Source organism: Asticcacaulis sp. MM231 (assembly GCF_964186625.1).
Taxonomy (GTDB): domain Bacteria; phylum Pseudomonadota; class Alphaproteobacteria; order Caulobacterales; family Caulobacteraceae; genus Asticcacaulis.
This window is the reverse complement of the sequence record NZ_OZ075108.1, coordinates 2,282,657-2,506,948: the sequence shown is the minus strand read 5'-3', so window position 1 is coordinate 2,506,948 and position 224,292 is coordinate 2,282,657. Positions and strand designations below refer to the sequence as shown.

The 224,292-nt window shown below is 58.6% G+C and carries 220 protein-coding genes, 2 tRNA genes, 7 pseudogenes and 1 riboswitch (2 of these 230 only partly in view); of the genes and pseudogenes, 115 read left to right on the top strand and 114 right to left on the bottom strand.

Translation table 11 applies throughout. From position 1 onward, the window contains the following. From ABQ278_RS12285 to ABQ278_RS12230, 12 genes are all read right to left on the bottom strand, one after another. Positions 1–762, bottom strand: partial view of a phage tail tape measure protein gene (locus ABQ278_RS12285; RefSeq protein WP_349319854.1) — the start only. The gene continues 1,662 nt to the left of window position 1, outside the view; only the first 762 of its 2,424 coding nucleotides appear in the window; it begins with the start codon at positions 760–762; its stop codon lies off the left edge, out of view. After that, a complete protein-coding gene (locus ABQ278_RS12280; protein WP_349319853.1) occupies positions 759–890 on the bottom strand; it encodes a GpE family phage tail protein in 132 nt (43 codons plus the stop codon). Before ABQ278_RS12280 ends, ABQ278_RS12285 begins: the two co-directional genes overlap by 4 nt. Before the next feature lie 8 nt (positions 891–898). Further along, positions 899–1,201: a phage tail assembly protein gene (locus tag ABQ278_RS12275; protein WP_349319852.1), complete on the bottom strand. Its 303-nt coding sequence runs from the start codon at positions 1,199–1,201 to the stop codon at positions 899–901. Positions 1,202–1,266: 65 nt separating this feature from the next. Next, a complete protein-coding gene (locus tag ABQ278_RS12270; protein WP_349319851.1) occupies positions 1,267–1,776 on the bottom strand; it encodes a phage major tail tube protein in 510 nt (169 codons plus the stop codon). A gap of 25 nt (positions 1,777–1,801) precedes the next feature. Further along, entirely contained in the window at positions 1,802–2,944 is a 1,143-nt protein-coding gene (locus ABQ278_RS12265; RefSeq protein WP_349322160.1) for a phage tail sheath subtilisin-like domain-containing protein, read from the bottom strand. A 7-nt stretch (positions 2,945–2,951) separates the two neighbouring features. After that, positions 2,952–3,284: a GPW/gp25 family protein gene (locus ABQ278_RS12260; protein ID WP_349319850.1), complete on the bottom strand. Its 333-nt coding sequence runs from the start codon at positions 3,282–3,284 to the stop codon at positions 2,952–2,954. A 5-nt stretch (positions 3,285–3,289) separates the two neighbouring features. After that, positions 3,290–3,862, bottom strand: coding sequence for a phage baseplate assembly protein V (locus ABQ278_RS12255; RefSeq protein ID WP_349319849.1), 573 nt, complete (start codon positions 3,860–3,862; stop codon positions 3,290–3,292). Positions 3,863–3,925: 63 nt separating this feature from the next. Next, positions 3,926–4,159, bottom strand: a complete 234-nt coding sequence (locus ABQ278_RS12250; RefSeq protein WP_349319848.1) for a hypothetical protein — start codon at positions 4,157–4,159, stop codon at positions 3,926–3,928. A 12-nt stretch (positions 4,160–4,171) separates the two neighbouring features. Continuing rightward, on the bottom strand, positions 4,172–6,019 hold the full coding sequence (locus ABQ278_RS12245; RefSeq protein ID WP_349319847.1) for a hypothetical protein: 1,848 nt from the start codon (positions 6,017–6,019) through the stop codon (positions 4,172–4,174). Further along, a complete protein-coding gene (locus tag ABQ278_RS12240) occupies positions 6,016–6,366 on the bottom strand; it encodes a phage tail protein I (protein ID WP_349319846.1) in 351 nt (116 codons plus the stop codon). The genes ABQ278_RS12245 and ABQ278_RS12240 overlap by 4 nt, the downstream gene beginning before the upstream one ends. Continuing rightward, the gene (locus ABQ278_RS12235) at positions 6,317–6,550 is read right to left on the bottom strand and encodes a phage tail protein I (RefSeq protein WP_349319845.1); all 234 of its coding nucleotides are present in this window, start codon (positions 6,548–6,550) and stop codon (positions 6,317–6,319) included. Before ABQ278_RS12235 ends, ABQ278_RS12240 begins: the two co-directional genes overlap by 50 nt. Further along, positions 6,547–7,419, bottom strand: coding sequence for a baseplate J/gp47 family protein (locus tag ABQ278_RS12230; RefSeq protein WP_349319844.1), 873 nt, complete (start codon positions 7,417–7,419; stop codon positions 6,547–6,549). The genes ABQ278_RS12235 and ABQ278_RS12230 overlap by 4 nt, the downstream gene beginning before the upstream one ends. A gap of 157 nt (positions 7,420–7,576) precedes the next feature. On the opposite strand from ABQ278_RS12230, the gene ABQ278_RS12225 reads away from it, so the two are divergent. The 8 genes from ABQ278_RS12225 to ABQ278_RS12190 are packed head-to-tail and all read left to right on the top strand — an operon-like array spanning position 7,577 to position 12,481. Continuing rightward, positions 7,577–7,918, top strand: coding sequence for a hypothetical protein (locus ABQ278_RS12225; RefSeq protein WP_349319843.1), 342 nt, complete (start codon positions 7,577–7,579; stop codon positions 7,916–7,918). After that, positions 7,915–8,049, top strand: a complete 135-nt coding sequence (locus tag ABQ278_RS12220; RefSeq protein WP_349319842.1) for a hypothetical protein — start codon at positions 7,915–7,917, stop codon at positions 8,047–8,049. Before ABQ278_RS12225 ends, ABQ278_RS12220 begins: the two co-directional genes overlap by 4 nt. Next, entirely contained in the window at positions 8,031–8,738 is a 708-nt protein-coding gene (locus ABQ278_RS12215) for a peptidoglycan-binding protein (protein ID WP_349319841.1), read from the top strand. Before ABQ278_RS12220 ends, ABQ278_RS12215 begins: the two co-directional genes overlap by 19 nt. 3 nt (positions 8,739–8,741) lie before the next feature. After that, positions 8,742–9,107 (top strand): hypothetical protein, encoded by a 366-nt coding sequence (locus ABQ278_RS12210; protein ID WP_349319840.1) that lies wholly within the window; start codon positions 8,742–8,744, stop codon positions 9,105–9,107. Next, positions 9,104–9,406 (top strand): hypothetical protein, encoded by a 303-nt coding sequence (locus ABQ278_RS12205; RefSeq protein ID WP_349319839.1) that lies wholly within the window; start codon positions 9,104–9,106, stop codon positions 9,404–9,406. Before ABQ278_RS12210 ends, ABQ278_RS12205 begins: the two co-directional genes overlap by 4 nt. 8 nt (positions 9,407–9,414) lie before the next feature. Continuing rightward, positions 9,415–10,206, top strand: coding sequence for a hypothetical protein (locus tag ABQ278_RS12200; protein WP_349319838.1), 792 nt, complete (start codon positions 9,415–9,417; stop codon positions 10,204–10,206). An 11-nt stretch (positions 10,207–10,217) separates the two neighbouring features. Continuing rightward, entirely contained in the window at positions 10,218–11,990 is a 1,773-nt protein-coding gene (locus tag ABQ278_RS12195) for a hypothetical protein (protein WP_349319837.1), read from the top strand. 47 nt (positions 11,991–12,037) lie between these two features. Further along, positions 12,038–12,481 carry a hypothetical protein gene (locus ABQ278_RS12190; protein ID WP_349319836.1) on the top strand — a complete coding sequence of 148 codons (444 nt, stop codon included), beginning with the start codon at positions 12,038–12,040 and terminating at the stop codon, positions 12,479–12,481. Between the two features lie 103 nt (positions 12,482–12,584). Here ABQ278_RS12190 and ABQ278_RS12185 read toward each other — a convergent pair whose 3' ends face one another. The 9 genes from ABQ278_RS12185 to ABQ278_RS12145 form a co-directional block, all read right to left on the bottom strand. Continuing rightward, positions 12,585–13,352, bottom strand: a complete 768-nt coding sequence (locus ABQ278_RS12185) for a hypothetical protein (protein WP_349319835.1) — start codon at positions 13,350–13,352, stop codon at positions 12,585–12,587. A 64-nt stretch (positions 13,353–13,416) separates the two neighbouring features. Continuing rightward, a complete protein-coding gene (locus tag ABQ278_RS12180; RefSeq protein WP_349319834.1) occupies positions 13,417–14,061 on the bottom strand; it encodes a phage virion morphogenesis protein in 645 nt (214 codons plus the stop codon). After that, positions 14,054–14,581 (bottom strand): phage tail protein, encoded by a 528-nt coding sequence (locus ABQ278_RS12175; RefSeq protein ID WP_349319833.1) that lies wholly within the window; start codon positions 14,579–14,581, stop codon positions 14,054–14,056. Before ABQ278_RS12175 ends, ABQ278_RS12180 begins: the two co-directional genes overlap by 8 nt. Before the next feature lie 3 nt (positions 14,582–14,584). Next, positions 14,585–14,806 (bottom strand): tail protein X, encoded by a 222-nt coding sequence (locus tag ABQ278_RS12170; RefSeq protein ID WP_349319832.1) that lies wholly within the window; start codon positions 14,804–14,806, stop codon positions 14,585–14,587. Further along, the gene (locus tag ABQ278_RS12165) at positions 14,806–15,282 is read right to left on the bottom strand and encodes a head completion/stabilization protein (RefSeq protein WP_349319831.1); all 477 of its coding nucleotides are present in this window, start codon (positions 15,280–15,282) and stop codon (positions 14,806–14,808) included. Before ABQ278_RS12165 ends, ABQ278_RS12170 begins: the two co-directional genes overlap by 1 nt. A 2-nt stretch (positions 15,283–15,284) precedes the next feature. After that, positions 15,285–15,575, bottom strand: coding sequence for a hypothetical protein (locus ABQ278_RS12160; RefSeq protein WP_349319830.1), 291 nt, complete (start codon positions 15,573–15,575; stop codon positions 15,285–15,287). 103 nt (positions 15,576–15,678) lie between these two features. Then, complete coding sequence (gpM, locus tag ABQ278_RS12155; protein ID WP_349319829.1) at positions 15,679–16,605, bottom strand: phage terminase small subunit; 927 nt, start codon at positions 16,603–16,605, stop codon at positions 15,679–15,681. Positions 16,606–16,680: 75 nt separating this feature from the next. After that, entirely contained in the window at positions 16,681–17,709 is a 1,029-nt protein-coding gene (locus ABQ278_RS12150) for a phage major capsid protein, P2 family (protein ID WP_349319828.1), read from the bottom strand. Positions 17,710–17,759: 50 nt separating this feature from the next. Next, on the bottom strand, positions 17,760–18,593 hold the full coding sequence (locus tag ABQ278_RS12145; RefSeq protein ID WP_349319827.1) for a GPO family capsid scaffolding protein: 834 nt from the start codon (positions 18,591–18,593) through the stop codon (positions 17,760–17,762). A 165-nt stretch (positions 18,594–18,758) separates the two neighbouring features. Between ABQ278_RS12145 and ABQ278_RS12140 the strand changes: the two are divergent. The 6 genes and pseudogenes from ABQ278_RS12140 to ABQ278_RS12115 form a co-directional block, all read left to right on the top strand. Further along, a pseudogene (locus ABQ278_RS12140) lies at positions 18,759–20,447 on the top strand (terminase family protein); the annotation flags it as partial. 118 nt (positions 20,448–20,565) lie between these two features. Next, on the top strand, positions 20,566–21,615 hold the full coding sequence (locus ABQ278_RS12135) for a phage portal protein (RefSeq protein WP_349319826.1): 1,050 nt from the start codon (positions 20,566–20,568) through the stop codon (positions 21,613–21,615). Positions 21,616–21,701: 86 nt separating this feature from the next. Beyond that, positions 21,702–22,499 carry a DNA adenine methylase gene (locus tag ABQ278_RS12130; RefSeq protein ID WP_349319825.1) on the top strand — a complete coding sequence of 266 codons (798 nt, stop codon included), beginning with the start codon at positions 21,702–21,704 and terminating at the stop codon, positions 22,497–22,499. 1,002 nt (positions 22,500–23,501) lie between these two features. Continuing rightward, positions 23,502–24,884, top strand: a complete 1,383-nt coding sequence (locus ABQ278_RS12125; protein WP_349319824.1) for a hypothetical protein — start codon at positions 23,502–23,504, stop codon at positions 24,882–24,884. A 244-nt stretch (positions 24,885–25,128) separates the two neighbouring features. Next, positions 25,129–27,663 carry an ATP-binding protein gene (locus ABQ278_RS12120; protein ID WP_349319823.1) on the top strand — a complete coding sequence of 845 codons (2,535 nt, stop codon included), beginning with the start codon at positions 25,129–25,131 and terminating at the stop codon, positions 27,661–27,663. A 355-nt stretch (positions 27,664–28,018) separates the two neighbouring features. Continuing rightward, on the top strand, positions 28,019–28,471 hold the full coding sequence (locus ABQ278_RS12115) for a hypothetical protein (RefSeq protein ID WP_349319822.1): 453 nt from the start codon (positions 28,019–28,021) through the stop codon (positions 28,469–28,471). Between the two features lie 99 nt (positions 28,472–28,570). On the opposite strand, the gene ABQ278_RS12110 is transcribed toward ABQ278_RS12115, so the two are convergent. From ABQ278_RS12110 to ABQ278_RS12095, 4 genes are all read right to left on the bottom strand, one after another. Next, the gene (locus ABQ278_RS12110) at positions 28,571–28,801 is read right to left on the bottom strand and encodes a hypothetical protein (protein ID WP_349319821.1); all 231 of its coding nucleotides are present in this window, start codon (positions 28,799–28,801) and stop codon (positions 28,571–28,573) included. Positions 28,802–28,935: 134 nt separating this feature from the next. Beyond that, positions 28,936–29,091, bottom strand: a complete 156-nt coding sequence (locus ABQ278_RS12105) for a hypothetical protein (protein WP_349319820.1) — start codon at positions 29,089–29,091, stop codon at positions 28,936–28,938. Positions 29,092–29,527: 436 nt separating this feature from the next. Beyond that, on the bottom strand, positions 29,528–30,907 hold the full coding sequence (locus ABQ278_RS12100) for a hypothetical protein (protein ID WP_349319819.1): 1,380 nt from the start codon (positions 30,905–30,907) through the stop codon (positions 29,528–29,530). Between the two features lie 19 nt (positions 30,908–30,926). Then, positions 30,927–31,877, bottom strand: a complete 951-nt coding sequence (locus ABQ278_RS12095) for a site-specific DNA-methyltransferase (protein WP_349319818.1) — start codon at positions 31,875–31,877, stop codon at positions 30,927–30,929. A gap of 437 nt (positions 31,878–32,314) precedes the next feature. Between ABQ278_RS12095 and ABQ278_RS12090 the strand changes: the two genes are divergently transcribed. The 5 genes from ABQ278_RS12090 to ABQ278_RS12070 all read left to right on the top strand — a co-directional run bounded on the left by ABQ278_RS12090 (position 32,315) and on the right by ABQ278_RS12070 (position 36,595). Further along, positions 32,315–33,154, top strand: coding sequence for a hypothetical protein (locus ABQ278_RS12090; RefSeq protein ID WP_349319817.1), 840 nt, complete (start codon positions 32,315–32,317; stop codon positions 33,152–33,154). A gap of 462 nt (positions 33,155–33,616) precedes the next feature. After that, the gene (locus ABQ278_RS12085; protein ID WP_349319816.1) at positions 33,617–33,922 is read left to right on the top strand and encodes a helix-turn-helix transcriptional regulator; all 306 of its coding nucleotides are present in this window, start codon (positions 33,617–33,619) and stop codon (positions 33,920–33,922) included. Then, a complete protein-coding gene (locus tag ABQ278_RS12080; RefSeq protein WP_349319815.1) occupies positions 33,919–34,977 on the top strand; it encodes a hypothetical protein in 1,059 nt (352 codons plus the stop codon). Before ABQ278_RS12085 ends, ABQ278_RS12080 begins: the two co-directional genes overlap by 4 nt. Then, positions 34,974–35,714, top strand: a complete 741-nt coding sequence (locus ABQ278_RS12075) for a hypothetical protein (RefSeq protein ID WP_349319814.1) — start codon at positions 34,974–34,976, stop codon at positions 35,712–35,714. Before ABQ278_RS12080 ends, ABQ278_RS12075 begins: the two co-directional genes overlap by 4 nt. Beyond that, positions 35,711–36,595: a hypothetical protein gene (locus ABQ278_RS12070; RefSeq protein ID WP_349319813.1), complete on the top strand. Its 885-nt coding sequence runs from the start codon at positions 35,711–35,713 to the stop codon at positions 36,593–36,595. Before ABQ278_RS12075 ends, ABQ278_RS12070 begins: the two co-directional genes overlap by 4 nt. Here the strand turns inward: ABQ278_RS12070 and ABQ278_RS12065 are convergent. The 3 genes from ABQ278_RS12065 to ABQ278_RS12055 form a co-directional block, all read right to left on the bottom strand. Continuing rightward, positions 36,553–38,229: a type IV secretory system conjugative DNA transfer family protein gene (locus ABQ278_RS12065; RefSeq protein WP_349319812.1), complete on the bottom strand. Its 1,677-nt coding sequence runs from the start codon at positions 38,227–38,229 to the stop codon at positions 36,553–36,555. The two genes, ABQ278_RS12070 and ABQ278_RS12065, sit on opposite strands and share 43 nt — an antisense overlap. A gap of 198 nt (positions 38,230–38,427) precedes the next feature. Further along, positions 38,428–38,664, bottom strand: coding sequence for a hypothetical protein (locus ABQ278_RS12060; RefSeq protein WP_349319811.1), 237 nt, complete (start codon positions 38,662–38,664; stop codon positions 38,428–38,430). A gap of 11 nt (positions 38,665–38,675) precedes the next feature. Next, positions 38,676–38,963 carry a mobilization protein gene (locus ABQ278_RS12055; protein ID WP_349319810.1) on the bottom strand — a complete coding sequence of 96 codons (288 nt, stop codon included), beginning with the start codon at positions 38,961–38,963 and terminating at the stop codon, positions 38,676–38,678. 226 nt (positions 38,964–39,189) lie between these two features. Here ABQ278_RS12055 and traA point away from each other — a divergent pair, with 226 nt between their 5' ends. The 7 genes from traA to ABQ278_RS12020 all read left to right on the top strand — a co-directional run bounded on the left by traA (position 39,190) and on the right by ABQ278_RS12020 (position 52,424). Further along, positions 39,190–42,330 carry a Ti-type conjugative transfer relaxase TraA gene (gene traA, locus ABQ278_RS12050; protein ID WP_349319809.1) on the top strand — a complete coding sequence of 1,047 codons (3,141 nt, stop codon included), beginning with the start codon at positions 39,190–39,192 and terminating at the stop codon, positions 42,328–42,330. A gap of 9 nt (positions 42,331–42,339) precedes the next feature. Continuing rightward, positions 42,340–43,059, top strand: coding sequence for a DUF6118 family protein (locus ABQ278_RS12045; protein ID WP_349319808.1), 720 nt, complete (start codon positions 42,340–42,342; stop codon positions 43,057–43,059). Between the two features lie 218 nt (positions 43,060–43,277). Beyond that, complete coding sequence (locus tag ABQ278_RS12040; RefSeq protein WP_349319807.1) at positions 43,278–43,760, top strand: hypothetical protein; 483 nt, start codon at positions 43,278–43,280, stop codon at positions 43,758–43,760. Between the two features lie 487 nt (positions 43,761–44,247). Then, complete coding sequence (locus ABQ278_RS12035; protein ID WP_349319806.1) at positions 44,248–48,288, top strand: P-loop NTPase fold protein; 4,041 nt, start codon at positions 44,248–44,250, stop codon at positions 48,286–48,288. 327 nt (positions 48,289–48,615) lie between these two features. Further along, on the top strand, positions 48,616–50,205 hold the full coding sequence (locus ABQ278_RS12030) for a S8 family peptidase (protein ID WP_349319805.1): 1,590 nt from the start codon (positions 48,616–48,618) through the stop codon (positions 50,203–50,205). 11 nt (positions 50,206–50,216) lie between these two features. Beyond that, a complete protein-coding gene (locus ABQ278_RS12025; protein WP_349319804.1) occupies positions 50,217–51,527 on the top strand; it encodes a hypothetical protein in 1,311 nt (436 codons plus the stop codon). An 18-nt stretch (positions 51,528–51,545) separates the two neighbouring features. Next, positions 51,546–52,424, top strand: coding sequence for a dienelactone hydrolase family protein (locus tag ABQ278_RS12020; protein ID WP_349319803.1), 879 nt, complete (start codon positions 51,546–51,548; stop codon positions 52,422–52,424). A 306-nt stretch (positions 52,425–52,730) separates the two neighbouring features. On the opposite strand, the pseudogene ABQ278_RS12015 reads toward ABQ278_RS12020, so the two are convergent. Next, positions 52,731–53,728, bottom strand: a pseudogene (locus tag ABQ278_RS12015) (IS110 family transposase); the annotation flags it as partial. A 174-nt stretch (positions 53,729–53,902) separates the two neighbouring features. Here ABQ278_RS12015 and ABQ278_RS12010 point away from each other — a divergent pair. Next, positions 53,903–54,415 (top strand): annotated as a pseudogene (locus ABQ278_RS12010) (IS5 family transposase); the annotation flags it as partial. A 91-nt stretch (positions 54,416–54,506) separates the two neighbouring features. Next, positions 54,507–54,878, top strand: coding sequence for a hypothetical protein (locus tag ABQ278_RS12005; RefSeq protein ID WP_349319802.1), 372 nt, complete (start codon positions 54,507–54,509; stop codon positions 54,876–54,878). Positions 54,879–55,018: 140 nt separating this feature from the next. Here the strand turns inward: ABQ278_RS12005 and ABQ278_RS12000 are convergent. Next, a tRNA-Lys gene (locus ABQ278_RS12000) sits at positions 55,019–55,094 on the bottom strand. 226 nt (positions 55,095–55,320) lie between these two features. On the opposite strand from ABQ278_RS12000, the gene ABQ278_RS11995 reads away from it, so the two are divergent. From ABQ278_RS11995 to ABQ278_RS11980, 4 genes are all read left to right on the top strand, one after another. Continuing rightward, the gene (locus ABQ278_RS11995) at positions 55,321–55,674 is read left to right on the top strand and encodes an Hpt domain-containing protein (RefSeq protein WP_349319801.1); all 354 of its coding nucleotides are present in this window, start codon (positions 55,321–55,323) and stop codon (positions 55,672–55,674) included. 89 nt (positions 55,675–55,763) lie between these two features. After that, complete coding sequence (locus ABQ278_RS11990) at positions 55,764–56,093, top strand: 2Fe-2S iron-sulfur cluster-binding protein (protein ID WP_349319800.1); 330 nt, start codon at positions 55,764–55,766, stop codon at positions 56,091–56,093. 52 nt (positions 56,094–56,145) lie between these two features. Beyond that, on the top strand, positions 56,146–57,156 hold the full coding sequence (locus tag ABQ278_RS11985) for a hypothetical protein (RefSeq protein WP_349319799.1): 1,011 nt from the start codon (positions 56,146–56,148) through the stop codon (positions 57,154–57,156). Beyond that, the gene (locus tag ABQ278_RS11980) at positions 57,143–57,610 is read left to right on the top strand and encodes an NUDIX domain-containing protein (protein WP_349319798.1); all 468 of its coding nucleotides are present in this window, start codon (positions 57,143–57,145) and stop codon (positions 57,608–57,610) included. The genes ABQ278_RS11985 and ABQ278_RS11980 overlap by 14 nt, the downstream gene beginning before the upstream one ends. Here ABQ278_RS11980 and ABQ278_RS11975 read toward each other — a convergent pair. Further along, positions 57,588–58,124, bottom strand: coding sequence for a GNAT family N-acetyltransferase (locus ABQ278_RS11975; protein WP_349319797.1), 537 nt, complete (start codon positions 58,122–58,124; stop codon positions 57,588–57,590). The genes ABQ278_RS11980 and ABQ278_RS11975 overlap by 23 nt on opposite strands. A 17-nt stretch (positions 58,125–58,141) precedes the next feature. After that, entirely contained in the window at positions 58,142–59,002 is an 861-nt protein-coding gene (locus tag ABQ278_RS11970) for an SDR family oxidoreductase (protein ID WP_349319796.1), read from the bottom strand. Positions 59,003–59,102: 100 nt separating this feature from the next. Here ABQ278_RS11970 and ABQ278_RS11965 point away from each other — a divergent pair, with 100 nt between their 5' ends. Continuing rightward, complete coding sequence (locus ABQ278_RS11965) at positions 59,103–59,528, top strand: helix-turn-helix domain-containing protein (protein ID WP_349319795.1); 426 nt, start codon at positions 59,103–59,105, stop codon at positions 59,526–59,528. A 44-nt stretch (positions 59,529–59,572) separates the two neighbouring features. Here the strand turns inward: ABQ278_RS11965 and ABQ278_RS11960 are convergent, their stop codons facing one another. From ABQ278_RS11960 to dgoD, 4 genes are all read right to left on the bottom strand, one after another. Beyond that, on the bottom strand, positions 59,573–60,214 hold the full coding sequence (locus ABQ278_RS11960; protein WP_349319794.1) for a 2-dehydro-3-deoxy-6-phosphogalactonate aldolase: 642 nt from the start codon (positions 60,212–60,214) through the stop codon (positions 59,573–59,575). After that, positions 60,211–61,113 carry a 2-dehydro-3-deoxygalactonokinase gene (locus tag ABQ278_RS11955; RefSeq protein ID WP_349319793.1) on the bottom strand — a complete coding sequence of 301 codons (903 nt, stop codon included), beginning with the start codon at positions 61,111–61,113 and terminating at the stop codon, positions 60,211–60,213. The genes ABQ278_RS11960 and ABQ278_RS11955 overlap by 4 nt, the downstream gene beginning before the upstream one ends. Before the next feature lie 35 nt (positions 61,114–61,148). Next, positions 61,149–62,009, bottom strand: a complete 861-nt coding sequence (locus tag ABQ278_RS11950) for an SMP-30/gluconolactonase/LRE family protein (RefSeq protein WP_349319792.1) — start codon at positions 62,007–62,009, stop codon at positions 61,149–61,151. Positions 62,010–62,299: 290 nt separating this feature from the next. Continuing rightward, positions 62,300–63,484 carry a galactonate dehydratase gene (dgoD, locus tag ABQ278_RS11945; protein ID WP_349319791.1) on the bottom strand — a complete coding sequence of 395 codons (1,185 nt, stop codon included), beginning with the start codon at positions 63,482–63,484 and terminating at the stop codon, positions 62,300–62,302. Between the two features lie 218 nt (positions 63,485–63,702). On the opposite strand from dgoD, the gene ABQ278_RS11940 reads away from it, so the two are divergent. The 7 genes from ABQ278_RS11940 (at position 63,703) to ABQ278_RS11910 (ending at position 73,814) form a co-directional block, all read left to right on the top strand. Next, positions 63,703–64,920, top strand: coding sequence for an acetyl-CoA C-acetyltransferase (locus tag ABQ278_RS11940; RefSeq protein ID WP_349319790.1), 1,218 nt, complete (start codon positions 63,703–63,705; stop codon positions 64,918–64,920). A 23-nt stretch (positions 64,921–64,943) separates the two neighbouring features. Continuing rightward, entirely contained in the window at positions 64,944–67,166 is a 2,223-nt protein-coding gene (locus ABQ278_RS11935) for a 3-hydroxyacyl-CoA dehydrogenase NAD-binding domain-containing protein (protein ID WP_349319789.1), read from the top strand. A gap of 144 nt (positions 67,167–67,310) precedes the next feature. Continuing rightward, positions 67,311–68,489 (top strand): cystathionine beta-lyase, encoded by a 1,179-nt coding sequence (gene metC, locus ABQ278_RS11930; protein WP_349319788.1) that lies wholly within the window; start codon positions 67,311–67,313, stop codon positions 68,487–68,489. Between the two features lie 135 nt (positions 68,490–68,624). Further along, on the top strand, positions 68,625–70,721 hold the full coding sequence (locus ABQ278_RS11925; RefSeq protein WP_349319787.1) for a S9 family peptidase: 2,097 nt from the start codon (positions 68,625–68,627) through the stop codon (positions 70,719–70,721). Position 70,722: 1 nt separating this feature from the next. After that, positions 70,723–71,664: a class A beta-lactamase gene (bla, locus tag ABQ278_RS11920; RefSeq protein ID WP_349319786.1), complete on the top strand. Its 942-nt coding sequence runs from the start codon at positions 70,723–70,725 to the stop codon at positions 71,662–71,664. Beyond that, positions 71,661–72,584 (top strand): glutaminase, encoded by a 924-nt coding sequence (locus ABQ278_RS11915; RefSeq protein WP_349319785.1) that lies wholly within the window; start codon positions 71,661–71,663, stop codon positions 72,582–72,584. The genes bla and ABQ278_RS11915 overlap by 4 nt, the downstream gene beginning before the upstream one ends. Before the next feature lie 93 nt (positions 72,585–72,677). Further along, a complete protein-coding gene (locus ABQ278_RS11910; protein WP_349319784.1) occupies positions 72,678–73,814 on the top strand; it encodes a lipolytic enzyme, G-D-S-L in 1,137 nt (378 codons plus the stop codon). Here the strand turns inward: ABQ278_RS11910 and ABQ278_RS11905 are convergent. Together ABQ278_RS11905 and ABQ278_RS11900 are read right to left on the bottom strand one after the other, a co-directional pair. Beyond that, positions 73,808–75,235 carry a protein adenylyltransferase SelO family protein gene (locus ABQ278_RS11905; RefSeq protein WP_349319783.1) on the bottom strand — a complete coding sequence of 476 codons (1,428 nt, stop codon included), beginning with the start codon at positions 75,233–75,235 and terminating at the stop codon, positions 73,808–73,810. The two genes, ABQ278_RS11910 and ABQ278_RS11905, sit on opposite strands and share 7 nt — an antisense overlap. Next, a complete protein-coding gene (locus ABQ278_RS11900; RefSeq protein ID WP_349319782.1) occupies positions 75,228–75,371 on the bottom strand; it encodes a hypothetical protein in 144 nt (47 codons plus the stop codon). Before ABQ278_RS11900 ends, ABQ278_RS11905 begins: the two co-directional genes overlap by 8 nt. Positions 75,372–76,185: 814 nt before the next feature. Between ABQ278_RS11900 and ABQ278_RS11895 the strand changes: the two genes are divergently transcribed. Next, complete coding sequence (locus ABQ278_RS11895) at positions 76,186–78,762, top strand: TonB-dependent receptor (protein WP_349319781.1); 2,577 nt, start codon at positions 76,186–76,188, stop codon at positions 78,760–78,762. 220 nt (positions 78,763–78,982) lie between these two features. Here ABQ278_RS11895 and ABQ278_RS11890 read toward each other — a convergent pair whose 3' ends face one another. From ABQ278_RS11890 to ABQ278_RS11875, 4 genes are all read right to left on the bottom strand, one after another. After that, positions 78,983–80,788 (bottom strand): long-chain-acyl-CoA synthetase, encoded by a 1,806-nt coding sequence (locus tag ABQ278_RS11890; protein ID WP_349319780.1) that lies wholly within the window; start codon positions 80,786–80,788, stop codon positions 78,983–78,985. 160 nt (positions 80,789–80,948) lie between these two features. Further along, positions 80,949–81,533: an urea carboxylase-associated family protein gene (locus ABQ278_RS11885; RefSeq protein WP_349319779.1), complete on the bottom strand. Its 585-nt coding sequence runs from the start codon at positions 81,531–81,533 to the stop codon at positions 80,949–80,951. Between the two features lie 12 nt (positions 81,534–81,545). Beyond that, positions 81,546–82,250 carry a guanitoxin biosynthesis heme-dependent pre-guanitoxin N-hydroxylase GntA gene (gene gntA / locus ABQ278_RS11880; RefSeq protein ID WP_349319778.1) on the bottom strand — a complete coding sequence of 235 codons (705 nt, stop codon included), beginning with the start codon at positions 82,248–82,250 and terminating at the stop codon, positions 81,546–81,548. A gap of 179 nt (positions 82,251–82,429) precedes the next feature. After that, a complete protein-coding gene (locus tag ABQ278_RS11875; RefSeq protein WP_349319777.1) occupies positions 82,430–83,335 on the bottom strand; it encodes a hypothetical protein in 906 nt (301 codons plus the stop codon). 229 nt (positions 83,336–83,564) lie between these two features. Between ABQ278_RS11875 and ABQ278_RS11870 the strand changes: the two genes are divergently transcribed. Continuing rightward, positions 83,565–84,038, top strand: a complete 474-nt coding sequence (locus tag ABQ278_RS11870; protein ID WP_349319776.1) for a glycine zipper domain-containing protein — start codon at positions 83,565–83,567, stop codon at positions 84,036–84,038. A gap of 197 nt (positions 84,039–84,235) precedes the next feature. Here the strand turns inward: ABQ278_RS11870 and ABQ278_RS11865 are convergent, their stop codons facing one another. Continuing rightward, positions 84,236–85,027 (bottom strand): PhoH family protein, encoded by a 792-nt coding sequence (locus ABQ278_RS11865; RefSeq protein WP_018083496.1) that lies wholly within the window; start codon positions 85,025–85,027, stop codon positions 84,236–84,238. Between the two features lie 373 nt (positions 85,028–85,400). On the opposite strand from ABQ278_RS11865, the gene ABQ278_RS11860 reads away from it, so the two are divergent. Both ABQ278_RS11860 and ABQ278_RS11855 read left to right on the top strand, forming a co-directional pair. Further along, the gene (locus ABQ278_RS11860) at positions 85,401–85,928 is read left to right on the top strand and encodes a gamma carbonic anhydrase family protein (RefSeq protein ID WP_349322159.1); all 528 of its coding nucleotides are present in this window, start codon (positions 85,401–85,403) and stop codon (positions 85,926–85,928) included. Positions 85,929–86,005: 77 nt separating this feature from the next. Continuing rightward, entirely contained in the window at positions 86,006–86,332 is a 327-nt protein-coding gene (locus tag ABQ278_RS11855; protein WP_349319775.1) for a zf-TFIIB domain-containing protein, read from the top strand. 54 nt (positions 86,333–86,386) lie between these two features. On the opposite strand, the pseudogene ABQ278_RS11850 reads toward ABQ278_RS11855, so the two are convergent. Further along, a pseudogene (locus ABQ278_RS11850) lies at positions 86,387–87,612 on the bottom strand (transposase). Positions 87,613–87,930: 318 nt separating this feature from the next. Then, positions 87,931–89,043 carry an IS110 family transposase gene (locus ABQ278_RS11845; RefSeq protein WP_349319774.1) on the bottom strand — a complete coding sequence of 371 codons (1,113 nt, stop codon included), beginning with the start codon at positions 89,041–89,043 and terminating at the stop codon, positions 87,931–87,933. Positions 89,044–89,204: 161 nt separating this feature from the next. On the opposite strand from ABQ278_RS11845, the gene ABQ278_RS11840 reads away from it, so the two are divergent. Then, positions 89,205–90,113 carry an alpha/beta hydrolase-fold protein gene (locus ABQ278_RS11840; RefSeq protein ID WP_349319773.1) on the top strand — a complete coding sequence of 303 codons (909 nt, stop codon included), beginning with the start codon at positions 89,205–89,207 and terminating at the stop codon, positions 90,111–90,113. Between the two features lie 18 nt (positions 90,114–90,131). On the opposite strand, the gene ABQ278_RS11835 is transcribed toward ABQ278_RS11840, so the two are convergent. From ABQ278_RS11835 to ispH, 3 genes are all read right to left on the bottom strand, one after another. Beyond that, positions 90,132–90,992, bottom strand: coding sequence for a GyrI-like domain-containing protein (locus ABQ278_RS11835; RefSeq protein ID WP_349319772.1), 861 nt, complete (start codon positions 90,990–90,992; stop codon positions 90,132–90,134). A 77-nt stretch (positions 90,993–91,069) separates the two neighbouring features. Next, positions 91,070–91,534: a ribonuclease HI gene (rnhA, locus tag ABQ278_RS11830; protein ID WP_349319771.1), complete on the bottom strand. Its 465-nt coding sequence runs from the start codon at positions 91,532–91,534 to the stop codon at positions 91,070–91,072. A 41-nt stretch (positions 91,535–91,575) separates the two neighbouring features. Next, the gene (gene ispH / locus ABQ278_RS11825) at positions 91,576–92,520 is read right to left on the bottom strand and encodes a 4-hydroxy-3-methylbut-2-enyl diphosphate reductase (RefSeq protein WP_349322158.1); all 945 of its coding nucleotides are present in this window, start codon (positions 92,518–92,520) and stop codon (positions 91,576–91,578) included. A 222-nt stretch (positions 92,521–92,742) separates the two neighbouring features. Here ispH and ABQ278_RS11820 point away from each other — a divergent pair, with 222 nt between their 5' ends. The 11 genes from ABQ278_RS11820 (at position 92,743) to ABQ278_RS11770 (ending at position 103,648) form a co-directional block, all read left to right on the top strand. Beyond that, positions 92,743–93,429, top strand: coding sequence for a Tat pathway signal sequence domain protein (locus ABQ278_RS11820; protein ID WP_349319770.1), 687 nt, complete (start codon positions 92,743–92,745; stop codon positions 93,427–93,429). A 91-nt stretch (positions 93,430–93,520) separates the two neighbouring features. Then, positions 93,521–95,317 (top strand): arginine--tRNA ligase, encoded by a 1,797-nt coding sequence (argS, locus tag ABQ278_RS11815; RefSeq protein ID WP_349319769.1) that lies wholly within the window; start codon positions 93,521–93,523, stop codon positions 95,315–95,317. Positions 95,318–95,613: 296 nt separating this feature from the next. Then, a complete protein-coding gene (locus tag ABQ278_RS11810) occupies positions 95,614–96,345 on the top strand; it encodes an NYN domain-containing protein (RefSeq protein WP_349319768.1) in 732 nt (243 codons plus the stop codon). Further along, positions 96,338–96,772 carry a hypothetical protein gene (locus ABQ278_RS11805; protein ID WP_349319767.1) on the top strand — a complete coding sequence of 145 codons (435 nt, stop codon included), beginning with the start codon at positions 96,338–96,340 and terminating at the stop codon, positions 96,770–96,772. Before ABQ278_RS11810 ends, ABQ278_RS11805 begins: the two co-directional genes overlap by 8 nt. Positions 96,773–97,132: 360 nt before the next feature. Further along, a riboswitch (glycine riboswitch) is annotated at positions 97,133–97,224 on the top strand. A 133-nt stretch (positions 97,225–97,357) separates the two neighbouring features. Next, the gene (gene gcvT, locus ABQ278_RS11800; RefSeq protein ID WP_349319766.1) at positions 97,358–98,494 is read left to right on the top strand and encodes a glycine cleavage system aminomethyltransferase GcvT; all 1,137 of its coding nucleotides are present in this window, start codon (positions 97,358–97,360) and stop codon (positions 98,492–98,494) included. A 64-nt stretch (positions 98,495–98,558) separates the two neighbouring features. Continuing rightward, positions 98,559–98,924: a glycine cleavage system protein GcvH gene (gene gcvH, locus ABQ278_RS11795; protein ID WP_018082128.1), complete on the top strand. Its 366-nt coding sequence runs from the start codon at positions 98,559–98,561 to the stop codon at positions 98,922–98,924. Positions 98,925–99,078: 154 nt separating this feature from the next. After that, positions 99,079–100,419, top strand: a complete 1,341-nt coding sequence (gene gcvPA / locus ABQ278_RS11790) for an aminomethyl-transferring glycine dehydrogenase subunit GcvPA (protein ID WP_349319765.1) — start codon at positions 99,079–99,081, stop codon at positions 100,417–100,419. A gap of 17 nt (positions 100,420–100,436) precedes the next feature. Then, positions 100,437–101,969 (top strand): aminomethyl-transferring glycine dehydrogenase subunit GcvPB, encoded by a 1,533-nt coding sequence (gene gcvPB / locus ABQ278_RS11785; protein WP_349322157.1) that lies wholly within the window; start codon positions 100,437–100,439, stop codon positions 101,967–101,969. 150 nt (positions 101,970–102,119) lie between these two features. Continuing rightward, positions 102,120–102,524, top strand: coding sequence for a PGPGW domain-containing protein (locus tag ABQ278_RS11780; RefSeq protein ID WP_018082125.1), 405 nt, complete (start codon positions 102,120–102,122; stop codon positions 102,522–102,524). A 201-nt stretch (positions 102,525–102,725) separates the two neighbouring features. Continuing rightward, entirely contained in the window at positions 102,726–103,049 is a 324-nt protein-coding gene (locus ABQ278_RS11775; RefSeq protein ID WP_349319764.1) for a hypothetical protein, read from the top strand. A gap of 161 nt (positions 103,050–103,210) precedes the next feature. Beyond that, positions 103,211–103,648 (top strand): hypothetical protein, encoded by a 438-nt coding sequence (locus ABQ278_RS11770; protein ID WP_349319763.1) that lies wholly within the window; start codon positions 103,211–103,213, stop codon positions 103,646–103,648. Between the two features lie 49 nt (positions 103,649–103,697). Here the strand turns inward: ABQ278_RS11770 and ABQ278_RS11765 are convergent, their stop codons facing one another. The 11 genes from ABQ278_RS11765 to ABQ278_RS11715 all read right to left on the bottom strand — a co-directional run bounded on the left by ABQ278_RS11765 (position 103,698) and on the right by ABQ278_RS11715 (position 113,559). Further along, complete coding sequence (locus tag ABQ278_RS11765; protein WP_349319762.1) at positions 103,698–104,129, bottom strand: hypothetical protein; 432 nt, start codon at positions 104,127–104,129, stop codon at positions 103,698–103,700. A gap of 153 nt (positions 104,130–104,282) precedes the next feature. Next, positions 104,283–104,777: an ATP F0F1 synthase subunit B gene (locus ABQ278_RS11760; protein WP_349319761.1), complete on the bottom strand. Its 495-nt coding sequence runs from the start codon at positions 104,775–104,777 to the stop codon at positions 104,283–104,285. Between the two features lie 4 nt (positions 104,778–104,781). Next, on the bottom strand, positions 104,782–105,450 hold the full coding sequence (locus ABQ278_RS11755; RefSeq protein ID WP_349319760.1) for a hypothetical protein: 669 nt from the start codon (positions 105,448–105,450) through the stop codon (positions 104,782–104,784). Positions 105,451–105,515: 65 nt separating this feature from the next. Beyond that, positions 105,516–105,773, bottom strand: coding sequence for a F0F1 ATP synthase subunit C (locus ABQ278_RS11750; protein ID WP_018082119.1), 258 nt, complete (start codon positions 105,771–105,773; stop codon positions 105,516–105,518). Positions 105,774–105,817: 44 nt separating this feature from the next. Beyond that, positions 105,818–106,579 (bottom strand): F0F1 ATP synthase subunit A, encoded by a 762-nt coding sequence (locus tag ABQ278_RS11745; protein WP_349319759.1) that lies wholly within the window; start codon positions 106,577–106,579, stop codon positions 105,818–105,820. 44 nt (positions 106,580–106,623) lie between these two features. Further along, entirely contained in the window at positions 106,624–106,923 is a 300-nt protein-coding gene (locus tag ABQ278_RS11740) for an AtpZ/AtpI family protein (protein WP_236621583.1), read from the bottom strand. Positions 106,924–107,314: 391 nt separating this feature from the next. Further along, the gene (smc, locus tag ABQ278_RS11735; protein WP_349319758.1) at positions 107,315–110,788 is read right to left on the bottom strand and encodes a chromosome segregation protein SMC; all 3,474 of its coding nucleotides are present in this window, start codon (positions 110,786–110,788) and stop codon (positions 107,315–107,317) included. Positions 110,789–110,901: 113 nt separating this feature from the next. Then, on the bottom strand, positions 110,902–111,522 hold the full coding sequence (locus ABQ278_RS11730) for a thioredoxin domain-containing protein (RefSeq protein WP_349319757.1): 621 nt from the start codon (positions 111,520–111,522) through the stop codon (positions 110,902–110,904). Between the two features lie 2 nt (positions 111,523–111,524). Then, positions 111,525–112,166: a thioredoxin domain-containing protein gene (locus tag ABQ278_RS11725; RefSeq protein ID WP_349319756.1), complete on the bottom strand. Its 642-nt coding sequence runs from the start codon at positions 112,164–112,166 to the stop codon at positions 111,525–111,527. 30 nt (positions 112,167–112,196) lie between these two features. Next, entirely contained in the window at positions 112,197–112,847 is a 651-nt protein-coding gene (locus ABQ278_RS11720; RefSeq protein ID WP_349319755.1) for a thioredoxin domain-containing protein, read from the bottom strand. A 127-nt stretch (positions 112,848–112,974) separates the two neighbouring features. Further along, positions 112,975–113,559: a DciA family protein gene (locus tag ABQ278_RS11715; RefSeq protein ID WP_349319754.1), complete on the bottom strand. Its 585-nt coding sequence runs from the start codon at positions 113,557–113,559 to the stop codon at positions 112,975–112,977. Here ABQ278_RS11715 and ABQ278_RS11710 point away from each other — a divergent pair. Then, a complete protein-coding gene (locus ABQ278_RS11710) occupies positions 113,558–114,751 on the top strand; it encodes an A/G-specific adenine glycosylase (RefSeq protein WP_349319753.1) in 1,194 nt (397 codons plus the stop codon). The two genes, ABQ278_RS11715 and ABQ278_RS11710, sit on opposite strands and share 2 nt — an antisense overlap. 10 nt (positions 114,752–114,761) lie before the next feature. Beyond that, complete coding sequence (locus ABQ278_RS11705; protein WP_349319752.1) at positions 114,762–115,130, top strand: Imm50 family immunity protein; 369 nt, start codon at positions 114,762–114,764, stop codon at positions 115,128–115,130. 78 nt (positions 115,131–115,208) lie between these two features. Here ABQ278_RS11705 and ABQ278_RS11700 read toward each other — a convergent pair whose 3' ends face one another. The 6 genes from ABQ278_RS11700 to ABQ278_RS11675 form a co-directional block, all read right to left on the bottom strand. Continuing rightward, entirely contained in the window at positions 115,209–116,327 is a 1,119-nt protein-coding gene (locus tag ABQ278_RS11700) for a site-specific DNA-methyltransferase (protein WP_349319751.1), read from the bottom strand. Between the two features lie 215 nt (positions 116,328–116,542). Next, the gene (locus ABQ278_RS11695; protein WP_349319750.1) at positions 116,543–117,148 is read right to left on the bottom strand and encodes a ribonuclease HII; all 606 of its coding nucleotides are present in this window, start codon (positions 117,146–117,148) and stop codon (positions 116,543–116,545) included. A gap of 50 nt (positions 117,149–117,198) precedes the next feature. Next, on the bottom strand, positions 117,199–117,792 hold the full coding sequence (locus ABQ278_RS11690) for a DUF805 domain-containing protein (protein ID WP_349319749.1): 594 nt from the start codon (positions 117,790–117,792) through the stop codon (positions 117,199–117,201). 31 nt (positions 117,793–117,823) lie between these two features. Further along, on the bottom strand, positions 117,824–118,369 hold the full coding sequence (locus tag ABQ278_RS11685; protein ID WP_349319748.1) for a DUF805 domain-containing protein: 546 nt from the start codon (positions 118,367–118,369) through the stop codon (positions 117,824–117,826). 32 nt (positions 118,370–118,401) lie between these two features. After that, positions 118,402–118,986, bottom strand: a complete 585-nt coding sequence (locus ABQ278_RS11680) for a DNA-3-methyladenine glycosylase I (protein WP_349319747.1) — start codon at positions 118,984–118,986, stop codon at positions 118,402–118,404. Positions 118,987–119,028: 42 nt separating this feature from the next. After that, entirely contained in the window at positions 119,029–119,877 is an 849-nt protein-coding gene (locus tag ABQ278_RS11675; protein WP_349319746.1) for a folate-binding protein, read from the bottom strand. Between the two features lie 70 nt (positions 119,878–119,947). On the opposite strand from ABQ278_RS11675, the gene ABQ278_RS11670 reads away from it, so the two are divergent. Together ABQ278_RS11670 and ABQ278_RS11665 are read left to right on the top strand one after the other, a co-directional pair. Next, on the top strand, positions 119,948–120,919 hold the full coding sequence (locus ABQ278_RS11670) for a glycosyltransferase family 9 protein (RefSeq protein ID WP_349319745.1): 972 nt from the start codon (positions 119,948–119,950) through the stop codon (positions 120,917–120,919). Positions 120,920–121,015: 96 nt separating this feature from the next. Then, complete coding sequence (locus ABQ278_RS11665; RefSeq protein ID WP_349319744.1) at positions 121,016–122,344, top strand: dihydroorotase; 1,329 nt, start codon at positions 121,016–121,018, stop codon at positions 122,342–122,344. Between the two features lie 88 nt (positions 122,345–122,432). On the opposite strand, the gene ABQ278_RS11660 is transcribed toward ABQ278_RS11665, so the two are convergent. After that, positions 122,433–123,278 carry a hypothetical protein gene (locus ABQ278_RS11660; protein WP_349319743.1) on the bottom strand — a complete coding sequence of 282 codons (846 nt, stop codon included), beginning with the start codon at positions 123,276–123,278 and terminating at the stop codon, positions 122,433–122,435. A gap of 101 nt (positions 123,279–123,379) precedes the next feature. Then, entirely contained in the window at positions 123,380–124,816 is a 1,437-nt protein-coding gene (locus ABQ278_RS11655) for a hypothetical protein (RefSeq protein WP_349319742.1), read from the bottom strand. A gap of 348 nt (positions 124,817–125,164) precedes the next feature. Here ABQ278_RS11655 and ABQ278_RS11650 point away from each other — a divergent pair, with 348 nt between their 5' ends. The 7 genes from ABQ278_RS11650 (at position 125,165) to ABQ278_RS11620 (ending at position 129,546) form a co-directional block, all read left to right on the top strand. Then, positions 125,165–125,920, top strand: coding sequence for an enoyl-CoA hydratase-related protein (locus ABQ278_RS11650; protein ID WP_349319741.1), 756 nt, complete (start codon positions 125,165–125,167; stop codon positions 125,918–125,920). A gap of 149 nt (positions 125,921–126,069) precedes the next feature. Next, positions 126,070–126,588, top strand: coding sequence for an N-acetyltransferase (locus ABQ278_RS11645; RefSeq protein WP_349319740.1), 519 nt, complete (start codon positions 126,070–126,072; stop codon positions 126,586–126,588). 30 nt (positions 126,589–126,618) lie between these two features. Further along, positions 126,619–127,836 (top strand): CCA tRNA nucleotidyltransferase, encoded by a 1,218-nt coding sequence (locus ABQ278_RS11640; RefSeq protein WP_349319739.1) that lies wholly within the window; start codon positions 126,619–126,621, stop codon positions 127,834–127,836. 35 nt (positions 127,837–127,871) lie between these two features. Beyond that, on the top strand, positions 127,872–128,603 hold the full coding sequence (locus tag ABQ278_RS11635; protein WP_349322156.1) for a glutamine amidotransferase-related protein: 732 nt from the start codon (positions 127,872–127,874) through the stop codon (positions 128,601–128,603). A gap of 71 nt (positions 128,604–128,674) precedes the next feature. Beyond that, on the top strand, positions 128,675–129,076 hold the full coding sequence (locus ABQ278_RS11630; RefSeq protein ID WP_349319738.1) for a hypothetical protein: 402 nt from the start codon (positions 128,675–128,677) through the stop codon (positions 129,074–129,076). 33 nt (positions 129,077–129,109) lie between these two features. Beyond that, positions 129,110–129,352, top strand: a complete 243-nt coding sequence (locus ABQ278_RS11625) for a YdeI/OmpD-associated family protein (protein ID WP_349319737.1) — start codon at positions 129,110–129,112, stop codon at positions 129,350–129,352. 59 nt (positions 129,353–129,411) lie between these two features. Further along, positions 129,412–129,546 carry a hypothetical protein gene (locus tag ABQ278_RS11620; RefSeq protein ID WP_349319736.1) on the top strand — a complete coding sequence of 45 codons (135 nt, stop codon included), beginning with the start codon at positions 129,412–129,414 and terminating at the stop codon, positions 129,544–129,546. Here ABQ278_RS11620 and hemF read toward each other — a convergent pair. Further along, on the bottom strand, positions 129,533–130,390 hold the full coding sequence (gene hemF, locus ABQ278_RS11615) for an oxygen-dependent coproporphyrinogen oxidase (RefSeq protein WP_349322155.1): 858 nt from the start codon (positions 130,388–130,390) through the stop codon (positions 129,533–129,535). The two genes, ABQ278_RS11620 and hemF, sit on opposite strands and share 14 nt — an antisense overlap. Positions 130,391–130,549: 159 nt before the next feature. On the opposite strand from hemF, the gene hemN reads away from it, so the two are divergent. Next, a complete protein-coding gene (gene hemN, locus ABQ278_RS11610; protein ID WP_349319735.1) occupies positions 130,550–131,932 on the top strand; it encodes an oxygen-independent coproporphyrinogen III oxidase in 1,383 nt (460 codons plus the stop codon). On the opposite strand, the gene ABQ278_RS11605 is transcribed toward hemN, so the two are convergent. Continuing rightward, positions 131,914–132,411, bottom strand: a complete 498-nt coding sequence (locus ABQ278_RS11605) for a tRNA (cytidine(34)-2'-O)-methyltransferase (RefSeq protein ID WP_349319734.1) — start codon at positions 132,409–132,411, stop codon at positions 131,914–131,916. The genes hemN and ABQ278_RS11605 overlap by 19 nt on opposite strands. A gap of 330 nt (positions 132,412–132,741) precedes the next feature. Here ABQ278_RS11605 and petA point away from each other — a divergent pair, with 330 nt between their 5' ends. The 3 genes from petA to ABQ278_RS11590 are packed head-to-tail and all read left to right on the top strand — an operon-like array spanning position 132,742 to position 135,439. Then, a complete protein-coding gene (gene petA, locus ABQ278_RS11600; RefSeq protein ID WP_349319733.1) occupies positions 132,742–133,275 on the top strand; it encodes a ubiquinol-cytochrome c reductase iron-sulfur subunit in 534 nt (177 codons plus the stop codon). Positions 133,276–133,277: 2 nt separating this feature from the next. Then, complete coding sequence (locus tag ABQ278_RS11595; RefSeq protein ID WP_349319732.1) at positions 133,278–134,567, top strand: cytochrome b N-terminal domain-containing protein; 1,290 nt, start codon at positions 133,278–133,280, stop codon at positions 134,565–134,567. Positions 134,568–134,584: 17 nt separating this feature from the next. Then, the gene (locus tag ABQ278_RS11590; protein WP_349319731.1) at positions 134,585–135,439 is read left to right on the top strand and encodes a cytochrome c1; all 855 of its coding nucleotides are present in this window, start codon (positions 134,585–134,587) and stop codon (positions 135,437–135,439) included. A 243-nt stretch (positions 135,440–135,682) separates the two neighbouring features. On the opposite strand, the gene ABQ278_RS11585 is transcribed toward ABQ278_RS11590, so the two are convergent. From ABQ278_RS11585 to lgt, 10 genes and pseudogenes are all read right to left on the bottom strand, one after another. Further along, positions 135,683–136,123, bottom strand: coding sequence for a hypothetical protein (locus tag ABQ278_RS11585; protein WP_349319730.1), 441 nt, complete (start codon positions 136,121–136,123; stop codon positions 135,683–135,685). 222 nt (positions 136,124–136,345) lie between these two features. Continuing rightward, positions 136,346–137,459, bottom strand: a pseudogene (gene ychF / locus ABQ278_RS11580) (redox-regulated ATPase YchF). 70 nt (positions 137,460–137,529) lie between these two features. Beyond that, a complete protein-coding gene (gene pth / locus ABQ278_RS11575) occupies positions 137,530–138,162 on the bottom strand; it encodes an aminoacyl-tRNA hydrolase (RefSeq protein WP_349319729.1) in 633 nt (210 codons plus the stop codon). A gap of 135 nt (positions 138,163–138,297) precedes the next feature. Beyond that, positions 138,298–138,891 carry a 50S ribosomal protein L25/general stress protein Ctc gene (locus tag ABQ278_RS11570; protein WP_349319728.1) on the bottom strand — a complete coding sequence of 198 codons (594 nt, stop codon included), beginning with the start codon at positions 138,889–138,891 and terminating at the stop codon, positions 138,298–138,300. A 198-nt stretch (positions 138,892–139,089) separates the two neighbouring features. Next, entirely contained in the window at positions 139,090–140,337 is a 1,248-nt protein-coding gene (locus ABQ278_RS11565) for a hypothetical protein (RefSeq protein WP_349319727.1), read from the bottom strand. A 475-nt stretch (positions 140,338–140,812) separates the two neighbouring features. Then, positions 140,813–141,748 (bottom strand): ribose-phosphate pyrophosphokinase, encoded by a 936-nt coding sequence (locus ABQ278_RS11560; protein WP_349319726.1) that lies wholly within the window; start codon positions 141,746–141,748, stop codon positions 140,813–140,815. A 241-nt stretch (positions 141,749–141,989) separates the two neighbouring features. Then, entirely contained in the window at positions 141,990–142,142 is a 153-nt protein-coding gene (locus ABQ278_RS11555) for a laccase domain-containing protein (protein WP_349319725.1), read from the bottom strand. Continuing rightward, positions 142,093–142,770, bottom strand: coding sequence for a polyphenol oxidase family protein (locus ABQ278_RS11550; protein WP_349319724.1), 678 nt, complete (start codon positions 142,768–142,770; stop codon positions 142,093–142,095). Before ABQ278_RS11550 ends, ABQ278_RS11555 begins: the two co-directional genes overlap by 50 nt. Before the next feature lie 313 nt (positions 142,771–143,083). Continuing rightward, positions 143,084–144,016 carry an SAM-dependent methyltransferase gene (locus tag ABQ278_RS11545; protein WP_349319723.1) on the bottom strand — a complete coding sequence of 311 codons (933 nt, stop codon included), beginning with the start codon at positions 144,014–144,016 and terminating at the stop codon, positions 143,084–143,086. Between the two features lie 4 nt (positions 144,017–144,020). After that, positions 144,021–144,905, bottom strand: a complete 885-nt coding sequence (gene lgt, locus ABQ278_RS11540) for a prolipoprotein diacylglyceryl transferase (RefSeq protein ID WP_349322154.1) — start codon at positions 144,903–144,905, stop codon at positions 144,021–144,023. 167 nt (positions 144,906–145,072) lie between these two features. Here lgt and ABQ278_RS11535 point away from each other — a divergent pair, with 167 nt between their 5' ends. The 3 genes from ABQ278_RS11535 to proC all read left to right on the top strand — a co-directional run bounded on the left by ABQ278_RS11535 (position 145,073) and on the right by proC (position 146,813). Further along, the gene (locus ABQ278_RS11535) at positions 145,073–145,336 is read left to right on the top strand and encodes an accessory factor UbiK family protein (RefSeq protein ID WP_349319722.1); all 264 of its coding nucleotides are present in this window, start codon (positions 145,073–145,075) and stop codon (positions 145,334–145,336) included. A 40-nt stretch (positions 145,337–145,376) separates the two neighbouring features. Next, positions 145,377–145,922, top strand: a complete 546-nt coding sequence (locus ABQ278_RS11530; protein WP_349319721.1) for a YbjN domain-containing protein — start codon at positions 145,377–145,379, stop codon at positions 145,920–145,922. Positions 145,923–146,009: 87 nt separating this feature from the next. Further along, positions 146,010–146,813, top strand: a complete 804-nt coding sequence (proC, locus tag ABQ278_RS11525; RefSeq protein WP_349319720.1) for a pyrroline-5-carboxylate reductase — start codon at positions 146,010–146,012, stop codon at positions 146,811–146,813. Positions 146,814–146,853: 40 nt separating this feature from the next. Here the strand turns inward: proC and ABQ278_RS11520 are convergent, their stop codons facing one another. Beyond that, entirely contained in the window at positions 146,854–147,873 is a 1,020-nt protein-coding gene (locus tag ABQ278_RS11520; protein ID WP_349319719.1) for a phytase, read from the bottom strand. A 185-nt stretch (positions 147,874–148,058) separates the two neighbouring features. On the opposite strand from ABQ278_RS11520, the gene ABQ278_RS11515 reads away from it, so the two are divergent. Next, a complete protein-coding gene (locus ABQ278_RS11515) occupies positions 148,059–150,620 on the top strand; it encodes a TonB-dependent receptor (protein WP_349319718.1) in 2,562 nt (853 codons plus the stop codon). 111 nt (positions 150,621–150,731) lie between these two features. On the opposite strand, the gene ABQ278_RS11510 is transcribed toward ABQ278_RS11515, so the two are convergent. Then, positions 150,732–151,448, bottom strand: coding sequence for a FadR/GntR family transcriptional regulator (locus ABQ278_RS11510; RefSeq protein ID WP_349319717.1), 717 nt, complete (start codon positions 151,446–151,448; stop codon positions 150,732–150,734). A gap of 251 nt (positions 151,449–151,699) precedes the next feature. On the opposite strand from ABQ278_RS11510, the gene ABQ278_RS11505 reads away from it, so the two are divergent. The 8 genes from ABQ278_RS11505 to dxs all read left to right on the top strand — a co-directional run bounded on the left by ABQ278_RS11505 (position 151,700) and on the right by dxs (position 161,676). Then, the gene (locus ABQ278_RS11505; RefSeq protein WP_349319716.1) at positions 151,700–153,013 is read left to right on the top strand and encodes a beta-galactosidase; all 1,314 of its coding nucleotides are present in this window, start codon (positions 151,700–151,702) and stop codon (positions 153,011–153,013) included. Further along, entirely contained in the window at positions 152,976–153,377 is a 402-nt protein-coding gene (locus ABQ278_RS11500; RefSeq protein ID WP_349319715.1) for a DUF5597 domain-containing protein, read from the top strand. Before ABQ278_RS11505 ends, ABQ278_RS11500 begins: the two co-directional genes overlap by 38 nt. Before the next feature lie 25 nt (positions 153,378–153,402). Further along, entirely contained in the window at positions 153,403–156,279 is a 2,877-nt protein-coding gene (locus ABQ278_RS11495) for a TIM-barrel domain-containing protein (protein ID WP_349319714.1), read from the top strand. Positions 156,280–156,457: 178 nt separating this feature from the next. Continuing rightward, positions 156,458–157,678: a cyclopropane-fatty-acyl-phospholipid synthase family protein gene (locus ABQ278_RS11490; RefSeq protein WP_349319713.1), complete on the top strand. Its 1,221-nt coding sequence runs from the start codon at positions 156,458–156,460 to the stop codon at positions 157,676–157,678. A gap of 189 nt (positions 157,679–157,867) precedes the next feature. Beyond that, entirely contained in the window at positions 157,868–158,500 is a 633-nt protein-coding gene (locus tag ABQ278_RS11485; protein WP_349319712.1) for a phosphoglycerate mutase family protein, read from the top strand. Then, a complete protein-coding gene (locus tag ABQ278_RS11480) occupies positions 158,497–158,733 on the top strand; it encodes an exodeoxyribonuclease VII small subunit (protein WP_349319711.1) in 237 nt (78 codons plus the stop codon). Before ABQ278_RS11485 ends, ABQ278_RS11480 begins: the two co-directional genes overlap by 4 nt. A gap of 73 nt (positions 158,734–158,806) precedes the next feature. Further along, on the top strand, positions 158,807–159,718 hold the full coding sequence (locus tag ABQ278_RS11475) for a polyprenyl synthetase family protein (RefSeq protein WP_349319710.1): 912 nt from the start codon (positions 158,807–158,809) through the stop codon (positions 159,716–159,718). A 41-nt stretch (positions 159,719–159,759) separates the two neighbouring features. Beyond that, entirely contained in the window at positions 159,760–161,676 is a 1,917-nt protein-coding gene (dxs, locus tag ABQ278_RS11470; protein WP_349319709.1) for a 1-deoxy-D-xylulose-5-phosphate synthase, read from the top strand. Between the two features lie 33 nt (positions 161,677–161,709). Here dxs and ABQ278_RS11465 read toward each other — a convergent pair whose 3' ends face one another. The 3 genes from ABQ278_RS11465 to ABQ278_RS11455 form a co-directional block, all read right to left on the bottom strand. Next, complete coding sequence (locus ABQ278_RS11465) at positions 161,710–162,138, bottom strand: RcnB family protein (RefSeq protein ID WP_349319708.1); 429 nt, start codon at positions 162,136–162,138, stop codon at positions 161,710–161,712. Positions 162,139–162,231: 93 nt separating this feature from the next. After that, positions 162,232–162,759: a DUF1285 domain-containing protein gene (locus ABQ278_RS11460; RefSeq protein WP_349319707.1), complete on the bottom strand. Its 528-nt coding sequence runs from the start codon at positions 162,757–162,759 to the stop codon at positions 162,232–162,234. A gap of 93 nt (positions 162,760–162,852) precedes the next feature. Then, complete coding sequence (locus ABQ278_RS11455; protein ID WP_349319706.1) at positions 162,853–163,890, bottom strand: alpha/beta hydrolase fold domain-containing protein; 1,038 nt, start codon at positions 163,888–163,890, stop codon at positions 162,853–162,855. A gap of 371 nt (positions 163,891–164,261) precedes the next feature. Here ABQ278_RS11455 and ABQ278_RS11450 point away from each other — a divergent pair, with 371 nt between their 5' ends. After that, a complete protein-coding gene (locus tag ABQ278_RS11450; RefSeq protein ID WP_018082063.1) occupies positions 164,262–164,465 on the top strand; it encodes a cold-shock protein in 204 nt (67 codons plus the stop codon). 71 nt (positions 164,466–164,536) lie between these two features. Here the strand turns inward: ABQ278_RS11450 and gluQRS are convergent, their stop codons facing one another. Continuing rightward, entirely contained in the window at positions 164,537–165,328 is a 792-nt protein-coding gene (gluQRS, locus tag ABQ278_RS11445; RefSeq protein ID WP_349319705.1) for a tRNA glutamyl-Q(34) synthetase GluQRS, read from the bottom strand. Positions 165,329–165,509: 181 nt separating this feature from the next. On the opposite strand from gluQRS, the gene ABQ278_RS11440 reads away from it, so the two are divergent. From ABQ278_RS11440 to ABQ278_RS11430, 3 genes are all read left to right on the top strand, one after another. After that, positions 165,510–166,070, top strand: coding sequence for an HNH endonuclease (locus ABQ278_RS11440; RefSeq protein ID WP_018082061.1), 561 nt, complete (start codon positions 165,510–165,512; stop codon positions 166,068–166,070). 34 nt (positions 166,071–166,104) lie between these two features. Further along, entirely contained in the window at positions 166,105–166,434 is a 330-nt protein-coding gene (locus ABQ278_RS11435) for a hypothetical protein (protein ID WP_349319704.1), read from the top strand. A gap of 183 nt (positions 166,435–166,617) precedes the next feature. Continuing rightward, complete coding sequence (locus ABQ278_RS11430; protein WP_349319703.1) at positions 166,618–166,797, top strand: hypothetical protein; 180 nt, start codon at positions 166,618–166,620, stop codon at positions 166,795–166,797. On the opposite strand, the gene ABQ278_RS11425 is transcribed toward ABQ278_RS11430, so the two are convergent. The 4 genes from ABQ278_RS11425 to ABQ278_RS11410 are packed head-to-tail and all read right to left on the bottom strand — an operon-like array spanning position 166,787 to position 169,840. Further along, positions 166,787–168,076: a divalent metal cation transporter gene (locus tag ABQ278_RS11425; protein ID WP_349319702.1), complete on the bottom strand. Its 1,290-nt coding sequence runs from the start codon at positions 168,074–168,076 to the stop codon at positions 166,787–166,789. The genes ABQ278_RS11430 and ABQ278_RS11425 overlap by 11 nt on opposite strands. 45 nt (positions 168,077–168,121) lie before the next feature. Continuing rightward, entirely contained in the window at positions 168,122–168,688 is a 567-nt protein-coding gene (locus tag ABQ278_RS11420; protein ID WP_349319701.1) for a demethoxyubiquinone hydroxylase family protein, read from the bottom strand. 13 nt (positions 168,689–168,701) lie between these two features. After that, complete coding sequence (locus tag ABQ278_RS11415; RefSeq protein ID WP_349319700.1) at positions 168,702–169,253, bottom strand: disulfide bond formation protein B; 552 nt, start codon at positions 169,251–169,253, stop codon at positions 168,702–168,704. A 5-nt stretch (positions 169,254–169,258) separates the two neighbouring features. Continuing rightward, complete coding sequence (locus tag ABQ278_RS11410) at positions 169,259–169,840, bottom strand: YqaA family protein (protein WP_349319699.1); 582 nt, start codon at positions 169,838–169,840, stop codon at positions 169,259–169,261. 199 nt (positions 169,841–170,039) lie between these two features. Between ABQ278_RS11410 and ABQ278_RS11405 the strand changes: the two genes are divergently transcribed. The 4 genes from ABQ278_RS11405 (at position 170,040) to pstS (ending at position 173,310) form a co-directional block, all read left to right on the top strand. After that, entirely contained in the window at positions 170,040–170,501 is a 462-nt protein-coding gene (locus tag ABQ278_RS11405) for a MarR family transcriptional regulator (RefSeq protein WP_349319698.1), read from the top strand. Between the two features lie 102 nt (positions 170,502–170,603). After that, positions 170,604–171,323, top strand: a complete 720-nt coding sequence (locus ABQ278_RS11400) for a hypothetical protein (protein ID WP_349319697.1) — start codon at positions 170,604–170,606, stop codon at positions 171,321–171,323. After that, on the top strand, positions 171,323–172,015 hold the full coding sequence (locus ABQ278_RS11395) for a hypothetical protein (RefSeq protein ID WP_349319696.1): 693 nt from the start codon (positions 171,323–171,325) through the stop codon (positions 172,013–172,015). The genes ABQ278_RS11400 and ABQ278_RS11395 overlap by 1 nt, the downstream gene beginning before the upstream one ends. A 236-nt stretch (positions 172,016–172,251) precedes the next feature. Next, positions 172,252–173,310: a phosphate ABC transporter substrate-binding protein PstS gene (gene pstS, locus ABQ278_RS11390; protein WP_349319695.1), complete on the top strand. Its 1,059-nt coding sequence runs from the start codon at positions 172,252–172,254 to the stop codon at positions 173,308–173,310. 17 nt (positions 173,311–173,327) lie between these two features. Here pstS and ABQ278_RS11385 read toward each other — a convergent pair whose 3' ends face one another. The 4 genes from ABQ278_RS11385 to ABQ278_RS11370 are packed head-to-tail and all read right to left on the bottom strand — an operon-like array spanning position 173,328 to position 178,739. Then, complete coding sequence (locus ABQ278_RS11385; RefSeq protein ID WP_349319694.1) at positions 173,328–174,632, bottom strand: DUF5690 family protein; 1,305 nt, start codon at positions 174,630–174,632, stop codon at positions 173,328–173,330. Positions 174,633–174,641: 9 nt separating this feature from the next. Continuing rightward, positions 174,642–175,475 (bottom strand): phosphonoacetaldehyde hydrolase, encoded by an 834-nt coding sequence (gene phnX, locus ABQ278_RS11380; protein ID WP_349319693.1) that lies wholly within the window; start codon positions 175,473–175,475, stop codon positions 174,642–174,644. A 7-nt stretch (positions 175,476–175,482) separates the two neighbouring features. Then, positions 175,483–176,574, bottom strand: a complete 1,092-nt coding sequence (locus ABQ278_RS11375) for a TIGR03364 family FAD-dependent oxidoreductase (protein ID WP_349319692.1) — start codon at positions 176,572–176,574, stop codon at positions 175,483–175,485. After that, the gene (locus ABQ278_RS11370) at positions 176,574–178,739 is read right to left on the bottom strand and encodes a phosphocholine-specific phospholipase C (protein ID WP_349319691.1); all 2,166 of its coding nucleotides are present in this window, start codon (positions 178,737–178,739) and stop codon (positions 176,574–176,576) included. The genes ABQ278_RS11375 and ABQ278_RS11370 overlap by 1 nt, the downstream gene beginning before the upstream one ends. A gap of 165 nt (positions 178,740–178,904) precedes the next feature. Between ABQ278_RS11370 and ABQ278_RS11365 the strand changes: the two genes are divergently transcribed. The 5 genes from ABQ278_RS11365 to ABQ278_RS11345 all read left to right on the top strand — a co-directional run bounded on the left by ABQ278_RS11365 (position 178,905) and on the right by ABQ278_RS11345 (position 185,695). Continuing rightward, the gene (locus ABQ278_RS11365) at positions 178,905–179,501 is read left to right on the top strand and encodes an HD domain-containing protein (protein ID WP_349319690.1); all 597 of its coding nucleotides are present in this window, start codon (positions 178,905–178,907) and stop codon (positions 179,499–179,501) included. A gap of 59 nt (positions 179,502–179,560) precedes the next feature. Next, positions 179,561–180,349, top strand: a complete 789-nt coding sequence (locus tag ABQ278_RS11360; protein WP_349319689.1) for a UTRA domain-containing protein — start codon at positions 179,561–179,563, stop codon at positions 180,347–180,349. A 468-nt stretch (positions 180,350–180,817) separates the two neighbouring features. Beyond that, positions 180,818–181,738: a TonB-dependent receptor plug domain-containing protein gene (locus ABQ278_RS11355; protein WP_349319688.1), complete on the top strand. Its 921-nt coding sequence runs from the start codon at positions 180,818–180,820 to the stop codon at positions 181,736–181,738. Next, the gene (locus ABQ278_RS11350; protein WP_349319687.1) at positions 181,650–183,653 is read left to right on the top strand and encodes a TonB-dependent receptor; all 2,004 of its coding nucleotides are present in this window, start codon (positions 181,650–181,652) and stop codon (positions 183,651–183,653) included. The genes ABQ278_RS11355 and ABQ278_RS11350 overlap by 89 nt, the downstream gene beginning before the upstream one ends. 353 nt (positions 183,654–184,006) lie before the next feature. Further along, positions 184,007–185,695 carry a methyl-accepting chemotaxis protein gene (locus ABQ278_RS11345; protein WP_349319686.1) on the top strand — a complete coding sequence of 563 codons (1,689 nt, stop codon included), beginning with the start codon at positions 184,007–184,009 and terminating at the stop codon, positions 185,693–185,695. An 84-nt stretch (positions 185,696–185,779) separates the two neighbouring features. On the opposite strand, the gene ABQ278_RS11340 is transcribed toward ABQ278_RS11345, so the two are convergent. Together ABQ278_RS11340 and ABQ278_RS11335 are read right to left on the bottom strand one after the other, a co-directional pair. Beyond that, entirely contained in the window at positions 185,780–187,156 is a 1,377-nt protein-coding gene (locus ABQ278_RS11340) for an ATP-binding protein (RefSeq protein WP_349319685.1), read from the bottom strand. Beyond that, positions 187,156–187,857 (bottom strand): response regulator, encoded by a 702-nt coding sequence (locus tag ABQ278_RS11335; protein ID WP_349319684.1) that lies wholly within the window; start codon positions 187,855–187,857, stop codon positions 187,156–187,158. Before ABQ278_RS11335 ends, ABQ278_RS11340 begins: the two co-directional genes overlap by 1 nt. A gap of 171 nt (positions 187,858–188,028) precedes the next feature. Between ABQ278_RS11335 and ABQ278_RS11330 the strand changes: the two genes are divergently transcribed. From ABQ278_RS11330 to ABQ278_RS11320, 3 genes are all read left to right on the top strand, one after another. Next, a complete protein-coding gene (locus ABQ278_RS11330; RefSeq protein WP_349319683.1) occupies positions 188,029–189,663 on the top strand; it encodes a sulfotransferase in 1,635 nt (544 codons plus the stop codon). A 248-nt stretch (positions 189,664–189,911) separates the two neighbouring features. Beyond that, positions 189,912–192,446: a TonB-dependent receptor gene (locus ABQ278_RS11325; RefSeq protein ID WP_349319682.1), complete on the top strand. Its 2,535-nt coding sequence runs from the start codon at positions 189,912–189,914 to the stop codon at positions 192,444–192,446. A gap of 135 nt (positions 192,447–192,581) precedes the next feature. After that, positions 192,582–193,868 (top strand): nucleoside transporter C-terminal domain-containing protein, encoded by a 1,287-nt coding sequence (locus ABQ278_RS11320; protein WP_349319681.1) that lies wholly within the window; start codon positions 192,582–192,584, stop codon positions 193,866–193,868. Here ABQ278_RS11320 and ABQ278_RS11315 read toward each other — a convergent pair. After that, positions 193,865–194,317, bottom strand: coding sequence for a PaaI family thioesterase (locus ABQ278_RS11315; RefSeq protein ID WP_349319680.1), 453 nt, complete (start codon positions 194,315–194,317; stop codon positions 193,865–193,867). The two genes, ABQ278_RS11320 and ABQ278_RS11315, sit on opposite strands and share 4 nt — an antisense overlap. A gap of 24 nt (positions 194,318–194,341) precedes the next feature. Here ABQ278_RS11315 and ABQ278_RS11310 point away from each other — a divergent pair, with 24 nt between their 5' ends. The 6 genes from ABQ278_RS11310 (at position 194,342) to ABQ278_RS11285 (ending at position 198,352) form a co-directional block, all read left to right on the top strand. After that, complete coding sequence (locus ABQ278_RS11310) at positions 194,342–194,590, top strand: DUF3253 domain-containing protein (RefSeq protein WP_018082037.1); 249 nt, start codon at positions 194,342–194,344, stop codon at positions 194,588–194,590. Positions 194,591–194,757: 167 nt separating this feature from the next. Beyond that, positions 194,758–195,312 carry a hypothetical protein gene (locus ABQ278_RS11305; protein WP_349319679.1) on the top strand — a complete coding sequence of 185 codons (555 nt, stop codon included), beginning with the start codon at positions 194,758–194,760 and terminating at the stop codon, positions 195,310–195,312. Next, positions 195,293–195,937 (top strand): ABC transporter permease, encoded by a 645-nt coding sequence (locus ABQ278_RS11300; RefSeq protein WP_349319678.1) that lies wholly within the window; start codon positions 195,293–195,295, stop codon positions 195,935–195,937. Before ABQ278_RS11305 ends, ABQ278_RS11300 begins: the two co-directional genes overlap by 20 nt. Then, positions 195,937–196,725, top strand: coding sequence for an ATP-binding cassette domain-containing protein (locus tag ABQ278_RS11295; protein ID WP_349319677.1), 789 nt, complete (start codon positions 195,937–195,939; stop codon positions 196,723–196,725). Before ABQ278_RS11300 ends, ABQ278_RS11295 begins: the two co-directional genes overlap by 1 nt. 4 nt (positions 196,726–196,729) lie before the next feature. Further along, the gene (locus ABQ278_RS11290) at positions 196,730–197,566 is read left to right on the top strand and encodes an MlaD family protein (RefSeq protein ID WP_349319676.1); all 837 of its coding nucleotides are present in this window, start codon (positions 196,730–196,732) and stop codon (positions 197,564–197,566) included. 96 nt (positions 197,567–197,662) lie between these two features. Beyond that, positions 197,663–198,352, top strand: a complete 690-nt coding sequence (locus ABQ278_RS11285) for an ABC-type transport auxiliary lipoprotein family protein (RefSeq protein ID WP_349319675.1) — start codon at positions 197,663–197,665, stop codon at positions 198,350–198,352. Between the two features lie 253 nt (positions 198,353–198,605). Here ABQ278_RS11285 and ABQ278_RS11280 read toward each other — a convergent pair. The 6 genes and pseudogenes from ABQ278_RS11280 to ABQ278_RS11255 all read right to left on the bottom strand — a co-directional run bounded on the left by ABQ278_RS11280 (position 198,606) and on the right by ABQ278_RS11255 (position 204,108). Beyond that, positions 198,606–199,248 (bottom strand): annotated as a pseudogene (locus ABQ278_RS11280) (3-oxoacid CoA-transferase subunit B). Continuing rightward, positions 199,249–199,995 carry a CoA transferase subunit A gene (locus tag ABQ278_RS11275; RefSeq protein ID WP_349319674.1) on the bottom strand — a complete coding sequence of 249 codons (747 nt, stop codon included), beginning with the start codon at positions 199,993–199,995 and terminating at the stop codon, positions 199,249–199,251. Positions 199,996–200,108: 113 nt separating this feature from the next. After that, complete coding sequence (locus tag ABQ278_RS11270; RefSeq protein ID WP_349319673.1) at positions 200,109–201,332, bottom strand: FAD-dependent oxidoreductase; 1,224 nt, start codon at positions 201,330–201,332, stop codon at positions 200,109–200,111. 173 nt (positions 201,333–201,505) lie between these two features. Beyond that, on the bottom strand, positions 201,506–202,432 hold the full coding sequence (gene folD / locus ABQ278_RS11265) for a bifunctional methylenetetrahydrofolate dehydrogenase/methenyltetrahydrofolate cyclohydrolase FolD (RefSeq protein ID WP_349319672.1): 927 nt from the start codon (positions 202,430–202,432) through the stop codon (positions 201,506–201,508). 15 nt (positions 202,433–202,447) lie between these two features. Next, complete coding sequence (gene hutG, locus ABQ278_RS11260; protein ID WP_349319671.1) at positions 202,448–203,296, bottom strand: N-formylglutamate deformylase; 849 nt, start codon at positions 203,294–203,296, stop codon at positions 202,448–202,450. Further along, positions 203,293–204,108 (bottom strand): class I SAM-dependent methyltransferase, encoded by an 816-nt coding sequence (locus ABQ278_RS11255; protein ID WP_349319670.1) that lies wholly within the window; start codon positions 204,106–204,108, stop codon positions 203,293–203,295. The genes hutG and ABQ278_RS11255 overlap by 4 nt, the downstream gene beginning before the upstream one ends. Before the next feature lie 50 nt (positions 204,109–204,158). On the opposite strand from ABQ278_RS11255, the gene ABQ278_RS11250 reads away from it, so the two are divergent. Continuing rightward, positions 204,159–205,979 carry a monovalent cation:proton antiporter-2 (CPA2) family protein gene (locus ABQ278_RS11250; protein WP_349319669.1) on the top strand — a complete coding sequence of 607 codons (1,821 nt, stop codon included), beginning with the start codon at positions 204,159–204,161 and terminating at the stop codon, positions 205,977–205,979. Between the two features lie 22 nt (positions 205,980–206,001). On the opposite strand, the gene ABQ278_RS11245 is transcribed toward ABQ278_RS11250, so the two are convergent. Both ABQ278_RS11245 and ABQ278_RS11240 read right to left on the bottom strand, forming a co-directional pair. Next, positions 206,002–206,076: transfer RNA gene (locus ABQ278_RS11245), tRNA-Val, on the bottom strand. Between the two features lie 82 nt (positions 206,077–206,158). Then, positions 206,159–206,836 (bottom strand): HAD hydrolase-like protein, encoded by a 678-nt coding sequence (locus ABQ278_RS11240; protein WP_349319668.1) that lies wholly within the window; start codon positions 206,834–206,836, stop codon positions 206,159–206,161. A gap of 101 nt (positions 206,837–206,937) precedes the next feature. On the opposite strand from ABQ278_RS11240, the gene glmU reads away from it, so the two are divergent. From glmU to ABQ278_RS11215, 5 genes and pseudogenes are all read left to right on the top strand, one after another. After that, a complete protein-coding gene (glmU, locus tag ABQ278_RS11235) occupies positions 206,938–208,302 on the top strand; it encodes a bifunctional UDP-N-acetylglucosamine diphosphorylase/glucosamine-1-phosphate N-acetyltransferase GlmU (protein WP_349319667.1) in 1,365 nt (454 codons plus the stop codon). Continuing rightward, a complete protein-coding gene (rpiA, locus tag ABQ278_RS11230; protein ID WP_349319666.1) occupies positions 208,302–208,994 on the top strand; it encodes a ribose-5-phosphate isomerase RpiA in 693 nt (230 codons plus the stop codon). The genes glmU and rpiA overlap by 1 nt, the downstream gene beginning before the upstream one ends. Before the next feature lie 168 nt (positions 208,995–209,162). Continuing rightward, positions 209,163–210,542: a glutathione-disulfide reductase gene (gene gorA / locus ABQ278_RS11225; RefSeq protein ID WP_349319665.1), complete on the top strand. Its 1,380-nt coding sequence runs from the start codon at positions 209,163–209,165 to the stop codon at positions 210,540–210,542. Continuing rightward, positions 210,539–211,882: an O-antigen ligase family protein gene (locus tag ABQ278_RS11220; protein ID WP_349319664.1), complete on the top strand. Its 1,344-nt coding sequence runs from the start codon at positions 210,539–210,541 to the stop codon at positions 211,880–211,882. The genes gorA and ABQ278_RS11220 overlap by 4 nt, the downstream gene beginning before the upstream one ends. 96 nt (positions 211,883–211,978) lie before the next feature. Next, positions 211,979–213,353: pseudogene (locus ABQ278_RS11215) on the top strand (3-deoxy-7-phosphoheptulonate synthase class II). A gap of 44 nt (positions 213,354–213,397) precedes the next feature. Here ABQ278_RS11215 and ABQ278_RS11210 read toward each other — a convergent pair. Further along, positions 213,398–213,727 carry a hypothetical protein gene (locus ABQ278_RS11210; protein WP_349319663.1) on the bottom strand — a complete coding sequence of 110 codons (330 nt, stop codon included), beginning with the start codon at positions 213,725–213,727 and terminating at the stop codon, positions 213,398–213,400. Between the two features lie 229 nt (positions 213,728–213,956). On the opposite strand from ABQ278_RS11210, the gene ABQ278_RS11205 reads away from it, so the two are divergent. After that, on the top strand, positions 213,957–215,336 hold the full coding sequence (locus ABQ278_RS11205) for an MATE family efflux transporter (protein ID WP_349319662.1): 1,380 nt from the start codon (positions 213,957–213,959) through the stop codon (positions 215,334–215,336). A gap of 13 nt (positions 215,337–215,349) precedes the next feature. Beyond that, positions 215,350–216,111: a glucose 1-dehydrogenase gene (locus tag ABQ278_RS11200; RefSeq protein ID WP_349319661.1), complete on the top strand. Its 762-nt coding sequence runs from the start codon at positions 215,350–215,352 to the stop codon at positions 216,109–216,111. Positions 216,112–216,186: 75 nt separating this feature from the next. Here ABQ278_RS11200 and ABQ278_RS11195 read toward each other — a convergent pair whose 3' ends face one another. Continuing rightward, positions 216,187–216,519, bottom strand: a complete 333-nt coding sequence (locus ABQ278_RS11195) for a YnfA family protein (protein ID WP_349319660.1) — start codon at positions 216,517–216,519, stop codon at positions 216,187–216,189. Beyond that, positions 216,509–217,417, bottom strand: coding sequence for a cobalamin biosynthesis protein CbiG (locus ABQ278_RS11190; RefSeq protein ID WP_349319659.1), 909 nt, complete (start codon positions 217,415–217,417; stop codon positions 216,509–216,511). Before ABQ278_RS11190 ends, ABQ278_RS11195 begins: the two co-directional genes overlap by 11 nt. Before the next feature lie 198 nt (positions 217,418–217,615). Between ABQ278_RS11190 and ABQ278_RS11185 the strand changes: the two genes are divergently transcribed. Further along, complete coding sequence (locus ABQ278_RS11185; protein ID WP_349319658.1) at positions 217,616–218,566, top strand: Gfo/Idh/MocA family oxidoreductase; 951 nt, start codon at positions 217,616–217,618, stop codon at positions 218,564–218,566. Here the strand turns inward: ABQ278_RS11185 and ABQ278_RS11180 are convergent. The 6 genes from ABQ278_RS11180 to ABQ278_RS11155 all read right to left on the bottom strand — a co-directional run bounded on the left by ABQ278_RS11180 (position 218,563) and on the right by ABQ278_RS11155 (position 222,375). Next, complete coding sequence (locus tag ABQ278_RS11180; RefSeq protein WP_349319657.1) at positions 218,563–218,685, bottom strand: hypothetical protein; 123 nt, start codon at positions 218,683–218,685, stop codon at positions 218,563–218,565. The genes ABQ278_RS11185 and ABQ278_RS11180 overlap by 4 nt on opposite strands. A 226-nt stretch (positions 218,686–218,911) precedes the next feature. After that, positions 218,912–219,598 (bottom strand): NnrU family protein, encoded by a 687-nt coding sequence (locus ABQ278_RS11175; protein WP_349319656.1) that lies wholly within the window; start codon positions 219,596–219,598, stop codon positions 218,912–218,914. A 67-nt stretch (positions 219,599–219,665) separates the two neighbouring features. Next, the gene (locus tag ABQ278_RS11170) at positions 219,666–220,391 is read right to left on the bottom strand and encodes a hypothetical protein (protein WP_349319655.1); all 726 of its coding nucleotides are present in this window, start codon (positions 220,389–220,391) and stop codon (positions 219,666–219,668) included. A gap of 84 nt (positions 220,392–220,475) precedes the next feature. After that, on the bottom strand, positions 220,476–221,141 hold the full coding sequence (locus tag ABQ278_RS11165; RefSeq protein ID WP_349319654.1) for a hypothetical protein: 666 nt from the start codon (positions 221,139–221,141) through the stop codon (positions 220,476–220,478). A 53-nt stretch (positions 221,142–221,194) separates the two neighbouring features. Further along, the gene (gene xth, locus ABQ278_RS11160) at positions 221,195–222,004 is read right to left on the bottom strand and encodes an exodeoxyribonuclease III (RefSeq protein WP_349322153.1); all 810 of its coding nucleotides are present in this window, start codon (positions 222,002–222,004) and stop codon (positions 221,195–221,197) included. A gap of 41 nt (positions 222,005–222,045) precedes the next feature. Further along, a complete protein-coding gene (locus tag ABQ278_RS11155; protein WP_018081892.1) occupies positions 222,046–222,375 on the bottom strand; it encodes an iron-sulfur cluster assembly accessory protein in 330 nt (109 codons plus the stop codon). Positions 222,376–222,469: 94 nt separating this feature from the next. Between ABQ278_RS11155 and ABQ278_RS11150 the strand changes: the two genes are divergently transcribed. Beyond that, on the top strand, positions 222,470–223,651 hold the full coding sequence (locus tag ABQ278_RS11150; protein WP_349322152.1) for a deoxyguanosinetriphosphate triphosphohydrolase: 1,182 nt from the start codon (positions 222,470–222,472) through the stop codon (positions 223,649–223,651). Between the two features lie 9 nt (positions 223,652–223,660). Here ABQ278_RS11150 and ABQ278_RS11145 read toward each other — a convergent pair whose 3' ends face one another. After that, a protein-coding gene (locus ABQ278_RS11145) for a GGDEF domain-containing protein (protein ID WP_349319653.1) crosses the window boundary here: on the bottom strand, positions 223,661–224,292 show its 3' portion. The gene runs 277 nt beyond the window's last position; only the last 632 of its 909 coding nucleotides appear in the window; its start codon lies off the right edge, out of view — the gene reads right to left on this strand; its stop codon occupies positions 223,661–223,663.

The following is a 224,292-nucleotide window of genomic DNA, read 5'->3' as shown; positions in this document are numbered from 1 at the left end:
CGGGAAGTACATCGCCATGTCCTTCAGCTCAAACGCACCGTCCTTGCCCGATCTGGCCATGGCGTCGAGGGCGAGGGAGGTCTGGTTGAGCGGGACTTTCAGGTTGTCATAGACGGCGAAGCTGGCCGCCGACAGAGCGTCCAGTTCGGCGCGATAGGCGGTGGCAGCCTTGCCGATGGGCGCGATCATCGCTGCCGATTGTTGCGGCGTCATACCAAATCCGGCCAGCGTATCGACGCCCGCGCGCAGGTTTTCTGGCAACTGGTGGGCGTCATGTGCTGCCGCGAGAATGTTCTTTTGCAGGCGCCCGGCGGCATCGGCCGACAGATTGGCCTTCTGCTGGATATCGATCATGCCTTCGCCAAAATCAGACGCGGCTTTCAGATCGAGGAAAAGGGGCGCGGCGATCGCACCGGCCGCCATCAGGTTGCCGCTGCCTTTCGAGCGCGCCTGATCGCCCGTGGCGCGGGCCTTGGTGATGCGGCCCATAGAGGCTTTCTGGGCGTCGATCTTGCGGGTGGTGGCGGCGATCTGGTCGGAGAGCTGCTTTTCGCGCTCGAACATGTCACGGGTGGCGACACCGGCCGCGCCCATTTCAGAGCGCAGGTCCTTCAGCTCGTTGCGTTGCAGGCGGGCGGTATCGGTGAGCTTGCGTAGGGCGGTGGAACTCTGGCCAGATGCGCCCGTCACGGTTTTGAGGAAGGTCGAGAGATTGCCGACGCCCTGAAGCACAACGGAGAGGGCTAGGCGTCGGTCACTCATTTGTCTTTAATTCCGTTCATCAGGTTGTAGCGCTTGATGGCCCCGGCGTGGTGTTCCATCAGTTCTTGGAAGGTCATGGCGCACATGGTTCCCGGCGACCAATGGAAGATGGCCGCCAGATCACGCATGACCTCGTCTATGCTGTCTGCAGCAAAGCCCTCTGACGCGAGTGCAGCAAAAAACCGACAATGGTGTCCACGCAGTCGGCAAAGTCACAGGCGTCCATGGCGGCGACGTCCTGCTCGGTAATCAGGGGCTGAGCGATGCGCGGGATCAGCTTGATATGCTGGTCGAAATCGCCCACCTGAAGCGTAGAAAGCTGGAGGCCACGCATCTCGCCCGGTTGTGGCTTGCGCAGGGTCAGGGATGTGATTTCGGTGTCACCGTGCTTGATGGGCTGAGACAGCGGAATCGGATCGGAAAAGACAGGGGTGGTCATGGCGTCAGGCTTTCGTCAGGAGGTGAGAGACGGCCACCTTCGAAAAGGTGGCCGGTGGGGGAGGGTTAGATGCCGAGGATGTCGCGGAGTTCGGCATTGCGATCGACGCCATCGACGATGAAGACGCCGCCGGCCAGCATGTCGATTTCGATGACGTCCTTGTTGTCGACCGACAGCTTGTAATAGGTGCAGGTGACCGTCATGCTTTGCTCACCGATCTCACCGGCCTTGGCGCTGCCTTGGTCGATTTCCTTGTGACGGCCTCGCGTGACGACCTCGACCTTGGTGTACTTGCCGGCGCTATCGTCCTGATAGGCCCCGACCCAGCGGTGCTGGACGGCATCGGCTTCGGTGGCGCCATATTGCTTGAGCACTTCGGTCAGGACGCCGCCCGCCTTGTAGGACAGCTCGATGGCTTCCTGACCGAGATCGATCTCGGCCTCGCCGTTCATGCCGGCGCCGCGATAGGCTTCCACCTTGCGGGTGAGCTTCGGCAGGGTGACCTCGGAGATGACGCCAAGGAAGCTAGCGCCATCGATGAAGAGGTTGAAGTTTTTAAGGGCTTTGGGCAGCATCGCTGTCTCCTAACGGGGTTGGGGTTTACGCGGCGAGCTGGTTGACCAGGTCGGCATAGTAGACATCGGTGATGTTGGCGTCGGCCGTCAGCGATTCGAGCGGGGCGCACGGCGTGTAGTCGTAGCTGATGGCCACCTTGCCGGCGGCGAGCGCTTCCTTGGGGTTCTTGGTCGCATCGAACCAGGCCTTCGCCCCGATGATCAGGCCCTGCGATTTCAGGCTGCGGAACATGGCATTGACCGATTTAAGGATATCCTTGATCAGGGCGGCGGTGATCGGCTTGTCGATGGCCCATTCCAGACCCTTGGCGATGCTGTCCTGAAGCACATAGTTGGTGCGGACGGCGGGCTCGAAGGCGAAGAGCGGATCATCCGAGCAGGTGCGGTTACCCCAGAACTTGAAGCCCTCATTGCGGATCAGGGTGGTGATGTCGGCATCGTTAAGCAGGGCCGCATCGGTAGCCACGCCCGCCATGTCGAAATGGACGTCCCTCGAGATCCCGGTGACGCCATTGACGCCATAGTTGGAGATCGACTTATGCCAACCGACCAGAGCGTCGATCTTGGCGCGCACGCCCAGCGCACGGGCCACGGCCTCGCCCGACCAGGCGGTGAAGTCAGGCCACAGCAGCATCAGTTCGCGCTGGCTGAAATTCGCACGGTAGAGGATGGCGGTGGAGATGACATCGCCTTGCGCCTGCGCATAGCACATGCCGCGCAGCTTTTGCGTGACGGCGGCCATGGCGGCGGTGACCGCCAGATTGTCATGACCGGGGACGCCGATGATCTTGGGTGTGACGCCCAGCTTGCCTTGCGCGGCCAGCAGCGCCTGCATGCCGGTGAGTTGACCTTGCGAGGTGGTGGTGCCGATCAGGGCGGTGTTGGTTTCAGCCAGGCTTCCGCCTTCCTCGACGCGCACCACCACAATGATCGGGTTGCACTGGTCGGCAATGGCCTGAAGCGCCTTGGCCAGCGTGCCCAGCACGCCCGCCTTGCCGATGGCGGCACTGACATCGGTGATCAGGACCGGCGTATCGAGTGGGAAGGTGGCGTCGTCGGCATCGCTGGCGATAGCGACCAGACCGATAACAGAGGTGGACGCCGTAGCGATCGGGCGGGTGCCGGTGCCGGATTCGGTGATCTTGATGCCGTGATGAATGGGCATGATGGGCCTCTTAAAGTTGGATGGATGCGGAAAACTCTTCGGGAACCGGCAGGTCGATGCGGTGGCCTTCGATATAGACGCTACCCGCGCCGGTAGCGTCCGGCAGGGTGACCTTGACCCGTGTCAGCTTGACGCGTTTCTCCCAGCGGGCGATGGCGCTGGCGCAATAGGCCGAGGCCAGCAGACGGGTGGCGGCGGTGGCCGCCATATCGATGACGCGGTGCAGGTACGAGCCATAGTCGCGGCGAAAGGTTCGGGAGCCCACGGGCGTGGTCAGGATGTCCTTGATCGACTGAAGGATAAACGCCAGACCGTCGATGGGTTTGCCCGTGGTGCGGTTCATGCCTGTCATTCAGGACCTGCCGTTTTGGCTGCGCCGGCCGTGATGCCCGCGTGTTTGTGGGATTTCAGGCTGATCGAGGTGGCCGTCACATCGTCATCGGAGTGAACCTTGCCGGTCACATCCATCTTGCCGGTCAGTTTGACATCGCCGGTCAGCTCGAAGCCGCCGGGGGCGTTGGCGATCACCTTGCCACCAGCCGCGAGGGCGAAGGTCAGGGTGTGGGTGGCGGCGTCGCAGGTGATGATCGTGCCATCCGGCATCTTCAGGACGATCTTGAGGCCATCGCCGGGGAGCGGGAAGGCATCGCACGGAATGCCGCCGATGATCAGCGCGCCCGTGATATCACCATCGGGGCACAGGACAGCCACCTGTTGGCCGACCGACAAGGGAAAATAGAGGCCGAAGAAACCGGCGAGCGTGAGCCATCGCAAGGGAGGAGAGACGATATCGCCAAACGAGACCGTGGCATGGCCATCCGCCACCGCTTCGACCTTGCCGAAGCGGATCATATCGCTGATCGTATCATGTGCATCGGCGGAGGTCTGGCTCATGCGCGCCATGATGCACCACGCGCGCATGTGCGCTACGCGGGCGGCCTGTCACAGCGCCCCTGACAGGTGCGCGGGCTTTAGGTGGGCGACTTACGCGGTGGGCTTTTTCGTGGGCGCGGGCTGGGCGGTGATGACGCCGGCCGCGATCTTGGCCGCGACACCGCTCGCCACCTCAGCGACGCGCGCCTTGGTGGCCTCGATGTCGTATCCGCCGTCTTCATCAAGGCAGGCATTGACGGGGCGTGTGTGGGTGATCTTGCCTTCGGTGAAGGTGACCTCAACGGTTTTGACTTTGGCGTCGAAAGCGCCGATGGTGGTTTTCATGAATTTTCTCCTTTAGGTCCAGGCTGCAATCATCCAAGGGACATCGATGGTGGCGGAATTGTTGGCGCGCTGATTGGCCACGGTCATGCTGGCGGTTCCGGGCGTTCCAATGATCTGGGCGAAGCTGTCAGCCCCGCCATCGAAGCTGGAAATGCGCGTGCCTGCGATAAAGAAAAACGGCGCGTTCGACAGGGCGATCGGATAGGTGATTGTCGCCGGGTTGTCGGGCGATATGGTTGACTTCATGCCGCATTGGATAATCAGGTTTCCAATTTTGAACCATGTGCCATTCCCGTTCGAACCAGCGGGAAGAACGGAGCTGGTCAGGGCAGCTAGCGCGAACGCCGCCGCATCTTTTCCGTCGAGCAGATCGGCGTCGAGGCCGGAGCCAGCCCCATCGTTGCCGGCGAACCAGACTGGGCTGCCGCCGACAGCGAGCGAGCCACCGAAATTCTGGCCGGCGGCATTGGCGGGCGTGTAGCCGAGGCGGGCGACAACATTGGCGTAGTATGACCCGTCCTGACCATCAAGGAGATCGGCGTCGAGGCCGGAGCCGGAGCCATCCACGCTGACCATTTTCCCCAGAATGTCGCCAGCGGTGTAGCTGCCGGAATTCAGAGGCGTGTATCCGAGGCGGGCGATAACATTGGCGTAGTATGCCCCGTCCTGACCATCGAGCAAATCGGCATCGAGGCCGGAGCCGGAGCCGTCAGTGGAGGCGCGCCAGACATCAGATATGTTGCCGTCGAAGACAACATTTCCCATGTCCGAGCTGTCAACCTGCATCTTCACTCGGGAGCCCGACCAGCCGATATAGATCTTATTCGTGCCTTGGCCGGCGCCGCCGCCTTGTTGAACAGGCGTGTATCCGAGGCGGGCGAGGATATTGGCGTAGTATGCGCCGTCCTGACCATCAAGCAGATCGGCGTCAAGACCGGAGCCGGAGCCATCTACCGTGAGCATTTTCGCCTTAACATCGGCTGCGGTGTAGGCCGAGGCGGCGAGATAATAGCTGCCGTGCTGGCCATCGAGCAGATCGGCATCGAGGCCGGAGCCCGCGCCGTCATTCGAGGCGCGCCAGATCTGGAAGGCCGCGACCAGGGCGGTGAAGGCCGACAGAAAGCCGGAGGGAGTGACGGCCTTGTTGGTGACCGTGCCGGCCTGCGTTTCCGCCGCCGTGGCCAGAGCCGAGACACCGGCGGCGGCTGTGGTGGCCGCATCCGTTTTTTTCACATAGTCAGCGCCCTCCAAGCCATCGAGCAGATCGGCGTCGAGGCCGGAGCCTGCGCCATCGTTGGAGGCGCGCCAGACGCCGAAGCTCGACAGCAGGGCGGTGAAAGCTGCCCACAAACCGGAGGGCGTAACCGCGCGCACCGTATCTGTGCCCGCAACGGCCTCAGCCGAGGTGGCCAGCTCGACCACGCCCTTGGTGACGGTTGTCGCGTCCGGGTTGGCGAAATTGGTGTCACCAAAGGACAGGCTGGCGGCCGTGATGGACGCGAACTGGATATCGATGGCGAGATTAAGCACCGAGGCGTCTGTCTTGACGATGATCGCGTCCGGCTGGCCGTAGAGGGCGAAGAGCGTGCCATTAGCCAGATAGAGGCCGAAGGACCGTACCGTATAGTCGTCCGAGGTCTGATCCTGCACCGTGATATGGGCGCTCTTCGAATCCGTGGTCAGGCCGGAAATCGTGGTGATTTGCTTGGTTTCGCCAGCCAGCGCTGTCAGGGTCGGCACCGGCGTGATGGCGGTGGGTGATACCCCGACCTTCGTGATGACCAGCGGCAGTGTACCGTTGGCTTGCGCGGCGGCGAGGGCGGCTAAACCGCCATTGGTGACGACGATAGACAGGCTCACGCGGCCTCCGCTGAAATCCGGGCGCTGATCACGGGGCGCGCCACGGCCTTGATGCCGATATCGCCCGTGGCCTGAAGCCCTTGTGTGAGGGTGAAGTGGGAGCGCAATGGCTTGGTGCGCTCGATTTCGCGCAGGATGGTGGCCTGATAATCGGCAGGCACCGCCCCTGACATATTGATGTTGATGACGACATCGAAGGTGTGCGGCGTGCCCTTGGGCGTGCTTTGCCACCATTCGCGGATGGCGACGGATGCGCCCAGCGCCTCGACCACGGCGCGCACAGAAGCGACCGAGCCCTTACGACGCTGGATGTAATAGGCCTGCCGGATGCGCGCGCGCTTGACCAATTCCGGCCAGTCGGGCGACCAGGGTATCGATGGAGAGCGCTCGCGCCAGCCACGGCAGGTATTGCACCGGGCAGCGATCAGGCGACCACAGATCGCGGATCGGAACCGGCAGGGCAGGGGTTTGGATGGCCGCCTCAAGGGCGCGCTCCAGATGGCTGGCGTTGGGCGGCAGGACGCTCATCATGCGGCCGTCCCCATATCGTTGAGGATAATGCCGGTGCAGTGGGCGGCCTGCGTGCTGCTGATCACCACATCAGCAGCGGGCGAAGCGATGGTGACATTCTGCACACCGGCGACACGCAGGGCTGAGCCGATACCGTTGCGGGTGATGTCACGGCCGATCTTGCGCGATTCCGCGACATAGGCATCGAGCTTGACAGCGGCCTCGGCCAGCACGGTGGCGCGATCCGGGCCGCTGAAGGTCCAGAGGCTGGCCGTGATGCTGTACTCGACGATGGTGGCGGACTGGACCGTGACGCTATCGGTCAGGGGGCGGATTTCATCGGCGGTCAGGACGCTGGCCACCGTAGCGATCAGCGGGGCGCCCGCCTCACCATCGCCGGTGCGCGAGAGGATCGAGACCACCACCTCGCCGGGGGATGGGCTGGTGGCGCTGGCATCGGCCACATCAGGATCGGCCGAGAGGGCATGATAGATATAGGCCAGTTCGGGACCGGCCACGGAATAGCTCTCTGGCGCAAGGATGATGCGCTCGCGCAAGTCATCGTCGCTCTCACCGGCAAGGCGGGTGACCTGTGCCAGCACCGCCAGATTATCGAGATCCGCGCCGGTAGCATAGGCGACCATGACCGCCATGGCGGCGTCATTGACACGCTGACGATCGAAGAGACGCCAGTGCGCGGCGGCTTGCAGAACCTTGACGGCGGGATCGCTCTCGATGGTTTCGTCAAAATCGGGCAGGGGGTCGATGACGCCGGGAATGCCGAGGCGCACGCTTTCCGCCATCTGCGCGAAGAGGGTCTCGAAACTGAGCTCTTCGACAACATCGGGAAACGGGACTTTGGACAGATCAATGGCGGTGGCGGAACTCATGCGCGCCACATTGATCCCGTGCGCCGGGGCCGCGCATCCTTAGCCACCTGTCAGGGGCGCTGTGACAGGCGGGCAAGCTGGAACCCTTCCGCCCCTAGGGGCGATGGTCAGGCCTTGACGTGCCCGAAACGGGCGGCCCGTGGAATTTCGCCCACCCATGACCAAACATGACATCTACCTTTTCTGGACGCTCAGCTTTTTCAGCGCGCTGGCGGTTGTGGTCGGCAAGCTCGGCATGATGCTCTTTGCCCTTGCCAGCGATCCACCGGAAGACCCGACGCTGGCCGCGCACTGGCGGCGCAAGCGCCTGTGGCTGACCTATTCCGAGCTGATGGCGCTGCCCGCCTTCGCCACCATCGCCATCACGGCCACGATCTATCTCAAGCTTGAACCGGTCACATCGATTCCTATCGCCATGGCGCTGGGCGCGCTGGGCTTCGGCTTCCTGCTCGATGCCGTGAAGTATCTGGCCGAAAAGAAGAAGAAGGAGCTAGCATGAGCCCCATCATCATCTGTGTGAGCGTGTTTCTGCTGATCGGCACGGCCGCCGCCCTGTTACGCGCGGCACATCACGACAAGCGCGCCACCACGCATATGAAGGAGGCGCGCACATGCAAGACGCCGAAGTAAAAACCCTGCAACGCAACCTGATTTCCAAGGGTTACCAGCCGGGCGCAGTTGACGGCAATTTCGGGCCGAAGACGCTGCACTGCCTGCTGGCTTGCGCTGCCAGTGTGCGCCAGTCGGATGCGCTCAAGGTTCATGCCGAGGCTCTGGCGCCAGCCATGCTCCGCGCCGGCATCATCGGGCGTTTCCGCATCTCGCATTTTCTGGCCAATGCCGCCCATGAAACCCGAGGCTTTACCAAGCTACGCGAAAGCACATCTTACAGTGACGCCGCCCACCTCGATGCGACCTATTCCCGCGTGAAGGGCTACAGCGATGCGCTGGCCCTCATCCGCGCCGGTTCGGTTGCCATCGCCAACCGCGTCTATGCCGATCAGCTTGGCAACGGCAATGAAGCGTCTGGCGACGGCGACCGTTATCGCGGCCGTGGCTACCTGATGCATACCTTCCGCGACAACTACGCGGAAGTCGGCAAGCTGATCGGCCGCGATCTGGTGACCGCGCCGCAATGGCTTGAAACGCCGGACATCGCCGCAAGCGCTGCCTGCGCCTACTGGAATGCGCGCACGCTGTCAGTTGCGGCCGACCGCAACGACCCTATCACCATCCGTCGCATCATCAACGGCCCGGCCAGGCTCGGCCTCGATGACTGCACGCGCGTGGCCAACCGCCTTATTGCTCTGTGGATCTAGGCCATGCCAGCGCACAGACGAAATTTCCGCGTCGAGCAAACCGAGAGCCTTCTGCCGGCCTTCTATATCCGGCCTGGTCGCGGTTCGACGCCGGTTACGCTGACGGGCTGGACGGCCAGATCGCAATGGCGCGTGAGGCTTTCAAAGCCAGAGGCCTTACTCGAGCTCACGACCGAGAATGGCGGCATCGCCATCGATGCCGACCGCCGCATCCTGAGCTACGCCATCACGGATGAACAGCGCGCAAGCCTGCTGGCAATGGCCTATTCGCGGCTTGTCTATGACACCTTTCTGATTTCGCCCACCGGCCGCCGTTACAAGGTGGTCGAGGGCGAAATCCTGCTGGTGAGATCGGTGACGCACCCATGACTGACGCTGATGATCCGTTTGAACTCCTGCCCGTGCTTGAAGGGCCACCGGGCGAACCGGGGCCGCGAGGCCTGCCGGGAGAGCCCGGACCGCCGGGTGATCCGGCCAATCGTTACGAGCACCTGCAGGCCTCACCGGCCGTTCAATGGACGGTCAATCATAACCTTGGCCGCAAGCCGCATGTGTCCGTGCGTTCGGTCGGGGGCGTCGAGGTTCTGGCCGATGTCGTTCATCAGTCGCTCAACCAACTCACCGTCAATTTTGCAGCGCCCTACACGGGCTCCGTGGACTGCCTATAGGAGGCCTCATGTCTAAATCCGTTTTGTCTGATCTCGATCTGGGCGGCACCGCCCGCATTCTGAATCTACCCGCGCCTGCGAGCGACAATGAACCGGCGCGCATGGCCGACCTCAACCGAGCGGTTGAGGGGCTGGCATGGAAGGATTCGGTGCGTGTCGCTTCGACCGCCAATATCAATCTGACCGCGCCTGGCGCCAGCATTGGCGGCATTAATATGGCGGCCAATGATAGCTTCCTTGCCAAGGATCAGACCGCGCCTGCCGAAAACGGGATTTACATCTGGAACGGCGCAGCCATTCCCGCCACCCGTCACCTTAACGCCAATACGGCGGATGAACTTGAACAGGCCGTGGTCAGTATCGAGGAAGGGGCCAGCGCCAATGCCACCTTCCGTCAGACCAGCGTCAACTTTACGCTGGGCACTGGCGCGGTGGTCTGGGCGCCCTTTGGCTCCAGCGCGGCGGCCGCCTCTGAAACCCTGGCCGGCACGATCGAGATCGCCACGCAGGTTGAGGCCGATGCGGGCACGGATGATGTGCGCGCTATTACGCCTAAAAAAATGGCGGAATGGTCCGGCCGCAAGCTGAAGGCGACCGCGCCTATTGGTGACGGCTCGGCCACGTCGTTTGCGGTGAACCACAACTTCAACACCCGTGATGTGACCGTGGGCGTTTACCGCAACAGCGGCAATTATGACGAGGTGATGTGCGACATCGAGCGCACCAACCTCAACACCGTGACGCTGAAATTCGCCGTGGCGCCGGCCGCAACCGCCCTTCGCGTTGTCATCATCGCTTAAGCAGGGGTAAAATGACCAAATCCGTTCTCAGCGACCAGGACTTCAATGGTGCGGCGCGCCTGCTGAACTTGCCGGCGCCGGTCAGCAACTCAGAGCCCGCGCGCCTGTCGGACATTGCCGGCTATATTTCCGGTACCGCCGGCGTGGGGAATGTGCTCACGCACCATCTGCCCCTGGGCGCGCTGTCGGGGTCGCGGCAATGGTATCAGGATGCGGCCCAGATCGATGGCGAGACCGGCGCGTCTTATACGCAAGTCAGTGCAGATGGCGGCAAGACAATCACCTGCCGTCTGAGCAATGTCGTCTGGTCAGGCGGCGCTGGCGTTCTTGTGCCAGCGCCGCCTGTGACAGCGTACCTGCCGACGGTGACGGGCACCTTGCAAGCGGCGTGGGGTATCACCAAGATGGTCTCGGCCTATGCCGGTGCTGCCATACAGATCAAGATTGGCGGGGTCGATACGAACTTAGGTTTCGTGGGTCAAAATCTGGATACCAGCCTGCTGACCTCTGGCACACTGTACGCCATTGTCCAGTGGTATGATCAGTCAGGCAACGGCAACCACAAGACGGCGCCGGGCAGCATCAACCAGCCTTACCTCTATTGGGAAACCGGTAGCCTACCGGTCGTCCAGCTTGCCGAGTATGGCTATTTCTCGCTGCCAGCCCTGACGACAGACCCCGCGAACACCTGCATTGTGCAGGCGGCAGCCTATTACTGGCAGGGACGCCCAGTCGACACAATCAACTGCGGCACGGCGAACCAGACCGACTTCCGCGTCGGGTGTGCCATTGGCGGCGCATCGCTTGCCATGCAGATGATCGTATCGAATACGGCTAAAAATCCGCCCAATGACGGCCTTAACAACACGAAACTCATGACCACGTGCACGCCATGTATCGTGGGCGTGAACAACAATGGGTCAGGCTCGACCGTTCGCCGCGATGGCTACACCTACGGCCTAACCGCCAATACCTCGACCACTCTAACCGGCGGGCGCACTGGGTGGTCTGGCAGTGGAACGTCTTACGGTCGTATGGATTTCTACGGCATGGTCAAATACACGGCGGCCCTGTCCTCCGGTGACGAACTTCTTGTGGCCGCATATATGCGCGACTTGTACCTGACGAATAGTTGGACGCCATCTAAGGCCATCACGGTTTGCGGTGATAGCAAGACTCAGTCTGATGCGGCGGCCGCCAACAAGTCCCTGACGAAATGCCTTCATAACGAATACGGTCGTGACCGGAGTGTCATCGTTAGAAATATTGGACTCAACGGCACCGCTATTCAGTTCAGATACGCCACGTTCCGCTTCTACTATGGTTCTGGTGGCGGCCTGTATGTCGAGCAGGGTGCGAAGAACATCCTTGTCAACTGGCTTGGCACGAATGACGTTGTGGCCAATCGCACCCTGGAGAACATCACCACGGACACCAATAACTTCTGGCATCCGGAATCCAGCGGCAATGGTTCATCATTAGCGACACAAGGCTTCTACGGCTCTGTCCAAGTCAATATCATGCCGCGAAAGGATATGTCGGCGCCACAGATAGCGGTGCGGGACAGCGTCAATGCGGCCATGGCCGCTAACACGATCGCGGGGATATCAGGCCACCATGCCAACTGTGATTTCTACAATCTGACGACATCTGGACAGCCGTTGGTTGGCTTCGCTGAAAGCAATCCGAACAGCCTGTCGGGTGACGGCATACACGAGTCTGCGGTTGCCTACGTCATCGAAGCCCCTTATCTCAAGGCGGCGATTGAAGCAGTAGCGGCTTAGTCGCGGCCCGAAGACTGCCCTTATTAACCCCTGCGGGGGGAGGCAATATGACACTTTTGGAAAAAGCCGCTGGTGGCACCATCGCCCTTCTCCTGACAGTCTGCGCATGGCTGGCGCATGACGGTCAGGTGACGGGGCTTAAGGCCGATATCGAGCTGATCAATGCCAAGGCTACGGCCTCGGTGGCGAACGCCAGCGCGTCGGTTTTGGAACTGCGACTGGCCGACGCCTCACGCGCCAGCGCGATCGAGGCGCAACTCGTCTCGCAAGGCCGCAACATAAGGAGCCTGACCGATGCAATCACCACGGAAGCGCGGGCCGATGTCGGCCTGCAAAAGCCTGTTGATCCTGACCTTAAGCGGGCTCTCATTGCTGACTATCAGCGCCTGCTCGACCTCCAAGCCAGCGCCGCCGGAAGTGGTGGAGGCGCGGCCGACCGTGCCGCCGGAATCGCGCCGGCCGTGCGAGATGATCAATCCATCACAGATTGAGACGAATGCCGACACCAGGGTGATTTTCGCTCTGGCCAATGGCAGCATTTTGGAATGTGACGGCCGACGCGAGGGCGCGGTCAGGGCCTCCGATGGAAAAACATCAGGGCATCATTGACAGCAACTCACCGGGGTAGACTTTCTTAGCGTTTGGAAATGGAAATTCCATTGCCATGACCTCAGGAATGATACTCGCTATCGAAAAGACCGAAAGGCCACCGTGAAACCGAGCAAAAACAGCTACTATTCTGCGGTTGTCGGTATTTATTGCGGCATTAAATTGCTTTCCGGACTTCTTAGCTCCCTGCGATAACATCGTCGAGATGGGTAGTATTTCGAGGAAAGCTTGAGCACCAAGCTCATCCAGCCCCCCGCTTAGAAACCACGCCGAGTGGACATTTCCAAAATTGGGTAGTCTATGGCCCATATATTCTCTGAACATTGCCATACCTAATTTCGCGCTAAATACGTCGAGGTAGGTCGAGCCGATCCCGACGGGAAGGTCACCTTTAACGACCGCGCTATTGGGAAGCAGGGGGTTGTGCGCAACAGGAACGTTGTCGGACAAGATTTCTGTAATAACTTCAGGAGCGTTGTTCATAACGCCGTCTCGAATTTTGCGTAGATCCCTCAATTCGTTCTCTGAAAGTGCGCCGCCTGCAGAAAGTCTTGCGAAAAGGGACGCAACGAGATCAACCTTGCCAGTACCGTTGTTGCAGGCCTTGCACGTGGCAAATTCCATGCCCGGCGGCCTATCTTTTTTGGTGAACATTATTTTCGGCGGCATGTGCTCCATCGTCGCCGCCGCGCCGCCACAATAGATGCAATCACTTTCCGCTTGAACTTCGAGCCGTTTTTCCGCTTTTGCCATAACGTTCTCCATCAACAGATGCATCTGTGAGGCTGAGTCTTGATGGAGGGCAAGTTCTAGGAAATCAGCCTTCGAAGTGACGCATAACGATATCGAGGACGGTCTCGCGGTTGGCCTGACTAAAGCCAATGAGCTCACGCACCGGGTGATGATCCTTGCCCTGCTGGTGTGAGTTGGCGATCTGGGCCACCTTGCCGCTAAAGCCGACCTCGAGCAGATCCGGCGAGACCTTCACGCGCATGAAGCGGGGGCCACGGATTTTCTTGAACATGGCACGCTGTTTCACGGTCAGCTTCTTCATGCGGCCAGATCCGCGGTTATCCTCGCCGGGCTCCAGCGGCAGATATCTGATGATCTTGGTGCGGTCAAAGGTACGCTCGCCGCCGGACTGGGTATCGAAGCCGATGATGGTGCGGCGGCCCATATAGGCCCAGCTCTTCATCAGGACGAGACGTGGCTGGCCAGAGCCATGGGCGGGATAGAGGAACTTGATGGCGTGAAGTGTGCGGCGCGCCTGCAGCTTTTTCTTTCGAGGCGTGTAGGGCGTGCCATCCGGGTTTTTCTGGTCGGCAATGCGCTTCGCCTGATCGCGCCGCAGCTCGATGCCGATTTTCCTGACCATGCCGCGCCGGCCGGTGGCACTCAGCTCGCGCAGCAAATCGCCGGCTATCTGGTCGAGCTCTTCGAGGGCGCGCAGATCCTCAGCCATCGACGGCAGGCTCCGGTTCGGGGTAGGGCACGATCAGATTGTCATTCTGGTCATAGATCTGCTTCAGGCGCACGCAAGGCGGCAAGCCCTGCATCAGTGCGGCCAGATCATCGTCACCGGCCAGTGGCGTCTCTTTGCGGGCCTGCAGGGTGTGGCCGCCGCCCTTGCGCGGGATGACATCGATCGCCTCGGTGAGTTTGAGCGTGATGGAGATATCAACCGTGTGTTCATCGAGGATATCGACCTCGAAGTCGAAGGCGTTGCGATCGTGGTTTTGCAAGGCCGCCACCTCATGGCTGGCCAGCCACGCCACGATCGGCATGAAGACGGTATCGGGTGGGGCCGAAAAATTGAGCACGGTGATTTCGAGGTCATAGTGATACTCGTAGCTCATATGCTCTTTGGACAGCCACGCCCTGATCTTGCCGGCGTGGGCATACATTTCGATCTTGGACGGATTGTCGACCAGGTCAGGGATGCATTTGCAAAGTAAGGCGCGGAGGCTTTTCGGCTTTTCCATGGATCAATCCCAAAGCTGGACGATTTTCATCTGCGGCACCGACTTGGTGAGCAGGTTCGGCAGAATGATCTCCTGCCCTTCGGTCAGAATGGCGCCCTGACTGGCGATGTCGCGGTTGAGCATCAGGACGGTTTCGACCACGCCGGAGGTTTGGCCCAGGGCGCGCCAGACCAGCGCATCGAGCGCCTCGCCCTGCTGTGCCTTGACGGTGATCGTTTCGGCCATCAGATCAGCTCGGAATCGACGCGGCGACAGCCGAGGATGTCGCGGATGGCGTTCAGGCCGTTGCGCTGATGATGGGCGATGGCCGACTGAACCTCCTGCTCTTTGTCGATCCCGGCCTTGGTGGCGGTGATGTCAGGGTGGGTTTCGAGCAGATCGGCCGTGGCGTAGGCGAAGACGGCGCGGCTCCAGAGCAGTTCCAATTCGGTATCGTCGCCATACTTTTCGGATTCGACGTCAGAGAGTGTGTCGCAACCTGCCTCGATCTTAAGCGCTTTCCAGTCCTTCAGGTCGCGGCTCACGGTGATGATGGCGCCGGTGATGGCCGGGATCAGGCGCGGATCTGGGATGGTGGCATTGCCGACGCGCATGGCTTTGCGGAAGGCATTGAGATCGATGGCCGGCCAGAATTCGCCAGCGGATACGGTGGCACCGGCGGGGGAGGCATCTTCAGGCGGGGAAATGACAAAACCGGACATGCTTAGATCCGCATAAATTCGATGATGCGGCCAGTCTCGTCATAGCAAACAGCCAGTCTCGCCTCGTCTTGAAGGGCCAGAAATCCGTTTATCAGCCCAACGAAGCTGGTTTCAAATCCGCCATTTCTTGCGATGCCGACCTGAATATTCGGATGATCAGCCAGTGCCTGATTGCAGCGCGGACGATGCGAAGCCATGGCCTGCATGAATTCGGGATCTAGGGCCAGCGCTTCGTTCAGGAAGGTTACGAGGCTATCGGTCTGCGAGGCTGTCTTTTTGGTCGGCACGAGCATGATGTCCTCAATTCCGGTAGGGGGGTGGGGATCGGGAACGGCAGAGGGGGGAGAAAAACCCTTGCCGTTCCGTCACCGCCCCCCTGACGCCGTGGGGCGGGAGTTAAGCTTCGCTCGTTTCCGGGGAAGCAATGGGCATTTTTTCCAGCAGCTTCATCAGGCGCTCGCGCTCCTTTTGCGTGCCGCTTTTCTTGTTGAGCTGGAAGGCGCGATCGAGGTGATGAAGCGCTTGCGCATAGGCGGCGCGCTTGGCGCCTGCCGGACCATCGGCGGCCTCTTCGATGCTATCGGCCAGACGGAGGAAGTGCAGACCAAGGGCCTTTTGCAGCTTAGCGCGGACGATATCGTTGACGTTGTTTTCGGGCGCGTCCGTCAGATCAAACGTGCGCTGAAGGACAGGAATCTGGAAGTCCTGCTTCAGGGTGACGGCGAGCAAGCCAGCGGTGGCGATTTCTTCTGCGATCAGGGTGGCGGCTGACCGCGTATAGCGCTCCGGAAGAGACAGCTTGTGCTTAAGGACATGCTCGGCCATTTCCAGCGCCATGCCGTAATCACCGATATCGAGACGCCAGACCATGATGGTGGCGAAGATTTCGTCCTGGACGGCCTTACCGGTTTCCTTGGCGGCTTCGAGGACGCCCAGCACATGCGCGTCGTAGGCATCGATCATCTGGCGCTTGGCCGCGATCTTCCGCTCAACCGACTTCTCAGCGCTCAGTTGATGCATGTGCTCGCCGAGCTGGGCGCGCAACAGATCATATTCCGTGGCTTCCGGTCCTGTTTCGGGGCGGGCAGGGGCCGTGCCGGTCGCACCGGCGGCGATGGCGGCGGCGGCGAAGACGCGGGCGCGGTGGGCTTCGACAGGGCTGAGACGACGCTGGGGCGGGGCCGCATCATCGACGACTTTCAGGACGACCGGTGCGGCGACATCTTCGATAACAGCTTCCGGCTCGCGCCCTTCCGAGATGGCGGCGTCGAGGAATTTCGCCTTATGACGTTCGGCCAGTGATCGCTTGGGAGTTTCGGACATCTTGACCTCTTAGAAGAATGGGGACGGCACTCATGCCGCCCCCCTGATCAGCCGCGAGAGCGGGGCTGGTATGGGTTAGGCGTTGTGCAGGGCGATGTTTTCGACCACGGCGACGAAGTCGAGATCTTCCAGTACGTAGGCATAGTTGCCCGACTGGTAGTCTTCGATACGGTCGCGCTTCGAGTTGTCGACGATGTTGCGACGATGCGCGCCTTCCTGCTCGTAGATCGACAGGTTGCTGTACTTGGTAATCATGATGGTGCCGGATGGGAAGTAGGGCACAATCGCTGCAGGCTTCCCGCCCAGGCGCTTGGTGGACATGATAATGTCCGTGGCGAGCTGGTTTTCCGCATCCTGAATCTGGTTGATGAGCGGGAAATACTTGTCATCGAGCAGATCGTCGGAGACCAGGACAACGAGATCAGGGTCTTTCCGGGCGTGCTCCGGCATCAGACGCAGGGCATCATAGACGAGGGCATCGAGCGTCTTGTAGTCAGCCGTGGCGGCGGTACCGTAAGTCACCTTCGTGGTGAAGCCGGCCGTGGTATCGGCGCCATCGGACAGCACCTGCGCTGGGCATTCGGTGCGGGCCTTCTGCAGCCAGCCGATATTGACGTCCTGCCCCAGCGGATAGGTCGCCTTGTCCGTCGTTGCGGCGGCCTGGACACCGTTGAACCCGACCATGATCATATCGAGGGCAATGCGCTTGACGATCAGGTTTTGGATACGGATCTGGAAGTCAGGGAACTTCGCCCACATGTCCAGCTTGGCATAGGTGATCTGCGTATCGAAGTTAGTCTGCTTACAGTCGTAGGGGCGGTTGTCGAGGCTAGACGGATCAGCCGGCGCACGGTCAGTCGTGGTGGTGTTGGTGCGGCTGGCAATGGGGCCAGAAATGCCGAGACCGATGATTTCGGCCGACTTTTCGATGACCAACGGCATGTTGATCTTGGACAGAAAATCGCTGGAGAGCTGAACCTTATCGACCAGTTTTTGCTGGATGGACGGGGCCGCGACAAACTTTACCGATGCGTCAGGCACACCATTAAGCAGCGCGATATGGCTGGTGAATTGCATAAACGCAATGCGGGTTTCGTTTCTCATCAAGAGGCTCCAAAAGGAAAGAGGTAAAGCGCGGCGGGTGTATTTTGGGGTTAGCAGTCGGCCATGATCACGCCGTCACCGCCGGACGATACCGGGCGCGGGGTGTATTTGCTGACCGGCGTCTTTTCGACCTCGGCCTTGAAGGCGGTGAATTCGGAGGTGATCTTGTCGATCTTGGCGTCGGTGGCCTTGGTTTGGGCTTCGAGCACGCCGGTAAGCTGCGAGAAGCCTTGCTGCATGACGGCGGCGAAGGCGGCCATATCGGCAGGCGGTGTATCAGGCGTGACGACGGGCGCGGGCGGCGTCTCGATCTTCGGCGCGGCGAGACCGGTGATGAAGTTCTTAAGGCCCGTCATGAAGCTTTCGGCTTCGGTGGTCGCTACGGCGGACGGTTCCAGATCGAGCGAGAATTCTTCCGGCTCACTGACGAAAGCGCCGAAAGCCTTTGCGCGCGCGGTGAATTCAAGGCGTTCGGTGCCAAGAGACGCGGGCGAATCCGTAATGGCCAGGCCACCGATATAGGCTTCGTTGGATTCCGCGAAATTCGGGTAAAGCTCAATCGAGGTGTAGAGCTTTTGGCCATTCTTGTTGAGGGCGATCAGATCATCACTGACTTCCAGCTCGGCATAGAGGCCGACGCGCTTTTCATCCTTGCCGCCAACTTGCAGGGTAACGTCCTCGGTTTTCATCGTAACGATATCGCCATAGGACTGGAAAGGCGGCTGGCCGGTGATGCCCTTAAAGTGCTCAAGGTTGATGCGCGCGGGATAGGTCTCGCGGTTGAAGTTCTTCGCGGCCTGTTTCAGCATGGTAGGATCGATCTTGCGACCGTCGATGGTGTTGCCGGAGGTGGCGATACGGACGAACTTGGTTTTCTTGGCCATAAGGCGGGCTCCTGAAGGGCGATTTCGGACCGGCGCGAATGACGCGCGTTAAAGCCCATTACCGCGCGTTCATGGGCTCGATTGGCAACCTTGGCGACCTGTCACAGCGCCCCTGACAGGCGGCACGGCTCACGCGCGCAGGGACAGGGCGCATATCGTCCGGTCATGAGTTCTGATGAGACCGTCCCCATTCCGTATGACGCCCGCCGTCAGGCACGCAGCCTGTACTGGCGCGGCTGGGGCGTGACGGAAATTGCGGACGAGCTTCAGCTTAAGCGCACTACGGTGCAGAGCTGGTGTGACCGCGACAAATGGGCCGACGCGCCGATGATGCAACGGATCGAGGAATGCGTTGCCACCAAGCTGATGACCATCGTCAGCAAGGATAAATACACAGGCTCTGATGTACGCGATATCGACCTGCTCACCCGGCAGGCGGTCAATATCGAGATCGCCAAGACCAAGGTGCGCCGATACGAGCAGCCAGACGGCCATGAGGGCGATCTCAACGAGAAGGTGGCCAACCGCAATGCGGGGCCCAAGAAAAAGCCGACCAAGAACCTGCTCGATATGGCCGCGTGTGAGAAGCTGCGCGCTGCCTTTGAGGAAGGGGCTTACGCCTTTCAGCAGACCTGGTGGGATAATCAGGGCGAGCGCATCCGCATGCTGCTCAAGAGCCGCCAGATCGGCGCGACCTACAGCTTTGCCCGCGAGCGGCTAATTCGCGCGCTGGTCACTGGCAACAACCAGATCTTCATATCGGCCAGCCGCAACCAGGCCAATGTGTTCCGCCAGTACATCGTGCAGTTTGTCGAAAAAGAAACCGGCATCACGCTCAAGGGCAACCCGCTGGTTATCGATCGCGGCACGGATGCGGACGGCAATTATCTTGAGCCGGTCGAACTGCACTTCCTCGGCACGAACTATCGCACCGCCCAGAGCTATCATGGCGATGTCATCATCGATGAGTTCTTCTGGATCTATGGCTTCGAGCAGCTTTACAAGGTTGCCTCGGCCATGGCGACCCAGAAGCGCTACACCATTACGCTGTTCTCGACGCCTTCTACCGTGGCGCATGAAGCCTATCCGATGTGGACCGGGGAGCGCTACAACCGCAAGCGCAAGAAGGGCGATCGGATCAATCTCGATGTCAGCCACGAGGCCCTGAAGAACGGGGCGAGCGGCGCTGACAGGATATGGCGCCAGATCGTCACGCTGGATGACGCGATCGAGGGCGGCTATGATCTGATTGACCGGGACGAATTGCAGCTCGAATACAGCGTCGAGGAATTCGACAACCTGTTCAATTGCCTGTTTGTCGATGATTCCGCGTCCACCTTCCCGATGTCGATCCTTCGCCCCTGTATGGTCGACAGCTACGAGGTCTGGCAGGACGTCAAAGTGCATCACGCGAAACCCTACGCGGGTGAGGTGTGGCTTGGCTATGATCCGGCGGAAAGCGCCGATGGTGACAATGCCAGCCTGATCGCCCTGGCCGCGCCAAATGGCAAGACGGGCAAATTCCGCGCGATCGAGAAAAAGCAGCTCAAAGGCATGAGCTATCAGAAGCAGGCCGAACTGATCGCGGAATGGACGCGCAAGTATAACGTCACCGAGATCGCTATCGATGTCACCGGCATGGGCGGTGCTGTCTGGCAACTGGTGAGCGGCTTCTTCCCGCGCGCGCGCCGCATTCAATACTCGCCATCGGTCAAGGCCGACATGGTCTACAAGGCCAAGAACGTCATCGAGAACGACCGCCTTGAGTTTGACGCCGGCTGGTCTGACCTCGCCATGGCGATGATGTCTATCCATGCCAAGCTGACCAAGGGCGGGCACCAAATCACCTATGTGGCGCGCCGCTCGGCCGCAACCGGCCATGGCGACCTGGCCTGGGCGCTCCTGCACGCTCTTTATTGCGAACCGCTTGAAGGCGCTGACGGCGCTAAGAAATCTACCGTGGAGTTTTCCGATGACGACGAAGAAATCAGTGAAGGCCGTAGCCACTCAGGTTATGGCCACCGAAGCGAGCGCATCAGCGCCCGCCGAGGCCGAGGTGTTCAGCTTCGGAGACGCGGAATCGGTGCTCGACCGCCGCGAGTTGCTCCAGCATATCGAGTGCTGGCACAACGGGCGCTATTACGAGCCGCCGGTAGATCCGCGCATGCTGGCGCGCGTGGCCAATGTGGGTTCGCATCATCGCTCCGCCTTGCAGGTTAAGCACAACCTTTTGTGCGAAACCTTCCTGCCCAGCCAGATCCTTACCCGCGCCGAATTCTCGAAATGGGCGATGGACTTTCTTATCATGGCTAACGGGTACCTTGAGCGCGTCGACAACATCGTCGGCCGCCCCGCCATGCTGAAAAGTTCGCTGGCCATGAACACGCGGCGAGGCCTTAAGGACGGTCAGTATTGGTTCATCAACAACCGCTTTGAGGAGCACGAGTTCAAGCAGGGCTCGGTGTTTCATTTGATGGAGCACGATATCAGTCAGGAGATTTATGGCGTGCCGCAATATCTCTGCATGCTGCAAAGCGCCTTTCTCAATGAAGCCGCGACCCTGTTTCGCCGCCGCTATTATCTCAATGGCGCGCACGCCGGCTTTGTCTTCTATCTGTCCGAGGCGTCCATGCAGGAAAAGGACGTGAATAATATTCGTGAGCAACTCAAAAAGGCCAAGGGCGTCGGAAATTTCAAGAACCTGTTCATGCACTCTCCCGGCGGCAAGAAGGACGGCGTGCAGATCATCCCTATCAGTGCAGTGGCGGCCAAGGATGAGTTCGTCGACATCAAAAACACGACGCGGGACGATGTGCTGGCCGCGCACCGCGTGCCGCCCCAGCTACTGGGCGTCATCCCTCAGACGGCCGGCGGCTTCGGTGATGTTGAAAAAGCCGAGCGCGCGTTTGTGCGGATGGAGATCAAGCCGCTGCAAAAGCGCTTCCTCGAGCTGAACGACTGGCTGGGCTTCGAGGCCGTGCGCTTTGCCGACTACAACCCGGAAAGCGGGGCAGGGGCGTAAAGCCTCTGCCGGCATCCGTTGACGCTTTTCCGCTGCCTGGTCGGCACGGGAACATTTAGCGAACAAATCAACGGAGTTCAAACCTCATGAGTGAGTTATCACCGGTTATCCCTATCCGGCCGGTAGCGGCCTACATTGGCGGCAAGAAGAACCTCTCGCGCCGGCTGGTGGCGCGCATCAACGCCATCCCGCATGAGACCTATGCAGAGGTCTTTGTCGGGATGGGCGGCGTGTTCCTGCGACGTGACCACAGGCCGAAGTGCGAGATCATCAACGACTATAGCGAGGATGTTTCGACCTTCTTCCGCGTGCTGCAGCATCACTATGCCGCCTTCATGGACATGCTGAAGTTTCAGGTGTCGTCGCGGGCAGGCTTTGAGAAGCTGACGGCCATGGCGCCGGCCAGTCTGACGGACATGCAGAGGTCAGCCCGATTCCTGTACCTTCAGAAGCTGGCCTTCGGTGGCAAGGTGGCGGGCCGGAACTTTGGTGTCAGTCTGGGGCGGCCGGCGCGGTTTGATGTGAGCAAGCTGGGGCCGGAGCTGGGCGACCTGGCCGAACGTCTGGCCGGGGTAACCATCGAGCGCCTGGACTGGTCTGAGTTCATCCGGCGGTACGATCGCGAGAGCACGCTGTTTTATCTCGATCCGCCCTACTATGGGTGCGAGGGCGACTACGGCAAGGAACTGTTCAGCCGTGACCAGTTTGCGGCCATGGCCGAGCAGCTCAGGACGATCAAGGGGCGGTTCATACTCAGCCTCAATGACCGGCCAGAGGTGCGGGCCATCTTCGCGGGCTTCGACATCGAGGACGTCAAGGTGCGGTACAGCGTGGGCGGCGTGGCCAACAGCCAGATGGCGGGCGAGGTGATCATCAGCAACTAGCCCCATAGGTGGCCGTACAGCGCCCCGATGCACCCGCGTGTGCGTCGGGGTGTTTTCGTGCGCGGAGGCCAACGGGTGGCCACGGGCGGCGGGCGGCGGCCCAAGCCAGCCAGACCCCGCGCGCCGCGCTCGTCCCCACACCTCGCCCGCTCGCTTTATATGTCGTTTTTGACGCACTTTTGGGAGAAGCCGCAGTCTTTGCAGGGCAAGCATTAGCGATAGGTTGCAGAACCGTTGGCGTGACGCAGTTTGACGCAGCCAGAAGGCCTTTTTAGAGGGCGGTTTACCATCGCCGTTCTGACCAAATTTTTCTACTTGAGGCCGTGAGTGGAACGGGTGGGAGTCGGGGATTGTCTTACCGCCCACAAAAACTGCCGGTTAATTCCACTTCGAAAAATTACTTGTATATATTTCAATAACTTATTGAATGACTTTTCGGAAGAACGGCCTCATTAGGCCGTCTTACTGAAGCCCACATTCTTAATTATCTCATTGAATTTATTACATAATATAATCTTAAAAAGTAATACTAGGTAAGAATTACAGGGAATGCGGCGGTAAGATAAAAGTAAGGCAGTTTTCCGTTTAAATTCAGACACCTAATTTCGGTAAGACGTTTCCCGCATTGCCCCCAAAGTTTGAAGAGGCAGGTTCAAAAATTCGAAACCAGCTTCATTCGCTAAATCATTCTCGCGCAGATCGACGCACGAACGCCAGCGGCGACCAGGCGTGGGCGCCGGCCGGGAACTTGTGCTTGAATAGATGGTTGGTGATCAGGCGACCGCGCGCAACTGGTATATAGGATTGTCGATCGAGCTACCGTGTGCGGGCCTTCCAAATCTGGCCCCCGCAACCAAAAACTAAAACAAAAGCAAGTGCTTACAAAAAACGGCTTTCCTCACGGGAGGCCGTTTTTGCGTGGCACACTGCTGGCACACTTTTGACGACGGTGGCACACCCGTGTTATTGTTTCCACCCTGGGTCGAACAAGGTGGGGATGCAATGCCTACGCATGAAGTTCTTGGTGGAAAAGTCCAACTCTACAGGAAGCCAAAAAGTCGATTTTGGTGGGTGGCGTCGACCGTAGGCGGTGATCGCCGGCGCGTTAGCACCAAAGAGGAAAACCTTGTCCTGGCGAAAGAGTTCGCCGAAGATTGGTTTCTGGAGCTCAGGGGAAAGTCTCGCGCTGGTGTCCTGACCAGGCGAGAGCGAAGCTTCGATGACATGGCTGACCTGTTCGAGGCGGAGTACGAACTTATCACCGAGGGTGAGCGTAGCCCCAAATGGGTGCAAGGCCACAAAGACCGCTTGCGGCTCCATTTACGCCCCTTCTTCAAAGGCATGGCCATTACGGAAATCGACTCCGGCAAGGCGCAGAGTTACCGCCTGCATCGGGCCAAACAGTTTGGCCGTCTTCCCCCCAAGGGGCCGGATGGTGAATATGTGCGGCCGCCGAAGCCTCCGTCTCGCAGTACCATCCATGATGAGATAGGCACGCTGTCTCTCGTTCTGCAAACGGCCTACCGGCATCGCAAGATCCACGGCGTACCGGATTTATCGCCACCCTATAGGCAACAAAAGAAAATCATCCATCGCCCCTGGTTCACCCTGGCTGAATATAAGCAACTCTATAAAGCCGTTGCCAAGGCGACGCGCGAAGCGCCGGAGCGCTACAAATATGCCTATGAGCAGCTTTACGACCAGATCCTCATCCTGGGAAACACCGGCCTGCGGCCTGACGAAGCGGCGAGGTTACAGCACCGGGATGTGACGATTGCGCACGACCGGGACACCGGCCAGAAGATTCTAGAAATCGAGGTCAGAGGCAAGACCGGCTATGGGCCGTGCAAATCGATGCCTGCCGCTGTAAAACATTACGAACGCCTGCTGGCCCGACCAAAGCAGGGGCCCAGTGGCCGCGCGAAGGACCGCAAACGCTATGAGACGCTTGCCGCGATAAAGGCGGAAGCCGGCAAGCTCTCCCCATTGAGGCAGAAGCAATTAGACGCGCTTGCGCCGCTCTTCGGTGAAAACGGCACCCTCAATAACCTTGAATATGCCAAACCCGCTGATTTGCTGTTCCCCTCAAACCATACCGACATCTTCAATGACATCCTGGTCAAGGAAGGCCTCAAATATGATCGTGAAGGCCATCCCAGAGTGCTTTACAGCCTGCGTCACACCTATATCTGCCTGCGTTTACTCGATGGCGCGGACATCTATCAGCTTGCCAAAAACTGTCGCACCTCAGTCGAAATGATCGAGAAGCATTATGCTGTCCATTTGAAAAATGTCATCGACGCCGGCGCGATCAATGTTCGTAAAACCAGGCGGCGCAGCCGTCCGGATACAAGCACCTTTACCGAATTGTCGGACGGGGAATAAGTCAGTCCACCTGGCGCTCGTCCGACTAATGGCGGCCTTTACCGCCATAGCCCAGCAGCCGCCCCGCGTGGCTGCATTTGCGCGTCGCACGCCGACGGACGCAAATGGGTTTAACACGCTCTGACATCTATCAGATCACCTAGAACTGTCGCCTCCTCATCAAGAACGAATGCCCTTTACAAGAGCCTAGCGCTACAAGAAGCTAAGGGTTGAATTTGATTCTAAAAAACGGGGGGATTGACTAATGAGTTCGGTCGAAAATTCGAAATCCTCGAACGAGGTTATATCGGAAATTATCAGCAGTGAAACGCTACCCCAGAGCGGTGAGTTCCTCGTGTCTCTTCAAGATGAAAATGGCTTATTCACTGAAGACGAAGGCATTTTACATGATTACAAGGACGAATTCCCTTTTAGCTCGTCCGATGGATACTTTGGCGGAATACTTCGGCTAATTTGCGGCTTCAACAATACATTTGGTGGCTTGATTATATTCGGAGTGGACGACAAATCACGTAGGGCCGGGAAGAACAAGGTCACTGTTGATTCTGAAAAGGTTAACAGGAAGCTGAGAGAAAATCTGAGTCAGATTGTCACCATTAGTTGCAGAAAGTACCGCACGCGGTCGGGCGATGTAGACGTAGTCCTAATACCAAAGCGAAAAACCGGTGTGCCTCCTGTACGGCTTGCAAAGGTAATTTCTAACTACTCACCTTCTAAAATCTACAAACGTGCGGGCGCCGAAGTATTGGACGCCGCCGGGATTGACCTTGAGTTCCTATATGGCCCAAGACCAAATCCGTTTATCGAAGAAAAAACTGAGGTATTGTCGATCGACGCCGCGCTTCCAGGTTCACCAGCCACAATCGATGAATTCGTCGGCCGATTTCAAGTCATGGAGCGTGCAATGGAGTGGCTTACGTCATCCCGAGAACCACGCCTGTTTCTCTGGGGGCACGGCGGCTCTGGTAAGAGTACTATCGCATACGAATTTGCCAAGATTGTCGCGGGCAACGGCAAGCTTTTATATACAGTTGGCGGTAAGCAATATGAGCGAGTTATATATGTATCAGCAAAAAACAGTTTTCTAGACCCGTTTACTGCAAAAATAGAAAAGTATAAAGCAACAGATTTTTCGTCTTCCGTTGATTTATTTAAATCTCTACTATATTTATCAAATTGGACGGATCAATCTTTAGATGCCTTCGATGAGGCATATTTACTTAAAGAGCTTGAAGATCTTTTAGAAATTGAGACGCAGTTAATCATAATTGATGACATTGACTCGCTATCCTCCGCTAACGAGGATAACGGGATGGAGCAGCTATTTACAATTGCCGCTCGGTGCCGATCAGAGACAAAGGTACTATACACCCAGCGTAATTTGCCAGTATACGCGCGTCGAAATTCGATAGAAATACCAGGACTTGACCAAGGGGACGAACTTCCAATTTTTATAAGTCTTTGCTCAAAGCAATTTGGCGTGCCCGCGCCAGACGAGGTGGAAGCGCTGCAAATATCAAAACTTTCAGAGTGCCGTCCACTTGCTGTTGAGACCATCATAGGTCTGAGACGCATCACCAGTTCGTATTCGCAAGCTATGCAGAGGTGGACAAGCGATGCGTCGCAAGCGAGAGAATACCTTTTCCAACGCGAATACGACCAACTTTCCAAAGAAAATCGCGGCAGATATTTGCTGGCCGCATTGTGCGCATTCGCCCGACCTCAAGGACTTGGTGTTCTTCAGCAAGTCCTGAGCTTTAAGGACGAGCAATTACAAGATGCGATCGCTGAAACCCGCGATATGTTTCTCAAGGTTGAATACGGCACCGACGGGGGCGACCAGTATTCGCTAGGCGCAGCTACAAGTTCGTTCATCCAGATGATTTCAAAGAAACTGGACAAATTTCCGGCGATTGAGGCGCGTGTCAAACACTACCTGTCGAAAAGTAGTGTGACGCCACCCTCTTTACTTGTATTGCTTGAACGCGCCAATAGGCAGGTCGATCAGGGACAAGCGGAATCCGCATGGACCTTTCTCAACAATACAAGCCTCCCTCCCGCCGTAACCGAGCACCAGGCTTTCAAAGCTACACTCGGTCGAGTAGCAGCCAGCCTTAAAAATCCTCGGCTCGGCGAAGCGCGTCAAGCATTCGAAGAGGCATATGGCCTGGGTAACCGCGACCACAAGATGTACCTCGATTGGCTGGGTATGGAAAAAGCGGCAGGTGCTGGAACCACGAACGGTATCGAAGTGTGCATACGTGTCGTCAATGGCAGTGGTTTTACGAGCCGTACCACCGCAAACTTCTTTCGCCATCTCGCATATTTGCAAATGAAGCGCGCAATTGAGATTTCGGACAGTTCGCCAGAAGAAAGCGAACGCTTAAAAAGAGAATCGCTCAAAAACAACATAAACGGTTATAATTTTGCCAAGAAATCAAGCGACCGAAATTTGGAAAATTACTACGAGCAGATTGTGGACACGTTCAAAAAGGTCGCGATATCCAGTATAAAGAATGGAACCTCAGACCAGCTACTCTCGACGATAGAGGATGTTTTGCAGCTCGCCGACGATCCCGGCGACATTTTACCAATTATCTCTATAAATATGAAGCGGTTGGCGGACAGAGTTCAGCCTCATTCCAGACTGTCAGTTCGCCGTTCAATCACGCGTATTCAAGGTCGACTTTCTCAAAAGGGATTTTGCGCCACTTCGGACGCGGAAGAGAAAAGCAAGTTCCATAGTGCGCTGAAAGCAATGGTGTCGGGTCTATCATGACGAGGGTTGAAGCCATTGTTTGGGTCTTGCGACATGCAAAAATGTAGCCTTCGATAAAAGACGAGATCGATTAGCCAAATTCCTTCTCGTTATGAACCAAGCGGCAAAAATGCGCGTTTCGTTAGCGCCGGCCTGGAATCGAGCGGGACCATCGCTCCAAAGCGTGCAAAAGCTAATTCTAATGATTTCAATGTGTTGGCTCTGGTGCGAGCGGTTTTCTGAGGCATTTCAATTACTTGCTTATCGTCACTTCCTGCAAGAACCAGCCGAACTCGTCAATGTGGAACCTATAAATTTTTTGTTGACGGTTAATGGGAAAACGTCGTTATGTTGCGAGATGCAACTGGGGAGTGTCATGAAGAAGATTATTATGGCTATTATTGCACTGATCGCCATGCCGGTATCGAGTATGGCCGGTGAGCAATATACGGCGGTGACTAGCGCGGCCCCCTTTGAAACACACCTATCCGAAGCCCTTGTAGAGTCGCGCAATATCCAAGTGTTTTGTATGTCGGCAAACGAAATACCGGAAGGCTACGAAACGCGTGTGCTTTGCATAAGCGATCGCATTGCTAAAATGTTCGAAGCCTTTGAAAAAAAACGAGGCCGTGAATATTCAGACGCGCTTTTCAAAGGCGTTCTGGACAAATCCTGTACGGCGGGAAGCGGCACGACTAAAAACTGTAAGGCAAAATATAATGCGCCAAATGGCATGCAGTTTTTACCAAATACTTTAATTAAAGTGGGAAGCGGTTACAGAAAAATCCTAAATTTCATGCTCATGACACGATATTACAATTTGAATTGAGAACATCAGGTGGTCGTAGCTATGTCAAAATCAGCTTAGATTGTATCTATACGCGGGCATTTATCGATGCGGCGATAAAGGCCGAGCGAGCTGGGATTGTCACAGAGTTAAAGTCACGTGGCCTGCCTTACGAATAGGCTCGGCGACAATACCGTGATCGGCCGCCGCGATCAGAGGATATTCGTCAGTAGTCTTAGTCAGGGCCCCTATCTCTTGTCTCGGCTTCAACAAATTGGCCCGGCCGACGGTTTTATTGTTCGAGTTGACCGGGTAGGAATCGGTCTCTATCCCGGCCGAGATGGCGTCGATCGTACCTTTGACCATGCGCATTACACACCCATAAGATGCCAATCTATCAGCGCGTCACCAAAGCCTCTGGGTCAACATCCAGTGAACCACCTTCAACGATCGCTCCGTCATCTGTGATTACCACGGGGCCATGCCCGACAAGCATCGAACCTACCTCACCGGTCGAGGTAGGCACGAGACTGATAGTACAATGCCCATCCGACCGACAGGCGCTTGGGCGACTCGCGTGAAGCAGCAATCGCTTCGCCAAGTTCATCCTGTTTAGTCGCCAGAAAATCGCCAAATGCCTCGATAGCGGCCTCTATTTTCATGCTTACGTTTCTAACCCACAAATCGGCTTGTGCAAAAACGACGGATAATGGAGATAATGCCGCTTTATGAGTTCACGACCTGGTCTTAAAGTTTTGAATTCAAGACAAAAATTGTTTTGAGATCTCGGAAGCCATAACCGTGTACTGACTCGATTTATAGTTGGAGAATGGAAAATTCTCCAAGCCGTCAAACTTGCTCCGAAGGGTTTCGAATTCAAAAAGAGTTCCAGCTTCTAACGCTTGACGGAGAGCGCCAATCAAACCGTTGATGACGGTGGGGGTTACCAGCCTGTCAGGAATTTTTTTATCTATGGTCCACTTTTGAGCCGGAAGTCGTGACTTTGCAGCGGAAAAAAATATTCCAATTTGACTGGCGCAGAACGCAATATACCTCTTTCGGGCGGCGTCGTTTTCAGATGCAACAAATGTATCTTTTTCAGGGTCGGTCCATAACCTGAAAAGCGGAACTCGAGCTCGTTGGGCGAACTAGAGGACGCAACCCATAGCTTACAACTGAAGTCGTCTTCAACGGTTCAGTCTCGAAGTATTGGCGAGCAAACTTGTCTGAAAGTGCACCGGTGCCGTCGTTAAGAGCGTCCAGAACGTCTCGTGCAATTGAATCTGCCAGAAAGGGACGGATGATTTGGTTGATCGCTTGTTTCAATTCTGACTTAGCATTTGACTGGTTAGAATTGATTTCAAGGAATAGGCCCGCTTCAAATTTAGTTTTCTCGTCAGCCGACGCCGATTCGGGATAGATAATCCCTGTTACCAAAAGGTTTTGCTGTGCTCTAAGTGCGCTGACTACCGCTTCATTAGAGCCGCCTTCGTAATACGAGAAAACACGATGTTGACCGTCAATAAGTCCGATAGAATTAAAATCAGACGGAATTGCAATACTTGCGGGTCGAGTCTGCTGAATTGTCTTAGGGTCGATTGTATTGTCTTGATCGTCTAAAACTTTGGTCCCACTGGGTAGTGTTACGATTATATTGTTTACAAATACCCTGCGAGTTTCGATCAGATACTTTCTGACCGAGTCTATTTTACTCCTGACGATCATCCGTTGGTAAAGTCCGTCTCGATCACGCCAACCATCGCGCCGTAAGACGTACGCCCGCGACAATAATGCAGCAGGGTGAATATAAAAAGATACGACCTTGTATCCGCTAGGAAAGTTTGAATGTGCTTCCGGCAAAACTGAGCCTCTGAAAGCATCCCGAGGTGATGGATTGTTTTGCAAAGCTCGCTCGGCGAACCGGTTGTAATCGATGCCTAGAAACGCCAAAACCTCACTTCGCGCAGACCGTCGAACTGTCTTTGTAAGTATTTTAAAGTACCTGACAACACTATAGTCAAAATATTTAACCTGAGGAACTTGTATTTTCGTTTCGACCTTTACGGTATTGTATGAGCAATACGCAATTACCAGCTCTATATTGGTGTTTTGATATTTATCTGCAAGCGCACTTTTAATATTCAGCGGGCTTAAGCGAGCAAAATCTAAAAAAGCGGATTTATTATTTAGTATTTTTTCGTATAAAAGTGCTTTCGGTTTTATGTGCTCAGATATATCGCTTTCTTTCCTTACAGTGTATTCGACCAAGACGATCGTATTTTCAAGAATGAAAATATCATCGAAATCACTTGTAAATCCCATGAAGGTGAATTCTTTATCGGAGGCACCGTCAGCTCGACTAAATCCGACGGAAGTGAAAATATCTCGAATCTCATTCCGATGACGGCGCTGTAAAGCCGCGCGCGCCTTATCTTCCGGGCTAAGGACCTTGCTTTTCTTTTTGGGACTAACAGCCATATTATTTATCCTCGCGCCCTTATTCAGCTGCCGGGGCCCATTCGTCTGGAATGGTTGCTACGCGCTCGCCGACCTTCGGTCTTCGAACTTCTTTTCCAATAGGCCTGGTCACCAATCGGCCTTCTTGAAACGCGGCAAGCCGCTGCTCAGCTAGCTTTATGTATGGCAGGCTTTGGTCGATACCAATGCCGCGCCTGCCGTGAATTGCTGCGGCGATTACGCTAGTCCCTGTTCCGACAAAGGGATCGAGTATCGTATCGCCGATTTCAGTGAGTGCCAGAACACAGCGCTCTACCAGTTCGCTTGGGAACTGGCAGGGGTGAACGGTTTTTTCTGGATGATTTGCCTTCACATTCGGCAAGTCCCAAATAGGATTTGACTTCATTACCTCATCTGGATCAAAGGTCCAGTAGTCAGTCGGATTTTTCCCCTTGGGGTTGCCGCTAGGCATTCCCGCTTTGGCGCCCTTTGACGGTGCGTGTCGCTTGCCCGGATATAGCTGTGGGACTAGTACCTCCTCCAGCTGGAAGAAGTAGCTATCCGACTTTGAGAACCATAGTAACGTCTCATAGCGGCCAGAAAATCGCTTTTTTGCGTGCAGACCAAAGTTAAAATGCCAAATTATTCGATTCCGAAGCTTAAATCCTTTTCTCGTGATAATTTCGTAAAAGAAATAATCGAGCGGAAACACTTCACCGTTACTGACATAGTTACCAACCTGCCAGCACAAATGGCCGTCATCTGTAACCTTGTCGCATGCTTTTTCTACAATGGGCGTGAGCCATTGAATGTATTCATCCAGAGTTCGGCGCCTATCGCGCTCATATTCTTTGCCGATATTGTAAGGTGGGGAAGTTATCACTAGCCGACAAGACTGGTCCGCAATCAAGTCTAATTTCGCAAATGCGTCTCCTTCTATAAACTCGTGAGTCACCTCATTGGCGACAAAACCATCATTGTTGTGAATCACAAATTTATTCCCCAGCCGTTATGACTTGTAAGGCTTGCCATTTTGAATGGCTCAACCCAACGCAGAATACGAAACGTATGCCGATTTGGGGCGCCTTGACAATGTTTGAAAGTTAACTCAGCAACTTTGGGTGGTGAAAATGCAGAGAGTTCATGTGAAATGCGGAATTCCGACGTAACATCATTGATGGCAAACTGAAGCTTCTGAATTGAATTGTTTGCGAAAAGCATTCATTTATCCGTTTTGGCGTCCGGCCGCATTTTGAACTCGAGCCTCTGGCCTGGCGGAGGCATTGGTTATTAGCGATCTCCTCCTAGCATAAATCGCCCATTAAGTTGACCTGCCAGGTCGCCCTTTACGTGTTTCTTTGATCACACATTTTCAATCAAAAATAGCCTGACGCCTCTTTCTCCTACGCATACAAACTTTGACTGATAGTGTTCATCAACGTTTTTTTAACGAAGGGTATTCCGATGATCTCTTTAAGTGTTCTTTTGCTATCGTTGAGCCTTGTTTCGGGCGTTTCACCAATCGTGCCTATTTCATGCCCTGCAGACAAGGTAAGCAAGAACCGGATTGTAATCGTAGAGTCCAAGCATCGGACAAACGTTGGCGAGGGAATGTCCATTTTCATAAACGCCAAGGTGGATAAAAAGTACGCAATTGAGGTAAAAAGTAAGGCGGTTGATGAACCTTCATTGGTTGATTTGTGCCCGGCAATTTTGATCGTCCATTTGCACGCGCTAGCTACTGACGAAGCAAATAGAGGTGCCGGCAATTCGGCACAGTCTGAGAAAGAACTAATTAGTCAACTCAGTCATTTTCGACTTGAAAGTCCGTTCACAAGAGTAATTGTTTACAGTGCCTCATTTGCCAATCAGGATGGTCTTACGGTATTGGAGTCAGCAGCCAAAGATCTTTCCCCTGACACGGGGAAGGCGATCAACGGCATTCAGTTCTTATACTGGCCGGCCGATAGCGGAACGCCATCAAGCAATATTCGGACGGAAGACAATGACGCCCTCTACAATCTGATCAAAGAGGACGTCAATGGTGTAGGTGTAGAAGTTGATAAAGCTCTACAGAGCAGCAAACCATCAATAGCGAGCGCCGACGAATCCTCCTCAACAGACAGTGGTGAGTTGAGTTCGGCCAGCAACCCTGACCGCATATTTGATTGGATTGAGAACAGGCCAGTTTTAATAGGCGGCATCGCCGTTCTTCTAGCGGCAATTATAGGGGGATTTGCCGCAACCCGTGGGGGCAAGAAATCTTAACTCATCACCGTGTGAATGATTGTGGGGTATCTGTAGCACGTTAGTGGAACCTCCCATTTCCAAGAAGCTACAACAACCACTAAGTTTCATTTCCTAGAAGGGCGCGAATGCGCTGTTCAATGACAACCGGGATATGTTTTGAGGGCATAGTTCGATCGAGGTGCTCGGAGAAAATTTGACCGGGTTTGATTTTTCTCCGGTTCTATGTCACCCTGAAGTTGCAGTTGCCACATGTGACTGCCAGGTCGTAGAAAGCCTGACAACGAGTGGTTTGATGCTGGCCATTCCCAGCACGAATATCCTTGACCTCTTTGCGGTCGGGAAGCCTATGGCGTATGCAATAGGCTCCGTCCGAAGGCCATAGGGACCGTCTCGTTGCGGTTTTCTAACTTCCCGATCACCAAAGGCTCGAAGTCGCCCAAGCCATAGTGCTGGGCCTCTTCTACTGGAAAGGGGTTAGACATGCGTATACGTAATGTAGTGCGCCCGACTGCCGGCGCTTGTGTAGAAATAAACGGCCGTAGTACCGTAGACATTCGCCTTGGCGAGCTGATGAAGCAACGCCGTAAGCATTTGGGCCTCACCAAGAGCGGGCTTGCCGCTCAGTTGGCGCTGACCAAGGACGACATCCGTAAATACGAGCGCGGCGAAATTCCGTTCCGCGCGGACATGCTGGCGGTGCTTCCAATCGCGCTCAGGGTACGCGTACCGTTCTTTATAGACCCGATTTCCGGCATGGTCCGGAAGGGTGGGGTGGTGCGGCCATGAACGCCATTTCACATCCCCTACCAGCCGGTTACATTACCGGCCAGTTTGACGTTGCCGGCCACGAACTGGCGTCATCCCCTCCGCCGGAGCGACTACTGGATCTGTTGCTGCTGGCGGACCAGCACGAGGCCGAGAAAGAAGGCCACGCCGCCCCACGGCCCGGTCATTGGGACCAACTCCGCGATGAGGCTGGTGCCGAACTCATGCAATTGCTGAGCGGCAATCACGAAGCGGATCATCTGGGCTGGCGGGACCCTGACGCGGACTGGCAACCAAAGTTGTTCCGCCACGCCCTCAACTCCATAGCCAAAATGGATAATGCCGGACTCCTGACCCTGTTTATCCAGGCTTCGGAAAACGCCTATTTACGCGAGGCCGAACCGATGCAGGCGCGGTGGGACCGGGTTGCAGCCCAATGCCGCGAAGAAGTCCTGCGTCGGGTGGCAGCAGCTAAGCCATCAGTGCCCTTGGAAGCGGCACCGGAAGCCAGTGACGAGGATGACGAAACCGAGGATGCCGACGCCGATGCTGATGACTATGTGTCTCTGCGCGAGGTTTTGCGCGTCGCCGAGGACGCCTTCGAATATGAATTGTCGGACGCAAAACTGCTCGACCTTTACATCCTTGTAGACAATTGTGGTGCCGGCCCTGACGACGAGATCTTTGATGACATCCTCGATCCCATAACCGAGATGCTGCAAAAGCGGATAGAGCAGGGCAGCCCGGACCTGGCGCTCATTTCGCCAGTTGAAGGGTTCGACTATCCGGACCACCACGCCCAAGCGCTTGCGGCAGTCCTTACGGGTAAGCTTTCCAATAAGAACCTGCTGACGATCTACCGCATGGCCTGGGATTGCGAGCCGGACTCGCCTTGGATGGCTATTGCAGATATGTGCCGGGCGCAGATTTTACGCCGCATGAAGCCACCACCTCTGCGACCAGACGACAGATACTGGTTGGATTGGAAGCGCACGGAACTGGTGCGGCGGGTAACAGCGCATGATCAGGCAGACGCTGGCGGAGCGGAAGCCAGTCTTGCGGGAGGTCGGCCATGATCAGCAAGTCATCGCTTTTACCGGAACCTCCCTACGCCCAGCCAGCGCGGCAGGCAGACTGGTTCTGTCTCCACCTGACTAGGGATCAGGACTATTTCGCCCTGGCCCGGCGTCTGAGTGGCAGCGTCGAGGATGCCCGCCAGATCTACCAGTCGGCGATGCGGAAGGTCATCGAAGGCGGAAACTGGGGCAGGATTATCAATCCTCATGCCTATATGATGCGCCTGATTTTCGACATAGCGGTGGCCAGAACGGACACCGCGTTGCTACCGGCGTCGCAGTACATTGCGAGCCAGGATGTCGGTCCGCTCCCGGCTCACGAGCGCCCTCCAGTGGGCGCAGATATGGCGCTAAACGCTATGCAACGGATGCAGCGCTCCAATAGGGACATCCTGTGGGCCTGGCGCGTGGAAGGGCGATCTTTGCGTGAACTGGCGCGCAAATTCAGGATCGAGCCTAACGCCGTCAGTAGACGCGCCGCCAAAGCCCTGCTGGAATTTCATTATCTGCTTCAGGCGGCATTTTGTGACCCGGCGCGGGTTTGTCGGAGGACGGATGCGTTTTTCGGAGGGCAAGAGGTCATCAAGACCGCTTCAGGGCGGCGCCGGTCTTGGTGGTACATCCCCCGAAGTGAAGCCGTGTCGCTCCTGATGGGATTGAACATAGGTATCTGTGGCGCCGCCGGAATTTTCGTCGTTGCGCATTACCTGCCCGAGATTGGGGTGTGGTTCAAATGAGAAATGCACCCAACATCGAGAAGGCCAGAAAAGAGGCCGCGCGCAGAGACTTTATGACCATGTCTGATGAGGACATGCTGAATTACTATGTCAAACGAAAGGATCAGAATACTCAACTGGAACGCAAATTTGTCGGTGAGTTGGCGCGGCCCCATCTTGTCAAACGGATGGAAGGCGCCCCGGTCAGTCCCAACTACAGGCGAGATAGCAGCGTAGGTGTTCTCGAACGCTGCAAACACGCAGAGGCCAGAGGCACGCTACTATCGGAATCCCTGACGCCTGAAGGTCTGATGGACTTGCTCGACCAGTCTTACGACTTTGCCTTTGGCACGCCCGTCGATGACAAATGGCTGGTCGTCTGGGAGATATGCAAGGCGCGCATTTATCGGCGTCTCAAGGAAGGAGGGGCTCACCGCTACAGTGCCGAGTATTCCATCGCCAGGGCGATAGATTATCTTCTGGCCAAGCAATTCCAGACCGATATCAAAACGCTCAACAACTATATTTGGGAACCCGTATTTTATCATGAGCGCGGGATAATGCGGTTATCTACCAAGACCGCTCTCGACATGAAAGCGCGTATCTTGTGCGGACGGACGGTTATAGCTGCCTGTGATCTGGAGGCGGAAGCGAACTTCAGAAAAAGGAAGGATATGGAACCCTCCAGCCAGGGAGGGAGCTGGGATTACGGCGATGCCCTTACCTGGGTTCGGGCGTTCCTTGGCCATGCTATAGATTTTGAATCTAAGCTACGAAATCGCTTTTTTGACAAGTTTGAGCCGAACGGTGATCCCGACTGGCAAAGGTGCTACACGCCGCCGCCGAAGTTTATCGGGGGTCAGCTTTGGTCGAACCTGCCTCTGAATTCGGGATCGTCATAATAACGCAGCTTGTATGCGATGTGCGGCGCTTGCCCGGCCAGGAATAACAGTTCCGATTCCGGCGGTAGGCGCCGCACCTCATCGGGCGTCAACAGCGGCCGGCCGGTATGTTGTTCGCCATAGGTGATGCCGGAGTCCTCGGAATCGAGGTTGCGGCTCATGGTCTGGAATACGACCGTGCTCTGGCCCAACAGATCAGAAATCAGGCGCGCGCTTTCATGATCATTGACGCCGAAAACCTGGAGGACGCCGGCATTGGACAGGAAGGTGCCGGCCCGTTGACCATAGGTGGCCTTCAGTTGATGTATGTCCTGAAGGATCGGCCAGAGCTGCACGCCGTAACCGGCTAGCAGGCTCATGGCGCGCTCCACGGCAGCCAGGTGGCCGAGGCTGGCAAACTCATCCAGCAGATAGAGAACAGGGGAGGGAAGACGCCCCGGCGCCCGTACCATGTCCGTCAGGCTTTGTGTCACCAGTAGGCGGAGCCAGCGCGCATAGGTGTCAAGCCGATCGGGCGGCAACACAAGGAAGACGGTCGTTGGCTGGCGCTTCAGGTCGCCGAAGCTAAAATCCGACCGGCGCAGCACGTCCGCCATCCGTGGGCTGTCGAGAAAGTGCGTATGGCGTTGCGCGGCCGACAGCACGCCGGCAGCCTCACGATCCGACTTTGATTTGTGGCGATTGGCAGCTCTGCGGATCAGACCATGACAGGCAGAGGTTGACTGCATCGTTGTCAGCAGATCGGCAAACTCGTGCGTATCCAATGTCAGACAGTCACGGAGTACAGCCAGGTTGCGGCGAAGCTCGATTTCCTCGGAAACGATGTAGAGGATTATGCCGGTGATCAGCGCCTTGGCCTCTTCGTTCCAGTGGGCTTCACCGACGGCGCCAGGCGGATCGACGACCAGGGCGTCAGCCAGAAGGGCGGCGTCCTCGGCAATGTCGGGACTGTCAGGATCGAGGGCGGCGAGGGGATTATAGGCGGCAGAAGGTCGACCTGTGACGCTGAAGGGATCGAGGATATGGACCGGCCCAAACGCCGACCTTGCCCGTGCCGTGATGCGAGCATTCTCACCTTTGGGATCGATACAGACGATCGAGCGGTCTTGCAGCAGGAGGTTTGGAATGATCGTACCCACACCCTTGCCGGAGCGCGTAGGAGCCATGGTCAGCAAATGCGCCGGCCCATCATAACGCATCAGTTTGCCGCCCGGACCTTCGCGACCGATCAACAGGCCATCCCGTAAACTCGTGATGCTGTCCATGTCTTTCCGGGTGGCGAACCGCGCCGAACCATGCGTGTTCGCGCCGTCACCGTAGTCGAAATGGAGAAGCAATGGTGCGGCAATCACTCGCAGAAAGACCGCCGCCACGATGACGAGTAGGACGATGCCCAGCACAGTATCGAGCACCTTGTTTCGGGTTCCGTGAGGGACGAAAAAAGACTCCATCCAGAGGAATAACAGGTCGAGGACGATCGCCGAAAGAAGGACAATAACGAACGTGCCGAGGACATGTTTCCACATCCGAAACGGCGCCATCACAACACACATGAATGCCCATAATGGGTCACGCGCGGCGGCGGCCAGCATGTTGCCGAGGGCGCGAAAAACGCGGAAGAACCAATTGATCATTCACACCCCATCTTCGGATAAAGCCCCGCTCCCGCTGTCTTCGATTTTACCACAAAGCGGCGTTTCGTTGCCTTGTAGCATGGCTGCCCTCGTACATCTGGTGGGGCGGGGAAGTCCTTTCACGAAGGCGATTTTTGCGACTCTTTTAAACGCAAAGATCGGAACTTGATGCCGCTACCAACTGACGTAAGCCCGTTCCTACTCTTTCGGATATTTGCGTTTAAGCCGTCGCATACGGGCGTTGCCGACCAGAGGCAACAACGACCAGATAGCTGAGATCAGCGCCACCCCAGCTAATGTGAGCGTTGAAATGATGAAGCTTGGCTTGCAGATAGCGACTACGAGTAGGGCCACAAATGCAGGCGCAAGGGGTGCGGCGATTATGAGTCGGTCGCGTATATCCGCGCGACGTTCTGAGGCTATGGTTTCGGTCATGCGTTCTTTCTCTACTTTCGGGAGGTTTCAGAATTTGACGATTCGAGTGTCAGTATATCGTCAAACAGGCCCTTGTCGGTTTCGCGTGTGAGAAACCCTGGCAGTTCCCGTTTGATGAAGTCACGTAGATATTCGGCTGTGGCTTCGCGACCGTCTTCAATACGATGAAGAATGAGCGCGCCCAGGAGCACTTTGCGGCGGGTATCTCTTGCTCGTTCGTCCTTGGTCAGCCTGGCCTGCAATGTCTTGCGCTGGGCATCCAGTTGGGCCAGCCGTTCTTCGATGGATTTACGCGCCATTATACCACCCCGTAACAACTCCACGATGCTTTATTTTGCCAAACTCAACTCTTGATTGCAAGTGTTTTTATGGTACTCTGAGACCGTATGTGTTGTGTGTATCGCGCCTGACAAACGTGCAGCACACCTGAGCAATCGTAGCGTAGCGGAGATTTTGAAGGGCGCACTTACGAGTTGCTTCGCAACTCAGATGCGCGCCGGCAGGGGCCGGCGAGGGGATAGGTCAATGGCGATTTATCATCTGAGCATGAAAACCGTCTCCCGTGCATCGGGCCGCTCGGCTGTGGGCGCGGCCGCCTATCGCTCCGGCACCCGTCTGACCAATGAACGCGATGGTGTGACGCACGACTACACCCGGAAGGGCGGCATCGAGCATTCGGAGATTCTTCTGTCAGAGGGCAGCACGGCCGAATGGGCGCGTGACCGGGAGACGCTGTGGAATGCGGCCGAGTTTGCCGAGAAGCGCAAGGATGCCCGCGTCGCCCGCGAAATCGAAGTCGCCTTACCGCATGAGCTGACGGGGGAACAGAGACTGGAACTGGTGCGGGAGTTCTCTCAGTCGCTAGCCGATCGCTATGGCGTGGCGGTGGACTTCGCTCTGCATACGCCTGATCAGGATATGGATATACGCAACCATCATGCGCACATCCTGTTCACGACCCGTCAGGTGACGGACGAGGGGCTTGGCGATAAGACGGACCTTGAACGCGAAAACAAATGGCTCAAGGCGCGGGAGCTGCCGACGACCGACGAGCAGTTGAAAGCGCTGCGTGTCGAGTGGGAAGAAACGGCTAATCTTCATCTGGCGCGCGCCGGTCATGACATCCGCATCGATCACCGCTCGCACCAGGACCGGGGCCTGGAGATCGAACCGACCCAGCACGTCGGTGTTCATGCCACGCAGATGGACCGGCAGGGCAAGGAGGTCGAGCGCGAACGGCTGGCCGAGGAGGCGAGGGTTAGAAACGCCGAACTGATCCGAGAAAACCCCGACCAGGTGCTGACACTGATCACCGGTGAGAAGAGCGTGTTCGATCGTCGCGACGTTGCCCGCACCCTGCACCGCTATATCAATGACGACCCAGCAGAATACCAGGCGCTGTACTCGAAAGTCATGGCGTCGGACGAGCTGGTGCGTATTGCTGACGGACCTGACGGCGTGCGCTATTCGACGCGGGAAATGGTCGAGTTGGAAACCGGCATGGCACGCGATGTGGCGGCCATGTCAGGACGCTCAAAGCATGGCGTCAGGGACAGCCATATCGATCGTGCCATTAACGGCCAAGATGAAGCGATACGGCGCGGCATCGCTGCCAGCTTGCCGGATGATCTGGCCGCCGCTCAGCGCGCGCGCCTGATGCAAGCGGCTGGTATGAGCGAAGAGCAGCGTGATGCCGTCAGGCATATAACGGGCGACGAACAGGTGTCCGTAGTTGTTGGCTTTGCCGGCGCCGGCAAGAGCACCATGTTGGCCGCCGCGAAGGAGGCATGGGAAGCGGAAGGCTACACTGTCCACGGCGCCGCACTGGCGGGCAAGGCCGTCGCCGGGTTGGAGGAAAGCGCCGGCATCGAGGGCCGCACACTGGCGTCTTGGGAGATGCGGTGGAAGATGGGCACCGCCCAGCTCGGTCCGCGCGATGTCATGGTCATTGATGAGGCCGGCATGGTGGGATCGCGCCAACTCGCCAGGTTTGTGTCAGAGGCCGAGCGGACGGGCGCCAAGCTCGTGCTGGTTGGCGATCATGAGCAGCTTCAGGCGATCGGCGCCGGGGCGCCCTTCAGGGCAATTGCCGAAGAGGTAGGCTATGCCTCTGTTGAGGATATCCGCCGGCAGCGCACACACTGGCAGAAAGCGGCCTCGCGCGCCTTCGCCACCGAGCGGACAGAGGAGGGGCTATCGGCCTATGAGAAACGCGGCCACGTCCATCTAAAGGTCGATCAGGAGGCGGCCCGTGCCGGTCTGGTGCGCGACTATGTCGATGACGTAGAGGCCCGGCCGGATGGCACAAGAGCGGCTATGGCGCATCGCCGCGTTGATGTGCACGCCATCAATGAAGACATCCGCGAAGCACTGAAGGGCAGGGGCCATCTGCAAGGCCATGAGCTTGCCTACAAAACCGAGAACGGCGAGCGCAGTTTCACAGTTGGTGACCGCATCGTCTTTCTGCAAAACAACCGCGACATGGATGTGAAGAATGGCACCCTTGGCACGGTCGAGGCCGTGGAGCATGGCCGCCTTGTGACACGGCTGGATGGCAGTGACCGGGCGGTGGCCATCGATGCCACGGAATACAAGACATTCGATCATGGCTACGCCACCACCATCCATAAGACGCAAGGGGCAACCGTAGACCGATCCTATGTGCTGGCCTCGGAGACCATGGACCGGCACATGACCTACGTCGCCATGACTCGGCATAAGGACATGGCTCAGCTCTATGCCGGTGAGGACCAGTTTGCTGACATGGACGCCTTGAAGTCCCGACTTGGCCGCTCAGGCGCCAAGGAGACGGTTTTGGACTATGTCGATCGCGATGGCCGCCGTCGTGACACCGGGCAACAGGTGAGGGACACCGAGGCCTTCGCCAGACGGCGCGGCATGGATAGCGATATTGTCTATCCGCTGGAGCGCCAGCCATCGGTCCAGGTGCGCGACAGGGAGGTGGAGCCCGATAGATCGAATGAGCCGGCCCAGCCGACGAAGAAGCGCAGCATGTTTGCGGGCCTGAAGCTGAAGGCCAATGCCCCGGAGCGTGACAACGACCGCAGTAGCGATACCGTTGCCGATCGACCCGGCAGACGCGGCACGTCTCCGCTGGAGAAGGCGACGGAGCGATATGCCCGCGCCTATAGCGATGCCGCCAGAATGCAGCGGGACGGCCTGCCGATCCTTGAAGGACAGAAGCAGGCTCTGAATGAGGCTGCGCGGTCACTGGACCAGGCCCGGCCCGGTGCATCGAGCGTTATGGCGTCGGCCCTGAGGCATAACCCGGCCATGCGTCAGGCCATGATGGATTTGTCGGGTGAGGCGCAAACGCAGACCCTGATCACCGGCATGTCGCAGGAGCGCCTGGCTTTGGCTGATCCGCACGTGCGAGCCGACCGTTTGGTGGATCGGTGGAGGTCACTCACCGCCCAGCAAAAGCGACTTGAGGGCTGGCAGCACGACGAGGCCCGTGCGCCCGTGGAGAGGGCCATGCGCGACACGGCCAAAGAGATAGCCCGCGATCCTCAGGTGGAGTCGTTGCTGCGCAATCGGCGTCAGGAACTGGGATTGGGCAAGGCGGGCGGTCAGGACAGCATCAGTCGTGAGCTGGAACGATCGATCCAGCGCGACCGCGACCGTGATCGGGGATTAGGACTGTAGGAGGGAAAAATGGTGGACGATAGGGCACCGGCGGGTGGCGAGGATGATGGTGACGAAGCAGCCAAGGCGTTCGAGGCGCTGCGCAAATCCATTGACCGGCGCAATACGGCGACGACGGCTGAACTGAAGACAATCCGTAAAGGCGTCGAGGCCTTGTTCGACCAGATCGAGGCGTTACAGGCCAAGCCTGACTTCGCAGCGGATCTGGCTCAACTGAAGCAGATTGGTGTTGTCGTCGCCAAGCGGCTGGAGGCGCTGGAGGCCTTGCCAGCTTTGAAGCAGGGCGTCAATGCGTTTGAACGTGCCGGTACGGAGCTTGTGAAAACATCGGCCCAGGCGTTTGACCAGAAGGCGCAGCGGTTCGACTATGCCGCGTCAGCGCTTGAACGCATTACCAGGAACATCAATGATCGCCACACCTACCATCGGCATGCGACTATCGCCGGTGGCGCCGGGATAATCGTGGGAGCACTGTTGTTGCTGTCTATCCCACGGCTCCTGCCGTTTGAGGCTGACAGCCACGTCGCAGCGGTAGTCATGGGAAAGTCGCGTTGGGAGGCTGGGGCTGCCATGATGCAGGCGAGCGATCCGCGCAGTTGGAAAAACATCAGCTTGGATGCACAGCTGGGGGCAGATAACGCGGAAACGCTAATGCGTTGTCGGCAGCTTGCTTCAAAGTCTGGTCAAACCCAAAAATGTACTGTGAAAATAACGCCAGTCCACAATTGAAGAAAAGGGGAATTGTGTTCGAGCACAGGCGATTGCGCCTATAACGTGCCTTACTCATATATGACTAATGGAATCAACGCGCGACCGGCATAGGGAACGAGCTGGATCATGGTATTTGAAAGTACGTTCGACTACCGATAGGTTCTCACAGGTATGTTGAGGGCCGGTGGTTTAGTTTCGCAATTTATGACTTGGCACCGAAATGCAAAAGGAAAATTATGTCACCTGAATCACGAGAAAATTGGAAGTTGCGGCTTGAGATTTTCAAAACCATTCTTCAGATCATCACTTTGATATCGATAGGGTTCGCTTATCTTAGCTATAGAGATAGTGTGTCTAAAGTAGACCAAGATACGTATAAGATGATTGCGGCGAACTGGAATGACCACCTTGCTCTCTTTATCGAACATCCCAATCTGCGCCCATATTTCTTCGAAGGAAGGGCCGTGACGCCTAATAACAAGGATAAATTACTTATCGAGAGCGTGGCGGTTGTTAGGCTCGACAAAATGGATGCGATACTTACGTTCTTTGCCCAACGGAGAGCACCGGATAAGGCCATTCTGGGGTGGAAGACTACATTCGCTGATGCGTTCCGGAGGAGTCCAGCCCTATGTGAAGCGATCAGCGGAGTTGAGGGCAATTACGGCCTGATTGTGCCCATTGCTCAGGAAAATTGTACCATGCAACAGACGCGTTAGACCGCCAGTTCTGTATTGGATCAAGGATGGGGGCTCGTTGGGCGTTATTGGCCTGCACGGCGAAGTCGAGCTCGCGGATATTCATAACCTGCGCAGACGGAGTTATGACGGAAAGAGGATTTGCTGTTCGTTCTGCAACGCGGCGATGCGATCGACGTCGGGGATATACGGGCGTTGACGCCGGGGCTTCTCTTATCTTTTCCTCAGTACATTAAGAAAAAGTAGCGCGATGCGGCAGGCGGTTCAGGAGACCGCTAATCAGGCCGGACAAAAATCGTTAGCCGCCAGCTCGATGTCTAGCCTACGCTTCCCGTGCGGCCAGGCTGGCTGTTACGGGGCATCGTTCACAAGGATCTCATGGTCGGACCGTGGGGGCGTCCATGATGGATATTAGACTGCCTGGGCATTGACGTTCTGCTATTTCAGGTTAACCCTTCGCTGGTTTACGGGGGACGTCGGATGTCGAAGTATTCGGGTGTATTCGGCCATGAGTAAAGCTCAATCGGGAAAGTCCGGGCCGGCGGGCAGCATCGCGGTTCGACTGTTTCAAACACCGGTGCGCTTGTGCCTGTTTCTCGCGGCGCTCTGCCTCTTTATCGGAGCGTCGTGGATATCCCTCGTTCAATCGCCCGCCCCCTACGTCGTACCGGTGGAAGCACAGCATGACTTTTGGAGGTGGTTTGCGCACCCTTTGGAAATAAACGCAGCCGAACGATTAGCACTTAATACGCAGGATAGAACTTCTGCGGTGGCAGACCTTGGCGACGGAAAACATTTTTGGCGCGCAACCGAACGCGGCATATTGTGGAGCACGTCCAACAGCGGACAGACTTGGGTCAAGCGGTACATGAGCGTCGGATCGCCGCTCCCGGATATGATCATTTCAATGTCATTTACCGACACCAATCATGGTCGCGCTATGACGCGGATGGGTAGGATAGATCAGACCTATGATGGTGGTACTACCTGGAAACGCGTCGGCGCGCCTGACCTTCCAATGTATTCAAGAGGTTTCCTTTCCGCCAATCAAGAGACAGCATGGAAGGTGGGAACTAGCATTTTCCGGACGGACGACAATGGAAAAACCTGGTCTCCACTGCGGGGCATCACGGTTGACGAATCGATTTCTGATATCGCCTTCACTTCAAACAATCAGATAGGTCTTGCGGTCGGCAGGAAATATCAAGACGGAGCTGAACCTGGACCGAACCAAGGGTTTATCTCTCAGGCGCTCATTCTACTGACAGACGACGGGGGCAAGACGTGGCATGACGTCTCTCCGGATTCACACGCTCCCATTTCCTCGGTTTGGCTAGGTCAAGACGGGACAGAGGCTTGGGCTGTGGGTGAAAAAGGCGCGATCTTTCGCACGTCCGACCGGACATTGCGCATATGGGAGCGCGTCGCCAGTCCGGTGGACGTCGACTTACTGTTTGTCCAGATGGCTAAAAATGGGACCGGATGGATAGGTGGTCTGGATGGTGCAATTCTCAGCCGTTCCGATGGCCGAACTTGGCGCGTCGGTCCGGGCACGACTTCCTCGGGAGTGTCGGGCGTTTTCGTAACTGAAGAAAGTAAAGCAGGCTTCGCCGTCCTCGATGACGGAAGTACCTTGCTAACGGCAGACAAGGGAAGGACATGGTCGCACACGGATCGTGCAAGCCTGCCACAGTTTACGGAGGTTGGCGCAGATGAGAACACCAAGTCCCTCCATATCTACTCGCGCGTACGCAGTGTGACAGGTCATGATGACGGCACAGGTTTGGTCCAGGCCAACTCGACCACCTTTGCAAACCCCTTCACTTACGCTCTCGTCGACGTTAATCGGCGCTTTGCGCTCCGTACCCGGTTGCGTTTCCCGGACGACGGACATACCAATTTAGCGTTGACGCGCGACTACGGCAGGACTTGGCAACCGATAAAAGCACCAGAAAGCTGTGCGAACGATAACACTTTCGGAGACGGAATAACGGCGAGCGCTTCAACAATCTGGAGCGGATGTCGTGACCACAGGCATGTGTCCCGCGATTTCGGGGTGACTTGGACTGAGTACAAAAAAGGCGATCTGACACTCCCACGCGACGATTTAACCGAAGCCAGACAAAATTACTTCGCACAATATGGCAAAAAATTAGCGAAGACGTTAGACCGTCATGAACTCGGAAAATCTCTGTCCGTCGAGGATATATATTTTTTACCTGGCAAAGACTTAGGGTGGCTGTCGACATCCGCGGGCGATATTTTTTACACGATGGACGGCGGGACGTTTTGGAATCCGACCACTGCTGACTATTTCGCGGATACGGTCATCCCTGACACGCCCACGTTCAAATTTCGAGGCGACCCTGCAGGGAGGCGCACCTGGGTAATTGGAGACAACGGAATTATCCTTTTCTGGGATAATGAAAGACATAATTGGCGGCAGCTCGCCACGCCAACCACATCGGCAATAAATGATCTGATTGTATTGGACAAAGATCATGTTGTGGCTGTGGGCGATCATTCGACCGTCCTTCGCAGCAACGATGGTGGGAAAACCTGGACAAGCCCGCCATATCGTCGGTTTCCAGCGCCTTGGTATGTCGTCTCCGCGCTTGTTTCGGCGGCCATGCTGTTTGTGGCCTTCTTGCCATATGGGCAATCGCCGCGCGAAGGCATCGAACAACTTGCGTTAAGCGATGCACCAATTAGCCGACCCGAAGACGATCGTCTTGACTTCAGGCCGAGAGCAGCAGGTATTTCCCGTTTCCTCCGCAACGCCAAAACCCGCCCGCCAATCACTCTGTCCATTTGCGGTCCGTGGGGGTCTGGCAAGAGCACATTCATGCGCTTGATCTGTGACGACATGCAGGCGTTTGGTCACTCATGTATCTGGTTCAATGCCTGGCATCACCAGAGCGAAGATAGCTTTCTGGCCGGCCTCACCGTCGCGATACGCCGCAGCCTGCCTCGATTACTGCCGGACGGACTAGGCTTTCGAAGCCGATTGCTCTGGCGTCGTCTGCGCCGAAATTGGCCATTAGGCCTTCTTGTGCTGGCCCTCGTCGTTGGGCTCGCCTCAATGGCGGTGGTCGCCTTCGTCATGGACGGACGGGGACTTGCCAGCCTACTGGCATCTTTTGCTTGCAGTCTCAATCTTACCGCAAAATGTAATATCCCGTTTAGTCTGGCGGACACCGGCCGCTCTGTCGGTATTGTAGCCTCGCTCGTCACCATCGTAGCGGCTATCTACAACGGCACGAAGTCACTGGGCGTTAACCCAGAAGCAATGGTTCGGCGAGCAGGCAGCGGGTTCTCGCTAACCACGGCGCAGGATAAAATAAGCTTTCGCGCGCGGTTCGCTGAACAATTCGAGGACCTTTGCGAGGCGCTGCCTTCGGCCCCAGTCATTGTTATTGATGATCTCGATCGCGTGCATTCACCCGAAGTTCTGGCAGCCTGTATGGAGACGATAAATTTCCTAGTATCGTCCGGAAATTGCTTCGTACTTGTCGGTATGGATACCGCACGCGTGGAAACAGCCTTGGGATTGGCGTTCGAGAAGATTTCTGGCGAATACGGGGAACAGAACGCAAATGATGATAACCCAGAAACGCAGGCCCAGATTAAACGCGACCAGCGTCGTAGATACGCACGCAAATACCTTGAAAAGTTAGTCAATATTGAAATAGCGGTCCCTTCGGTCGCCGAACCGAACTTGGCGAATTTGCTCGGCGCGCCCATGGACTCAGTTAGCACGACGGAGCGAGTCCTATTGCCGCTGGCGCGGATGTGGCAAGCAGCCATTTTAGTGTCGGCAATCATTTTTGGAGCTGTCGGCGGAATTTCCGTCCTCAACTACTCACCGCCAGAACCGCTAGACGAGGTTGTGGCGACAAAAAAACCGCAAATCGCCCAGGAGGTAAATTCCGACGTGAAATCTACTACAAGCTATCCGGAGCAGACGCAAACTGACTCGGTTGTGCTCATCCATCGGTCGGGTCAAAAAACTGGGCCTATTTGGATAATCTACCTTTCAATAGTGCTGTCTTTTAGCGCGGTTGCGATATTCTACATCTTGTATCGCGCCAGACGACATGTCGCCATAGAAGTGGATAGTGCCGACTTTTCAGATGCCTTCTCAATCTGGCTGCCGGCAATCATTGCGCATGATCAGACCCCTAGATATATCAAGCGTTTCGCCAATCGCATTCGCTATGTATCGATGATGAAGGCGATTTCAAAGATGCCGACAGATCCGATCAGCCGATTCTGGCTAGACCTACGAAACTTTGGACGCCCAACCGGGAAATCAGAGGCCGAGGCGCCAAGTGCTATTGCTGACAATGTTATCGTAGCACTTGGGTCATATTATGAAGTCTTTGGTCTAGACTGGGAGAAACACCTGCGTAACCCTGAAAACGAGACGGTCGCGTCGTGCGTTCGCAAGGCAACGCACAGGTTCTCCACATCGTGGCCACCCGATCAGAAGCAAATTGATATCTTTAAGGCACTTCTGGCCGGCGTAAGGGTTGGCAAGGCGCCGTAGCTGTTGGCGACAAAACGTGAAATGTCTCTACTCGGCATACCACATCTTATCAAAAGCACAGTCCTCAGACTGAAAGCGCAGTGCAACCGTCTTGGCTAACGGAGGACATTGAGGGCTTGTCGGCTATTCGTCGCCGCTAATCTGAAGTGACATTTGCTTCAATTAGCGGTCGGTCGCGGATAACAAAATTCAAAGCTTCCACACAATGTTCAGTTGAGCGGCTACCAAGCCTTGAAACGTCTCCCTTTTGAGTTGCTATCTGCGCAAATTCGCATAACGTTGGTTTGTGTGGTTGCGTCGCGTTTTTACGTAAGTAAGGGGACCGGGGTGGCGAATTCGTCAGATAGTTCGGATGTGGTCGAAGGCGGTGATTCCGAGCTGTCGCAACATTATGCGCGCTATGTTATCTCGCCGGAACTGCTCCAAGGGTTCAAAGAGGCCGCGGCTCGCGAAAACCTGCTCAAAACCGCGGTCGACCCCGTCCAATCGGTGATTATCGACCCTAATCTGGACTACGCCGATGGCCTGACGGCCGCGCGCGATCTGATTGTGGAATGGATTCAGAAAATTGGTGGCAGGCTGAAGCCCTATCAAACGCGACATCACGTCTTTGCTTGGCTAACCCTGCCACAGGTGACGATGCTAACCTCCATAAATGCCGAGATGCACGGAGTCGTTATCTACAAGATCTGGCCGGATCGAAAGCTCGAACCGTTCATGGACAAGTCGGTGAAGGTGATCAAGGCAGACGCGTGCGGGCGCGTCTTCGGCTCCGAAGACGCGGGCATTGGCGACGGCGTTATCTGGGCCGTGATCGACAGTGGTATTGACGGGCAGCACGCGCATTTCGCCACACATGGCACACTCGATCTGGACCCGAGGCACGCCTTGACAAAAGAACGGGAAAATCTGCTGCGGTCGGTCGAGCACAAAGATTTCACGGGCAGCGGCGCCCCATTGGTCGATGTCTTTGGCCACGGCACCCATGTCGCAGGGATCATCGCGGGCGCTACGCCTAAAGGGAAGGTGAAGAAGAAGGCCGACCGCGAACGGCTCGCGGTACGTCTGGTCTTGGGGCGGGACGAAAGCAACACTGTTCGAATGAAGGCCGAAGACATCTTTCGGCCCTATGTTGGTGTGGCACCCGAGTGCAAGCTTGTCAGTCTGAAAGTTCTGAACGATGGCGGCACAGGCGAGGAGAGCGCCCTCCTGGCAGCACTCGACTATGTGGCTGAGACAAATGAAGATGGACGCAAGGTTCGCATACACGGCGTGAACATCAGCATCGGCTACGGCTTCGATGCCAAATGGTTCGCTGCGGGCCAAAGCCCTATCTGTGTGGCGGTCAATCGATTGATCGACTTCAAGACGATTGTGGTGGTTGCTGCTGGCAATGACGGCTCGGTTATTCTGACGCCGGAAGGCGCGACTTCAAGCAAGCGGATAGGCCTGTCTCAATCCATCGCCGACCCCGGCAATGCCGAACTGGCCATTACTGTAGGCTCGACCCATTCCGAAGCGCCGGAAACCTACGGGATATCTCACTTTTCCTCAAGGGGGCCCACTGCCGACGGGCGCGAGAAACCAGATATTGTCGCGCCGGGAGAACGGATCGTCTCCTGTGCTTCGCGCTCGAAGGTCGAAGCCGCCGAGCTGGACCGTCGATTTGGTCAGGACAAATTCATTTACGAAGAAGGCATTCCTTATTACCGGGAGGACAGCGGAACCAGTATGGCGGCGCCACACGTGTCGGGCGCCGCGGCAGCGTTTTTGTCGATCCACCGGCAGTTCCTGCGTGAACCCAATCCGCGGCGGGTCAAAGAAATCCTGTTGTCCACCGCGACGGATTTGAAACGCAGACGTGACTTTCAAGGGGCGGGCTTGGTCGATGTGCTCCGCGCCGTTCAATCAATCTAGGGGAATAGCAGATGGAAAAGCTTGCAGACTTTGACTTCACCCGCCTCGAGTTCTTCAAGGACGGCACGCGTAAAAATACAGGCGATCCAGTGGCGCCGCCGGGCGTGACGGATCTGATCGTGATCTCTCACGGCTGGCATCAGGACCCGGAATCGTCAAAGGAAATGTACGCGGCGATTGTTGGCCATCTCAGAGATGTGGCCAAGGCCGATTGGAATGCCAATGGCCGGGTATTTGGCGTCGCCGGTGTATTTTGGCCGTCCGACAAGTTCCGGGATGATCTGGGGCAGGAGACGTTCAATGTGCTGGGGGGCGCCGCCGCGTCGGCCGGCGGTAATCTCAACGAAGACGTTTTGGTATCCCTCGGTAAGGAGGTTGGCGATTTTCTGGGTATTGACGAGCCCGATTTCCCTGACCGCGTGGCGCTGGCCGCGAATGGCGGGGGCGATGCAGACGCATTGGTCGTCGAGCTACGGGCGGCAGTGGGCGGAATGGAGCAGGTCGATGCCCAGACGCAGAGCGATCACAATGAACTGTTCTCGCGAAAAGGCAGCGATATTGTCGACGACCTGGCCATGCAACCCGCTCCGACACTCGGGGTGGCGGCAGTCCTGGAAGGCAATGCCGCCGCCATTGTCGAGACGGAAGGCGGGGAGGCCCTCGGGTTGTTCTCGGGCGCGTCCGCTGGTGTAGCCAAGCTGTTGAACCAGTTCGCCTATTTTGAACTGAAGAAGCGGTCAGCAAAGGTAGGGCTGGGGCTGGCCAAGGTGCTAAATGAGGCGCCCGGGATTGAAAAGATTCGCGTTCACCTGATTGGTCATAGCTTCGGCGCCCGTTTGATGACGGCGGCGACCACCGCGTTGAAGACGCCGCCGAAAAGCTTGAGCCTGGTACAGGCCGCGTTTTCGCACAACGCTTTCGGTGAAAACCTGCACTATCCACCCTTCCCCAAATTCAACGGCGATTTCCGAGACGTCATCACGGCCCGGAAAGTCGACGGTCCAATCGTGATTACGTATACGTGGCATGATCACGCGGTTGGACTGGCATATCCTTCGGCCTCGCGGGTCTCTCAGACCATTGCCGCCGGCCTGGTGGAAGTCTCCAACCATTTTGGTGGGGGCGAGGATATCTACGGCGGGCTTGGCGCCAATGGTGCGCTCGGTTTGGGGACAGACGCCACGAATATCGTCTACGGCGGCTCTAGCCCGCTCACCTTCGCGCCTCACCATGTAACCAATGTGAAATGCGATTTCATTGAATCACACACGGATATCCGCCGCAAGGAATTGGCTCAACTGTTTAAAGCGGCAGTGGCATAGTCAGGAACGGGGAGCGAGATGGCGGCGGCAATTCCAGGGTTCAAATCCTTTCCTCATAGCTTTGACGGACGAGGGCACAGGGTCTATACGAAAGGCGAAGGGGCAGCCATCATCTTTATCCACGAGTTGCCTCATATTTCCGCGGCTGTGGTGAAGGTGGCGGACGCATTTGTCTCAGCCGGATTTCGCGTATATCTGCCGTCCCTTCTGGGTGAGCCGTTTGGAAAAAGCCTTTGGTACGAAAGTGCCAAAACCCTCGCCGATCTCTGCGTCTCTTCCGAATTCAAAGCTCTCTTTGGCCACGGCGAAGCGCACCTCACCGACTGGCTTCGTAACCTCGTCCGTACCGTCGCCCCGGGATCCGCAGATAAGGTCGGGATTATAGGCCTATGCTTTGGCGGCGGGTTCGCGCTCGGCGCCGCGACCGAGCCAGTTGTAAGAGCGGCGGTCGCCTGCGAACCGTCTCTCCCCCTTTTGAATAAACACGATAGTGGCGTCGATGGAATCGAAGACCTGCCCGATCGTCTAAGGGGCGGTGACCTGGCGATCCGCCTCTTTCGTTTTCAGGACGATCCGGTTTCGCCCTGCGAGCGCGTCGGCAACGTCACGGCCGCATTGGCCGTTCCGGGCGTTATTGGCGCCTTTGAAAGTCGGTGCCTGGACAAACACTCGGCGAACCCAAGCTACACGAAATATCCGTCCCCCCACAGTGTCATCACAAATCACCTTGTCGATGAGGTCGGACAGCCCACCCAGCAGGTCCTGGACCACATCATTGCCTTCTTCGATTGGCGGCTGCGTGACGGGGACATGCCTGATCTAGAGATCGGCAAGGCCGCAGACTGCAGCCGTTTCGGGTGCGCGAAAGGCCATTGGAAAAAGCCAGGCCTCAAATGAATTGCGCGTCCGCTATCACGCCTGGTTGTACTGATCAAAAGGAATTTAACGTAAATGGGGAAGCTTCAACGGGCCAGAGAGTTTTTCGAAACCATGAACGGTCTCGTTCTAGCGGTAGCAGCTAACTTTTATAAACCGGCCTCCGGCAAATCCGGTGAAGTTCAGTTTTGTAAAGCAAATCACTCCATATTCCCTTAATTTGCGAACGTGGATGCGACGATGTCAAACTGGGCCGACCAGTTTCACGCAAAAAGTAGAGCCTGTCGATGACATGGTCGCCACTTTTTTTGACGCTGCCGTCGCATATTTGAAGCTTTGATTTGGCCGGATGGCCGAGCTTGCCCCGCGTGCGGATATATTTGTGTTCGAGCTTCTCATATCGCCACAAGCATTCTAGGCTTTCGTGCTATCATCCGCGCAAGCCATGACCCGTCAGGAACCGATTTACGTCCCAACCAGTTCAGGCGAGACATCGCGCCGATAATCAGCAATCTGCGGATATCGGACTGCCCAGCCTTGGAAACCCCGCCAAGCCTTTCTTTACCGCCGGAAGAGAACTGGCGGGGGACGAGACCCAGCCATGCTGAGAAGTCGCGACCGCACTTAAAGCTTTCCATGGCCGGTGCAAAGGCCTCGATCGCCAAGGCGGTCAATGGGCCAACACCGGGGATCGTCTGCAAGCGCCGCGCTGTGTCAGTTTCCCCAGCCATTGCCTTGATCTTCTCGGTCCGTGCATCAATGCGCGCCGTCTTTTCAGCGATCTGTTTCAGCAGGTCCTGACATTCCTCGCGCATCAGATTTGGCAAGTCACTGTTTGGTTCATTCAGGATCTCTTCGATCCGCTTGACCTGACGTATCCCCTGCGGGACAGCGTGGCCGTATTCATAGAGGCACGCCCTGAGCGCGTTGACCAGTTCGGTGCGCTGATGCACAAGCCGTTCGCGAGCCCGAAACAAAACTGCCCGGCTTTGCTGCTCAGGCGACTTCGGTTCAACGAAGCGCATTTCGGGCCGCTGGGCCGCAATTACGATGGCCTCGGCGTCTGCCGCATCATTTTTCTGACGCTTTACAAACGGCTTCACGTACTGCGGCGCGATCAGCTTCACCTCGTGGCCGAGCCGCGTCATCTCACGGGCCCAGTAATGCGCGCTGCCACAAGCCTCCATCACCACAATCGCAGGGACTTGGTCCGACATGAATTTCAAAAAACCTTCCCTGGAAAGCTTCTTCTTAAACCGCACCTCACCCGTCATTGACGCGCCATGCAGTTGAAAAACAGACTTTGCCAAGTCTACTCCAATCATTGTATTCTTCGTCACGGTTGCCGTCCTTTCCGCTAAGTGGCCTATAACACCACTATTTTGGCACATTGCGATGCCGTCTGGGAGGGGCGGCAACCACCCCATCTGACCGAAAAGAAGGTGGGCAATATCAATAGGTTGTGATTCTCTGTTTGTTGCGAAGAAACGGAGATTCGGATGCCTTGGGATGATATTGCCCGCGTCGAGCATAGACGCAAATCGTCGCGCTATCCAAGCGATATGACGGAACAAGAGTGGTCTTTATTGGCCCCATTACTTCCGCCTGCCAAACGTGGCGGTCGACCGCGCACAACGTCGATGCGGGCCGTGGTGAATGCGATCCTGTATATTGCGTCCTCGGGTTGCCAGTGGCGGATGTTGCCGAAGGACTTTCCCCCGATGACGACCGTTCAGGGCTATTTCTATGATTGGCGTAGCAGCGGTCTATGGCAGAAGATCAATCACCTGCTCGTCATGGCGGCACGCGAACTGGAGGGCCGTGAAGCCAGCCCCTCAGCCGGCGTCATCGACAGTCAGAGCGTCAAAACGACCGAAAGTGGCGGTGTTCGTGGCTATGATGCTGGTAAGAAGATCAAGGGTCGCAAGCGGCATATCATCACCGACACCTTGGGACTGCTGTTATTTGTCGTCATCCATGCGGCGGATATTCAGGATCGTGATGGTGCCCCATCCCTCTTTGGCACGCGCTGACCGACGAACTCTGAGCCAGACCATGAATTAGCAGCGAAAGTTTTGTTGTCGGTCTTGGAAAAGGATCGTGATGGCGATGAGTGATTTTATAATGGTTTCAGACCAGCACGCCTTTGATCCACAAAATGCCGTGCCGTCGATAGCGCGGTATGGGGTGACGCCGCACAACGAAGTTTATCTCTACGACAATGGGCAGGTTGATATAATCAGTCTGGCCGATGCGCTGACGCTTCAAAACATCGGCCAGTGCCCAGATGTCTATTTGATGTTTATGTATAAAATGGGGAGCCTAAGCGCCGAGGAAGCCAATGCCCTCTACAGGCAGATGAGCCAAACCTTGAACAGTTCAGACCGACCCCACAGAGCAGCAAAGCTGGCGATATATAGCGCTCATACCAAACGAGTTATTGCGGCTGGGGCGACACGCTGGAAAGCTCGTTAGAGCGGCAAAGGTCTCGTCGTCGTCGTGTAACAGCGGTGTGGAAGATTTGTTACACCAAACGGCATTTTTTGCTACACTGAGCGAAAATTTGCGGCGAAATTATTGAGAAAAATCAACGCCTTATTTGGCGGAAGGAGAAGTGGTGGGTGGGCACGGACTCGAACCGTGGACCCGCTGATTAAGAGTCAGCTGCTCTACCAACTGAGCTACACACCCGAACCACTTCTCTTTAAGCAGTGCTCTTTAAGGAGCAACCAGCGGGCTTGGTGACCCCGTTGGTGAGGCGCGGAACATAGCCAATTATTTTTCCGTGGCAAGTGCAAAAAAGGATTTATCCAAGTTTTTTCAAAAGGCCCGAAAAACAAGAGGTTGGGAGGCCTTGCCGCTGACCCACGCCCGTATAATAGTGTTCTTCTGATTCCCGCCACGGACGGAGACCTTCATGGCCCTGCGCGATCTTACCGGCGTTGTCGATTTCGGCCATCTGGAAGCTTATACCCTGAGTGATACGGTGGTGATCGAGGAGGTGCTGCACATCTTCCAGCACCAGTGCGAACTGTGGGCGCCACTTCTAAATACCTCGCACGAGGGGTGGCGCGATGCCGCTCACACCATCAAGGGGGCGGCTGCCGGCATCGGCGCCGGGCTCTTGGCGGCGGCGGCCGAGGCAGCGGAGCGCGGCGATGTTCATGGCGCCGAGCGTCGGCTGGAGAACGTGCAATCGGCTATGAACGCGGCTCTGCATGACGTCGCAGCCTATCTGCATGCCCTGCAACTGCGCTCTTTAAGCCGCTAGACGGCTTTTTTGCTTGGCAGGGAGGGATCGCGCCTTTAAACGCAGGCGCGCACCACCTATCTGCCACTCAGAACAAAGATACCGGCATCATGAGCGACGAAGAGCTGCACATCATCTGTACCGACCGCGACGGCGTAGTTCATACTCTGCCGGCGCTCGAAGGCTGGCGGATCATGGAAATCATCCGCGACAACGGCTTACCGATTAAGGCGGAATGCGGTGGCTGTCTCGAATGTGCCACATGTCACGTTTATGTCGATGGTGACTGGGCCGGTAAGCTGATTCCGAAGTCGGACGAGGAAGACGAGAAGCTCGATGAAGCCTTCAATGTGAAGCGCAATTCGCGTCTCTCATGCCAAATTCTGATGCGGGATGATCTGAACGGTTTGCAGGTCACGCTTGCACCCGAAACGGACTGAGTACGACTAAGCATGTCATAAATCCGGGGGTGGATCTTATGGGGCTATCACTATGCGCTTCAAACTACTCGCTGCCACTTTCCTGACAGGCGTTGCCATAGCCGGTGCTGCCTGGGCCTGGGGCGCCGCCGGACACCGCCTGCTGGCCGAAGAGGCCGTGCGCGCGCTGCCAACCTATGTGCCCGCTTTTCTGCGCAGTCCGGCCGCCATCGCCGATATCGGCGAATATGCGCGCGAGCCTGATCGCTGGCGCGGTGCCGGCGATGTGCATGACGCCGAACGCACCCCGGCTCATTTCATCGATCTCGACAAGGACGGCCTGACCCTGGCCGGCCAGACGCTCGACGATTTGCCCAAAACCAAGTCGGAGTTTGAAGCCAGCCTGCGCGCCAAGGGAATCGACCCCGCCAAGTCGGGCTATCTGCCCTATGCCACCATCGACGCCTATCAGCAGGTCGTGAAGGACATGGCCTACTGGCGCGTGCTCAGCCTGATGGAGACGCGCGAGACCGACAAGGTGAAAAAGGCCTGGTATCGTGCTGATCGCCTGCGTCGTGAGCATCTGACGCTGAGCGATATCGGTGTGCTGGCGCATTATGTCGGTGACGCCACTCAGCCCTTGCATCTCAGCGTCAACTATAATGGCTGGACTGAGAGCGAGAACTCGAACGGGTTCACAACCCAGCGCATCCATGGTCCGCTGGAAGGTGACTATGTGCGTGCGAACATCAGCGCGACCGATATTCGCGCTAACATGCCGGCCTATACACCATGCACGGAGGCTGTCGATATCTGCGTCAAGGCGCGCCTGAAGCAGGGCTATGCGCAGGTTGTGCCGCTTTATCAGCTAGAAAAAGATGGCGGCTTCAAGGAAGGCGATCCGCGCGGCAAGGCCTTTATGGCGGCGCGGCTGGGCGAGGGCGCGGCCAATCTGCGCGATGTCCTGCTCGATGCCTGGCGCGATTCCAAGACCATGCCGGTGGGCTACAAGCCAGCGCTTTACGATGACTTCGTCGGCAACAAGGTCGCCGATCCTTATGGTGTACTCTATGGCAGCGATTAAGCAGTTCGGCACGCCCGATCCGGCCCTGACTTATGGCGACCGCACAGGTGCCTATGGCTTACTGGCGCGCGATGGCAAACTCGCCTGCGTGCGCATCGGTTACGGGCCGTATGAGTATGATTTTCCCGGCGGCGCGGTCGATCCTGGCGAAACGCCGCGGCAGGCGGTGGTGCGCGAATTCGGCGAAGAAACCGGCCTCCTGGTCGAGGTCGGGCAGCCGATCACAGATCTGAAGCACTACTTCATCCATGAGGATGGTACACCTTACAACAACCACGCCCATTTCTTCGAGATCACGCTGTTGGGTGAAAAGCCTGAAGCCAAATGTGAGGCCGACCACGAACTGGTCTGGCTCGGTCCGTTAGAGGTGATCACGCATCTCAAGAATGAGGGCTATGCGTGGGCGCTGGTGGCATGGCTGCGCAGGTGGTCTAAGGCTGCCGACGCAGGATAAATTCATCGTCCAGCACACGGCCGACGGGGAACTGATACGCACCAACGTGCTCGAAGCCTTGGCTGTTATAAAGCGCCTGGGCCTTGAGGTTCTCGCTCCAAACGCCGATCCACTGGGGGGCAACGCCATAGGTTTCGCTCAGCCAGTCCATGGCCAGTTTCAGCAGTGTTTTGCCGAGACCTTTGCCCTGCTGGGTGGAATGAACATAGAGGCGTTTTACTTCGCCCGCCTGCGTCGGGTCGGCATCCGGGTGCGGCAGGCCGACGGGGCCACAATGCAGATAAGCGACGGCCATATCGCCATCATAGACGATGCGCCAGAACTGCGTGGTGTCCGCCACTTCGCTTGCCACCTGCTCCGGTGCGTAAGATTTTTGCAGGAAGGCCTGCAGATCTTCCGGCGGATAGAGATGGCCGAAGGTCTCGCTGAAGGTTTCCATGGCGAGCGACGACAGGGCAGGGATGTGGTGGGGGGCTACGGGCAGGATGCGCATGTCCGTGTGATAACCGGACATGCATGATCGGGCAAGTATCAGAACGCCGCTTTATTAGCTTCTAGGAAGGCGCGCAGAGCTTCAGGTTTACGGCCGGTCAGGGCCTCGACATCATGGGTCAGGATATCGAAACCACCTTCGCGGGTGTTGGTGTCGAAGGAAACCAGCGTGGGGATGATGGCTTCGGGCACACCCGCCGCCTTCATGCCGCCGGCCAGTTGTTCGTCGCTTAGATTGACCACGGCCAGCGGCTTGCCGACGATCTCAGAAGCAAGATCAGCGATCTGCTGTGTGCTCAGCAGTTCAGGGCCGGTGATGGTCAGGGTTTCGTTGACGGCGGGCTTGCTGAGCGCGGCGGCGGCAGCACGGGCGGCATCGGCGTGGGAGACGTGCGACAGCTTGCCATCGCCGGCGGAGGTGTAGAGCGTGCCGGAAGCGAAGGCGGCCGGCAGGTTCATGAACAGGTTTTCCTGATACCAGGCGTTGCGCAGGATTGTGTAACGCACGCCGCTGTCCAGGATAGCCCGCTCCGTGCCGGCATGATCGGGTGCGAAGACAACCGCCGAGGTTTCCGGCTTCGTCATGGAGGTATAGACGATCTCTGCGCCGGCCTCAGTAGCGGCCTTAACGGCGGCCTTGTGCTGGGTGAGGCGCTGACCGGAACCGAGCGCGTCGGTCGAGATGATCAGCACGCGGTCGACGCCCTTGAAGGCTTCGGCCAAGGAGCCCGCGTCATCGAAATCGACGTGGCGGGTTTCGGCCCCCTTGGCGGCGAGATCGGCCAGTTTGGCGGTGTCGCGCGAAGCGGCGATGATGTGGTCTTTGCCGGATTCAAGCAGAAGCGACACGACATGACGGCCAAGCTTGCCATTGGCGCCGGTTACGAGGAGATTGGACATGGTGGTTCCTTTGTGGTATGTAGTTACGAATTGAGACCATGTGTAAAATAGTATGTATGGATCACTTGTAAAGACGGCAGTTTTTCGGGAGATAGTTACCTTGAAGGAACCACCTCACATTACGCCAGACCTGTTGGCGGCCATGCAGGGCGTCATGCAAAGCATCGGCGGCAAGGTGGACAGCAGCAAATGCCCTGTGCGCGATGTCATGGATCATATCGGCGACAAATGGTCGAGCCTGTTAATGGTGGCGCTCGGCTCAAAGCCGCATCGTTTCGGCGAACTGAAGCGCGCCGTGCCCGATATATCGCAGCGTATGCTGACCCAGACCCTGCGTGATTTGCAGGCTGATGGGCTAATCAGCCGGCATGTTTTCCCGACCTTGCCGCCAAGCGTCGAGTACCGCCTGACCCCGCTGGGCGAATCGATGATGCCGCCTCTGATGGGGCTGATGGCGTGGGCCGCCGCGCATCATGCACAGATAAAACAGGCGCGTCTCGACTTCGCCGAACAGGCCGCAGCCTGACCACAATATCCGAGTATGCAGACTGTTGCGCAGTCGTTGACCGACTAGGCCTTTTGCCGCGCGTTCCAGCCGTCGACAAAGGCCTTGGCCTTCTTATAGACGGTCTCCGGCGTATCACCGGGCTTGAAGACGGCCGAGCCGATGCCGAAACCGGCAGCGCCGGCGTCGATGAAATCCTTCATATTGTCCGGATTAACGCCGCCGACCGGGAAGACCGGGACGTTTTTCGGCAGGACGGCTTTCATAGCTTTCAGCCCGGTGGTGCCGGCCAGTTCGGCAGGGAACAGCTTGATGGCATCGGCGCCGGCGTCGATAGCCGAAAAGGCTTCGGTCGGGGTGAAGAAGGCCGGGAAGGAGATCATGCCGAGTTGTTTGGCGCGGCGGATGACCTCCGGATTGGCGTTGGGCGAGATGCAGATCTGGCCGCCGACCGCGTGCAGCGTCTCGACAGCGGCGACGTTCAAAACCGTGCCGGCGCCGACAATGGCGCGTTTGCCCAAGGCCTGCACCAGCAGCTTGATCGAATCGAAGGGTTCAGGCGAGTTGAGCGGCACTTCGACGATCTTGAAACCGGCCTCGACCAGCATTTCGCCGACGCCAAGCGCTTCATCAGGGCGCAGCCCACGCAGGATCGCCACCAGGGGCAGGGTTCTCAGGGCGTCCTGCCACTGTTCATTTAATGTCATAGTACCAGTTTTCCTTGCTGGGCGATGGCCCACAGACCGCCGGCGGCGGCCGTATCGCCATCATAGATGGTGACGTCGGTAAAGCCGGTGTGGTTCAGAGCGCGCTTGTAGAGTTTGGACAGGCTGCCGTCTCCGACAATGCCAACCGGGCGGATGCCATGGCGGATGCTTTCGGCGCGGATCTCCGAGCCGATGAGCAGGCCGGAAAGATAGGAGGACAGACTTTCCGGGGCGATATGACCGAACAGGCCTTCTGTGCGCACCGAGAAGACGAGCGACAGGAAGGACTTATCGGCCATGGCGCGATCGACGCCCAGCTTGAAGGCATCTTCGTCGTCCTTGTCGTTATCCATCAGGTCGCCCAGGATGGAATTACGTTTCAGGACCTGGAACATTTCGCCCGTCATGTAGGAACTGAAGCCTTCGATGACGCCGCCTTCAACCTTGGCCCACTTGGAATGGGTGCCGGGCAGGACGAACACGCCGTCCCCCAGGCCGAAGAGCTGGGTTTCCTCGCCGCGCATGACGTTGAGCAGGCCTTCGTGATCAGCGGAGGCGCTCAGGCCCGGCACGATCCTGACCTTCAGCTTGTCGGACGGGGCGGTGACCAGATGGGCGGCGATATCGGCCAGGCTGGAGGGGCAGGACTGATACGGCGCCTCAACCCAGCCAGTGCGCGAACCGACCATGCCGGAGAGCAGGATGGGCAGGTCAGGACGGTCGAAATCACCCTTCATGACCGAGAGCAGCGCTTGCTCGAAGGTCAGGACGCCAAGGTTTTTCAGGCCGATATTGGCCGTGTGCTTGGCGATGATCTTGCCATCGGTGCCGAAGAGGAACAGGCGGAAATTGGTGGTGCCCCAATCGGCGGCGATCAGGGCGGGTGCGGCGTAGGTCATGCTTCGGATTCTCTTGATTACAAGTCGGTTCCGACTTAGCCCTTAAACTTCTGCGGTTCAAGGCCGGTATGGCCGCGCAGCAGATCAGAAGGTATTTCGAAGAGTGTCCCGCCTTCACGATCTTCCGGCAGGTTTTCAGACGCCGAGGTGACGAAAACGCGATCAAGCGCATCACCCGCGAAGCACAGCGAGGTGATTTGCTTGGCCGGCAGTTCGATGGAGAAATCGACTGTAGCGTCAGGGTTGAAGCGCGTCACCTTGCCAGGGCCCCAATGGGCGATCCAGATGCCGCCTTGGGCGTCGGTCGTCATGCCGTCCGGGCCACCCCAATCTTCGGGGAAGGTCAGCCACAGCGTCTTGTTGGCCAGTTCACCGTCGATAATATCGAAGACGTAGATCTCATTCTTGCCAGTGTCGGTGTGATAGACGGTGGCGTGATCGGCCGAGAAGGTCGGGCCATTGGCGATCTTGTACGGTCCATCGACCTCCTGCCACGACAGGTCGGTATTGAGGCGGTAAAAACCACCGGACACCTTTGTGATGGGCTTGTGCATAGAACCGGCCCAGATGCGGCCGCGGTCATCGGCCTTGGCGTCGTTGAGACGATTTTCCGGCTCGTGCGGGTAGGGGGTAGCGATGTGCCTGATGGTCAGCGGTTCAAGTGTGACCTCGGCGAAACCGCTCATGAGCCCGGCGATGAAACCGCCGGCTTCGCGCTCGATCACCCAGCCGATCGGCTCGGGGAAGTGCCACGTCTTGCTTTCGCCATTGAGGTAATAGGCGTGGAGATTGTGCGACAGGATATCGACCCAGTAGACGCATTGATCGCGCTTCGACCACAGCGGGCCTTCACCGAGAATGGCGCCTGGAGCGGAGCGGCGGATAATATCGGACATAGTTTCCTGATCCTGTTTTGTCTGTGTTTGGGTTTTTTAGGATGAGTGGTTGAAAAAGAAAAGCAAGAAACCCCACCACCACATCTCATCGCTTCGCGGTTCGTGCGGTCCCCCTCCCCGACAAGCGGGGAGGTACAAGATGAGAGGCTCGGTGGCGGGGAGGGATAACGTGGCGAAAAGTGTTAGCTGACGAGAAACGTACCGGCCTAAGCGGCCCTGAGACGTACTTTTGTACGTGAGGAACGTATCGCAGGCAGATGACGCTTTGCAGGCCGTTAGACCGTCCCGACCTACCACTCTCTCACGTAGCCATCTGGCCCGCGCCACGCCGGATTGCGCCAGGGCGGGCAGTCCTTGGCCATTTCACGCACCTTGTCCTCGTCGATCTCGACGCCAAGACCGGGGCCTTGCAGCGCCTCGAGATAGCCGTCCTTCACATCGAACACTTCGGGGTTCTTCATATAGAACAGCAGGTCGTGGCCGTTGGTATTGTAGTGGATACCGAGCGACATTTCCTGAATGACGTGGTTCGGTGTGGCGATGGCCAGTTGCATACAGGCGCCAAGCGCCAGCGGTCCGAGCGGCGAGTGCGGGGCGATGGCGACGTCATAAGCTTCGGCCATGGCGGCGATGCGGCGGCATTCCGAAATCCCGCCGGCGTGGCTGAGGTCGGGCTGGATGATATCGACGCAGGCGCGCTCCAAAAACGGCTTGAAATCCCAGCGGCTGTACAGGCGCTCACCCAGGGCGATCGGCGTGGTGGTCAGTTTCGACAACTGCTCGATGGCCTCGATATGCTCGCTCAGCAGCGGCTCCTCGATGAACAGCGGACGCAGGGGCTCCAGCGCGTGCGCCAGTTGCTTGGCCATCGGCTTGTGGACTCGGCCGTGGAAGTCCATGCCGACATCGAGACCAAGCGACTGCACCGAGCTGAAGCGCTCCAGCACGTCATTGAGCACGCGCGGCGAATCGAGCCAGCCCATGTCCTCCGAGGCATTCATCTTGACGGCCTTGAAGCCCTGCGCCAGGCGCGACTTGCCGGCGTCGATGACGTCTGACGGACGGTCGCCACCGATCCAGGCGTAAACCTGCACGCGATCGCGCACCTGGCCGCCGAGCAATTGCCAAACCGGCACGCCCAGGCGGCGGGCCTTCAGATCCCACAGCGCCTGATCAAAGCCTGACAAAGCCGACATTAGCACCGGGCCGCCGCGATAGAAGCCCAGGCGATAGAACACCTGCCACATATCCTCGATACGGTCGGCATCGTGACCGATAAAGCGTTCGCGGATTTCGGCGAAGGTGGCTTCCGTGGCCTCGGTATGACCTTCCAGCGAGGCCTCGCCCCAGCCGACCGCGCCATCATCGCTCTCGACGCGCACGAACAGCCAGCGCGGCGGCACGGCGAAGGTTTCGATCTTGCGGATCGTGGTCCGGGCATTGACATGTGAGGCGAGGGGGGCGGTGGTGTCCATGGTCGGTTTCCGTATGTCTTGTGTTGTTATGACCTAACCTTTTGATCCGTCAGGGTCAATTAAATTGTATTATAATTAGATGCGCGGGCGGCACTTTTCCGCCGAACTGACGATAATATTTTTTGCGACGATCTTGACGTTCGCGTAAACAAAGCGCATCTATGCTGCACCTAAAAAGGCGTCTTAAGCCGCCAAAAAACTCAGAGGAGCCCGAACCTATGCCCAGCCCTGAAAATTCCGCCTATATCTACGACCACGTGCGAAGCCCGCGCGGTAAGGGCAAGAAGGACGGCTCGCTCCACCAGATCTCGGCGCTCGACCTGTCGGCACAGGTGCTGCGCAATCTGGCCGAACGCAATCACCTCGATACCTCGATTGTTGATGATGTGTCGTGGGGCTGCGTCACCCCGGTTGGCGAACAGGGCGGTGATATCGCCCGTGCCGCGGTTCTGGCCGCCGGCTATTCGCAATTGACCGCCGGCGCGCAGGTCAACCGCTTCTGTGCCTCCGGTCTCGAAGCCGTCAATATCGCCGCCGCCAAGGTGGTGTCCGGCGAGGCGACCATGGCCATCGGCGGTGGCGTTGAGAGCATGAGCCGCGTGCCGATGGGCTCGGATGGCGGAGCCTGGGCGATCGACATCGCCGGCGCCTTCCCGAACTACTTCGTGCCACAGGGTGTTTCGGCCGACATGATCGCCACCAAGTGGGGCTTCTCGCGCAGCGATGTCGACGCCTATTCGGTCGAGAGCCACAAGCGTTCGGCGCAAAGCTGGGCGGAGAAGCGTTTCGCCAGATCGGTAGTGCCCATCAAGGACCAGATGGGCATTATCGCGCTGGATCGCGATGAAACCATCCGTCCGTCTACGGATATGCAGACCCTGGGCAGCCTCAATCCGTCCTTCGCCATGATGGGCGAGATGGCCTTCGATGCGGTCATCAACCAGCGTTACCCCGAAGTCGAGAAGGTCAACCACGTCCATACACCGGGCAATTCGTCGTCGATCGTCGATGGCTCAGGCGCGGTTCTGGTGGGTTCGTTAGAGGCAGGCAGGATCACCGGCCTCAAGCCGCGGGCCCGTATCCTCGGCACCGCTTCGATCGGTTCCGAGCCCTCGATCATGCTGACCGGCCCATCCTACGTCACCGAAAAGGTGCTCAAGAAGCTTGGCATGAGCGTCGGTGATATCGACCTTTACGAACTGAACGAAGCCTTCGCTGCCGTGGTGCTGCGCTATATGCAGGTGCTCGATATCCCGCACGACAAGATAAATGTCTGCGGCGGCGCCATCGCCATGGGCCACCCGCTCGGCGCTACCGGCGCCATGATACTCGGCACCGTCCTCGATGAACTGGAGCGTTCCGGCAAATCGACCGCGCTGGTGACGCTGTGCGTCGGCGGCGGCATGGCCACGGCCACCGTAATCGAGCGCGTTTAAGAACAGAGATAGGGAGATAAAATATGGAAAATTTCAAAACCGATCTCGACGCCGATGGCATCCTGCTGGCCACGTTCGACGTGCCGGGCAAGACGATGAACACCTTCACCAAGGGCGCCCTGGCCGATCTGGAGCAGATTGCCCTGCGCGCCAAGAATGAAGCCGAAATCAAGGGCGTGGTCATCACCTCGGGCAAGACCACGGGCTTCTGCGCCGGCGCTGATCTCGAAGAAATGCTTTCCGGCGCCTGGGAAGCTGAAGGCGGCGCTCAGGACGAGCAATCAAAACTGAAGGCCGGCTTTGACGGCGCCTTTGAAATGAACCGCGTCTATCGCCTGCTGGAAACCTGCGGCAAGCCCGTGGCCATCGCCATCAACGGCCTGGCGCTTGGCGGCGGTCTCGAAGTGGCGCTCGCCTGTCATTACCGCGTGCTGTCCAATAGCCCGAAGACACAGGTCGGCCTGCCCGAAATCAAGATCGGCCTCTTCCCCGGCGGTGGTGGTTCGCAACGTCTGCCACGTCTGATCGGTGCACAGGCTGCGCTCATGGCCATGTCGGAAGGCAAGAGCTTCAAGCCGGCCGAGGCGCTGGCCGCCGGTGTCGTCGATGAAGTGGTCGATGACGACAAGGTGGTCGAAACCGCCAAGACCTGGATCAAGACAAAAGGCGATCCGGTCGCGCGCTGGGACAAGAAGGACTACAAGATTCCCGGTGGTGGCCCTTACCATCCGGCCGGCGCGCAGGTCTTCATCATGGGCAATGCCCTGCTGCGCAAGCAATCCTATGGCAATTATCCCGCCGTCATCAACCTGATGCACTCGGTCTATGAAGGCCTGCAGGTGCCGTTCGATACCGCCATCCGGATCGAGACGCGCTTCTTCTCGAAGACCCTGGCCACGCCGCAGGCCAAGGCGATGATCCGCACCTTCTTCTTCTCGATGCAGCAGATCGGCAAGGGTTCCGGCCGTCCCGCAGGCGTGCCGAAGACCGAGTTCGGTCAGGTGGCCGTTATCGGCGCCGGCATGATGGGGGCGGGCATCGCCTATGTCAGCGCCCTGGCCGGCATCAAAACCATCCTGCTTGACCGCGATCAGGCCTCCGCCGACAAGGGCAAGGCGCACTGCGAGGATCTGGTGAAGAAGGCCGTTTCGCGCGGCAAGATGACACAAGAGAAGGCGCAAGGCCTGCTCGACCTCATCACCGCTACGCCGGATTACGCCGCCATCACCGGCTCCGATCTGGCGGTGGAAGCCGTGTTTGAAAACACCGACCTCAAGGAACAGGTCACCAAGCAGGCCGAGGCCACGCTCTATGCCAGAGCCAAGGCCGACAGCGCGATCTTCGGCACCAACACCTCGACCATCCCCATCACCCTGCTGGCCACCGCCTCATCGAAGCCGGACAACTATATCGGCATCCACTTCTTCTCACCGGTCGACAAGATGATGCTGGTCGAGATCATCCGCGGCGAAAAGACCTCGGACGCCACGGTGGCCAAGGCCATCGATTTCGCGCTCAAGATCAAGAAGACGCCGGTGGTGGTCAACGACTCGCGCTTCTTCTTCGCCAACCGCTGCTTCATCCCGTTCACCGCCGAAGGCATGATCATGTGGTCGGAAGGCGTCGCCCCGGCGCTGATCGACAATGTCGGCCGCATGACCGGTATGCCGCGCGGTCCGCTGGAAATGATGGACGATGTGGCGCTCGATCTGCTGACCAAGATCACCTCTGAGACCGCCAAGGCCATGGGCGACGCCTACCAGCCGATCCCCGGCGAAAAGGAAGTGGCCCAGATGGTCGCCGATGGACGCCTGGGTCGCAAGAACGGCAAGGGTTTCTACGATTACCCTGCGGCCGGCGGCAACAAGACCCTGTGGCAGGGCGCCAAGGACATGTTCCCGGTGACCGTGGCCGAGGCCGATCCGGCTCAGGTCGAGGAACTGAAGAAGCGCCTGCTCTATACGCAGGCGGTCACGGCTGCGCGCTGCTTCGAGGAGGGTGTCATCACCGATCCGCGTGAGGCCGATGTCGGTTCGATCCTCGGCTGGGGCTTCGCGCCGTGGTCGGGCGGGATCGTGTCACTGATCGACGCCATCGGCACGGCGAAGTTCGTTGAGGAACTGGACCGCATGACCAAGCTCTACGGCGAGCGTTTCGCTCCGCCGAAGCTGCTGCGTGAAATGGCCGCGAAGGGTGAAACCTTCTACGGTCGCTTCGGCAAGGACAAGTCCGAGAAAGCCGCTTAAAAGACATACCCCCCGCAGAGCGATCTGCGGGGGTTTTTGATGTTCAGCCCCGCTGACCGGTATCCTCAGTTCTTATGGCTTGCGCGGGGCAGCGTTTCGGGGTTGAAGGGATCGTATACTCTCCCGCCTTTTCGAGTGCCTGATATGACGAAAGCCCCTAAAGAGACCACCCGCCTGACCAGCGCCACGTTGGGCCGCCAGAACTCGCGACGCGCGGTCAATACGGCGGTGGAGCGCGGTTCGACCGTGCTGTTTGAAAACGCTGAGATGCTCTATAATGACGACGTCAAGCCGACCTATGGCACCGATGGTCTCTCCACCCAGAACGAACTCTGCCGCCTGATCGCCGAACTCGAAGGCGCGCAGGAGGCGTTTATACTGCCGTCAGGTCTGGCGGCGCTGACCCTGCCGATGTTTGCCTTCCTCGCGGCGGGTGATGAGATTCTGGTCGTCAATTCCTGCTATCGCCCCGTGCGCCGCTTCCTTGATACCCAGATGAAGCGCTTTGGCGTCATCACGCGCTATTATGAGCCGCGCCTGTCGCCGGAAGAGGTGCTGGCGCTCGTCACGCCGCACACGAAGATGATCTATGTCGAAAGCCCTGGGTCGCTGACCTTCGATATTCAGGACATTCCCGGCATCGCCAAGCTTGCCAAGGCGCGCGGCATCCTGACCCTGTGCGACAACACCTATGGCGGTGGTATTCTCTTCAAGCCGCTGGCGCATGATGTCGATCTTTCCATGCAGGCGCTGACCAAGTATGTCGGCGGCCATTCCGACGTGCTGATCGGTTCGGTGTCGGTCACAGATCCGAAGCTCGGCCAGGTGTTGCAAGACACGATCAAGGCCTGGGGCTTCTTTACCTCGGCCGACGAAAGCTATCTGGCGTCGCGTGGCATCCGCTCCCTGCATTTGCGCATCAAGCAAAGCGGCGATAGCGCGCTCAAGATCGCCAAATGGCTGGAAGGCCGTCCGGAGGTGCTGAAGGTTGTCCATCCGGCGCTGGAAAGCCATCCCGGCCATGATATCTTCAAGCGCGACTTCACCGCCGCCAACGGCCTGTTCATGGCACTCTTCAAGGGCGATGGCGACAGGCAGTCACAGGCGTTCCTCAACAAACTCAAGCTGTTTGGGCTTGGCTTTAGCTGGGGCGGTTATGAGAGCCTGGCCACCAATTCTGAGCCGCAGATCCGTGGCCGTGCGCGTCTCAGCGATGAGCCCGATCCCTATCTGCAAGGCTCGGCCGTGCGCTTTTACGCCGGTCTGGAAGACCCGGACGACCTGATTGCGGATATCGAACAGGCCTTGAGCGTATTTCAGTAAAACGATCGCCGCAAAACTCACTTTTGTCTCTATAATTGGCGTGAAAATTTGGCCATCTTTTTCGCTCGGCGCTCGACAAGCCCGGCAAAGGGGGCTTTAAACGTACCAATCGTAACACCTGACACAGGTTGGTCCATGTTCTTTTCTTCCAAAATCACCGCCGTCCTTCTGGCCGGCTCGGTTTCGCTGGCCGCTCTCTGCGGTGCGGCGAATGCAGCCCCCTTCACCTACAGCGATATGGTCAAGCTCGATCGTATAAACGGCTTCAAGGTCGACAGCAGCGGCCGGTACGCCGTGCTCAATATCCGCGCCACCGACATGGACAAGAACAAGGGCGTCAGTTCGCTCTGGCTCAAGGATCTGAGCCAGCCGGCCACGCCTGAGGTCAAGCTGGCCATTTCCGAAGGCGGCGCGTCTAACGCGCAATGGAGCCCCGATGGCAAGTCGATCTACTTCCTGTCGTCGCGCGGTGAGGGCGGTTCCACTCAGGTGTGGAAGACCGATATCACCGGCGCCAAGGCCGTTCAGGTCACCCGCCTGCCGCTCGATGTCGGCGCCTATCAGGTGACGCCTGACGGCAAGGGGCTTGTGCTCTCGCTGGCCGTTTTCCCCGAATGCAAGGGCAATGAAATCTCCTGCACCGTCCAGAAGCAGGACGCGCGCAAGGCCGACAAGTCGAGCGGGGAGGTCTACACCAAGCTGTTCGTCCGCCACTGGGACACCTGGGCCGATGGCACGCGCAACCACCTGTTCTATGTTCCGCTCGACGGCGCTTCCCCCATAGCCCTGACCGACGGCTATGATGGCGATGTGCCCTCCATGCCGTTCGGCGATGAGGCCGACTACACCATCTCGCCCGACTCGAAGACCGTCTGGTTCTCCGCCCGCGAGGCCGGCAAGACCGAGCCATGGAGCACCAATTTCGACATCTATTCCGTGCCCCTGACCGGCGGCGCGATTGCCAACCACACCAAGGATAATCCCGCCTGGGACGGTAGCCCGCGTCTGTCGCCCGATGGCAAGACTTTGGCCTATGTCGCCATGAAGCGCCCCGGTTTCGAAGCTGACCGTTTCGGCATCATGCTGAAGGATGAGAACGGCAAGACCACGGCTCTGGCGCCCGGCTGGGATCGCTCGGTCGCCGGCATCCAGTGGAGCCAGGACGGCAAGAGCCTGCTGGTCGATGCCGATGACGTCGGCAAGCACATCCTTTTCCGCGTCGACGTGAAAACCGGCAAGGTGACGCCGCTGACCAAGGGCGGTCACACGAACGCCTATGCCGAGACGCCGCGCGGCTTCGTCTTCCTGCAGGACAGCCTGAAGCGCCCGTCGACCTTCTATCAGGCCAAGGCCGGTGCCGCTGTCCTCGATGATGGCGCCACCAATCTGACCCGTTTCAACAGCGTGCTCGATACCCTGACTACGGGAGCTTATGAGCAGTTCAGCTTCAAGGGCTGGAACAACGAAGAGGTCCACGGCTATGTCGTGAAGCCGGCGGGCTATGTCGAGGGCCAGACCTATCCTGTTGCTTTCCTGGTCCATGGCGGGCCGCAGGGCTCATTCGGCGACGGCTGGTCCTATCGCTGGAACCCGGAAACCTATGCCGGCGCCGGCTATGCGGTGGTGATGATCGATTTCCACGGCTCCACCGGCTACGGTCAGGCCTTCACTGACGCCATTTCCGAACACTGGGGTGATCGTCCGCTCGAAGACCTGCAAAAGGGCTGGGCCTTCGCGCTGGATAAGTACAAGTTCCTCGACGGCAATCGCGCCTGCGCGCTCGGTGCGTCTTACGGCGGCTATATGATCAACTGGATCGCCGGCAACTGGAAGCAGCCCCAAGGAACTAAAGGATGGAAGTGTCTCGTCGAGCATGACGGCATCTTTGACACCCGCACCATGGCCGAGGAAACCGAGGAACTGTGGTTCTCAGAGTGGGAAAACGGCGGCGCGCCTTACGACAAGATGGCCAAGATGGACGCTTTCAATCCCGCGCTTCACGCCAAGGACTGGTCGGTGCCGCAACTGGTCATCCACTCCGACAAGGATTACCGCGTCGTGCCGGGGCAGGGCATCGCCACCTTCACCGCGCTCCAGCGTCAGGGCATTGAATTGGCCTTCCTGCGCTTCCCCGATGAAAACCACTGGGTCCTCAAGCCGCAGAATTCGATGAAGTGGCACAAGACGGTCTTTGACTGGATGGACAAGTATACCGCGCCAGGTGCGAAATAGCGTGCTGTCGCGTCGTGGCATCCTGATCGGCGGTGCGGCGGCGGCCGTCTTGCCGCTTGCCGCCTGTTCGGAAAAGGTGACGCAGGCGCTTGGTTTCGCCCAGCGCATGATCGAGATCCAGAAGCGCCATGGTGGCCGCGTTGGCGTTTCCGCGTTGACCGGAAGTTCTACGGCCAATTCTGAAGCCAATGGGTCTTTGAGCATCCAGTCGACCGAGCGCTTCGCCATGTGCTCGACCTTCAAATGGGTGCTGGCAGCCGCCATCCTCCAGCAGGTCGATCAGGGCAAGCTCAAGGTGGCGCAGGCGGTCAAATATGGCGCGAAAGACCTGCTCGATTATGCCCCGGTAACCAAAATGCACGTCGCCAAGGGCGCAATGACCATCGGCGACCTGTGTTCGGCGGCGGTGGCGCTCAGCGACAACACGGCGGCCAACTTGCTGTTGCCGCTGATCGGCGGACCGGCCGGTCTGACCGCCTACGTGCGCGGCCTTGGTGACAGCATCACGCGCTTCGATCGTAACGAGCCGTCGCTCAATACCAATATCGACGGGGATGAACGCGACACCACCACGCCGGAGGCCATGAGCAATCTGTTGCGCACGGTCTTCACCGGTCCTCTTCTCAAGCCCGAAAGCCTTAAACGGCTCAAGGACTGGATGGTGGCGACCACCACCGGCAAGGGCCGCATTCCCGCTGGTCTTCCCGCCGGTGCGGTGCTGGGCCACAAGACCGGCAGCGGCGCCAACAACGCCACCAATGATGTTGGCGTCATATGGCTGCCCGGCAAGGACCCGGTGTTCCTGTCGATCTACACCACGGGCGGCACGCTCGATGATGCCGGCCGCGATCAGGTCATTGCCGACATCACCCGTCTGGTTTTCGATACGCTGGCCTTCGTCACCACGCTCGATGACAAAACGTCTGGCAGTGCAAAGTCTTGAAACATACCGCCTCTCTTGATGACGTGCTGGCCGAGGTCGCTGTTCTGGTTCGGCCGCACTTCGGCAAGGGACGGACGGCGAGCTATATCCCGCAACTGGCCGGCGTCGATCCGACGAAGTTCGGCATGGCGATCTGCACGATCAAAGGCGAGGAAAGCGTCATCGGCGATGCCGACGAGCCGTTTTCGGCCCAGAGCATCACCAAGCTGTTCTCGCTCGGTCTGGCGCTTAACGCCATCGGCGACGAGGTGTGGACCCGCGTCGGCAAGGAGCCTTCGGGAACGCCTTTCAACTACCTGTCGCAGCTTGAGCAGGAGGAAGGCATTCCGCGCAATCCCTTTATCAATCCGGGCGCGCTGGCCGTTACCGATATCCTGCTCGATGTCGTCAAATCGCCCGATGCCTTCGTGCGCGACTTCATGGGGATGCTGGCCAACGCCCCGCTGACCATAGATGAAGCCGTGGCGGCCTCTGAATTAGAGACGGGCCACAAGAACCGCGCTATCACCAATCTGATGCGTGGTTTCGGCACCATCACCCATCCGGTCGATGCGGTGATGGAGGCCTATTGCCGGCAATGCGCCGTCACCATCACCTGTCGCCAACTGGCGCGCGCGGCCCTGCCTCTGGCTGCCAAAGGCTTCTCGCCGATCGTCGAGGAAACTGTCTTCCACGAACGCCTCAACCGCCGGCTCAATGCGCTTCTGCTGACCTGCGGCATCTACGATTCGGTTGGCTCGTTCGCCTATCGCGTTGGGCTGCCGGCGAAAAGCGGCGTCGGCGGTGGCATCGTGGCGGTAGTGCCCGGACAGGCCGCCGTCGCCGTCTGGTCGCCCGAACTCGACCGTTTCGGCACCAGCGTGGTCGGCGCTTCGGCGCTGGAGCATTTCAGCCAACTCACCAACTGCTCGGTGCTGTAAGCGCTGGCCTTCTGGGTGAGATAGGGCTGACTGTAAAACACTTGCGATCATACTACCTGTGATTTAACATCTCGCCAAAAGCGGGAGGGGTTTATGCGGTATCCGGCGGCTGTTGCGTGTTGTCTGATGATATTGAGCTGCAAGGCGCAGGCACAAATTGTCAAACCGATTGAGGGAGTGCCGGCGGACAGCGCGGTGGCGAATATCCATGTCGGCGGACGCGTTGTACGTCATGCCACGTCGGACGGGCGCGTGGTCTATGAGCATCAATGGCCTGGAATCTATTTTGAAAGCCGTTTTGAAGGTCAAAGAGTTTATCTGTCCTTCAAAGACACATGGAATGAATATCGTTTGTTGATTGACGATCTGCCACTAGTGACTATTGCGCAGCCGGGAGACAGTCAATTTGAAGTCAGCGATTTGCCTCCGGGTGTTCATCAGGTGCGGTTGGAAAAAGTCACAGAAAGTATCGATCATGCGGCTACTTTCGGTGGCTTCTATATTCCGGCCGATGAAAAGGCGCTTTCGGTGAAAGCCCGGGCGCGGCAGATCGAATTCATTGGCGATTCCTCAATGACCGGCTACGGCAATCGTTCTGCGAGCCAAATATGTACGAGTGAGAAAGTCCGCCTGACGACGGATACACAGCAGGGCTTTGCCGCGCTTACGGCCAAGCATTTTAACGCCGATTATCAGATCAACGCTATTTCGGGGCGCGGTCTGATCCGCAACTACGGTGGTTTCGCCCCGGACTATGCGATGTCAAAGGTTTATCCTTTCAGTCTGCTCGATAAGATCGCGCCTTATGAAGGTGACGGCTGGCATCCTCAGATTATCATGGTCAAGCTTAACGCAGATTATGCCAAACCGCTGACTGATGGAGAGGCATGGAAAAATCAAAAGGCTCTGAATGCTGATTATGCGAAGGCTTTCCGTTCGTTCGCCGTGGAATTGCATCGGCGCTATCCCCAGGCGGCTTTTCTCATGTGGGGAACTAACATAAGCCGGATAAAGGATCAGAAGGCGCTTGATGCGGTGCTCGCCTGGCAGTCTTCGTTAACAGATGAGGCGCGCCGTATTGGTATCAACTCGGTTGGATTTGTGCCCATTGCGACGGAACTAGAAAACGCAGGCTGCGATTATCATCCAAGCCTCGCAGGTCATCGCGCGTTGGCGACAGCTTTAACAAATTATATCGAGGCTCACCCGCAGTTGTGGCAAGGTCATTGAAGTCCTAACGCCTGACGATAGGTCTCAATCAACGCAAGCTTGGCCTCGAACAACGACCAGTCGTTTTCCATCGCGATCTGCGCCCATAGGGTCTCGATCTCATCGATCAGCAGGGTTTCCGGATCGCTTTGCGTAAAACGCGGATGCTCAAGCTTTTCGGGCGAGGCGGTTTCGTAGGTTTGCAAAACTTCGTGGAACGCCGTGAAGGACGGGCCAGCATAATGATCTCTGCGCGGGCCCGTCATGGCGCGGTTTTCGCTCAGCACACCGCCAAACCAGTCATAGAACAAACCCTCGAAACTGCCCTCAGCACGTAGATCCGATAGCAGGGCATAGACGGCTTTCACCAGCAGCGCATTATCGGCTTGCGCAATAAGGTTTAGGCGGTCGCAGATGGCCAGGCCCAACTCGTGCTCGTAACGTTCGTGGAAGGCGTTGAAACTCTCTATCAAGGGCTCGGGCGCTGTGATCAGGGTCAGGCAGCGGCCAAGCTGGCCCAGGTTCCACAGCACAGCATCGGGCTGGCGGCCATAGGCGTAAAGGCCGGTATGGTCGAAATAGGCGGCGGTGAAGGCCGGATCGTAGGCCGGCAGAAAGCGGTAAGGGCCATAATCGAAGCTCTCGCCGGTGATGTTCATATTGTCGGTATTGAGCACGCCGTGGACGAAGCCGGCGGCCATCCAGCGCGCCGCCAGTTTCGCCGAGGCGGAAACCACGGCATCGAACACGGCCGCAGCATCGGACATTTTGTCTTGCGCTACCGCTTCGCTGCTTGTGGGCACGGGGTAGTAGTTGTCTTCAATAAAGGCGATCAGATCTCGCATCGTCTCGGCATCATTGAGATAGGCCAGCCGCTCGAAGGTGCCGAAGCGGATATGGCTGTGGCTCAAGCGTACCATGACCGAGGAGCGTGTCGGCGAGGGCTCGTCACCGCGCACCAGATACTCGCCGGTTTCAATCAGCGAAAAGGTCTTGCTGGTCGGTACACCGAGTGCTTCCAGCAGGGCAGTGGCCAGAACCTCGCGCACCCCACCTTTCAGGGTCAGCTTGCCGTCGCCGCCGCGTGACCACGGCGTCTTGCCCGTGCCCTTGGTTCCGAGATCGAGCAGGCGGTCCTGATCGTCATACATTTGCGCGAACAGAAAGCCGCGGCCATCGCCGAGATCGGGATTGTAGTGGCGAAACTGGTGGCCGTGGTAACGCAGCGCCAAGGGCGCTGGCTGATTATCGGGCAGGGGAGCAAAGCGGCCGAAATGCTCGATCCAAGCGCTGTTACTCAGATCGTCCAGACCAATCGACTGCGCCGCACGGTCGTTGCGATAGCGCAGGATCGTCTGCGGGAAATCGGCGGCACTGACGGTATCGTGAAGGGGCAGCGTGCTGCGCTGGAGCAGGGGCGCAGGGCGGTAGGGGTTAGTCACAGGTTTTCACATCCTGCCAGGACGTCAGTTGATAGCCCCCATCGAGACTCTGAAACACCTTGGCGGCGACAAGATGACCGCGCTTGAACAGGCCGAACTTTGGCGTTGTGACGCGCAGGCACAGGCTATAGTTCATGCCGGCCACCACCTGCTGTCGGGCGCTGACAATCTGTTTCAGAAGTCATTTTTGTAGGGGCCGCGCTGATAGCGAAATCCGCCGCCGCCCTGATAGCCTTGTCGGTGATATCGGTTCTCTGAAAGCCACCCACCAGCGGTGGGGCTGGCTCAGGCGCCTGAGCTGAAAAAGCGGGGCTTGCGGCGCTGATGGCGAGCAGCAGGAGGGCCAGGCAGACAGGTTTCATGGGGATGCTTTCCGTGAGGCGTGCGGCGATTCTGAGGGGCGATTTATCGTGTTTCGCCCCGCCTGCCGCCCTTTGCAGCGCAAAATAGCATGTCTTTCCGTGGAAGGGCTAGGGTATTGGCTGTGATGGGTGTGTCTTTTATGCGGCATTCGCCTGGTAATGAGGCTGTTTTCGGCCTTTATAAAGCCAGGGAAGATCGAAAAACGCGCCTTGGTAGCGGTAAAATCACAGGCTGTCCCAAGGTCAACACGATCATTGCGTGCAGTTGCAGCAATCGCGTAACGATACGCGTCTCGCCGTGTGAGCCAAGATTTAAAAGGGATTTAAATAATGGGAAAGTCTTTGTTTGTATATTTTTAAGCATATAGAGGCGTGTTTACCTTAGGTAATGTGTGCGCTGCGGTGTTAAATCAATCGTCGTTTGTTTCCGTTAACGTCATGTGTTACATTGAGGAAGTAAACAACGACCCGTAAAAAGCGGGCACTGTTTACCGAAACTACAAATAATAAAATATCCAAGCAGAGATGAAATTTACCTAAGGGAAAGAAATGCAAAGCGCCATTCATTTACTTAAAGGCCGCCCTCTCATGATGGGTGTCGCCAAGGCCGCCCTGTTGACAAGCGTCGCCCTGCTTGCCACCGCGCCGGTTGCAGCCCTGGCTCAGGACGCCACACCTGACGCCGCTCCCGTCGCCTCCGAAGACTCAACCACCGTTATCGTGACGGCGCAAAAGCGCGAGCAGCGCCTGCAGGATGTGCCGATCGTTGTCACCACCCTGTCGGCCAAGCTGCTGCAGGACGCCGGTGTCCGCGACATCAAGGATATGCAGATCCTGACACCTGGCCTGACCGTAACCTCGACCCAGAACGAAACCCTGACCACGGCCCGCATTCGCGGCGTCGGCACGGTCGGTGATAACCCCGGCTTGGAATCCTCGGTGGGGGTGGTGGTCGATGGTGTCTACCGTCCGCGTAACGGCGTGGGCTTTGGCGATCTCGGCGAAATGGAACGCATCGAAGTCCTGAAAGGCCCGCAAGGCACGCTATTCGGCAAGAACACCTCCGCCGGCGTCATCAACATCATCACCAAGAAGCCGTCCTTCACCTTCGGCGCAGAAGGCGAGGCCACCTTTGGCAATTACGGCGCGCAGGGCTATTCCGCCTCTGTGACCGGCCCGATCGTTCAGGATCTGGTCGCAGGTCGCCTCTATATCGCCAAGCGCTCGCATGACGGTTACACCGATGTCGATACCGGCGTTGGCCCGCGCACGCTCAAATCCGATCAGGATCAGGACTTCACCACGGCGCGTGGCCAGTTGCTGTTTACTCCGAGCGCCGACGCTGAAATCCGCGTCATTGGTGATTTCAGTCACCGCGATGAATATTGCTGCGTCGCCGCCCAGACCCGCACCGGTCCGACCGGCGCCATCATTCAGGCCCTGAGCGCGAATCATGGCCTAGCCACCACGGCCGATCCGGCAGCGCGCTTGGCCTATTCCAACCGCGACACCCATCAGGTGGTGCGCGACGGCGGCGTTTCGGTCGAAGGCAACTTCAAACTCAATGGCCTGTGGGATTCGACCCTGACCACCGTCACCGGCATCCGTGACTGGAAGGCCACCAACGGTCAGGATCTCGACTATACCGGCGCCGACATTCTCTACCGCAAGGACAACGGCGACTTCAACGCCCGCTTCAAGACCTTCTCGCAGGAAGTCCGTCTGGCCGGTTCCACCGAGCACCTGAACTGGCTGGTCGGCGGCTTCTACGTCAAGGAAGACCTGACCCGCGCTAACTCCTACGTTTATGGTTCGTCCTATGAGCCCTATATCGGCCTGCTGCTTTCCAGCGGCACGGACCCGGCCTTCGTCTCCAAGCTGACCGGTCGTGCTTACGGCACCAACTTCAAGGCGGGTGAGCAGGCGCGCGACCACTACACCCAGTCGGATGAAAGCTATGCTTTCTTCACCAACAACTCTTGGAAGGTGAACAACGCCCTCGAACTGACCATGGGCCTGCGCTACACCCACGAAAAGAAGAGCATGACCGCGCTCTATACCAACAGCGATAATGGCGTCGGTTGCGGCACCGGCGTGCAGAAATACGGTCAGGCGGCGGCCCTTCTGGCGGCCAAGGGCGGCAACACCACGGCGGCGGTTCTGGCCGGTGCCAATCCTTACTGGGTCGGGGCCATCGCCACCGGCAAGGCCAGCACTTTAGTCGGCGCGCTCTGTCCCTTCTGGGCCAACCCGGCCTTTAACAACCGCAACGTCGCCGACAGCCAGTCCGACGGCGATCTGTCCGGCACGCTCAAGGCGGCCTGGCATGTCACCGATGATGTCATGCTCTATGGCTCCTATGCCCGTGGCTACAAGGCCGGCGGCTTTAACCTCGATCGCGCCCAGACCGGCATCACGCCAGATACCAATCTGTGGTTCGATCCTGAAACGGTCGATTCCTATGAACTGGGTCTAAAAACGGCCCTGTTCGATGGCGCCCTGGCGCTCAATATCACCGCCTTCGACCAGCAGTATCAGAACTTCCAGCTCAACACCTTCCTCGGCACGGCCTTTGTGGTCGAATCGATCCCCGATCTGAAATCGCAGGGCTTCGACGCCGATGTTTACTGGCGCACGCCGATCGCGGGCCTGAGCTTCCAGGGGGGTATCTCCTACGCCGACACCAAGTATGGCGATTTCACCGCGGCCGATCTCGACAATCCGACGCATTTCCCCGGCCTGTCCCTGCTGCCAGGCGCTCAGGTATCGTTTGCACCGAAGTGGACCTCCTCAGGGGCGATCACCTGGGGCCATACCTTCGGCAAGATCCGCACCTCGGCCAATCTGACAGCCAAGTACACCTCGGACTACAATACCGGTTCCGATTTGCTGCCGTTCAAGGCGCAGGACAGCTATACGCTCGTCAACGCCCGTCTGGCGTTGGGTGCGGCCGACCGGGCCTGGACTGTCGAAATTTGGGGCCAGAACCTGACGGATGTGTCCTACAAGCAGGTGGTCATCAATGCGCCGCTGCAAGGCTCGGGCTTCCAGTCGACGGTTCAGGCGGACGGCACCTATTATAACCAGTCGCTCGATACCAATACCTATGACGCCTTCTTGGGTGCGCCGAAGACCTATGGTGTTACCCTCCGCGTCAAGTACTAGGCAAGTCCTACCGGGAGGGGCTGCAAAGCGTCATCTTGCTTCGCTCCGGTGCTCACGTACTTAAGTACGCTCCGCTCCGGTGCTCGCAAGCTAACTCTTTTGGCTAAGCCGAACTTCGTTTCGCCGCCTCCCAGCGGACTATCCCCGCCGTTGGTAAAACAAGAATACCCGCAGATCGCTCTGCGGGTATTCTTGTGTCTGGTCGGTGGCGAGGCGGGACTTAGAACCGGATCTTGTCGGCGGCGATATCGGCTAAAATCTCAGCCGTCAGCGGCACGAAATCCTCGCCGATACAGACGTAGATCGGATCGGTCGTCAGTGTGATGTCGTAGCCCACCTTGATCAGGTCCATCTTCTTGTACTTGAATGTACCCGTCGTTTCGGCATCGTGCAGCAACCGGATAAACTTCGGACGCGCCCAGGTCGGGAGCTTGCTGTCGACGAAGTCCTTGAACGTCTTCAGGTCGAAGCCTTCGCGGGTGATCAGCGAGGCCATGCCGGCCTTACCGTCCTGATTGGGCACCACGACGCCATAGATGATGGCTTCCTCGACACCCGGCGCGGCGGCGCTGTATTCGGCCACTTCCGAGGTCGAGACGTTTTCACCCTTCCAGCGGAAGGTGTCGCCGATGCGGTCGATGAAATAGAGATAGCCGGCCTTGTCCTGCTTCATCAGGTCGCCGGTGCGGAACCACTGGTCGCCCTTCTTGAAGACGTCGGTCAGTATCTTCTTCTGCGACGCCGCCTTGTCGGCATAGCCCGAGAACGCATGGCGGGCATCGCCGGCGATCTGGCCGATGGCCTCGCCGATCTCACCCGGCTTGCATTCGTAGCACAGACCGTTCGACTGCCGATCCGGCATCTCGCTCTCGACATCAAAGCGCACCAGCCGCACGTTGAAGCTCTTCTTGAGGAACTTGGGCACGCGGGCGATGGCGCCAGAATGGCCGTCGAGATTGAACAGCGACACATTGCCTTCGGTCGAGCCGTAGAATTCGAGCACGTCCTTGATGCGGAAGCGCGCCTTGAAATGATCCCAGACTTCCGGGCGCATGCCGTTACCGAAGACCATACGCACCTTGTGCTTGGTTTCGTCATCCGGATTTGGCGCCGGCGGAGAGTTGGTCAGGTAACGGCACAGTTCGCCGATATAGACGATGTGGGTGATCCCCTGGCTACGCACATCACTCCAGAACTGGCTGGCCGAGAACTTGCGCTTGAGAACCAGACCGGCGCCATTGAGCAGGGCCGCGCCGATGGCGCAAAGGCCGCCGGTCGAATGATAAAGCGGGAGCACGCAGTAAAGCTTATCGTCCGGCTTCATGCTGGTCAGACCGGCGAAGGCCTTCATATAGAGCTGGGCGCGGGCGTTGGAAATCTTGGCCGCTTTTGGCAGGCCCGTCGTGCCTGAGGTGTAGATATAGAGCGCGACCGAATGGGCGGTCAGGCTGCTGCGGAACTCACGATCAGGACGCACGCTCGACACGCCCTTGAGCGCCGCATCAAGACTGCGGCAGTTTTCGCTTTCATCGTCGCGCGCCAGATCAAGCACCCATAGCGCCTGATGACGTTCAACCTGGCTCTCGATCTCCTGGAAACAGGTGCGGGTCGTCTGATCTACAATGGTCAGGCTGGCCACGGAGATATTGATGCAATGCGCCAGACCGGGGCCGGTGAGTGAATTGTTGATCAGCGCGCTGACGACGCCGATCTTGTTGAGACCGATCCAGATGGCCAGGTAATCGAGCCGATTGGGCAAGAACAGGGCCACCGTATCGCCGGGCTTGAGGCCACGCTGACGCCCCCAGTGGGCGTAGCGGTTGGCCATGGTATCAAGCTGCTGATAGGTGAGCGACTTGCCCTCAAAGGTGATGGCGGTATTGGTGGGGAACTTCGTGGCCGCGGCTTCGAAATCGTCGCAGACCAGATTGTGTGAATCCGGATTGACGCTCTTGATGCGGCGCAGGATACGTATCAGGCGCTTCAGGAAGACGAAATCACGCTTGATATTGGCGACTAGGCGCATACGTTTTGGGCTCCCGTTACGGCACAGCAATCTGACTTGCCATATTACAGCAAGGTATAGCCGAATTGTTACAGGTAAACCCTCAAAATCGTATGAATTGTCTTTTTTCTAAGGGATTTTTTTGCCCCTGCGGTAGGGGAAAGCGCCCTTTTGCGGCCGCTTAACCCTCCACGGCATAATGAATAGGCTTGAAGGCGTAGTTGTTCGACTGCAAGGCCGAGCAGGCGGTCAGCGCCACGATCAGGTCCATATCGGCCTCAAAAAGAATATGATCGCCCGCCTTGCTGAGCGGCGGATCGACCGTAAGCGCACCGTTTTCGCCATTGACCTGCACGTTCATGAAGATGTTGAAGGCGACCGGAATCTGGTCTGGCTTGATGCCGTAAGGCTCCAGAGCGTGCGACAGGTTGCCAAAACAGCCGTGATGCGGGTGCTTATCGCCATAGATGATGCGGAAGGTATCCTTCGAGCACGGCGTCAAAAGGAAATCATGGCGACCGACCCTATCCTCTATAATCCGCAGCATGATGTTGCTGCGATTGGAATAGAGCGGATCGCCGGTGGTCAGGAAAAGCTTGGACGCGTAGTCGAGTGTGCGCCCCGACGAGATCACCTCATCCGTATCAGCGGCATTGAAGGCCAGCATGTCGGAAACCTGTTCGCCCTGCGGATCAATCACGCGCAGTCTTTGGCCCTTGTTGAGGCGGAAGGCGGCGCCGGTGCGCGGGGAGATGATGTTCGTCATAAGCTGTCCTGATCAGGGTTTGAAAGGGCATTGCCAGCCGTCTTCGACGTGGCGGCCACTGTATTGCGCGGCTTCGGAACTATCGCCATGACGCGACAGCATGGGGTTGGGTGATCCGGCCAGGGCGACATCGCGGCCGATGATGTTCTCACGCAAGGTTTCATAGCGCCCGTCGGCGCGCAGTTGCTGAAACTGGTCATGGGCGTTGAACACGATCGCCGGTGATAAGAAGCGCCGCGCCGGGCGGCTGGCACCGGGGTGCAGGCCCACCAGATAGAAGGCCTCACCGGCGAAGCTCAGCGAGAATTGCGGACTGGTCACATCCGGGCTGACGCGCGGATCGTAAGGATAGCCACGCTTGACGTCGATATCGTGCAGCGCCTGGATGCGTGACCATAGCGCACGCTCGAAGCTGTCTTCCGACAGGGCGTCCCTTGTATCAAAGATGACCACGAAGGTCTGGAACAGATCGGGGTGCGCCTTGAAATTGATGGCGAATTCGCTGAGCTTATCATAGACCGTGGCGTCATCGCGGGGGCAGCGGATATCACCGGCCTCGATAATGTTCATCTGATGACGGGCCAGCGCTGACTTCGCGCCGACGCAGGGAAAGGCCTTATCGCGGATAAAGGCCTTATCGCGGATAAAGGCCTGAAAACGATCACTGGCGCTTTGGCTTTCGTTTTGGGTTTTTGGCCGGCTCATAGTGTCAAGCATGGTGCATCCCTGAATTGGATGCACAACCTAGTGAAACACGGATAAGGGGTATGTCGGGAAGGCGGGGACAACAAGCAAACAGGTCGTAAGGCATTGTCTTTATGACGGGCTCACTAAACGGCGCAATGCGGATGACAGCCGGTTCATCGAACGGATTTTGTCTCTCCACGACAGGGCGATCAGCGGGCCGAGGTCGGTCTTGTTGACATCGACGATGTGATACGGCCATCTCCGCGATCGCGAAGGATATCGAGTCCGCCCCAATCGAGCCCCATGCGCGCCGTGAACTGCCGGATCAGCGTCTGCTCCTGCGGCGTGTAGATATCGGCGACCTCGGCCAGCGCAGCGCGGCGGTTATGGATCGAGAACCGGCCTTCCGGCGTCTTGATCTTTACCCACACCAGCACCGCCTCACCGCCGGCGCAAGGCGTGCGCAGATAGTGGCAGCAGCCGTCAGGATCGCGTGTGTCGATGAGGCGCTGATACACGAAGCCGCAACGCGGCGGGCAGGGCGCCATGACGATGCGGCCACCATGCACGCCATTCTTTTCCGGCTTCTCGACTATTTCACTTGCGATCAGCATAGGATCGACTGTCAGAGGATAGCCGAAGATTTCTTCAAATACGCGCGCGACGTGGCTTTTGGAGATATCGGTGCAGCCATGATTGAAACGTTTGGCGACCAGTGAGGGCGGCGCATCTCCGGTCGTGCTGTCGTCGAAATAGATGGCGGCGTCGGCATCCTGGGCGCGTTTGGCCAGGTCGATCCCGCTCCACATGGCGGCCCCGCGCACCAGATACCACGGGCGCGGCCGATCCGGCGCAAACCACAGGCGCGGTCGCGGCCGTCCGGTCAGGTGCGTGGCGAACGCCACGATGTGGAGCAGCGCGAGATAGAGCGCCCAGTTGAAAATCTCATGGAGGACGTGAGGATCGAGCCTGATCCTTATGCCGGTCTTGCGGATCAGGATACGTCCGTCGCGCCATTCAAAATCGCTGAGCCAGCCATCAGGACGCAAGATAGGGGAATCTGGCGCTGTAAGCTCAGGCGCGGGATCCTTAAGTTCAGTCTGGGCAAGCGACATAGGTTTCCCCTTGCCGCCATGATGCGGTCAGAGGGATGCTAACTTATTTTTTCTAAGCGGCATGTGAGCAAATCGCCTGTAAATGTAAGCGTTGTATAAGCTTTTCCTTCATCCTGCATTCAGGTGAGGCTGTCTATGGTGGTCTTGCACGCGAAATTGTGTCATGTAATTACCGTAATTGCTGTCCAAATCGCGCCCTTACAGCCATACGGCTCCGGAGATTAAGATTATGACTCGTTTCACCACCCTCAAAATGCCCGCCCTGGCGCTGGCAGCCGCCGCCATGACCTTCTGCACCGGCGTCAGCCTGGCCGTTTCCGCCTCAGCCGAACCTCAGCCCTACGTGGCTGACGGCCGCTATGACGGCTATTGCTACGTCAAGAAGTCGGACCTGGCCGGCAAGGACGCCGCCATCGGCGCTGCCGCCGGTGCACTGGCCGGTGGCCTGCTCGGCAAAAAGGGCGACAAGACCAAGTCGGCCGTCATCGGCGGCGCGGTTGGTGGCGCGGCCGGTTATGTGATTGGCAAGAACTCCAACGAAAAAGTCCGCTGCCGCAATGCCAGCTATTATGTTTATAACAAGGGCTTTTATGAGCCCGCAGCACGCCCTGATCACCGCGTGGTCTACTTTGAAGATCGTCCGGCGGGCATGAACTATTACTACATCACGTCCAAGGGCAAGGTCCTGCGCTACAAGGGCTAATGGCTCTCATCGCCAAAGTGCTTTTCGCCCCTTCCGCCCTGTGCGGAAGGGGCTTTTCTTTGCGCAAAAGGTGACATATCTGCCCAATGATCACGTTGCAGGCCTTATAGCCTATGTCAGGTTTGCGCCTTTATAAGGCCATAAAAAAGGGCGGCAGAAGGGGATGCTGCCGCCCTTTTTCCCCGGATCGGCTGCGCCTACAGCACGCCGAGCATCTGCGCCACGAGCGGATGGCGCACGATATCCTTGTCCTTCAGGCGGACGACCTCGATGGTTTCGACTGCCTCGAACTTATCGGCGACATCGGCCAGGCCGGAAATACCGGGCAGCAGGTCGGACTGGTGCGGATCGCCGGTGACGACCATGGTCGAATTCCAGCCGAGACGTGTCAGCAGCATCTTGAGCTGCACATAGGTGCAGTTCTGCGCCTCGTCGATGACCACGAAGGCGTTGTTGAGCGTGCGGCCGCGCATGTAGCCGACCGGGGCAATTTCGATCAGGCCTTCCGCCATCAGCGCCTTGACGCGCTTCATGCTGAGACGATCTGTCAATGCGTCATAAAGCGGGCGCAGGTAGGGGGCGAGCTTGTCCTCCATGGCGCCTGGCAGATAGCCGATCGATTCACCGGCCTCGACGGCGGGGCGTGACAGCACGATGCGCCCGACCTTGCCGGCTTCCAGCGCTTCGACCGCCTTGGCGATGGCGAGATAGGTCTTGCCGGTGCCTGCTGGCCCAAGCGCCAGGACGAGGTTTTTATCGTCGATGGCGGCCATCAGCGCGGCCTGTCCCTCCGATTTCGGCTTGATGGTCTTCACATAGGACTGGTCACGCGGACCATCGGCCGAATTGGCGACCGGCCCCATGGGAGACCAGCCGTTGTTCACACCGGCACCATGAACATTCAGCCGGCGAACCTTGTTGTCCGAGGCGTATTGCTCGGCATCCAGATTGCCTTCGCGTACAAAACGTTTGGCGGCGCGCTTGGTCATGGTGGGCTCCTTTAAAGCATGAAAAAAGGCGACGCCGTAAATGGCTCGCCTTTGGTGCGGGGATACAGATTGGGGAGGAAGCTTCGGCAACAGCGGGGAGAGGCGCCATCGCCCGAAAGGGGCGGTGGAGGTGAAGCAAGGGACGAGAACGCTACCCGAATTGCCACATTGACCTCTGAGGGTGAAACCCAAGACCTGTTGATGCCGATCATCAAGGGGAGGTGTTGATTCTACCCCTTGTGATGACGGTATCAGATTTGTTTACTATGGTTAGCGATATCTTAAAAATACCGGACGCCGTGACAATTTCGCAAAAACGTAATAAAGACGACACGCTTCAGACATGGCTGCGGGCGGGTAGAGGAGTTTGATGATGGGCCTGTACCGACTGGGGCAGAAGACCCCGAAATTGCCGGAAGACGACCGTTACTGGATCGCGCCAGGTGCCGATATCATCGGTGATGTGACGCTTGGCGACGATGTCAGCGTATGGTTCGGCGCGGTGATCCGCGGCGACAACGACCCTATCACCATCGGCGCGCGCACCAATATCCAGGATGGCGCCGTGCTCCATTCCGATGACGGCCTGCCCCTGACCATCGGCGCGGACGTGACGGTGGGCCACAAGGCGATGATCCATAGCTGCGAGATCGGCGATAACAGCCTGATCGGTATTGGCGCGGTGATTCTGGCGCGTGCCCGGATTGGTAAGAACAGTATCGTCGGCGCGGGCGCGCTGGTGCCGGAAGGGAAAGAGTATCCGGACGGCGTGCTGCTGATCGGCCAGCCGGCGCGGGTGGTGCGCGAACTGACGCCGGAGCAGATCGGTAAGCTGACGCACTCGGCGGCGCACTATGTGCACAACTGGCGACGCTTCAAACGCGATCTGACAAAGAACTGACATTTCGGTGATCGGACTTGATCAGGGTGTTTGGCACCCAATCTCATAGAGGTAACGCAACCTTCTGAGGAGTATCCATGTCTGCCTTGATCTGCCCGGTGTGTAAGGGCTCTTTCCGTGAAGTTATCCGTGAGGGCATCCTGATCGATGTCTGTACGCAGTGCCAGGGCGTCTGGCTCGATCGAGGCGAACTGGAAAAGCTGATCACCCTGTCGCAGGCCGATAACGATATTCCCCTGCCGCCGCCGTCGCAGCCGCGTCCGCAGCCCAGCTATCGCCGCGATGACCGTGACGATGACGACGACCGGCGGCGCCATGAAGCGCAAGGTCAGTATGATCAATATGGCCGCAAGAAGAAAAAAAAGGGCTTCGACTTTGGCGATATCTTCGATTTCGGAGACTAGCAGTCTGTCGGATTGGGCTTTGCCTTTGGCAGACCTTTTCCGTGACTAGGTGTCTCAGTCTGGTTTGAGCGCATCCATTCGCTTGCAGTTGTATGCCAGGGCGATAAGCTTCCACTCGCTTTTGACCTTTTGCAGTCCTCGCAGGGAGAACTGCCTGAACTTCAAGACCGATTTGATGATTCCAAAGACAGGTTCTAGGGTCTGCTTTCTGAGCTTGTATTTGGCTTTGGCGTCTTCGGTTTCCAGCTTTGCTTTCATTTTCAGCCTCCACGGTTCAAGGATTTGACGCTCTGGCTTTGGAGTTGTGGCGGCAGGCCGATACCGGTCTGCATGGCCTGGATCGTATCTACGAAGGTCGGTTGGTCTGAGGGTGTTACCGAGACTTCGGTTGAGAGGATCAACTGGGTGCCTTCGGCGCAGACAACGGCCTGGGCATTATAGGCGTGACGGTATTCGTGATGTTTGGATTTGCGCATGAGGGCCGAATCCGGATCCGTCAGATTTGTCTGCCGTTCGGGAGGCGGTGGCGCATCGTCGTCGGGGGGAACAGGCGGATTGCCACGCCGGCCGCGCTTGGCATCATACTTGGCCTTCTTGGCTTCATAAGCCACACGCTCCGCCTCCGCCTCTTCTTTGGCTTGGGCCTCAAGCCTCTCGCAAGCGGCATCGAGCTTGGACTTCAGCGCGTCGCGACGGACAATTTCGGCAGGCAGGGCTTGCGGATCTGGCGTATCGGAGGCGTCGGCGGCTTCAGCCTTCGCCGTCAGTTCGGCAATGTCGGCCTTAAGCTTTTCACGCAAGACCTGGGCGCGATCGTACCGGACAGAGCGGATTTTGGAGGCATGGGCGTCGATCTTGGTGCCATCGATCGAAACGGTGCCCACCTTGAGCAGACCCGTCTCCTTCGCCATAAGCAAAACCTGCAAAAACGCCCGCTCGAAAGCTGTCTGGTTGTCTCGCCGAAACGCCGCGATCGTATCGTGATCCGGATGGGTGTTCGCCGCAACAAAGCGAACGCCGATGTCCCGATAAGTCGCTCGCTCAAGGCGTCGAGACGAAAAAATCCCATTGGCGTAGCCATAGATCAACAGCGCCAACATCATCTGGGGATGGTATTGCGCTTTGCCCGAACCGCGGTCGTTGATCTTGAAAAGCGACAAGTCGACGCGCTCCGCGGCAGCGATCACGAAATGCGCCAAATCGTCTTCCGGCAACCAATCCCGAAGATCGGGAGGAAGCAAAAAAGCTTGGCTACGGTCACTATTCTTGAAATTTGCCATGCCAAAAAACATACACGGATTTGGCTAAATCCGACAGACTGCTCTCATGTTCGCTGTCAATAGGTTCGGGCAGGCGTCAGGGTTCTGGTTCTGCCCAGACGCTTATTTTTGGCGATGCCCAAGGCAGGAGGCGGGGCTGAAGACGACGGTTGAGCAAGCTCTCATGCGCGGGTTGGTTACCGCATGACCGTGGTTTCGTCTTGGGGCTGCCTCGGTCTAAGGAGCGAGCGTCGGCAAAGCCGGCTCATAGCAGGGCACGAGGTTTCCCCACCGCGCCCCACCTCCAGCCATGGGCACCTATATAGTTGGCCAGTGTGTTCAGGCGGCCGGTTTCGCCTCCACTTGCCGAGCAATAGCCCATAGGAAGCCGACCATTTCGCGGGCGATGGCGGTGATGACCACGACCTTGGGTTTGCCAGATGCCGTCAGCCGACGATAGCGTGCGCAAAGCCTGACCTGGGCTTTCCAGGCAATATCGCGGATACTCTGAGGCAGTTTTTCGATACGGTCATGTAGCTTGCGGCTAACACGAGCCTGCATGCGATAAGTCCAGGCGCCCTCTATCAGGGCTCGCCGAGCCAGAGCATTTCCGGCCTTGGTGATGCTGCCCCGCCGGACTGTCGTGCCGCTGGAATGCTCCGACGGCACCAGGCCGAGATATGCCATCAATTGGCGCGGGTTGTTGAAACGGGAGAAGTCGCCGACTTCGGCTACGACCGTCACGGCGACGATGAAGGCGACGCCGCGCATCGCCTGCACAGCCTCCACCGCTGGCGCCATAGACCATAGCGGCGCCAAATCCTCGATCTGCTTGGTCAACCGATCGACACGCACCTGAGCATCGGTGACGGCATGAATATAATCCTGCAGAACCACTTGCTGGGCGGGATGATCGAAGCGCACCGTGGTCAGCCAACGCCGGTAGGCTAAGGTCCAGCCTCTCTTGCCGGCATAAACACGTGCATGCCGCAGCAGGAAACCTTGCAAGTGCTGACGCGCCTTACCAAGCACTCGAACCGCCGTAGCGCGAGCTCTTACCAGATCACGCATCGCCTCATGGGCCGCGTCCGGAACCCACACCGCCGTCAGCTCGCCGGCCCGGTGCAGCTTGGCCAACATCGCTGCATCACGACGGTCGGTCTTCACGCGGTCGCCGGCCTTCATCGGGATCAATGAGGGAGCAACGACAATGCACTCATGGCCCAGGGCGGTCAGTTGCCGGTGCAGGCCGTAACCACAAGGACCAGCTTCGTAGCAGAAACTCAGGCGATGCCCATTTTTACCGAGCTTCTCCGCCAGCTTGCTGATCTGATCGGCGCGGTTCGGCAGGTTACCAAGTTGACGGACTTCGCCACCACGCATTCCTTCTGCGACGGCGACTGCCACCGTTGCCTTATGGACATCCAACCCTACAAAGATAATATCGTTCATCAGGCCCGTCTCCTATGTCGAGGCTCGGCGCCGGCCTGCCCGGCGCAACCCTCGATAGGGACATACAGTGAGGCGGGCCGCCAGATGCTTCAGGGCGCGAACATAGGGTCTAAAGACACCAGGCTTGTCAGGCGCGCGAAATAGCGATAGCTGCTCCGGCCATGAAAATGACGATCCTATGCCTGATCGGGCTGCTGGCCCTAAGCGCCTGCAGCCCGACCGTTCCTGCGCAGCAAGCCGCCACATCCGCCGCGCCGCAGCCCTATGTTCTGAAAAACACTGAGGTGCGCGATATTCACGCGCAGGTCTTGAACCGTGATTATCAGGTCTTTGTCGGCCTGCCGGACGATTATGCCGAGCATCCGGACAAAACCTATCCGGTGCTGTTCGTCACCGATGCCGACTATGCCTTCCCGCTGATCCGCAGTATCGCCCGGCGCGTCGGCAATCATGGTGAGGACTTGCAGCCGTTTATTCTGGTGGGCTTGTCCTATGCGAAAGGCGATACAGGTACTTTCAGCCGCAACCGCGACTATACGCCGACCAAGGGCGGGCTGGGCGAAAACGCCGATGGCAAACCCTATATCTATGGTGAAGCCGCCGCCTATCGCGCCTTCATCAAGGATGAGGTCTTTCCGCTGATCGCCAAGACCTATCGCGCCGACATGGCGCACAAGATTTTCGCCGGTCATTCCTATGGCGGTCTTTTGGGCGCGGATATTCTTCTGAGCGATCCGGGCATGTTCGAGTCCTATATCCTGAGCAGCCCGTCGCTGTGGTTCGATGACAGGGTGATTTTCGCCCGCGAGGCGGCCTATGCCCAAACGCATAAAGACTTATCCGCCAGGGTTTTCATGGCGACGGGCGGTTATGAGGTCGTCGGGCCGGACAAGCGCAACAACACGACGAATGATCTGGTGGCCGATATGCACGCTATGGAAAAGACCCTCAAAGCGCGTGGCTATCCTCACCTCAAGGTTCAGTCCGAAGTCATCGAGGGCGAAGACCATCTGACGGTGGCGCCCGATATCATCACGCGTGGTCTGTTGTGGGCCTTGGGGACGAAATGAACCTGATGTTCTTAGGCGCTAGCTGATCAGCGGTAGATAGATGTCGGCGCGCTGATCGGCCTCTGCTACCTCTTCAGGATCATCGAGATAATGGAGATAAAGCGGCCTGTCGGCGATCTGGTGACCTGCATCGATAACCGCTTCATAAAGCGCATCGATCGCCGGATAGATATGATCGAAATTGCCCTGATGGCGCTGACGGGCATAATAACCGCCGGCGATCTCCAGCACATGAATATCTTCCAGCGGCGTCGGATCATCGATGGCAATGGCGGCCTCAAAAACACAATCCGCATCGGCCACAAAGCGCGGATCGTCGCTGGGCAGGCCATAAAGGCCTTGTAGAGCTGCCATGGCCCATTTCGAAAAGACGATCTCGAACAGGTGGTTATAGGCGGCGTTCAGTTCGGCATAGGCGCCGACATTACGCACGGCCATCAAACGCAAGGGCTCTGCTGTCACGATCTCGACCGGTGTCGGTGGTGGCGTATCGGTGAAGGTCGGCCGCCGCAGCGTCTCTTCCAGTCGGGCCTGGGCTTCGGCATTGCAACGAATGTCGCTGGCGGTGTGGCCGGTCGCGGCTTTCAGGGCGCGGGCCAGGGCCTGCGAAGTGGCGTAACCGGCAGCGCCGGTGGCTTCGGATACTGAAGCCTGCGCCACCAGTTCGGGCAGGGCGCGTGCCAGACGGATGCGCTTTATGGTGTCGCCAAGCGTTTCGCCAGTCATCAGGCGATAGATGCGCTGAAAATGATAGGCGGACATCGCCGCCACGGCCGCCAGCGCTTCATTATTGGGAATTTCGCTCAGATCGGCGGCTTCAAGATGACGCAGCACGCGATCGATCTTTTGAGCGTATAAGGGGCGTTGCGAGGGCTTCATGGCGGTGGTCCTTTGCCTGTAGGGAGACATGCAAATTAACCTGGCGCAAGGCCTTCGTCGTTCCCGATCCTGCTATATTATGCCCGTGCGCGGGCTTCCTCGATGCCTTTATTGGCCAGTTCGTCGGCGCGTTCATTGAGCGGATTGCCGGCGTGGCCCTTGACCCAGATCCACTTGATCTTGTGCGGCTGGCAGGCGGCGTCGAGCCTGATCCACAGGTCATCATTCTTGACCGGCTTCTTGTCGGCGGTTTTCCAGCCGCGTGCCTTCCAGCCCCTGATCCACTCCGTCATGCCCTTCAGCACATACTGGCTGTCGATGTAGAGCTTGACGTCACAAGGCTTTTTCAGCGCTTCAAGCCCGGCGATGGCGGCCATCAGTTCCATGCGGTTGTTCGTGGTCTGCGGCTCGTAGCCGTAGAGTTCCTTCTCGTGCAGGCCGGACATCAGGATGCAGCCCCAGCCGCCGGGGCCGGGATTGCCCTTGCATGCGCCGTCTGTGTAGAGAATGACGTGGGTGCGTTCTGGGTTGCGTTCTGGCATAAGGGCTTATCAGCGAGTTGGTTGGAAACGGCAAGCGCGGTCTACGCCACGGCTTTCGGCAGCTTGAAGGTTACGGTTTCGCGCACGCCATTGCTCTCTATAACCTCGGCGTCGAAACGTGCCGCTACCGCCGCCACCAGACCTTCGATCAGGTTTTCCGGTGCAGAGGCCCCCGCCGATATGCCGAGCACCCTGACGTTTTCGAACCACGCCCAATCGACGAATGAGGCGTCGTCCACCAGATAGGCGGCACGGGCGCCGGCGCGGAGAGCAACCTCGACCAGGCGCTGCGAGTTGGACGATTTGGCCGAACCGATTACCAGCACGAGATCACAATCGGCCGAGACCTGCTTGACCGCGTCCTGGCGGTTGGTGGTGGCGTAGCAGATGTCTTCCTTGTGCGGCACGGCGATATTAGGGAAGCGCGCCTGCAAAGCGCCGACGATTTCCGCCGTATCATCGACCGAGAGCGTGGTCTGGGTGACGAAGGCGAGGTTGTCCGGATCGACGGGTTCGAAAACGCGCGCTTCTTCCACGGTCTCGATCAGCTTGACCACGCCTTCGGGCAACTGGCCCATGGTGCCGATGACTTCTGGATGGCCGGCATGGCCGATCAGGATGATCTCCCGACCTTCATTATGGTGGCGCTCGGCTTCGACATGGACCTTGGAGACCAGCGGGCAGGTGGCATCGAGATAGAACATCTGGCGGTTCTGCGCATCGGCCGGCACCGATTTTGGCACGCCGTGGGCCGAGAAGACCACCGGGCGATCGGGAGGGCACTGATCCAGTTCCTTGACGAACACAGCGCCCAGCCCTTTGAGACGGTCAACGACGTGTTTGTTATGGACAATCTCGTGGCGCACATACACCGGCGCGCCGTAGCGCTCGATGGCGCGTTCGACAATCTGGATGGCGCGATCAACACCGGCGCAGAAGCCGCGTGGCGTAGCGAGATAGACTTTGAGAGGCTGGGCAGATGACATGACCTCCACATAATCATTTTCATGCGGCTTTGCCATCGGAAAGACGCCCTTATTGTCTGATCAAGAAGTCACAGGTGTCGGTGTTCTGCCGCACTTTGGCCGCAAGTGCTCCATAAAACCCTTTGAAAAGTGAAATCAAGGCGCTACACATCCTCCATCAAGGAATGTCGCGTTGATCCGCTTCGTTTCGATCATCTTGAAGTCTTTGGGGATCTCTCGCCTATGTCGGTTATTATGCGTCGTATTCTGGCAGGGACTTGCCTCGGTGTCCTTCTCACCACTAGTCTGGTGACGGCGGCTTCGGCCCAGTCGCGCGGTGGCCGTGGTGGTCAGGATCAGCAGCAAAGCGATCAGGAAACCGCCGAAGATCGTGCCAAGAAGGACGATGAGTGGGGCGACCGCTCGCTGCGCATGAAGGCCCTGAAAGCCGAAGGGCCTTGCCCCTACGTGAAGGTGCTTTATGACGCCGCGCGCTTCCATGAGTTCAAGGACAATAAGGAAACGACCGCCAACGCCGAATGGACCGGCGAGATCAATGGTGTCCATTCCGAATGCGCCTATAAGGGTACCGATCCGATCCAGGTCGGCATGGATATCAGTTTCTCGCTTGGCCGTGGTCCGATGGCCGATGGCCAGACCAAGACTTACCATTACTGGATCGCCGTCACCGAGCGTGACCAGACCGTTCTGGCCAAGCAGGAATTTGAACTGCCGGTGACCTTTGCCAATGGCGAACAAAAGATTGACGTCAATACCCGCCTCGAAGGCATCTATATTCCGCGCGCCGATATCACCGTTTCGGGCTCGAACTTCGAGGTTCTGGTTGGCTTTGATGTGACGCCGCAGATGGCTGAGTTCAACCGCGAAGGTAAGCATTTCCGTTACGTCTCGACCACGGAAAAGAAGTAGAGGCGCGGCCTCTTTAAGTGGGTTAGCCCTTGTCTTGCAACGGGCGTGTGGCGTAAGAGGGCGGAATTGATTTACCGTCCCGGATTACCCCATGTCTGACCTGACCGAAGCCTTTGTCGATTCCCACGATTTCAAGACGCAGCTCAGCGAGACCGCTGGCGCCGCCTTCGTCTCGGAAGGCTTTGAAGCGTCCGCCGGCCGTGTCAACGCTTCGGACCGCCCTGACCTTGCCGATTTCCAGTGTAATGGCGCGCTCGCTGTCGCCAAGGCCGCCAAGGCCAATCCGCGCGAGGTTGCCGGCAAGATCATAAGCCATTTCAGCGCCGACAGCCGCCTCAAGGCCGTCGATATCGCCGGACCGGGCTTTCTCAACTTCGTCCTGTCCGAAGACGCCCTGAGCCAGCGCGCCAACGCCCTGGCCAGCGATGCGCGGCTTGGCGCACCGAAAGTGGCTGCCAAACGCAAGATCATCATCGATTTCGGCGGCCCCAACGTCGCCAAGGAGATGCACATTGGCCACCTGCGCACCGCGGTGATCGGCGAGTCGCTCAAGCGCGTCATGCGCTTCATGGGCGACGAAGTGATGGGCGATGCCCACTTTGGCGACTGGGGTTACCAGATGGGCCTGCTGATCGTGGCCGTTTCGGAAGAGCAGCCCGATCTGCCCTATTTCGATGCCGCTTTCACCGGTGACTATCCTACCGAGGCGCCGGTCTCGCTTGAAGATCTCGGCCGCCTGTATCCTGCCACTGCCAAGCGCGTGAAGGATGGTGACGAAGCCCTACGCGACAAGGCCAAGGTGGCGACCCGCGAACTTCAGCACGGTCGCGTCGGCTATCGCGCCCTGTGGCAGCATTTCGTCACCGTCAGCCGTGAAGCGCTCATCCGCGATTATGGCGCGCTCAATGTGACCTTTGACTGGTGGAAGGGCGAATCTGACGCCGATCCCTATATCGAGCCGATGATCGTCGACCTGAAAGCCAAGGGCCTTCTGGTGCCGGATCAGGGCGCCCAGATCGTGCGTGTGGCGCGTGAGGACGACAAGAAGGACATTCCGCCGCTGCTCGTCGTCTCGTCGGAAGGCTCGTCAATGTACGGCACGACCGACCTGGCCACCATCGTCCAGCGCAATGCCGAATTCGGCCCCGATCTGACGCTTTATGTGGTCGATCAGCGCCAATCGGCCCACTTCGAGCAGGTCTATCGCGCCGCCTATCTGGCGGGCTATGCCAAGCCCGGTCAGCTTGAACACGCCGCCAACGGTACGGTCAACGGGCCCGACGGCACACCCTTCAAGACCCGCGATGGCGGTACGCTGAAACTGCACGATCTGGTCAGCCAGGCGGTGGAGAAGGCAACGTCGCGCCTGCACGAAGCGGGCTTAGGCGAAGGGCTCTCCGAGGCTGAGTTTGCCGATACGGCGCACAAGGTGGCGGTGGCAGCACTGAAATTTGCTGAGTTGAGCAATCACCGCCTGACCAACTATATTTTCGATCTTGATCGCTTTATGAGCTTTGAAGGCAAGACCGGCCCCTATCTGCTCTATCAGGCGGTGCGGATGAAATCGATCCTGCGCAAGGCGGCCGATCAGGGTGTTTCGGCAAGCGCGATCACGGTGGTTGAGCCGGCGGAACGCGAACTGGTGCTGCTGCTCGATGCCTTCGATAACGCGCTCAAGGAAACCTATCTCAAGAGGGCGCCGAACCTGCTGGCGGACCATGTTTACCGGCTGGCGCAGGGCTTCTCGAAGTTTTACGCCAACTGCCCCGTGCTCGTGGGTGACGATGCGGCTGTGAAGGCGTCGCGCCTGGGGCTGGTGACGTTAACCTTGAAACAGCTTGAGCTGGGCCTCGACCTGATGGGCCTGAGCGCCCCGGAACAGATGTAAAGTTTGCCACGGATAAGGCACGGATTTCAGGGTAACTTGAAAAGCCGCTGCTTGAAACCCAGCTTTGTATGACGGCTATGCCGTCAAGGGAACTATCGTTCTGGTCTCGAACGATCACTGAGTGTCACGAAATCCGTGCCTTTATCCGTGTCGCCGCGCAGCGGCATCCGTGCCGACGGCAATGGGCCGTTGATCCGTGGTTAAACCCTTCTTTCTTCCTCCGGAACAAAATCTGCTGACAAATCCTCGTAACTGAGGTTTATTGTTACCAAGGCGTTAACGGGGCGGGTTGCGGTATGTCGAAGGGCTCAAGTGCAGGTTCGGGAGGCGGTTGGTCATTACCGTTTTTTCGCAAGCGCGCCGCCTTCTATATCGATGGCTTCAACCTCTATAACGCGGTCGATGCCTACAAGCGCCCCTATCTCAAATGGCTGAATCTCAAAGCCCTTGGCCGTGCCATTGCCCCGAAGTCCGAGGTGGTCAAGCGCGTGGTGTGGTGCTCGGCCTTTTCCCCCACCAACCGCTCAAAACTCAAGCGCCACGAAGACTATATGAAGGCGCTGAAAGGGCAGGGCGTCATCTGCCGCATGGGCCATTTCATTCACGCTATGGATGGCTGCAATGCTTGCGGTCACAAATGGCAGGTGGCCGTGGAAAAGCAGGGTGACGTCAATCTGGCGCTTTCCATTGCCGCCGATGCCGAGGACGATCTGTTTGACGTCTGCTATCTGGTGACGGCCGATGGCGATCATGCCGCTACGGCGCGCTATCTCAAAGAGCGCTTTCCGAAGAAAAAGCTGGTTCTGGTGACGCCGCCGGGGCGTTTTCATAACCGTAATATCGAGCGCATCGCCGATAGTTGCGTTGAGATCACCACGGCGCATCTGGAGGCGTCGCTGCTGCCGCAGATGGCGAAATACAAGCACCGCTTCTTAGGTCGCGGAGAAAAAGTAGAGCGTCCGGAGGTTTACGATCCGCCCGAATTGCGCGAAAAGAGCCATTTGAAGCTGATCGTCAATAATGGCTAAACCGTTTGAAAAGGGGCTCCACGCCATGCTGGAGACGCGCCTGTCGCCTGATGCGCTGGAGCGGTTCAAGGCGCACGGCGATGACGCCTGGGTGATCGGCGATCTTGATGCCGAGACCAAAACCGACTTCTATATCGACGATATGCTGTTGCTGCTCAAGTTGCATGGCGTCATGCCGCCGGCGGAACAGAAGGTCAGCCCGTTCTGGTGGCTGTGGCCGGATAGCTGTCTGGTCTACCGCGATTTCACCGTGGGTGAACTGAAGGCGCTGGTTCAGAGCAAGGTCTGGCCGGTGGACGCCTATAGCTATGAGCCGATCAGCCTGGGGCAAAAAATCGCCAGCCTGTCGGTGATGCTGATCTTGGCCGCACTGATGGTGGGGATCGTGGCGCTACTGGGCTTCTGGCTGGTGAGGTGGCTGGGCTAGCCAAACATCTTCCAAAGAAACATTGCGACGATAATTACTAATGCCGAAATTGAATACTTTCCTTTTGCACTCGCTATAAAAAAAATTCAGAATTTTGATTCCCAAGATATTTTGTTCATTTTCCGGCTCGTATTCTTTCATTCTTATATTCCTTAGCTGCTGATTAGCTGAGTTTACAAAGATCGATTCCAATTGCTTCAATGCGCAATTGTCAGGCGGCCCGTGACAAGCAGTTCATCATATTGCTTCAGGTAAGTCTCTGTTTGGAGCCTGTCAGGGGCGCTGCGACAGGTGCCCTACAAATCATTGTGGGGTGTTCAAACACGCCTTAACTCTTCTCCCGGCCTATCGCACAAGCGAGATACCCCTACGGGAGAGAGTGTAGCTTCGGTTACACCGCCGAAGGCGCAACCGCCCCGGAAACGCTCAGGCCCACGGACCGTAGGATAACTCAAACGCTGGAAAGTGGATGCCAGACATCCCACCGACGGAGCAACGGCGCGAATAGCGCCTAAATCTCTCAGGTCAAAAGGACAGCGGGGGCGCAGAACGACCCAACGTCACCCCTGTTTTGAGTGAAGCCATATGTCCGACTCCGATTCCGAACTCCAGTTCACCCCGCTTTTCGACCGCCATGTTGCTCTCGGTGGCCAGATGGTGCCCTTCGCCGGCTATAATATGCCAGTGAAATACGAAGGCGTGCTGGCCGAGCACAAATGGACCCGCGCCGAGGCCGGCCTGTTCGACGTGTCGCACATGGGCCAGGCGCGCATGACCGGCGAAGGTGCCGTGGCCGTGTTGGAAACCCTGACCCCGACCGATTTCTCCATACTGCCCCAAGGCAAGCAAAAATACTCTCTGCTGCTCAATGACGAGGGCGGCATTCTCGACGACTGGATGGTCTCACGTCCCGAAGCCGAAGGCTTCATGCTGGTGGTCAATGCCGCCTGCAAGGATCAGGATTTCGATATCATCGCCGACTTTATCGCTGACAATGAAAGCGGCGCCGATGTCGAGTTTGAAGTCCTGAGTGACCGCGCGCTGCTGGCGCTGCAAGGCCCCAAGGCCAAGGACGTCATGAAAGATCTCTGCCCGGCCGCGACCGAAATGTACTTCATGGAATGTGGCACCTTCAAGTTGCTCGGTGAGGTCGCCTATATCTCGCGCTCCGGCTATACCGGCGAGGATGGTTTCGAGATCAGCTTCCCGGCCGCGCGTGTCGGCGACCTGTGGGACGAACTGCTGAGCAACCCCATTGTGAAGCCGATCGGCCTTGGCGCGCGCGATTCGTTGCGCCTTGAAGCCGGTATGCCGCTCTATGGTCATGAAATGGACGCCGGCTACACCTTGGCTGAGGCCAATCTTGGTTTCGCCATGAACAAGTCGCGCCTGACGCGCGGCGACATCAAGGGCATCGACCGCCTGAAAGCGCAGCTTGATGGTGCGCTGGAGCGTGTCCGCGTCGCTATCCGCGTTCTCGAAGGCCCGCCCGCCCGCGAAGGCGCCAAGATCCTGAGCGAGGATGGCACTGATCTGGGGGTGGTCACCTCTGGTGTGCCGTCGCCATCGCTCGGTTACTCCATCGCCATGGGCTATGTGCCGCCGCACGCCTCGGCCATCGGCACCAGGCTGAAACTGGAAACCCGCGGCAAGCCTTACGCCGCTGAAATCGTCTCCTTGCCGTTCGTCGCTAACGGCTATCACCGCAAACCTAAAGCTTAACCGCGCTCAAGCAGCGGATTGGACCGTCACACGGCGGTAGCGCAACTTAAAAAGGATCAAAATCATGAAGTTCACCAAAGATCATGAATGGGTTTCCATCACCGGCAATGAAGCCTTTGTCGGTATCACGCTGTATGCCGCCGAAGCGCTGGGCGACGTCGTGTTCGTCGAAGTGCCGGAGGTCGGCAAGGTGCTGAAGAAGGGTGACAGCTTCGCCGTGGTCGAGAGCGTCAAGGCGGCGTCGGACGTTTACGCGCCGGTATCGGGCGAAGTGATCGAGGCCAATGACAGCCTGACGGGCGCGCCGGAAACCATCAATGCTGTGCCGGAAGCCGGCGGCTGGATCGCCAAGATCAAGCTGGCCGATGCCTCGGAACTCGATGGTCTGATGGACCGTGAACAATACGAAGCCTATCTGGCAACTCTTTAAATTATTGGGGCTGCCCGTCTCCCCCTCTCCCTGCTTGCGGGGAGAGGGTGGCTTGCTTGCAAGCCGGGTGAGGGGCCTACAGACGGTGGAATTGCCCCTCACCCTAGCCCTGTCACCGTAAACGGGGGGAGGGGATAAAGTGCAGGAATTTACAATGAGATATCTCCCCTTGAGCAACGGCGATCGCGCCGCCATGCTGGAAAAGATCGGTGTCGATAGCGTCGATGCCCTGTTCGTCGACGTGCCGGAATTGGCCCGCCGCTCGGGCACGGTCGATCTGCCGAAGTTCACCGGCGAACTGGAAGTGGAGGCGCAACTGAACGCCTTCGCCGACCAGAATGTCAGCCCGGCCAAGGTGCCGTTCTTTGTCGGCGCCGGCGCCTATCGCCACCATATCCCGGCGACGGTCGATCACATCATCCAGCGCTCGGAATTCCTGACCAGTTATACGCCGTATCAGCCGGAAATCGCGCAGGGCACCCTGCAGGTGCTGTTCGAGTTTCAGTCCCAGGTGGCTCGCCTGACCGGCATGCCGGTGGCCAATGCGTCGCTCTATGACGGCTCGACCGCGGCCGCCGAAGGCGTGCTGATGGCCACCCGCGTGACCAAGCGCAACAAGGCCGTGCTCTCCGGCGGCCTGCACCCGCACTACCGTGAAACGGTCGAGACCCTGGCGCACGCCGTTGGTATCGAGACCGAAGCCTGCGCCGTCGCCGTCGATAACGAAGCGGACGTGCTGCAACATATCGATGCCAACACGGCCTGCGTCGTCGTCCAGACACCGAACGTCTTCGGTACGGCCACCGACGTCACCGAGATCGCCAAGGCGGCCCAGGCCGCCGGTGCCCTGCTGATTGTGGTTGTCACTGAGGTGATGTCGCTCGGCCTGCTCAAATCGCCCGGCGAAATGGGCGCCGATGTTGTGGCCGTCGAAGGCCAGTCGATCGGTGTGCCGCTGTCCTACGGCGGTCCCTATGTCGGGCTTTTCGCCGCCAAGGAAAAGTATCTGCGCCAACTTCCCGGCCGCCTGTGCGGCGAGACGGTCGATGCCGATGGCGAGCGCGGTTTCGTGCTGACGCTCTCCACCCGCGAGCAGCACATCCGTCGCGATAAGGCGACGTCGAATATCTGCACCAATTCAGGTCTGTGCGCGCTGGCCTTCAGCATCCACATGAGCTTGCTCGGCCAGACCGGCCTGCAACGTGTGGCGAAGATCAATTACGCCAAGGCCCACGCCGCCAGGGATCAACTGGTAACCTCCGGCTTTGAGGTGGTGACACCGCGTTTCTTCAACGAATTCACGGTCAAGCTGGCAAAACCTGCCATTGCGGTTGTGGAGGCTTTGGCGGCTAAGAACGTCCTTGGCGGCGTGCCCTTCGCCCGTCTGCAAAATGAGCCCGGCTTCGAAAACCACCTGATCGTCGCTGTCACCGAAACTGTTTCGGACGCAGATATCGCTACCCTTGTCGCCACGCTTAAGGAGGTCGCCCAATGACCCAAGATTTACCTAAAATGAATTCCGTTGGCCGTCCAAGCGCCCCTGAAATCAACGTAGAGGCCACCTCGTTCAAGAGCCTGCTCGGTGGCAAGGGCTTGCTGCAATCCGAAAAGCTGATCTTCGAAAAAGACGATTACAGCCGCACTGGCGTCGATTTCGCCGATGTCGAGATCAATGCCGCTGATCTCGATGGCTTGCTGCGCTCTGACCTGTCGCTGCCCGGCCTGACTGAGCCGGAAGCCATGCGTCACTATGTGCGCCTGTCGCAGAAGAATCACGCCATCGATCTGGCGCTCTATCCGCTCGGTTCCTGCACCATGAAGCACAATCCGCGCCTCAACGAAAAGATGGCGCGCGTGGCGGGGCTCGGTGATATCCACCCGCTGCAGCCGGTCTCGACCGTGCAGGGCGCGCTGGCGCTGATGGATACGCTGTCGCATTGGCTTAAAGTGCTCACGGGCATGCCCGCCGTCGCCATCACGCCGAAAGCCGGCGCGCACGGCGAGTTGTGCGGCCTGCTGGCCATCAAGGCGGCTCACGAGGCCAAGGGGCAGGGGCATCGCCGCACCGTGCTGGTGCCAACCTCCGCCCACGGCACCAACCCCGCCACAGCCGCCTTCGTCGGCTACACCGTCAAGGAAGTGGCCCAGACAGCCGATGGCCGCGTCGATGTGGCTGACCTGGCCTCGAAGCTCGGTCCCGATGTCGCCGCCATCATGGTGACCAACCCCAATACCTGCGGACTTTTTGAGCGCGATATCGTCGAGTTCGCCCGTCTGACCCACGAGGCCGGTGCCTATTTCTATTGCGATGGTGCGAACTTCAACGCCATTGTCGGTCGGGTCCGTCCGGGTGATCTCGGGGTCGACGCCATGCACATCAACCTGCACAAGACCTTCTCGACGCCCCACGGCGGCGGCGGTCCGGGCGCCGGTCCGGTGGTGCTGTCCGAGGCGCTGGCACCTTTCGCGCCCAAGCCCTGGGTGGTTTCCCACGATTCGGGCTTCGATCTGGTCGAGCATGATGAAGGTGTATCGGCTCAAAACTTCGGCCGCATGTGCGCCTTCCACGGCCAGATGGGGATGTTTATCCGCGCCCTGACCTACATGCTCAGCCACGGCTCGGATGGCCTCCGCCAGGTCGCTGAGGACGCCGTGCTCAACGCCAACTACATCAAGGCCTCCCTGCAGGATCTGATGAGCGTGCCGTTCCCTGAGGGGCCGTGCATGCACGAAGCGCTGTTCGACGATCACTGGCTGGAAGGCACGGACGTGACCACGCTCGACTTCGCCAAGGCGATGATCGACGAGGGCTTCCACCCTATGACCATGTACTTCCCGCTGGTCGTCCATGGTGCCATGCTGATCGAGCCCACAGAGACCGAATTGAAGGACGAGCTGGACGGCTTCATCGCCGTGCTTCGTGCCTTGGCGCAAGCCGCTAAAGCCGGTGATGTGGCCCGCTTCAAGGGCGCGCCTTACCTGGCGCCCGCCAAGCGCCTCGATGAGACCCGCGCCGCCCGTGCGCCGCGGTTGTCTTATACCTAAGCGCTTTCCGAAAAGTGTGACGCACTTTTCGGATCCAAAAGCGCGCAAAGCTCTGGGCGCAATATGGGCGGGATTTCCCGCTTGTAAATTTATGCTCTGTCGATATAGGGACGGGTGGCTGAGGAAGCCGCCTGTCCCTATATGATGAGTATGACCATTATCGCCAAACTGCTGATGAGTGTCGCTGGCATCCTCCTGATGGTGATCGGGGTTATCATCACGCCACTGCCGGGACCCTTTGGCGTACCTGTTATCTTGCTGGGCCTGATCATCCTGCTCAAAAGCTCGATGTGGGTGAAGCGGCTTTTCATGCGTCAGGTCAGGAAGCATCCGAAAATCCTGAAGCCCGTGCGCGCCCTGTTGCGACCGGGTGCCAAGGTGGTCGCCATGATGTGGCTGCATACCCTGCGGTTGGAGCGCCGTTTGCTGCCCAAGAAGCGCCGTTTCATGTACGGTTTTCGCCATGACATACGGACGATCCTACGCAATCGCCGACGTAAACCCACGCCCAAGGCTGAGCCAGGTCACAAGCCGCGCAAACAGTTGTCATATTAAGTGATGGCGAAATCAGGTGTTGTGGCCTCTCGCCGCATCGTTTCTTAACGCTGATATCCCTATATAGGCCTCGTACCGCGATCGCGGCAAAAAAACATGTGATGGCACAAGCGTAAGGTTGGCACGGGTGATCTGTCCGCGCCGGAAGAGATGATGGCAATACTTCTTAAATTACTGATGAGTTTGGCGGGGATGGTTCTCATGGCCTTCGGCGTCGTCCTGGCGCCTTTGCCGGGGCCTGTCGGCGTGCCGTTCGTGCTGTTTGGCCTGATCCTGTTGCTACGCAGTTCGGTGTGGATCAAGCGCCAATTTGTGAAGCTGGTGAAGGCGCACCCGAAGTGGTTGCGCCCTGTCCGGACCATGCTGCGACCCGGCGCCAAGATCATTTCTCTGGTCTGGCTGCAGGGGCTTCGGGTCGAACGCGGCGTGATGCCGAAGCGGTTTCGCTTCATGTACCGTGCGCGTCAGGGCGTGAAATCGCTCTTCAAAAACCGTTTCTCGCGCGCGTCAGAAGACGCCGCCTGATCACCTGCTGATGCAGGGAAATTAATTTTTATCCACATTCACGGGATATTCAGGACGTGCCTTTACATTGCCCCAAACGCTCTCCATATGAGGGTTCAGGCGCTGATGTTGCGGTGCAAAAATTTAGAGTTGTGACGGCGTGACAAGGCGCCCGGTTAGATATGTCGAGTGAAAATGGCGCCGGTGCGCCGCAGAAATCCCTGATCGTCATGAAACCCGACGCCCGTAGCTGGCGTTCGGCGAAGCGCGCCATCAAGCGCTTCAGCAAGAAGGTGCTCGGCTGGCTTCTGATGGCGCTCGGCTTCGTTCTGATGGCGGCGGGCTTCCTGCTGATCATCGTGCCCGGTCACTACTTCCTTGTCGTTGTCGGCCTTATCCTGGTGCTGCGGAATGCCTTCTGGGCGCGTCGTCAGTTTATCCATCTCAAGCGTCGCCACCCCAATTGGATCATGCCGCTGCGCAAGCTCCTGCGTCGCAATCCGCAGGTCGCCTCGGTCTTCTGGCAACAGGTGCTCAAGTTCGAGCGCATCTTCCTGAGAGGACGCGGTATGCTGGTCGGTATGCGTCGCAAGTTTCGCCACAAGCCGCGCACGGCCTAACAAGCCCAAGTAATCTGAAAAAGCCCTGTGGTTCGCCACAGGGCTTTTTCTATGTGTCTGTGAAAGGAGCCCGAATAAGAGTGCTCGCCAGATCGATTTCGCTATAGTCCAGGCACTTAACTCCGGCTGGTGACAGGCCGAAATTCTCACGCTTGCGATCAGTCAGGAAGGTTGGGAAGGGCGGCAGGAGGGCGTCTTCCGGAAGAGGCGCAAGCCGTTCCATGACCAGATAGTGGCCCGTATCGCTCAGCGCCCAGACACGGGCGAACAGTGTCTTCAGGGCAGGTGCGCCGCGCATCTGGTTATAGAGCAACCACTCGGTATAGTTGGCGCGGCAGGGCAGGCGATTCTGCACCTTGATGACCACATCGTCGCGGCCGATCCAGTCGTAAACCGTACGGTTGACGCCGCGGCCTATGATCCTGCCTAGCAGAGGTAAAACCTGCTCGTCGGTCATCAGTATGGGAATCGGTGCGTTCATGGCTGTATCATGAGCAGAGCGCGGGATGTAAGAAAAGCCTCTACACAGAAAAAGGCCCGGAGCGCGAACTCCGGACCTTTTAATAGTAACAATCAAACCCACCAACCTCTCAACAAACGTTGTCGAGTTATGGGTGCAGGGACCTGTCCCTGCCTAGTTGAAGCGGCCTTCGAGTTGACCGATGGCCTTGTCGACCTGCATGTCCGTCTTGGCCTTGGCGACCTGATCGAGCAGAACCTGCTCGGCCAGTTGCGCCGCCAGATCGGCCGCAGCCGATTTGACGTCCGCCGTGGCGTTGGCTTCGGCCTGAGCGATCTTGCGTTCGGCGAGGGCTTCGCGGCGCTTGATCGTGTCTTCCAGCTTGGCGCGGGCTTCGGCGGCCATGCGGACGGCCTCTTCCTCGGCGAACGCGATGATCTCGCGGGCCTTGGCTTCAGCGGACAGGCGCTGGGCCTTGATCGAGTTGAGCAGGTCGGTCGCTTCCTGACGGATGCGGACGGCCTCATCGAGTTCGGCGCGAACGGCCTTGCCGGTATCACCAAGCGAGGTCCAGAGCTTGCCGGGCACCTTGGCCACGACCAGGATCAGGAAGAAGATGACCAAGGCGGCGCGGACCCAAAATTCCGGCTCTCCGATTTGTTCCATCATGTTCCTAGACCTTTCCGATAGCGGCTTTAAGCGCAGCGGCGGTCGCCGCCTTGCCGGTCAGCTTTTCGACCAGGAGCGAAGCGGTTTCCGAGGCAATGTCACTGACATGAGCCATGGCTGCATCACGCTGGCCGCGGATACGCACCTCAGCTTCACCGAGACGCTTGTTCAGCTTCTCGTCCTCAACCGCCGTAGCGGCTGCGACTTCGGCGTTGGAGCGCGCCAGGGCCTCGGCCGCCAGCTTGCGCGCGGCGGTATGGGCTTCGGCGGTTTCGGCGGCGGCCTGTTTGGCCTGGGCTTCGGCTTCGTCGCGGTTCGCGCGGGCGTTGGCCAGGTCTTCGGCGATGGTGGAGCCGCGCGTATTGATCACATTGCGCAGGCGGGGCGTGAACACCTTCGCCATCAGCAGGTAGAAGATCGCGAAGATAACCACGAGCCAGACGATCTGTCCGGCCCAGTGATCGGTATTCAACTGTGGCAGACCACCTTCCTCGGCATGATGCACTTCCGTGCCAACCGTTTCGGTGGTGGCATGGGCATCGTGCGCGAGCGCTTCGGCGTTGTTCAGCGGCACCAGAGACGCAACCGTGGTCACGCTCGGCGTAGCCGAAAACGAAGCGCCGGAGGCGTCGTCAGCAGATAAATTGGCCTCTGGTGAGGTTGCGGCTGTCATATTCTATCCTTGAGAAACCTATGTCCGGCATGGAGAAGCCCATGCCGGAAAGCAGTTTTTCAATATTAGAGTTGCGGGTTGCCGAAGAGGATCAGCAGCGCGATAACGAAGGCGAAGATGCCGAGGGCTTCGGTCAGCGCCATGCCGATGAAGAGGTTGGTTTGCTGGGTCTTGGCAGCCGAAGGGTTGCGCAGGGCGCCGACATAGTAGTTGCCGAACAGGATGCCGAGGCCGATACCGGCGCCGATCATGCCGAGCGTGGCCAGGCCAGCGCCGATGTACTTAAGGCCGCCGGCGATGAGGGTTGCGGATTGTGCGTCCATTGGGGTAACTCCGATTGATGGATTAGAGACTGAGAAAAAAGAACTTAGTGGTGGCCGATATTGACCACGTCACTGAGATATACGCAGGTCAGAACCGCGAACACGAAGGCTTGCAGGTAAGCGACCAGGAATTCGAGGGTCGTCAACGCCACGATGGTGGAGAGCGACAGGAGCCCGATGCCGACACCGAGGCCACCGAGGGTCAGGCCGGTGACGATAAAGCCGGCAAAGACCTTCATGACAATGTGACCGCCGAGCATGTTGCCGAACAACCGCAGTGTAAGCGTCACCGGGCGCATGATAAAGGCGATGACTTCGATTGGCACCAGCACCAGCAGAATGTACCAAGGCACGCCGGACGGCACGAACATCTTGAAGAAGCCAAGGCCATTGCGGATGAAGCCAACGGCCAAAACCAGGATAATCGTCATGGCGGCGAGCGTCAGGGTGACGGCGACCTGCGAGGTGGCCGTGAAATAGGTGAACATGCCGACGAGGTTACAGCTCAGGATGAACAAGAACAGCGTAAGGACATAGGGCAGGAATTTCTTACCGTCGTGGCCGATGATGGATTCGGTCAGATCGTCGATCAGGCCGAAAATGCCCTCCGCCATCACCTGTCCGCGGCCCGGAATGATGCTGGCGCGGGCGGTAGTCAGGGCGAAGAACAGCACGGTCAGGCCGACGGCGATCAGCATGGCCAGCACCGAATTGGTCAGTGAGAGATCGACATGGACTCCGCCGACTTGGAAGACGGGGCCTGCAACGACGGTCTCAATCTTAAACTGGTGTAACGGATCGGCCATAAGCCTTAAAACCTCTTCGTCAATGTCAGCTCCGGCGGAGCATATTAGTCTTTGTCCTGGCTTGATTTAACGACCGCATAGACCGCCACAATCATACCCAGAATGCCACCTATGATGATTCCCCACGGTCGCGTGTGAAGATATTCATCACTGAGCCAGCCGAGCCCCAAACCGCCCAGTATGCCTCCCAGTAACTCGCCCAGAGCCTGATAGCCCTTGTTGGCGCCGACTTCACCGCTGTGATCCTGCGTCTTGCGCTTGCGCGCTTCGATCGCCTTCAGCCGCTTGTCGAGGTCCTTCAGTTCATCTTGATCCGAGGACGTATCGGGTGGTTCATCTGTCACGTTCAGCACCTGGCAGGCGGAATAACATGAGTGTTAATCCGGCTCCGAACGGCGCGGAACCTACTCAAGAGACTCCCAAAGGTCAAGCAATTGCGCGGCACAAATCGGAGTTGTTTGAAAATAAATGGGAAACAGCGCTGTCAGGTGTGGCAACTCGAAGAATTTCCTGCGTCAGGCAAGATTATCCTGCTTAACTATAGCGTTCCGTTACGAGGTAAAGTGGGATGGCGCGCCACATACTTTGAAATGCTAAGTCCGGTGTTTCCTTAAACTCCTTCCAAATGTCTTCGTGACATTTGGCAAGTACGACCGCGCGCAGCGCACGTTTGCGCGTCTATTCGCCTTGATAAAAATGAGGAAGCCTTAGGTCGCCCCACCGTCGGCGTTTTTCTTACACCACATGTTCCGCGACCAAAGCTTCCGCCTGCGACAGATCGACGCTGACCAGTTGCGACACGCCGCGTTCGGACATGGTGACGCCGAACAGACGGTCCATGCGCGACATGGTGACCGGATTGTGGGTGATGGTGATGAAGCGCGTCTTGGTGCGTTCGCGCATCTCGGCCAGCAGGCGACAATAACGATCGACATTGGCGTCATCGAGTGGGGCGTCGACTTCGTCGAGCACGCAGACCGGTGCCGGATTGGCGAGGAAGACGCCGAAGATCAGCGCCGTGGCCGTCAGGGCCTGCTCACCGCCCGACATCAGGCTCATGGTGGAGAGACGCTTACCCGGTGGGCACGCGAAGATTTCCAGACCGGCTTCGAGTGGATCGTCCGATTCGACCAGGCGCAACTCGGCAGAGCCGCCATCGAACAGCGAGACGAACAGGGTCTTGAAGTGTTCGTTGATGATCTCGAAGGCGGCCAGTAGGCGTTCGCGGCCTTCGGCATTGAGTTCGTCGATGCCGTCGCGCAGCTTGGCGATGGCCGTGGTCAGGTCGGCACGTTCACGGCTGAGCGTATCGAGGCGGCCTTCGTATTCGGTGGCTTCTTCTTCGGCGCGCAGATTGACGGCGCCGAGCTGATCGCGTTCGCGTTCAAGGCCGGAGAGCAGGGATTCCGCGCCGGAGGCATCGGTCGGGGTGGCGATGGCTTCTTCCTTGAGGCGCTTGCCGAGTTCGTCCGGCGTGCCTTGCGTTTGATCGAGGATGACGGCCTCAATCTCAGCGGCCTTGTTCTGGATGGCCTCCAGACGGGCCTGCGCGCCGGCGCGTTCTTCACGAGCGGCGGAGGCTTCCTGTTCGCGGCCGCGCACATCGATATCGGCGTCCCTGCGTTCAGCCTCGGCGGTATTGAGCTTGTCACGCGCTTCGCTGAGGCGCTTTTCAGCGGTCTGCAGCGAATTGACCAGCGTGATGCGTTTGCTCTCAAACTCACGCGGCGCCGACTGGGCGTTTTCCAGCGCGACACGCGCGGTTTCCTGATCCTTTTCCAGCTTGACCAGACGGGCGGCCGAATCCTGCGTGCGGCGCGACCACTCGGTAAGTTCGCGCGTCAGAGTGCGTTCGCGGCCTTCGCGCGCCTGACGGTCGCGAGCATCCTGATCGAGGTCGGCGCGGGCGCGCATGACGGCCTGACGGTGGGTATCGGCCAGGGCACGGGCGTCATTGAGGCGCGCCTTCATGCCTTCATTATCAAGCGCGCCGGACTGGCTGGCCAGCACGGTTTCATAGGCCGCCTTCGCCTCGCCGTGTTCACTGGTCAGGCGGGCGAGGGTGGCGTCGAGCGCCTCCAGCCGGGCCTCGAACTGCGTTTGGGCACGCAGGCGCGTTTCCAGATCGTTCTGGCGGTTGCGCGCGTTGCGCTCCAGATCAGGCAGGCGGTTGCGCGCAGTGCGCAAATGGTCTTCATGGCCGCGCTGGGCTTCGGCGGCTGCGGCTTGCGTGTCTTTCGCCCCGGCCATCTTCGGCTTGAGAGCGTCGATCTCGTTTTCGAGTTCATCATGACGGGTGCGCTGAGCCAGACGGACAGCCGCCGGCTTCGGCGCCTTGGCGCGAACGATCAGACCATCCCAGCGCCACAAATCGCCTTCCTGGGAGACCAGACGTGCGCCGATGGGTAACTGGCTGTGCAGGCGGTCGCCATCTTCGCGCGACACCACGCCGATGGTGGAGAGGCGAAGACTGAGCGCCGCCGGGGCGCGGACATTCTGGCTCAATGGCGCCACGCCGAGCGCGGCCATGTCTATCGCCTTGGCCTTGCTTTCGAAATCGTCGCTCCAGAAGGCCAGCGCTGTCTGGACGTCTTTCTTCGACAGGCTGAGATTGAGGTCATCACCGAGCGCCGCGGCCAGGGCCAGTTCATAGCCCTTGTCAGGTCGCACGGCATCCAGAACGGGCGCTCCGTCCTTGCGCACGCTGGTCAGGATCTGCGACAGGCCGCGCGCCTCGGCGGTCAGGCGGCCAAGCTGGTCCTCGATCTCGCGCATGGCCTTGCGCGCCTGAGCTTCGGTGTTGGCGAGGGCAGGGCGCGCCGTTTCCAGTTCCTCGGCCACCTTGCGGGCGACGTCGAGATCGCTTTGCGCCGCCGTGGCCTGCGTTTTCAGGCCATCGAGCGCGCTGTAATCGAAGGTGCCCAAGGCCTTGCGGTCATTCTGCTCGGACAGCAACTGCTGGCTCAGGCGGTCGAAACGCGACTTGGCCTCGCCGAGGCGCGACGCTTCCAGCCGCTGACGCTCGATCTGAGCCGCCTGCTCGGCGGCGATCGCTTCAATCGCCTGATCGGCATTGACGCGTTCGGCTTCGGCGTCCTCAACGGCGCGTTTCAATTCCGGTTCACGCGACGGAGCGCTGGCGATTTCCTCCTGCACCCGCGTCAGACCCGATTGCAGGCGCTCGACCTGCACCGAGCCATCCGACGACAGGTCGATCTCACGCTGGAAATCACTGCGCAGACGGGCGATATCCGCCTTCAGGCGCTCGATCTCGCTGGCGACCTGCTTTTCCTCAAGGTCGAGACGCTCTTTCTCGATATTGAGACGGTGCATGACCGTGGCGGCCACAGCCTCTTCTTCGCGCAAAGGCTGGATGCTCTCGGCGGCTTTCAGCGCCACGGTTTGCGCCACGGCAGCGGCGCGGGCGGTGGCCTCGACGCGCAGGCTCTGGTCCTGCATGTCGCTGACCGCACCTTCGAGCAGGGCGCGCACTTCCAGCCACTTGGCATGTAGAATGGCTTTCTGCAGGGCGCGGATTTCGGCGGAAATCTTCTTGTACTTGTCAGCCTGACGGGCCTCGCGCTTTAGGCGCGAGAGGGCCGAGTTGAGTTCGCGGGCGATATCGTCAAGGCGCGACAGGTTCGATTCGGCCGCGGTCAGGCGCAGTTCGGCTTCGTGACGGCGGGTGTGCAGGCCGGATACGCCACCGGCTTCTTCGAGCACGCGCCGGCGATTTTGCGGCTTGGCGGCAATCAGTTCGGAAATCTGCCCCTGACGGACGAGGGCTGGCGAATTGGCGCCGGTCGAGGCATCAGCAAACAGAAGCTGCACATCGCGGGCGCGCACTTCCTTGCCGTTGATCTTGTACGAAGACCCCGCGCCACGGTCGATGCGGCGGGCGACATCAAGCACAGGCTGATCGGTAAAGGGCTGCGGCGCCAGGCGATCAGCATTATCGATAGTGAGCGTCACTTCGGCCCAGTTGCGCGACGGGCGCTTATCCGAGCCGGCGAAGATCACATCGTCCATGCCGGAGCCGCGCATGGCCTTGGCGGAGGTGGCGCCCATCACCCAGCGCAAAGCTTCCAGCAGGTTCGACTTGCCGCAGCCGTTCGGACCGACTATGCCCGTCAGGCCCGGATCGATGCGAAACTCGGTCGCATCGACGAAGGACTTGAATCCCGAAAGCTTGATCTTCTGAAACTGCAAGGGTGACCCAATTCGCCTTTTTGGCGCGCATGAACAATTCTTCCACCTTCATAGCCTGAAGGCGGGCGTCAAGATACTTTGGGGCGGAACAGGGTTAATTCCTGTGGATGAGCTTACTTCGCGGCGGCGATGGCGGCTTCGATATCGGCCAGTTCGTGGCGCTCAAGTATCTTGCCGTTGACATAGAGGGTCGGCGTGCTGCGGACGCCGGCATCTAGGGCCGCTGTATGCTGGCTTTGCAACTGGCGCAGGCCATTGGCGTCACCGGCGCAGGCATTGAAAGCCGCCTCATCGAAACCGAAGGATTGAGCGATTTTCGCCAGAACCGGGCGAGCGATGATATTGCTCTCACCCCAGGCGTAATATTCCTTCTGCCCGCGCATCATGGCGTCGATGACGGCGAAATACTTGTCCTTGCCGGCGCATTCGGCCAGACGGGTGCCGGCCACGGCGATGGTGCCGACGCCGGTCAGCATGGGGCGGAAGACATAGCGCACCTTGCCTGTATCGATATACTTCGCCTTGAGTTGCGGCATGACCGCTTCATTGAACTGAGCGCAGGCCGGGCAGGCCACGGAGCCGTATTCAATGATGGTGATGCGCGCCTTGGGGTTGCCGAGCACGTGATCGGCCGGCGTCACGGTGGCCAGAGCAGGCACCGCGACGGGCGCTGCCGCCATGACGTTGCCGGCCGCGAAAGCCAAAACCATAACCGCGATCCCCAGCTTTTTCATGCTTACTTACCTGCCAGCAGCGGCGCGAAGGCCTCGTCGAAATCGGCGATCGTGCCGGTCTTGCGCTCGAACTTCTTGCCATTGATGAAGAAGGTCGGTGTGCCGATGACGTCGTTTTCTTTGGCGTACTTGTCGACATTGTCCTGGATGCGCAGCAGGCCTTGCGGATCGGTGATGCACTTGTTGAAGCTCTTCTCATCAATGCCGACCGACTTGGCGATACGCAGCATGACCGGCAAGGCGTTGGCGGTGGTGCCGTCGCCGAACATCTCGCCCTGCGCCTTCATGAGGGCGTCATTGACCTTGAAGTAGTTGGCCTTGCCGGAGCAGCGCGCCAGCAGGATGCCGGCGGCCGAAACATCGCGCGGCTCGGTCAGGAACTCGCGGTAAACGTAACGGATCTTGCCGGGCGTGACGTACTTGGCCATCAGTTCGGGCATGACGTCCTTGTTGAACTCGGCGCAGTGGGCGCAGGTCACCGAGGCGTATTCGATCAGCGTGACCTTGGCGTTGTCCGGACCTAAGCTCATATCGCCATCGCCGACCGGCGCGATCTTGTCACCGCAGCTTGCGAGCAGCAGGCCGGCGCCCATCAGGGCGGCGACGCCGGTAGCCTTAAGCACTTTATGAAGCAGGGTTTGCATATTGTATCTCTGTAAGGGGAAAATGACGGCTTACTTGCCGGCCAGCAGGGGCTTGAAAGCGGCGTCGAAGTCGCTGATGTCGCCGTTCTTCAGCTTCATTTCCTTGCCGTTGACGATAAAGGTCGGCGTCGCGTTGATGCCGTCCTTGGACATGTATTTTTCATTGAGGTCGCTCAGACGCTTCAAGGCCGCCTGATCGGTAATGCACTTGTTGAAGTCGGCTTCCGACATGCCGAGCGATTGCGCGATGCCGAGCAGGACCGGGCGCGCGTTCTGATCGTTCTCGCCGGTGACGTACATCTGCTTCTGGCCGGCCATGACGGCGTCGATAACCTTGAAATACTTGTCCTTGCCGGCGCATTCGGCCAGTAGGTGGCCAGCGGCGGCCACGGTGGGGGCGCCGGTCATCATCGGGCGATAGACATAACGCACGAGGCCTTTGTCGATATATTTGGTGCGCAATTCCGGCATGACCGTTTCATTGACATGCGCGCAGATCGGGCAGGCGACGGAGGCGTATTCGATCAGGGTGATCGGCGCGGTGGCGGAACCCATCGACATTTCATCGGGTGCGACCTCGGTCTTCGAGCCGCCCTTGCTGCAGCCGGTGGCGACCAGGGCCAGGCCTAAAGCGGCGGCGGTCAGAAGGCCGCGACGGGTCTTACCGGAAAGAATATGCATAATGAACCCCGACTTATAATGACAAAGGCGCTCCTGTCAGGAGTCGCGTGTGTCGCCTTTTTAAAGCGTTCGATTGCGCTGTAAATATGGCATCGCATTTTTTGCCAATTATAGACGTTTTATGGCCTTACGGCGTCTTCATATTGTGACGTTTCAGGATCGATCGGCCAAGCAGCAGCAAGGACTTGCGCACCTTTTCATCCTCGACATCGCTAAGGGACTGCTGAAGCCCAAGTTCTTGCTGAGCGCTGAGCGGTTTTGGGCGGGCGATCGGCGGGGCCTTGCTATGGACGGCCAGCGGCCCCTGAATAATGCGCAGTCGCTCGACCGTCTTGCTGCCTAGGAACAGGTTGATACGATCGATCAGGGTGGGGGCGTGATGCAGGATCAAGGTGGCGTGGGTGGAATTGGCGACGCGCAGTTCCAGGGCGCCACCGGTTGCCGGGCCGGCACCGAGTTTGTTGGAGGCGGCCCGGCCCTTGATGATGCGCACCGGCTCGCACAGCTTGCTCAAAAACTCGCCGACAATCTCGGTCCAGCGGTTTTTCAGCTTGCCGGTGCCATCATCCATCTGTTCAAAGCGCGTTTGCAGGCTTTTCAGCAGGGGCTGAACCTGCTTCTTTACCGGCGGCGGTGCCTTGGGCATACGCTTGGTGTAAGTCGTGCGCAGGATGCGAAGCAAGTCTTCAAGGGATGGTAACGGGCGTTTCATGACTGTGATTATACTGAAGGATGAAGCGCTTGTCTCGCGGTTACGGCGCGACCTGCTCGATTGGTACGATGCCCATGGCCGCGCCCTGGCCTGGAGGCAGGGGGCGCGTGAGGCTTATCGCGTCTGGCTATCCGAGGTCATGCTCCAGCAAACGACCGTGCCGCACGCTGCGCCCTATTATGAGAAGTTTCTGACCCTGTGGCCGACGGTGCGCGATCTGGCCGCCGCGGAGGATGGCCGCGTCATGGCCGAGTGGGCGGGACTTGGCTACTATGCGCGGGCGCGTCGCCTGCTGGAATGTGCGCGGGTGGTTGTGCGAGATTACGACGGGCTGTTCCCGGCGAACGAGGCGGACCTGCTCAAGCTGCCGGGCTTTGGCCCCTATACGGCGGCGGCGGTGGCGGCGATCGCCTTTGACCTGCCGGCCAATGTGGTCGATGGCAATATCGAACGGATCATGACGCGGCTCTATGCGATTGACACGCCTCTGCCGACGGCGAAGAGCGATATCCGGCTGGCGGCAGCACAGTGGATTGCGCCTGAGCGCGCCGGTGACTGGCCGCAGGCTCTGATGGATATGGCGACTCTGATCTGCCGGCCGAAATCGCCCGTCTGCGATCAGTGCCCTCTGGCAGTGGCGTGTCTGGCGCTTGAGCGCGGCGAGCCGGAACGCTTTCCGGTCAAACTCGCCAAGCCGCCCAAGCCACGTCGTTATGGCGTGGTGTTCGTTATGCTGACAGGCGAGGGCGTGGTGGTCGAGCGCCGCGCTGACAAGGGTTTGCTGGGCGGGATGCTGGGTTTGCCGCATACGGAATGGGCATCTTCATCCTCCCCTGATGTATCGGGGGAGGTGGCACGGAATGCGCTTGCGCGTTTCCGTGACGGAGGGGGCAACGCTCTTACTAAGGATGCCCCCTCCGTTGGCGACGATGCGCCGACACCTCCCCCGCAAGCAGGGGAGGATAAGTGGGTTGTCGCCGGCAGTTATGAGCATGTCTTTACACATTTTGCGCTGACACAAGAGGTCTGGGTGCGGCGTCTGTCGGATGAAGAGACGGCCTCGATGTTGCGTGCTAACAATGCCTGGCAGATTTTGCCGTTGAACGAAAAAGCCCTGCCGACCGTTTTCGCCAAGGCCCTGAAGCTGAAAGACCTGCCAGCGACTCCCGATTTATTTCGCTCAAACGCTTGAAGGACGCAGTATGGATTGGACGCCCGTTATCGAATGGTTCGGCTATAGATCCGGATTTCATGATGCCGAAGTTGTCAGCATAGATTTACGTCGGCGTCCTGAGCCATCAAGGATAAGTTTGCATGCGTGGCATATGACATCAGAGGTCGATGAAAAAGGATATTTTCGCCTTGAACGCCACGCACTGGTGACCTTTACGTTTACGGATATTGTCGAGCAATTACTGGAGGAATGGAACCACCAGAATGTGCTCATGGGTTTGGTTATCACCGAAGTTCCGGAAGGCTATCGCATGGAACTGGACAGCACATTCGGGGCAGGTGGTTATTTTATTGCGCGCAATATTTCAGTCAGTGTTGAAGCCTGGCGCAACCCCTAACTGATCAGCCATAAAAAAAAAACGCGGACGTTACCGTCCGCGCTTTCAAACATCTGGGTGCAGGGGCCGTGACCCTGCCTAGTTCATGTCGGCGCGGATACGCGAGCGCAGATCGTCGATCGGCTTGAGGCCGGCGTCGGTCTTGAAGCGCCAGTAGGTCCAGCCGTTGCAGGCCGGGGCCTGTTCCATCATGGCGCCCATCTTGTGGATCGAGCCGCTGAGTTCGCCATGCACCAGCGAGCCATCGGCGCGGACACGGGCGGAGCGATCGCCTTTGGGCGTGTAGAGAATGTCGCCCGGCTGGAGCAGGCCGGCCTCGACCACGGCGCCGAACGGCACGCGCGGCTCGGATTTCTTGGAGCCCATGACGGCCAGGTCTTCGGCTGTCGCCGGGATGACGCGGGCGATACGCTCGCTGGCAACCTTGCGGTAATTTTCTTCGCGCTCGATGCCGATGAAGTGGCGGCCGAGGCGCTTGGCGGCGGCGCCGGTGGTGCCGGTGCCGAAGAAGGGGTCGAGTACAACGTGGCCGGGCTTGGTGCAGGCCAGCAGGACGCGATAGAGCAGGGCTTCCGGCTTTTGCGTCGGGTGGGCCTTGTTGCCGTTCTCGTCCTTGAGGCGCTCATCGCCGGTGCACAGCGGGATCGACCAATCGGAACGCATCTGGGTGTCTTCGTTGAAGGCCTTAAGGGCGTCGTAATTGAAGGTATAGCGCTTCTGGCCCTTGGCCTTGGTGGCCCAGATCAGGGTTTCGTGGGCGTTGGTGAAGCGCGTGCCCTTGAAGTTGGGCATGGGGTTGGCCTTGCGCCAGATGACGTCGTTCATCACCCAGAAGCCCATGTCCTGCATGGCGACGCCCAGGCGGAAGATGTTGTGGTAGGAGCCGATGACCCAGATCGCGCCGTCGTCTTTCAGCACGCGGCGGCATTCGCGCATCCATTCGCGCGTGAACTTGTCATAGGCCTCGAAGCTGGCGAACTGGTCCCAGTCGTCATCGACGGCATCGACCTTGGAATTGTCCGGACGCAGCAGGTCGCCACCAAGCTGAAGGTTGTAGGGCGGGTCGGCGAAAACGAGATCGACGCTGTTGTCAGGCAGGGATTTCAGCACCTCTACACATTCGCCAAGGTGGATGGTGTCGAGCTTCAGCGGTGCCTGCGAAACGGACGAGATTTTAAGAGCGGTCGATTTGCGCAAGACGAAGATCCTTCTGACACTGGAGGGCGATAAGTCCCTAAATCCAATGACTAAAATCGTTTTGCGGTTAATGATGGGTTAAATTAACCATGATGACGAATCGCGCGATTCGCTTTTTTTGAAGCGAGTCCGAAAAAACTCACTTTTGATTCCGTTTTGTTCTTATAACTCCCTGATTGCCGGGGAGGGGGGGCGTGAGCGTATGAGCTTCTTGCTTAAGCCGTCGCGTTCCGGCTTAGCTCACGTATCGTGGACCAGCTTGTGCGGTGGATCGGCGAGGGGCCGTGACGGCGCAAGGCCTCAAGGTGCGTCTCGGCCTGATACCCCTTGTGCTTTTTGAAGCCGTAATGCGGATAGACGATGTCCATCTCGATCATGATGCGGTCGCGCGCCGTCTTGGCCAGGATCGAGGCGGCGGCAATGGAAAGCGACAGAGAATCCCCCTTGACGATGGCGGTTGAGGGCAGGGCCATCTTCGGGCAACGGTTGCCGTCGATCAGGGCGTGATCGGCGCACGGATCGAGCGTCTCGACGGCGCGCTTCATGCCTTCCATGGTGGCGGCCAGAATGTTCAGGCAGTCGATCTCCTCGACGGTCATGGTGATGACCGACCAGGCAATAGCGGCTTCCTTGATCAGCGGTTCCAGCTCAAAGCGGCGTTTTTCGGTCAAGGCCTTGGAATCGTCAATGCCTTCTGGCAGACGCGCAGGATCGAGAATGACAGCGGCCACGCACAGGGGGCCGGCGCACGGACCGCGTCCGGCTTCATCGACGCCGCAAATGCGCCCCGTCAGGGAGGTTTCAAAACTGAAATCGGCCATGACTCGCGCTTTATCGCGATTTGACCGGCTTGTCTTGTGTGAACCGCGGATTAAAACATCACTTCAGGCGTGTCGATCACGCCACGGCCCTTGGGGTCGGCGCCGAAGCGGTTGGCCGTCGGCGTGCCGTCAGTGCAGTAGAAGACCAGCATGACGATCTGGGAGATGAGGATCGGCAGGAAGATGCACAGGAACAGAGAGCCGAACATACCGAACGCGAAATTGATACTCTGCTCTTCCGTCATATGGTCGAAGCCGCCGGCCATGGAGAAAATCTGGGTGCCGAACATGATGATGAACAGAACGAAGCCCACAATGGCTACCGCTATGGGCATGATCAACCACCAGCCGCTACGGTTGATATCATGCAGGCGGCGCACGGCTACGGCAAGGGTGGGCAAAAGCAGCGCCAGATTGATCAACTGAAAGAGCGGCATGACCTGAAAATAACGCGCCATGAATTGTGACGGGTCAGGGTTCTGGAAGTTCATGCCGCTGAACATAAGCGTCATGCTGAGTGTGCCGGTCACCGCTCCGACGATAATGCGGAACAGCACCCACAGCCAGAATTCCGAACGGCGCGCACGCCCCTGAAAATCGACATATTTTACCAGCGGTTGAAACATCAAAGGTACGTTAGACATCGAAGCCCCCTATGGCTGAACGCAAAATTTATCAGAAAACGCTGGTGTCGCCGCCACGGCCTTTCGGGTCGGGGCCGAAGCGATTGTGCCCGGGCGTGCCATCCAGCACGTTGAACACGAAGGTAACGATCGAAGCGGCGAGGGTCGGCAGGTAAATCCACAACATCGGGCCTATCAGGGCTGACATGACGGCCATGGCCTGATCGGGCGACGGGTTCGGGCCTAACTGGCTGAACTTCTGGATATCGTTGAAAAAGGCACCGCCATTGGCCGAAAAATAGACGATGGCGGCAATAATCATCACCACAATCGGAAAGACATACCACCAGCCGGTACGGTTGATGTCGTGGAAACGGCGTACGGCCACAGCGATATTAGGGATGAGGATAGCCAAAGCGAAAAGCATTTGGAGAGCAAAGATTGTCCCCATTGGGTTGCCGGGCTCGACGATGGTTTTCAGAATGTTGAAAACAATGCTGACAATGACTTGGAACAGGAACCAAAGCCAGAATTCCGAACGGCGCGAACGGCCCTGAAAGTCAAAATAGCGCGCGAGCGGTTGAAACATTAATGGCATGGTATCCCCCAACTTTTGATCTTAGCTAAAAGCTAACTGTTTTTCATCATGCCCGCAACCTCGGCGTGACGGAAACAGGTGACGGTGTGGTCGTTGACCATGCCGACGGCCTGCATGAAGGCGTAGACGATGACCGGCCCGCAAAACTTGTAGCCCTTGCTTTTGAGCAGCTTAGCCAGTTCTTGCGACGTTTTTGTTTCGGTCGGGATCTGCCCCCATGCGTAATGATTGACTTGCGGCTTGCCGTCCTGAATGGCCCAGATAAAGTCGGTGAACGAGGTGCCTTTGTCGCGCATATCGAGCGTTATGCGGGCGCTGTCGATGGCGGCGATGATCTTGGCGCGCGAGCGCACAATGCCGGCATCGTTCATCAGGCGCTCGATGTCACGGTCATCGAAACGGGCCACCTTTTCAGGATCGAAACCGGCAAAGGCGGCGCGGAAAGCATCACGTTTGCGCAGGATGGTGATCCACGAAAGGCCGGCCTGAAAGCCATCGAGCACAAACTTTTCCCACAGCGCACGCGAGTCGAATTCCGGTACGCCCCATTCTTCATCGTGATAGGCGCAGTAGAGCGGATCGGTCTTGGGCCATGGGCAGCGGGGCTTGTCGCACATACGGTCAGGTTCCTGTATCTATGTCGTTTTTGTTGATGCACTTCATGCGTCAGGTGAGATGTCAGGCAGGTGTGGCGCGATCCAGGCGGAGATGTTGAGCCTGATTGCGGCGTCGCCGGCTGTCAGGTCGCCATCGCGGCGATCAATACGCATCAACGCCAGGCCATAGCCGTCCGCTGCGGCCAGCACCTCTCCGGCGCGCTTGTCTGCGTTCAGCACTTCCGCGCCTTTTTCCGGGGCTGCGCCGGTATAGCTGAATCCAAGGATACGGTTCTTGATCTGGCCGCGCCGCTTCATGCGCGATGTCAGTTCCTGCCCGACATAGCAGCCCTTGTGGAAATCGATGGCGCCCAAAAGATCGAGATTGGCGTCGATGGCGTAAAGTTCATCCTTGTTGAAATCCTCTCCCGGATCACCGAGCGTATGGGTATAACGGAAAGCGCGCCACGCATCGGGCGTAGCGGTCGCGGTCTGGGGTGTGTAGGCAAATCCAAAGTTATCATCAATGATTGATGCACGGGAATCCAACAAGAAGCCTTCTGGCAGATCGCCGCCGAAAGCCACGAACACCGGATGATCCAGCGCTGTGATCACCACCTTGGCGCGCAGTTTGTACATGTTAAGTTTGGCCAGCAGTTCATCGCGTTCGGATAGCGGCACATCGAGCCAGATTTCGTCAGCAGAGACGGCATGGAGCAGGGCGTCGCAGATCATCTTCCCCTGGGGCCGCAAAAAAGCCCCGTAATGCAGTTTATGGAAGTCCCCCGTCGTCACCTGCTCGACTATGGAGTCGATGGGCGCGGTGCACAGACCTTTTAGGAAACTGGCCCAGTCCGGGCCGAAAACCTTTATAAGGGCGCGATGCGGAAGCGGACTGATCTGGAGTGTCATGAGTGTGTCAATCATTGATAAGCAAAGGGGCGGGACTTGCTATAGCGCAGTTAGGGATTAAGTATGCGGCATGAGCGCTGATTTTCCGATTCTTCTGCTGGCCTTGTGCGAGCCTGCCAAGGCCTTGTCCTTAAGCGGTGTCATTGCGCGCCTCAAGCAGGAAATCCCGAACGCCCGCATCACCTTGGCCACCAGCTCGGCCTCAGCCGAACTTTTTCAAGATGATGATCTGGTCGACGAGATACAAGCATTCGACGGACCGATCTTCAAGCTTAAGGCGCTGGGTTCGCTCAGCGAACTGAGCCGCCGCAAGTGGGGCCTATGCGTCGATATCGGCCCAACCCTGATCTCGCGCATGATGAAGGCGAAGACGCGCTTTACGCTCAATCCGAATGATACGGCCGGTGTGGTCGAGCAGGTCGCTGCCAAGCTCAGACTTGATGCCGCTGAGATCGCACCGGGCCTGCGTATCTCGCCGCGTCGTGAGGCGGGTGTTCGACGCCTGATCGATAACGGGCGCGGGCAGGGGGCGTTGATCGCCATGGCGCCCGGCGCCAGCTGGTTGGGAAGGCGCTGGCCCACCGAGCGGTTTGCCGTGCTGGCAACACGGCTTATGCGTGACGACGGTCCGTTCGCCAATTATCGTCTGCTGATCATAGGCGGTGAGAGCGAACGCGACACCCTGCAGGCCCTACGCATGGCCACGTCGCGCGCGCAGGTTATGGAAATTTCGGGTGAGCAGAATGCCTTGAGCGCCTTTGCCGCCCTGAAACACGCGGCGTTCTTCGTCGGTAATGATGAGCTGTGGCTGCATCTGGCCGCTGCCGCGGGCATCCCGACCTTTGGCCTGTACGGCCCTTCCGATGAGGCGACCGCGCCTCTGGGCGGGCATGTCCATACCATTCGCGGCCCGCGCAGCCTGGCCGATATCCAGATCATCGATCCCAAGCTTAAGCAGAACGTTTGCCACATGCTTGATCTGTCGATTGACCGCGTGGCGGCGACCATCGAGCGCTATATGGCCGAGCACGCCCGCCCCTGAATCTTTTGCTTCACAAACCGGTGCACGCCCTTGCCACAAAGAGGGGCGGCTCGTAGAGTCGCGCGCATTGATTTTACTGGACTACAGGTGCCTGCCATGCCGAAAAACTTCGATCTTATCATCCGCAACGCGGACATCATCAATCACGCCGGGCGTGGCAAGGGCGATATCGGCATCACTAATGGCAAGTTCGCTGCCTTCGGTGATCTGAGCCAGGCCAGCGCCGCCGATGTCATCGATGCCACCGGCCTACTGGCCATGCCGGGCGTGATCGATACGCAGGTCCACTTCCGCGAACCGGGCCTTGAGTGGAAGGAAGACCTGGAGACCGGTTCGCAGGCGGCGGTCATGGGCGGCGTTGTGGCGGTCTTCGAAATGCCCAACACCAACCCGACGACGACCAATGCCGAGGCCTTCGCCGACAAACTTGCGCGCGCCCATCACCGCATGCACTGCGATCACGCCTTTTATGTCGGCGGCACGCACGAGAACGTCCACGAACTGGCCGAGCTTGAGCGCATCAAGGGCTGCTGCGGCGTCAAGGTCTTCATGGGGGCCTCTACCGGAACCTTGCTGATCGCCGATGACGAGGGCGTGGCCAATGTGCTGAAGAACGTCAATCGCCGCGCCACCTTCCATTCGGAGGACGAATACCGTCTGGCCGAGCGCCGTCCGCTGGCGCGCGAAAACGACTGGACCAGCCACGATTTTGTCCGTGACGCCCAGTCGGCCATCCAGTCGACGCACCGCCTCGTCCGGCTGGCGCGTGAAGCCGGCAAGCGCATCCACGTCCTGCACGTCACCACACGCGAAGAGATCGAGTTCCTGGCCGAAAACAAGGACATCGCTACCGTCGAGATCACGCCGCAGCACCTGACCCTGGTGGCGCCGGAAGCCTATGAGCGCCTGAAAGGTCTGGCGCAGATGAACCCGCCGATCCGCGACCAGTATCATGTCGATGGCCTGTGGCATGGCATCAATGGTGGCATCGCCGATGTGCTGGGCTCTGACCACGCGCCGCATACTCTGGAAGAAAAAGCCAAGCCCTATCCGGCCTCGCCTTCGGGTATGCCGGGCGTGCAGACCCTGCTGCCGGTGATGCTCAACCACGTGGCCCATGGCCGTATGTCGCTGGAGCGTCTGGTCGATCTGACCTCCGCCGGTGCCCAGCGCGTCTTTGGCGTGGCCGGCAAGGGCCGCATGGCCGAGGGCTTCGACGGCGACGTGACCCTGGTCGATCTTAACCACAAGCGCGTTTTGCGCCATGAAGATATGCGTTCGCGCTGCGGCTGGACGCCTTTCGACGGGCTGGAAGTTACCGGCTGGCCGAAAGCCACCATCATCCGTGGCAAGATCGTCATGCGTGACGACGAAATCGTGCAACCAAGCCTCGGTGAGGCCTGCCGCTTCATGGAGTCGCTGTAATACTTATATCTCCCCGACTTGTCGGGGAGCGGACCCACGCGCCCTTGCGCGTTGGTGGTGGGGCTTCTTGTTCTAACGGTCGCAGTATTTAAGAGCAGGCTTTGAGAAGCTTGGCCTTATGCGCCTCATACTCTGCCGAAGGCCGCGAACGCGACACAAACAAATCTGGTGATAAGGCCGCTTCTGGCGGCCCCATCCACTTGCCCTCGGTATCAATGATCAAGCCGGGCAGGCAAACCGCTGGGCCGCGCGGCAGGTCGAACAGATCGACGCGGTTGCTTGAACGATCTGGACGACGATGCAACAGCCACACCTTGCCCGAGGCGATCACCACATCGCCATTGAAGGGCAGGATGTAGCGATCGGGCCCGACCTTTTCAGCGCAGCCGGCCTTGGCGGGATTGCCGGCATCCGTCGCCATGTCACGCGTACACAGGCCACGTGCTTTGAGCAGGTCGCCACTCTCGACCGAATAGGCGGTGAAATAGGTGGCGCCGGACGTATCCTGCAAACCGATCCGCAGACCATCGAAGAGGCCGCGCGCCACCCCGTCTACCCCCGCAGAGCTGACGAGTACGCGCTTGCCTGTGCTCTCGATGGGCCGCCAAATGTCTGGGCTATAGTCCGAGCCAGACGGCATCATGACCGATAGATAGGCTTCAGCCTTGACGTCTGTTTTCGGCAAAGGTTTCCAGTGCTTCCTGCCCCATTGAAAACAGACTGTCTTTGCGCAATCACCGGCGCGGACCTGAGCGGCTGGTGACTGGTCTTTCGCATCAGCCAGCGGTGGATAAAGGCGGATATCACCATCGCCTGGCGGCGCCGGGATTACCCGTGTCGGGCCTGTCTCCGGCTTTTCCAGCAGGTCGGCAATGCGGTTGCAACCGCTTAAGCCCAAAGCCGCGAGGACGATATATAGCCTCAGGTTCATCATCGTCTCCGTCGTGTTCAGTCAAGGCTAACGCAGCAAATGGACATGAAAAAGGCCCGGGAGGCATACACCTCACGGGCCTGACATCTTAAGGGTAAAATCGCTTACTCAGCGGCGGCATAGGTGCCGTTGCCAGGGATTTCGCACTGGATGGGATCCTTGTGCGACTTGGCGATCGTGCAGGGCACGGATTCGGTGATCTTGTTACGATCCGCCGAAACGATGGCGATGTAGCCGCGCTTGTTCGAGCAGGCCAGTTCGGCCAGCAGGGCGCCTTCGATGCCATCGGATTCACCGATGTAACGCACTTGGCTGACATCACAGCCCTTGCCCGGCTGAGCGATCTTGATCAGCTTGTCGAGTTGGGCGCGCAGCATCGGCTCAGTGACATAGGTGCAGCTTTTGCGGCTCGTCTGGTCGATGAAGCAATCGTTCAGACGCAGCGAAGAGGTGCTGCCGGCTTGAGGCACGAAGCCGATAAGGCCCCAGGGTTGCTCCTTGCACTTGAACTCGATGTAGTCGCGCTTGGTTTGCTCCTGTGTGCCGATGACATTGTATTCTTCGACGGTGCAGGGGAAACCGCCCTTGGCCAGTTGGCTCGAGAAAGCGCTGCTGGCATCTTTCGAAGCCGCGCCGGAGTCGGTGAAGGTACAACCGCCCAGACCGGCGGCGGCAGCGCAGGACACCATACGCTGGTAGGAGTTGTCTGTCTTGGTCAGCACGACAAAGCCGGGCTGGTTGGCGCAGCCGAATTCATAAAAGAAGCTGTCGTTTTCCTTGGAAACGCCGATGAAGCGAACGTTGTTAACCTGGCATGTAGCCGAAGCCTGGGCGGCCAGTGGCTTCAGAGTAACCAGAAGCTGTTCCTTGGTCGTGAATTTACAGGCCGAAGGCGTGCCTTCGACGGTCAGGCAGCTCTTGTATTCGATCGGTGCCTTGGCGCCGAGTTGCGGATAATCGAGGATGCCACCGGCGCTGGCACCGCAACCGACTTCATAACGGTCGATCAGGGGCTCGGTAGATGTCGAGCCGATGACGCGGGCGTCGCTCACTTGACACCCAGGGATATAGGGCTGAACCACGGTGTTGAGCCAGGCGTAGTGCGGATTGTTCTCCGGCAGGACGCACTGAATGGCGTCAGGCTGGGTGGCTTTCAGCTTGGCAGCCAGCGAACAGGTAAAGGCTTGGCCGACTTCGGTCGGTGAAACACTGGTGATGATGAAACCCGGGCCGGTTTTACAGGCAACTTCATAAAGCTGCCCCTTGACCTTGGTGCCAGCCTTGTCGAATTCGGTAGCGCCCAGTAAATAGGCGTTGGCTGGGACGCAATCGACCTTGGCGAGGGCGATGACTGCCGGAATATCGGTCATGCTCTTGGCCTGAACCGCGGGGTCGATCTTGAACGGACCGGCCGGGACTTCCTTTTTAGGTGCGGCATAGGCCGCGTTGGTGCTGACACTGGCTATGCAAGCCAGGCCGACTGCGATGACGAGGGTTTGCACCCGTTGCGCCATCTTTTTGAAATTCAAGGATGTTTTCATTGGGGCGACTCTCCGCGGCTCCAGACCTGTAGACAACCATCGCGGTTTGCAACGGGATGGATTAATTTTCAATAGGTTTATTTTCAACATGTGGCGAATGCAAGGCATTATATGCCTGCTCAAGCGCCGCACGGCTTACGCGCAAACGTGCGCAGCGGGCGGTCGCCCTTGGCTTTGTTTGTCTGTTCAAGTGCCGCTGGGGCTCCTCGCATCGGCTCGGACGCGCCGTCGCGCTTGCCAAATCGCAAAGGGGCGGTTTGGAGATCAAAATAGGTGGGCGGCTTCCCTTGCGGCATAGTTGCCGTACACGTCAATTTCGACTAAGGTGTGTAAAACAGGGAAACCACCATGAGCGACATACAAACCCATCTCGATAACGGCATCCTGACGCTCAAACTCAACCGCCCCGCTAAGAAAAACGCCCTGACCAAGGCCATGTACGCCGACCTGACCGCCGGACTGGCGCAGGCCTCCGCCGATGACGCCGTGCGCGTGGTCGTCATCGCCGCGGAAGGCGGCGATTTCTGCGCCGGCAACGATATCCTCGATTTCGCGCAGGACCTGCCGGCTTATCAAAACCCGGATACCGACCACGACGCCATGCCGGTCTTCCAGTTCCTCAAGGCGATAACCTTCTTTGAAAAGCCGTTGATTGCGGCGGTGCAGGGCCAGGCGGTCGGCGTCGGCGTCACCTTGCTGCTGCATTGCGATCTGGTCGTGGTGGCGGAAGACGTCCGCCTGAGCCTGCCCTTCCTCAAGCTGGGCCTGGTGCCGGAAGCCGGCTCCACCCTGCTGCTGCCTGAGCGTATCGGTCATCAGCGCACCTTCGCCTGGATGGCATTGGGCGAGGTGATCGGCGCGGCGGACGCGAAACAGCTTGGCCTTGTCAATGCCACGGTGGCGCGCGAAGACCTCGACGAAACCGCGCTTGGCATGGCGCAAAAGCTGTTGAAATTATCGCCATCGAGCCTGCGCCACACCAAGGCCTTCATGCGCGATCCGGAAAAGCTGTGGCAGGTGATCCGTGCCGAAGGCGCCATCTTCCGTCAGCAACTGCTCAGTCCGGAAGCGCAAGCCGCCTTTATGGCTTTCCTGTCACGTTAAGAGCTTGATGCTAAGCATGACACAAACAGTCGCATTAATTGCGGGCGGCGACTGTTGTTATGCTGCCATTTTTATTGACCTTTTCATATATTCGTCTTATCTCGCGGCCAGTATTCATCAGTCACTATTGACTGAGAGAGGGTATAGCTTTGGCTCTGGACGCAATGACGCTGGATTTTACGATCGGTCTTGAAACGCCCGATCTGAACGATCGTATCGTGGAACTGACCGACCGCGCCTTTGGTCCCGGCCGTTTTGTCAAGACGGCCGAGCGCCTGCGTGAAGACTCCCACGTCATTCAGGACCTGAGCTTTGTGGCCATGCAGGGCCAGCGTCTGCTGGGCTCGGTACGTATGTGGCCGATCTTTATCCATGATTTCGACGCCAATACCTATGAGCCCCTTGTGTTCCTGGGGCCGATCGTGGTCGAGGAAGATCAGCGCGGTCGTGGCATCGGCCGGCATCTGATCGGCGCCTGCGTCGATGCGGCCTTCGCCAAGGGCCTGCGCGCGGTGCTGTTGGTCGGTTCGCAGAGCTATTTCAAGCCCTTCGGCTTTGACAAGGCCACGAACATGACCCTGCCCGGGCCGGTTGATGCCAATCGCCTGCTGATCCGCTATAGCCAGCCCGATCTCGCTTTTGCCGGTCAGGTCGTCAAGGTCATTTGATCTTGCGGTCATGACAGCCTAGGCTTAGGCATGACCACGATTCCTCTTTCTGACGCTATGATGTCCACCGCCACGCGCGCCGTTTTTGCCGCGCTTGAAGCCAAAGGCGGTAAAGGCTGCGTGCGCTTTGTCGGCGGCTGCGTGCGCAACGCCCTGATGGGCAAGCCCATCAGCGATCTCGACCTGTCGACGCAACTGACGCCCGAAGAGACGGAGGCGGCACTCGCCGCCGCCGGCATCCGCAGCGTGCCGACGGGCAAGGCCTTCGGCACGATAACGGCGGTGATGGAGGGTCAGCCCTATGAAATCACTTCCCTGCGCGAAGATGTCGAGACCGATGGCCGCCGCGCGGTGGTGGCCTATACGACCGACTGGAGCAAGGACGCTCTGCGCCGCGATTTCTACCTCAACGCCCTCTACGCCGATATTGACGGCCAGGTGTTCGATCCGACCGGCTATGGTGTTGAGGATGCGCTGACGGGCAGTGTGCGCTTTATCGGTGAGGCCGAACAGCGCATCCGTGAGGATTACCTGCGCATCCTTCGTTTTTTCCGTTTCACGGCAGGCTATGCCAGGGGTATCGACGAAGAGTCTCTGGCTGCCTGCGTGGCGCTGAAGAACGGCATCGACGGGCTTTCCGGTGAACGCATCCAGCAGGAGTTGCTCAAGACGCTGAAACTACCCGATCCGATGCCGGCCTTCGCCGCTATGGCGGTCAATGGTTTTATGCCGCTTGTCGTGCCCGGCTGGAGCGGGGCCAATCTGGCCGAACTGGTTGTTATGAAGGGGCTGTCCGATGAGCCTGAGCGCCGGCTGATCGCCCTGTTCGATTGCGGTATCGAATTAAAGGCAGAAGCTCTGCAGGTGGCGCAGACACGGCTGAAGATGTCGCAGCGCCTTTATAATCGTCTGCTCGATGCCGGCAAGGTGGCCGATCTTTTGGCTGGTCCGCAGGAGACGCCGTTCGCGCGCCTGATGTACCTGCACGGTCGTCAGGCTACGGAGGATGCGCTCTACCTGGTGGCGGCGCATCTCAACAAAGACCCGGCCGCCGTTGATTACGTCATGGCCATGCTGCAAGGTCTTGAAATTCCGGTGTTTCCGCTCAAAGGCTCCGACCTGATTAAGCGCGGCTATTCGGCAGGTCCGGAACTTGGCAAGGCTCTTAAACAAATCGAAACCGAATGGGTTAATCATGATTTTTCACAAAGCGTGATCGACCGGGCTCTTGACGCAACTGCGAAATAGCCCAACGCTGGTGGCGTATTCGGGGTCTTGATGTGATGCAGAGTTCAGAGTTTGCCGGTGACTATGTTGCCATTCTGGAAACGGGCGTGCCGCCTTCGGGGCTGGACGCGACCTACGGCACCTATGCCGACATGTTCTCGAAATTACTGAGCCGGGAAGGGCGCGCCTTCAGGGTGTTCAAGACGCTGGAAGGCGAACTGCCCGAACAGACGACCGCGCTGAAGGGCGTCGTCATCACCGGCTCACCGGCGGGCGTCTATGAGAGCGATCCGTGGATCGTGGCCTTGATGGACTGGCTGCGTGCGCTCGATACCCAAACGCCGGTCGTCGGCATTTGTTTCGGCCATCAGATCATGGCGCAGGCCTGGGGCGGCCATGTCGAAAAATCCTCCAAGGGCTGGGGTGTCGGCCTGCATGAATATACGGTCGAGGCTCACGACCTGTGGCAGGAGCTGGCGGGCCAAGGCTCCGCCAAAATCGCCTGCGCCGTCACCCATCAGGATCAGGTGGTGAAGAAGCCGGAAAACGCCATCCTGCTGGCCGGCTCTGAGTTCACCCCGCACGGCGCGCTCTACTATACCGATCGCAAGGGCCTGTCATTCCAGTGTCATCCGGAATTTTGCGAGGATTTCGCCAGCGACCTGCTGCTCAGCCGCCGCGGAATCCGCATTGATCCGGCCCTGGTCGATCATGCTGTCGAGACGCTGAAAAAGCCTAGCCAGCGTCATGACCTGCTGGGCGCAATCTCGAAGTTTTTGGGCACTTAGTGGCGAGCAGCCCGTCTTGGGAACGTGTAAAGCTGGCTTTCGTAAGGGACGGAAGTTGGCGTGATATATATGTGCTGAATACATCCGAACATGATTGGGATATTGTATTGGCAGACCTGCAATGCAGGTATCCTCTCAGACTTTTTATCGACGGTGAGATTTGGACAAAAGTATTAACCTCTTTGTCAGCTATCTCGATTATGCACGAACGCAATGGGGTGACTGCCAAGATTGTTGTGGCGGGCAAAACAATCAAATGCCATTTCTTCACAAAGGATCAGATTGAATTCGACATCGATCCTCGTGAAGTTCATGCTGAAAACTGGCCGCAGTTTTACGATTTTCTTTTTTATATCTCTCATATTACTCATAAATCTTGCCGTCTGACCGAAGAAAATTTCCCCGACCATTGGTCGTTAGACGCAGATGCGGCTACAGGTGAGATGCAAATATTTCAAATGGATGCTCCATAGATTTAAGCAGTAATTTTTTTTGAAGAGGTCAACATGGCAAGCGATCAATCCGGCTTGATCCCTGAAATCCATCACATGCCGGACGATATCCGCAAGGCTCTGAAAGATCGCGGTCTGTACGGCAAGTACGAAGAACGCCCGCCCTACCAACAGAACGACTACATCGGTTGGATTGATCAGGCCAAACGCGAAGGAACGCGGGACAAGCGCATCAGGCATATGCTCGATGAACTGGAAGCTGGCGGTCTTTACATGAAGACGCGCTGGACGGGGTAATCGTCTTGAACCCGAGAGCGAATGACGCTGTCATCATGTTATGTAACCAGGGACACAGCGTGAAAATACATTTTGAGACACGCGATGGTCTGCGCGGCGTAGCTGCGATCAGCGTCCTGCTGTTTCACTGGTCTATTGTGGTCTGTGGCGATGTGATCATCAGTCCCATACGCCATGTCGCTATGGCCATTTAACAACAGGTGGCATGGACGACATGATGGAAGGCACATAACCACCTGTTTTCAATCCGAATATAGTGCCGCGATCGTAGAGTAAATTGAACTCTACATAACGCCCACGCTGCACCAGTTGCGCCTCGCGGTCATCTTCGGTCCATGGTCGATTCAAACGTCCGCGCACGATCTGTGGATAGATGTGAAGGAAGGCTGAGCCGACATCCTGCGTAAAGGCGAAATCGGCGCCGTGATCACCGCTGTTCAGGTGATCGTAAAAAATGCCGCCTATGCCGCGCGGTTCGTTGCGGTGAGGCAGATGAAAATATTCATCACACCACGTTTTGAATTTTTTGTAGTAGGCCGGATCGGCGACATCGCAGACCTCCTGGAAAGCCTTATGGAAGGCGATGGCGTCCGGCGCGTCCTGATGGCGGTCGGCGGCCATCAACGGGGTCAGATCTGCCCCGCCGCCAAACCAGCTCTGCGTGGTGGTGATAAAACGCGTGTTCATATGCACCGCCGGCACATGCGGATTAGTCAGGTGGGCGATTAGCGAAATGCCGGTGGCGTGGAAACGTGGATCGACGTCGGCGCCGGGGATGGATTTGGCGAATTCCGGTGAGAAGCTGCCGTGCACGGTCGAGATATGCACGCCCACCTTCTCGAACAGGCGGCCTTTCATGATCGACATTTCGCCGCCGCCACCGGCGTCACGGCTCCACGGCGTGCGTTCGAAACGGCCGGCCTCACCGGCATAGAGCGAGGCTGGTGCCTCATCTTCCAGCGCTTCAAATGCGGTGCATATCGAATCGCGCAATGACCGGAACCAGTTCGCGGCCTGGGTTTGGCGGTCCTGGAGCATGTCGGCGGGGAGGGGGGCGGCTTGTGTCATGGGACAGCCTGATAGCGCGGACACGCGCGACGGGCTACCCCCAATTTTTAAATGCTGCGACCAATAGCCACATAAAACTTATGGGATTGCGATGTTACAAACCCCCATCGCATATTGAGGACAGATTCCATGGCCGGAACAGAAACCGCCCGCACCTGGCAGGAGCACGACCCGCGTCATTTGCTCGACCGCGAGGCGCCCCGTTATACAAGCTATCCTTCGGCTCATCATTTTGAAGCTGTCGCGCCGGATATGCACGCTGGCTGGCTGCGTGGGCTGTCGTCCGGCGGCAGTATCGGGCTTTATGTCCATGTGCCCTTTTGCGAGCAGATGTGCTGGTTCTGCGGGTGCAACACCCAGATCACCAAACGCTATGCCACCGTCACCGCCTATGTCGATCAACTGGTGGCCGAAATCGCCCATGTCAGCCGCGAGATCGGCATGCGCCCCTATGTTCACAGCCTGCACTTCGGCGGCGGTTCACCGGGCCTGCTGCAGCCGAAGGATCTGGAACTTCTGTTCGATGTGCTGCGCGATCGCTTCGTTTTTCTGGCCGATGCTGAAATTTCCATTGAACTCGATCCGCGCCGCGTAACGCCGGATATGGCACGCGTCTATGCCGGTCTGGGCGTCAACCGCGTCAGCCTTGGCCTTCAGGATACCGACCCGCAGGTGCAGAAGGCGATCAACCGTGTTCAGCCGATGCCGGTGGTGCGCGCCTGCGTCGACGCCCTGCACAATGCCGGCATCAAGTCGCTCGGCCTCGACCTCGTCTATGGTCTGCCGTTTCAGGATGAGGCCGCCTTTGGCGCCACCCTGGCCGATGCCTTGAGTTTGCATCCGGATCGCCTCAGCGGTTTCTCCTACGCCCATGTGCCATGGGTGCGTAAGCATCAACGGTTGATCGACGCTGAAAGCCTGCCCGATGCCGCCCATAAGATGATCCTCTTCGAGCGCATGACCGAAACCCTCTCCGCCACAGGCTATACACCTATCGGCATTGATCATTTCGCCCATGCCGAGGATGGTCTGGCGGTCGCGCTCAAACGCCATCGTCTGCGCCGTAATTTCATGGGCTATACCGATCAGCCGAATGACCGCCTGGTCGCCTTTGGCGCCTCGGCTATCAGTGAGTTCGACGAAGGACTGGCACAGAATGTCAGCCAGAGCACCACCTACCAGCGCCTTGTGCGTGAAACGGGTCTGGCGACGGCGCGCGGCTGGGCCTATCGCGGCGATGATCTGGTGCGCCGCGCTGTCATTGCTGAACTCATGTGCTATTTCGAGGCCGATGTCGGCGACATTCTCGCCCGCCATGGCCTGCCGTCGGATGCGTTCGATGCAGAATTCGAGCGCCTGAAAGGCTTTGAGGCGCTGGGCGTGATCACCATCGACAAGCGCACCGTCACCTTGCGGTCGCCGTTGAAAATGCTGATCCGCAATGTCTGCGCGGTGTTTGATCGCTACATGGAAAAACCGGATGGCCTGGCGCGTTATTCCAAAGTCGCATGAGGCAGGCTGTGGGGGCGGGCAGGGAAGCTGTTGGTCTGTCGCAGCGCCTCGCCCAGCGCCATGGCGGCGGCGTTGGTGACATTGATCGAACGCGCCTGTGCGCAGATCGGTATGAACAGACGGGCGTCGGCGCGGGCGTGGACGTCGTCAGGCACGCCGGCGCTTTCACGCCCCATCAGCAAAATGTCGTCGTCGCGGAAGCTGAACTCATAAAGCGGCGCGGCGGCTTTCGTGGTGAAGAGGACGAGGCGCGCCGACGGCATGTCAGCCAGCAAAAAAGTCAGATAGGCCTCCCACGATACGTGGTGCGACACTTTGGCGCAGCTTCCATAGTCCAGCGCCGCGCGCTTGATCGCCTTGTCGCCGAGCGGAAAGCCGCACGGCTCTATGACATCAAGCACGGTCTCGAAGGCGGCGCTCAAACGGATGGCGGCACCAAGATTTTGCGGAATATCGGGCTGATAAAGCGCCAGGCGCATGAGGACGGGCTTTCATGGAAGGGGGCGAAGACGGGCGGGTTTCACAACTTGCCGGGACCTCTGTCCAGTCGAAAAAGTCTAGCTGCAAGTCATTCGCAGAAATTTGCTTAATCCATGGCAAAATTTAGGCAAGAAAAGTGCGCGAGTGGTTTGTATCCGTCACGGAATTGTGGTTATAGACGCTGTTAGCATGAGCTCCAGTTGCGCAAAACACGCGCAAGGCGTTACGTTGTTAACAGAATCAGTCATCAGTGCTGAAGATAATTTGAGTAGGTCCGGTATCCGCCTTGCAGAGGGGATGCACGGGCTGCGAACAGAAGAGGTGGCAAGGTGAGCGAACCTGAGAATGGCGGCGGTCAAGATCCGAATCGTCGCGACTTTATCTACATTGCGGCAGGCGCTGGTGCGGCCGGTGCGGCGGCGATGGTCGCGGTGCCGCTGATCGGCCAGATGAACCCGGCTGCGGATACCCTGGCGCTCGCCTCCATCGAATACGATCTCTCAAAGGTTGAAGAGGGCATGCAGGCCGTCGTCAAATGGCGCGGCAAGCCACTCTTCGTACGTTACCGCACCAAGAAAGAAATCGCTGACGCCAAGGCCGTCGACGTCAAGAGCCTGCGGGATCCGCAGACCGATGCCGAGCGTGTCAAAGAAGGGCATGAGCAATACCTCGTCCTGATCGGTGTCTGCACCCATCTCGGCTGTGTGCCCAATTTCGGCACGGGCGAATATGGCGGCTGGTTCTGCCCCTGCCACGGTTCGGAATACGATACGTCTGGTCGTATCCGTCAGGGACCTGCCCCTAAGAACCTCGAAGTGCCTGAGTACAGCTTCCTGTCCGACACCAAAATCAAGGTGGGCTAAGCATGAGCGATCATCCCTCGACCTACACGCCGGCAACCGGCATCGAAAAATGGCTGGATTCGCGCCTGCCAATCGTGCGCCTGGCCTATGACAGCTTCATCGATTACCCGACGCCGAAGAACCTGAACTACTGGTGGACCTTTGGTGGCATCCTGTCGCTCTGCCTCGGTGTTCAGATTATCACCGGCATTATTTTGGCGATGCACTATACCGCCAATGCTGACCTGGCCTTTGACTCGGTCGAACGCATCATGCGCGACGTCAACTATGGCTGGCTGATCCGTTATGTCCACGCCAACGGCGCGTCGATGTTCTTCTTCGCCGTCTACATCCACATGTTCCGCGGGCTCTATTACGGTTCCTACAAGGCGCCGCGCGAAGTGTTGTGGCTGCTGGGCTGCATCATCTACTTCCTGATGATCGCCACAGCCTTTATGGGGTACGTCCTGCCCTGGGGCCAGATGTCCTATTACGGTGCGGTCGTCATTACCAACCTGATCGGGGCTATCCCGATTGTTGGTCCGTCGATCCTGACCTGGCTGCAAGGCGGCTTCGCGGTCGATAATCCGACGCTGAACCGCTTCTTCTCGCTGCACTACTTATTGCCGTTCGTCATCGCCGGCGTTGTCGTTCTGCACGTCTGGGCGCTGCACGTCACCGGTCAGAACAACCCGACCGGCGTCGAGATTAAGTCAAAGGAAGACACGCTGCCCTTCACGCCTTACGCCACCGTCAAGGATGGTCTGGCGATGATCTTCTTCCTCATCGTCTTCTCGATCTTCGTCTTCTACGCGCCCGACGCCATGGGCCACGCCGACAACTATGTGAAGGCCAACCCGTTGCAAACGCCGGCGCATATCGTGCCGGAGTGGTACATGCTGCCGTTCTACGCCATCCTTCGTGCGGTGCCGGATAAGCTGATCGGCGTGCTTTTGATGTTTGCCGCCATCGCGGTCATCTTCGTCTTGCCTTGGCTCGATACCTCCAAGGTCAAGTCGATGCGCTATCGTCCGGTGATGCGCTGGTTCTTCGTGCTCTTCGTCCTCACCTGTATTGGCCTTGGCTGGTGCGGCGGGCAATTGCCGACCGACATGGTGTTCTCGCTCACCAACGACAAGCACGGAAACCCGATCGGTTTGTCCGTCGTGCTGCTGTCGCAGATCCTGGCGTTCTACTACTTCGCCTTCTTCCTGCTCATCATGCCATGGATTGGCCTGAAGGAAGATCCGCTGCCCGTGCCGGCTTCGATCTCCGAAGCCGTGCTGGCCTCACACAATAAAAAAGAGGGCTAAGTCACATGTCTGCTTTCATGACGAAAACCCTTAAGATTGTGGCGGGTCTGACGGTCGCCTTCACCCTGACGGTTGGGACGCAAGCTCTGGCCAACTCCGGCGGCGCTAAAGAGCCCGAAGACCATGGCTTCTCCTTTGAAGGTCCCTTCGGCACCTTCGATCAGGCCCAGTTGCAGCGCGGCTACAAGGTCTACCGTGAAGTCTGTTCCGCCTGTCACGGCATGCACCTGATGTCGTTCCGCAACCTCGGTCAGAAGGGCGGGCCCTTCTACGATCCGAAATACAAGAACCCGAACGACAACCCGATCGTTAAACAAATCGCTTCGGAATTCGAGGTCACCGATATTGATCCGGATACCGGTGACGATATCCAGCGCAAGGCCACCACATCTGATCGCTTCCCGTCACCCTTCCGCAACGAAGAAGCGGCCAAGGCGTCTAACAGTGGCGCAGTGCCGCCCGATCTCTCGGTCATCACCAAGGCCCGCGCCGGCGGCGCCAACTATGTCGCCTCTCTGCTGGCGGGTTATCAGGATGCCCCCTCTGGCCTCAAGATCGGTGACACGCAGCACTATAACCCCTACATGCCTGGTTCGCTGGCCACGCAATGGACGGGCGATCTGCACCATGTGCCGCAGGGCGGCGTACTCGCCATGCCGCCCCCTCTGGCTGACGACAAGGTGACCTATGACGATGGCACCAAGGCCACGCTCAAGCAGGAGGCTGCGGACGTTGCGGCCTTCCTGGAGTGGGCGTCCGATCCGCACGCCACCGAGCGCAAGCAGATGGGCTTTGCGGTCATCGCTTTCCTACTTGTCTTGGCGGGACTGACTTATGCGGCCTATCGTCAGGTCTGGCGCGGTAAACACTGATAGCCCTACTGTGACGGGCTGCAAATGGCCGTCTTTCTGCGATACGGTACTCACGTACTTGAGTATGCTCCGCTCCGTTTCTCGAAAGCCAGTCATTTTCGCCACGTCACAGCGGGCGATTCCGTCTGAGACACAAAGAACAATAAAGCCCGCAGGAGATCATCCAGCGGGCTTTTTATATATCCTCCCTTGTAGCGAAGCGTACGGCGCAGGTGCCCTGCATAGTCCGGCCCGGGGAATAGGTTAAACGTCCGACTGTCCGTTCAGCCATACTACATAAGAGGCTTCTATTCGAATAAGATCCGCTTTGACACACAGTATCGCAGGAAATATTATATCTGCACCCTGTTCCTTGCGAAAATTGAATAGGCGAACCGCCAGCTTTCGTTGCAGACTTTCGGCCGGCATAGCGGCGATTTCACGTGCTACCGTCTCATTACCATCCAGATATCTGCTCATGTGCAGCCAGCCAAACAGGCCGTGTAAAATAGCCCCGGCAGCTAATCTGTGACGCAATTCAATATCGGTAAATTGCCTTAGCCACGGGGAATAGGCTTTCAGGCGAAAACACAAGGTGGTCACGCTAAAACTTGGATATTGTTCGCTGATTTTCTCGACATTATCCCAGGCGACAAGCTTTAGAGGGGATCTGTTATACCGGACTCCCAGACCATCGGCGCACACAAATAGAAGTCGTGGTCTGGAAAGACTTTAAGCTTGTCGCAACGATTAAAAAAAGAAGCATGCCAGCCAATGGGCTGATAATACGCCAGAATAGCGGCGCGTTTACGCACAGCCATGGAAAGGCAAGCAGGAGAAAAGCGAGACCGAAATTCGCGAGGGTTAGAAGCCCGAATACAAACCAACGTTTTCTACAACGCTTGAGCATTTAGGCGTCCACCTGCCTTACACGTTAAACCGGAAGTTCAGTACGTCACCATCCTTTACGAGATATTCCTTGCCTTCCTGACGAAACTTGCCGTTTTCTTTGCAGCCAGCTTCGCCATTGAACTTGACGAAATCTTCGTAGGCCATGGTCTCCGCGCGGATAAAACCCTTCTCGAAATCGGTATGGATGACACCGGCGGCTTGTGGTGCCGTGTCACCGACGTGGATCGTCCAGGCGCGGGCTTCCTTGGGGCCGACCGTGAAGTAAGAGGCCAAGCCAAGCAGCTTGTAGGCCTCGCGGATCAGGCGGTTGAGGCCGGGCTCTTCAAGACCGAGCGTTTCCAGAAACTCCTTGCGCTCTTCCGGATCAAGCAGGGCGATTTCCGAATTCGATCTGTGCCGAGATGACGACCGAGTTGGCGTGATCGGCCTTGGCGCGTGTGGCGACGGCGTCGGACAGTGCATTGCCCTTGTCGGCGGCACCTTCCTCGACGTTACAGACGTAGAGCGCCGGCTTGGAGGTCAGCAGTTGCAGCATTTCCCAGGCCTTGGCGTCTTCCTTGGCGATCTTGCCTTTTTCAAAGGCCAGACGCGCGGGCTTGCCGGCGCGCAGTTCTTCAAGCGCGGCATGGATCAGCGAGACGGTGACGCCAGCTTCCTTGTCGCCGCCGGTCTTGGCGCGCTTTTCCAGGTTCGGCAGGCGCTTTTCCAGCGATTCGAGATCGGCCAGCATCAACTCGGTTTCGATGATTTCGAGATCGGACAGCGGATCGATGCGGCCCTCGACGTGGGTGATGTCGGTATCAACGAAGCAGCGTGCCACAAAGGCGATGGCGTCGCAGTCGCGGATATTGGCGAGGAACTGGTTGCCGAGGCCTTCACCTTTTGAGGCGCCGCGCACCAGACCGGCGATGTCAACGAAGTTGATGCGGGCCGGGATGATTTCCTTTGAGCCGACAATCCCTGCCAGAACTTCCAGGCGCGGTTCCGGCACAGCTACATCGCCGGTATTGGGCTCGATGGTGCAGAACGGATAGTTGGCGGCTTGCGCCGAGGCGGTCTGGGTCAGGGCATTGAACAGGGTGGACTTGCCGACATTGGGCAGACCGACGATAGCGACTTTAAGGGCCATGGAATTTCAAAATCTCGGCAAGGAAAGGGATTGGCCGCTTCCTAAAGCATTTTGGCCCGTGGGGCCAGATTTATTCCCCTTTCGGCGCGTTCAATTGCCGCGTATCCAGCTTGGGGGCGGGGGCAAGGCGCATGACTTCGTTCTGATAGCGCTCGGCGGCGTCAGGTGTGCCTGCCAGCAGCATGGGCAGGGCGCGCACGCAAGCGTCATTCAGGGCATTGAGCCAGCCCTGGTCCGCCTTGGCGAAATCCCCCAGCACCCACGGCAGAACGTCCTCCTTGGCGCCGGGATGACCAATGCCCATGCGGCCGCGCATGAAGTTTGGTCCCACATTGGCCATGATAGAGCGCAGGCCATTATGACCGGCATGACCACCGCCCAGTTTCATGCGCAAGCGGCCGGGCGCGAGATCCAGTTCATCATGGAAAACCATGACGCGCTCAGGCTTGATCTTGTAGAACTGCATGGCCTTTTGCACGCTTTGTCCTGAGAGGTTCATGTAGGTCTGGGGCTTGAGTGCCAGCACCTTTTCCAGCCCCTTGGCGGTCTCGATCTGGCCTTCGGAGGTGATGCCGTCGAAGTTTTTCTTCTCCGGGCCGAAGAAAGGCCCGCGGATGAGTTCATCGATCATCATGAAGCCGATATTGTGGCGGTTCTTTGCGTATTGCGCACCGGGATTGCCAAGGCCAACGATCAGATACACGGGCGGCTCCTAAACTTCTGGATTTGGGGCCTGTGGCCCCTTAAACCTTCTACTCGTCAATAAAAAAGCCCCGCCAAAAAGGCGAGGCTTTTTTATTGAAAAGGATAAGACTTGGGGCCATCGGTCCCAAACCCATTAGGCTTCGGTTTCGGCTTCTTCGCTCTTCGAAGCGCCCGAGGCGGTGATCGAAGCGACAACGTCCGTAGCGGCAACGTGCGCCTTGACGTCCGAAGGCAGCTTCAGGTCCGAGACGTGGACGCTGTCGCCGATTTCGAGGCCGGTCAGGTCGACAATGATGTCTTCCGGAATGTGGTCGGCCGGCACGAGGATTTCGAGTTCGTGGATCGACACATTGAGCGCGGCGCCCTTCTTGAGGCCCGGTGACAGTTCGTGGTTCTTGAAGTGAACCGGAACCGAGATCTTGATCTGGGCGTGTTCATCAACCCGGTACAGGTCGAAGTGCAGCGGCACATCGGTGACCGGGTGGAAGTCGATAGACTTGGCTATGACCTTCTGGGTCTCGGAGCCGTACTTCAGGGTCACCAGGTGACCGTTGAGCTTGCCGGTCGAGAGCGCCTTGCGGAAGGCGTTCAGGTTGACGGAGATCGGCACAGGGGCCAGTTCACCACCATAGAGAATGCCAGGCAGCTTGCCGGCATTACGAACAGCGCGTGCGCCACCCGAACCGGCGGTTTCACGAACTTCAACGTCCAAAATGATATCGGCCATGAGCCTCTTCCTCAAACAAAATGGCCGCGCATCCATTCCGGGCACGGCGGGAAATGATATTCCTAAGCCTCGATCTGGCCAAAAACTTTCTGGGATCAGGCTAGAAGAGGGCGGGTGATACACGACAATGAAAAAGGACGCAACCACTCAAGCCTGAGAAATTGCGTCCTTTACGTCTAAAATCACCGTTTAAGCGGCTTACTTCTTCTTGGCGGCGGCCTTCTTCTTGGCAGGCGCCTTCTTTTTCGCTGGCGGGGCCGGCTTGATGTAGGGCTTAGGATCGGCGTAGGCCGAGGTGCCATCCGCCTTGAAGCCGACGCGCTTGATCGGATCGAAGCTCAGGGCATTGCTCGACATCTTGCCGAGGCACTGACCGGTATCCATCAGAACGTGCTGGCCGAGGCAGAAGACATCTTCATAATGCGGCTTGGCCACGGCCAGGCATTGATAGAGGTTGAGCTTGCTCATGCTCAGGCAGCGCTGGCCATCACCATCATCGAGCAGGCTGACTAGGGTTGCCGAGCGGCTTTCCCCGCCTTCACCGAGAATGGCCAGGGCGGCGATGGTCAGGGCCCGATTGACAGCCTGAGTGTAGGGCTGGTTGAACAGGTCCGGACGATCAAAGACGGTCGGCGCGGCGGCGATCGAGCTGGCGTCGGTGGCGACAGGCGTGGCCGGAGTCGCGGCGCTGGTGGGTGTGAAGGTAACGCCGTCGCCGCCCGCTGCCGGCGCGGTGCCGGTCGTTTGGCCGGTCGTGGCGCGGGTGACGAGACCTGAGCCGCTGAGGGCGGCCGCCAGCAGCTTGGCGCTGTCGTCCAATTCCACGCTCGCCAGCGTCACTGAATTGGTCTTGGCAGCGGCGAGGCGCGCTTCACGCTCCACCACAAATTCGCGCGACCACTTCTGTTTCTGGATATCGTAGGCGGTCTGCTTGACCGCGGCGCCGGCCTTATAGACCGACTGGCCATCGCTGCTGAGGGCCAGAACAACCCTGCGGGCGGCGATATCCGCACCCGGCAGGACGCTGACATAGGCGGGGTTGGCCAGCAGGCGCGAGACGAGGTCGGCGCGGGTGGCGTCATTGGTGGCGTAACCGCGCAAGGAAGAGCGGAAAGCCGGTTCCTGCATGGCTACGATGGCGGCATAGGCCACAGCGCCGTGCGCCAGTTGGTTGGGCTCATACAATTCGGCGGCGACGAGCTGGGCCTGAATGGCGGCGCCATCGGCGAACTCACCCTTCATGACCGAGACCTTCTCTATATAGTCGCTATAAACAGCGGCGGCGTCGGAGATGGCGGTGGCGAGGGCTACCGGCGGACCAGCAGGGGCCGGCGGCGGGGCAGGTGGTGCCGGCGGTGGCGCGTCGGTGGCGCAACTGACCAGGGTAGCAGCAAGGCTAAGGGCTATCAGGCTGCTGTAAAAGCCCTTGGTGACTGCCAATTTCATACGTAATGTCCCCTTAATTCCAAGGTGCCCGCAACCGTCAGGCGGTATGCGGATGGTGATTTTCTGTTTTTAGGCGAAAAGGCCACAAGCCCCTCAGAAGGCTTAAACCGTATGGCGCAGTGTTCAAGAGCAAAAGCGCCGAAATTATGGCGGTTTCACCCTTTGCATGTCATCACAGTCTCGATATCTGTGGTTCTTTTGTTGGTTTATCAAGGGCTTGTACGCTTACCTGTAGGCGCAATTCCGCTTGACACGTCATCAAAAACTTTTGATGACAATTCGCTCAATGTGGTTAAGTCTTGTTAACCGGTTTGTGTTCTGCCGTGTTTAGTAGAACAGCTTCGAGACGGACTCTTCGTTGCGATGCGGCGGCCAAAGGAGTTTCAAAAGCGATCCGAAGCTTAATCAAACAGCTTGGAAACAGGTTCTTCATTGGCGATGCGGGGCCAAAAAAGTTTCAAAAGCGATCCGACGCTTAATCAAACAGCTTTGATACAAATTCTTCGTTGGCGATGCGGCGGATCGCTTCGCCGATCAGCGGCGCTACGCCGACGATGCGGATTTTCGGATGCTTCAGGACGATATCGGAAGCCTCGATGGAGTCGGTGATCACCAGTTCCTTGAGGACCGAGTTTTCGACCCGCTCCATGGCCGGGCCCGACAGGACGCCGTGGCTGATATAGGCCGACACCTGATTGGCGCCGCGCTCGACCAGCGCCTTGGCGGCATTGACCAGGGTGCCACCAGAATCGACAATATCATCGAACAGGATACAGTCGCGGCCGGTGACGTCACCGATGATGTTCATGACTTCGGATTCGCCGGCGCGGGCGCGGCGCTTGTCAACGATGGCCAGATCAGCGCCGAGGCGGTCGGCCAGGGCGCGGGCGCGCACCACGCCGCCGACGTCGGGCGACACGATCATCAGTTCATTCGGGTTCTGGTAATTGGCCTGGATATCCTTGGCCATGAAGGGAATGGCGACCAGATTATCGGTCGGGATATCGAAAAAGCCCTGAATTTGGCCGGCGTGCAGGTCCATGGTCAGGACGCGGTGAGCGCCGGCGCGGGTGATCAGGTTGGCGACGAGCTTGGCCGAGATCGGGGTGCGGCCGCCGGTCTTGCGGTCCTGACGGGCATAACCGAAATAGGGGATGACGGCGGTGATGCGTTTGGCTGAGGCGCGTGTCAGGGCGTCGATACAGATCAGCAGTTCCATCAGGTTGTCGTTGGCCGGGAAGCTGGTCGACTGAATGATGAAGACGTCTTCACCGCGCACGTTTTCATCGATGGTGACGAAAATTTCGTTGTCGGCGAAGCGCTGAACGCGCGCCTTGCACAGCGGCATATCGAGATAATCACCGATGTTCTGGGCCAGAGTCCTGTTGGAATTGGCGGAGAGTAATTTCATGGTGGGTTTTCCCGTAGCTGCTTTGGGGGGATTGGTCATATGACGCGGCTTTTAGCAGGTGAAAGCCGCGGTTCAAGGCCAAAACGTCGTAAATCGTTAAAAATAGCCGGGACAGGACGCAAAATATTCCGAGCCAATGACGTAAAATCATTGGCTTCGGCAGGGGCTACCGCCCGCCGCGCACGTTTGCGCGTCAAGCCATGCGGCGTTTGAGCTCTAAAAAAGCTTGATACCGGAGGTATCAAGCCCGGATCATGATGCAGCTTATCAGGCGGCCATAGTCGGGCTCGCCGGTCTTGACGGCGCGGCGGTTTGAGAAGAACTGCGCGCTGTCGGCGCAGGTATCATGACCGGTCGAAACCGCTTCGGTCACGCCGGCGCGCTTGACGCGCATCAGGCAATAGCCCGGCAGGTCGAACAGGCGCTTGTCGATCTCGCTGCCGGCGATGAAGAACGGCTTCGAACTCGGAATCGTCTTTCAGGAAGGTGCTTTCATAATCAGCGCCTACCTCATAGGAGGCCTGCTGGATGCACGGTCCGATGACAGCGCGGATGCGTTCGATCTTGGCGCCTTGCTGGGTCATGGCCTTGAGCGTCGATTCAATGATGCCGCCGAGCGCGCCTTTCCAGCCGGCATGACACGAACCCACCACGCGGCTTTGCGGATCGCAGAACAGGATCGGCGCGCAATCGGCGGACAGCGCTGACAGGATGACGCCGGCGCGGGCGGTCACCAGACCGTCGGCTTCCGGACGTTCACCCTGAAACGGTTCGTTGACCTTAAGCGCAATATTGGAATGGACCTGATACAGGCTGAGCAGATAGTTTTCCGGACGGCCGAACGAGGCGGCGACGCGCTTGCGGTTTTCCAGCACGGCGTCCTGATCGTCCTTGGAACCGAGCCCCAGGTTCAAGCTGTCATACACGCCTTGCGATACGCCACCCTGTCTGGTGAAAAAACCGTGCTGAATCTGGGCCAGGTCGAGGAGAGGATGGAGGATACGCGAGGGCAGCAGGGACATAGGGTTACCTGTATCAGTAAAGGGCGTCGTCATCGCGGATGATACCGCGACGCCAGCGCCGTCATGTGTGTTTTGGGGCCCCCGCTCTTCAGACTAGGGGGAGGGCTGCGGCGGTTTTGTGTCCGCAGACGAGGGGAAGGGCTCTTTTTGCGCCTTGTCCCCAGTCTACTTGCCAGTCTACAGGGCGGAGTCCACCGCTTCAAGCGCGAAGAGGTTAACGCCCTCGGACGCCAGCCCCAGGACCTTGAACAACGTACCCATCTGGTCGGGTGCCATCAGGCGGTCATATTGGCGCTGAAGCTTACCGGCCTGATCAGAATTTTTCTGAAGTCAGGGCTGCATGGCGAGCCTCAATGCCGAGGCGTTGCAGGAATAGCGCCTGGGGTATGATCGGGCTGATGTTCACACCTGCCTTGTGCGCGGTGGCAGCCACGGTCGGGAAATCGGCCCATACGGTCAGGTCGTGTTCACCGGGAGCGGCTAGCGGATCGTGCTTCTGATGGCGATAAAGCGCTTGCAGGGTATCGCCGGTTTGCGGGCGGTCGCGGCCATAATCGATCAGCAGGGCCGCGCCACGAGCGCGTTTGATCAGCAGGGCGAGATTTTCGGCAAAGCGCATCTGCGCCGGTGAGATTTCGACAATCTCACCGATCGGTGCATCATAGGGGGCGGCAAAATCCTCGCCCGCCGGCACCAGTCCGAAGGCCAGTTGGCCATTCTGCAGGCCGACCTGACGCTCGAACCAGCCGTCATCGGAGCGAATAAATTGCCGCGCCGGCAGGCAATCAAGCAGTTCATTGGCGATGAGGACGACGGGCAGATCCTCGGCCACAGCATTGAGCGTAGCGGCAAAGACGGCCGACGGCACCTGTTCGGATTGCCGTGCGCGCAGGCGTTCCGAAGGCTCGACCAGAGTGACACGCGCGGCCTCGGTCAGGCCTGCCACACGCGCCACCACACGCAGGATGTCGCTCATCAGGGTGCCGTCGCCGCCACCTATCTCGATCAGCCGGAAGGCGGCGGGCGATCCCATGCCAAGCCAGGTCTGCGCCACCCAGACGCCGATCATCTCGCCGAACATCTGCGAGACCAAGGGCGCGGTGAGGAAGTCGCCCTCGGCGCCGAGCGCCACATTCTTTATATAGTAGCCATCGATCGGATCGAGCAGGCAGCGCGCCATATAGGCGTCCACCGGCATCGGGCCTTCCAGCGCTATCTGTTCGATCAGGCGATCCTTGAGAGACAAGGGCTTAATCGTCCAGCTTGGCGGTTTCGACCGGCTCCGGCGCGACCGGCGTCTGGCGCAGGGCGTTCCAGATCAGGTAGCCGCCGGCCAACACCATCGGCACCGACAGGATCATACCCATGGTGATGATCTGGAACGAGGTCATCTGCGCATCGGGATTGCGCAAGTTTTCGAGCATGATGCGGATGAGGCCATAGCCGGTGATAAAGGTGCCCATGATCAGGCCGGGACGCTTGAACTGCTCGAAGCGGTTGGCCAGAACCCACAGCAGAATGAACATCAGCAGGCCTTCGCCGAGCGCTTCATAAAGCTGGCTCGGATGGCGCGGATAGAGGCCGGCCGGGCAATCGCCGCCGTACTGCTTTTCGATATATTTGTTACAGAAAATGATGCCCCACGGCACGTCCGTGGTGCGGCCCCACAGTTCGCCATTGATGAAGTTGGCGATACGACCGAAAAAAAGGCCAATCGGCGCGGCGCAGGCCAGCAGGTCGCCGAGATTGAGCATCCGTGGCAGGTCGAACTTCTGCGCGCGGCAATAGAGGATGGTGGCGACCACGACACCGGTGAAGCCGCCGTGGAACGACATGCCGCCCTGCCAGATTTGCAAGATCTGCAACGGGTCTTTCCAGATGATGCTTGTGTCATAGGCCAGCACGTAACCGATGCGACCACCAAGGATGACGCCCAGCGTCACCCACAGGATCAGATCATCGAGTTGCAAGGGCGCGACCGGCGCGGCGCGCGGCGCCCACAGCGCCTCTTTCTTGATCAATGAGGAGATGTAAAGCCAGCCGGCGACGATGCCCGCCACATAGGCAAGGGCATACCAGCGGATGGCCACCGGTCCGAGGTGGACGATGATGGGATCGATATCCGGCAGGTTCAGGGGCATGGCTTAGGTTCTCACATTCTGGGTTCCCACCTGATAACAATATCCCTGTAACTCGTCGCCACAAAAGAGAGGCAGTGCCGCCAGAATCATGAAAAGTTTGTCGGAAATGAGATAAGCGCCTATATAACAAGACGATCTTATCATCCGCGGAGTGCCTTACCATGCAAAGCCAAAACCCCTTCCTCGACGAACTCGCCAAGATGACCACCGGCGCCATGTCGCTGGCCCAGGCCGCCGGCGAAGAAGCCAAGGCGGCGTTCCGCGCCCAGGGCGATCGCTTTGTGGCTGATATGGATCTGGTCCGCCGCGATGAACTGGATGCGCTGAAGGCCGAAGTGGCCGAACTGCGTGCGGCCGTGGCGGCCTTAAGTATCAAGCCCAAAGGCAAGGGCGTAAAGCCTGATACAGACGTGCCGCAGGATTAAATTTGGCCGCAAGACTAAAATTTAGATAGAACGAGTTTACATGAATACCCCACAGACCCTCGACAGCGATGCCGCCTTCGATCCCCTCGATATGGTGGAATCCATCCTGACAGAGGAAGGGCTGGAATTTGAGCGGACGCCTGAGGGCGATCTGGGCTTTGCCCTGACCGGCGACTGGCGTACCTACGAAATGTGGTTTTCGTGGCGGCCGGAAGGCGAGTGCCTACAACTGTGCTGCTCGCTCGATGTCGAAAGCGGCGCCGGCAAGCCTTTGTCAGCCGATCGTCTGGCGGGGCTTTATGAACTGCTCTGCCTGATCAATTCGCACGTCTGGTTCGGCCATTTCGAGGTCTTCCGCGATGTGGAGGTGGCCGAAGGGCCGGGCGCTTACGATGTCATCTTCCGCCATACGGTGGCGCTCAATCCGCTGGAGCGCGCTTCGGTGGTGGCCAGCGCCCACATGATCAACAGCGCCGCCGAGGCGGTCGATCGTTTCTTCCCGGCGTTTGATTTCTGGTTCAAGGGCGTCATCACGCCAGCGGACGCCTTCGCAGCATGCCTGTTCGAGACGGTGGGCGAGGCCTGAAAGCGCGCGCGAAAGGCCCTGCGGGTGCTTGTGCAAGGCTCTGACAGAGGCTAACTAGACAGACATATTCAGTCTGAGGAATAAAAAATGAGCTTAGCCAAACCGATCTTGCTTGTGGGCGCCGGCGCGCTGGGTTCGTCGATCCTCAAGGGCTTCCGCGTCCAGGGCCATGTGACGCCCGCCGACGTGATGATCCTCGATCTCAAGCCGGGTGACGAAGCGCAGGCCTATGCCGCCGATGGCGCGCGCCTCAATCCGCTGCCCGAAACCTGGCACGAGGCCAAGACTATTATCCTCGCCGTCAAGCCGCAGGGCTGGTATGCCGTGGCGCAAATTCTATCCGGTAATATCGATCCGAAGGCCGCCTTTGTTTCGGTGATGGCCGGTGTGACAACCAGCCAGCTCAAGCAGGCCTTCGCCGGTCATCCGGTGGCGCGCGTTATGCCGACCACGGGGGTGGCGACTGGCAAGGGCGTGGCTAGTCTTTACGCTGATAGTGGACCGGCCTGGGACGCGGCGCGCGGCCTGTTCGCTCCCATGGCGCAGACGGTTGAACTGGCCGATGAAGACCAGATCAATTCGGCGACCGCCGTGTCCGGTTCCGGTCCGGCCTACGTCTATGCTTTTGTGCGTGCGCTGGAAAAAGCCGGCCGGGCCAACGGTCTATCATCCAGCCACGCCCGCGATCTGGCCCGCGGCACGCTGATCTCGGCGGCGCGACTGCTTGATGAAACCGGTGAGGAACCGGACGCTTTGATCAAGAAGGTGGCTTCACCTGGCGGCACTACGGAAGCCGCGCTCAATATCCTGTGCAAACCGGGGGACGGGCTTGACGAACTGGTGCTGGCTTCGGTCGACGCCGCCCACAAGCGTTCCAAGGAACTGGGCTAGATTTGGGTGAAGGGGCTGTGCCCCTTCCCGCCGTAGGATCTTACTCTATCTTCAGCGCTTTTACGATCTCGTTCCAGTCCACCAACTTGAAGTTCTGACGTGCACGCGCCGTGGCGGGGGCCTCGCCATCGGTGTCCGAATCGTCCTGCATTACCACAACGCCCTTGCTATAAGGGCCGACCTGGCCACCCAGCGCCGCCACGCCGTCCGTGCCGGTCACAGCGTCGATACCCTTGCCGGCATAGACCGAAAACCGGCCCTGATAGACCGGCGCATCGCCTTCGACGCGCCAGACGGCAAAGGCAAAGTCGCCCTGCGATGAGGCGATCAGGTAGGTTTTGTCACCATCACGCAGCAGAGTCAGACCTTCGATATCGGCGACAAGCTTCGGTGAAGGCAAGGATTCGACCGCGGTGCGCGCAGTACCGCTGGCCGGATCGAGCCCGTATTGCCACAAGGCCGTATTTTCCTCTGCGATATAGAGACGACCAGTCACATCATCGACGACACAGCCTTCTGACTGGCTTCCGGTGGCGAACTGACGCACCACCGTGGCCTTGGGCTGGCCGTTCTCGGTGGTGATGAGCGATTGCGTGACGTCGCCCGTCTTGCCGACCATAATGAAGGTCAGTTGGTTGGCTTTGGTGACGCCGACGCAGAAACCATAGGCCTCACTGGTCGGCATGGCCACGAAACCCCAGTGCGCGGTTTGCAGAGTCACAGGATCGAGCTTGAACAAAGCCGCGCCACCCCTGACGCGATCGGACGCTGCGATAACCGTTTCCGGCAGACCGGCGATGCTGAGACCGCTGCGCAGATCGACATTGTTCATCGGCCCGACGGTCAGGAACTGCACCTGCTTGCCCTTCAGGTCATAGACATAAAGCCCGGCCTTCTTGTCGGTAGCGTAGATCAGGGCGCGGCGGGCATCCTTCGCATCGACCCAAATTTCCGGATCATCGGCGCTATCGAGCGCCTTGGTGGCGACGGCCTCGGTTTCCATGGCGGCAACTACGGGAGATCCGGTGCCGTGATCAACAAGCGTGGAGTCGGAAATCAACTCTGGATGTATAGGTGCGCAGGCTGACAAACAGATCACACTTATAATCGCTAAGCGCCTTGTCATTGAACTGTCATAAAAGCGTTGGAAATTCATCATATGCTCCACCTATTACCTCATCGCATCGGTTAATACAGAATTGATCTGTATTTGCACTTCAAATTTTATGCGATGGGGCGTTTTTAATGACAACGATGAAATATTTACTGACAGGTACAGCGGTCACGCCGTTGATTCTGATCGCGGGTCTTGCGACCACGGCCGCTCAGGCGCAGGATGCAGTTGTCAGTGATGCTGTCAGCGAGCCGGCGGTTGAAGTCGTCGTTTTCGGCACGCGTGCGGCTGAGCGTCAGTCAATGGACCAGAAGCATAGCTCCAATGTTACCCGCGAAGTGATCACCGCCAATGATGCTGGCAAATTGCCCGATCAGAACGTCGGTGAAGTGGTGTCCCGCGCGTCGGGCGTGGCCGTTGCAGACGATCAGGGCGAAGGCCGTTATATCGTTATCCGTGGTCTCGATCCGTCGCTGGCCGCCGTGCGCATCAATGGTCAGGACGCCGCAGCACCCGAAACCGACACGCGCTCGGTCAAGCTTGACACCGTTCCGACCGGCCTGATCGGCAGTGTCGAGGTCATCAAGAACCAGACCGCCGAATATGACGCCAACGCCATCTCCGGCGCCGTCAACATCAAGACCTTGTCGGCCTTCGATCGCAAGAAGCCTTTCGTCAGCGCCCGTTATAGCGCCGGCTATATCGAGCTGAACGACAAGACGTCCTACGACACCGATGTCGCCGCCGGTACACGCTTTGGGGCCAATAATGAGTTCGGTATCGTGGCCGCGCTCAATGCCTCGCGCCGTCCACAGGCCTCGCAAAACCTCCAGGGCTCGGATAGTTGGACGAACGGCAAGCCGGACGACTGGCGCCTGCGCGACTACTACGTCATCCGTAACCGTCAAGGCGCAGCGATCAACTTCGACTACAAGCCGAATGATGATATGCACCTCTATGCCCGCACCCTGTTCTCGCACTTCACCGATATGGAGCAGCGCCAGGAATTCCGCGTCAGCCTGGCGGGGGCGGGCTTCACCGGCACCGACACGGGTACCTTCACCACCAACAAGGCCGGTAGCCGCAACGCCAAGTATCGCTTCGAGGACGAGCATATCTCCACCGTCAATCTGGGCGGTGAATTCACGCTTGGCGCCGGCAAGCTGAAAGTGGATGCCACCAGTTCGACCGCCATCAAAGACGATGATCCCCGCTACAATTTCGCCTACGCCAGCGGCAAAAAGGACGTCACTGGCGCTTACGATTTTTCGGGCGAACTGCTTAGCTTAACACCCAGTGCTGCCGCCTATGACGCCACCAAGTGGAAATCCAAGAGCGCCGAACTGGAAGCCGACCACGCCCGCGAAACCTTGAACCAGGCCTCGGCCGATTACACCCTGCCGACCTCGGCCTTTGGTGGCGATACCACCTTCAAGATGGGCGTCAAATACTCCGAGCGCCACAAGCGCAGTGCTGTCGATTATCGCTACTATGATGTCAGCGGTCTGGTGCTGTCGAACTACCTGTCCTATGACGCTGGTGATCTGTACGCCACGAAGTTTGGACCGACCGTCGATTTCCTCAAATCGCTCGATGATGCCGAAGCTAAGGGCCTCCTGAAAGTCAATGTTGGCGAAAGCATTGCTGACGAGCTGGGCGGCGATTACGATGTGCGCGAAAAGGTGGCGGCCGCCTATGTCCAGGCCACCATCCACACCGGCAACCTGACACTGATCCCCGGCCTGCGCGTTGAGCAAACGGATGCAGAGTACAAGGCGATCCAGTTCGACACCGACGACATCGAGACTGAGGCCGATCTGGAAGCCGCTGGCGTCTTTAACAGCTTCGGCAAGAAGTCCTATACCGATCTCTTCCCCTCGCTGGTTGGTCGCTATGATTTCGACGGTAATTCGCTGGTGCGCTTCGCCGCCACCACCTCGATCGGCCGTCCGAACTATGTTGATCTGGCGCCGCGCGTCGCCATCAACCACGATGAGGACGATCTGGAACTGGAAGTCGGCAATCCGGACCTTGATCCGCTGACCTCGGTCAATCTCGACGCGGGCTACGAGCACTACTTCGGCAAGAAGGGTATGATCTCGGTCGCCGCCTTCTATAAGTCAATCGACAACCCGATCTTCGTCACCGAACGTGAAGCCGATAACGAGACGATCAACGGCACGGTCTATGACGGCGCCAAGATCACGCAGTCGCAAAACCTGAAATCGGCCAAGGTGTCCGGCGTCGAATTCAACTTCATCATGCAGTTCGACAGCCTGCCGGCGCCTTTCGACGGCCTTGGCACCTCGTTTAACGTGACAGCGCAGGATTCGAGCACGGATGGCGCACCCGGCCGTTCCGACAAGGTGGCGCTGATCTATACATCTGACCTGACCGGTACCGCCGAACTGACCTACGAAAAGGCCAACTGGTCGGCCCGCGTCGCCTATACCTACCGCTCGGCGTATCTCGATACCCTGACCGACAGCAAGGACACCGACGTCTATACCGCCGCCAATGGCAAGGTTGATCTCAAGATCGGTTACGCCGTGACGCCGAACTGGCAGCTTTACGTCGAAGGCAAGAACCTGACCGAGGCCGACTGGCAGCGTTACGTTGGCAACAAAAGCCAACTGGTCGAGAACGAAGCCTATGGCCGTACCTGGCGCGTTGGCGTTTCGGCCAAGTTCTAGATGGCGTTCTTAAACACTTTCCCTGTGCAGACTTGCCCCGCCATCGTGCGGGGCATTTTTTCTATGAGAACGCAGCTTTGCCTCACACTTACCTTAAGCGCGTTGAGGAAGCTAAACCGCCTTGGCCGTTTCAATAAAGGTCAACGACTCCAACAGAATAGCCTCTGAGGCATTCTTCGCAGCGGCCGCGTCGCCCTTTTCGATGGCGATGAGAATAGCTTCATGCGAAGCGAGATCGGCCATATGGCCCGCAATCTTGTTGGTGAGTTGAATCGACAGGTTCAGCGCATTGGTGATCAGCGGCTTGAGGCGCCAGAAGAAGGGATTGCCAGAGGCCTTGAGGATGGCGACGTGGAAATCAATATCGGCCTGCAGAGCCAGATCCTTGTCGCCGCCGCCGGCCGTGGCGCCACCGTGCAGCACCATCGCCTCGTAGCCTTCGCGGATGCCAGCTATGGCCAGCCTGTCCTGTAACTCCGCCGCCAGAAAGGCCGCGGTCGGCTCAATCGCCAGGCGCATCTGCGTGAATTCAAGGAAGATTTTGTTGGAGTAGGGGCGCTCCATCAGCCAGCGCAGCACGTCCGGGTCCAGCAGGTTCCAGTTTTCGACCGGCTCGACGCGCGTGCCCTGACGCTGGCGCGAGCTGATGAGCCCCTTGGCGGACAGCATCTTGACGGCTTCGCGCATGACGGTGCGGCTGGCGCCGAACTTGGTGCACAGCTCCGCCTCTGTGGGGAAGCCAGTCTTTTCAAATTCGCCGGTAACGATGGACTGGCCAAGCGAGGCGAGAAGCCCGTAGGCGAGGCTGACGCCGAGTTCGGAGCGCATGAAATCTGCTTTCTGGTCTTACGATAGTTTATTAAATCCCCGCATCACGCCGCGGCGCTTAGCCATTTTAAGGATTCGGCACGTGGCATTTCAATGCTTACAGAAAAAATACTATTTTAAAACAGGATTCGTGATTTGACGCTTGCCGTTGATAGCGGTCACATTGTATGTAAATTTTACAGGTTAACTGTCCGTTCGCAGGTAAAAACTTTGCGATGATAAGTATGGCAGCATGGTCAGAGGGAACAGATATGAGACGTTTAGGGTTATCCTCCCAAAAGCAGGGGCTTTTGTTAGCGCTATCATTGGGCGCCGCGCTGCTCGGAGGCTCAGCTTCGGTTCAGGCGCAGACCGCCAAGCCGATCCCCGAACTCGTCCAGAAGAACGGCAAGTTCGCCCTGATGGTCGATGGCGCGCCGTTCCTGATCCTCGGCGGTCAGGCCAACAATTCCAGTAACTATGAAGGCGCCCTGCCCAAGGTGTGGCCGGCCATCAAGGATATGCACGCCAACACCCTGGCCATGCCGGTGGCGTGGGAGCAGATTGAGCCAGTTGAGGGCAAGTTCGATTTCAGCTTCGTCGATGCGCTGGTGACTCAGGCGCGCGAAAACAATGTCCGGCTTGTGATCCTGTGGTTCGCCACCTGGAAGAACACCGGCCCGTCCTATGCCCCGACCTGGGTCAAGACCGATAACAAGCGCTTCCCACGCCTGACCAATAAGGACGGCACGACCTCCTATGCGCTGTCACCGCTGTATGACACCACGCGCGAGGCCGACAAAAAGGCCTATGTCGAACTGGTCAAGCACATCAAGGCAATCGATGGCGAGCAGCACACGGTTATCATGCTCCAGCCGGAAAACGAGGTCGGTGTCTATGGCCCGGCGCGCGATTATTCCAAGAAGGCCGACGCCCTGATGGCCAGACCGGTGCCGGCGGCCTTGCTCAAGAAATACAATAAAAAGTCTGGCGATTGGAACACAGTCTTCGGCAAGGATGCCGACGAGTATTTTCACGCCTGGTCGATCGCCTCCTATATCGACGACATCGTGGTGGCGGGCGATGCCATCTATCCGCTGCCGACCTATGTCAACGCTGCGCTGAAAGACCCGCTCAATCCCGCTCAACCGGCCGGCTCCTATGCCTCCGGTGGCCCGGTCTATAGCGTGATCGACGTCTGGAAGGCGGCCGCGCCGCACATTGAACTGTTGGCGCCCGATCTCTATACGCCGACCTCGCAAAGCTACGAAAAGACACTGGAGCTTTATGCTCGCAAGGACAACGCGCTCTACGTCGCCGAAAGCGGCAACCGTCCGGTCTATGCCCGCTACATCTTCTCAGCCCTCGGGCGCCAGGCCATCGGGTTCGATCCGTTCGGCTTCGATTACACCGGCTATTCCAACTATCCGCTCGGCACGACCAAGACCGGCATCGAGATGGTGAAGCCCTTTGCCACGGTCTACAAGCTATTCGGCGGGATGGACCGGGAGTGGGCGAAGCTGAGCTTTGAAATCGCAGGTGTGGGGTGTGTCCGAGCCGGACGACCACACGGATCAAAAACTTGATCTTGGCGCCAAATGGAACGCCACGGTCAGCTACCGCGAATGGCAGTTTGGCCTGCGCAAGTGGGACCCGGAGAACAGGAACGGTTTCCCGGAAGGCTCTGATACACCGAGCGGCGGTATCGCCGTGGCGAAGCTGAGCGACAATGAATTCCTGGTGGCGGGTCTGAACGCGCGCATCACCTTCGGCGCCGGTGAAGCCAATGCTAAGAAGGGCATGTTGCTCGACCGTGTCGAGGAAGGTCACTACGCAGACGGCAAGTGGGTTATGTCGCGCGTCTGGAATGGCGACCAGACCGATTATGGTCTGAACTTTACCGGCGAGCCTGTGCTATTGAAGGTCCGTCTGGCAACCTATGAACAATAATAAAAACGAACTTGGGAGACTTGAGATGAGAGCAGCAAAAATTCTGGCTTCGGTATCCGTCCTGGCCATGGTGATGTCCGCCGGCGCCGCACTGGCCGGTTCCTTTGAGAAAACCGCCACCGGCATCGTGGTCAAGCCTGACACAGGGGCGGCGAAGGAAGTCCGCCTTGAGGTCATGAGCGATTCGATCATCCACGTTCTGGCGGTCGATGATCCGGCGCGCCAGCAGATGCCGTCGCTGATGACCGTGGCCACGCCCGAAGGCGCTTTCACCGTCTCGCAAACCAGCAAGGACGTCACCCTGAAGGCCGGAAAGGCCTCGGCCGTCGTGTCGCTTGAGACCGGCCTCGTTACCTTTTACAACGCCGCCGGCAAGCCTGTCCTGACCGAGAAGCAGGCGGCCATCACACCCGTCACCATCGAGGGCCAATCCTTCGTGGCCACGCGCGCCCAGTTCAATACAGGAACGAAAGAAGCCTTCTACGGCCTCGGCCAGCATCAGAACGCCCAGATGAATCTCAATGGCGAAGACGTCGAATTGCGTCAGCACAATATGGATGTCGGCGTGCCGTTCGTTCTGTCGGACATGAATTACGGCGTACTGTGGGACAACAATTCGGTGACCCGCTTCGGCAATCCGACGCGCTATGGCCTGCTCAGCCGTGATCTCAAGCTGACGACAGAAGATGGTAAGCCCGGCCTGACGGCGAAATACTATGTCGACGGCAAGCTGATCCTGACTCGCGTCGAGACCGACATCAACTATCAGTACCTGAAGGACGTCGCCGAATACTGGCCGAAGGATGCTGCGCTCAGCAAGGCGGCCACGCAGGGCAAGTCGGTCAAGGTCGTCTGGGATGGCGCCATGACCTCGGATCTGGACGGCGTGCACAAACTGCGCATGTATTCCTCGGACTACGCCACGCTCAAGGTCGGTGACAAGACGATCTTCGACAACATCTGGCGTCAGGGCTGGAACCCCTGGTACCATAATTTTGAGACCAGCTTCACCAAGGGTAAACCGGTCAAGCTGCATGTCGAGTGGAAGCCAGCGGGTGGCATGATCTCCATGCACCACAACAATCCGCAAACCGAAGCCGACAAGCATTCGCTCAGCCTGACCTCGGAAGCCGGCACCGCCCTGAACTACTATTTCATCGCCTCCGACAGCCTGGATGGCGTGATCGGCGGCTATCGTCACCTGACCGGCCAGGCGCCGATGATGCCGAAATGGGCCTACGGCTTCTGGCAGTCGCGTCAGCGCTATGAAACGCAGGATCAGCTTTTGGGGGTTCTCAAGACTTACCGTGACAACAAGTGGCCGATCGACAACATCGTGCAGGACTGGTTCTACTGGCCGGAAGACCAGTGGGGCAGCCATGATTTTGACCCCAAGCGCTTCCCTGATCCGAAGGGCATGGTCGATGAGGTCCACAAGAACCACGCCCACGTCATGTTCTCGATCTGGGGCAAGTTCTACGCCAATACGGACAACTACAAGGAGTTCGAGAAAAAGGGCTACATGTGGACCCAGAACGTCAAAAACGGCACGCGCGACTGGGTGGGGCCTGGCTATCTCAACAGCCACTATTCGCCCTACAATCAGGAAGCCCGCGACATCTATTATCGCCAGCTCAAGGACAAGCTTATCCCGCTCGGTATCGACGCCTGGTGGATGGACAACACCGAGCCGGACGTCAATTCCAACGAGCGCATCGAGGACTTCGCCAAGCTGATCACCCCGACACAGATGGGGCCGGGCGCCATCGTCCACAACGCCTATGCCCTGATGAACACCAAGGCCATGTATGACGGCCTCAAGGTCGATCAGCCCGATACGCGTCAGTTCATCCTGACGCGCTCCGGTTTCGCCGGTGTGCAGCGCAATGCCTCGGCCGTGTGGTCGGGCGACATCGTCGGTACCTGGGCCAATTTCCACGACCAGATTTCGGCCGGCGTGCAGATGTCGATGTCCGGTATCCCCAACTGGACGCACGATATCGGCGGCTATGCTCAGGAAACGCGCTTCCAGGGCTCGGACGTCGGGGGCTTGCAGGAAAACCGTGCGGCGGGTGGCACCGGCACGGCAGCGGACCTGAAGGAATGGCGTGAGTTGAACCAGCGCTGGTTCCAGTTTGGCGCTTTCTCGCCGTTGTTCCGCTCGCACGGCGAAGGCGTCAAGCGCGAGATCAGCGAGATTTCGCCGGCCGGTTCCGATATGCGCGCCAACATGGTCAGCTATCTCGAGCTGCGCTATCGCCTGATGCCTTACATCTACGCCACGGCCTCGGACATCTACTACAATTCGGGCACAATCATGCGCGGTTTCGCCATGGACTTCCCGAACGACGCCAAGGCCAAGAACGTCAATGACGAATATATGTTCGGCAAATCCTTCCTGGTGGCGCCCGTGACCACCTATGAGGCGCGTTCGCGTGACGTCTACCTGCCGGCGGGGGCGGGCTGGTATAACTACTACACCGGCGAACGCTTTGACGGTGGCGCATCGATCACGGTCAAGGCGCCGCTTGATCAGATACCGCTGTTCGTCAAGGCGGGCTCGGTGGTGCCGGTCGGTCCGGTGACCCAGTATGTCGATGAAAAGCTCGACGGCCCGATCACGCTCAACGTCTATACCGGCGCTGACGGCAGCTTCAGCTTCTACGAAGATGACGGCGTGTCGAATGGCTATGTCCGCGGCGAGTTCTCGCGTATCCCGCTGACCTATAACGACAAGACCGGTGAGCTGACCATTGGCGCGCGTAGCGGCAGCTACAAGGGCATGGTCACCCATCGCACCTTCCGCGTCCGCTTCGTCAAGGCGGGCGTGGCCAGCACGGCCTATGACGCCTTCGACAAGGATGTGGCCTATACGGGCGCGGCAGTCGTCGTGAAACGCTAAAACGTTTTATATAAACTCTGCGTGAAAAGACCCGGTCATTGCACCGGGCCTTTTTGTGTCCGCCGCATTTTCTGTTAATCTTATGACATATGGGGATATGTATCGCGCCGTCGTCATCCAGAAGGACGGGGCGCACCGTATAAGAGCGTTAACCCATTCCGAGGAAAGGCCACCGTTCATGACCACCCAAACCGCCGTTGCTGCCTACGACCTGAAGGATCAGCCGTTTGCCGTGCGCAAGGGCGTAGAGACGCTGCAAAAGGTCTGGGAGTATGGCACGATGGCGGTGGTCTTCCCTGGTGGGCGTCAGATGACTCTGACCGGCAAGCAGCCGGGACCGGCCGCCACCTTGCTGGTCAAGGACTTCAACTTCATGAAGCGGGTGCTGAATTCCGGCGATATCGGCTTTTGCGATGGCTACAAGGAGGGGGAGTGGGACAGCCCGGACCTCGCCACGCTCCTGACGGTGCTTAGCCTGAATTCGGAAAAGCTTGGCCAGCTTTTTACCGGTAACATCATCACGCAGACGATCAACAATCTGCTCCATCATTTCCGCAAGAACACCAGGCAAGGCTCGAAGCGCAACATCTTCGAGCACTATGACCTGGGCAACAGCTTCTATGATCAGTGGCTCGATCAGACCATGACCTATTCGTCGGCGCTTTTCTCCAAGGACCACAAGGATCTCAGCGCCGCCCAGACCGCAAAATATGCCAAGCTGGCCGAGATGGTCGATCTCAAAGCTGGTCAGCACGTGCTGGAAATCGGCTGCGGCTGGGGCGGTTTCGCGCAATATGCCGCCGAGGTGATCGGCGCCCGCGTGACCGGCGTCACCATCTCTCAGGCCCAACACGATTTCGCCGTTGAGCGCATGAAGCGCCTTGGCCTGTCCGATAAGGTCGAGATCGTGATGATGGATTACCGCGATATCACTGGCAAGTATGACGCGGTGGTGTCGATCGAGATGTTCGAGGCGGTCGGTGAAAGCTACTGGGGCACCTATTTCAACAAACTGCATGAGGTGCTTAAAAAAGGCGGTAAGGCCGGTTTGCAGATCATTACCATCGCCGACGATATGTTCGAGGATTACAAGTCACGCGCCGATTTCATCCAGAAATACGTTTTCCCCGGCGGCATGCTCCCTTCGGCGCAAAAGTTGCTGGAGCAGACGCAAAATGCTGGCCTCAAGGCGATTTCCTCCTTCAAGTTCGGACTGGATTATGCCGAAACCCTGAAACAATGGGGCCAGCGTTTCGAGGAGGCGTGGAAGGAGGGGCGAATTCAGGGGTTTGACGCGCACTTCCGCAAGCTGTGGCTGTTCTATCTGGCCTATTGCGAGGCCGGCTTCCGCGCCCAGCGCACCAATGTGGTGCACTTGGAACTACAACGCGCGGATTAGGTCATAGCTCATATCTCCGAGGCATTTCGCCTCGGCAAGGGCAAGCGCCCGCCGCGCACTTTTGCGCAAGCCCTGCAGCCTCTGAGCAAAAAATGCCTTGCCCGCCTCCTGTAAGGACGTTACCAACGGCCTCTGTTAAATGGCCAACGGCGAATCCGCGTTTCGCGTTTTCGCCGGTTTGGGGGTTCGTTGCACGACGCACATCACATCGAGCAAGCTAAAGCATCCACGGTCAGGCCGGGAGCGATCACCCTTGTGCGCCATGGCGAACCGGCGTTGTCGCGTCGCGTCAAGCTGGATTGGCGCGGCTATGTCGAATGGTGGAAGAAGTACGATGAGGCCGGCCTGCTCGAAGGCCAGACACCGCCGGCTTTGCTGCACGACTATGCCCGCGACGCCCGCTATATCTATTCCTCGACCCTGAGACGCTCGATTGAGACCGCTCAGGCCATCTGCGGCGACCGCGCTTTCACCTCGCTGCCGGAACTGATCGAAGCGCCGCTGCCGCCACCGCATCTGCCGTCCTTTATCAAGCTGACGCCCAACTCTTACTCATGGGGGTTCTGGGCGCGGGTGTGCTGGTGGTATCTCAATATCCACGGCGATACAGAAGGCCGCGAACCAGCCAAGATACGCGCCCGCAAGATGGCCCAATTCCTCTATGAAAAAGCCAGCGAAGGCGGCGACGTATTGGTTCTGGCGCACGGTTTTTTCAATCTGATGATCAGTATTGAACTGAAAAAAATGGGCTATATAAAGACCCTGGAGCAGGGCTTTAAATACTGGGGCTGCCGCCGTTACGAACTAAGGAAAAAGCCATGAGCGAAACAGCCGAACTGTCCTTTGAAGAGGCCCTGAAACAACTCGAAAAGATCGTCAGCGAACTGGAATCCGGTCAGGCTCCGCTTGAAAAGTCATTGGCTCTTTACGAAGAAGGTGCGCGTCTTAAGAAGCTTTGCGAGGATCGCCTGGAAGCGGCGCGCCTGCAGGTCGAAAAGATTTCTCTGTCCAAGACCGGCGCCGTTGAAGGTGTGGCCCCGGCCGATTTTTCTTAAGGTCGATTAAGCACGCTTTGCCGGATTGAGACAATCCGGAGATGACAACAATGGATTACGGAGCCAAGCCATTTTGCCCCCCATCGCCGCCAATTCAGATCTGCCGCCGCTACAAATCCGCATGGCGGAAACGGCCGATCTGGTGACGATGGCGCTCGATCAGCTTTTGCCGCGCGGGGAGGGGCCGGAAACGCGCCTGACCGAAGCCATGCGCTATGCCGCGCTGGGGCCAGGCAAGCGCCTGCGGCCGTTTTTCGCGCTGGAAGCGGCCCGCCTGTTCGATGCTGACGAGAACTCCGTACTGCGCGCGGCCTGCGCGCTCGAATGTATCCACGCCTATTCTTTGATCCATGACGATCTGCCGTGCATGGATGATGACGATATCCGCCGCGGCCAACTGACCGTCCACCGCGCCTATGATGAAGCCACCGCCGTTCTGGCCGGTGATGCCCTGCAAAGCGTCGCGTTTGAAATCCTTTCGCACGAAGATACTCACGAAGATGCGCAGGTGCGCGTCGAACTCATCCGCATGCTGGCCGTGGCTTCCGGTGCGCAAGGCATGGCTGGTGGCCAGATGATCGACCTGATCGGCGTATCCGACGATCTCGGCGGCGTGGCGCGGATGCAGCGGCTGAAAACCGGCGCGCTTATCGTCTATGCCTTCCAGATTCCGCTGATTATCGCCGATGCGCCTGAAAAGGACGGCATGGCCATCATGCATTTTGCGCAGGACCTGGGTCTGGCCTACCAGATCGCCGATGATGTGCTTGATGTCGAAGGCGATCCCGATCTGCTCGGCAAGGCTTCGGGCGGCAAGGATGCGGCCAAGGGCAAGACCAACTTTGTCACCCTGCTGGGGCTTGAGGAGGCGAAGGCCCGCGTACAGATCTTGGCGGAACAGGCCAAGTCACGCCTGGATATTTTCGGCGCAAACGCACGATACTTGCGCGATAGTGTTGACTTCGTTCTTAATCGGCGCAACTGAGTTTCATGTCTACTGTTACGCCAGCAACGGGTTGCGTTTGAATGCCTGAGACCCCCATTCTCGATACTCTCGAACAGCCCGAAGCCATCCGGGATCTGTCGGTGCCGCAGGTCAAGCTGCTGGCCGAGGAAGTCCGCGCCGAGACCATCGACGTGGTATCAAAGATCGGTGGCCATCTCGGTTCGGCGCTGGGCGTGGTCGAACTGACCGTGGCTATCCACCATGTGTTCGATACGCCTAAAGATATCCTGATCTGGGATGTCGGACATCAGTGCTATCCGCACAAGATCCTGACCGGCCGCCGTGACCGCATCCGCACCCTGCGCCAGGGCGGCGGGCTGTCCGGCTTTACCAAGCGTTCTGAAAGCGTCTACGACCCCTTCGGCGCGGCCCATGCCGCCACCTCCATTTCGGCGGCACTCGGCTTCTGCGCGGCGCGTGACCAGAAGGGCGAAAGCAACAAGGTCATCGCGGTGATCGGCGACGGTTCGATGAGCGCCGGTATGGCCTACGAGGCGATGAACAACGCCGCTGAGACGACCAAGAATTTAACCGTCATCCTCAACGACAACGACATGTCGATCGCCCCGCCGGTGGGCGGTATGAGCGCCTATCTGGCCAATCTGGTGTCCGGCGGAGCCTATCAATCTTTACGCCGCTGGGGCAAGTCGGTGGCTGAACGCCTCCCACGTCCGTTATTCGAGATGGTGCGTAAGTCCGAAGAACTGTCGCGCACTTGGGTGACCGGCGGCACCTTCTTTGAGGAACTTGGCTTCTACTATGTGGGCCCGATCGACGGTCACAATATGGAGCACCTCCTGACCGTTTTGAAGCGCGTCAAGGACATCAACGACCGCCCGGTGCTGGTCCATGTGGTGACGCAAAAGGGCAAGGGGTATGGCCCGGCCGAAACCTCGCCTGACAAGTATCATGGCGTCGCCAAGTTCGATGTCATTACCGGCGAGCAGGCCAAACCGAAAGCCAACGCGCCGAGCTATACCGATGTCTTCGCCTCCGAGCTGATCAAGCAGGCGCGTATCGATCCGAAGATCGTCGCCATCACCGCCGCCATGCCATCGGGCACGGGGCTTGACCGTTTCGCCGAGGTTTTCCCGGCGCGCACCTATGATGTCGGGATCGCCGAACAGCACGCCGTCACCTTCGCGGCCGGTCTGGCGGCGGACGGCATGAAGCCGTTCTGCGCCCTCTATTCGACCTTCCTGCAGCGCGGGTATGATCAGGTGGCGCACGATGTCACCTTGCAGAACCTGCCGGTGCGCTTCGCTATCGATCGCGCCGGTCTGGTTGGGGCTGATGGTGCTACCCACGCAGGCACCTTCGATATCGGTTATCTCGGCGCCTTGCCGAACATGATGATCATGGCGGCGGCCGATGAGGCCGAACTGGCGGCGATGATCGCCACAGCCACGGCCTATGACGACGGCCCCTCCGCCTTCCGCTATCCGCGCGGCGAGGCGACTGGCATCACCATCCCGGAAATGGCGTCACCTTTGGTCATCGGCAAGGGCCGAATCTTACGCGAAGGCTCAAAGGTCGCCATCCTGTCGCTGGGCACGCGCCTCGGCGATGCGCTCAAGGCAGCGGACATGCTGGCGGCGCGCGGTCTCTCGACCACCGTGGCGGATGCCCGTTTCGCCAAGCCGCTAGACAAGGATCTGGTGCTGCAACTGGCGCGTCACCACGAATGTCTGATCACGGTCGAAGAAGGCGCTGTCGGCGGTTTCGGCGCATTCGTTCTGCACTATCTGGCGGGCGAGGGCGCGCTTGACGCCGGTCTCAAGATCCGCACCCTGACCCTGCCGGACATCTATCAGGATCAGGATTCGCAGGCCAACCAGTATGCGCAGGCAGGACTGGATGCCGCGGGCATTACGCTGACAGCGCTTAAAGCTCTGGGGCTCGAAGACGTTCAGAGCCTGAAAGCTTTGAAAGTTTAAGAAAAGGCGCTTCGTTTGAAGCGCCTTTTCAGTTTAGTTGGACAAGATGATCGAAGCAATCAGGCCGCCGGCCACAGCGGCCAGGACATAGTTGTCATCAACCCGGCGCCATTCGTAACCGCGTGGCGGCTGGCGAAGGTGGTGATGGCGATAGTCTACGTAATAACCGCGATTCCAGTCATGGTATGACACGTAGCCGCCGCGGCGCCAGTCGGAACGGTCGCGCCAGCCGGAGCGGTAACCGCGATTGTAGTCGCGGCGGTCGTCGCGGCGTTCATACCGGTCGTAACGGTCATATCGATCGTGACGGTCATAACGATCGTATCGGTCGCCGCGATCATGGCGGTCATAGCCGCGTTCATACCGGTCGTGGTCGTGGCGTGGTTCGGCCGAGGCGGCGCCGCCGAAAGCAAGTGTACCGGCGAGGACAGCTAAGGCCGTGGATGTAAGAAGGCGTTTCATGGCGATCTCCTTTGTGTGTTGCCCCATTGAGCTCACACTAAGCTTTGTCACCTGAACCCGGCATGAACATTGTGGTTAAGTTTGTTCATCTTTCTAAAAGACCTTATCCTCAAGGGCTATGGCGTAAAAAACGCCGGACGATCTGACGCCAAACCAGCCGTCAACCACCATGCCCAGGGCAGCGATATCCTGCGCCAGCCCGCAACTCATGCGGGCTTCAAGGCCATGACGCACCTCGATATAGGGCCTGAAGCCATCCTCGCCATTTTCAAAACGCAAGGGATGGTCTGCACCCGCCGTCACTACATCGCCAACACTCGTGCGAAAGGTGAGGGCACCATCGCTGGCGGTCATCTCCACGGCGATAAAAGGCACATCCTCCACGGTGATGCCGACCTTCTCGACTGGCGTGACCAGAAAATAGGCGTCCTCTTCTTTACGCAGAATGCGGGCGAACAACTGCACCATGGCGGGCCGCTCAATGGGGGTGCCGTTGTAGAACCACGTGCCATCAGAGGCGATATGCATATCTATATCGCCGCAAAAGGGCGGATGCCAGCGCTCGACCGGTGGCAATGGTCCTTGGGCCTGCGCATCGGCATAGAGGCGCGTCAGGTCCATTACGCCACGGCCTGTTCGGCGTCGGCTTCTGTTGTGCCGGATCGTAACAGATCGACCCAGTTTTCAGCCATATCGAGCGTGGCGGCGCGCACCTCATCGACCACGGCGGCGAACAGGTCGAAACCCAGCGGCAGGGTGTCGTATCTTCGATAGAGAGTTCTGGGTGCGCGCGGCACTCAGGCGCTTGACCAGAACCTCGCCCTGCGCCGCCAAGGGATCAAGCCCGGCCGAGACGACGAAGGTCTTCGGCTGGCCATTGATCAGGGGCTCCAGCGCCGGCGAAATGCGCGGATCGTCGAGGTTGGTGCCGGCGCCGGCATAGTGGCTGATCATGGTATCAAGATCGCCCGTGGTGAGCGGCCACATGCCTAACGAGGCACCTGTCTTGATCTGGGTATCGGAAAGATCGACCAGCGGCGTAATCAACAGTTGACCGGCGGGCATGGGCTTGAAATCGCGGCGCAGGTCGAGCGATAGCCGCAGGGCCAGATTGGCGCCCATCAATGCGCCGCCGACCGCCACGCGACCGGACTTGGCGCCCAACCGGAAAGCGTTGCTTTGCGCCCACTCGAACGCTATTCGGGCATCATCGAGCGCGGCGGGAAAGCGGCTGGCGGGAGCCAGGCGATAATCCGGCAGAAAAATCGGGCAGCGCGCCTCCTGAGCGAGCAGGGCGCAGAAGGCCTTGCTGAGACCATGGCCGCCAAGCACACCGCCGCCCTGGTGGAAAAAGACCAGTAAGGGCGCATCCTCGGAAATACGCGCGGGGCGGATCAGCAGTCCGCTGATCGGCGCTACGCCGCCAAAGGTTGGGCCCGCCGCGTCGGCGCCGATCTGTTCGTACCTGACCCGGAGATTATCGGGCAGACCGAAAAGGCTGGCAGCGTCCTGCCAGGCCTGACGTGCACTCTCCAGACTGCGGTTGGTGAGGCTGAGGCCTGTGCGTCCAGACGGCGGGGTGAACAGGCTGCGCCACAAAAACTGGATCTGCGGATCAAGCGTGCGACCCTGGCTATAAACGACGCCACCGCCTGAAAGGCCGCGTAACACCGGCGCGGGCAGGCTAAGCGCTTTTTTCAGCAGCCAGGTGTTCAGTCCGGACGTGTTCCAGGTGTTCGCAAAGGTGGGCATAAGGCCTCAAAGGGAAGTGCAGGACTTGAGTTTAGCACTATTCAACCCTCGTCAAAACGCTCAATTTCAGGCGTCTGACGGGCAGAAATCCCGCAAGAGGCCCAAAAGTGGGACATTTTGGCAAGATCGTCGGTAAAATGCGCGAGAGATTTGCGCCAAATCAGGTGCATTTTTGTTTGACCATCTCAAAAACCTGCGTCTTAATATCGGCACAATCCGTTAGTCTTGCTGCCTATGCTTAAGGGATTTTAAGGGTTTCGGCTTCGCGCCGGTCCTTTGAATCTCGCCCGCTGCTACCGAGCTACACGATTGTCTTGTGAGGGGTGAAAGCCTCACGCCTCGTAACAGCTTCGAGATCCAAGGAGAGCGACATGGCCGAAGGTACGGTAAAATGGTTTAACACCACAAAGGGCTTTGGTTTCATCCAGCCCGCAGAAGGCGGCAACGACGTCTTCGTTCATATCTCGGCGGTTCAGCGCGCAGGCCTGCAAGGCCTCGCCGATGGCCAGAAGGTTTCCTACGAACTGCAAAGCGAACGTGGCAAGACCGCCGCGGTCGATATCCAGCTTCTGTAAGAGACCCATCTATATCTGAGATAGAAAAGCGCAGGCGGCGTCACGCGGTCTGCGCTTTTTTGTAATCTCGCTTAGCCCTTTGCCATTGCCGCCAGTCTGGCCTTAATATCAGACGGGCTCAGGCCTTCTTCTCGATAATCGCGCAGAGACTTTGAACCCTTGCGTTTGGCGAGGCGGCGCCCCTCGGCATCGAGCAGCAGGGCATGATGGTGATAAGCCGGTGTCGGCAGGTCGAGCAGGGCCTGCAACAGCACCTGCGTGTGGGTGGCATCATAGAGATCGTGACCGCGCACGACATGGCTGATGCCCTGACGTGCATCGTCGATGACCACGCACAGATGGTAGGCGACGCCGATATCCTTGCGGCCGAGAATGACATCGCCATTAATCGCCGGATCGGTTTTCCGCACCTCGCCCTTTTCCATAAAACTCAGGGTATCGTAACGGCTGCCCAGCACGTCCCGCGCCGCCTCAAGCGATAACCGCCAGGCCGGATTGGCATCGGCGCTATTGGTCACGCTCTCGCCTTGTGGCGCGCTCAGAGCCGCTTCGGCCTCGCCCTTGCGGGTCTTGTGGTCGGCATAGAGCACGCCCATGGATCGCAGGCGTTCGAGCGCCACGGCATAATCCGGCAGGTGTTCACTTTGACGTAAGACCGGTGTCGGCCATTCCAATCCCAGCCAAGCCAGATCCTCATAGATCGCCCATTCATAGGGCGGACGGCAGCGCGTATGGTCGATATCCTCGATACGCAGGATAAAGCCGCCGCCCTTAGCCAGCGCCATATCGAAAGCGGTCAGGGCGCTATAGGCATGACCAAGATGCAGGTATCCGGTGGGGGAGGGCGCGAAGCGTGTCAACATAGGGGCATCATAATGAAGCGCCGCAAAAAATTCATAAAAAATACCAGTTTCTTTTCTGTGGAATCGGGCCCAAACTATCCACAGTCGCTACCTGCTTGTCATAAGGAGGATACGTCTTCAAACATTTTGATACCTGTAGAGTGCTTCGCCCTTCGTGCTGTCTCCTGAGCAGGAGATCGTCATGCAGGTTCTGAAAAGCCCCCCTTCGGATTGGCGCGCCCTTGTGCTCAATGCCGATTTCCGTCCTCTGTCCTATTATCCCCTGTCGACCAAGCCGTGGCAGGAGGTTGTGAAGGCCGTTTTTGAAGGCCGGGTCGATGTGGTGTCAACCTACGATATCGAAATCCACTCGCCGTCGATGAAGATGAGGCTGCCGAGCGTAGTGTCGCTGAAGACCTACATCGATCAGAACCGTCCGCCGGCTTTTACGCGCTACAATGTGTTCCTGCGCGATCAGTTCTCCTGTCAGTACTGCGGCATTGATGAAGATCTAACCTTCGATCATGTCGTGCCCGTATCGCAGGGCGGCAAGTCGAGTTGGACCAATATCCTCACGGCCTGTGCCCCATGCAACTTGCGTAAAGGGGGAAAAACTCCCCAGCAAGCACGCATGATGCCGACAAAAAATCCACACCGCCCGACAATGTATCAGCTTCAGGAACTGGGGCGGCGTTTTCCCCCTAACTATCTTCACGAAAGTTGGATAGACTACCTGTACTGGGATACGCTACTGGAAGGCTGATCGTCTTTCACATGGCGAATGGGGCTGGGTATAGATGTCGTCTGAGACACCATCACCTGTGCGGTTCATCCTCGATGAACGCCGCTTCGGACTTGTGTCGTTTCCGCGGCCCAAGGGGCGAACGCGTATCCCGCTGGAGCCGTTGCAGGGTGCACTCGAGGCGACGCTTGGCGTGCGGTTCGAGATCAAGCGCGAACGCCTGTTCGGCCCAAAGATCCTCAGCTTTATGTATATGGGCGAGCGCGTGAAACTACGTTTGCAGGATAGCGGCGACGCCCAGATCGATCTCGGCGCGGTCGATGACGATGTGCGCGAAATCATCCTGGAGCACATCCGCCAGAGCCATGATTTTGAAGCCGGCTGAAAGTATGGATGCTCTGTCGATCTTACGCCGCCTGACGGGTTTCGGGCCGCTGTTGTGTCTTTTCATCGCCTTCTGCGCCTGGCCGGTGGTAGCCAGCATGTACCACATGATCACCCATCACGCGTGGATGCTGATGGATATCGCTTATCGCGTCGGCGCCGGGATTTTCCGATTTGTCATGTCGTGGATTTTCGCCGGCTGGATGATCTGGGCGTCTGTTCCTATATTTTCAAGATCGAGGCGTGGCACCGCACACCCAGGGCTATGGTTCTGTTCGGGGGGCTGACCGTAATCGTGGCCCTGCGCGCCGTAGCCGGGCATTTCGGTCTGAAAGCCGAACCCGAACCGGAACCTAGCCAGTAAACGTGAAGTAGAACATAAAGCCGGCGGCCGCGGTCATGAGCAGCAGAGCCATGCCACCGAACAGGTTCGACCAGCCGCCGTTGGTGTACTTGCCCATCACCTTCTTATTGTTGGAAATGTGCAGCACAATGGCGATGATCACCGGCGAGGTGACGCCATAGAGGATGGCCGACCAGATCAGCGCCTGAATCGGGCTGATCCCGACATAGTTGATGCCAAGCCCAACCAGCAGAGACAGAATGATGACGGCATAAAAAGCGGGCGCTTCGTGCAGACGTTTGTCGAGGCCTTCTTCCCAGCCGAAGGTCTCGGAAATAATGTAGGACAGTGAGCCGCTCAGCACAGGAATAGCCAGGAAACCTGTGCCGATGATGCCAATGGCGAAAAGATAATAGGCGCCGGCGCCTGCGATCGGCTCCAGTGCCTTGGCGGCCTGCTCGACCGTGTCAATCTGGTGGATGCCGGCGTTGAACAGCACGGTGCCGGTGGTCAGGATGATGAAATACATGACGATGTTGGAGAACAGCATGCCCATATCGACATCGAAGCCGACGTCTTCGATGTAGCGCTTATTGACCACGATGCGCTTGTCATGCTTGACGGTTTCCACCTCCATGGTGGCCTGCCAGAAGAACAGGTAGGGTGAAATCGTCGTGCCGAGGATCGCCACCAGAACGCTAATATAGTCCTTATTGAACTGTATCGCAGGGATGAAGGTATGCCTGGCTACGCTTACCCAATCGGTTTTGACCAGAAACGGCACGACCAGATAGACAAGCAGGATGGCGCACAGCCATTTCAGCACGGCCGCGAATTTGGAATAGGGCAGGGCGATGATGGCGACCAGCAGCAGTGCCGTGAAAACCACGCTGAAGATGATAGGATGGACGGTCGGAAAGATCAGATTGGCCACCGCGCCCATGCCGGCGATATCCGCGCCGATATTGAGAATGATGGCGGGAAAGCTGAACAGCACCATCAACCACAGGATCGGCTTGGGGTAGTTTTTGCGCAGGATGCCGGTCAGACCTTGCGCCGTCACCACGCCGATGCGCGCGCACATTTCCTGCACGGCGGCCATCAGCGGGAAGGTGATCAGCGCTGTCCATAGTGTCGTCAGACCATATTGCGCGCCGGCCTGGCTGTAGGTGGCGATGCCGGAAGGGTCATCATCGCTGGCGCCGGTGATCAGGCCTGGCCCGAGCAAGTTCCACAGCGCTTTCAAGCCCTTGGGCTTTTCTTTTTCGGGCTTGGCGTCTGGCAGTTCGATGACGGGCATGGCGACTTAGATTCCCAAAGCGATGCACAGTCTATGCGGATTTGTTTATATTTTTTCGCTGATCTTGATGGCGACGCGGCATCCGGTTTTGATAAGGGCCGACAGCAGGGGATAGGCTGTTGCCTCGCGCGCGCCCTGATCGACGGCGCGATCGTGGTGGCCGATCTCATCTTCGCGGAACTGCGTCAGACGCGCCGCCAGCGCCGGGTCGGACGGTTCCAGTTCAGCGATCTGCTCGGCATAATGATCAGCGATGACGCTTTCCACCGCCTCTGTACACGCGTGCGCGGCCTTTTCGCCGAGCAGGGCTGTGCCGACGCCAAGGCCCAGCGCCGCCAGACGCCAGACCGGCGACATGGCCGTGGGGCGAACATTCTTTTCGCGCATCAGCCCTTCGAAAGCATCGAGATGAACCTGTTCCTCGCCCTGCATATGCTCGAACTGTTGGCTCAAGGCCCGCTTCGGCGTATCGGAGAAGACCATGCTCTGGCCTTTGTAAATATGGACGGCCGCCAGTTCGCCAGCATGATCGACGCGCAGAATTTCCTCAAGGCGTCGGCGTGAGGCGCCATGACCGGGGCGGGGGGGAAGCGTTTTTGCGGCATCGGACATGGAACGCGCCTTTTTAGTAAATCTTGCGCTTTGGCCGGAAACGCAGAGAAGCGATCAGGCTGAGCAGGGCCAGAATGGCTGAAACTATGGCGTTATAGCCCGCCATGCTGATGCCGAACATGCGCCATTGCGCCACATCGCACATAGGTGCCTTGGTGGTGGCGCCGGCGAGGAAGGCCGCCATCTGGTCAAGACTGATTTCGGCGCCCGAAGCGGTGCAGCTTTGCGGGCCGGTCCACCATTTCAGTTCGACGCCGGCATGGAAAAGGGCGATGGCCGCGCCGGTGGTGAAAATGGCGAACAGCACGAAAGAGAAAACGCGCGGCGGCCCCTTGGCGCCGGTGAAAAGCGCCCAGACGCTGGCCACCAGAGAGACGCCGACGGCGATCCAGTAGACATCGCGCTGTTTCAGGCACAGGTGACAAGGGCTCAGGTGGGCGAACAATTGAAACGACCACGCTGTGGCCAGCATAGCTAGCGACAGGACGAGCGCCGTGATGCTCCACCAGCGGCTGAAGGCGAGGGCCAGACGTTTACCGAACTTGTTCGATTTGGGGGCGTTCATGGGTCTCAGTGCGGAATGAATTTGATGGCGAGAATCCCTAGCACGAGCACGGCCACGGCAATAGTCCCGACAAGATAGAAACGCTTTTCCATCAATTCTGTGATTTCAGGACCGAATTTCTTCACCAGCGCGGCCACCGCAAAGAAGCGGATCGAACGCGTCAGGGTCGAAGCGATAAAAAACCACAGGAGGCTAAACTGTGCCAGACCAGCGGCGATCGTCACCAGTTTGTAGGGAATAGGCGTCAGGCCCTTCATAAAGATCAGGCCAACGCCCCATTTGGCGAACCAGGTATGAAATTCGGCAAGACCATCGGCATGGCCGAACAGGGCCAGCAGCCATTGACCGAGCGGTTGGGCATAGTAGCCGATGGCGTAGCCCAGAAAACCGCCGAGCACCGAGGCGATGGAGCAGATCGCGGCGGTGCGCCAGGCGCGCTCCGGTTTGGCCAGCACCATAGGGATCAGCATGGCATCGGGAGGGATGGGAAAAAAGGACGCTTCGGCGAAAGAGACGACGGCCAGAACTTTTTCGGCGTGTTGTGTGCCGGCCAGTTTCAATAGCCAGTTGTAAAGTCGTTTAAGCACGTAAGCTCCTGAAAATACGAACAGCCCAAACCCTTACCAGTAGTTCGCCGGCTTGTCGCCTGCACGCAGCCCTCAGAGGCTAAAAAATCAAATCACAGCGTTCCGCGTTAGCTGTGGTAGAGGCTATCTTAACAATAACTGATTTGTAATTGGCCTTCCGTCAGGGCAAAGAGTAATTTCCCTACGAAGGAACCGTTTAATGTCTCAAGATGCTTTGATTCTGGATGAGTATGTACCCTATCGCCTTGCCGTTGCGTCGAGCGCGGTCAGCACACTGATTTCCACCCTTTATGACAGCCTTTACGGTCTCAAGATACCGGAATGGCGGCTGATCGTGGTTCTGCGCGAGGATGGTCCGTCGACGCAGCAGGCACTGGTCAAGCGCGCCGGCATGGACAAGGTGACGATTTCGCGCGCCGCGCAAGCCCTGGCCAAGCGCCGACTGATCACCCGCGCGCCGCATGAGCATGACGGGCGCTCGCACCATCTGATCCTGACCAGCGAGGGCGAGCGTTTGTTTGCCGATGTGGCGCCTGCGGCGGTTGAGTACGAAAAGCTGATGCTGGCCGAATTTTCATCGGAAGAGGTCGCCATCATGAAGCGGTTGCTGCGCCGGATCGAGGATTCCGCACTTAAGGCCCAGGCTGGCGCCGAGGCGTAAAACCACGGGCTTCGCAAATTAGGCGTTGTGTACTGGCTTCCCCTTTGGCAATCTGTTAACCCTTAGTATCAGAGTTGCAGCGCGTTGAGGGGAGGGTTCGACATGCACGATGATTTTGATGCGCCGACGCAAGCCCCCAGCGACTTTCCGGCCGATCCGATCGTGCAACATGACCTGTTGTTCTGGGCCTTGGTCACTCTGGGCCTGATCGTTCTCGCCTGTGTCCTAACCGTTTTTTTCAAGGAATTTGAGCGTCGCGTGCGCAACGGTTTGGGCGATGCTATCGATGGCCGCGCCAAGGTGGTGCTGAAGGCGCTGTCCCATGCGGCGCGCGCCCGTCAGGACGAGCAGGTGGCGCAGGCGCAAGCGGCCAGTGACGCCATTGCCGAGAATTTCGGCCAGACGCTAAAGCTCAGCGCTGACCTGAATAAGGTGGTCGATAAACTCAACAAGGCGCTCGAAGGCACGGTCGAGAAGGATGCGCCTCATGCCGGCAACGGCGGCGGTCCCGTCATGGCGGGCGGCACGGTGATCAATATCGCGGTCAATAACGGCACAGCCACGGCCGGTGATGCCGGGGGACATAGTGCCCCGCCAGTCCATGCGCCGCCTCATGCCGTGGGTGAACCGGATATGATGAGCCCGGAAGAAAAGAGCGAATCGCTGTGGAAGGCGGTTCAGAAGCTTTTCAGCTACTGGAAAAATCTCAATGTGGTGACGGCAGCCTTCCGTGCGGCGCAGCAGCAGCTTATGTTTTCCGAGCGCTGGATCGATCCGCGTGATGACGATCGCAGCCCCTTCCAGAAGCCGAGGGCCGACTGATGCTGCTGGCTCAGGGAATCGACAGGGGTTTTGAAGAACCGTTTGATGCGCCGGATATCGACCCGACCTATTACGGGCCGCATATCGACCTGTGGGTGCTCGTCCTGATCGGTGTCGTACTGGGCGTGGTCATGGCGATCTGCGCCGGTGGCCTCTATGCCGGTCGTCAGCGTGGCCTGCGCCGTCTGGCAGCCGATCGGCTGGCTTCGGCGGAGGCCATATACGCCAGTGTGCGCTATTATCTCGATCGCGCGCTGAAATCATCCGGTGGCGTGATTCTGGAGCGTGGCCGCGAGGTTGGCGATTTACTCGAGGCGCGTCTCGGTTATGTGCTGGCACTGACCAACAAGCCTGGCAAGATCATCCAATCGCTCGACAAGGCGCTGGAGGGCAAGGCGATAGGGCCAGCCCCGGGACCGGCGCCGGCCAAGGTCAAGGTGGCCCTGCCGACCGATGCCCATTACCTCGAAGTCTGGAAGGCTCTGCAGGCGCTCAACACCTACTGGAGCGACAAGCCGAAGATCATGGCCATGATTATCGCGGCGCAGGACGAACTGGAACGTAAGCCGCGTAAAGAGATCAAGCCGCTGCTGAAAAAGCCTGAAGTCCGCGTCAAAGACGATCGAGGCCGCCGTGGCCGGTGCGCTCAAAGATGCCGACTCGGCAGGAACCGCACCTGTAATCACCCCTGAACCGGTGCCAGATCCAACGCCAGACCCGACACCGCCACCACCCGCGCCGAAGCCGCGTGGCAAGCTTCCGGCGCACAAGCGCAACATGCTGGCTTAAAGCGGCTGCCCGCGTCCCTTATAGTGACCTTACATAAGGGTTGCCTGATCCTTGGTTCATCCTTATGGGCTTGTGACAGTAACGTCGCAAACATCGGCGTAAGTCTGTAGATCGATCCCTCAATAATGGAGAGTCTCTCGTGTTGAAAAAAGTCCTCGCCCTGGCCTTTATGATGTCGCTGGCCGCGTGTAGCAATCCGGACAAGCCGGCGCAATCGGCAGCCAAGATCTCAGGCGCCGGCGCTACCTTCCCCGCACCGCTTTATACGGCATGGGCAGGACAATATAAGACGACGGGCGGCGCTGAGTTGAACTATCAGGCCATTGGTTCCGGCGGCGGCATCAAGCAGATCGAGGCCAATACCGTTGATTTTGGCGCCACCGACAAGCCCTTGAAGCCGGAAGAACTCGACAAGGCCGGGCTTTACCAGTTCCCCACGGTCATGGGGGGCATCGTGCCCATCGTCAACCTGACGGGTGTTGAGCCTGGTAAACTCAAGCTGACCGGTGCACTGCTGGCCGACATTTTCCTCGGCAAGGTCACCAAGTGGAATGATGCCGCCATCGCTGCCCTGAACCCTGACGTCAAACTGCCGGCCACGCCGATCACGGTCGTCCACCGCTCCGATGGTTCTGGCACATCCTTCCTGTTTACCACCTACCTGTCGTCGCAATCGCCGGAATGGCAGTCAAAGGTCGGCGGCTCTGATACGGTGGAGTGGCCGGTGGGCCTTGGCGGCAAGGGCAATGATGGTGTCGCGGCCTTCGTCAAGCAAACCGAAGGTTCCATCGGCTACGTCGAATACGCCTATGCCAAGAAAACCGGTGGCGCCTATGCGGTTCTGCGCAACAAGGCCGGTCAGTTCCCCGCACCCGGCGGCGCGTCGTTTGCGGCTGCCGCGGCGAGCGCCGACTGGACTAGCGCCAAGGGCAACTATCTTCTGCTGCTCGATCAGCCGGGCGAAGGCACATGGCCGATCACCGGTGCCACCTTCATCCTGATCCACAAGGAGCAGGCCGATGCCGGCAAGGGGGCAGCGGTGCTGAAATTCTTCGACTGGGCCTATGCCAAGGGCGATGGCAATGCTTCCGAACTGGATTACGTGCCGATGCCGGAGACGGTGAAATCGATGGTGCGCGGGCAATGGTCCGCCATCGTCGCCAAGGGCAAGCCGGTCTATCAGCCCTCGGCGTCTTAATGTCTCAAGTGATCCTGCTAGGCCTTGAGGCGGCGACTGAAATAGACGCTGCTCCAGACCAGCAGGATCAAGCCCAAACCGGCCGTGCCGTAGGCCGCACCCATGAGGAATTGCGTCCACGGCAGGGTCAGGCCGCTGAAATTCTTGAACAGAAGCAAGGCTGTCGAGCCGAGATAGCCGCTGGCGTCGGCGACATAGATCAGGAAGCCGGCCGTACCGACCATGCCGCTGGCGGCAAAGAAGCGGTCGAACAACAGGCCGTTGAACGGCGTATAGGCGAGATAGAGACCGCCGCCGAGCAGCACCATCCACGTTACCGGACCGAGCAAATGGGCCTGATAAGCCAAGGTGGACGCGCCCGCTAACACCAGGCCAATACCGATCATGACGAGATTGGCCAGGAAGGCCATACGGTTGTTACGGAAAACGGTGAGCAGCGCCATGGCGCAGAGCACGACGATACCGATCGGCAGTTCAGATACCGTGAAGATGCTGGCGCTGTCCTTGAAGCCGAGATCGGTCCAGATTTCAGCAGCGAAGTTGTCACGAAAATCGCGCAGGGCTGTCAGACCAACATAGATCACGACGAGGGCGATCAGGCCGGGCGCGAAGGCGGAAAAGGCGGCCTTGCGCGCAGCCTTGTTCATGGGCGCACGCACGATACGGGCGGCTTCGTCTTCGGGTGAGGGGGGCGGCAGTTGCGACAGGCCGAGCACGCAGATCAGCAGAAGCGGGGCGAAGATCAGACCCGTGACCGCCGGCATCCAGAATTCGCCGGCGATGCCTTGCAGCATAACCCATTTGCCGACCGATTTAACGACGCCCGACGAGACAATGAAGCTGGCGCACAGGATGGAGCCGAGAATTTCCGAGACGCGGCGGCCTTCTAAAAAACCGAATACCAGCCCCCAGATCAGACCGAGCGACAGGCCATTGAAGAACAGGGCGGCGATGTTGTAGGGCGCGGGCACAGCTGCGAAGGCCACCAGCATCAGCTCAGCAAAGCCGATCAGCAGCAGGATGGCGATGGCGCGGTAACGCCCCGGCAGTTCGGAGATGACCTTGACGCCGATGACCTTGGAGAGCGCGTAGCCAAAGACCTGCGAGATGACCAGAGCGATTTTGTAATCGACGATGAACCCGGCCACATCGGCGAAGCTTGCCACGGCGAAAGGCTTGCGATAGGCGTACATGGCGAAATAGGCGCCGAACGCCATCAGTCCGCCATAGAGGGCAAAGACCGCCGGCGGTGCCTTGGCCAGCCATCCCTGAAAACCGGAGAGTTTACCCGACGTGGTCAGGGGGGCGTCGATGCTGCTCATGTAAGGCTCCTAAGGCCGGATAGGGTCGGTTTGGACGCCGGGACGTTCACCGGAGGCAATACGTTCTTCGATTTCAGGCAGCAGGCGCGCGATATCGGCGACGCTGTTCACAACGTAATCCGCACCGGCCGCCTGCAAGGCATCCGCAGATGCCGCTACACGGCTTATGCGATCATCGTGTGACAGGGCATTGAAGTCGGCGAAATCGAGTCCGACGCCATTGCCGCTGGCCGCCACGCCTATGGTCCAGACGCCGGCTTCGCGGCCTTCGCTAATGCCGACCGTGGCATCATCAACCTTGACGCAGGCGCGCGCCGGCCAGACGCCAAGATCTACCATCGCCTTCCACGTCATCAGCGGCGAGGGACGTCCCTCGGCGGTTTCCCCGGCGCAGACGACCAGATCGGGCGCATAGCCCTGCGCCGCCGCATTGGGCAGGATGCCGCGCATCATCTCGCGGCTGTAGCCGGTGCCGGAGCCGATGCGGACGCCTTTGGAGCGCAGCAGGGTCACCAGATCGACCGCGCCGGGGATGATGACGGCGCATTCGGTGGCGGCCTGTTCCATCAAGGGGCCGATAGCCTCGAACAGGTGGTCGATATCGGCGGGGGCGGCCTCTGCGCCTTTCAATTCACGCCAGGCCGTGCGCATCGGTTCGCGGCCGAGTATGGCGGTGATGTGGGCGCGTTTGGCCATGCCCATGTCCGCGCGGGCCTCGGCGGCGGACAGGTCGATGCCTTCCAGAGCGAAGACCGATTGCAGGGCGCGCACCGGCGCCATGCTGCCGAAATCGACCATGGTGCCGGCCCAGTCGAATACGAACGCCTTGATGGGAGAAGTCATGAGTGCCTCAGAAGGTGGAGAAGGTTTTTTCAGCGATGGCGAAGGCGGTAGACGCGCCCGCGCCGCAGGTGACGATGGCCAGCCGGACATCCGGCATGGGGGTATCGATGAGATAGAGACGGTCGGGCGCCACGGCATAGGTGCCGGTCCAGCGCTCAATGATCGGCGGGGGCGCGCCCAGAACGGCGTGATATTCATCAAGGATAAGCCGGTCGGTGGCCTCGGAGGCGAAAGGCAGAGGGCCGTCGCCGTAGACATGGCTGTCGCCGACCACGAGCGAGCCATCGGCGCTCTGAACCACGATCAGGTGGACGCCTTGCGCCAGATGTTCGGCGTGGTCGGCGTGCAGGCGGGCTTTCAGCGCGGCGGCTTCGGGCAGGTCGGCATAGCCGAGATAGCGGATCAGGCTGAGATCGGACATGACCGCGCCGGGCAGTCGAAAGCCGGGATCGGCCAGGCGCAGCATCTGCAACTGGCAGCGTGAGATGTGTGCGGCCCTGATGCGATCGGCGAACAGGCCATTAAGGTCATCACCGGGGCAAACAATGATGCGTTCGGCCAGAATCGTGCCGATCGAGGTTTCCAGCCTGCCACTGTCGATGCCGGTAACCGATACGCCGTAATGCAGCGCGGCGCGTTCGCCGAGCCAGGCGCTGAGCTTCGGAATGGCGGTGCGCGATTCAACGCGGATATCGTGAGGTGAGTGCAGGACGAGCCGCTGGCCATCGGCCAGGAAAGGCGCTTCGGCAGGCGCCATCAGGCGGCAGCCTTCGCCCATTTCGGTATCAATAAAGGCGCGCAACACCGCTTCCGATTCGGCATAGCGCGCGCTGACATAGAGACCGCGCTGCTCGACGGCGATGCCGGCCTGCGGCGCGACTTCCAGCCAGAGATCACGCGCCCGCATGGCCAGCGCATGAAACTCGCCGCACTGTTGCCCGGTAACGGTGACAAAGCCGAAATTGCGGATCGAGGCGCCAAGCGCCTGCGGGTGACGCTCGAACAGCGCCACCTTCAGGCCGGATTTGATGGCGGCATAGGCGTGAGCCAGTCCGACGATGCCGCCGCCGACAATCGCCACATCGTAAGACGCGTTCATCAGATAACCATCGCGCCGATGCCGGGATCGGTACGGCTGGCCTTGCCGGTTTCGATATGACCGGCGTAACGACGCAGCCAGCCGGGGGTGTCGGCCAGGGTCAGGCTGAGATCATACCAGTGATCGGCCGGGCTGAGATTGAAGCGCAGGGTTTGCGTCTCACCCGATGCCAGCACGATGTCGCGGTGGGCAGGCAGAAGATTGCCACGGGCATAACGCGGATCAAAGGCTAAGCTAAGCATGGCCTGCTTGCCGCCAGCGTTTTGCAGGGTGACGACCAGTTCGCCCATGGCGTTGTCTTCGCGCAGGGTAACGGAGACCGGATCGGGTGTGAGCTTGTCATCGTCACGCAGGCGACCAACGAAATGGCGATAGAAGCCGTTCGGGCCATGTAGGGCCAGATCGTAGACTTCGCGATCATTGTTATTCCAGTGGCCGGCGGTATGGCTCTGACCGGCATCGAGCGTATAACGCCACGGGCCATTGACCGCATAGGGGCCGTAATCGTGGATGGTGAAGACGGCGGCCTTGCTGCCGCTGTTGATGAGATCGATCAGAAGGTTGCGCTCGACCTGACGCATATTGGCGCTGACGGCATAGGGGAGCGGCCGCGCCGGACGCTGCTGCGCCGGCTGGCCGCCAGCGGCCTGTACGTCGGGAATCTTCAGAGAAGGCTGCTGACTGGCGTGGAGCAGGCGCGCCTTGTAATCGTCTGTCGAGGGCAGGTTGAGCTGGCTTAAGTCCCGGTTGGGTGTTTTGAAATCGAAGGCCGAGGTCAGATCACCGCTGATGGCGCGACGCCACGCGCTGATATTCGGTTCCATCACGCCAAAGCGCTTTTCCATGAACTTGATGGTAGAGACGTGATCGAAGACTTCGGAGCAGACGAAGCCGCCACGGCTCCAAGGCGAGATGACCATGGCCGGAATGCGTATGCCGAGTCCGAGCGGTTGCAGCCCCTGATTGGGTTTGCCCGCTTCGTGACCGTAGTCCTTGAACTCTCCGGCGACGTTGACACCGCTATAGCCTTGTGTCTCGTCGGCGGGCGGCATCGGCGGCAGCATGTGGTCATATAGTCCGCCGGCCTCATCGTAATTGATGATGAAGGCGGTCTTGGCGAAAACCTCCGGATGATCGGTCAGGGCCTCGATCAGCTTGGCGCAGACGTTCTCGCCGTCGGCCGGTGTCCAACTGGGATGCTCGGAAAGCGCGGCGGCGGTGACGATCCAAGACACCTGCGGCAGTTTGCCGTTAGCGATATCGGCACGGAAAGCCTCGACCAGTTGCTGGCCATCCGAGCGGGTGCGGTCGGGCGCCGGTTTGGTTTCCGAAACCCATGAGCGGCCACGCTTATAAAGGTTCGAGGTCTTGTCGCACGGGCGGAAGGGCTTGAAAACCGACAGGATGTTGTCGCCGAAATTGTCGTATTCCTGATAGACCTTCCAGTTGATGCCGGCCTTTTCCAGGCGCTCGGCATAGGTGGTCCATTCATAGGCCTTGATCGGCCGGTCCTCGGCCATGTCGGCCGATGGCGTTTCGTCTTCGCCGTAGTTGGAAAGCACCGGCTCGCCGCCGACCGCGCCCGCGCCATTGCAGCCCGTCCAAAGATGCAGACGGTTCGGGTAGGTCTGGGTCAGGGTCGAGCAGTGGTAGGCGTCGCAGATGGTGAAGTTGGCGGCCAGCGCATGGTAAAACGGCAGGTCTGACGCCTTGTAGTGCGTCACGCGGTTTTGCAGTTGCTTTGATACGCCCCACTGATCGTAGTGGCCGCCATTGACGATGATGGTGGCGGCGTCATGGCCCTGATCGGCCCCATCGACGACATAGGCATTGGCGGTTTTGGAATCCGCCCAGTAAGGCAGCACGAAACCGTCGGGGTGCTGGTCGCTCGGTTGACGCCAGACACTATGGCCGTTGCGCAGGCGCAAGGGGCGCGGATCGCCCTGACCACGGACACCGGGGAAGGTGCCGAAATAATGATCGAAGGCCCGGTTTTCCTGCATGAAGATAACGACGTGTTCGACATCCATGAGGGTGCCGCTGACATTATGCGCCGGCGTGGCCATCGCTTTTTGCAGCGAGGCAAGCGAAGCCAGGCTTATGCCCGCACCGGCCATTTGCAGAAGCTGGCGGCGGCTGGCGTCGAATGCAGGTGTCTTGGTCATGATCAGGCCCCTTCAGCGGAATTTGATCTGGTATAGACCAGTGACGGGAGGCGTAGTTTTAAATTTTTGTGACATTTTTAACTGCGGCCATTTGGCGTTTGTTCTTGGACAATCTCTCTGGTATAGACCAGATAAGCTGATGCCTTTCAAACCGAGTAAGTCTTAATGTCCCTGCCTGACCTTGCCCTGTCGCCTGAGCCTGCCGCTGCCTCCGATAGTGTTGATAATATCCTCCACCTCTACGCAACACGCGGCGACGATCACTACGGCGAGGACATCAGTCAGCGCGAACATGCCGAGCAATGCGCCTATCACGCCCATATAGACGGCGCTGATGACGCTTTGATTATTGCGGCCCTGCTGCATGACATCGGCCACCTGTTGCATAAGTTCGGCGAAGATGCCGCCGACCGTGGTATCGACACGCGACATGAGCGCATTGGCTCAGGTTGGCTGGCGCGCATCCTGCCGCCGAGTGTGACCGCGCCGATAGCGCTGCACGTCAGCGCCAAGCGTTATCTGGCGACGACGAACCCTTCTTATATCGAAGGGTTGAGTGAAGCCTCCCTGCAAAGCTTCGTGCTGCAGGGCGGTATCATGGATCCGGACGAGGTCGACGCCTTTCTGGCTGATCCCTGGCATGACGCGGCCATGCAATTGCGGAAATATGACGAACTGGGCAAGGTGGTCGGCGCCGATATGCCGGCCTTCGCCAGCTATGCGCCGATGATCCGGTCACTGCTCGATGAGAAGGCTAGGTAAGCTGCCGCGAGTCGCGTATGCAGGTGGTGCCTTGAACTGACCGCCGGAACTCGACCTGCATGACCCTGAAGAAATCGCTTGCCCGGCCAGACTGGTGGATGGATCTGCCTGATGGCGCCGATACACGCCATTATCTGGGGGTGCGTGACAGTATAGCCGCCCATATCGAAAACGGTGATCTGGGGCATAACGCCTGCCTGCCATCCGAGCGCCAGTTGCAGAGCGGCACGGGTGCGGCACGCGGCACCGTGCGAGCCGCCCTGTTCCAGCTTGAGGCCGAGGGGCTGATCTATCGCAAGGAGCGTAGCGGCTGGTATGTGTCGCCGGCGCCGATCGTCTATGATCCGACGCGCTGGGAAGGCTTCATGTCCTATGTGAAGGCGCAGGGACGTGATCCCAAGACTGAACTTCTCGGCACCAGTGAGGTGCAGGCCACGGTGGCTTTGGCGGACATCTTTGGCGTTGATGCCGGCGCGACGCTTTATGAACTGCGCCGCCGCCGTTATGTCGATGACCGCGCTGTGCTGGTTGAAACCATCTACGTCGATCCGCGTCTGGCGCCTGGCCTGCTTGATCATGATCTCGACGGCTCGCTCACCCAGGTGCTAAAACGGGAATATGTTGTCGATGTCGCACGCAATCGCATCGATATGCAGCCCTGCGCGCTGACGCAGGCGGAAGCCGCCGCTCTTCGCGTCAAGTCCGGCCTGCCGGGGCTGCTGGTAACGCGCATCAGTTACGATGCGCAAGGCCGCGTGGTCGAATACGATCAGGAATACTGGCGTCACGATGCGCTTAAGGTCAGCGTTGATATTCGCGTCGGCGAGAGCGTTTTCCGAAAAGGGTGACGCATTTTTCGGATAAAAAAGCGCGTCAAAAAAATAGAGCGCCGATCTGATCCAATCAGATCGGAATACGCTCTAGTGGTTGAAAATATAGAATTTTTCAGAACAAGTAGTCGTTATGGGGCGGCTGCGTGAGGTGCCGTGCCTCAAAGGTCGGCCTTACAGAAAAGCATTATAATGTGACATTTTTATAAATAAATTGTTGTTATTAAATAATGTTTTTAAATCTATATAAACTGGTTTACACCAGATTTATTTTGCGACATGAAGTAACGGCTTCTTGTTAACAATCATGACCTGGGCATCATCTGTCCATATCGAATTCTGTCCTGTGTCAGAAGGTGCGAACCCTTGCGCCTGTACGACATGCGGGGGGCAGGAGCGGGATGGGGTGACGATCCGGCGCGCCTATCGGGCGTGTGGTCAGAGGAAGCGTCGTTATCAGGCTTATGGACCCGTTGGAGAACACCCATGTCATCGCAAACCTCTCAATCAAAATTTATGGGGGCCAGTGTCGCGGCCCTGATCTGTGCCTTGCCGCTCAGTGCCTTTGCTCAGGATTCGGCGCAGACCACTGAAGAACCGACGACGGTCGTTGTGACCGGTCAGCGCCTCTCAAACGCCAACTCGATCGGCGCTCAGAAGAAAGCCACCGGCGTTGTGAATGTCATCTCGGCCGACGATCTGGGCAAACTGCCGGATGCCAACGTGGCTGACGCCCTGGCGCGCATTCCCGGTGTCAATGTGGTAGTTAATCAGGAAACCGGTGAAGGCGAATACGTCTCGGTGCGCGGCATGGCCGGCACGTTTAACGCCTATTCGATCAATGGTGTTCGCGTCGCCCTGACCGACAGCGCCAGCCGTAAGATGTCGATGACGGTCCTGCCGCCCAATGGCCTGAAGTCGATCTCGGTATCCAAAACCCTGACGCCTGATCTTGATGGCGACGCCATCGGCGGTGCGGTAAATTTCGTCACGCCCACGGCCTTTGATTTCAAGAAGCCGACGGTGCGTGTATTCGGCGCGTTTACCCATAACGACCGTGCCACCGATAACGGCGAGGGCGCCGATGGTGGCCAGCTTCAGGTCGATCTCGCCCGCAAGTTCGGTGAATCCAACCGTTTCGGCATCTTCGCCTCGGCGTATTATGGCAAGTCCGCCTATTCCAACGAGGAAACCGAGAACGACGGTGAGTGGGAGCCCTATCACTGGCGTAAGGATTCGGAGGAGGCCATCAACTCACGCTCTATGTACCTGCCAGGTATCGACCTCGACTTCCGCCGTGGTGAGCAGGAGCGTTACGGTGGCAATTTTTCGCTCGATTATCATGGCGACGAGACTTCAGCTTTACCTGCGCGGACAGTTCGCCAAACTCGATCGCACCGGCACTAATGACTATACCGATTTCCGCAGCCGTCCGACTAAACGGCTGGCTCAGGCTAATATCGACGACACCAGCCTCAGCGCGCCGGAAAGTATGATCACCGGCACCGATCCGGTCAAAGGCAATATCTATGGCTACACCACCTCGCAGATCGTCGATGCCGATGACGATGGCATCATCACCGATGCCGACGCGACCGAAAGCTCCTACTGGTCGCTGGCCGGCCGGTCCGGCGTATGGGACCCGAAGGCGATGCAGTTCGCCCGCAGCTTCCAGACCCAGGATCAAAAATCCAGCCTGGCGACGATCAACGCCGGCGGCATAACCCATAAGGATGCCCTGACGCTCGAATACGATGCCAGCTATTCCTATGGTGAAAAGGGCAGCGACGGCGATTACTTCATTAGCTACAATTGCGATGGCAAGAACCTCGACGCAGACGCGGATTGCGGTCCGATCTTCAACTCGACCGGTGTGCTATGGTCGTCCTTCGATCCGCGCTTCCCTCTGCCGCAACTGCCGGCTTTCGCCAGCACGGTCCAGTCCGATGCCAGCCTGCTGCAATATGACGGCGCGTCGCTGGAAAAATACGAGCAGTCGGATGCCCGTACCGCGCTGAAGCTGGATGCGCGTTATGATCTGGGTGGCTTTGTCGATTACGTCAAGGCAGGCGTCAAGTACTCCAAATCCGAGCGCAAATATGACAAGACGAAACTGTGGGATGGGGATATCGCCAACACCGGCAATCTGGAGCAATCGGGCCTGATCGAACGCAGCCTCGATAGCTTCCTGGGCGGCCGCTACTATTACGGCGCTATCCTGAGCCGTGACAAGGTGACGTCTGCCATCGACGCGGCGATGAAGGCAACACCGGTCACCTATTCGGAAGCCGACCAGAACGGTGACGACAAGCACGGTTCGGAAACCATCTATGCGGCCTACGCCCTGGCCAATATGAAGTCCGGTAACTGGGAAGTGGTGGCCGGTGCGCGCTTCGAGAACACCCAGGTCGACAACACAAGCTGGATCAACGAAGACACCGAAAATGGCGGCGTTTCGCACTTCGCCAACACCAAGGCCGATTATTCCAATTTTCTGCCGAGCGTCACCGCCGTCTATCGTCACAGCGACAATGTGGTCTATCGCGGCGCCATCTGGACCAGCTTCTCGCGTCCGGAATATGAAAACATCACCCGCGGCGAATCGATCACACGCGACAAGATCACCAAGGAGATCACCCGCATCGAGCGTGGTAATCCCGATCTGAAGCCGGCTGAGGCGCTCAACTTCGACCTGTCGGCGGAATACTACCCCGATCGTTCCAGCGTCGTGTCGATCGGCCTGTTCCACAAGGCGATCAAGAACTTCATCTTCACCAACGGCTCCTCGGTCAATGCCAACACCCAGGAGGGCACGGTTGAGATCATCGAAACCAAGAACGGCGAGGACGCCAAGATTTCCGGTGTCGAACTAAACCTGATCAAGTCGTTTGAAGGCCTGGCCGCCCCGTTTGACGGCTTCGGCGTCGAGGCCAACATCACGGTGCAGACCTCAGAAGCCGAGACTGGCCTTGACTACCGTAAGGGCGATCCGATCACCTTTATTCAGGCGCCAAACCTGATCTATAACACCTCGCTGACCTACCAGAAATACGGTTTCGAGGCCAAGCTGAGCTATCAGTATCAGGGCAAGTACATCGAAGACCTGCGCGATAACGCGGTCGACAAGTGGGTGCAGCCGAACAAATCGCTCGACCTGCACACCCGCTATAACATCCATTCGGGCCTGAGCGTCGATTTCGACGTGCAGAACATCCTCGATGGTCACCGCTATTACACCACCAAGGGCAAGAGCCCGTCGTATCAGAAAGACTATATGGAGCCGGGCCGCAACTTCATCCTGCGCTTCGCCTACAGCTATTAGGATACATAACATCAAGAGGAGGCGTCTCCATCCGGAGGCGCCTTTTTGATGTGTTTGTGGTTACAATTAATAAGTGCAAAAAAAGTATTATATTGCCGCATTTTATTGCGCGGATGACATAAGTTATAATCATCATTATACCGTTCTTGTGGTCCTTGAAAATGTAAGTGGCTGTAAATAATACATTGATTTATAAATTAATTTTCTGAAATCTGCATCGAAAAATTGTAGTTTATGGAAAATTAACCATACACCACCTACCATCCAGAGAGTCTCTATTGGCAACTGTTCGGATATGTCGCCATGGATTCACAATTTTTTTGCCATGGATTAATAGGAACTAGGGGTAGAAGATGATGTTCAACAATCTTTCGATGCAGCTTAAGGTGATTTTTCTCTTGGCCCTTGTGGCCGTGATCGGTATTGGGTCCGTTCTGTTTATTGATACAAGTCTTGGTAATAATATAAAACAATACAATGAGATGGTGAATGGGCCGGCGCCGGGCACGGTCGCCATGGCCCGTCAGGGGCGCCACGCTGCCTGGACGTCGCGCTCTATCCTGAAGGCAGTTCTGTCCAGCGACGAGACGAAGCTGGCCAAGGCGCTGGACGACCTGGAGGTCGGGCACAAGAAGTTTAACGAAGAAAATGAGGCCGCCGTTCAGTTTTTCCCCGCAAAGGCGGAAGAGGTCAAGGCGATTCGCAAGGCCTATGAGAGCGCCTTGTCAGGGTCTTGTGCCGAGGTGATAGCGCTGGCGCGCTCTGGTCAGCGCGAGCAGGCGGTAACGTCAATGGATGGCGGTTGCGGCCCTGAGCTTCTCGATGTCATGACCAAAATTGCAACCTTCGTGGATAAGGGCGTGGCTGAGAATACCGAACTGGCCGCCAGGCTGGAAAAGCAAAGTTCCGACAATATGCGCAACGCTAACATAGTGGGCATTGTGGGCTTGCTGAGTGCTGGCGCGATTGGCATCTGGCTGACGCGCTCGGGCATATCCGGCCCGATCGTGCGCCTTAACGACCTGATGGCCCAGATGTCTAAGGGCAATCTGACCGTGTCGATTCCCGGCCAGGAGCGTAAGGATGAAATCGGCGCCATGTCGCGCACGGCGGAGGTTTTTCGTGAGGGCCTGGCAGAAGCAGAGACATTGCGCGCCAACGCCGAAAAGCAGAAGGCCGTTTCCGAACAGGAGCGCCGGGCGGCGATGCTGCAACTGGCTGATAATTTTGAAAAGTCCGTGGGCGGTATTGTCAGTCTCGTGTCCTCTGCAGCCACCGAGATGCAGGCCGCTGCGGCGCAACTGAGTTCCACGGCGCAGGAAGCTTCGGCTCAGTCAGTGGCCGTTTCTGCAGCTGCTGAGGAGGCAGGCGCCAATGTTACGTCAGTAGCTTCGTCGGCAGAAGAGCTGGGGGCCTCCGTCAACGAGATCGGACGCCAGGTCGCGACCTCGGCGCAGATTTCTTCCGAAGCGGTTCTTGAAGCCGATAAGGCCACGAGTATTGTGGCCGAGTTGAACGAGGTTGCCAGTTCCATCGGCGGCGTGGTGGATATGATTGCGGGCCTTGCTTCACAAACCAATCTTTTGGCCCTCAACGCGACCATTAAATCGGCACGCGCCGGTGAAGCGGGCAGGGGGTTCGCCGTGGTGGCCTCCGAGGTCAAGGCGCTGGCGGGCCAGACGGCGCGCGCCACGACCGAAATCTCCAGCAAGATCGCGCAAATTCAGGAAGCGACCAGCCGCGCCGCTCAGGCGATGCAGACCATCACCGGCACAATCCAGAACATAAACCATACTTCTACGGCCATCGCTTCGGCCGTAGAACAGCAAACGGCAGCCACGCAGGAAATCGTTCAGGCCGTCAATCAGGCGTCCATGGGCACCTCGGAAGTCACCTCCAACATCACAGGGGTGGCGATGGCGGCCGAACAGACCGGAGACGCCGCATCGCAAGTGCTGGCTTCTTCCGGCGAACTGGCGGAACAGGCCGAGCGCCTTCATCATGAAATGGATAAGTTCCTGACCACGGTGCGCGCCGCCTGATGACAGCGTGGGCAAGTTGCGCCTAAGGTGCAACTTGCCCAACTGCCTATAGAAGCGACAGCTTGTTACGGACTTTCGGCATCGTTAAGCCTGCGCGATCGGCAAGCTCATACAGGCGCGCAGGCCGCCTTGCGGGCTGGTGTCGAGCACGAGTTCGCCGCCATGGCCCCGAATAATATCGCGTGCGATGGCGAGGCCAAGCCCCACGCCCTTGATGTTCTGGTTACGTGATTCATCAAGGCGCGAGAACGGTTTGAAAGCCTCCTCGCGGCGCTCGGGTGCAATGCCCGGACCATCATCATCGATGAACAGTCGCAAGATGGCGCTGGCGCGATCGACCTCGGCATGGAAGCGGACATGCTTGCCGTAATGGAAGCCATTCATGATCAGGTTGATAATGGCGCGCTGGACGGCCAGTTCGCGAATATTGACACGCAGATCTTCCGGCAGGCGTTCGGTTTGCAGCTTGTGGCCGGCGCGCGCCACATTATCGGTGATGGTGTCCATCAGCGCCCGCACCGATACGCTGTCGGTATTTTCGGACATTTCCCCGCGCGCGAAGGCCAGGTATTCGTCGATCATGTAGGCCATTTCCGAGACGTCCTGCTTCATGCGTGTGTTGGCCTCGTCCTGCTCTGACATGGCCAGTTCGAGCTTGAGGCGCGTAAGGGGCGTGCGCAGGTCATGGCTGACCGAGGCGAGCAGGGTGGTGCGCTGTTCGATCTGGCGCTGGATGCGCGCCTTCATCTTCAGGAAGGCTTCGGCGGCAGCACGAACTTCGGAAGCGCCATAGGGTTTGAAGCCGGGGTCTTCCTCATTGCGCCCAAATTTCTCAGCGGCCTGTGATAGCCGCTCGATGGCGCGCACCTGATTGCGGATAAACAGCATGGCGACGGCGGTGAGGATACAGGTGGCGCCTAGCATCCAGAAGATGAAGATATAGCCGGTGGTGGCGAAGGCGCGGTCCTTCGGTGCGATAAAGCGCAGAACGCCCTGCGCCGTCTGGACGCGGATATCGACAAAGCCGGGATAGCGCGTGGTATCGAACCAGTAGGTTTCCTGGAGTTGGTCGCCCAGCGCCTTGTCGATGGTGCGGTTAAGCGCCACGAAAATCGACGGGCGCAGGGTGGTCGGCAGTTTTTCGCCCTTTTTCAGGGTGATCGAAAGCTGCATCGATTGCTCGGCCTGGAGCCTGATCTTGTTCAGATTGGCGTCGACGGGATCTTCCTTATAGGCCTGCACCGCCCACGCGATGTCGCCGGCCAGCCCTTCGGAAAGCTTGGCTGTGACGGTCTGCCAGTGCAGATCGAAAAACACCCAGGTGATCGCCAGTTGCATCACTGCGATCGGCAGGACGATGATAAGCAGCACACGCGCCATCAGGGTGCGCGGGAACTTGCGTTTCAGCACGGCCGGCCAGAACTTGATTTTCGGCAGTTTACGCCGTGTGCCGGAAGCCATTAATCCGGTGCCAGCATGTAGCCCTTGCCACGCACGGTTTGCAGATAGCGCGGGTTCTTCGGGTCCTGCTCGATCTTGCGCCGCAGGCGGGTGACCTGGACATCGACGGCGCGGCCGGTGGTATCGACGCTGTCCTTGGCCAGATCCATACGATCGACCGGCACATTGGCGCGTTCCGCGAGATATTTCAGCAGTTGCGATTCTGCTTCTGTCAGGCGCACAAGGGTGCCGCTCTTGCTCAGTTCGGAGCGTTCGAGATCGAAACTGAACGGCCCCATAGTGATGGCCTTGGGCAGGGCGGGCTTGACGCCGGTACGGCGCAGGATGGCCTCGATGCGCAAAAGCAGTTCCTGCGGCTCGAAGGGTTTTGACAGGTAATCATCTGCGCCGATTGAAAGCCCCATGATGCGGTCATCGGGCAGGCCGCGCGCCGTCAGGATCAGGATCGGTACATTGGAATTGGCGCGCACCCATTTCGACAGCGAGAAACCATCCTCGCCCGGCATCATGACGTCGACGATCAGCAAATCGAAATCGAGCAGTTGCAGCATCCGCTTGGCGGCGTCGGCATGGGCCGCGGCAGTGACGCGGAAACCCTGCCGTGACAGGAACTCTTTCAGCAGGGTGCGGATGCGGTCATCGTCGTCAACCACAAGCAGGTGGCGGGTGGTTGCATCGTTCTGCCCTGTGGCCAGGCTCATTTCAGTGTTCTTTCTGTGGGTCTTTACGACGGCTCTAAACAGATATGTAAAGCCTGACTGATCACTATTCCTTTAATTTTGTAAAGTCCTGATCCGTCGCTTGATGGCGCCTGTCCGGTGGATGAAACAATTTCAGTTTACAATGCCGGGTTTCTATTGAACATAATCGGTATGTCCCCTTCTTTTGATAGCCCCGAGACGCCCGAACAGATCGCCATCCGTCAGGGTATGCAGAACGCCGACGTCATGAACGCGGCGCTGGCGCTTTACGATAACCGCCTGGAGGTCGCCGAGCCGCTTCTGCGCCAGCATCTCAAAAACGATCCGTTCGATGTGGCCGCCATCCGCATGCTGGCCGAGGTGGCGGCGCGCATCGGGCGCTATCGTGACTCGGAAAACCTGCTGCGCCGCGCTCTGGAACTGGCGCCGACCTTTGGCGCGGCCCGCGCCAATCTGGCCTCGGTGCTCTACAAACAAAACCGCGCGCCGGAAGCCATCGCCGAACTCGATAGTCTGCTTGATGGCGAGTCGGAAAATATCGGTCTCAGCAATCTGAAGGCGGCGGCGCTCAGCAAGATTGGCGGTTTCGATGAGGCCATCCAGCTTTATCAGGACGTGGTAGCCAAAGCGCCGAACCAGCCGAAGGTATGGATGAGCCTCGGCCATATGCTCAAGACGGTGGGGCGGCAGGAGGATGGGATCGCCGCCTATCGCACGGCGCTTGAGCTGACCCCGACGCTTGGCGAGGTATGGTGGAGCCTGGCCAATCTCAAGACGGTACGCTTCACGCCGGACGACGTGGCGGCGATGGAAAGCGCGCTCGCCCGCGACACCTTGCGCGATGAGGACCGCTTCCACCTCGATTTCGCGCTCGGCAAGGCTTATGAAGACCAGAAGGCCTACGCGCAAGCTTTCCGCCATTATGAGTCTGGCAACACGCTTCGGCGGGAGACGGTCGACTATAGCGCCGAAGACACCACGGCCTTTGTTGATCGCAGCGTGGCCCTGTTTACGCCGGAATTTTTCCAGGCGCGCGAAGGGCAGGGCTGCGATGCCCGCGATCCGATCTTTATTCTGGGCATGCCGCGTGCCGGCTCCACCCTGGTCGAGCAGATCCTCTCCAGCCACAGCCAGATCGAAGGCACCTCGGAACTGCCGGATATTCCGGCCCTGGCGCGCACGTCTAAGGATTATCCCAACCCGATTGCTGATTTGACACCGGAACGCCTGCGAGACCTCGGCGAAAGCTATCTGGCGCGTACTCGAATCCAGCGCAAGACCGGCCGTCCTTTGTTCATCGACAAGTTGCCGAACAACTGGGCGCATGTGCCCTTCGTCCACCTGATCCTGCCCAATGCCATCATCATCGATGCACGCCGCCATCCGCTCGGCTGCTGTTTCTCGAACTTCAAGCAGCATTTCGCCAAAGGTCAGGCCTTTTCTTACAGTCTGGACGATCTCGGCCGCTATTACGCCGACTATGTGCGCCTGATGAAGCATGTCGATGACGTCCTGCCAGGGCGGGTGCATCGGGTCTTCTATGAGCGCATGGTGGATGATACCGAGACGGAAGTGCGCGCCCTGCTGGCCGCCTGCGGACTGGAATTTGAGGCGGCGACCCTGCGTTTTCACGAAACCGAGCGTGCGGTGCGCACGGCCTCATCCGAACAGGTGCGTAAGCCGATTTTTCGCGAAGGCACCGAAGGCTGGCAGGGTTTCGAGCCGTGGCTAGAGCCGTTGAAGGCGGCCCTCGGCTCGGTACTGGAGGCCTATCCCAATGCGCCTCATTTCGCACATGCGAGATAACATAACCTAGGGTCAACCTTGCGGAAATATGCGGTATCCCTGTAATTTGCTTGCAAAACTGACATTCTGCTCGGGTGTTTGTGGCAAAAAGTGCGGCAATTGCGACACATTTGTGATCTCAATTTTGCGCCGCAACAGATGACCATTGACGCTTTTAAAAGCGAAGCACAGTCTCGAAGCCTTAAACCGACATACGGGGGCTATCCATGAATGCGCGTCGCTTAACCACCACCCTTCTGACGAGCACCATGCTCGCTACACTGCCAGCCTTTGCTTTTGCTCAAAGTACGCCCGCCACGGTCGCCGCGGGTGCGGACTCCGATGGCATCGAGGTCATCGTCACGGCACAGAAACGCTCGCAACGCCTGCAAGACGTACCGATCAGCATTCAGGTGCTCGGCACCAAGAAGCTGGATGAACTCAACATCTCTAATTTCAACGACTTCGCCGCCCAGCTCCCCAGCGTCTCGTTCCAGACCAGTTCGCCCGGCTCGACCAAAGTCTATTTCCGCGGCGTTGCCTCGGGCGGTGACGGCAATCACTCCGGCTCGCTCCCCAGCGTCGGCATCTATCTCGACGAACAGCCGGTCACCACGATCGACGGTGCGCTTGATGTCCACGTCTATGACATCGCCCGCATTGAATCGCTGGCCGGTCCGCAGGGCACACTGTACGGCGCTTCATCGGAAGCTGGCACCCTGCGCATCATCACCAACAAGCCGGATATGACCGGCACCTATGGCCGCTTCGATAGCGAAGTGAACAAGGTTACCGATGGCGGAATGGGCGGCCAGCTGGAGGGCATGTTCAACACCCCGATCGGCAGTAAGGCCGCCTTGCGCCTGGTCGGCTGGTACGAACACGACGCCGGCTATATCGATAATATTCCTGGCACGCGCACCTTTCTCGGCGCATCAGATGGGGATGGTGGTTACCTGCCCGGCATCACGGTCAACAATGATCAGTTCGTCAAGAAGGACTATAACGACACGGATATCGTCGGAGGCCGCGCAGCTCTGAAGGTCGACCTTGACGACAACTGGACGACGACGGCGACGATCATCGCGCAGGACACCAAGAGCCACGGCACCTATGCCTACGATACCTCGCTGGATGATCTGCAGGTTCAGCGCTTCTTCCCGGAAAGTGGCCATGACCGCTTCGCTCAGGCCGCGCTTACCGTTCAGGGCAAGATCGGCAATTTCGACCTGACCTATGCCGGCGCCTATATGGAACGCAAGGTCAATACGCAGTCAGATTACACTGACTACGCTGAGGCTTACGACGCGCTCTACGCTTCCTACGGCGGGGTCGCCAACTATCAGTACTTCACCAACGAAGCCGGTGACACCATCGATTCGCGTCAGACCATCTTCGGAACGGACAAGTTCACCAAGCAGAGCCACGAGTTCCGCATCGCCTCGCCAACCACCGACCGCCTGCGCTTCGTCGCCGGGGCCTTCTATCAATACCAGACGCACGACATCCTACAGGACTATCAGGTGCCCAACCTGTCAGCAGCCATGTCGGTCAATGGCTGGGAAGGTACGCTCTGGCTGACCAAGCAAAGCCGTATCGACCGCGACGCCGCCATCTTCGGCGAAGTCAGCTTCGATATCACGCCGAAACTGACCCTGACCGCCGGCGGTCGCTCCTTCACCTATGACAATTCGCTGATCGGCTTCTTCGGCTTTGGTCGCAGCCAAGGCTTCCTGGCCGGTACAGATGCGCCGAACGCTACCTATGGCTCTTCCGGCGTCCGTCGCTGCTTTACCACCGATACCTATGGCGTAGACAACCCCAAGGATCCGACCGGCACACTGATCACCAAGGGAGGTGTTGAAGGCACGCCCTGTACCGATCTCGGCGTCCAAAACGCCGACGGCTCCGTCTCGCCCAAGCACGCCAAGGGCAGCGGTTTCTCGCCCAAGATCAACCTTTCGTGGAAGGCCACACCGGGTCTCATGCTCTACGGCACCTATTCCAAGGGCTTCCGCCCCGGTGGCATCAACCGCCGCGCCAGCGTGCCGAACTACGCGCCGGACTATCTGAGCAATTTCGAACTCGGCTGGAAAGCCACCCTGTTCAACAAGACGGTCCACCTCAACGGCGCGCTCTATGATCAGAAGTGGGAGAGCTTCCAGTTCGCCTTCCTCGGTCAGAACAGCTTTACCGAAATCCACAATGGTCCGGACGCCGATATTAAGGGGCTGGAAATGGATCTGGCCTGGGTGCCGATGCAGGGGCTGACCATTGGCGCCAGCGGCGCTCTGACCAGCGCCAAGACCACCAGCAATCTCTGCGCCTTTGAGGGGGATCCGAACGAGGATTGCTCCGGCATCATCACGACCCACGAAACCCAGTATCCGGGCGGTGTCGCCACCGATGTCTACACTGATCACGAGGATTCGATCGCAGCCCCGATCGGCACCCGTCTGCCGATCACGCCGCAGGTCAAGCTGGCCGCCAACGTCCGCTATAGCTGGGATGTCGGCAAGTACAGCCCGTACTGGCAGATCGACGCCACCTATCAATCCGGCGCCTCGACCGATATTCGTGTCGCCCAGGCCGAGGCGCTTGGTCGCCTGCGAGGCTTCAAGGTCGTCAATCTGGCCGTTGGCGTCGAGTGGGACACATGGACGCTGGAGGCTTACCTGCGCAATGCCTTTAATGAGCGCGCCGAGTTGTCACGCTATGTTCAGTGCAGCATCTGTTATCAGCGCACCTATATCGTGCCGAATACACCGCAAACCTTCGGGGTGCGCCTCGGTTCGTCGTTCTAGTCTCGTTACACACGTATGATAGGGAGGCGGGTTCCTTGGCGGAGCCCGCCTTTCTGCATAGACATGCGGCTGTCACAAATCCTGCACATGCCATCACTATAGCTTTTTGTTTGTTGCCGGCTCAGGAGTAGCTACGTGCCCATCCATTATGGTCTTGAAAACGCGCAGAGCCTGCTGGGGATCGTGGTCATCCTGCTGATCTGCTGGGGACTATCCGAGAACAAGCGCAAGTTTCCCGTTTTCCTGGCCATTGGCGCCATCGGCCTTCAGGTCGTTCTGATCCTGGCCCTGTTCGCTATCCCGCAATCGCACGTGATGCTTGGGGGCATAGCCAACGGCATGACGTCCCTCTCAGCCGCCACCGATCAGGGTATGCAGTTCGTCTTTGGTTATATGGGCGGCGGCGCGCAGCCCTATCAGGTGGTCAATGAAGGCGCGTTGTTCGTCTTCGCCCTTCGGGTTTTGCCGCTAATCCTCGTCATTTCGGCACTGTCGGCCCTGTTGTGGCATATTGGTGTGCTTAAAATCATCATTCGTGGCTTCGGCTATGCTTTTGAAAAGCTGATCGGGCTCGGCGGCGCCACGTCGCTTGGCGTCGCTTCCGGCATCTTCGTCGGCAATGTCGAGAGCCTGATCATCATCAAGGGTTATCTCGACAAACTCACCCGCTCCGAACTGTTCGTGCTGGTCGTGGTCGGCATGGCCAATGTCGCCGGCTCCACCATGGTGGCCTATGTCCTGATCCTGCAACACGTCCTGCCCAATGCGGCGGGGCATATACTGGCGGCGGCCATCGTCTCCGCGCCGGCGGGCGTGCTGCTGGCGCGCATCATTGTGCCCGACCTGATGAACCACAAGGTCGAGAAGCTCGATTACGACAGTGCGCTGAAATATGATTCCGCCATCGACGCCGTGTCGAAAGGCACGGTCGACGGCATGATGGTGGCGGTCAATATCGCCGCCATTCTGATCGTCATGGTAGCCTTGGCGGCGCTCACCAACATGATCCTGAGCGTGATTCCGCCGATTGGCGGTCAGCCGGTGACCATCGAGCGCGCGCTCGGTGTCGCCTTCACGCCGCTGGCCTGGCTGATTGGCGTGCCGTGGAACGAAGCGGCCAAGGGCGGCGAAATACTCGGCATCAAGATGGTGCTGACCGAGTTTGTCGCCTTCCTCAAGCTGGCGGCGATTCCCGTGGTCGAGATGACGCCGCGCACGCGTATCCTGCTGACTTACGCCACCTGCGGCTTCGCCAATATCGGCTCGGTCGGCATTACGGTTGCGGGCTTTGGCGCACTTATGCCGGATCGTCGGCCAGAGATCATGACCCTGATCTGGAAAGCGCTGGCGGCGGCGTTCCTGGCGACCTGCCTGTCGGCGGCAATCGTCGGCGCCCTGCCGAATGCGGTGTATGGGCTTTAAGCATCGCCCGAAGGCTTGGAGGCGATGCGCGCCATGATGCCCGAATAGCTCAGCAGGATGCGGTCGCCACAGGTCAGTTGGCCGCGGCCAAAGACGACCGACTTGCCGGCGCGGGTGATCTCGCCGGTCGCCACGATGATGTCGCCTTCGCGGCCGGGGCTCTGAAACTGCGAGTCAAGTTGCAGGGTGACCGCGCCCCCATCGCCCAGATGGGGCAGGGCGAAAACGAATAAAGATGTGTCGGCCAGGGTGAGCAGACAGCCGCCGTGCACCGTGCCGCCGCCGTTTAAATGGCGCTTTTCCGCCTTGAAGGCCACTTTGACGTTGGCGGGATCATCGGACTGGTAGTAATAGGGCCCAACAAGGCCGTTGAAGTTTTCGCCTTCGGGCGACAGCACCCAACCCGCGAAATCGCCTTCGGTCACCTTTATCAGCTCACGCTCACTCATCTTGCAACTCCGGAGTAATCACACATGTCTCAGCTTATCGAAGAGACGCTTTTGGGGCTCTTATCGCAGGTGCGAGACGGAGAGTCCATAAGCCCCAACGATGTCGCCAAGGCGGTTAATGCCGAACAGTGGCGCCGAGAACTGCCCAAGGTGCGCGGCGTGATCATCGGCCTGGCGCGTCAGGGCAAGCTGGAAGTTCTGCGCAAAGGCAAGCCGATTGAGCCGGAAGGCTTTAAGGGCGTCTATCGCGTACGTCTGCCGCAAAAGGCCTGATCTCACAGGCGGCAGAGATCGTAAGTTCTTATCTGTTACCGCCTGTGGTAAAAAGTGAACACTTCCGTACAGTTTTTTTATGTTCACTATTGCCATTTTATCAATATGAAGCCTCTATGATCCGGCAACCGATACGTTATTAATGTCTGTGACCTTTGCCGAATTCCATGCCCAAGGCGCCACCACCCGTTATCAAGGCTGATTTTAACCTCACGTTGCCTAAAAAGGGCGGCGCAAAGGGCGATTTTATCCCTGTTCTGAACCTAACCGGGCAATGGATCGTCACTCGTCTCGCAGGTCTGTCGTCACGGTTGGTGTCAGCGCTTAAAAAGCATGACAAGGTGCGCATTACAGGTGAGGGGCTTGAGGCCCTGGATACTGCTGGCGCCTTTACCTTGCGACAGGCGGTGGCGGACAAGCTTGACGGCGACATTTTTACCGACAATGAAAACTACGCCCGCATCTATGCTCTGGTGACGACCTGCAAGGGCGATGTCGATGCCTATGAGCAGGACAACCCGTCAAAACAAAAGTTCTGGCTGCATCCTGTCTATTATGTGCTGGAACACCTGGGCCGGATCATGTCGGCTTTCGGACGCGGCTTTATCAATCAGTCCGTCTTTATGGGCCACGTCATCACCCTATGGATGCTGTCGATCGTGCGGCCGTCACGAGTTCCGCTGGGCGGCGTTGTTCAACATCATGCAGCGTGCCGGGCTTGAATCCCTGCCGATTATCTTCTTCACCAATATGTTCGTCGGTGCGACCCTGGCCTTTCTGTTGGTGCTGACATTGAAACAGTTTGGCGCTGCCGTTTTTGCGGTCGATATGGTCGCTATCGGCGTGTTGCGCGAATTTGGTCCGCTGATCGCCGCCGTCCTGATCAGCGGTCGCAGCGCCTCGGCCTTCGCTGCCGAAATCGGTTCGATGAAGATCAATCAGGAAATCGATGCCATGCGTGTGATGGGTATCGATCCTTACGAGGCGCTGGTGCTGCCGCGCGTCATTGCTCTGGTCATCATGATGCCGCTGATTACCTTTGTCGGCATGTTCGCCGGCATGCTGGGCGGTGCCCTGGCCATCTGGGGCTCACTCGGTAATGGTCCGGCGTTCTTTGTGCAGCGCATGTATGATTATGTGCCGGCGGTCAATCTGTTCGTCGGCATGATCAAGACGCCGTTTCTCGCCATCACCATCGCTGTCGTCGGCTGCCGCATGGGCATGACCGTGAAGGACGATGTCATTTCGCTCGGTCGTCAGGTGACCACGGCGGTTGTGCAGTCGATTTTCCTCGTCTTCATGATCGACGCTATTTTCGCCATGCTCTTTAACGGATTTGTATTCTGATGAAGAGAAAGAACCTCGCACCGCTGGATAACGAAAGTGACGATCCCATCGTCATCACCGGTCTGAACAACAGCTTCGGCACCAATGTGATCCACGAAAATCTCGACCTCACCGTCAAGCGTGGGCAGATCCTGGGCATTGTCGGCGGCTCTGGCTCCGGCAAGACCGTGCTGCTCAATTCGATCCTTGGCCTGCAAAAGCCGAAGTCGGGCGATATCCGCATTTTCGGCCACAAGCTCTATGAGGGCAGCGAAGAGCGGACGCGACAGATAAAAGCCAAGACCGGTGTGCTGTTCCAGAGCGGCGCTCTGTTCTCGACCTTGAGCGTGGTCGAGAACATCATGACCCCCATCATGGAATTTACCCGTCTCAGCCGGACGGAGGCCCGCGCCATCGCCCTGATGAAGATGTCACTGGCGGGATTGCCGTTGCGGGCCGCGGAACTGGCGCCCTCGGAGCTTTCGGGTGGTATGATCAAGCGCACCGCTTTGGCACGGGCGCTGGCGCTCGATGCGCAGCTTTTGTTTCTCGATGAACCCACCGCCGGGCTGGACCCGATCGGCGCGGCCGCTTTTGATACCCTGATCCGTGAACTTGCGGACAGTCTCGATCTCACCGTCTTCATGATCACGCACGATCTTGATAGTCTCTATGCTATCTGTGACGAAATCGCCGTTCTGGCGGAACGGCACGTGGTGGAAAAGGGCCCTGTCGAGGTGCTGGAAAAATCAACCCATCCCTGGATTCATGAGTATTTTCATGGCCCCAGAGGTAAACTCAAGGCTTAAGGTTATGGAACGTCAAGCCCATTATGCTCTCGTCGGTCTGGCCACCTTCGCTCTGGCGCTGGTGTTGCTCGTCTTTGCCTTCTGGTTTATCCAGTTCGATTTCAATAAGAATTTCGGCACCTATGAGGTCGAGTTCAACACGCCGGTCGATGGTCTGACCAAGGGCGCCGAGGTCCACTTTAACGGTATCAAGGTCGGCGAGGTGACGAGCCTGCGCCTCGGCAATGCCAACACCCACCAGGTGATCGCGACCGTGCAGCTTGATGAAGGCACGCCGGTGCGTGTCGATTTGGTGGCTTCGCTGGAGCCACAAGGCATCACTGGTCTCTATTACATGCAGATATCGCCGGGTTCGGCCAATGCGCCTCTGCTCAAGCATGAGCCTAACGCGCCGCCGCCGCTTATCCATTCCGAGGAAAGCGCGCTATCAAAGCTGCTCTCAGGGTCGGGTTCTGTGATCGAGAACACCTATGAAAGTCTCAACCGCGTCAACCGGCTGCTTTCCGATCAAAATATCAAGACCTTCTCTGACAGCCTGACCAACCTGAAGGACATCACGGCCATGCTGAAGGGCCGTGAACAACTGATCGATGACACTCACGAAGCCATTATCAGCGCCGGTCAGGCCGCCGATGCGGTGACCAAGCTGGCCAATTCGACCAACGGCGTGGCCTCTGAGAAACTGCCGGAAACCATGGACCAGATCAATGCGGCGACCAAAAAACTGGCCGATGCCGCCGATCACGTCAGCGCCCTAGCTGAACTCGATGAAGGCCCCGGCCGATCAACTCAACACGCAGACGCTGCCGGAATTGCAGGAATCCCTGCGCAATCTCAATGAAGCCTCGTCTTCGGTGCGCTCGCTGGTCGACAGCGTGCAGGCCAGCCCGCGGGGCCTGGTCAACAAGCCGGTCGCCAAGGAAAGAAAGGTGAGCCAATGAAAAAGCTCGTAAAAACCCTGATGGTCGCGGGTCTGGCGATCAGCCTGAGCGGTTGCGTCACGCTGCTGCCCAAGACCAAGCCAGCGCAGCTTTATCGCTTTGGCTATGAGCCGGAATTGGTAGAGCAAAAGGCGCAGACGGCGGTTATGCCGAACAAGCCGCCGCTTGGCCTCATCTTTGGCGGGATTACCTTCCCGAAGGATAGTGCCGGAGATCAGATCCTGACGGTCGATGGCGCGCAGGCCGCCTACGTGGCTGAGGCGCGCTGGACCACCGGCGCCTCCAGCCTGTTTAGTGATGCTGTCACGACCGGATTTGCCCGCACGGCTAAGACGGTGACGCTGGAGCCGCGCGTGCCCACAGCGGCCAACTATCGGATCGACATCAGTGTGCGCAAGTTCGAGACCAGCTATACGCGCAACAAGCCGACCGTATCGATTGCACTCGACGCTCGCCTGATCCGCATTTCCGATCGCGTCGTCGTGGGGCAGAAATTCATCAGCGCCGATGTCGCCGTGCGCCGTAACGATATGAGTTTGATGGCCGATGGTTATAATCAGGCGACGACGCAGGTCGTGGCGGGGCTGATTGATTTCAGCGAAACAACGCTGGCGCCTTTTGTCGCCGCTCAGCCTCTGGCGCCGAATGTGCCGGCGACCCCGGGCCAGAAGGTCGAAGGACTTTAAGAAAGTTTATCCATAGATGAGCCAGATAAGCACAGATGATATGTGCGCGTTATCGTTTGCAGAGAGCATGAATTAGAGCGTGTTCCGATCTGACTGGATCAGATCGGCGCTCTAATTTTTTGTTTTGACGCGCTTTTTTATCCGAAAAGTGCGTCACACTTTTCGGAAAGCGCTCTAAAATGGAAAAGGCGGCCTTTAGGCCGCCAATTCTTTATCTGTGCTTATCTGACTTATCCTTGAATAAACCTTTTCTCTACAAAGCCACCTCATAAGCCGCCTCGGTCTTTTCGGCGATCTCTTCCAACGTCACGTCCGGCGCCAGCTCGATCAGCTTCAGGCCTGAGCGGTCGGGCTTGACCTCGAAAACTCCAAGCGTGGTGATGATCAGATTGACCACGCCTGTGCCGGTCAACGGCAGGTCGCACTTTTTCAATACCTTGGATTCACCGAGCTTGTTGGCGTGGTCCATGACGACGACCACGCGCTTGACGCCGGCCACCAGATCCATGGCCCCGCCCATCCCCTTGACGAGCTTGCCGGGAATCATCCAGTTGGCGATGTCGCCGTTTTCGGCCACTTCCATGGCGCCCAGGATGGTCAGGTTGATGTGGCCACCGCGGATCATGGCGAACGAGTTCCGCAGAAGAGAAATAGCTCGTCTCATCCAGTTCGGTGATGGTCTGCTTGCCGGCATTGACCAGGTCGGCGTCGATCTCATCCTCGGTTGGGAAGGGGCCCATGCCGAGCATGCCGTTTTCCGATTGCAGGGTGACGGTCATGCCGGCGGGAATATGGTTGGCCACCAGAGTTGGAATACCAATGCCGAGATTGACGTAAAAACCGTCCTTCAGTTCTTTTGCTGCGCGTTCAGCCAGTTGGTCTCTTGTCCAGGGCATTTATGCCTCCTCTTTGGCAGTTTTATTTTGCGCTATCGCTTCGCTGCTTGAGCGCACGGTGCGTTGCTCAATGCGCTTTTCAAACGTGCCCTGCACGATGCGATCGACATAGATGCCTGGGGTATGGATATTGTCGGGATCGAGCGCGCCGACCGGCACGATTTCCTCGACCTCGGCGATGCAGACCTTGCCGGCCGTCGCCATCATCGGGTTGAAATTGCGCGCTGTCTTGCGGTAGACCAGATTGCCGCGGGCATCGCCCTTCCACGCCTTGATGATGGACAGATCAGCAGTCAGGCCGGTTTCCAGCACGTAATCACGATCACCGAAGCGCTTGATCTCCTTGCCTTCGGCGACGATCGTGCCGACGCCGGTAGCGGTATAGAAGCCGGGGATGCCCGCGCCGCCGGCGCGTATGCGCTCAGCCAGCGTCCCTTGCGGATTGAATTCCAGTTCAAGTTCGCCGGCGAGATATTGCCGCTCGAATTCCTTGTTTTCACCGACGTAAGAACTGATCATTTTTTTGATCTGGTGCGTGGTCAGCAACTGGCCAAGGCCGAAGCCATCAACGCCGGCATTGTTGGAGATAACGGTCAGACCGCTGACGCCGGAATCGCGCAGGGCGGCGATCAGGTTTTCCGGGATGCCGCACAGGCCGAAGCCGCCGGACATGACGGTCATGCCGTCGAAGGCTAAACCTTCGAGGGCGGTTTTGGCGTCGGGGAAGACTTTGGGGGAACTGGGCATGGAATCCTCTGGCTGAGGGTTGTTTCTGCCTCTGACCTAAGCGCAAACTGCGGGTAATGTCACCTCAATTTTGTGCAGTGCGACAGTCTGGCGCTGGTGTTATTTATGCCCAACTATTTCTGCAAGAAAGGTTTCAGTGAAACCTCCGGATCGGCGATGGTGTCGTCCAGTGCGACGCCCTTGGCGATCAAAAGCTTGGCGGCCATGAAATCGGCCGGCCTGCTGACGCACTCGGCGGTCATCATGTGGCCATCGCCGTCAAGATGGAAGACGCTGAAGGCGCCACTGGCCGGATCGCCGCGAACCAGAGCGCGGCAATCCTGGCGCAGCAGACCGGCGATTTGCAGCTTGAACTCATATTGATCCGACCAGAACCATGGAGTCTCCAGAATCGGCGGCTTGTAGCCGGTGATCGCGGCGGCGGCCTGTTTGGCCTGTTCCAGCGCATTGGGCACGCTCTCCAGTCGGAAGCGGCCGTCATAAATGGGCAGGGTGCGCGAGGTGACGTCACCGATGGCAAAGATATGCGCGTCGCTGGTGCGGGCTTGTTCGTCGACAATAATCCCATTGGCGGTGGCAAGGCCAGCCTGAGTGGCCAGGTCGTCATTGGCCAATGCGCCGATGCCAACCAGCAGCAGGTCAAATTCGTGGGTGCGGCCATCGGCCAGATGCACCACCTTACGGTCGCCCTGACCGAGGCACAGTTCGGTGACGCTGGCCTCGGTGATGATGCCGACGCCGCGCCCCTTGTGCATATCGGTGAAGAAGTCCGACAAGGCTTGCGAGGCGACGCGCGCCAGGATGCGGTTTTCGCGCTCGAACACGGTGACTTCGCAATCGAGATGGCGAGCGGAGGCGGCGACTTCGAGCCCGACATAGCCGGCACCGATCAGGCCTATCCGGTGTCCCGGACGCAGGGCGTTTTTGAGCGCTTCTGCGTCATCGAGCGTGCGTAACAAATGGTGCGGCACCCGATCGGCGCCGGGCACGGCGAAGGGGCGAGCCTTGGAGCCGGTGGCGATGATCAGGTGGTCATAGGAAATGTGTTCGCCGTTCAGCAGGGTGATGGCCTTGCCGGCGGGATCGATGGCGACGGCTTGCGTATCCGTGCGGACGGTCATGGCCTGATCGGCATAAAAGGTATCGCCGCGCAGATAGAGATCATCGAGCGAGGCGTCGCCCTTGAGCCAGGCCTTGGACAAAGGCGGACGCTGATAGGGCAGGTAGGGCTCGGCGCCGATAAGGGTGATCGGTCCGGTGTGACCGTACTGGCGCAGAAAACCGGCGGCCGCTCCGCCGGCGTGACCGGCGCCTATGATGACAACGCTTTGAGACATGTGTTCTCTCAATAGAAGCAAGAAACCCCACCACCATCTACGCTTCGCTTGATGGTCCCCCTCCCCGACAAGCGGGGAGGTACAAGGTTTAATATTTTTTCTTGATCCTCCCCACTTGTTGGGGAGGGGGACCGACGGGTTCTTACCCGTTGGTGGTGGGGTATCTTACTTAATTAGACGCCTTCCGGCACCGGGAAGTGATTTTGCAGGCAGAAGGCCTTGATCGTGTTGTTGAGCAGGCAGGCGATGGTCATGGGACCGACGCCCTTCGGCACCGGCGTGATGGCCAGAGCACGGTCTCTCGCACCATCGAAATCGACATCGCCGACCAGCTTACCCTTACCATCCACTTCAATGCGATTGATGCCGACATCGATCACGTAGGCGTCGTCCTTCACCCAGTCACCGGTGATGAACTTCGGACGGCCGACGGCGGCCACCAGGATATCGGCGGCGCGGCAGACTTCGGCCAGATCCTTCGTCCTGGAGTGGGCGATGGTGACGGTGCAATCCTGCCCCAGCAGCAGTTGCGCCATCGGCTTGCCGACGATGTTCGAGCGCCCTACGATGACGGCGTTCTTGCCGGCCAGCGTATCGCCATGGGCCAGCGCCGCGTCCTTCAGCAGCATCAGCGAACCGAGCGGCGTGCAGGGCACGATGCCATCGAGGCCCACGGCCAGCTTCCCAGCGTTGATGACATGGAAACCGTCGACGTCCTTATCAGGGTTGATAGCGTCGATCACCTTAAGCGATGACATATGCTTCGGCAGGGGAAGCTGCACCAGAATGCCGTTGACGACATTGTCGCGGTTCAGGTCATCGATCAGGTGAAGCAGTTCGTCTTCGGAGGTGGTGTCGGGCAGGCGGATGGTGCGCGATTCCATGCCGATCGCCTGGGTCATCTCGCCCTTTGACTTGACATAAACCTGGCTGGCGGGATCGTCACCGACGATGACCACGACGAGGCATGGCGTCAGGCCATGGGCCTCTTTCAGGTTGGCGACATGGACGGCCAGACGGTCGCGCAGGCTCTTGGCGTAACCGGCACCATCGATAATGTTGCCGCGCTCGGCGGTTTTCTGGTGGAAGGGAGCACTCATCGGGACACCTGCAATTTAAAGGGCCGCCACAAGCGCCTCAACGAGCGGGCGCAGGGTATGACTCAAAGGGGCGGCGATGCGGGCGTCATACAGGTGCGGCGTGGTGGAGTCCAGATAAGTGTCCTGAACAATTTCAATCTGGAGGGCCTGAATCTGTGGTGACAGGGCCCCGTAGTACCGCGTGGTATAGCCGCCCTTGAAGCGACCATCGAGGATATGACTATAGGCATTTGTTTTAGCTCGCCAATCCTCCAGCGTCTTCAAGGTGTCGCCACGTAGGGTCTGGCCGGAATTGGTGCCGAAGTTGAGATCGGGCAGGCGCCCCTCGAACAGGCTGGGGATCACGCCGCGGATCGAATGCGCGTCGATCAGAAGCGCCTTGCCATGACGTGCAACGGCGGCGTCGAGGGCGGCTCTGAGCTGGTCGTGATAGGGCTGCCAGTAGTGTTCGCGCCGATCGACGACCTCCGCAGCGCAAGGGTTATGGCCTTCGGGATAGATCGGATTTTGGTCGAAGTCGCTGATGGGGCAGAGGCCGGTCTCGAACTTGCCGGGATAGAGATTGTTGCCAGCCGGATCGCGATTGAGGTCGATGACATAGCGCGAATGGGTGGCGAAAAGCGTCGTGGCGCCTAGGTCTTTGGCAAAATCGAACAGGCGATGGACGTGGAAATCGGTTTCGCGCACGGCCCGGCCGGTGTCGTTCAGCTTGGCGGCTATATCGGGCGGAATATAGGTGCCGACATGCGGCGCGGCGATGACAAGCGGCGACGTGCCTTCGTGAAAGGCAAAGACGGGATGATCCGTGGTCTGATGGTCAGAGGGCATGGTTTCAGTTGAACCTATGCCGGCGCGAACTGTCAAGCCGTGACTTCGCCAGCCTTAACCATCAGTGGCCAGGTAAGAGTGCGCGGTTGCTCCGGATCGCCCCACAGCGCTTGCAGTACGGGCGCATAACCATCGATCGGGTTGTCGCCGGCGTCTTTTTCCATGCGTACCGTGGCCGACCAACTACGGAAATAGCCGAGCAGGCGTTTCATATCCCATTGCGCGGTCATGGCGAAGTCGGGCACGGGCAGGGCGACGAAAGGGAAGGCCAGGTTGGTGTAGCCATTCTCGACGTCGTGGCGTTGCGGCGGCCAGTAGGGACCAACGATATCGTTATGCAGATGCGCCACCGCCTGGGTGAGATCGTCATCATCGGTCGTAAGCAGGCCATAGCTCCAGACGGCGATGACGCGTTCCGGCTTGAGCACGCGCTTGACCTCGGCATAGAAGGCGTCAAGATTGAACCAATGCAGGGCCTGCGCCACGGTCACCAGATCGGCAGATGCATCGGCCAGGCCGCTCATGTCGTCAACCCTATAGGTGATGCGCGGATGCTGAGGAGCAGAGTTGAGTTGTTCGGCGCTGATATCGGTGGCCTGCACGCGCTGAAAACGCTCCGCCAAGGCTAATGACGCCTGTCCCGACCCGGCGCCGGCGTCCCAGACCTGGTCGCACGCCGGTGTCAGGGTGGCCAGCCAATCGAAAAGCGCCGCCGGATAGGTCGGGCGGGCTTCGGCATACTGTCGGGCGACGGTGGAAAAATGGTCGGTCATGACGGGCTGATTAAGCGCCGCGATCCTGACGTGGTCAAGGGCGCCTTTGCGAAAGGGTATATCTTGCCTTGCCATGTAGGGCTTCGTACCTAGATACTGTCTCTTGAAGATTCTGAGGGCGCATCATGGACATTCATCTCTTACTCAATGTGTTCGTGTTCCTGCTGGCGGGCTGTCTCGTCGTGCCGCTGGCGCAGCGCTTCAAACTCGGTTCCGTGTTGGGCTACCTGATCGCCGGCGTTATTATCGGCCCCTTCGTGCTGGGCCTGATCGGCGACGCTGACAAGGTGATGCACTTCGCCGAATTCGGTGTCATCATGATGATGTTCCTGATCGGCATGGAGCTTGAGCCGGCCATTCTGTGGCGCCTGCGCCGGCAGATCGTGGGCTTAGGCGGTCTGCAGGTGACGGTGACCGCGCTGGCCCTGATGGTGGTGGGCATCGTGCTCGGCCACGGCTGGCAGGCCTCGCTGGCCATCGGCATGGCACTGGCGCTGTCCTCGACCGCGCTGGTCATGCAGATGTTGAACGAGAAGAACCTGACCCATTCGGTGGTCGGCGAAACGTCTTTCTCGATCCTGTTGTTTCAGGACATCGCCGTCATCCCTATCCTCCTCATCATCCCCATTCTGGCCACCACGCTCAATTTCGGGGTTATGCCGGTCGTGGAGGGGGCGGAAAGCGCCAGCCTGATCGCCCACTGGCCGGCCTGGTTGCAGCCGATCGCCGTCATCGCCGTCATCGCCGCGGTTATCCTGGCTGGCAATTATCTGTCGCGCTATGTCTTCCAGGCCATCGCCCGCGCCAATCTGCGCGAGGTCTTCACCGCGGTTTCACTGGCCCTGGTGTTCGGCGTGACCATCCTGATGGAACTGGTGGGCGTCTCGCCGGCGCTCGGCGCCTTTATTGCCGGAGTTGTGCTGGCCAACTCCGAATACCGCCGCACCATCGAATCCGATATCGAACCCTTCAAGGGGCTGTTGCTTGGCCTGTTCTTCATCTCGGTCGGGATGGGGATGGACTTCACCGAATTTACCCATCACCCGCTCGGATTGGTGGGCGCGGTGATCGGGCTTATGCTGATCAAGGGTGTCATCCTGTATGGCCTCGGTCAGATATTCAAGCTCGACAGCGCGCCCGCCATGGGGCTGGCGCTCGGTCTGTCACAGGGCGGGGAGTTCGCCTTCGTCCTTCTGCAACTTATCGGCGGATTGAAGATCATCGATCCGCACGCGCAAAAGTTCCTTGTGCTGGTCGTGGCGCTTTCCATCGCCGCCACGCCGATCCTGACCACCTTGTTCTCCAGGTTTATCCTGCCGCGTTTCATGAGCGCCCTGCCGGAGCGCGATTACGATGTCATCAACGAGCATAACCCGGTGATCATCGCCGGCTTTGGCCGCTTCGGGCAGATCGTCGGTCGTTTTATGCTGTCGCAGGGGCTCAAGGTGACGGTTCTGGAGAAGAACCCCGATCAGGTCGAATTGCTGCGCCGCTTTGGCTCCAAGGGCTATTTCGGTGACGCCACGCGCCTGGATCTGTTGCGTTCGGCCGGTCTGGCGGAGGCGCGCATGCTGGTGGTGGCGGTCGATGACGCTGAAAGCGCAGTCGAGATCGTCAAGCTGAGCAAGCTGCATTTCCCGAAGCTCCTGGTCTATGCGCGGGCGAGAAACCGCCGTCACGCCTACGAACTGCACAAGGCCGGCGTCGACTATTATCACCGCGAAACACTCGATTCGTCACTCACCCTGGCGCGCGACGCCATGATCGCCATGGGCTATGCCAAGGCCGATATCGAACGCAAGGCCAAGAAGTTCCGCGCGCACGACATTCAGACTCTGCGCCGTTCGTTCGAGTTTTTCGAAAGTGAGCCGGATATGATCAACTTCGCCAAGCTGTCCCGCGAGGAACTGGAAGGCATCCTGAAGGAAGACCAGCAGGAGTCTTGAAGACTTCGGGAATAAAAGGGGATGGTGGACGCGGCAGGGATTGAACCTGCGACCCTTCGCGTGTGAAGCGAATGCTCTCCCGCTGAGCTACGCGTCCATGACCGGTGGCCGATAAAACGTTTCGGCTGTCGAGGAAGCGGCGTCTTAGCGTGCGCAAACGCGACACGCAAGAGCCTTTTCTATTTTATGCACCTCATAACCGCCGCCGGCAGATCACGATAGTGATCGAGCAGGGCGTCGGCATTGAGTTCGGCCAGAGGGCGCTCGCTATAGCCGTGCGTGAACAGGATGCATGGCACATCAGCCGCCTTGGCGGTCAGGAAGTCGGTTTCCGAGTTGCCGATCATGATGACGTGGCGCATATCTCCGCCCATTTCGTCGATACAGGCCTTGAGGTGACCGGCGGCGGGTTTTTTATGACGCACCACGTCTGCGCCCTTGATCGAGCCAAAACGTTGCGAAAGCCCTAGCGTTTCGAGCAGCTTGACCGCCAGATAGTTGGGCTTGTTGGTGCAGACGGCAAACCGCGCGCCGGCGGCTTCAAGCGTATCAAGCGCCGTCACCATGCCGTCATAAATGCGGCTATGGTCGTTGATATGCGCTTCATAAAGTGTCAGCAGGCGATGGAGCAGGGGCTTTTCCTCGTCCTGCGACAGCGGCGGCTGGCCGGCGAGGGCATAGGCGCGGCGCAGCAGTTCCATGGATCCGCGGCCAATCATCGGGCGGGCCTCATCAAGGTGAAACGGCTTGATGCCGGCTTCGGCCAGAACCTTGTTCAGGGCGTCGATGATGTCCGGTGCGGTATCCACCAGCGTACCGTCCAGGTCAAAGGCGAGAATATAACCGTTTAAATCCATTTTTATCGTAGGTCTCCGGCCGTTCGTGTCGAATAGTCATTCCGCTTTGGTTCGCTTTGGGCTAAATCGGCCTGATCCGCAAATTAAAAAAGAGTCGTCCTATGGCTGAAATCGCAAGCATCCGCCGCGCCGCTGTTCTCCTGGCTGCGGGGCAGGGCACGCGCATGAAGTCGCCCCTGCCGAAGGTGCTGCACCGGATCGGCGGGCGCACCATGCTCGATCGGGCCATCGATGCAGCCTATGAGGTCGGGTGCGAACGGGTAATTGTGGTGGTTGGCAACCATAGTCCGGCGGTGCGCGAGACGGCGACCAGGCGTGTGGGCGCGGAGAATATCGTGACGCAGGACCCGCCCATGGGCACGGCGCACGCGGTTAATGTGGCGCGTGAAGCCTTGGCCGGTTTCGATGGCAAGGTCATTATCACCTATGCAGACAGCCCGCTTATGGCCGCCAAGGTGCTGGAGCCGGTGTTCGCGCTTGAGGCCGATATGGTGGTGCTGGGCTTCGAGGCCGCCGATCCGGCCGCCTATGGCCGTCTGGTGCTGGAAGGTGATAAGCTCAACGCCATTGTCGAGATGCGTGAGTGCACGCCGGAACAGCTCAAGATCAAGGCCTGTAATTCGGGCGTCATTGCCTGTGACCGCGCCTTGCTGTTCTCGCTGCTGGCCGAAGTGAAGAATGAGAATTCCAAGGGCGAATATTACCTGACCGATATTGTTGGGCTGGCACGCGCACGCGGTTTGCAGCCGCGGGTGACCATGGCTGAGGAAAACGAGGTGCTGGGCGCCAACGGACAGGCCGAACTGGCGGTGATCGAGAAGGTCTGGCAGGACGGCGTGCGCCGCGCCTTTATGGGCAATGGCGTGCATATGCTAGCGCCGGAAACCGTTTTCTTTTCCTATGACACCGAGATCGCGGCGGGCGTGACCATTGAGCCGAATGTGGTCTTCGGCGAGGGCGTAACGGTTGAGGCCGGCGCGGTGATCCGGGCGTTTTCGCATCTCGAAGGTGCTAGGGTCGGCGAGGGGGCGCTGATCGGTCCCTACGCCCGTCTGCGGCCGGGGGCTGTGATCGGCAGGGACGCCCATATCGGCAATTTCGTCGAGGTGAAGAACGTGACGATCGGTGAGGGCGCCAAGGCTAATCATCTGAGCTATCTGGGCGATGGCAGCGTGGGGGCGGGCTCTAATATTGGCGCCGGCACCATCTTCTGCAACTACGATGGCTATTTCAAATACAAGACCACCATTGGTGAGCGCGCCTTTATCGGCTCCAACACCTCGCTGGTGGCGCCGGTGACGGTAGGTGATGGCGCGATGACCGGCTCCGGTTCGGTGATCACCGAGGACGTGGCGCCGGGGGCTCTGGCCCTCGATCGCGCGCAACAGATTGAAAAGGCGGGCTGGTCAACGGCCTTCCGTGAACGCAAGGCGGCTGAAAAGGCCGCCCAAAAAGGTAAAAAGTGATGACCGCTGACGAACAGAAGAAACAGGTGGGGGATGCTGCCGTCGCCTATGTCAAGGACGGTATGAAGGTGGGCTTGGGCACAGGCTCGACGGCGGCATGGTTTGTCAAGGCGGTGGCCGAACAGGTCAAGGCCGGCATGAAACTGACCCTCGTCTCGACCTCGATCCAGACGACGCAACTGGCGCAAAGCCTGGGGTTGGTGATCAAGGACATCAACGATGTCGGGATGTTAGATCTGTGTGTTGATGGTGCGGATGAAGTCGGCCCGGGTTTGGCGCTGATCAAGGGCGGTGGCGCGGCCCTCCTGCGCGAGAAGCTGATCTGGGAGCAGGCGAACTCGTGCATTGTCATCGCCGACGCCGCCAAGCATGTGGCAACTTTGGGTAAGTTCGCTCTGCCGATCGAGGTCGAGCCCTTCGCCTGGAAGGGCACGGTCAACCGGATTTCCGACGTTCTGATCGAGTTCGACATCACCATGATGCCAAAGGCGCGTAAAAAAGGCGACGATTACTGGATTACCGATGGCGGCAACCTTATCTTCGACGTGGCGTGCGGGGCAATCCATGAGCCGGCGGGTTTGGCCAGTGCGCTGAAATCCCTGACCGGCGTTGTCGATCACGGCCTGTTCCTTGATCTGGCAGATATTGCGCTGATCGGTGGGCCGGACGGCGTGAAGGTTCTGCATCCGTAATTGTTTCGAGCCGGGGCGGCCCCTCACCCCAACCCTCTCCCCGCAAGCAGGGAGAGGGGGCTTCATGTAAAATCGGACATCTGCCCCTTCGCCCCGTTTACGGGGAGAAGGTGGCCGATAGGCCGGATGAGGGGCCTGCACCGCGGTGGATACGCGCACAAGGTTGAGATGGATAAGTACGACTACGATCTGTTTGTTATCGGCGCGGGTTCGGGCGGGGTGCGCGCCGCTAGGCTGGCGGCGCAACTCGGCCTCAAGGTCGCGGTTGCTGAAGAGGACCGTCCCGGCGGCACCTGCGTCCTGCGCGGCTGCGTGCCTAAGAAGTTCATGGTCTACGCCTCCGAAGTCTCCGAACAGGTGCATTATGCGCAGGGCTTCGGCTGGAAAGACGCCGCCACCGGCGCCTTTGACTGGAACAGCTTCCGCACCACCAACAATGCCGAACTGGATCGCCTGTCGCAGATCTATACCGCCAATCTGGTCAAGGCCGGCGTCGAGGTCATCGCCGCCCACGCCGCTTTCAAGGATGAGCATCACCTCATCCTTACCACGAAGCAGGGCGGGGAACGTGTTGTTTCGGCTAAAACTATCCTGATCGCGGTCGGCGGCTGGCCCTTCCTGCCGCAGCACTGCCCCGGCGTGGCCGAGCACGGCCTGACCTCCAACGACATGTTCAATCTGCCGGAACTGCCGAAATCGCTGGCCATTGTCGGCGGCGGCTATATCGCGGTCGAATTCGCCGGTATCATGCATGGCCTGGGCGTTGACGTAACGCTACTTTACCGCGGCCAGAAAATCTTGCGCGGCTTCGATGACGATGTGCGCGATCACCTGGCCAGCGAAATGGCCCTGCGCGGCATCAAGATCCGCACCCAGCTCGATCCGGTTCATTTGAAAAAAACAGACAACGGCATGCTGATCACCATGAACGACGGCAGCACCATGCTGGCCGATCAGGTGCTATATGCCTCCGGTCGCAAGCCGAAGACCGAAGGACTTAATCTCGACGACATAGGGATTATGCCCGACGTCCACGGCGCCATTCCGGTCGATGCTTTCTCGCGCACCAGCCACAAGCATATCTATGCCATCGGCGACGTCACCAACCGTATGAACCTGACGCCGGTCGCTATCCGCGAAGCGGTCGCCTTTGTCGAAACCGCCTTCAAGGATAACGCCACGGCCTATGACTACGAGAACATACCGACGGCGGTCTTCTCGCAGCCGCAGATCGGTACGGTCGGCCTGACCGAGGCGGAGGCTACGGAAAAGGGCATCGCCTACGATGTTTACCAGACGCGCTTCCGCTCGATGAAAACCGCCTTTATCGGTGGTGAAAGCCGAATATATATGAAATTGATCGTCGATCAGAAAAGCGATGTCGTGCTAGGCGTTCATATCGTTGGCGGCGAGGCGGGTGAGATCATCCAGATTGCCGGTGTGGCCGTGAAGGCCAGGTTGACCAAGGCGCAATGGGACGCCACCTGCGCGGTTCACCCGACCGCGGCGGAAGAGCTGGTAACCCTGAAAGACAAGCGGGCCGTATGACCGAAGACAAAACTATGTGGCAGCGTGTCCGTGACAATTATACGGTATGGGTTCTGATCTTGGGCCTGAGCCTGCTGGGCCTATGGTCGTATGCGGCCGCCACCGGTCTGCCGGCGTTGCTGTTACTGATCGGCGCGCCTTTGCTGGGGCATCTGTTTTTATCCAAAGGTTCTTGGAAAGCGTTCGCGCCGTTTACGATCACCACGGGACTGCTCCTGCTGATCGCCTTTTTCCGCTCCGATTTCGTTGAGGCGGTGGCGCATGGCGTGCCACTGGCCAAGGCCTATGCTGGCTCACAACTTGTCATCGACGGGCCGGTGACCATCGTCGTGCCGGCCATCATCTGGTGTCTGGCCTGGGCGATGATTTTCGCGGCACGCTCGCTTGATGACCAACAGGCGCTCAAGGTCTTCCATATTTTTGCCTATGCTTTGCTGGCCCTGACAGCTGTGCAATTCATTGAAGCCATCAGCCAGTTCGGCCTGCGCCGCAGCCTGAGCGCGGCCTATTTCCACAGCCGCGACAACATGCTGATCGTCGGCATGTCGAATACCAACTGCGTGCTGCTGATGATGTTCTGGCCGTTCGCCCTTATGGAAATGGCACGCGGTCGTCCTGTTACCGTTGGCTTTATGGCCGTGGCGATCATCGCCGGTGCGCTGACCAGTGACAACAACGCACAGCTTATCGCGCTGGTCGCTTCGACCATCGTGTTTTTCGCGGTGAAATTCTGGCCGCGTGCGCTGAAAGCGCTGGCCCCCGAACGCTTGGCGGCCTTTGTCAGCCTGATCCCCATGCTGCTGTTCCCGCTGTTTATCGTGGCCATTATGCGCAACGGTCTGGCCGAAAAGATCAAGACCGACATCCTGCCGTCATGGGCGGCGCGGATCGACATCTGGACCTTCACGGTCGAGCGCGCGCTGGAAACACCGATATGGGGGCTGGGCTACGAATTGTCACGGCACTTCGGTGCCACCATTCCGAACCATCCGCACAACATGGCCCTGCAAGCCTGGCTTGAACTGGGGATCCCCGGCCTGCTTGTGCTGGCGGCCTTCTGGTTCTGCCTGTTCTGGGGCATGAAGGCGACGGTGGAGGCCGAAGCGCCGCAAACCGATGTGCTACGCTCGCTCGATGAAGCACCGCGCCCAATCGTTGAAGCAAGTCTCGTCACCCGCTTCCGCCCCTATCTGATGGCTCAGGCAACATCCTTCCTGATCATCGGCACGGTCAGCTATGGCCTGTGGCGCGCCTGGGTCTATTGCCTGGGCGCCTTCGCGGTCACCGCCATGGTGTTGGCCATTCGTGCCGCTCGTCAGAGCATAAAGTTACGAAATTAACTACAAGTCACGGACTTTACAGGGGAATTTCTTCGCCTATATATGTCTCAATGGGTTTCCGGTTGAGTTCGACCGGGCGAAAGTATAAAAAGCGTTATGAAAAAGATCTGGTCCCCGAAAGACTGGCGCTCCATGCCAGCCCTGCATATCCCGAACGATTACCCGGATACGCAGGCCCTTGATGCTGTAGAAAGCGAATTGTCGCACCTGCCGCCGCTGGTCTTTGCCGGCGAGGCGCGTCGCCTGACGAGTGCGCTCGGCAAGGTGGCCGAAGGCAATGGCTTCCTGTTGCAAGGCGGGGATTGCGCTGAATCTTTTAAGGAATTTTCGGCGGACAATATTCGTGACAGCTTCCGCCTGATCCTGCAAATGGCGGTTATCCTGACCTTTGCCGGCGGTAAGCCGGTGGTCAAGGTTGGCCGCATCGCCGGTCAATTCGGTAAGCCGCGTTCATCGGCGATCGAGACCATCGATGGCGTCACCCTGCCGTCGTATCGCGGTGACAACATCAACGGCATGGAGTTCACCGAAGAGGCGCGCATCCCTGATCCGCAGCGCCTGATCAAGGCTTACCACCAGTCCTCGGCCACGCTGAACCTGCTGCGCGCCTTCGCGCAGGGCGGTTATGCCGATCTGTACAATATCCACAAATGGACGCTGGGCTTTGTGTCGGGTTCCCCGCAGGGGGAGCGTTACCGCGCCCTGGCCGACAAGATTTCCGAAACCCTGAGCTTCATGTCGGCCATCGGCATTACCCCCGATCGCCAGCCGGAAATTCGCCAGGTCGATTTCTTCACCTCGCACGAGGCTTTGCTGCTTAATTACGAGCAGGCCATGACCCGCGTCGAATTCGACCAGTGGCGACTGGTACGACACCTCGGCCCACATGCTGTGGATCGGCGAACGCACCCGTCAGCTTGATGGCGCCCATGTCAACTACATGAAGGGCATCAAGAACCCGATCGGCGTCAAGGCCGGCCCGACTATCGAGCCCGATGACCTGTTGCGCCTGATCGATACGCTCAATCCGGAAGGCATTCCGGGCCGCCTGACCCTGATTGGCCGCTTTGGTTCCGATAAGGTGGCCGAACGCCTGCCGCGCCTGATGGCCGCCACCAAGAAGCACGGTTCGCCGGTTGTCTGGTCGATCGATCCGATGCACGGCAATGTCGTCAAGGCGAACAACGGTTACAAGACGCGCCCGTTCGACCGCATCTTGGGTGAGGTTCGTTCCTTCGTCGATATCGCGGCGTCGGAAGGCGTTCATCCGGGCGGTATGCACCTGGAAATGACCGGACAGAACGTGACGGAATGCACCGGCGGCGCTTTCGCGCTTTCGGAAGAGGATTTGCAGGATCGCTACCACACGCACTGCGATCCGCGCCTCAATGCCGATCAGGCGCTGGAGCTGTCGTTCCTTGTCGCCGAGCGTCTGCACAGTCTGAAAACGGCCGCAACCAAGGCCGCTTGAGGTCAGAGATAAGATAGCCCGCAAGGTTCGCCTTGCGGGCTTTTTCACACCATAATATTGACCGTGGCACCTTTTTTCTTGTCCATCTCCTGACGAGCCTGTTCTTGCAGTTCGTCGGTCATCTGCTTCTGGATAGCGACCCGCTCTTCAGGCTTCATCGCGGCCAATTTCTCCTTGGTGATGCCGTGGCTGTTGAGCCAGGTATATTGCAACTTCTCGGCGGGCGACATTTTGAGAAACTTCATCAGGTTCGCCTCGGCTGTGTCGGAGGACGACGGTGCGATCTGGCTGAGCGGATCACTGGCGGCGGAGGTTTTTGAGCTGGAGCCCGTGCTGAAGGACATGAGCATGGCGAAGGAAGAACCGATCTGCATGGGGAAACTCCAAAGGGCAGGGCAAGCGTGAAGCTTTGCGGTTCTTCTGAACCTATGGACTTGATGAACCCTGCAAACGGCGGGCCAGACCAAAACGCTTAATCTTCAGATTGTTACATAGTTGAAATATTGGTGCGCGGTCTTTTTTGCACGGCAGGCCGGGTGTGTGCGCAAAAATGCCGGTCGGAATGTCGTTGAGCGTGATCACAAAATCGGCTACAGAGCCGGCATGAAAACCCTGATCTACCGGATTGAGCCTCAAACGAGGGCGGCATTTGCCGCCCTTTATCGTCTGTCATGGCCGGTGATCATGTCGCGCCTCGGTTTCATGCTGATGGGGCTGATGGACACGCTGGTGGTCGGGCACTATTCGTCGGCCGAACTGGGATATCATTCGCTGGCCTGGGCGCCGACCAGTATTTTTCTGGTCACCTCGATCGGCCTACTGGTGGGGGTTCAGGTCAAGACGGCGCAGTTTATCGGGGCAGGGGAGCCTGAACGGATCGGCGCCACCTTCCAGCGCGCCGTGGTCTATGCCGTTATTCTGGGCGTCGGTTCAATGGTGGCCCTGACGCTTGGCGGTTCATGGATGCTGAACGCCGTGGTGCGTCCCGAACTGGCGGCCGGCGCAACCGGCCCCTTGCTGATCTTCGCGCTCAGCATGCCGTTTTACATGGTGGCGGTGGCGGTTTCGGAATTCCTCGAAGGCCTCGGCAGGACGCGCCCCGGCATGGTCTTCACCTGGGCCGGCAATGTCGTCAATGTCGCGCTGCTGTTCGTGCTCGTCCCCGGCATGGTGACCATCCCTGGTATCGACAGCGACGGCGCCATGGGGGCAGCGATCTCGACCCTGGTCGCGCGTATGCTGGTGACGGTGGGATTGCTGATCTATCTGTTCCGTTTGAAGCAGGTCAAAAGCTTCCGCCTGCTCGGACGGCATTCACCGGACCCGCAAGGCGCGCGCGAGCAGCGTCAGGTCGGTTATGCGGCCGGAGCGTCCTATTTCATCGAGGTCGCGGCGTTTGCCGGCATGACCGTCTTCGCCGGCCGTATTTCGGAAACGGCGGTCGCGGTGTGGGCCATTGTGCTCAACTTCGCCAGCATCGTTTTCATGGTGCCAATGGGACTGGCGATCGGCTGCTCGGTCCTGGTCGGGCGCGCCTATGGCGCTGGTGACCCTGCCGGCATTGCCCGCATGGGACGGGTAAGCTTCATCTCGGCGGGTGGGTTCATGCTGGCCGTTTGTCTCACCGTGCTGATCGGAGGGCAGGCCATCGCCGCCGGTTATACCTCCGATCCGGCCCTGCTCGGCGGGGTGCAGGGCGCGCTTCTTCTGGCCTGTTTGTTCTTTGTGCCCGATGGCGTTCAGGTGGTCGGCGCTCAGGCGTTGCGTGCGCGTCATGACGTCCTGATTGCGCCGGTCCTGCACTATATCGCTTACGGACTGATCATGCTACCGATGGGGTACTGGCTATCGTTGCACGTCGGGCTGGGCGTTCCCGGCCTGATCTATGCCTGCGCTGTGGCTAGTTGGTTATCCGCCGTGTTGCTGGTTTCGCGTTTCCTGTGGCTCGACCGCCGCGCCAGGGCTATAACCGCCGATACATAAACGGAGCTGCGACATGCTGGAAGACCTGCAGGGCAAGTGCGTTTTGATCACGGGCGCCAGCACAGGGATAGGCGCCGCTGCCGCGCAAGGCTTTGCCCGACTGGGCGCGAAGGTGGCGCTCCATTATAACGCCAGCGAAGAGGCGGCGCAAAAGGCGGCCGACCTGATCCGCACCGATGGTGGTGAGGTTCATCTGTTTCAGGCCGACCTGACACAATCAGAAACCGCAGCACCTCTGGTGCAAGAGGCGGCGTATAAGCTCGGCGGGCTCGATATCCTGATCAACAATGCCGGTTCGCTGATGACACGGACCCTGTTCCTCGACTGGGATGATGAACTTTATGAGCGTGTCATGGCGCTGAACGTACGCGCGGTTATCCATGCCTCACAGGCGGCGGTGCCTTTTATGGAGGGGCGCGGGGGCGGCTCCATCATCAATCTCGGCTCCATCGCCGGCAATAATGGTGGCGCGCCGGGTTCAGGGCTTTACGCCAGCGCCAAGGCGTTCGTGCATAATATCACGCGCCATATGGCGAGCGATCTGGCGAAGAAGGATATCCGCGTCAACGCCATCGCGCCGGGGGTGATCAAGACGCCATTCCATGACCTGACGCCGCCGGAGCGGATGCAGGCCATGTTGAACAGCGTGCCGATGGGGCGCTTGGGCGTGGCGGAGGACTGCGTCGGCCCGCTGGTGTTTCTGGCCTCCAACATGAGCACCTATATGACTGGCCAGATCTTGCATGTGAATGGCGGTCAGTTGATGCCGGCCTAAGCTCTGCCTCGCAACGGCTCGGGCGTGCCGTCGCGCTTGCCACATCTCACGAAGAAATTTGGAGTGGGAGGCTTGTTAGCTGTGCCTTGGCGCAAGCAGGATCACGGCTGAGCCGGCCAGGCACAGCGCAAGGCCTGCGAGGTCCCACAGGTCGGGGCGTTGCTTTTCCATCAGCCACATCCAGCCAACAGCGCCGGCGATATAGATGGCGCCATAGGCCGCGTAGGCGCGGCCCGCGGCGGGGCTATCGATAAGGGTGAGCAGCCAGGCGAAAGCACATAGTGACAGGGCGCCGGGGATCAGCCACAGCGGTGATTTTCCGAGCTTGAGCACGGCCCACAGGCTGTAGCAGCCGGCGATTTCGGCGATGGCGGCGAGGATATAGACGAGGAAAGGCTTAAACGCCAAGAATCCAGCCTTCTTCCTCAGAGGCGATGGTGAGATCGGTTTCGCTCAAGGCTTTCGGTGCGGCGAAGAGGGCGGCGAGTTGTCCCTTGTCGTCAGCCTCGGCCAGGGCCTGAGCCGCTAAGCGCACGCCGGTGGCGTCCTTGACTTCGCCAGCCTCGGCCGTGCCGTCATAGATGGCCGGATAAACCTCGGCGATCAGCGTGGAAACGCCTTCGAGCGCCTCTTCGGTGAGCGCACCAAAGCCGGTCTGGAACGGCCAGATTCTGGCCTTGTCACCCAAGGACTCCGTCAGTGCCCTCACAGCAGGAATGCCGAGCATGGTCTGACCGGCCACGACGCCGGCGCCGTGCATCTGCCACAGGCTCTTGGCGGCCTGCGCTTTTTTATGTTGCTTGCGTGCATGATCTTCGGTCACGCGGAATTCGGGAAAATCGCCAATCGAGTCCGGCTTAAGGGTCGAGAGCCACTTCTGCGAGTTGCTTTTCGGGCAGCCCCAGAAGGGGTAGGCTTCGTCGGTCATCAGGCGGTTCATCTTGGCAGCCACCTGAAAGCGGTTGTTCTTGTTGTCGGCTTTATCGACGATGTTCTTGGCCAGAAACTCCCACATACCAGCCCAAGGCGCGCCCTTCAGTTGCAGACGCGCAGACGTGCCTCGCGGGAAACCGAGCGCGAAATCGAGCCCCAGAAAGATGCGGTCCCCGCGCTTGTGCAGGTCAGCCAGGATCGAGGTCAGCAGGGTGATGGCCTCGGCGCGCGTGGCCGGATTATACGACTGGTAGGTCAGGCGGAAACGGATATCGCGCTTCATCACGCCTATCCATACCGAGGATTCGCCGGTCTTCTTGCCTTCCGCGGCGCTGTAATCGACAATGACGTAGGCACCAAAAAGACGTGACACGGGCGGTCTCCAGACTGACGGCCCTCAGAAGCCGTATAAACGCCATGCTCTTAACGCGAATGCGAGAGGCAAAAAAGCGCTTTGTGCTCTGATCACGCGGCTTTGCACACTTTATCTTTTTCAAAGTGTATTCCTTTTTTGAGCCAAAGCGGTTTAAGCAGTTAGCCGATAAGGTTTTCGATGGCACAAGAGGTTGTTATGGCCAAGGTTTTGCGAGTGGGCGTGGCGGGCGCGGGCGTTTTCGGCGGCTATCATGCCAATAAATACAAGCAGGCCGCAGATGTCGAGTTTGTGGGCATATATGACCTCGACAAGGGGCGCGCCGAAGCCGCTGCCGCACCACACGGTGTAAAGGCCTATGGTGGCGATGAACTGGCCGACTTTCTGGCCGCCATCGACACCGTAACGATCGCCACGCCCGCCTTTGCCCATGCCGCGGTTGCGCTGAAAGCCCTGGAAGCCGGTGTGCATGTCTATAGCGAAAAGCCGCTGGCCATCACGACCGAAGACGGCGAGGCCATGGTTGATCTGGCGAAAGCCAAGGGGCTGATCTTGGCCTGCGGCCATCAGGAGCGCGCCGTCTTTGAAGCCATGGGGCTATATGATGTGCCGGAGCGGCCGCTGCTGCTGGAAGCCGTGCGCAACGGTACGGCCTCCACGCGCAATCTTGATGTGTCGGTGGTGCTCGACCTGATGATCCACGATCTCGATCTGGCGCTTACCCTGGCGGGGGTTGAGGCCGGGGGGCTTAAGACCGGCGCGAAATATCGCACGGATGAGGGCTATAAGGCTGTGGGCGCCGATGAGGTCAAGGCCTCGGTCGAGTTCGAAAACGGCATGAGGGCAACCTTTGCCGCCTCACGCATGGCTGAGGCGCGCGAGCGCACGATGCGCATCGTTTATCCGAGCGGTGAGGTGATGATCGACCTCTTGAACCGCAACTTTGAGAACACGACGCCCTTCAGCCTCAATGCTGATTTTGCCGAAGCCGATATCGCCAAGGACCCGCTCGGCACCAGTGTGTTCCGTTTCCTGGATACAGTCCGCGGCGTGCGCCAACGGCCCCTATGCGCTGGCGATGAGGCCCTGAAGGCGCTCACTCTGGCTCTGGCTATTGATGCGGACGTTGCGGAAGATCAGGAAAGCTAGTTCGACTGGCCTTTAAAGATAATTCCGAAGGCCAGAACGGCGAAACCACCAGTCATTAGCCAGTACTGGTATTCGCTTAATTGGGGAATGGCGTAAAAATGGCCGATCAGGCTGGCCATGACCAACGCCACAGCTATGAAAAACAACAACAAAGTGAAAGCTGACACCTTCATAGCCGACGCGAACCCACCCACCTGAATATTTCAGATCCCATTGCCTGATACGCTGCACTCTACGCGCATTTGTTCAAACAATTGTGATAAGATCAACGAAAAATTAGCCAAGTTTCAGATTGCCAGCGGTCGCGATGACAATTTTATCGCAGATGCGGTATGAAACTCGCCTTTAGATGGCGCGGCCGGTAAAAAGCAATTCGTGGAGCACGGTCACCGCCGAGTATAACGACACGGCCATCAGCATGCGGGCGACGCCGAGTTCTTCCGGGGCGAAGGCGGTGCGCCCCTCAATGATCGACACGAACGGGATGATCGAGGTGCGGCGCTTGATCAATTCATAGACATCCCCCATCAGGGCCAGGCGCTTGCGATCGATATTATTGGCGCCCAGCGCGCACAGGGCCAGCATGGAGCTGAAAAATATCCACGCCGCCAGATTGCCGTTGCAGACGATATGGGTGAGGGCCCACACGCCGATTCCGGCCAGAACCGGATGACGCGATACGCGAACAATACCATAAATGCTTTTGTCAGGCAGCTTATGCAGGGCCAGAAGATTTGTGGGGGAAGGCGTGGTCAGGCCGCCGATCACCAGCAGGAAGGCGAAGAAGTTGCCGAACAGGCCGACGATGCGCAGGAAGGGGCCGGATTTCCACAGCACCACATTCATCGGATCGCCCAGCGCAATGCCAAACGCAATGCACATCCACACCAGTCCGCCGATCGAGAACAGCGAAAACAGGATGTAGTAGGCCACACCGCCGATTTTGGCGATGATCTGTTCCTTCATCGACGTACCGCTGATCATCAAATGGATGCAGAGGAAAAAGGCGCACGCAAGTGCCAGGGTCCACATGGTCGTCTCCGGGACGGCGAATTTAAACTGTGATTAGCATAGCGGCGAGCGCCTGGCCAAGCGACGGCTAAATATAAGGAATCATCGGCGCGTTAAGCACATCGCCTTCGGGCTTCTTGGCGGGTGTCGGCGCCGATGTGGTGGCAGCCGGCGGGGGCACGACAGGCGCTGCCGCTGCTGCCATGAAAGGTGGCGGTGATGGAGGCGGGGCGCTGGCGGGCGGCGCCTTGGGCGCAGGTGCGGTGGCGGTGCGGCGCAGGACGGCCTCGACATGATAAAACCACTTGCGCGCATTGTTCATGGCGGCGCGCGGCCCTTCGGCGCGGGCGGTCAGGTTGTCATGCGGGTCCCAAAGCACCAGTTCGAAATCGGGATCGGCCGGATCGTCGAAGATCAGGCGCATGGTGACGCGGTTGACCACCGGCGCGATATCATCAAGCATTTTGTGCGGACCTGAGCGCAAGACGCGGCCAATGATGCGATCGTCGACGAAGATCTCGATGCCGAGCAGGTCGTGCATGGTGTAGGGTTTGTGCGGGATCTTGCCGAAATTTCGCACGATGATGACGCGGTTTCCGTCATAGGAACTGGCGGCAGCGGCCTTGCGCACAGGCTCCAGGGCCATAACGTCGGCCTTGTACGTGCGACCGTCCGGATCGGTCAGGCCTTCGCGCAGTTCGTCTTCCAGTTTTTTCGGCTGTTCAACACGCGAATCGTAGATGCGATACAGCACAAGCAGTATGGCCAGCGCGGCTGCGGAGAGAATGATGATTGTCGGCAGGTAGGTCGGCAAGGCGGAAACCCGGGGCAATGTTCAAAAGTACGAACAGGAAGTTAACCACGATTTCCGGATGGCGTTAAGGCTTAAGCGCCCGACTTAGTACTTTTCGTTGTCGTAAGTGTCGTTTTGGTCATCGTCATCCCATGGCGGGGGAATTGCCGGCGCCTTGGTCGCGCGTTTGGGGGCCTCGTGTGCTATGGCCACTTCGGTCTCTTCCGGCGGGTAGGGCGAGGGGCCAGGCATGCGCTTGATCACCGCATCGATATGCGAAAGCCATTTGCGACCGATCCGCACGGCTTCCGCCGCCGTCTTGGCGTGGACCGGATTATGGCTGATGTCGCCGTAGAGATTGAGTTCAAATTCCGGTGTCTGCACATCATTGAACATCAGGCGCAGCGTAACCTTAGAGGCCTGAGCGTGGGTCTCATTGAGCACCTTGCGGCTTTCGCCTTTTTGCGCCCGGGCGACGACGCGCTCATCGACGATCAGTTCGGCGCCTTCGATCTCGTCGAATGTGAAAACCAGGCCTTGCGCGCCGGTCTTCCACATGATGGCCAGATCGCCGTTGGTGAAGTCGAGACCAGCCGCTTTTTGTCCGCCCAAGTCATAGACGATGGCATCGGCGACCTTGCCAAGAGCGGTATTCAGCGCGCGGGCAAGGCGGCGCGAGGCTTCGAACCACCACATCAGCCCGGAGGCGATCAGGGTTAGCCCGATGCCGGCAAAGAGGAAATACAAAAGGATACGTGCGGCATGGGCCATAGGAGATCACGCCTGATTATAGCTAATGAACCCTTAGTATGGCCGCCTACGGGTTAAGATTTTGTTGTTAATTCAACGACAACGGGTACGTGATCGGACGGTTTGGCCTCATCGTGCGTCATGCCGCGTGCATCCTTGTGGATGACCAGATCAAACAGGCGGTCGGCGGCCTGCGGCGACAGCAGATGATGGTCGATGCGGATGCCTTCATTTTTTGGCCAGGCGCCGGCCTGATAATCCCAGAAGGTGTAGCGGTTGCCCTCAGGCGGCCCGGAAACGTTTAATTGGGCTTCAAAGGCATCTGTATAGCCCAGGTTTTTCAGGCCCTGATAGGCATTGCGCACCGCCGGCTGATAGAGGGCATCATTGAGCCAGGGTGCTTCTTTCCAAAGATCATCTTTTGTCGGTATAATATTGAAATCACCCGCTAAAATGGTCATTTCCTCAAGTGTCAGAAGGTACTCGGCGCGGGCGCGCAGGCGCTCCAGCCAGCGCAGTTTGTAAGCATATTTGTCGGTGGCGATGGGGTTGCCGTTCGGCAGATATAGGCAGCCGAAACGCACAGGCTCCGGCGCCTCGATCACGGCCTCGATATAGCGCGCGTGATCATCCTCTTCGTCGTCCAGGCCCTTTCGGACATCACTGATCGGATATTTCGAAAGGATGGCGACGCCGTTATAGGATTTCTGGCCATGGACGGCGCAATTATAGCCAAGTGATTCAAAGGCTTCGACGGGGAATTTTTCATCGACGCATTTGATTTCCTGCAGACCGCAGACATCGGGCTGGACGGCGCGAAACCACTCCAGCAGAAGCGGCAGGCGGGCATTGACGGAGTTGACATTCCAGGTGGCGATTTTCATGCCGACAGTTTTAGAGTGGCCGTCGGATTCGGGCAAGGCTCTTAAAGTGCGAAGCTCGTGCCGCAGCCGCAGGAAGCGACCGCCAGAGGATTGAGGATCTTGAACTGCGAACCGACCAGTTCCTCGACATAATCAATGATCGAGCCAGCCATCAAAGGCGCAGAAATTTCATCGACCAAAGCGGTGGCACCATCATAGCTGATGGCGCTTTCATCCGGATTGGCCGTGTCGGTCAGATCGAGCACATACTGGAAGCCCGAACATCCGCCGCCTTCGACCAGCACGCGCAGCATGACAGGGTGGCCGGCTTCCTGGCTCAGGGCGTTCAGATGTTTCGCCGCAGAGGCGGTGAGGGAGATATTGTGGCTCATGGCGTGAATATGGGCGCATTTGCCGAGAAAATCAGCCCCTTGCCTCGAAAAAGAGCGGATTTTTTAGGAAAATCAGTTTAGCCAAGGGCGTGAACTGAACGAAAGACCGACGATGAAACCCTTGGCCAGCTTTGCTTCCAATGTCGACAAGAGCCTCGGCCGGTTGCATCCGGAACTGGAGTCGCCGACGCGCACGGCCTATGCCCGCGATCGCGACCGCATCATCCATTCGACTGCTTTTCGTCGTCTGAAGGGCAAGACGCAGGTTTTTGTGGCCAATGAAGGCGACTATTTCCGCACCCGCCTGACCCATTCGCTAGAAGTGGCGCAGATCGCCCGTTCTCTGGCCCATTCTCTGGCGCTTGACGAAGACCTGGCCGAAACCATCGCCTTGTCACACGATCTCGGCCACCCGCCGTTTGGTCACGCCGGCGAGGACCAACTCCACGCCTGCATGGCGCCGTGGGGCGGCTTCGATCACAATGTCCAGACCTTCCGCGTGATCACGCGCCTTGAAGTGCGTTATCCCGCCTTCGATGGCCTTAACCTGACGTGGGAGACCCTCGAAGGCATCATCAAGCACAACGGCCCGGTCAGCCACCACATGCAGGAACCGTCGTGGAAATCCATCGTTGATTTCAACGCCCAGTGGGATTTGCGCACCGACACCTTCGCCTCAATGGAGGCCCAGTGCGCCGCCATTGCAGACGACATCGCCTATAACAATCACGACGTCGATGACGGTTTGCGCGCCGAGCTTTTCAGCATCGATGACCTGATGCAGGTGCCGCTGATCGGCCCTGCGCTGGCTTCGGTGCAGAAGGACTGGCCCACCATCGACAGCCGCATGTTACGGCTCGAAGGTGTGCGCCGGATGATCGGCACGATGATGAGCGATGTGCTGACGGAGACGGAGCGTCGTCTGAAAGCGGACGGTATCGTGACGGATGAGGATGTTCGTACGGCAAAGCGCCCGATGGTGGCGTTTTCCAAGGGCGTTTATGACGACCTGTCACGTTTGCGCGGCTTTCTTTTTGAGCGCATGTACAAGCATTACAGGCTTAATCGCACGCGCAGCCATGCCAAGCGCACGCTCAACGAAATGTTCAACCTGTTCATGAACGAGCCGGATACGCTGCCAACCGAATGGTTCCAGCGCGTGTGCTCGAAGGACACCGAAACGGCGCGGGCGCGGGTGATCTGTGACTACATCGCCGGCATGACCGACGCCTTCGCCATCGAAGAACAGCGTCGTTTGTTTTCGTTTGGCGGCTGACGGGGACGGTTAGCGCACGGCTTTCTTCGCCAGGAACATGGCGGCGTCAGCCTCGCTGACCCAGGCTTCGGCTGAGGCCTGCGCGGCATAGGCGCGAACGCCGAACGAACCGCCGACCTTGAGATAGAGGCCCGCGTGCTCGAACGTGCCCATCATCAGTTCGGCTTCCAGCTTCATGGCCTTGATCCGCGCCGATTTCAGGTCGGCGTGGCGGAGAAGGATGGCGAATTCATCACCGCCCATCCGGCCGACGCTGTCACCTTCGCGGACGCTGCCATTGAGCGCTTCGGCGACATAGATAAGCGCGGCATCGCCTGCGGCATGTCCGTAGGCATCATTGATGCTCTTGAAGCCATCCATATCGAGATAGATCAGGCAGGCCTCCTCGCCATAACGCCGGCAATCGGCCATGGCGCGATGAACTTCGCGCAGGAAGGCACGGCGGTTGAGGGTAGGCGTCAGCGCATCGCTGTCGGCCTGGCCTTGTGCGGTTTGCAGGTGAAGCGCTTGTTGGTGCAGTTGTTCGCGTAAGGCTTCATTATCCTGCATCAACGAGTTGATCAGGGCGCGCGCTGCGGCTGGCCAGTCGTCCTGCGCCACCAGCGAAGAAGGCGAGGCTTTCGGCGCATCAACCGGCACAA

Excerpts from the sequence above, each read along its gene's own strand:
- ABQ278_RS12280 (WP_349319853.1), bottom strand. The coding sequence starts at position 890 with ATGCGTGATCTGGCGGCCATCTTCCATTGGTCGCCGGGAACCATGTGC.
- ABQ278_RS12275 (WP_349319852.1), bottom strand. The coding sequence starts at position 1,201 with ATGACCACCCCTGTCTTTTCCGATCCGATTCCGCTGTCTCAGCCCATC.
- ABQ278_RS12270 (WP_349319851.1), bottom strand. The coding sequence starts at position 1,776 with ATGCTGCCCAAAGCCCTTAAAAACTTCAACCTCTTCATCGATGGCGCT.
- ABQ278_RS12260 (WP_349319850.1), bottom strand. The coding sequence starts at position 3,284 with ATGAACCGCACCACGGGCAAACCCATCGACGGTCTGGCGTTTATCCTT.
- ABQ278_RS12255 (WP_349319849.1), bottom strand. The coding sequence starts at position 3,862 with ATGCGCGCGTGGTGCATCATGGCGCGCATGAGCCAGACCTCCGCCGAT.
- ABQ278_RS12250 (WP_349319848.1), bottom strand. The coding sequence starts at position 4,159 with ATGAAAACCACCATCGGCGCTTTCGACGCCAAAGTCAAAACCGTTGAG.
- ABQ278_RS12235 (WP_349319845.1), bottom strand. The coding sequence starts at position 6,550 with ATGATGAGCGTCCTGCCGCCCAACGCCAGCCATCTGGAGCGCGCCCTT.
- ABQ278_RS12230 (WP_349319844.1), bottom strand. The coding sequence starts at position 7,419 with ATGAGTTCCGCCACCGCCATTGATCTGTCCAAAGTCCCGTTTCCCGAT.
- ABQ278_RS12225 (WP_349319843.1), top strand. The coding sequence starts at position 7,577 with ATGACCAAACATGACATCTACCTTTTCTGGACGCTCAGCTTTTTCAGC.
- ABQ278_RS12220 (WP_349319842.1), top strand. The coding sequence starts at position 7,915 with ATGAGCCCCATCATCATCTGTGTGAGCGTGTTTCTGCTGATCGGCACG.
- ABQ278_RS12215 (WP_349319841.1), top strand. The coding sequence starts at position 8,031 with ATGCAAGACGCCGAAGTAAAAACCCTGCAACGCAACCTGATTTCCAAG.
- ABQ278_RS12210 (WP_349319840.1), top strand. The coding sequence starts at position 8,742 with ATGCCAGCGCACAGACGAAATTTCCGCGTCGAGCAAACCGAGAGCCTT.
- ABQ278_RS12205 (WP_349319839.1), top strand. The coding sequence starts at position 9,104 with ATGACTGACGCTGATGATCCGTTTGAACTCCTGCCCGTGCTTGAAGGG.
- ABQ278_RS12200 (WP_349319838.1), top strand. The coding sequence starts at position 9,415 with ATGTCTAAATCCGTTTTGTCTGATCTCGATCTGGGCGGCACCGCCCGC.
- ABQ278_RS12195 (WP_349319837.1), top strand. The coding sequence starts at position 10,218 with ATGACCAAATCCGTTCTCAGCGACCAGGACTTCAATGGTGCGGCGCGC.
- ABQ278_RS12190 (WP_349319836.1), top strand. The coding sequence starts at position 12,038 with ATGACACTTTTGGAAAAAGCCGCTGGTGGCACCATCGCCCTTCTCCTG.
- ABQ278_RS12185 (WP_349319835.1), bottom strand. The coding sequence starts at position 13,352 with ATGGCAAAAGCGGAAAAACGGCTCGAAGTTCAAGCGGAAAGTGATTGC.
- ABQ278_RS12180 (WP_349319834.1), bottom strand. The coding sequence starts at position 14,061 with ATGGCTGAGGATCTGCGCGCCCTCGAAGAGCTCGACCAGATAGCCGGC.
- ABQ278_RS12175 (WP_349319833.1), bottom strand. The coding sequence starts at position 14,581 with ATGGAAAAGCCGAAAAGCCTCCGCGCCTTACTTTGCAAATGCATCCCT.
- ABQ278_RS12170 (WP_349319832.1), bottom strand. The coding sequence starts at position 14,806 with ATGGCCGAAACGATCACCGTCAAGGCACAGCAGGGCGAGGCGCTCGAT.
- ABQ278_RS12165 (WP_349319831.1), bottom strand. The coding sequence starts at position 15,282 with ATGTCCGGTTTTGTCATTTCCCCGCCTGAAGATGCCTCCCCCGCCGGT.
- ABQ278_RS12160 (WP_349319830.1), bottom strand. The coding sequence starts at position 15,575 with ATGCTCGTGCCGACCAAAAAGACAGCCTCGCAGACCGATAGCCTCGTA.
- gpM (WP_349319829.1), bottom strand. The coding sequence starts at position 16,605 with ATGTCCGAAACTCCCAAGCGATCACTGGCCGAACGTCATAAGGCGAAA.
- ABQ278_RS12150 (WP_349319828.1), bottom strand. The coding sequence starts at position 17,709 with ATGAGAAACGAAACCCGCATTGCGTTTATGCAATTCACCAGCCATATC.
- ABQ278_RS12145 (WP_349319827.1), bottom strand. The coding sequence starts at position 18,593 with ATGGCCAAGAAAACCAAGTTCGTCCGTATCGCCACCTCCGGCAACACC.
- ABQ278_RS12135 (WP_349319826.1), top strand. The coding sequence starts at position 20,566 with ATGACGACGAAGAAATCAGTGAAGGCCGTAGCCACTCAGGTTATGGCC.
- ABQ278_RS12130 (WP_349319825.1), top strand. The coding sequence starts at position 21,702 with ATGAGTGAGTTATCACCGGTTATCCCTATCCGGCCGGTAGCGGCCTAC.
- ABQ278_RS12125 (WP_349319824.1), top strand. The coding sequence starts at position 23,502 with ATGCCTACGCATGAAGTTCTTGGTGGAAAAGTCCAACTCTACAGGAAG.
- ABQ278_RS12120 (WP_349319823.1), top strand. The coding sequence starts at position 25,129 with ATGAGTTCGGTCGAAAATTCGAAATCCTCGAACGAGGTTATATCGGAA.
- ABQ278_RS12115 (WP_349319822.1), top strand. The coding sequence starts at position 28,019 with ATGAAGAAGATTATTATGGCTATTATTGCACTGATCGCCATGCCGGTA.
- ABQ278_RS12110 (WP_349319821.1), bottom strand. The coding sequence starts at position 28,801 with ATGCGCATGGTCAAAGGTACGATCGACGCCATCTCGGCCGGGATAGAG.
- ABQ278_RS12105 (WP_349319820.1), bottom strand. The coding sequence starts at position 29,091 with ATGAAAATAGAGGCCGCTATCGAGGCATTTGGCGATTTTCTGGCGACT.
- ABQ278_RS12100 (WP_349319819.1), bottom strand. The coding sequence starts at position 30,907 with ATGGCTGTTAGTCCCAAAAAGAAAAGCAAGGTCCTTAGCCCGGAAGAT.
- ABQ278_RS12085 (WP_349319816.1), top strand. The coding sequence starts at position 33,617 with ATGCGTATACGTAATGTAGTGCGCCCGACTGCCGGCGCTTGTGTAGAA.
- ABQ278_RS12080 (WP_349319815.1), top strand. The coding sequence starts at position 33,919 with ATGAACGCCATTTCACATCCCCTACCAGCCGGTTACATTACCGGCCAG.
- ABQ278_RS12075 (WP_349319814.1), top strand. The coding sequence starts at position 34,974 with ATGATCAGCAAGTCATCGCTTTTACCGGAACCTCCCTACGCCCAGCCA.
- ABQ278_RS12070 (WP_349319813.1), top strand. The coding sequence starts at position 35,711 with ATGAGAAATGCACCCAACATCGAGAAGGCCAGAAAAGAGGCCGCGCGC.
- ABQ278_RS12065 (WP_349319812.1), bottom strand. The coding sequence starts at position 38,229 with ATGATCAATTGGTTCTTCCGCGTTTTTCGCGCCCTCGGCAACATGCTG.
- ABQ278_RS12060 (WP_349319811.1), bottom strand. The coding sequence starts at position 38,664 with ATGACCGAAACCATAGCCTCAGAACGTCGCGCGGATATACGCGACCGA.
- ABQ278_RS12055 (WP_349319810.1), bottom strand. The coding sequence starts at position 38,963 with ATGGCGCGTAAATCCATCGAAGAACGGCTGGCCCAACTGGATGCCCAG.
- traA (WP_349319809.1), top strand. The coding sequence starts at position 39,190 with ATGGCGATTTATCATCTGAGCATGAAAACCGTCTCCCGTGCATCGGGC.
- ABQ278_RS12045 (WP_349319808.1), top strand. The coding sequence starts at position 42,340 with ATGGTGGACGATAGGGCACCGGCGGGTGGCGAGGATGATGGTGACGAA.
- ABQ278_RS12040 (WP_349319807.1), top strand. The coding sequence starts at position 43,278 with ATGTCACCTGAATCACGAGAAAATTGGAAGTTGCGGCTTGAGATTTTC.
- ABQ278_RS12035 (WP_349319806.1), top strand. The coding sequence starts at position 44,248 with ATGAGTAAAGCTCAATCGGGAAAGTCCGGGCCGGCGGGCAGCATCGCG.
- ABQ278_RS12025 (WP_349319804.1), top strand. The coding sequence starts at position 50,217 with ATGGAAAAGCTTGCAGACTTTGACTTCACCCGCCTCGAGTTCTTCAAG.
- ABQ278_RS12020 (WP_349319803.1), top strand. The coding sequence starts at position 51,546 with ATGGCGGCGGCAATTCCAGGGTTCAAATCCTTTCCTCATAGCTTTGAC.
- ABQ278_RS12005 (WP_349319802.1), top strand. The coding sequence starts at position 54,507 with ATGGCGATGAGTGATTTTATAATGGTTTCAGACCAGCACGCCTTTGAT.
- ABQ278_RS11995 (WP_349319801.1), top strand. The coding sequence starts at position 55,321 with ATGGCCCTGCGCGATCTTACCGGCGTTGTCGATTTCGGCCATCTGGAA.
- ABQ278_RS11990 (WP_349319800.1), top strand. The coding sequence starts at position 55,764 with ATGAGCGACGAAGAGCTGCACATCATCTGTACCGACCGCGACGGCGTA.
- ABQ278_RS11985 (WP_349319799.1), top strand. The coding sequence starts at position 56,146 with ATGCGCTTCAAACTACTCGCTGCCACTTTCCTGACAGGCGTTGCCATA.
- ABQ278_RS11980 (WP_349319798.1), top strand. The coding sequence starts at position 57,143 with ATGGCAGCGATTAAGCAGTTCGGCACGCCCGATCCGGCCCTGACTTAT.
- ABQ278_RS11975 (WP_349319797.1), bottom strand. The coding sequence starts at position 58,124 with ATGTCCGGTTATCACACGGACATGCGCATCCTGCCCGTAGCCCCCCAC.
- ABQ278_RS11970 (WP_349319796.1), bottom strand. The coding sequence starts at position 59,002 with ATGTCCAATCTCCTCGTAACCGGCGCCAATGGCAAGCTTGGCCGTCAT.
- ABQ278_RS11960 (WP_349319794.1), bottom strand. The coding sequence starts at position 60,214 with ATGACATTAAATGAACAGTGGCAGGACGCCCTGAGAACCCTGCCCCTG.
- ABQ278_RS11955 (WP_349319793.1), bottom strand. The coding sequence starts at position 61,113 with ATGACCTACGCCGCACCCGCCCTGATCGCCGCCGATTGGGGCACCACC.
- ABQ278_RS11950 (WP_349319792.1), bottom strand. The coding sequence starts at position 62,009 with ATGTCCGATATTATCCGCCGCTCCGCTCCAGGCGCCATTCTCGGTGAA.
- dgoD (WP_349319791.1), bottom strand. The coding sequence starts at position 63,484 with ATGGACACCACCGCCCCCCTCGCCTCACATGTCAATGCCCGGACCACG.
- ABQ278_RS11940 (WP_349319790.1), top strand. The coding sequence starts at position 63,703 with ATGCCCAGCCCTGAAAATTCCGCCTATATCTACGACCACGTGCGAAGC.
- ABQ278_RS11935 (WP_349319789.1), top strand. The coding sequence starts at position 64,944 with ATGGAAAATTTCAAAACCGATCTCGACGCCGATGGCATCCTGCTGGCC.
- metC (WP_349319788.1), top strand. The coding sequence starts at position 67,311 with ATGACGAAAGCCCCTAAAGAGACCACCCGCCTGACCAGCGCCACGTTG.
- ABQ278_RS11925 (WP_349319787.1), top strand. The coding sequence starts at position 68,625 with ATGTTCTTTTCTTCCAAAATCACCGCCGTCCTTCTGGCCGGCTCGGTT.
- ABQ278_RS11910 (WP_349319784.1), top strand. The coding sequence starts at position 72,678 with ATGCGGTATCCGGCGGCTGTTGCGTGTTGTCTGATGATATTGAGCTGC.
- ABQ278_RS11900 (WP_349319782.1), bottom strand. The coding sequence starts at position 75,371 with ATGAACTATAGCCTGTGCCTGCGCGTCACAACGCCAAAGTTCGGCCTG.
- ABQ278_RS11895 (WP_349319781.1), top strand. The coding sequence starts at position 76,186 with ATGATGGGTGTCGCCAAGGCCGCCCTGTTGACAAGCGTCGCCCTGCTT.
- ABQ278_RS11890 (WP_349319780.1), bottom strand. The coding sequence starts at position 80,788 with ATGCGCCTAGTCGCCAATATCAAGCGTGATTTCGTCTTCCTGAAGCGC.
- ABQ278_RS11885 (WP_349319779.1), bottom strand. The coding sequence starts at position 81,533 with ATGACGAACATCATCTCCCCGCGCACCGGCGCCGCCTTCCGCCTCAAC.
- gntA (WP_349319778.1), bottom strand. The coding sequence starts at position 82,250 with ATGCTTGACACTATGAGCCGGCCAAAAACCCAAAACGAAAGCCAAAGC.
- ABQ278_RS11875 (WP_349319777.1), bottom strand. The coding sequence starts at position 83,335 with ATGTCGCTTGCCCAGACTGAACTTAAGGATCCCGCGCCTGAGCTTACA.
- ABQ278_RS11870 (WP_349319776.1), top strand. The coding sequence starts at position 83,565 with ATGACTCGTTTCACCACCCTCAAAATGCCCGCCCTGGCGCTGGCAGCC.
- ABQ278_RS11865 (WP_018083496.1), bottom strand. The coding sequence starts at position 85,027 with ATGACCAAGCGCGCCGCCAAACGTTTTGTACGCGAAGGCAATCTGGAT.
- ABQ278_RS11860 (WP_349322159.1), top strand. The coding sequence starts at position 85,401 with ATGGGCCTGTACCGACTGGGGCAGAAGACCCCGAAATTGCCGGAAGAC.
- ABQ278_RS11855 (WP_349319775.1), top strand. The coding sequence starts at position 86,006 with ATGTCTGCCTTGATCTGCCCGGTGTGTAAGGGCTCTTTCCGTGAAGTT.
- ABQ278_RS11845 (WP_349319774.1), bottom strand. The coding sequence starts at position 89,043 with ATGAACGATATTATCTTTGTAGGGTTGGATGTCCATAAGGCAACGGTG.
- ABQ278_RS11840 (WP_349319773.1), top strand. The coding sequence starts at position 89,205 with ATGAAAATGACGATCCTATGCCTGATCGGGCTGCTGGCCCTAAGCGCC.
- ABQ278_RS11835 (WP_349319772.1), bottom strand. The coding sequence starts at position 90,992 with ATGAAGCCCTCGCAACGCCCCTTATACGCTCAAAAGATCGATCGCGTG.
- rnhA (WP_349319771.1), bottom strand. The coding sequence starts at position 91,534 with ATGCCAGAACGCAACCCAGAACGCACCCACGTCATTCTCTACACAGAC.
- ispH (WP_349322158.1), bottom strand. The coding sequence starts at position 92,520 with ATGTCATCTGCCCAGCCTCTCAAAGTCTATCTCGCTACGCCACGCGGC.
- ABQ278_RS11820 (WP_349319770.1), top strand. The coding sequence starts at position 92,743 with ATGTCGGTTATTATGCGTCGTATTCTGGCAGGGACTTGCCTCGGTGTC.
- argS (WP_349319769.1), top strand. The coding sequence starts at position 93,521 with ATGTCTGACCTGACCGAAGCCTTTGTCGATTCCCACGATTTCAAGACG.
- ABQ278_RS11810 (WP_349319768.1), top strand. The coding sequence starts at position 95,614 with ATGTCGAAGGGCTCAAGTGCAGGTTCGGGAGGCGGTTGGTCATTACCG.
- ABQ278_RS11805 (WP_349319767.1), top strand. The coding sequence starts at position 96,338 with ATGGCTAAACCGTTTGAAAAGGGGCTCCACGCCATGCTGGAGACGCGC.
- gcvT (WP_349319766.1), top strand. The coding sequence starts at position 97,358 with ATGTCCGACTCCGATTCCGAACTCCAGTTCACCCCGCTTTTCGACCGC.
- gcvH (WP_018082128.1), top strand. The coding sequence starts at position 98,559 with ATGAAGTTCACCAAAGATCATGAATGGGTTTCCATCACCGGCAATGAA.
- gcvPA (WP_349319765.1), top strand. The coding sequence starts at position 99,079 with ATGAGATATCTCCCCTTGAGCAACGGCGATCGCGCCGCCATGCTGGAA.
- gcvPB (WP_349322157.1), top strand. The coding sequence starts at position 100,437 with ATGAATTCCGTTGGCCGTCCAAGCGCCCCTGAAATCAACGTAGAGGCC.
- ABQ278_RS11780 (WP_018082125.1), top strand. The coding sequence starts at position 102,120 with ATGACCATTATCGCCAAACTGCTGATGAGTGTCGCTGGCATCCTCCTG.
- ABQ278_RS11775 (WP_349319764.1), top strand. The coding sequence starts at position 102,726 with ATGGCCTTCGGCGTCGTCCTGGCGCCTTTGCCGGGGCCTGTCGGCGTG.
- ABQ278_RS11770 (WP_349319763.1), top strand. The coding sequence starts at position 103,211 with ATGTCGAGTGAAAATGGCGCCGGTGCGCCGCAGAAATCCCTGATCGTC.
- ABQ278_RS11765 (WP_349319762.1), bottom strand. The coding sequence starts at position 104,129 with ATGAACGCACCGATTCCCATACTGATGACCGACGAGCAGGTTTTACCT.
- ABQ278_RS11760 (WP_349319761.1), bottom strand. The coding sequence starts at position 104,777 with ATGATGGAACAAATCGGAGAGCCGGAATTTTGGGTCCGCGCCGCCTTG.
- ABQ278_RS11755 (WP_349319760.1), bottom strand. The coding sequence starts at position 105,450 with ATGACAGCCGCAACCTCACCAGAGGCCAATTTATCTGCTGACGACGCC.
- ABQ278_RS11750 (WP_018082119.1), bottom strand. The coding sequence starts at position 105,773 with ATGGACGCACAATCCGCAACCCTCATCGCCGGCGGCCTTAAGTACATC.
- ABQ278_RS11745 (WP_349319759.1), bottom strand. The coding sequence starts at position 106,579 with ATGGCCGATCCGTTACACCAGTTTAAGATTGAGACCGTCGTTGCAGGC.
- ABQ278_RS11730 (WP_349319757.1), bottom strand. The coding sequence starts at position 111,522 with ATGAAAAAGCTGGGGATCGCGGTTATGGTTTTGGCTTTCGCGGCCGGC.
- ABQ278_RS11725 (WP_349319756.1), bottom strand. The coding sequence starts at position 112,166 with ATGCAAACCCTGCTTCATAAAGTGCTTAAGGCTACCGGCGTCGCCGCC.
- ABQ278_RS11720 (WP_349319755.1), bottom strand. The coding sequence starts at position 112,847 with ATGCATATTCTTTCCGGTAAGACCCGTCGCGGCCTTCTGACCGCCGCC.
- ABQ278_RS11710 (WP_349319753.1), top strand. The coding sequence starts at position 113,558 with ATGACTGTGATTATACTGAAGGATGAAGCGCTTGTCTCGCGGTTACGG.
- ABQ278_RS11715 (WP_349319754.1), bottom strand. The coding sequence starts at position 113,559 with ATGAAACGCCCGTTACCATCCCTTGAAGACTTGCTTCGCATCCTGCGC.
- ABQ278_RS11705 (WP_349319752.1), top strand. The coding sequence starts at position 114,762 with ATGGATTGGACGCCCGTTATCGAATGGTTCGGCTATAGATCCGGATTT.
- ABQ278_RS11695 (WP_349319750.1), bottom strand. The coding sequence starts at position 117,148 with ATGGCCGATTTCAGTTTTGAAACCTCCCTGACGGGGCGCATTTGCGGC.
- ABQ278_RS11690 (WP_349319749.1), bottom strand. The coding sequence starts at position 117,792 with ATGTCTAACGTACCTTTGATGTTTCAACCGCTGGTAAAATATGTCGAT.
- ABQ278_RS11685 (WP_349319748.1), bottom strand. The coding sequence starts at position 118,369 with ATGCCATTAATGTTTCAACCGCTCGCGCGCTATTTTGACTTTCAGGGC.
- ABQ278_RS11680 (WP_349319747.1), bottom strand. The coding sequence starts at position 118,986 with ATGTGCGACAAGCCCCGCTGCCCATGGCCCAAGACCGATCCGCTCTAC.
- ABQ278_RS11675 (WP_349319746.1), bottom strand. The coding sequence starts at position 119,877 with ATGACACTCCAGATCAGTCCGCTTCCGCATCGCGCCCTTATAAAGGTT.
- ABQ278_RS11670 (WP_349319745.1), top strand. The coding sequence starts at position 119,948 with ATGAGCGCTGATTTTCCGATTCTTCTGCTGGCCTTGTGCGAGCCTGCC.
- ABQ278_RS11665 (WP_349319744.1), top strand. The coding sequence starts at position 121,016 with ATGCCGAAAAACTTCGATCTTATCATCCGCAACGCGGACATCATCAAT.
- ABQ278_RS11660 (WP_349319743.1), bottom strand. The coding sequence starts at position 123,278 with ATGATGAACCTGAGGCTATATATCGTCCTCGCGGCTTTGGGCTTAAGC.
- ABQ278_RS11655 (WP_349319742.1), bottom strand. The coding sequence starts at position 124,816 with ATGAAAACATCCTTGAATTTCAAAAAGATGGCGCAACGGGTGCAAACC.
- ABQ278_RS11650 (WP_349319741.1), top strand. The coding sequence starts at position 125,165 with ATGAGCGACATACAAACCCATCTCGATAACGGCATCCTGACGCTCAAA.
- ABQ278_RS11640 (WP_349319739.1), top strand. The coding sequence starts at position 126,619 with ATGACCACGATTCCTCTTTCTGACGCTATGATGTCCACCGCCACGCGC.
- ABQ278_RS11635 (WP_349322156.1), top strand. The coding sequence starts at position 127,872 with ATGCAGAGTTCAGAGTTTGCCGGTGACTATGTTGCCATTCTGGAAACG.
- ABQ278_RS11625 (WP_349319737.1), top strand. The coding sequence starts at position 129,110 with ATGGCAAGCGATCAATCCGGCTTGATCCCTGAAATCCATCACATGCCG.
- hemF (WP_349322155.1), bottom strand. The coding sequence starts at position 130,390 with ATGCTCCAGGACCGCCAAACCCAGGCCGCGAACTGGTTCCGGTCATTG.
- hemN (WP_349319735.1), top strand. The coding sequence starts at position 130,550 with ATGGCCGGAACAGAAACCGCCCGCACCTGGCAGGAGCACGACCCGCGT.
- ABQ278_RS11605 (WP_349319734.1), bottom strand. The coding sequence starts at position 132,411 with ATGCGCCTGGCGCTTTATCAGCCCGATATTCCGCAAAATCTTGGTGCC.
- ABQ278_RS11595 (WP_349319732.1), top strand. The coding sequence starts at position 133,278 with ATGAGCGATCATCCCTCGACCTACACGCCGGCAACCGGCATCGAAAAA.
- ABQ278_RS11590 (WP_349319731.1), top strand. The coding sequence starts at position 134,585 with ATGACGAAAACCCTTAAGATTGTGGCGGGTCTGACGGTCGCCTTCACC.
- ABQ278_RS11570 (WP_349319728.1), bottom strand. The coding sequence starts at position 138,891 with ATGGCCGATATCATTTTGGACGTTGAAGTTCGTGAAACCGCCGGTTCG.
- ABQ278_RS11565 (WP_349319727.1), bottom strand. The coding sequence starts at position 140,337 with ATGAAATTGGCAGTCACCAAGGGCTTTTACAGCAGCCTGATAGCCCTT.
- ABQ278_RS11560 (WP_349319726.1), bottom strand. The coding sequence starts at position 141,748 with ATGAAATTACTCTCCGCCAATTCCAACAGGACTCTGGCCCAGAACATC.
- ABQ278_RS11555 (WP_349319725.1), bottom strand. The coding sequence starts at position 142,142 with ATGCGCGTCAAGCGCGCCGGCGTGACCGAAGCGGTTTCGACCGGTCAT.
- ABQ278_RS11550 (WP_349319724.1), bottom strand. The coding sequence starts at position 142,770 with ATGTCCCTGCTGCCCTCGCGTATCCTCCATCCTCTCCTCGACCTGGCC.
- ABQ278_RS11535 (WP_349319722.1), top strand. The coding sequence starts at position 145,073 with ATGCAAAGCCAAAACCCCTTCCTCGACGAACTCGCCAAGATGACCACC.
- ABQ278_RS11530 (WP_349319721.1), top strand. The coding sequence starts at position 145,377 with ATGAATACCCCACAGACCCTCGACAGCGATGCCGCCTTCGATCCCCTC.
- proC (WP_349319720.1), top strand. The coding sequence starts at position 146,010 with ATGAGCTTAGCCAAACCGATCTTGCTTGTGGGCGCCGGCGCGCTGGGT.
- ABQ278_RS11515 (WP_349319718.1), top strand. The coding sequence starts at position 148,059 with ATGACAACGATGAAATATTTACTGACAGGTACAGCGGTCACGCCGTTG.
- ABQ278_RS11510 (WP_349319717.1), bottom strand. The coding sequence starts at position 151,448 with ATGCGCTCCGAACTCGGCGTCAGCCTCGCCTACGGGCTTCTCGCCTCG.
- ABQ278_RS11505 (WP_349319716.1), top strand. The coding sequence starts at position 151,700 with ATGAGACGTTTAGGGTTATCCTCCCAAAAGCAGGGGCTTTTGTTAGCG.
- ABQ278_RS11495 (WP_349319714.1), top strand. The coding sequence starts at position 153,403 with ATGAGAGCAGCAAAAATTCTGGCTTCGGTATCCGTCCTGGCCATGGTG.
- ABQ278_RS11490 (WP_349319713.1), top strand. The coding sequence starts at position 156,458 with ATGACCACCCAAACCGCCGTTGCTGCCTACGACCTGAAGGATCAGCCG.
- ABQ278_RS11480 (WP_349319711.1), top strand. The coding sequence starts at position 158,497 with ATGAGCGAAACAGCCGAACTGTCCTTTGAAGAGGCCCTGAAACAACTC.
- dxs (WP_349319709.1), top strand. The coding sequence starts at position 159,760 with ATGCCTGAGACCCCCATTCTCGATACTCTCGAACAGCCCGAAGCCATC.
- ABQ278_RS11465 (WP_349319708.1), bottom strand. The coding sequence starts at position 162,138 with ATGAAACGCCTTCTTACATCCACGGCCTTAGCTGTCCTCGCCGGTACA.
- ABQ278_RS11460 (WP_349319707.1), bottom strand. The coding sequence starts at position 162,759 with ATGGACCTGACGCGCCTCTATGCCGATGCGCAGGCCCAAGGACCATTG.
- ABQ278_RS11455 (WP_349319706.1), bottom strand. The coding sequence starts at position 163,890 with ATGCCCACCTTTGCGAACACCTGGAACACGTCCGGACTGAACACCTGG.
- ABQ278_RS11450 (WP_018082063.1), top strand. The coding sequence starts at position 164,262 with ATGGCCGAAGGTACGGTAAAATGGTTTAACACCACAAAGGGCTTTGGT.
- gluQRS (WP_349319705.1), bottom strand. The coding sequence starts at position 165,328 with ATGTTGACACGCTTCGCGCCCTCCCCCACCGGATACCTGCATCTTGGT.
- ABQ278_RS11440 (WP_018082061.1), top strand. The coding sequence starts at position 165,510 with ATGCAGGTTCTGAAAAGCCCCCCTTCGGATTGGCGCGCCCTTGTGCTC.
- ABQ278_RS11435 (WP_349319704.1), top strand. The coding sequence starts at position 166,105 with ATGTCGTCTGAGACACCATCACCTGTGCGGTTCATCCTCGATGAACGC.
- ABQ278_RS11425 (WP_349319702.1), bottom strand. The coding sequence starts at position 168,076 with ATGCCCGTCATCGAACTGCCAGACGCCAAGCCCGAAAAAGAAAAGCCC.
- ABQ278_RS11420 (WP_349319701.1), bottom strand. The coding sequence starts at position 168,688 with ATGTCCGATGCCGCAAAAACGCTTCCCCCCCGCCCCGGTCATGGCGCC.
- ABQ278_RS11415 (WP_349319700.1), bottom strand. The coding sequence starts at position 169,253 with ATGAACGCCCCCAAATCGAACAAGTTCGGTAAACGTCTGGCCCTCGCC.
- ABQ278_RS11405 (WP_349319698.1), top strand. The coding sequence starts at position 170,040 with ATGTCTCAAGATGCTTTGATTCTGGATGAGTATGTACCCTATCGCCTT.
- ABQ278_RS11400 (WP_349319697.1), top strand. The coding sequence starts at position 170,604 with ATGCACGATGATTTTGATGCGCCGACGCAAGCCCCCAGCGACTTTCCG.
- ABQ278_RS11395 (WP_349319696.1), top strand. The coding sequence starts at position 171,323 with ATGCTGCTGGCTCAGGGAATCGACAGGGGTTTTGAAGAACCGTTTGAT.
- ABQ278_RS11385 (WP_349319694.1), bottom strand. The coding sequence starts at position 174,632 with ATGAGCAGCATCGACGCCCCCCTGACCACGTCGGGTAAACTCTCCGGT.
- phnX (WP_349319693.1), bottom strand. The coding sequence starts at position 175,475 with ATGACTTCTCCCATCAAGGCGTTCGTATTCGACTGGGCCGGCACCATG.
- ABQ278_RS11375 (WP_349319692.1), bottom strand. The coding sequence starts at position 176,574 with ATGAACGCGTCTTACGATGTGGCGATTGTCGGCGGCGGCATCGTCGGA.
- ABQ278_RS11370 (WP_349319691.1), bottom strand. The coding sequence starts at position 178,739 with ATGACCAAGACACCTGCATTCGACGCCAGCCGCCGCCAGCTTCTGCAA.
- ABQ278_RS11365 (WP_349319690.1), top strand. The coding sequence starts at position 178,905 with ATGTCCCTGCCTGACCTTGCCCTGTCGCCTGAGCCTGCCGCTGCCTCC.
- ABQ278_RS11360 (WP_349319689.1), top strand. The coding sequence starts at position 179,561 with ATGACCCTGAAGAAATCGCTTGCCCGGCCAGACTGGTGGATGGATCTG.
- ABQ278_RS11355 (WP_349319688.1), top strand. The coding sequence starts at position 180,818 with ATGTCATCGCAAACCTCTCAATCAAAATTTATGGGGGCCAGTGTCGCG.
- ABQ278_RS11345 (WP_349319686.1), top strand. The coding sequence starts at position 184,007 with ATGATGTTCAACAATCTTTCGATGCAGCTTAAGGTGATTTTTCTCTTG.
- ABQ278_RS11340 (WP_349319685.1), bottom strand. The coding sequence starts at position 187,156 with ATGGCTTCCGGCACACGGCGTAAACTGCCGAAAATCAAGTTCTGGCCG.
- ABQ278_RS11335 (WP_349319684.1), bottom strand. The coding sequence starts at position 187,857 with ATGAGCCTGGCCACAGGGCAGAACGATGCAACCACCCGCCACCTGCTT.
- ABQ278_RS11330 (WP_349319683.1), top strand. The coding sequence starts at position 188,029 with ATGTCCCCTTCTTTTGATAGCCCCGAGACGCCCGAACAGATCGCCATC.
- ABQ278_RS11325 (WP_349319682.1), top strand. The coding sequence starts at position 189,912 with ATGCTCGCTACACTGCCAGCCTTTGCTTTTGCTCAAAGTACGCCCGCC.
- ABQ278_RS11315 (WP_349319680.1), bottom strand. The coding sequence starts at position 194,317 with ATGAGTGAGCGTGAGCTGATAAAGGTGACCGAAGGCGATTTCGCGGGT.
- ABQ278_RS11310 (WP_018082037.1), top strand. The coding sequence starts at position 194,342 with ATGTCTCAGCTTATCGAAGAGACGCTTTTGGGGCTCTTATCGCAGGTG.
- ABQ278_RS11305 (WP_349319679.1), top strand. The coding sequence starts at position 194,758 with ATGCCCAAGGCGCCACCACCCGTTATCAAGGCTGATTTTAACCTCACG.
- ABQ278_RS11300 (WP_349319678.1), top strand. The coding sequence starts at position 195,293 with ATGCAGCGTGCCGGGCTTGAATCCCTGCCGATTATCTTCTTCACCAAT.
- ABQ278_RS11295 (WP_349319677.1), top strand. The coding sequence starts at position 195,937 with ATGAAGAGAAAGAACCTCGCACCGCTGGATAACGAAAGTGACGATCCC.
- ABQ278_RS11290 (WP_349319676.1), top strand. The coding sequence starts at position 196,730 with ATGGAACGTCAAGCCCATTATGCTCTCGTCGGTCTGGCCACCTTCGCT.
- ABQ278_RS11285 (WP_349319675.1), top strand. The coding sequence starts at position 197,663 with ATGAAAAAGCTCGTAAAAACCCTGATGGTCGCGGGTCTGGCGATCAGC.
- ABQ278_RS11275 (WP_349319674.1), bottom strand. The coding sequence starts at position 199,995 with ATGCCCAGTTCCCCCAAAGTCTTCCCCGACGCCAAAACCGCCCTCGAA.
- ABQ278_RS11270 (WP_349319673.1), bottom strand. The coding sequence starts at position 201,332 with ATGTCTCAAAGCGTTGTCATCATAGGCGCCGGTCACGCCGGCGGAGCG.
- folD (WP_349319672.1), bottom strand. The coding sequence starts at position 202,432 with ATGAGTGCTCCCTTCCACCAGAAAACCGCCGAGCGCGGCAACATTATC.
- ABQ278_RS11255 (WP_349319670.1), bottom strand. The coding sequence starts at position 204,108 with ATGGCAAGGCAAGATATACCCTTTCGCAAAGGCGCCCTTGACCACGTC.
- ABQ278_RS11250 (WP_349319669.1), top strand. The coding sequence starts at position 204,159 with ATGGACATTCATCTCTTACTCAATGTGTTCGTGTTCCTGCTGGCGGGC.
- ABQ278_RS11240 (WP_349319668.1), bottom strand. The coding sequence starts at position 206,836 with ATGGATTTAAACGGTTATATTCTCGCCTTTGACCTGGACGGTACGCTG.
- glmU (WP_349319667.1), top strand. The coding sequence starts at position 206,938 with ATGGCTGAAATCGCAAGCATCCGCCGCGCCGCTGTTCTCCTGGCTGCG.
- rpiA (WP_349319666.1), top strand. The coding sequence starts at position 208,302 with ATGACCGCTGACGAACAGAAGAAACAGGTGGGGGATGCTGCCGTCGCC.
- gorA (WP_349319665.1), top strand. The coding sequence starts at position 209,163 with ATGGATAAGTACGACTACGATCTGTTTGTTATCGGCGCGGGTTCGGGC.
- ABQ278_RS11220 (WP_349319664.1), top strand. The coding sequence starts at position 210,539 with ATGACCGAAGACAAAACTATGTGGCAGCGTGTCCGTGACAATTATACG.
- ABQ278_RS11210 (WP_349319663.1), bottom strand. The coding sequence starts at position 213,727 with ATGCAGATCGGTTCTTCCTTCGCCATGCTCATGTCCTTCAGCACGGGC.
- ABQ278_RS11205 (WP_349319662.1), top strand. The coding sequence starts at position 213,957 with ATGAAAACCCTGATCTACCGGATTGAGCCTCAAACGAGGGCGGCATTT.
- ABQ278_RS11200 (WP_349319661.1), top strand. The coding sequence starts at position 215,350 with ATGCTGGAAGACCTGCAGGGCAAGTGCGTTTTGATCACGGGCGCCAGC.
- ABQ278_RS11185 (WP_349319658.1), top strand. The coding sequence starts at position 217,616 with ATGGCCAAGGTTTTGCGAGTGGGCGTGGCGGGCGCGGGCGTTTTCGGC.
- ABQ278_RS11180 (WP_349319657.1), bottom strand. The coding sequence starts at position 218,685 with ATGGCCAGCCTGATCGGCCATTTTTACGCCATTCCCCAATTAAGCGAA.
- ABQ278_RS11175 (WP_349319656.1), bottom strand. The coding sequence starts at position 219,598 with ATGTGGACCCTGGCACTTGCGTGCGCCTTTTTCCTCTGCATCCATTTG.
- ABQ278_RS11165 (WP_349319654.1), bottom strand. The coding sequence starts at position 221,141 with ATGGCCCATGCCGCACGTATCCTTTTGTATTTCCTCTTTGCCGGCATC.
- xth (WP_349322153.1), bottom strand. The coding sequence starts at position 222,004 with ATGAAAATCGCCACCTGGAATGTCAACTCCGTCAATGCCCGCCTGCCG.
- ABQ278_RS11155 (WP_018081892.1), bottom strand. The coding sequence starts at position 222,375 with ATGAGCCACAATATCTCCCTCACCGCCTCTGCGGCGAAACATCTGAAC.